This window comes from Roseateles sp. P1_C1_2 (assembly GCF_056406535.1).
Genome location: NZ_JBFUAB010000018.1, coordinates 1 through 174,212 on the forward strand (window position 1 = coordinate 1; position 174,212 = coordinate 174,212).

Consider the following 174,212-nt stretch of genomic DNA (forward strand, 5'->3'; position numbering starts at 1 on the left):
GCTGTCCGCTGTCCCCTCGGGGGACCGGCCAGACCGGCTCGCGTTCAGCGGGGCCGGGCTGGACGAGGGGCTCACAGGTGTCGTATCTCTTCGGGCTTGTTCCACCAGTTGTTGTGCAGGCCGTCGTAGTACTGCACCGGTGCGGCCACCAACTCCTCGGGCGTCACGTCATCCAGGCAGTTGAGCTTGACCGACACGAAGGCGCCGCCGACCTGTTCGATGTAGCCATGGCCGTAGGAACGCACGCCGCAGGTCTTGCAGAACAGGTTGTGCACGCTGTTGGAGCCGAACTGGTAGTCGCTCTGCGCATCCGCGCCGGCCAGCAGGCGGAAGGCGTCGGGCTTGACGCTGGCGCTCCAGTTGCGCGTCTTGAAGCAGATGGAGCAGTTGCAGCGGCCGGTGCCGGCAGCCAGATCAAGGTCGACTTCGAAGCGGACGGCCTTGCAATGGCAGCTGCCGGTGTAGGTCTTGAGCATGTCGGGATCTCCTGTCGTGGTGCAGGCCCGCATGCTCACCGACGGTGCTGTCAGGCCTTGGCAGCAGTGTCCGTGGCCGGGTGACGCTCCGACATCCCAAGCTTGCCGAAGTTCAGACGACCACCAGCTCCAGCACGCCGGTCCGTCCCCAGGCCTCGGCCTCTTCCTTCAGCAGGAAGCGCGTGCGCGCCTGCTCGGTCGACCAGCCGCTGGGGCAGCGCAGCGTCAGCTTCTTGCCATCGCGCTCGAGCTTGGGCGTCGCCACGGCCACCGGCGTGCGCGCATGGCAGAGGATGACGGCCAGGCGCAGCACGATGAGCTGGTCCAGCAGGCTGGCGTCGCTCAGCTGGGCCTCGAGCTTGCGCAGGCCGCCGCGCTGGCCCAGGGCCAGGGCCGCCAGGCGCTGCAGCTGGTTGGTGGAGAAGCCGGCCGCGTCGGCGTGGCCGATGACGTAGGCGCTGTGGCGGTGGTGGTCGTGATGGGAGATCAGCATGCCGACCTCGTGCAGGGCCGTGGCCCAGACCAGCTCGCGCAGCAACTCGGGTGTGGGCTTGGCGCTCAGCTGGTGGTAGAGCTGCTCCGCCTGGTTGGCCACGCGCCCGGCCTGCGCGGTGTCGACGGCGAAGCGCTCCTGCAGATCGGCGACGGCGTCGGCGCGCGGGTCGCGCGCACCGCTGGGCTGCAGGCGTTCGACCAGGTCGAAGATGACGCCCTGGCGCAGTGCGCCCTTGGTGGGCAGCAGCTCGGCGATGCCGAACTGGTTGAGCAGCGTGTAGAGGATGCACAGGCCGCCAGCCACGACGGGGCGGCGGTCGTCCTTCAGGCCGGGTATCTGCAGCTTGTCCTGCGAGCCGGCGGCCAGGCATTGCTCGATGCACCAGCGCAGCGCCGCGGGCGTGATGCGGCCATCGGTCTGGCCCGAGGCCGCGAGGATCTGCGACACGGCGCCCACCGTGCCGGAGGAGCCGAGGGCCTCCTGCCAGAGCTCGGGGCGGAACAGCGTCAGCGCTTCTTCGAGCTCGGCACCGGCGGCGACCTGGGCGGCACGGAAGGCTTCGGCCGTGTAGCGGCCGTCGGCAAAGAAGCGCATCGACAGGCCGACGCTGCCGACGCCGAAGGACTCGGCCAGCAGCGGCTTGCGGCCGCTGCCCAGGATCATCTCGGTGGAGCGGCCGCCGATGTCGATGACCAGGCGGGGCTTGTTGGAGGGCTGCAGGCGGGCCACGCCGGCAAAGATCAGGCGGGCCTCCTCGCGGCCTGCGATCACTTCGACGGGATGGCCGAGCACGGCTTGCGCGCGGGCCAGGAAGGCGTTGCGGTTGCGGGCCTCGCGCAGCGTCTGCGTCGCGACGGCGCGGATGCGCTCGGCCGGGATGCCGACGAGTTGCTCGCCAAAGCCCTTCAGGCAGGTGAGGCCGCGCTGCATGGCCTCTTCGGTCAGCATGCCTTGCGCGTCGAGGCCGGCGCCCAGGCGCACGCTCTCCTTGATGTAGCTGACACGCTGGTAGCGGTCGCCGGCCAGCCGGGCCAGCTCCAGCCGGAAGCTGTTGGAGCCGATGTCGATGGAGGCCCAGATTTGGCCGGCTGGGTCGGGGCGCGTCGTCATGGCGGGGGATTGTCGGGGCAAAATTTGACGCTCCTCCGTAACCCCCCAAGCCAGGAGCCTCATGTTGGAAGACGAGATCGACAGCCTCGCGCCGTCCCGCGACTTCAGCCGCCGCAGCTTTGTGCAGACGACCGTGGGCAGCGGCTTCGCGGCCGCCGTGCTGCCCGTGACGGCGCAGACGGTCACGACCGACGCCGCGGGCCTGGAGGCCGGCCCCGTGACCATCCCCATGGGCGACTTCCAGATGCCGGCCTACCGCGCTGCACCCGCGGGCAAGAAGAATCTGCCCGTCGTGCTGGTGGCTTGCGAGATCTTCGGTGTGCACGAGCACATCGCCGACGTCTGCCGGCGCCTTGCCAAGCAGGGCTATCTGGCCATCGCGCCCGAGCTGTTCGCGCGCCACGGCAATGCCGGCGCCTACACCGAGATCCCCAAGCTCATCAGCGAGGTCGTGGCCAAGGCGGGCGACGCCCAGGTCAATGCCGACCTCGACGCCGCCGTGGCCTGGGCCGCGGCGAATGGCGGCGATACCGCCAAGCTGGCCATCACGGGTTTTTGCTGGGGCGGGCGCACCACCTGGTCCTATGCCGCCCACAACCCCAAGCTGACGGCGGCCGCCGCCTGGTACGGCCCGGTGGCGCGCAATTACCACGCCGGTGACAAGACCGTCATCGAACGCGCCGCCAGCATCAAGGCGCCGGTGCTGGCGTTGTATGGCGCGGCCGACGGCGGCATCCCGGTCGACACGCTGGCCCAGCTGGAAGCCGCGCTGAAGGCCGCCGGCAACACCCGATGCGAGTTCGTCGTCTACCCCGACACGCCGCATGGCTTCTATGCCGACTACCGCCCCAGCTACCGCAAGGCCGCGGCCGACGATGCCTGGGCGCGGGCCCTGGCCTGGTTCCGCAAAAACGGTGTGGCTTGACGCCTCTGCTACGCTGACCGCCTTCGGGCCGCAGTCCATGGCTGTGGCCCGTTGCTTTTGCTGCCATCCATGACCCTGATCTACATCATGCTCGCCACCTTCGCGGGCGGCCTGCTGTCGGTGCTCGTCGCCGCGAGCCTGACCGTCGGCGTGCTGACCCGCCTCGTGAAGAGCCTCGTCAGCCTGTCGGCCGGCATCCTGCTGGGCACCTCGCTGCTGAACGTGCTGCCCGAGGCCTTCGAAAGCCACACCGCCCAGCCCCAGACGCTGTTCGCCGTGCTGCTAGGCGGCCTGCTGTTCTTCTGGCTGCTGGAGAAGGTGGAGCTCTACCGCCATGTGCACCACCACGAGGGCGACGGCCACCACCACCATCACCACTTCGACGCCGAGCAGGCCGGGCGCGGCGGGCTGACCGTGCTGGTGGGCGACAGCATCCACAACTTCTGCGACGGCGCCATCATCGCGGCCGCCTTCCTGGCCGACACGCGCCTGGGTTTCGCGACCGCCCTGGCCATCGTGGCCCACGAGATTCCGCAGGAGGTGGGCGACTACATCGTGCTGCTGAACGCTGGCTTCAGCCGCGGCAAGGCGCTGCTGTTCAACGCCATCTCGGGCATGGCGGCGGTGGTGGGCGGCGTGCTGGGCTACTTCCTGATTGGCGGCTTCGAGGGCGTGCTGCCCTATCTGCTGGTGCTGGCCTCCAGCAGCTTCATCTACATCTCGGTGGCCGACCTGCTGCCCCAGCTGCAGCAGCGCCTGGCCTGGCGCGAGACCTTTGCCCAGGTCGCGTGGCTGGGCGTGGGTCTGGGCGTGGCCTTCGCGGTGTCCCAGCTGCTGCATGGCACTCATTGACGCGGGGCTGCGCGGCGCGCTGATCGCGCTGCTGGCCCTCGTCATCGCCGCGCTGCTGCCGCACTGGCGCCATGCCCGGCATGCCGAGCTGGTGCGAATCGGCATCGCACTGTCGGCTTCCCTCATCGTGCAGACGCTGTCAGCCTCGCCCTGGGTCGAGCATGAACTGCGCTGCCAGCCCCAGGCGCCCGGCATCGGCATCTCGCTGGGCTCCGCCGTGGTGTTCTGGCTGTTCGCGCGCGCCGTCTTCGAAGACGGCTTCAAGCTGCGCGCTTGGCATGGCGGGCTGTGGGCCGCCGTCGTGCTGTTCGGTGCCGCCCTCTGCCAATGGGCCGCCTGGGGGCCGGGCTGGGTGGTAATGCGGGCCATCCCCGTCGTCTTCGCGCTGCTCGGCCTGGCCGCCGTCGTCGGGCCCTGGCGGGTGGACCTCATCGAAGCGCGGCGCCGGCTGCGTGGCGTCGTCGTGGGCGGCGGCGCCCTCTATGCCCTCGTGCTGGTGGCCCTGCGCGTCAGCTCGGCCGACGGCAGCCTCAGCCACGGCGCGGCCCTGGTCGATGTGGCCATGCTGCTGACGCTGACCGCCGTCATCGCCGGCCAGTTGCTCGCGCCGCGCGCCCATGGCCTGTGGGGCGAGCCCGCCGCGCCGATGCCGGCGCCCACCCCGCCCGCCGACGACCCGCAGGACCAGGCCGTGGCCGCCGAACTCGCCAGGCTGATGGCCGAGCGCCGCGGCTATGCGCAGGAGGGCCTGAGCCTGGCCAGCCTGGCCGGGCAACTGGGCACACCGGAATACCGGCTGCGCCGCGTCATCAACCAGGGCCTGGGGCATCGCAACTTCAACGCCTATGTGAACGGCCTGCGCCTGGCTGAGGCCAAGCGCCGCCTGGCCGACCCGGCCGAGCGCGGCCTGCCGGTGCTGACCATCGCGCTGGACGTGGGCTTCGGTTCCATCGGGCCTTTCAACCGTGCCTTCAAGGCCGACACCGGCCTCACACCGACGGAATTCCGGCAGAAACAGCTGGCCGATTCCTGAAAACCAGCGCCGAAACCTGCAAAGCCGAGGTTTCGGCCAGACGCCACGGCCGCCGCGGTCGAGCCTGTGGGCTTCTCAACCCGAGGAGCCCTCGATGTTCTTCAGAACCCTGCTCGCCAGCCTGGCCTTGAGCGCCGCTGCCGCCGCCCACGCCGCCACGGTCGGCACGCTGACCTTGCCCGCCGACGACGCGGGCGGCACCGTCACGCTGTTCTATCCCACCGCCGCCGCCGGCCGGCCCGAGACGCGTGGCGACCTGCAACTGATGCTGGCGCCGGGCGCCGCGCCCGCTGAAGGCAACCGCCGCCTCATCGCCATCTCCCACGGCTCGGGCGGTGGGCCCTGGGTGCACACGACGCTGGCCAAGGCCCTGGTCGAGGCCGGCTTCACCGTCGTGCTGCCCCTGCACCGCGGCGACAACTGGACCGACCCCGGCCGCCCGGGCCCCGAGAGCTGGAAGCAGCGCCCCGCCGAGATCAGCCACGCCATCGACCGCGTCGCCGCCGACCCACGCTTTGCCCACCTGAAGCTGGACCGCGTCGGCGGCTTCGGCATGTCGGCCGGCGGGCACACCATGCTGAGCCTGGCGGGTGGTGCCTGGTCGCCCGAGCGTTTCCGGGCGCATTGCGAGAAAGACCTGGCGGAAGACTTCTACAGCTGCGTCGGCCTGGCCACCCGCCTGACCGGTGGCTCGCTGGACGGCCTCAAGCTCTGGGTGGCCCGCCACGTGCTCGACTGGAAGTTCCGCGGCGACGCCGCGCCCCAGACCCACGCCGACCCGCGCATTGCCGCCATCGTCGCTGCCGTGCCGGCCGCTGCCGACTTCGACCTCGCCACCTTGGCCCGGCCCCGCGTGCCGCTGGGCCTCATCACCGCCGACGGCGACCGCTGGCTGCTGCCGCGTTTCCACAGCGACCCCTTGCTGGCGGCCTGCCAGAGCTGCAAGCTCGTCGCCGCGCTACCCGGCGCCGGTCATGGCGCGCTGCTCGCCCCGTCCCCGCCGGCCAGCAATCTTGGCCGGTTGGAATGCGACCTGCTGTGCGACCCACCGGGCTTTGACCGGGCGGCAGCGACGGCGCTGTGGGTGAGCGCCACGGTGGACTTCTTTCGCATGCATCTGATAGGCGCCAATTCAGCGGCACGCGCCAGCCCGCAGAGCTAGCACTGCTGTTCAGCCGTCCTGCTCGTTGGTCTCCAGCGATTGCACTCCGTGTCAGGCTTGCTTGCGCACGCGGCGCCCAACCACGACCAATCCCGCGCCGGCCAGCAGCCAGCTTGCCGGCTCTGGCACCGCGGTGATCCCGGAGATGGTCACGGTCATGTCGCTGGCGCTGTAGCTCGTGGTGAGGGTGTAGCCCGTGGCAATGACCTGGTCGAAGGTACCCGTCTCGCCGCCGATGTAAGACAGCAGCGTGAAGCTGTCGCCGACCTTGGCGCCGTAGCCGATGTTGAGCCGGAGGGTGCCGTCCAGAGCCTGCGGCGCGCTGGACATGATGTACAGCGCGCCATGGTCGGCGGCGCTGCTGCCTACGTCGAAGGCGAGCGTCGAGGCGTCGCCCAGGATCAGGGTTCCGTTGCTACCGATCACGGCATCGTGCGCGACGGTGATGTGCCCTGCGCTGTTGTCCAAGATGCCATCCCCTGCGAACAGCGACAGCGTTCCGCCTTCGGCAATGAGAGAGCCTTGATTGACGATGCGGCTGTTGGCGGAGCCGCGGATGCGCCCGGCACCGCGCACGGTCTGGGTGCTGTCGATCGTGAGCGTGCTGTTCGCAGCTACGTCGAGAAATCCGATGAACGTCTGGAACGGGCCGCTGTCTCGCCTTAGCCATACCGTACCGCTGCCCGTGAGCCTCGTGTCGCCCTGGATGGCAAGCGTCTTCTCTACGTAAATACTGCCGTCGTTGACGAGTGCACCCTTTACCGAGGTGACTGCGGCAGTGCCGTTGATAGAAAGCGTTCCCTTGTTAGCCGCATCGACAAGCGTCATGGCGCCGCCAAACCTCGCGTCGCCTTCGAAAGTCAGCTTCGAGAAGGTCGCGCTGGCAGCTCCCCCCGAGCCGTAGATGGCTCCGCCGCTTGCGGTGGTGATCCGGCCGCCCGTGAAGCTGGCCTGGTTGGCCGAAAGAATGCCCTGGGCGCCGACGCTGATCCTGCCCGCGCTGTTGTCGACCGAGCCGGCGCCGGGATAGAAGCTCAGGACGCCATCGGCCATCAGGTGGCCTTGGTTGATGAGGTTGCCGTTGCCGATGTCGCCGCCCGTGCCGTGGACCGTCTGTGCGCTGCCTATCGTCAGCGTCCGTGCATTGAGGTCCAGCAAGCCGCCGTATTTGAGTGTGAGCGTGCCCGTGCCGGCCAGCGTCGTGTCTGTCCCGATCTTCAGGGAACTGGGGACGCCGTTGCTGGTGTCCAGCAACAGTTCGCCGTCGTTGACGATGGCTCCGCTGACCTGCAGTGTTTCGGCCCAGATCTGGACGCGGTTGCTGGCGCCAATCGTCAAGCTGCCGATCTGCGCTGGTCCGTAGGAGGACGAGTACCCTTTCGACAGATAGGCGGTCGCGCCCATGGCATAGGGCCAGGCCAGCGAAACGTCGTCATTGGCACCGGGGCGCCCGAAGTTGGTCCAATGCCACGCGTCCTGCCAGGAGCCATTGCTACCAAGCCAGCTCACGGTATCAGCTTGCGCGGCGCCACTGAGCAGCAATGCCGCGACAGCAGTCGTGACCGGCGACCGGAATTTATTGAGACTCTTGTTCGCGCCCATGACCCCTCTCCCTGCTACTTTTAGAAGTCCGCGAAATATAGCCAGCAGGAGTTGCATTCCGCCCTGATCACTGCAGGACCGAATCACCTGATCGCGGGGGTGAGCGCATACAAGCGAGGACGGGGAACGGCGAACCAGTTGGCCCCAGGACCAGCCAACACACCGGAGTCGGTCAGCGCAACGCGCCGTTCACCCAAGCTCCAAGCTGCGCCGCCGTCATCGCACCACTCTGCCGCGCGACCTCACGCCCACCGACGAACAGCACCGTCGTCGGAATGCTGCGGATCTGCAGGCTGGCGCTGCTGTGTTGGGCCGCATCGCTGTCCACCTTGACAAAGCGGATGTCCGGCCGGCTGGCGGCGAGCTGCTCGAAGTGCGGTGCATACGAGCGGCAGGGGCCGCACCAGGCCGCCCAGAAGTCGACGAGGACCGGCGCCTCGGTGCCTTGCAGATAGGCGCTGAGGTCAGCATCGCCGAGAGCGACGGGCTTGCGCGGTGCGACGGGGCCGCCGCAATGCCCGCAGGTTGGGCCGTCGGCGAGGCGCTCATCCGGCACGCGGTTGCGGGTGCCGCATTGGGGGCAGACGAGGATCATGAATGGAATTTAGTGCAAGGGTCGCGGGACGGCGCCGTGCGCGGCGCCGCATGCGGACGTAGGTCGGGCCCGACAGCATGTTTTCAATCCGCCAGCTGTTCGATCTGCTGGCGCACCTGCTTCAGCACCTCGTTGGCCAGGGCCGCGTCGGTCTTGGCGACGCCGCGCGAGATGGCCATGGCGCCGATGAGGGCGGCCACGGCCAGCGTGGCCTTGGCGGGGTCTTTTCCTTCTGGGTCCAGCACGGCCTGCAGGCCCTCGCGCAGTTCCAGGAAACCGGCCGTGTAGCTCTGGCTCACGGCCTCGCTCTGGCGGCCGGTGTCGCAGGCGGACGTGACGACCGGGCAGCCGGCCGCCTGGTCGTCGCGCACGCGGCGGCTCAGGTATTGGTCGAGGTAGGTGGCCAGCGTCGGTGTCTTGCCGCTGTCGGCCTTGGTCGTCTTGTCGAAACCCTTGCGGAAGCTGTGGGCGAAGGCCTGGGCCGCCAGGTCCTGCTTGTCGGTGAAGTGCTTGTACAGMGCGCCATGCGTGAGGCCGGCGGCCTTGCAGATGTCGGCCACACCCACGCCGTCGATGCCGTGCTGCTTGAACAGCCGCGCCGCCGCATCCAGCAGCGCCTGGCGGTTCAGTTCGGACTGTTCCTTGGTCACTTTCATCAAATCACCTGAAGGGAAGAGGTGCTTGTGGGGTTTTGATTATGGTTGATATCATTGCTTTAATGAAATCACTCGCAATCAAAAGGTGAACTGATGCTCGCTCCCCGTCTTGCCCAGTTGCTGCAGCGCCGCGGCATCCATTACGCCTGGGTCGTTGCCGCCCTGACCTTTTTGGCCATGCTGATCACGTCGGCGGCGCTCGGCCTGCCGGGCGCGTTGCTGCAGCCGCTGACCAAGGAGTTCGGCTGGACCACGACGGAGCTGTCGTCGGTGTTCGCGACGCGCTTTGCCCTCTTCGGGCTGCTGGGACCGTTCGCGGCCGTGGTGCTGATGCGCTTCGGTGTGCGCCACGTCGTCGCGCTGGCCTCGTTGACCATCGGCGGCACGCTGCTGCTGGGCATGTTCATGCACAGCCTGACGCAGGCCTTCGTGCTGTGGGGCGTGGTGCTGGGCCTGGGCACAGGCATGACGGCCATGGTGCTGGGCGCCACCGTCGTGAACCGCTGGTTCGTCGAGCGCAAGGGCCTGGTCATGGGCCTGCTCGCGGGCAGCAGCGCGACCGGCCAGCTCGTCTTCCTGCCGCTGGCCACCTGGCTGATCGAGAACCATGGCTGGCGCTCGGCGCTGTGGCCTGTCGTCGTCGCCACCGGCGTCGTGGCCACGCTGGTGATGCTGTTGGTGCGCAACTCGCCGTCCGACCTGGGCTTGCTGCCCTATGGCGCCACGGCGGACACGCCTGTGGCCGCGAATGCGCCCAAGCCCACCTGGAAGCTGCCCTTCGAGACCCTGGCCAGCGCCGCGCGCGTACCCGCCTTCTGGGTGCTGGCGGGCAGCTTCTTCATCTGCGGCCTGAGCACCAACGGGCTGGTGCAGACGCACTTCATTTCGCTGTGCGGTGACCGCGGCCTGGGGCCGGTGCCGGCGGCGTCGGTGCTGGCCATGATGGGCGTGTTCGACCTCGTCGGCACCACGCTGTCGGGCTGGCTGTCGGACCGCTTCGACAACCGCAAGCTGCTGTTCTGGTACTACGGCCTGCGCGGCCTGTCGCTGTTCTGGCTGCCGTACTCGGACTTCACGGTGGCGGGTCTGTCGACCTTCGCGGTGTTCTACGGCCTGGACTGGATTGCCACCGTGCCGCCGACGGTCAAGCTCGCCGCCCAGGTCTTCGGCCCGGCGCGTGCGGGGCTGGTGTTCGGCTGGGTGTTCGCCTTCCACCAGCTCGGCGCCGCCACGGCAGCCTTCGGCGCCGGGTTCGCGCGCTCGGTGACCCTGTCCTACTCGCCGGCGCTGTTCGTGGCGGGCGGGGCTTGCCTCGTCGCCGCGGTGGCGGTGATGGGCGTGCGGTCCGCGGCGGTGCGAGTGGCTGCGGCGACGGCGTCCTGAGCTAGGCGGCGACCACGCTCATGCCTTCATGGGCCACCTCGATGGACTCAACGGCGACCTCGTTGCCGTCGGACTTCAGATCGGTGCCGGTGATCTTGGTGGGCCAGGCGTTGGTGAGCGTCCACACCATGGTCGGACTGCCGGACTCATCCAGCAGGCTGATCGTGACCACCCCGCGTTGAGCGGTGCCGGCGCGGAGCTTGTCCAACCAACTCAGGTAGCCTGGGTCGTTCTTGAAGATGCCCTTCTTCATCGTCACGTTGCCGAACTTCGTCAGCCCCGGCATCTTGACGGTCGAGAACTGCTTGCTGTCGCCATGCCGGTACTCGATGGCCTGGGCCTCGATGTCCAGGCCGCTGACCTCCTGGAAGGACAGCGCCTGCGAGCCCCACTGGACCCGGAAGAAGAATTTCGGCATCGGCCAGGCGTTCGCGCCTTGCGAGGATCCATCGTCAGCCATGGCGGCGTTCTCCGAGGTCAGGACCGTGCCATGTTAGGCCTCAGTCCAGGCCGGCAGTGCTCCTTCGCCGGCCGATGCAGCTGAAGGTTGAGGATCTCTGCAAGAACAATTGAAACGCAGTGGCCGCTCCAGGGAACGGCGCTGATACCTGCACTGACGACAGTGACGGCTTTCCATCCGCGCCGCTTGCGTGAGCGCCTCGCCGAAAGCCCCCCATGAAAAGCCTGTCCGCCGTCGAGTTCTTCGTCGCCCTGTTCGACACGTCGATCGTTGCCCTGTGTTTCGCCCTGAGCTGCGCCGTCGCCGTGGCCGCCATGCCGCCCGAGCTGGTGGCGGGCAGCGAGCCGGTGCCCGCGTCGTTCGATGTGGCGATGCCGGCGTGGCAGGCCGTAGAGGCCAGTACGCTGGTGGTTGCTGCCGAGGACTGAGCTGGTTCCTTCCGCCGCCCGATCAGGCCGCCGCCACTAAGCTCGACACCACCAGACGCAAGCCCTGTCCCGGTTCGGCGCGCTGGGCGGCCAGCGACCAGCCATGGGCCTGGGTGATCTCCTGGCAGATTGCCAGCCCCAGGCCGGCGCCGTGGTCACGCCTGTGGGCGCCGCGCCAGAACCTCGCGAACAGCTTGGGGAGCTGATCGGGCGTCACGCCCGGGCCGAAGTCCCGGACCGACAAGGTCACGGCGTCCACCTCGACGAGGACGGGCGTGCCGGCCGGCGCGTGCTGGATGGCGTTCTCCAGCAGGTTCTTCAGCAGCGTGAAGAGCGCGCCGCGGTCAGCGTTCCATGAGGCCGGATCGTCCGGGCCAGTCAGCTCGATGCGGACCTGGGCGGCCTGGGCTATGCGATCGAGGTAGTCGGCGGCCTCGCGGGCCACGTCCATGACGTTCGTCGGCGCGAAGCCGTAGTTGTTCGCTTCGCTGGCTTCGGCCAGCAGCAGGAGCTGCTGTACCTGCCGCGTCATGTGCGCCACGTCGCGCAGCAGCGCGTCACGTTCCCCGCCTGCATTCGTCAGCTCGATCTGTGCGCGGATCAGGGCGAGCGGCGTCTTCAGCTCGTGGGCCGCCGTGGCCAGGAACTCCTGCTGCACGCGATAGCCGCGCTCCAGGCGCTCCAGCACGCGGTTGAAGCTCTCCACCAGCGGCGCGATCTCCGTCGGCGCGCGTTCGCTCTGCAGCCGGGCGTGCAGCGAGCGCGGCGAGATGGCGGCGGCCGAGGCCGACAGCGCCTGCAACGGCTTTTGCACGTGGCGCATCGTGATGAAGGCGCAGACGCCGAACACGAACAGCAGCACCGCGCTGAACAGGCCGATGCCTATGCCCATGAAGGGCAGCGCGAACTCGAGCCTGAGCAGCTCGGCCAGCCTCGCGCTGTTGGCCATCTGAAAAAACCACTGTCGACCGCCGTGTTCCAGGACTGCGGTGGCGCCCTGGAACGGGATGCCTGTCCGGGTGAAATCAAGGCGTCCAGGCTTTGGCGCTCCCACCTGGCCGTTGCTCGACGGCCAGAAGGCATCGCCCGCCTGCGACTGCAGGACGACCCGTCCCGAGCTGTCCAGGACGCGATACGCAACCTCTTCCCTCATGGTCTCGAAGACCCAGGAATGCTTCTCGTCAAAACCGACGGGCGCCCCTGACGCGTCGAACCTCAGGTGCTTCCCCAACCCTTCGGCGTTCTGGTTGACGTCTTCTTCCAGCAGGATGGGGCTTCTGAAGGCCAGCAGGCCCTTGATGACCAGCACGATGATCAGCACGCTCAGGACGACACCGGCCACATAGGCCAGGATGACCTTGAAGCTGAGGCTATTCGTCCACGCCCGATTCACGAAGCGCATATCCCAGGTTCCTCACGTTGACGATGCGTTGCCGCGACCCGATGGCCCCCAGCTTGCGGCGCAGCCGGTGCAGGGCCACATCCAGCGCGTTGGGCGTCACGGCCTCGTCCAGCCCCCAGCCGGCCGCCTCCAGCGCGCCGCGCCTGACGGTCTCGCCGCCTTTCTCCACCAGCAGCAGCATGATCTGCATCTCGGCCGCCGCCAGCGTGACGCCTTCCTCACCGCAGCAGATCGTGCCGGCATCCGGGCGCAACTGCAGGTCGCCGAGCTGAGGCGCGAGCGTGCGGCTCTGCATCGGCCGGCGCAGCAGCGCCCGCACGCGCGCCACCATCTCGTCCATCGCGAAGGGCTTGGCGAGGTAGTCGTCGGCGCCGGCCTCCAGCCCTTCGACGCGGTCATGCAGCGCGTCGCGGGCGGTCAGCACGAGGCAGGGCGTGCCCAGCCCTGCGTCGCGCAGCCGCTTCAGCAGCTCCAGGCCATCACCGCCGGGCAGGCCGCGGTCGAGCACCAGTGCGCGGTAGGGAATCTGCTGCAGCGCTGCCCAGGCCGCGCTCACCCGGTCGACCACATCGACGGCGACGCCGGCATTCGCCAGCCCCTTGCTGATCAGCTGTGCCAGTCGTTCGTGATCCTCGACCAGGAGAATGCGATTCATCAGAAGCGGTAGAGATAGCCCAGCAGCACGCGGTTCTCGGTCGAGCGGTCCACCAGCGGACTGTTCTTGATTTCCTTGGCCAGGCTGGTGACGCCGACGTCGACGAACATGGAGTGGTGGCGGTCGAACAGATAGGCGCCGCGCAGGCCCAGCTCGGTGTTGATGCCGGCCTTGCCCGAGTACGCCGCGCGGCCCGCCTGGACCTCATGGGCGCGAACGCCGAAATAGTAGTCGACGTACTTCTTGTCCAGCCACACGGCGCCCAGGCGCGGCGTCAGCATCAGCTGCTGGCCGAGGCGGAAGTTCTTCTCCAGGCTCAGGCCGAAACGCTGGCCCTTGCTGTGGCCCGAGGCGTCCGTCGACCAGTCGGCGCTCAGGTGGGCGATGTCGTTGCGCCAGGTGGCCTTGGCCCCAAGCCAGAAGCCGCCCTTGCGCTCATCCATGCCGTTCAGGATGGGGGCATCGTCGGCCTCGTAGCCGCCCATGTCGAAGCGGCCCACCAGGCGGACATCGATGGATTGCCTTTCGTTGAGGCCCAGGCGCGGCAGCTTGACCTCGGCGCTCAGTCCGCTGAACTTGAACCATGCGTTCTCGTAGCTCAGCATGGGCAACACGCGGGTCTCGCGGTCCATGCCGGCATAGGGCTGTTGCTTGGAGATCGCCGCGAGCCCGAGGCCCCAGGACGAGGCTTCGCCGTCCTTGCCACCGTTGTCTGCGGGAGCTGCCGCGGCAGCCAGCGGTGCCAGCGCCGCACTGGCCAGGGCCAGGCGCAGCAGGGTCGCAGGCAATCGGGAGGGAGAGAGGTACAGCTGTCGCATGAGCATTCCAGGGGCGGGCAGGGTGAAGGGGCGCCCATCGTCGACGCGGCCGTCTTACCGTGTCCTTACCGGGCAGCCGTGCTGCAGGGCATGGCGCGGTAAGTGCCAGGAAAGTCAGGCGGCCGAACAGTCGGCGCCATGAGATTCGCACCCCCTTCCCGCATGGCCTGGGCCGCTGCCGGCCTGTTGCGTGCGGCCGCCGCCAAGCCATCGCAGGGCGCCTGTGCAGCGCCATGCGCCGCGAACGACTGCCCCACGCATTTCACCGAGGACACGACATGCAAGCCTCCACCCAGCGACTCCTGTCGACCTTCTTCATCGCCATTGCCGGCGCGGCCTTCTCGCTCGTCGGTGTAGTGCATGCGCCGCTGCCGGAGCAGCACGCGCCCGTGGCTTGCGGCCTGCTGGCCCAGGTCAGCCTGGCGCCGCGGCAAGTTCCCAGCAAGAAGACCCTGGCCACGAGGCCCGGGTCACGATGAATGAAGCGAGATCTCGCATCCGCCTTTCAAAGCCCACCTGCCCGGCCTGCTGCTGGGCGCCGCCGCACAGCTGTCGGGCTGCGCCACGACGCGGAACCCCGACCCCTGGAGTCGGTCAACCGAAAGACCTTGGCCTTCAACGAGGGCCTGGACAAGGTCGTGCTGAAGCCGGTGGCCACGGCTGGGCCGGTAGCCGGCGCTTACTTGACGATCAGCACCGGCGTCTCGATGTGCGACAGCACCTTTTGCGCTTCGCTGCCGAGCAGCAACGCAGCGAAGCCCTTGCGGCCGTGCGAGGCCATGACGATGAGGTCGACGTTCTCGGCCTTGGCATGGTCGACGATGGCCTCCCAGGCGTGCAGGGCCTCGGTGGTGTGCGCCTTGCATGACAGGCCTTGCGCGGCAGCCGAGGCGCTGACGGCCTCGACGCGCTGAGTGGCGACGCGCAGCTGGGCGTCGATGAACTCCTGCGGCGGCACGGGCTGGATCTCGGAGACGGCGCTGTAGGGGAAGGGCTCCATGACGCTGAGCGTCAGCAGCTGGGCGCCGTGCACCTTGGCGAGCTGGATGGCGGTGTCCACCGCGTGGGCGGTGATGTCGGAGCCGTCAGTGGGGACGAGGATGCGCTTGAACATTCGGTCCTCCAGTCGTTGCGGAGAACCACAGTGTGGCCCAACAGGGGCTTCCGCGCTTGTCGGAGATCAACCCTTTGCGATCGGTCGATCGCAAATCAACCAACGGCGATCGGCCTGCCGGAGTCCGACGACCATTCGCTCCAGGAACCCGGATACAGCAGCCCATCGCCCAGGCCGGCGTGGGCCATGGCCAACAGGTTGTGACAGGCGGTGACGCCCGAGCCGCATTGGTGAACGACGGCGTCGGCGCCGTGCGGCGCGAGCAGGGGCTGCAGTTCGGCGCGCAACTGGGCGGCGGGCTTGAAGCGGCCATCGGTGCCGAGGTTGTCCTTGAAGAAGCGGTTGCTGGCGCCGGGGATGTGGCCGGCGGCCTTGTCCAGGGGCTCGACGTCGCCGCGGAAGCGCTCGGCGGCGCGGGCGTCGATGAGGCGCACATTGCCGAGCTTCTTGAGCAGCGTGGCGGCGTCGATCTGGCCGACCAGGGCTTGGCCGGGTTGCCAGTCGGTCGGCGTGGCGGTGGAGACGTCTGTCGTCATCTCGCCATCCCACGCGCCATCCAGCACGGCCACTTCGGCGTGGCCCAGCCAGCGCAGCATCCACCAGATGTGGGCGGCATAGGGGCCGCCTTGGCGGTCGTAGGCGACGACCTGGCGGCCGGCGGCGAGGCCCAGGCGGCGCATCAGCGCGGCGAAGGCCTCGCGTTCGGGCAGGGGGTGGCGGCCGCGGAAGGAGCCGTCGGCGGCGGTCTTGTCGCCGCAGAGGTCACGGTCCAGGTGCAGATAGAAGGCGCCGGGGATGTGGCCGGCCGCGTAGGCGCGCTCGCCGGCATCGGTGTCGGCCAGATCGAAGCTGCCTTCGAGGATCAGCGGGTTGTGCAGCGCACGGAGTTCGGCGGCGGTGATCAACGTCGTGTAGGTCATGACTCGGCGGGGTTGAACTGGCTGTCTTTGGGTGGGGGTGCGACCTTGCTGCGCAACACCGTGGCAGCCAGGCCCGCGCCGATGATGAGCAGCATGCCGATGAAGGCCTGCCAGGTCAGCGGGTCCTTGAACAGCAGCATGCCGTAGATGAAGGAGAACACGATGCCCAGGTATTGCAGGCAGGCGTTCACCAGCGGGCGGCCGATGGAATAGGCGCGTGTCAGGCAGACCTGGGCCGTGGTGGCCAGCACGCCGACGGCGAGCAGCAGGCTGGCGCCCCACAGCGTGTGGGTCTGCAGGCCGCCTTCCGTGATGCCCGTGATGACGGCGCCGGCCACGCAGCCGCCGACCGAGAAGTAGAAGACGACGCGCAGTTCGGGCTCACCGACGCGCCCGAGGGCCGTGACCTGCAGGTAGGCCATCGCGGCGATCATGCCGGACAGCAGGCCGGCCAGGCCGTACCAGAGCTGCTGCTGGTCCAGCGTGGGCCGCAGGATGATGGCGACGCCGACGAAGCCGAGCAGCACCGAGGCCATCAGCCGCCAGTCCAGGCGCTGGGCGCCCATCAGCACGGCGCCGCCGAGCAGGAACAGGGCCATCCAGACCGAGGACATGTAGTTCAGCGTCATCGCCGTGGCCAGCGGCAGGTGGCTGATGGCATAGAACCACAGGCACAGTGAGGTGACGCCGGAGATGCTGCGCCACAGGTGCATGCCGGGCAGGCGGGTCTTCAGGCTGATGCCCTGGTGGCGCGTCAGCAGGGCCATCATGACCGAGCCGACCAGGCCCCGGTACATGACGATCTCGCTGGCCGCGTAGAACTCAGATGCCAGCTTGACGCAGACGCCCATGGTGGCGAACAGCAGCGTCGCCGCGACCATGAGCAGCGGAGCCGGCATCAGAGAGGCGCGCCGATCTCGTTCCGATACCACTCATGGAAGTGCTGCATGCCGTCTTCCATCGGGCTTTGATACGGGCCGGTCTCGTTGTCGCCGCGCATCATCAAGGCCTTGCGGCCGGCATCCATGCGCTCGGCGATCTCGTCGTCCTCCACGCAGGTTTCCATGTAGGCGGCCTGGTGGGCCTCGACGAAGTCGCGCTCGAAGGCGGCGATCTCCTCGGGGTAGTAGAACTCGACGAGGTTGACGGTCTTCTGCGGCGACACCGGGTGCAGCGTCGACACGACCAGCACATGGGGGTACCACTCGACCATGATGTGCGGGTAATAGGTCAGCCAGATGGCACCGGCCTCGGGCGGGCGGCCCTCGCGGAATTTCAGCAGCTGGTCGTGCCAGCGCTGGTAGACCGGCGAGCCGGGGCGCTCCAGCTCCTGGTGCACGCCGACGGTCTGCACCGAGTGGTGCTTGCCGAACTCCCAGGCCAGGTCGTCGCAGCTGACGAAGCCGCCCAGGCCCGGGTGGAAGGGGCCGACGTGGTAGTCCTCGAGGTAGACCTCGATGAAGGTCTTCCAGTTGTAGTTGCACTCGTGGACCTGGACCTTGTCGAGCACATAGCCGGAGAAGTCCAGCTGCGCGCGCGGCCCCAACTGGGCCAGCTCGGCGGCGACGTCATGGCCGTTGTCCTCGAACAGCAGGCCGTTCCATTCCTGCAGCTTGTAGCGGTTCAGGTTCAGGCAGGGGTCTTCGGCAAAGTGCGGCGCGCCTATCAGTTCACCCTGGTGTGAATATGTCCAGCGGTGCAGCGGGCAGACGATGTTGGCCTGGGTGTTGCCGCGGCCCTTGAGCATCAGCGCCTGGCGGTGGCGGCAGACGTTGGAAATCAGCTCGATACCCTGGGCCGACCGCACCAGCGCCCGGCCTTCGCCCTCCTGGGGCAGGGCGTAGTGGTCACCGATTTCGGGGACGGCCAGTGCATGGCCGACGTAGCGGGGCCCTCGCTGAAAGATGCTGGCCTGCTCGCGCTGGAACAGATCGGTATCGAAATAGGCGCTCACCGGGAGCTGGGTCTGGCTGCGTTTGAGCGCCGAGACGGGAAGGCTCAGGTCGGACATGATCCAGGCGGGTCTTTCAGACGGAATGGGGTGCTGCGTCCCTCCGGCGCATCTCGGGTTTGCCGAGTCGGCCAGGTTGCTAGGTGTGGAAAAGGGGAGTTCGAGGCAGCGCGCGTGCGCGCTCGAGCGAGAGGTCCGGGATTCTACGCATGCCCGTGCACGCCGTCCGACGGTTACGTCCGCATGCACCGAGCTGAGGAAACCCGCTGACTACAATTGCCGTTTCGCGTTTTGAAATGACCAAGTCCTCTCCCCGCACCAAGGCCGCCGCGAGCGACGGCGATGCCGACCTCAGCTACGAGCAGGCGCTCGACGAGCTGGAGCGCATGGTGGCGGCCATGGAGGGGCAGCAGTTGCCGCTGGACCAGCTTTTGCACAGCTACAAGCGCGGGGCCGAGTTGCTGGCGCTGTGCCGCGGGCGGCTGCAGGCTGTGGAACAACAGGTCAAGTTGCTGGACGGCGCCGAACTGAAGGCCTGGGAGGGCCCCGAATCTTGAATGCACAGGACTTTGACCGCTGGGTGCAGGCGTCGCTGAACGCCTTCGAAGCGGCGTTGGACGATCTGGTTCCCGCCGCTGCGCCGGCCGGCCTCGGCGAGGCGATGCGCTATGCGGTGCTCGGTGGCGGCAAGCGGCTGCGCCCCTTGCTGGTGCTGGCGAGCTGCGCGGCCGTTGGCGGCGACAGCTTTGCGGCGATGCGCGCGGCCTGTTCGGTCGAACTCATCCACGCCTATTCGCTGGTGCACGACGACATGCCCTGCATGGACGACGACGTCATGCGCCGCGGCAAGCCGACCACCCACGTCGCCTTTGGCGAAGCCCAGGCCATGCTGGCCGGCGACGCGATGCAGGCGCTGGCCTTCGAGGTGCTGACGCCCCTGGAATCTGAAGGTGGCGGCATCGCCCCGGCCCTGCAGGCGCGCCTGTGCGCGCTGCTGGCCCGCTCGGCGGGCCACGACGGCATGGCCGGCGGCCAGGCCATCGACCTCGCCAGCATCGGCAAGCGACTGGACGAGACCACGCTGCGCGACATGCATCGCCGCAAGACCGGCGTGCTGCTGCAGGCCAGCGTCATGATGGGGGCGGCCTGCGGGCCGGCGTCGACGCAGGCCACCCAGTCGCTGTCCGTCTACGGCGCGGCCCTGGGCCTGGCCTTCCAGGTCGTCGACGACATCCTGGACGTGACCCAGGATTCCGAAGTGCTGGGCAAGACGGCCGGCAAGGATCAGGATGCGAACAAGCCGACCTACGTCAGCGTGCTCGGCCTGGATGCCGCGCGGGCGCTGGCCCAGGCGCTGCGCGCCGAGGCCAAGGCGGCCCTGGCCGCCAGCGGTCTGGCCGATGTCAGCCACCTCAGCCTGCTCGCCGACTCCGTTGTAGAGCGGGACAACTAAAGAGGACCGCCATGGAATACACGCTGCTGAAAGGCATCGACAGCCCGGCCGACCTGCGCCGCCTGCCGCGCACCGAGTTGCGCAAGCTGGCCGACGAGGTGCGCGCCTTCGTGCTGGAGAGCGTCTCCAAGACTGGCGGCCATCTCGGCTCCAACCTGGGCACCGTCGAGCTGACCGTGGCCCTGCACTACGTCTTCAACACGCCGGATGACCGGCTGGTGTGGGACGTGGGCCACCAGACCTATCCGCACAAGGTGCTGACCGGGCGCCGCGACCGCATGCCGGGCCTGCGCCAGATTGGCGGCATCAGCGGCTTCCCGCGCCGCGACGAGAGCGATTACGACACCTTCGGCACCGGCCATTCGTCGACCAGCATCTCGGCCGCTCATGGCATGGCCATGGCGTTCAAGCTCAAGGGCGAGAACAACAAGGCCGTGGCCATCATCGGCGACGGCTCGATGACGGCCGGCATGGCCTTCGAGGCGCTGAACAACGCCGGCGTGGCCCATGGCGGCCTGATGGGCGACCTGCTCGTCATCCTGAACGACAACGACATGTCCATCAGCCCGCCGGTCGGCGCGCTGAACAAATACCTGGCGCGGCTGATGAGCGGCAGCTTCTACGCCGCGGCCCGCGAGAGTGCCAAGAGCGTGCTGAAGAACACGCCGCTCTACGAGTTCGCGCGCAAGTTCGAGGAGCACACCAAGGGCATGGTCGTGCCGGGCACCATCTTCGAGGAGTTCGGCTTCAACTACGTCGGCCCCATCGACGGCCACGACCTGGACTCGTTGATCCCGACGCTGGAGAACCTGCGCGAGAAGAAGGGCCCGCAGTTCCTGCACATCGTCACCAAGAAGGGCGCCGGCTACAAGCTGGCCGAGGCCGACCCGGTCAAGTACCACGCGGCCTCCGGCAAGTTCGACCCCGCCGTGGGCTTCGTCAAGCCGGCCACGCCGCCCAAGACGACCTTCACGCAGGTGTTCGGCGACTGGCTGTGCGACATGGCCGAGGCCGACCCGCGCCTGGTGGGCATCACGCCCGCGATGCGCGAGGGCTCGGGCATGGTCGAGTTCCACAAGCGCTTCCCGCAGCGCTATCACGACGTCGGCATTGCCGAGCAGCACTCGGTCACCTTCGCCGCCGGCCTGGCCTGCGAGGGCATCAAGCCCGTCGTCGCGATCTACTCGACCTTCCTGCAGCGCGCCTACGACCAGCTGGTCCACGACGTGGCCATCCAGAACCTGCCCGTGCTGTTCGCGCTGGACCGCGCCGGCCTGGTGGGGGCCGACGGCGCCACGCATGCCGGCAACTACGACATCGCCTACACGCGCTGCATCCCCAACATGGCCGTGCTGACGCCGGCCGACGAGGACGAATGCCGCCAGGCGCTGTACACCGGCTTCATGCACAACGGCCCGGTGACGGTGCGCTATCCGCGGGGCGCCGGTGCCGGCGTCGTGCCGGTCAAGCAGATGACGGCCCAGGCCTGGGGCAAGGGCGAAGTGCGCCGCCAGGGCCACCGCGTGGCCATCCTGGCGTTCGGCACGCTGCTCTATCCAGCCCTGGAAGCGGCTGAGCGCCTGGATGCCACGGTGGCCAATATGCGATTCGTGAAGCCGCTCGATGCCGAGTTGGTGGCGGAGCTGGCGCGCACGCATGACGCCCTCGTCACCGTCGAGGACGGCTGCATCATGGGCGGTGCCGGCAGCGCCGTCGTCGAGGCGCTGAACGCCGCCGGCCTGAGCGTGCCCGTGCTGCAACTCGGCCTGCCCGACGAGTTCGTCGAGCATGGCGATCCGGTCAAGCTGATGAGCCTGTGCGGCCTGGATGCCGCCGGCATCGAAGCCAGCATCGTCAAGCGCTTTGGCGAGAAGCCGACGGTCGTGCGCGCCGCAGTGCGCTGAGCAAGGCATCGACCAGCGGCTGTGCCGGACGGTGCAATGGGATCAGCGCGCTGACGCGGTAGGGAATCGAGACGGTCAGCGGTCGTACGACCAAATCTGACCCGGCGCAAGCCACCGCTGTCAGCGGATTGACGATGGCCAGGCCAAGGCCCGCTCGCACCAGTTCGCAGACGGCCACGGCGCTGTGCGTCTGCACTCGCAGGCGACGCTTCACGCCCGCGGCATCGAAGCGCGCGTCGATCTCACGCCGGTAGGGATCGTCCTCGGCCAGGCTGATGAAATGCTGGCCTTCAAAATCCTTCAGGCTCAGCCGCTTGCGCGATGTAAGCGCATGGGTGGCCGGCAGCACGGCCACTTCGTCAGCCTCCAGCACCGGCTCGACGCGCACGCCGGGCAGAGGCGTCGCCTGCTCGGCCAGGCCCAGGTCGAAGCGCTGTTCGCTGATCCAGGCGTCCAGCAACGGCGGTTCAGCGGGCGTGATGGACACGCGGGCGGACGGGTTGGTGGCCAGCAGTTGCTGCAGGGCGGCCGGCAACAGCGCGTGACTGAGCGCAGGCAGGCTCAGCAGGCTCAGCTCCGCGTCTTCGGAGCGGCCCAGCGCCTCGGCGCGCTCGATGACGCGGCCCAGACCCTGGAAGCTGCGCTCCACCTCGTCGAACAGCGCCCGCGCCCGTGCCGTGGCCTTGAGGCGACCGCGCTCGCGCTCGAACAGGGCATAGCCCAGCAGATGCTCCAGCCGGGCGAGGTCGCGGCTCAGGGTCGGCTGCGAGGTGTGCAGCAGCGCGGCGGCGCCGGTGACGCTGCCGGCCGTCATGACGGCGCGAAAGACCTCGATGTGGCGGTGCTGGATATCCATATCAGGAATGAATTGTCGCAGCACAAATTTCAATTTGATTGAATGGGCGTGGCGGCGCATGCTGTGAGCCATGACCAAGCCCCTGCCTGCCGCCCTGAACCCCGCCCGCCTCTCCGCCCTGGCTGCCGCACATGGCACGCCGCTGTGGGTCTATGACGCCGCCACCATCCGCGAGCGCGCCGCATCGCTCAAGCGTTTCGACGTCGTGCGGTTTGCGCAGAAGGCCTGTTCCAACATCCACATCCTGAAGCTGCTGCGCCAGGCGGGCGTCAAGGTCGACTCGGTGTCGCGCGGCGAAATCCTGCGTGCGCTGGCTGCGGGCTATGAGGCAGGCGGCGATGACATCGTCTTCACGGCCGACCTGCTGGACCACGCCACGCTGGCCACCGTCGTCGAGCACCGCATCCCCGTCAACGCCGGTTCCATCGACATGCTAGACCAGCTCGGCCAGGCCTCCCCCGGCCACCCGGTCTGGCTGCGCATCAACCCCGGCTTCGGCCATGGCCACAGCCACAAGACCAACACCGGCGGCGAGCACAGCAAGCATGGCATCTGGCACGAGGACCTGGGCATGGCGCTGGCCGCCATCCGCCGCCATGGGCTCAAGCTGGTCGGCCTGCACATGCATATCGGCTCGGGCGTGGACTATGAGCACCTGGCCCAGGTCGGCCAGGCCATGGTCGGTCTGGTGCGCGAGACCGTGGCGGCCGGCCACGACCTGCACGCCATCTCGGCCGGCGGCGGCCTGTCGATTCCCTACCGTGACGGCGATGCACGCATCGACGTGGCGCATTACTTCGGCCTCTGGGACGCCGCCCGCCGCGAGGCCGAGCGCCTGGTCGGCCACGCGCTGAAGCTGGAGATCGAACCCGGCCGCTACCTCGTTGCCGAGAGCGCCGTGCTGCTGGCCGAGGTGAGGGCGGTCAAGAACTCCGGCGCCAACCGCTTCGTGCTGGTGGACGCCGGTTTCAACGAGCTGATGCGCCCGGCCATGTATGGGGCCTTCCATGCGATGAGCCTCATCGGCGCCGGCGGCCCCGAGCAGCCCACGGTGGTGGCCGGCCCGCTGTGCGAGTCGGGCGATGTGTTCACGCAAGGCCCGGGCGGCGAGGTGCTGACGCGCGACCTGGCGCCTGCGGCGGTGGGCGACCTGCTCGTCATCCACGACGCCGGCGCCTACGGGGCCTCCATGTCCAGCAACTACAACAGCCGCCCGCTGGCGGCCGAGGCGCTCGTCGATGGCGAAACCAGCCGCCTGATCCGCCGCCGCCAGACGGTGGAAGAACTGCTGGCGCTGGAAGCCTGAAGGAGGTCTGACAATCCGGGCATTGAACGCCCCGGATTGCTCATGCCCATTCCCCGCCCGCCCGTCCAGGGCCGCAAGGTCCGCTTCGCGCTGATCGGCTGCGGCCGCATCGCCCAGAACCACATCGAGGCCGTCAAGCAGCATGCCGAGCGTGCCGAGTTGGTGGCGGTCTGCGATGTCGACCCCGCCACCCTGGCTGCCGCCGTGGCCAAGACGGGCGCGCGCGGTTTCGCGTCGCAGGGCGAGCTGCTGGCTGCGCAGCACGAGATCGGCGCCGACTGCGTCGTGCTGACCACCCCGAGCGGCCTGCATCCGCGCCAAGCCATCGAGGCGGCCCAGGCCGGCCTGCACGTGATGACCGAGAAGCCCATGGCCACGCGCTGGCAGGACGGCCTGGCCATGGTCAAGGCCTGCGACGACGCCGGCGTGCGCCTCTTTGTCGTCAAGCAGAACCGCCGCAACCCGACGCTGCAGTTGCTCAAGCGAGCGATGAGCGAGGGCCGCTTCGGGCGCCTGTACAACGTTGCCGTCAACGTCTTCTGGACCCGGCCCCAGGCCTATTACGACAGCGCCGAGTGGCGCGGCACCTGGGAGTTCGATGGCGGCGCCTTCATGAACCAGGCCAGCCACTACATCGACCTGCTGGACTGGATCTGCGGCCCGGTCGAGAGCGTGATGGCCTATACCGGCACGCTGGCCCGCAACATCGAAGTCGAGGACAGCGGCGTGGCGGCGCTGAAGTGGCGCAATGGCGCCATGGGCACCGTCAACGTCAGCATGCTGACCTATCCGAGGAACCTCGAGGGCTCGATCACCCTGCTCGGCGAGCGCGGTTCGGTGCGCGTCGGCGGCCTGGCGGTCAACGAGATCCAGCATTGGGAATTCGACGCGCCGCACGAGATGGACGCGTTGACGAAAGACGCCAGCTACCAGACCACGTCCGTCTATGGCTTCGGCCACCCGCTGTATTACGACAACGTCATCCAGACGCTGCGTGGCGAGGCCCATGCCGAGACCGACGGCCGCGAGGGCCTGAAGTCCCTGGAGCTGCTGATTGCCCTCTATATGAGCGCCCGCGATGGCCGCCGCGTCAACCTGCCGCTGAGCTACTGATGGCCACCACCGTCCACCCCTCGGCAATCGTCGATGCCGGCGCCCAGCTCGGCGAGGACTGCCGTGTCTGGCACTTCGTGCACATCAGCGCCGGCGCGCGCATCGGCGCGAGGTGCTCCTTCGGCCAGAACGTCTACGTTGGCAACGACGTGCTCATCGGCAACAACGTCAAGATCCAGAACAACGTGTCGGTCTACGACGCGGTCACGCTGGAGGACGACGTCTTCTGCGGCCCCAGCATGGTGTTCACCAACGTCTACAACCCGCGTTCGGCGGTCACGCGCAAGGACGAATACCGTCGCACGCTCGTGAAGCAGGGCGCGACGCTGGGCGCCAACAGCACCATCGTCTGCGGCACCACCGTTGGCCGCCACGCCTTCATCGGCGCCGGCGCCGTCATCAACCGCGATGTGCCCGATTTCGCGCTGATGGTGGGCGTGCCCGCCAGGCAGATCGGCTGGATGAGCCGCTACGGCGAAAGGCTGGAACTGCCCGTCGCGAGCGAGCAGCCCATCGAGGCCGTCTGCCCCCACACCGGCGACCGCTACCGCCTCAGCCGCCACCAACTCGAGTTGATCTGAATGGACTTCATCGACCTCAAGAGCCAGTACGCGGCTCTGCGCGACAACATCAATGCCCGCATCCAGAAGGTGCTGGACCATGGCCAGTACATCCTCGGCCCCGAGGTCAAGGAAATGGAGTCCGCCCTCGTCACCTACACGGGCGCCAGGCATTGCATCAGTGTGGCCAGCGGCACCGAGGCGCTGCTGATTTGCCTGATGGCCCTGGACCTGCAGCCCGGCGACGAAGTCATCACCAGCCCCTTCACCTTCGCGGCGACCGCCGAGATGATCGTGCTGGCCGGCGGCGTGCCGGTCTTCGTCGACATCGAGCCAGACACGGCCAATATTGACGCGACGCTGATCGAGGCTGCCATCACGGCCAAGACCAAGGCCATCATGCCGGTCAGCCTGTACGGCCAGGTGGCCGACATGGACGCCATCAATGTCATCGCCGCGAAGCATGGCCTCGCCGTCATCGAGGACGCCGCGCAGAGCTTCGGCGCCACGTACTGGGGAGCCCCCACGCCGACGAGTACGTCGGCTGCCCCCCGGGGGGGTGCGCCCGCCTTGGGACGGCCCGGCGGCGGGCCGGGCAAGAAGAGCTGCAACCTCTCCACCTTCGGCTGCACCAGCTTCTTCCCGAGCAAGCCGCTGGGCTGCTATGGCGACGGCGGCGCCATCTTCACCAGCGACGACAAGCTTGCCCAGGCCTGCCGTGAGATCCGCACCCACGGCCAGAGCCAGCGCTATCTGCACACGCGGCTGGGCGTGGGCGGCCGCATGGACACGCTGCAATGCGCGGTGGTGCTGGGCAAGCTGGACCGCTTCGAATGGGAGATCCGCCGCAGGCTTGAGCTCGGCGACGCCTACCGGCGCAAGTTGCAGGCGGCCGTCCCGGGCCTGCAACTGCTGGCGGTCAGGGGTGACCGCGATTGCGTGTGGGCCCAGTACACCGTCTTCGTGGACGACCGCGAGGCGCTGCAGGCCAGGCTGAAGGGCGCCGGCGTCCCGACCGCGGTGCACTACCCCCGGCCGCTGCATCACCAGCCCGCCTATGCCAAATACGCCAAGGCCGAAGACTGCCCGCACAGCATCGCCGCGGCGCAGCGCGTCATGAGCTTGCCCATGAGCGCAGACCTGACCGAGGCGCAGCAGGACGAGATCGTCAGCGCCTTGGCTGCTGCCATCGCTTGATGTAGTTAGACCAAAGTCCGGTCATCATCCGGACATGAAACTCGTTCCGATTCAGCAGGTTGCCGGCCATATCAAGGCCGGGGCGCCGCTGCCCTTCGGCGTCCGTGATGCCGAAGGGAAGCTGCTGCTGGCCAAGGGCCAGCCGGTGCCCAACGAGCAGATGCGCGAGGCGCTGCTGAACCGCGGCGTCTTCGTCGACATGGAAGAGTTGCGCGATCCGTCCAAGCGCGGCCATGACGACGGCACGGGCGGCGAGGACTTCTTTGCGCGCTGGGAGACGCTGCAGACGCGGCTGTCCGTGCTGCTGCGCGCGCCACAGGAAACGCTCTTCCTGCCGCGAGTCAAGGAATGCGCCGCCCAGCTCATAGGCTGGGCCGAGCGCTTCCCGGACCAACTGCTCTTCGTCGTGATTCAGCATGATCACAGTCGTCACGAGGTGTACGGTCTGGCCCATCTGCTGCACACGGCGGCGGTTGCCGCACTGTTGGCGAGGCGCCTGGCCTGGACGCCCGAGCGCCAGAAGAGTCTGGTCGGCGCCGCATTGACGATGAACCTGTCCATCATCGACCTGCAGGGCCGGCTGGCCTCGCGGGGCGGCAAGCTGGCGCCGCCCCAGCGCGCCGCCATCGATCGCCACCCCGACGAGGCCGTCGCCTGGCTGCGCAATGCCGGCCTGGACGATGCCGAATGGCTGGCCGCGGTGGCCCAGCACCACGAGCAACCCGGTGGCGGCGGCTATCCGCAGGGCCTGGCCGAGCCGGACGAGACGGCGCAACTGCTGCGTCTCGTCGACATCTTCCTGGCCAAGCTCGCCAGCCGGGGAGGGCGGGCCGGGCTGCCGGCGCCGCAGGCGGCCAAATCGCTTTACACCGGCAGCAATGGCCACCCCTTTGCGGCGCTGCTGGTCAAGGAAGTCGGCATGTTCCCGCCGGGCACCCTGGTCAAGCTGGCCAGCGGCGAGGTCGCTGTGGCGGTGCGCCGCGGTACATCGGGCAACACTCCCATCGTCAGCGCCGTGATGAATCGTCATGGGGATGCTCTAGGCTCTCCCGTCAGGCGCGACACGGCGATGCCGGAGCATGCGATCACGGGTCTGGCGACGGCGCAGGCCCTGCGCGTCAAGCTCAGTCCCCACCAGCTCTACGACCGCCGCTACGAAGCCTGAGCGCCTCTGCGAGGCGCCTGTCATAGGCTGGATCAATGACGGCGATTTGATAAATGTTTTCTACTGAAAACGTGTTGCCGATATAGTTATGCCTATCCCATCAACCCAGCCCCCACTGGAGCTTTTCTCAAATGTCCCTGATCAACACCCAAGTCCAGCCCTTCAAGACCGAAGCCTTCCACAACGGCAAGTTCATCACCGTTAGCGACGAATCCCTGAAGGGCAAGTGGTCCGTGCTGATCTTCATGCCGGCCGCCTTCACCTTCAACTGCCCGACCGAAGTCGAAGACGCGGCCGACAGCTACGCCGAGTTCCAGAAGATGGGCGCCGAGGTCTACATCGTCACGACCGACACGCACTTCTCGCACAAGGTCTGGCACGAGACCTCGCCGGCCGTCGGCAAGGCCAAGTTCCCGCTGGTCGGCGACCCGACCCACACGCTGACCAATGCCTTCGGCGTGCACATCCCCGAAGAAGGCCTGGCGCTGCGCGGCACCTTCGTCATCAACCCGGACGGCGTCATCAAGACCGCCGAGATCCACTCCAACGAGATCGCCCGTGACGTGTCGGAAACGCTGCGCAAGCTGAAGGCCGCCCAGTACACCGCCGCCCATCCTGGCCAGGTCTGCCCGGCCAAGTGGAAGGAAGGCGCTGCCACGATCGCTCCGTCGCTGGACCTGGTCGGCAAAATCTGATGACCTTGCGGGTTGGACCTTGCTGCGTAGCGGCAAGCTCCGACCCCAACTGATCCAGATGACTAGCTTGGGGAGCCCGGGAGGGCTCCTTCCCTCCGCAGAGCCTCACAGGTTCTGCTGAAAGGGCCTCCAACGCGGGGACCCTTTCAGCAGTGGCCCGCCTCGCCACGCCTCACTGAAAGGATGACCCCACCATGTTGGACGCCGCACTGAAGACCCAGCTCCAGGGCTACCTGGACCACGTCAAGCTCCCCTTCGAAATCATTGCTTCGCTGGACAACTCCAAGTCCAGCGACGAGATGCGCGAGCTGCTCGAAGAGATCGCCGGCATGAACGACAAGATCTCGTTCCGCGCCGATGGTGTCGACACCCGCACCCCGTCCTTCCTACTGCGCCGCACCGGCACCGAGCAATCGCTGCGCTTCGCCGCCATCCCGCTCGGCCATGAGTTCACGTCCCTCGTGCTGGCACTGCTGTGGACCGGCGGCCATCCGCCCAAGGTCGAGCAGGCGCAGATCGACGCCGTCAAGGCGCTGGACAGGGATCTCGACTTCGAGATCTACATGAGCCTGACCTGCCACAACTGCCCCGACGTCGTGCAGGCGCTGGCGCTGATGTCCATCGTCAATCCGCGCATCCGCACCACCGTCATCGACGGCGGCCTGTTCCAGAGCGAGGTCGAGGCGCGCGAGATCATGGCCGTGCCCAGCGTCTATCTCAACGGCGAGCACTTCGTCTCCGGCCGCGTGAGCCTGGAGGAGATCGTCGCCAAGCTCGACACCGGCGCTGCCGCGCGTGACGCGAAGAAGCTGGATTCAGAAGAGCCCTACGACATGCTCATCATCGGCGGCGGCCCTGCCGGCGCTGCGGCGGCCGTCTACGCGGCCCGCAAGGGCATCCGCACCGGCGTGGCGGCCGAGCGCTTCGGCGGCCAGGTCAACGACACGCTGGGCATCGAGAACTACATCTCGGTCTCCGTCACCGATGGGCCGAAGTTCGCTGCCGCGCTGGAAGGCCACGTCAAGGACTACCAGGTCGACATCCACAACCTGCAGCGCGCCGAGAAGCTGACGCCGGCCGCTCAGCCCGGCGGTTTCGTCGAGGTGGAACTGGCCAACGGCGCCAAGCTCAAGGGCAAGACCGTCATCCTGTCCACCGGCGCGCGCTGGCGCAACGTCGGCGTGCCCGGCGAAGCCGAGTACAAGAACAAGGGCGTGGCCTACTGCCCGCACTGCGACGGCCCGCTGTTCAAGGGCAAGCCGGTGGCCGTCATCGGCGGCGGCAACTCGGGCGTCGAGGCGGCCATAGACCTGGCCGGCATCGTCAAGCACGTGACGCTGGTCGAGTTCGGTGCCGAGTTGCGCGCCGACGCGGTGCTGGTCAAGAAGCTGCAGAGCCTGCCCAACGTCACCATCATTGTCAACGCGCAGACGACCGAGTTCACCGGCACCAACGGCAAGCTCGACGGCCTGAACTACACGGACCGCATCAGTGGCGAAGGCAAGCGTGTCGAGGTGGAAGGTTGCTTTGTGCAGATCGGCCTGGTGCCCAACACCGAATGGCTGCGCGGCACGCTGGAGCTCAGCAAGCACGGCGAGATCATCGTGGACGCCAAGGGCGCCACTTCACTGCCCGGCGTGTTCGCCGCCGGCGACGTGACGACCGTGCCCTTCAAGCAGATCATCATCGCCGCCGGTGATGGTGCAAAGGCGGCCTTGGGCGCCTTCGACTTCCTGATGCGGAGCTAGGCCGGCTTGACGGTCAGGACGCGGCGGGTCTGCCACAGACCCTCCGCGCTGTAGACCGCCAACGCAGCCCAGATGCATCCGAAGGCGATCAGCCGCGTCCCGTCCATCGGCTCCTTGAACAGGAAGACGCCGAGCAGGAACTGCAGCGACGGCGACACGTACTGCACGATGCCCAGCGTGGCCAGTGGCAGGCGCCGCGCGCCGGCCGCGAACAGCAGCAGGCTGCCGGCCGTGACCGGCCCGGTGCCGATCAGCCAGGCCCAGTCCACCGCCGTCTGGCCGGCCATGCTGCCGTCCTGCGACCACCAGATCAGCCCAGCCGCCGCCAGCGGCGCGAGGATCAGCGTTTCCAGCGTCAGCCCCTCGATGGCGCCCAGGGCCGCCGTCTTGCGCATCAGGCCGTAGAGGCCGAAGCTCACCGCCAGCACCAGGGCCACCCAGGGCAATTTGCCGCCTGCCACCGTCAGCCACAGCACGCCGAAGGCCGCCAGCCCCACGGCCAGCCATTGCACCGGACGCGGCCGCTCGTGCAGCACCGCAAAGCCCAGCGCCACATTGACCAGCGGGTTGATGAAATAGCCCAGGCTGGCGTCGATGACATGGCCATGGCCGACGGCCCAGACATAGGTCAGCCAGTTGATGGCGATCAGCGTGGCCGACAGTGCAAAGCGCCGCCAGGTCGCCGCGCTGACCTGCTTCAGCCAGGAGAGATTGCGCGTCACCAGCAGCACGACGGCCACGAAGGCCAGCGACCACAGCGTGCGGTGGGCGACGATCTGCAGCGCGGGGATGGCAGCGATCTGCCGGAAGTAGAGCGGGAACAACCCCCAGCTCAGATAGGCGCCGAGGGCGAAGAGGACACCGGAATTCATCGGCCGCATTCTGTCCGTGCGGGTAAGCCCGGGGATATTTGAGGGATACGAGGTCGTCGAATTCGATGGACGTCGTTCGTCGTGCATCCATGGCCCTTGTCGAATTCACCCCCCAGCTGCGCCGCTTCGTCGATGCGCCGTCCTGCCAGTGCGAGGCATCCACGCTGGGCGAAGCCCTGCATGCCGCCTTTGCCGAGCAGCCGCGGCTGCGGGGCTACATCCTCGACGAGCAGGGCCATCTGCGCGTCAACGTGGTCGTCTTCATCGACGGCAAACGGGCGCGCGACCTGCGCGGTCTGAGCGACCCGCTGCGGGCCGACAGTCGCATCCATGTCCTGCAAGCTTTATCCGGAGGTTGAACCATGACTGACCGCGCCTGGGCCGCGACCCGCAAAGGCCTTTTCGAGTTGCGCCGCCGTGCGGGCGCCTGGCATATCGAGAACCTCAGCTTCGTGGCCGACCCGGTCACCATGCTGTTGCCGCCCGACGCCTCGGGCTTCATGCTGGCCGGCCTCAACCTGGGCCACTTCGGAGCCAAGCTGCAGGCCAGCGACGACGCCGGCAAGACCTGGCGCGAGGTGGCGGCGCCGAGTTTCCCGACCCAACCGGAGGGCTCGGAAGGTCCGGCCTGGAAGCTGGAGCAGGTGTTCTCGCTGGAGCGCTCAGGGGACGCCATCTGGTGCGGCAGCATCCCCGGCGGCCTCTTCGTCAGCCGCGACCGCGGCGAGAGCTGGCAGCTCAGCGAGGCGCTGTGGCAGGACCCGCGCCGCCTGCAGTGGATGGGCGGCGGCAATCCGGCGCCGGCCCTGCATTCCATCTGCCCCCATCCTTCAAACGCCGACGAACTGCTGGTCGGCGTCTCCTGCGGCGGCGCCTGGCGCACCACCGATGGCGGCGACAGCTGGGGCCTGCGCGCCAAGGGCATGCGGGCCGACTTCATGCCCCCCGAACTGGCCGGCGACGAGAACTCGCAGGACCCGCACCTGATCGCCCGCTGCCGTGCCGAGCCCGATGTGCTCTGGTGCCAGCACCACTGCGGCATCTTTCGCAGCAGCGACAACGGCGCGACCTGGGAAGAGCTGCAGGCCCAGCCATCGAGCTTCGGGTTTGCTGTCGCCGCGCACCCGGCCGACCCGCAGACCGCCTGGTTCGTGCCGGCCGTCAAGGACGAGCGTCGTATCCCCGTCGACGGCGCCTTGTGCGTGACCCGTACCCGCGACGGTGGCAAGAGCTTCGACGTGCTCCGCACCGGCCTGCCGCAGCAGCACTGCTACGACCTGATCTTCCGCCACGGCCTGGCGGTGGACGACGCCGGCGAGCAGCTGATGATGGGCTCGACCACCGGCGGCCTGTGGGCCAGCGGTGATGCCGGCGACAGCTGGCAGGCCGTGTCGGCCCATCTGCCGCCCATCTACGCCGTCAAGTTCGGCTGAAATGTTGACCCCTCGTCCGTTCTCGCCCCGCTGAACGCGGGCGAGCCCAGCCGGTCCCCCGAGGGGACGCAGATGCTTGCGGCATCGAGCCGCAAGCGTCGCCAGGCGGGCCGGCTCGGGAGCGGCCCAGCGCTCGGCCCGAACCACGCGCCCCGACGTCAAGTTCGGCTGAGCCTCTTCTTGATGGCAGCCAACTCGGCCGCGTCCAGCGTGGGTTCGGGATAGCTCATCTTCAGCGCCTTCAGCGTGTCGCCTATGACCTGCGAGACGATGAGACGCGCATTGCGCTTGTCGTCCGCCGGCACCACATGCCAGGGCGCCTCTTCGCTGCTCGTGGCGCCCAGCATGTCGCCATAGGCCTGCATGTATTTGGGCCACAGCTCGCGCTCGGCCATGTCGTCTGACGTGAACTTCCAGTTCTTGGCCGGGTCGTCCAGCCGCGCGAGGAAACGCTGGCGCTGCTCCTCCTTGGACAGGTGCAGGAAGAACTTCAGCACCCGCGTGCCGTTGCGGTGCAGGTGCTGCTCCAGGTTGTTGATCGACTCGTAGCGATCCGACCAGATCGCCGGCGCACGCGTGTTCTCCTTGGGCAGAGACTGGGCCTTCAGGATCTCCGGGTGCACGCGCACGATCAGCACCTCCTCGTAATAGGAGCGGTTGAAGATGCCGATGCGGCCGCGCTCGGGCAGGCATTGCGTYGTGCGCCACAGGAAATCGTGGTCCAGCTCCAGGGCGCTGGGGTGCTTGAAGCTGAACACCTGGCAGCCCTGCGGGTTCACGCCCGACATCACATGCTTGATGACGCCGTCCTTGCCCGCCGCGTCCATGGCCTGGAAGATCAGCAGCAGCGAGTAACGGTTGTGGGCGTAGAGCAGGTTTTGCAGCTCGCTCAAGCGCTCGACCTGGGCGCCCAGCTGCTGCTCGTAGTCGCGTTTGTCGCTGTACAGCGGGTCCACGCGGGTCGCCCAGTGCTTGAGCTTGATCTTCTGATCGGGCAGGACGCGATAGGCCTCGGTGTCGATCGTCATGGTGGGGTTTCCTGCAAGCTGGCGGGTGCCCAGACTAACGTCCCCCGCCGCGAGTCGGTGTCAGACTTCGCCCCTCCGTCACTCCGCTGTCGTCGACGATGCTGCTGCGCGCCTCCTTCCTCCTGCTGCTGGGCCTGACCGGTTCAGTCGTCCAAGCCGCCGACGAAGACAGCAAGCCGCCGGCCTACGAGCCGCGTGAGCACTACACCAAGTACGAGTACCGCGTGCCGGTGCGCGATGGCAAGAAGCTCTTCACCGCCGTCTATGTCCCCAAGGACCAGAGCCGCCGCTACCCGTTGCTGATGGTGCGCACGCCCTATGGCTGCGGCCCCTATGGCGTGGACCGCGATGGCGTGAAGAGCCTGGCGCCCAATGAGGACTTCCTGAAGGCCGGCTACATCTTCGTCTGCCAGGACGTGCGGGGCCGCAACCTGTCCGAGGGCCACTTCATCGAGATGACGCCGCACCAGCCCGCCAAGACGCTGAGGTCGGAATTCGACGAGAGCTCGGACACCCACGACAGCGTGCAATGGCTGCTCGACCATGTGCCCGGCCACAACGGCCGCGTCGGCCTTTGGGGCATTTCCTACCCGGGCTTCTATGCCGCGGCCTCGGTCATCGACTCGCATCCGGCCATCAAGGCGGCCTCGCCGCAGGCGCCCATCGGCGACCTCTTCAAGGGCGACGACAGCTACCACGGCGGCGCCTTCATGCTGGCCGCCAACTTCGGTTTCTACACAGGGTTCAAGCCCCAGGATGCCCCGGTGCCGCCGCCCAAGCATTGGCCGCAGTTCGACTGGGGCACGCTGGACGGCTACGACTTCTTCCTGCAGCACGGCAACCTCGATGCGCTGTCGCGGCGCCTGGCCAGGGACGGCGGCCCCAACCCCTATTTCGACGTGCAGCTGGAGCATGACCGCTACGACGAGTTCTGGACCTCGCGCGCCATCCTGCCGCACCTGAAGAACATCCGCGCCGCCATGCTGACGGTGGGCGGGTGGTTCGACGCCGAGGATCTGGCCGGCCCGTTCGCGACCTTCCGCGCCATCGCCAGGCAGAGCCCGGGGACCGACAACCGCCTCGTCATCGGCCCTTGGGTGCATGGCGGCTGGGTCGGTGCGCCGGGCCGCCAACTGGGCCGTGTGCAGTTCCGCCAGGCCACCGCCGAGCAGTTCCAGAAGGACGTGCTGCTGCCCTTCTTCGAGCAGCATCTGCGCGAGGTCGCGCCCAAGGCGTCGATTGCCAAGGCCACCGTCTTCGAGACCGGCACCAATGTCTGGCGCCGCTACGACGCCTGGCCACCCCAGCAGGCCAAGGCCCGCACCCTCTATTTCGCGGCCGGCGGCAAGCTCAGCTTCACGCCGCCGGCGGCCACGCAGCCCGAGTTCGACAGCTGGGTCAGCGACCCAACGAAGCCGGTGCCCTACGTCGGCTACGCGACGCTCGGCGTGCCGCAGGAATACATGGTCAGCGACCAGCGCTTCGCGGCCACCCGGCCCGATGTGCTGACCTTCAGCAGCGAGGTGCTGGAGGATGACGTCACCGTCGTCGGCCCCATCGTCGCGCGGCTGTTCGCATCGACGTCGGGCACCGACGCCGACTGGGTCGTCAAGCTCATCGACGTCTACCCCGCCGAACTGGAGGACGAGGCCGCGAAGAAGCGCAAGGCGCGCACCGAGGACGTCGAGCCGCCGGAAAGCCCCCTCGGCGGCTACCAGCAACTCGTGCGCGGCGACCCGTTGCGCGGCCGCTTCCGCAAGAGCTTCGAGGCCCCCGAGGCCATGGTGCCGGACCGGGTCGAGGAGCTGCGCGTCGAGCTGCAGGATATCAACCACAGCTTCCGCCGCGGCCACCGCATCATGGTGCAGCTGCAGAGCAGCTGGTTCCCGCTCATCGACCGCAATCCGCAGACCTTCGTGCCCATCCGCAGCGCCCGGCCCGAGGATTTCCGGGCCGCGACGCAGAAGCTCTACCGCTGGCAGGGCCAGGCTTCGGGGCTGGAACTCAAGGTGCTGGAAGCGCGTTGATGCCGCTGCGCGGGACTATTCTCGGCCGCTGGCGGTCACCGCCCAAGGCCGAGATGTTCCGACGACTGCTGCTTGCGCTGATGCTGTCTGCCCCGCTGCTGGCGCAGGCCGCCTGCACGCGGCCGCTGCGCGTGCCCTTCGAGGACTGGCGACCCTATTCCTTCATGGCCGATGGCCAGCACACGGGCCTGGAGACCGAGCTGTTGGCCGCCGTCGCCAAGGAGGCGGGCTGCCGCATCAGCTATGTGCGTGAGGTGCCCCGCAACCGCCGCCTGCCCATGCTGGTGGCCGGCGAGCTGGACCTGCTGATTGCCGCGACGCCCAGGCCGGGCGACGCCGCCTGGTACACGCGGCCCTACCGCGAGGAAGTCTTCGGCGCCTTCATGCGTGCCGACGAAGCGCGCATGGACGCGCGCTCGCTGGAGGAGTTGTTGCGCGCCCGGCTGCGCCTGGTCACGCATCGCGGCCCGGCCAGCGTGCCCATCATCAACGACTTCAAGGCGCGCGGCCTGCTGACCCTGTTCGAGGAATACGCCAAGGGCGTGCAGCTGATGCAGGCCGGCCATGGCGATGTGCTGCTCGGCGACAGCGTCGCCATCGCCTTTGCCGCACGCGCGGCCGACGTGCCCCTCATCGAGTTGCCCATGCACGTGCTGCGCGACGCCGTCACCTACAAGCTCAGCCGCAAGTCCCTGACCGAGGCCGATCTGCGCGCCTTCAACCAGGCCATCCAGCGGCTGGAGGCGCGCGGCGAGCTGCAGCGCATCCGCAGCCGCTGGCTGGGTGAGCCCCGGCGCTAGCCCTTGGGCTTGAGCCGGCGCGCGAAGGCACCCGTCACCCGCCGGACCAGCCAGCGCGGCGTGCTGCGGCCGGCCAGCGTCGCCGCCAGGTTCAGCACACCAGGCACGCGGATGACCTCGCCCGCCATGCAGGCCTCGAAGCCCTCGTTGGCCACCGCCTCGGCCGTGCCGATGACGAAGCCRGGCAGGGCGCCGAGCTCGCTGCTGCCGGCCTGGGCCTGGTCCAGCATCGACGTGGCCGTGATGCCGGGGCACAGCGCCGTGATGGTCACGCCGGTGCCCTGCAGCTCCTCGGACAGCGACTCGGTGAGCGACAGCACATAGGCCTTGGTCGCCGCATAGGTCGCCAGCATCGGGATGGGCTGGAAGGCCGCAATGGACGCGACATTCAGCACCCGGCCCGCGCCCCGCGCGCGCATGGGCGGCAGGAAGTGGGCGAGCATCTCGCTCAAGGAGGTCACGTTCAGGTCGATCAGCTCGCGGTGGCGGCTGGCGCGCATGGCCGTGAACTCGCCATGCTCGAGCACGCCGGCGTTGTTGACGAGCACGTCGATGCGCCGGCGCGAGCGCTTCATGGCAGCGGCCAGGCGTTCGGCGGCACCGGCTTGGCTGAGGTCGGCCGGTACGGCCCAGGCCTTGACGCCGTGCTCCGCCGCCAAGGTTTTCGCCAGGGCCTTGAGCTTGTCCTCGCTGCGCGCCACCAGCACGAGGTCGTGGCCGGCGCGCGCGAAGCGATGCGCCAACGCCTCGCCGATGCCCGAGGACGCGCCGGTGATGAGGGCGATGTCAGCCATGCTGGGGGACGACCAGGATCTTGCCGTCGCGCTCGCCGGTTGCTGCCGCGGCGATGGCCTCCTTGATCTGCTCGACCGGGTAAGTCGCGTGAATGCGCGCCTTCAACTGGCCGGTGGCGATGAGCTTGGTCAGCTCGCCGTACAGCGCCATCTGCGCTTCGCGCGAGGCCACTTTGAACCACTTGGCCAGCCAGAAGCCGCGCAGCGTCAGGTCGTTGAAGACGAAGGACTGCGGTGACACGACACAGGGCTCGCCGCTCATCAGCCCGTAGTTGACGACGGTGCCGCCCTCGGCAATGCACATGGCCAGCCGGTTGGTCGCCTTGCCGCCGACGGCGTCGATGCCGAGGCGAATCGGTGCGCCCGACACGGCGTCCTTGACGCGCTTGCTGAGGTCGTCGCCGTCCACCAGCACGACGTCGCCACCATCGGCCTTCACGGCCGCCGCCGCGCCCTCGCGCCGGACGATGTTGACGGTGCGCAGGCCGCGCAGCTTGGCCAGTTGCGTCAGATAGCCGCCAACGCCGGAGTTGGCGACGTTCTGGATGACCCAGTCGCCCGGTTGCAGCGTGACGAACTCCGACAGCATCAGCGAGGCCGTGGCCGGGTTGACCGTCAGCATGGACAGCTGCTGTGCGTCGGCCCCTGGCGGCAGCGGCACGAGGCGCTTGGCGTCGGCGACGAGGTGGCTGGCCCAGGTGCCGCTGCCGGCGGGCAGCAGCACGGTCTGGCCTTCCTTCAAGTGACTCACGCCCTCGCCGACGGCCACGACGCGGCCCACGCCCTCGCTGCCGCCCACGGCCGGCAGCGGCGGCAGGATGCCGTAGCCCCCGGTCAGCATCAGTACGTCGGAAGGGTTGATCGGCGCGGCCAGTACGGCCACGACCGCCTGGCCCGCCGTCGGCGCGGGCACGTCGAACGGCACCGCGCCGATGACGTCCTGCGGCACCGGGCCGCGTTGTTCGTAAAGCGACTTGATGCCCTGGATCGTCATGCCGGTCTCCTGTTTTGAATGGAACGGTCGATTCTGATCCCAACCGGATTTGCGCGCTGTCGCGGACGCAACCCCGTGGCTCGGCGGTTAGCCCTGGCCAGGCTCACCCTTATGCTGCGCGCCTCGAACAAGACAACAGGGCAGGGAGAGGGGTATGACCTTCCAGCAAAGGAAGGCCGCAGGCATTGCCGTGGCCGTGGTGACGGCATTGATGACGGCCTGCGGTGGTGGTGGCGGCGGGGGATCGCCAGCGCCAGCACCGGTTCCCGCTCCGGCGCCTGCACCGGCTCCCGCCCCAGCACCTGTGCCGACGGGCATGGTGCCGGCCCCGAGTGCTCTCGGTGCCGTGCTGCAGGAGCAGGCCGCCGTGCTGAGGCCCATGGAGGACGGCGCCCGCTGGCACTATCGCTATCGGGCCTTCCTCGGCAAGGGGCTGGAACTGATGGAAGTGGGGCAAAGAAAGGCCAGCGACGGCGGGCTGGTCGAGGTGATGTCGCAGGAGTTGCCCACGCGGCCGTTGACCGCCGCCGTGAGCGTCAATGCCCAGGGCCATGTCCGCGCCAGCGGCAGCTATCGGCTGACGCCCGCCGCGACGCCCGTCGCCTACGACAGCTTCGAGCTGCGCTCGCCGGTGCGGGTGAACGAGCAGATCGTCGTGCTGGACCAGCGCATCGAGCAGAGCGGCCGCGATGTCGATGGCGACGGCAAGATCGACCCGGCCGATGTGGCCATCTGGCGCACCGTCGTCGGCAATGAGCCGGTCACCCTGACCTGGCTCGCCGAGCCCATGACGGCGGTGCGCGTGGACACGACCACGGTGGTGCGCTTCCAGCCCAGCGGTGGCGGCGCGGCGCAGTCCACGACGACCCAGGTCAGCACCTGGTATGCGCCGCAGGTGGGTATCGTCCGCGAGGCGACGGCTGGCAGCTGCTGCAGCTTCTTGCTGGACAACGATCGCACCTTGGTGGGCTATGCCCACGGCGATGCGGGCATTGGCTACACGCCGATGTTCTTCGCAGAAGACTGGCCAGTGCCCAGCGCGGACTTCGCGGCCACGCTGAAGCTTCCCGCCGGCCTGCTGCTGGCCGAGCCGCGCGGGCTGCGCCTGGTGGACCCCTACGGCCGCCCCATGGCCTTCCATGCCTTCCCCGATGTCAGCCTGCTGGGCCAGACGGGCGGGACCACCTGGGCCATGCGCCGCGTGACCGTCGTCACCGATGGCGTGCGCTACGACCTGCACCGGCTGGCCGCGGACGGCAAGCCCGAGGCCGCGCCCTACAGCAGCTTCGATCCCCTGCAACTCGCTCCGCGCAGCGAGGAGAAGCAGACGCCCCGCTTCGCGTGGGCTGAGGGCAGCGGCGTCCTGTGGGCCTATTGGTTTGCCAGCCGCGACGTGAGCGGCACGGGCGTCGGCCAGCGTGTCGCCGTCGTGCGTCGCCACGATGGTCAGGAGTTGGTTGGTGGTGAGATCTGGATTCCGCTGGGCAGCCGAGGCTATGCGGACACGCTGCAGGCGGTGGCGCAGCCTGACGGTCTGCTGCTGAGTTGGCGGGATGGTGTGGACCAGCATGTCGCGCGCGTGGCGCCCGATGGCCGCGTGTCGGCGGCGCCGGTGGTGGATGCCACGACCTTCATGGACGGCTTCACGCTGTTCGATGACGGGACAGGGCCGCACGCCCTTTGGTGGGGCTATACGACGGCGTGCTCCTGCAACCGCACGCATGGGGTGCGCCTGGACAGCAACGGCGCAATGCTCGGGGTGGCATATGACGTGACTTCGCTGCTCAATGCGTCGCTACCCGGCCTCATGGACAGGAGCGGCGGACTGAACGCGCAACGAATGACCGGCTACAAGGGCAACTGGGTCTATGCGGAACCGGTGCACGGCGTGGTGTACTTCGATGAGCAGCTCCAGCGCTACCACCTGGACGTTCGCCTGATGAAGGTCGGGAGCGGTGCACCGACCTCTGACATGAAGGCCACCGCGCGCATGCGCATCCCCGACCTGCGTCCGATGACGGCCCCCATCGTCTTTGACAAGCATTCACTGATCCTGACGACCACCGACGGCCTGATGATCCCCGTCGTCATCTGGCACCGCTAGACGGCCAGTCGGGGCCAGGCGCGGCTTCGAGCACCAGCGCCGTGCCGATGACCGGGTGAATCAACCTGAGCTCGCGCGCATGCAGCCACAGCCGCTGCAGGCCGAGATGCGCAGCCACGGCCCGGTTCAGCGGCCCCTTGCCGTGGGTCGCGTCACCCAGGATGGGGTGGGCGATGTGCTTCAGGTGGCGGCGGATCTGGTGGCGGCGGCCTTGCAGGGGCTCGGCTTCGAGCAGGGCGACGCGGGTGGTGGTGAAGCGCGGGTCGGTGACCAGCGGCCAATCGAAGCGCTGCAGCAGCCGCCAGCGCGTCTGCGCGGCCAGCATGGGCTGCCCCGCCGACGGCAGCTCGGGATCTCGGGCCAGCGGGTGATCGATGAGACCTTCATCGTCGCCCGGCCAGCCGCGCACGAGAGCCAGATAGCGCTTGTCCATCCGCCCCTGCTCGAACATCGCGCCGAGCAGCGACGCGATCTCGGCCGACAGCGCGAACAGCAGCACGCCCGAGGTGCCGCGGTCCAGTCTATGCACCGGCCAGACCGTGCGGCCGAGCTGGTCGCGCAGCAATTGCAGCGCGGCCTCGTCCTCGCCCGCAGCGAGCTGGGTGCGGTGCACGAGCAGGCCCGCCGGCTTGTCGATGGCGACGAGGTGCTCGTCCTGATAAAGCAGGGTCAGAGTCAATTTTTCAGGTCACCATCGACGTAGAGCCACTCGCCGTTCTCACGCACGAAGCGGCTGACCTCGTGCAGGCGATGCGCGCGGCCGCCGAGCTTGCTGCGCGCCACGAACTCGACCGTGCCATGGTCGGCGTCCTGCATGGCGGCGCGCTTCACGTCGAGGCCCAGCCACTTCAGCCCAGGCTCGGGCGGCTCCAATTCGGTGGGGCGGGTGCTGGCATGCCAGCTGGCGAGCAGGTAGTCGCGCAGGTCCAGCACAAAGGCCGAGTAGCGCGAGCGCATCAGCGCCTCGGGCGTGGCGGCGGTCAGGCCACTGCTTGCCGCAAAGGCTTGATGCAAGGGGCCACAGCAGGTGGCGTAGGTGGTAGAGCGACCGCAGGGGCAGGGCATGTCCATGCCCGGCACTCTAGCGCTTGGCTCCTCCCGAGCGGCCGTCCGGAAAGGCCTCGATCAGTCCCGCCAGCGGCAGCGGCCGCCCCAGCAGCCAGCCCTGGCCGAAGCCGCAGCCGCATTCGCTCAGCACCTTGAGCTGATCCGCACTCTCGATGCCTTCGGCGATGACCTCCAGCTGCAGATGCCGGCCGAGGTCGACGATGGTCTGGGCGATGGCGCGGTCGCGGTCGCCGGTGGGCAGGTCGCGCACGAAGCTGCGGTCGATCTTCAACGAGCTGATGGGCAGGCTTTTCAGCATGGCCAGCGACGAGTGGCCCATGCCGAAGTCGTCCAGCGAGATCTCGAAACCGATGTCGCGCAGCTGATGCATGACGCGTTTCACCTGCTCGGGCTGGCGCATCAGCATGCCTTCGGTCAGCTCCAGCACGACTTGCGAGGGCGGCACCTCGAGTCCGGCCGACATGGCCCTGAGCATCTCGGGCAGGGCGCTGCTGGTGAACTCCGACGCCGCCATGTTGACGTGGATCTTGAGCTTCTCCAGCACACCGCCCTTCAGCGAGGCGAGGTCGCGCAGCGTCTGGCCCAGCACCCAGCGGCCGATGTCGACGATGAGGTCGCTCTGCTCGGCGATGGGGATGAAGACATCGGGTGGCACCGTCGTGCCGTCGGGCTTGTGCCAGCGCAGCAGCGCCTCCACGCCATGCAGCGCACCCGAGGCGATGTCGACGATGGGCTGGTAGACCAGGCGCAGCTGTTCCGTCTGCAGCGCCTCGTGCAGCTCGGTCTCGATGGCCAGGCGCTGGGCCAGCTTGGCGCGCTGCTGGGCCAGGGTGTCGGGGCTGCTGGTCGAGAACACATTGCTGCCGTTGCGGCCGTTCTGCTTGACGCGGTACATGGCCGCATCGGCGCTGCGCAGCAGCTCCGGGCCGCTCTGGCCGTTCTCGGGGAAGCGGCTGACGCCGATGCTGGCCGACACGGTCAGCGCCACGCCCTCATAGCCGAAGGGGCGGTTGGCCGCGGCGAGCACGGCGTCCACCAGGGTCGCCAGCCCCTCCTCGGCGCCGCTGTCGGGCACCAGGATGGCGAACTCGTCGCCGCCCAGGCGGCCGACGCGGGCCGGCGGCGGCGCCAGCTTGCGCAGCCGTTTTGCGAACTCCTGCAACACCGCATTGCCGGCCTCGTGGCCGAAGGCGTCGTTGATGGGCTTGAAGCGGTCCAGGTCGATGAACATCAGCGCAAAGCGCCGGCCCTGGTGATGGCTCAGCGCGCAATGGCGATTCAGCTGGGCGTAGAAATGGGCGCGGTTGTCCAGCTCGGTCATCTCGTCGACCTGGGCCAGGCGGTGGATGACGGCCTCGGTCTCCAGGCGCTGGGCGGTCTGGGCGATCAAGGCGCCGATGGTGGCCGAGACCTTGGGCAGCTGGGCCTCGGGCTGGCGGGCCAGGCTGCTGTAGAACTCCAGCACGCCGGGGCGGTGGCGCTCGCCGTTCTCCGACACATAGGTGACCGGGAAGACATAGCCCGACCACAAACCGCACATCTGGGCGCTGCCGCGGCGCAGGAAGCGCGGGTCGGTGCTCATGTCCTCCACCCATTCGGCCTGGCCGGTGGCCCAGACACGGCCGACCAGGCCCTCGCCCGGCGCCATCTTCAGCGACGCGCTGACCGCGCTGAACTGCTCCAGCCGCGCGTCGGGTTGGTGCCAGAAGTGGCGGCAATGCAGATGGCTGCCGCCGCCTTCCATATTCCAGTAGGCGCCCCATTCCCAGCCGAGATTGCGGCAGATCAGCTGGATGACGTTGCGGATCGCGTCCTCCAGCGTGTGGGTGCCCACCAGGTACTCGGTCAGCGCATAGCCCAGGCGCTCGCGCACGGCGGCGTGGGTGAGGGCTGTCACGTCCTGCAGCAGGCCATGGCGCCAGCGTGGCCGCGCCGGGTCGGGCGGCAGCGGCGTCACGCGCAGCCAGCGCAGGCCGCGCGCCAGGCCCGCGACGCGGATGTCCAGCGGGCGCTGGGGCTGGGCGCCGGTCCAGAGCTGGATCAGTTCGGGCAGGTCGTCCTCGACGACATGGCCGAAGCAGGTGTCCAGGCCGCTGGCCGAACGGCTGGGCATCTCGAGGTATTCGGCCGCCGTGGACGACAGATGGGTGACGCCGGTCTGCGGGTCGTACCACCATTGGCCGAAACCGGCGGCCTGTTCCAGATGCTGAGGGCAGGCGGCGGCGGGCGAGGGGAGATGTCGCGGCGGTCCGAACTGGATAGCCGCGGCCGGCATGCTGACTCCCCGATTGCTGGTCATGGGCGGCACAGCGCAAATCGCATGCCAGGGCGATGCCAGATCCGCAATGTGCAGAACCGCACGACTGCGCGGGTGCGCGCGGTTTGATGGCACCTCAAGCGTGCGGTGGCCCGCACACCCCTGGTGCGGCGCGCCTAGAGGACCAGCTCCCAGCTCTCGCTGATGACATCCTGGCCGAAGCTGTTCAGGGCCTCGCTGTGCACCAGCCGGTAGCCCTCGGCCGTGTAGATGGCACGGGCGGCGCTCAGTGCGCTCTGCGTCCACAGCTCGATGCGCTTGTAGCCCGCCTCGCGCGCGAAGTCGCTGCATTGGCGCACCAGGCGCTTGCCCAGGCCCAGGCCGCGTGCATGCGGCTCCAGCAGCAGCAGGCGCAGCTTGGCGACGCCGGCGCGCGGCTTGCCGGTGGCCCCATCTTGAGTCTCATTGCGCGCCTGCACCAGCATCACGCAACCCAGCCGCTCGGCGCCACGTGCAGCGATCCAGCAGGCCTCGCGCCCGGGCTGGAAGCGATCGACGTAGTCGGCGCAGATGCGGGCCACGAGGGCCTCGAAGCGGGTGTCCAGCCCATATTCGGCGGCGTAGAAGGCGCCATGCCGCTCGACGATCCAGCCCAGGTCGCCGGGCTGGGGCGCGCGCAACTCCACGGGCGTTGCCGCGTCGGGCTCCAGCATGGCCTGGATGCGCGACATCGAGCCCAGCAGCGCCTGGCGTTGCGGCGTGGACAGCGGCGCCAGCATGGCCTCGGCCTTGGCCGTGCCCGCGCGGTCCAGCGGCACGAAGGCGCGCTTGCCGGCGGCGCTGAGCTTGAGCAGGGTCTGGCGGCCGTCGCTGGGGTGGGACTGGCTCGCCAGCAGGCCGCGGTTCTTCAAGCCGCGCAGCAGGCGGCTCATATAGCCGGCATCCAGTTGCAGGCTCTTGCTCAGCGCGGCCGCGCTGACGGGCGCGTGATGAGCCAGCTCCCACATCAGCCGGGCCTCAGGCAGCGTGAACTCGCTGTCGGGCAGCTTGGGCGCCAACACGCCGATGCGGCCCGTGTAGAAGCGGTTGAAGGCGCGGATGTCCAGGGCTTGGGTCGAGGTGCTCATGAGTGCATCATGGTGAATATGATTGCTTTTGGCAAGTATTTTGGCGTGCCATGATGCCGGGCGCCAATCCGGGAGCCTGCATGCTTCGAGCCCTCCGAGTCGCTCTGCTGCCTTTGCTGGCCGGCCTGCCGCTGGCTGTTGCCGCGTCGCCGTCGGCCCCGCAGGGCTGGCGCACGCTGCTGGCGGACTACGACCTCCATCTGCGGGCCACCGACCCGTTGCGCGCCGTGCTGGTGGGCGATACCGCCGCACTGGCGCGCTGGCCGGACGACAGTGCCTCCGCCCTGACCGAGCGCCGGCAGCGGCTGCTGAAGTTGCAGGCCCGCATCGTGGCGCTGGGCAGGTCCAGGCTGACGCCCGAGGACGCATTGAGCCGCGACTTGCTGGCCGAGCGGGTCGACCTCGATCTGCAAGGCCTGGCCTTCGACGAGTCGCGCCTGCCCTATATCGGTGGTGACGGCTTCTACACCGTGCCCAATTACGCGGCCGACGGCGTCGTGCTGCGCGACGAGGCGCAGGCGCGAGCCTGGCTGGCCAAGATCGCTGCCTTCCCGGCCTACTACCGCGCGCAGGCCGACAACCTGAAGCGCGGTGCGGCCAGCGGCTTCGTGCGGCCGCGTCTCATCGCCGAGCGCGCGGCGGCGGCCTTGCGGGCAAGAGCAGATCAACCCGCCGAGGCCCACGCGCTGATGAAGCCGCTGGCCGAACTGCCGTCCACGCTGGCGCAAGCGCTGCGAGCCCAGCTTCAGGCCGAAGGGCTGGCCCTGGTGCAGCGCGCGGTGAAGCCGGCAGAGCGCGAGATGGCCGAGCTGTTCGAGCGCGTGGTGGTGCCGGCGGCCAGCCCGGTCCTGGGCATCACGACCTTGCCCGAGGGCCCGGCCTACTACGCCTATCTGATCCGCCGCCAGGCCTCCACGCGCATGTCGCCCGAGGCCATCCATGCGCTGGGGCTGAGCGAGGTGGCCCGCATCGAGGCCGAGATGCGGCAGGTCATGGCCAGCACCGGCTTCAGCGGCAGCCTGGCCGCCTTCTCGGAGCAGCTGCGCGCCGACCCACGCTTTCGCGCCGCCAGCCTGGACGATTACGTGAGCCGCACACGGGATGTCGCCAAGCGGGTCGATGCGCTGCTGCCAGCCTATTTCCGCCGCCTGCCGCAGCTGAGCTTTGGCGTGCGCGTCGTGGCGCCGGAGATGAAGGAGTCGTCCTCGGGCTACAACCCGGGCAGCTTGACGCAGGGCGTGGCCGGCACGGTGCTGGTCAATGCCGATGCGGTGGAGCACAGCCCCCTCTACAGCCTGACGGCCTGGACGCTGCACGAAGGCGCGCCAGGCCACCACCTGCAGATCGCGCTGGCCCAGGAGAGGGAGGACCTGCCGGCATTCCGGCGCCTGGATGACTTGAATGCCTATGTGGAGGGCTGGGCGCTCTATGCCGAACACCTGGGCGTGGAGATGGGCCTGTACCGCGACGCGTATGAGCATTTCGGGCGCCTGTCCTTCGAGATCTGGCGCGCCTGCCGCCTCGTTGTCGACACCGGCCTGCATGCCAAGGGCTGGACGCGCGAGCAGGCCGTGGCCTACTTGCGCGAGCACACGGCGCTGGGCGCCGGCTTCATCGAGACCGAGGTGGACCGCTACATCGGCTGGCCGGCCCAGGCCCTGGGCTACAAGCTGGGCGAGCTGCGCATCCGCGCGCTGCGCGAGCGGGCCGAGCGCGAGCTGGGTGCTCGCTTCGTGCTGCGCGACTTCCACGATGCCGTGCTGCGCGGCGGGGCCATGCCGCTGGATCTGCTGGAGCGCGAGGTGAATCGCTGGATAGGCGCTAGGCTGGCGGCTGGACGCTGAGATCGGAGATCGTTTTGGGCATCGTCGTGTATTGGCTGGAGAGCGAGGGCGAAGAGGCTGCGCCCGTCTGCCAGTTATTCAGCAGCAAGGAACTGACCCAGGCCCTGGCCTGGGCCGAGGACAGGCGCCGGGCGGGGCATCGCCACGTCAGCATCTCGACCGAACTGGACGAGAGCGTGGGCAAGCCCGGTGTCTCGGCCGTGGAGGGGGGCAAGACGCCGGACGGCGAAGCCTACGAATGGTCCAAGGCCGGCCGGGCCGGCAAGGTGCGCAAAGGCCGCTGAGTCAGAACTTGTAGCCGAAGCCGACCGTCAGCAGGTTGTCGGTCTTCTTGGTGCCCAGCGGCACGCGGCTGGTGTAGCGGCTGGCCAGGCCGGCGTTGAGCGTCCAGGCGCCGCTGATCTGCGTGGCGAGGCCCGCGTCGAAGGTGGCGCGGTTGCCGAGGTCGCCGCCGCCGGGGTAGTAGACGAGGCGCTGCTTCAGCGTCGTCGTCTCGCTGACCTTGTGGCTGGACTCTTCACCGAACAGCACTTGCGCGCCATTGGCCTCGGTGCCGTCCGTGAGGCGGGTGGCCGTGTAGCCGAGACCGCTGAAGATGTCCCAGTTGGTGGCATCGTCCTTCACCAGGTGATAGCCGAGACCGCCATTGACGCTGTAGCGGTCGCGCACGCCGCCGGCCTTGTTGGTCTCGGCGTCTGCACCGCCGAAGGCGAACCACTGCGGGCCGAAGTTGAAGTCGTAGCGGCCGCCCAGGCGCAGCAGGTCGGCGGTGGTGGTGTCGACGCCCGCGTTCTTGTTGCGGCCGTAGTTGGCGATGCCGAAGAGGCTGAGCTTGTCTTCGGCCGTGGCGACGCTGGCATCCGCATTGGCGGCCAGGGTGCGGCTGCTGCTGTTGCCGCTGGCCAGGGCGCCGGCGACGCTGAGGCCGCCATGCCACTTGCCGTCCGGTGTGTCCTGGGCCTGGGTGGCCTGCGAAGCGAGGGTGAGGGCGACGACGCCGAGGGCGAGAGTGAGACGTGGCATTCGGAAAGTGGGTCTTACGGGGAAAACCAGAAGTATCGCCAAGGCACTCGCGGGAACGCGGTGGTCCCCAGCCGGGTCTGTAAGAGGCGGTTCCCTAAAATGCCGGCATGACCTCTTTCCCTGTCGACGCTGCGGTCGACGCCGCTTCCAGCCCCCTGCTGCGCAATCTCAACCCCGAGCAACTGGCCGCCGTGACCGCGGCACCGGAGCCCGCCCTCATCCTGGCCGGTGCCGGCTCCGGCAAGACCCGTGTGCTGACCACCCGCATCGCCTGGCTGCTGCAGACCGGCCAGGTCAGCCCGGGCGGCATCATGGCCGTGACCTTCACGAACAAGGCCGCCAAGGAGATGCTGACGCGGCTCTCCACCATGCTGCCCTTCAATGTGCGCGGCATGTGGATAGGCACCTTCCACGGCCTGTGCAACCGCTTCCTGCGGGCGCACTGGAAGCTGGCCAACCTGCCCCAGGCCTTCCAGATCCTGGACGCCAGCGACACGACGTCGGCCGTCAAGCGTGTCATCAAGGCGATGAAGCTCGATGAAGAGCGCTTCGTCCCCAAGCAGGTGGGCTGGTTCATCGCCGGCTGCAAGGAAGAAGCCCAGCGCCCCGGCGACGTGGAGCAGCGTGACGAGCAGACGAGGAAGCTCGTCGAGATCTACGCCAACTACGAGGACCAATGCCAGCGCGAGGGCGTGGTGGACTTTGCCGAGCTGATGCTGCGCTCCTACGAACTGCTGCGCGACAACGCGGCGGTGCGCGAGCACTACCAGCACCGCTTCCGCCACATCCTCGTCGACGAATTCCAGGACACCAACAAGCTGCAGTACGCCTGGCTGAAGATGTTCGCTCCGCCCGGCCTCGATAGCGGCCAGAGCCTCTTGGCCGTGGGTGACGACGACCAGAGCATCTACGCCTTCCGTGGCGCGCGCGTCGGCAATATGGCCGACTTCGAGCGCGAGTACCGCGTCAAGAAGGTCATCAAGCTGGAGCAGAACTACCGCAGCTTTGGCCACATCCTGGATGCCGCCAACGAGCTGATCAGCCGCAACAGCCAGCGCCTGGGCAAGACGCTGCGCACCGATGCCGGCCCGGGCGACCCCATCCGCGTGCAGGAATCGCCCAGCGACTTTGCCGAAGCGCAGTGGGTCATCGAGGAGATCCAGAGCCTGCACCGCGGCGGCATGGACCGCCAGGAGATCGCCATCCTCTACCGCAGCAATGCGCAGTCGCGGGTCATCGAGTCGGCGCTGTTCAACTCGGGCATCCCTTACCGCGTCTACGGCGGCCTGCGCTTCTTCGAGCGCGCCGAGGTCAAGCATGCACTGGCCTACCTCAGGCTGCTGGAGAACGCCAACGACGACACCAGTTTCCTGCGCGTCGTGAACTTCCCGACGCGCGGCATCGGCGCCAAGACGCTGGAGAACCTGCAGGACGCCGCCAAGGCCTCGGGCCGCAGCCTCTACCAGAGCGTGGGCGCCATCACCGGCAAGGGCGGGGCCAACCTGGTTGCCTTCACCAACCTGATCGACTCGACGCGCAACCTCACGCAGGGCATGACGCTGCGCGAGATCATCGAGCAGGTGCTGGAGACCTCGGGCCTGCTGGATTTCTACCGCACCGACAAGGACGGCGCCGAGCGGCTGGAGAACCTGGACGAACTGATCAATGCGGCCGAGGCCTTCGTCATGCAGGAGGGCTTTGGCAAGAACGCCGTGGGCCTGCCCGTGGACGAAGTGGCGCCGAGCGTGCAGTCCACCGGCACGCCGGGCGCGGTGCCCGACGCCGAGACGGGCGAGATCATGTCGCCGCTGGTGGCCTTCCTGACGCATGCCTCGCTGGAGGCCGGTGACAACCAGGCCCAGGCCGGCCAGGACGCCGTGCAGCTGATGACCGTCCACTCGGCCAAGGGCCTGGAGTTCGATGCGGTCTTCATCACGGGCCTGGAGGAGGGCCTGTTCCCGCATGAGAACTCGATGTCCGACCATGACGGCCTCGAGGAGGAGCGCCGCCTGATGTATGTCGCCATCACGCGGGCGCGCCAGAAGCTGTCACTCAGCTTCTGCCAGACGCGCATGCTGCACGGACAGACGCGTTATCACATCAAGAGCCGCTTCTTCGACGAGCTGCCCGAGGAAGCGCTGAAGTGGCTGACGCCGCGCAACCAGGGCTTCGGCTCGGGCTTTGCGCGCGAGTACCAGCAGGCCTGGCAGCGCGGCAGCGGCCTCAAGGGCATGGTGGGCGCCGGCAATGTGCCCAATCGTGGAGAGAGGGCGGCCTGGGTCGAGCCGCCCGTGCCGCCCAGCATGAAGCAGAAGGTGTCGGAAGAACATGGCGGCCTGCGCGTGGGCAAGGGCGTCTTCCACAACAAGTTCGGCGAGGGCGTGTTGCTGACGCTGGAAGGTTCGGGCACGGATGCGCGGGCCCAGGTCAACTTCGGCCGCCACGGTACGAAGTGGCTGGCCTTGTCGGTCGCGAAGCTGACGCCGATCGATTGACTGCCCCTCGCCCAGATGCACCCCTGCTGAACGCGGGTGCATCTGGTCGGTCCCCCGAGGGGACGGCGATGCTTGCCGGATTGACCGGCAAACATCGCCCAAGGCGGGCCGGCTAGGGAGCGGCCCGGCGCTCGGCCCGCAACACGAAGGACTATCGCCCGATGATCACCACGTGGGCCTGGATGCGCGTGTCCAGAGGACCGGCTCCAAATCTGTCGGCAAAGGCGCGAGCGACGAGGGCCGTCATCTCCGGCAGCCGGCCCGGCGCGCGCGCCTCGATCTCGGTGCGCAGCGGCGTGCCCTGGCAATAGCCCAGGGCGGCCGGGGAGGGGGAGTCGGCGCGGGCCCGCAGCGGCAGCGTGACGATGTCGGCCTCGCGCTCGAAGCCACCGGCTTGCAGATCGGCACGCAGCACGTCGATGTCGTGATAGCCATGCGGCGTGCGGGCCATGAAACGCGGCGGGTCGTCCGGGAAGGCCTGGGCCAAGGCCTCGGTGGCCGTCTTGGCCAGCTCGTTGCTGTCGATGTGGTCCCAGACGTTGAACAGGAAGAAGCCGCCCGGTTTCAGCACGCGGCGGATCTCGGCATAGGCCTCGGCCTTGTCCGGGAAGAACATCGCGCCGAACTGGCAGGCCACGAGTTCGAAGCTCTCGTCCTCGAAGGGCAGGTCCATGGCGTCGGCCAGCCGCCATTCGACGGGGCGCTCGGTGCCCAGCGTGGCGGCCATGTCGATCATCATCGCGTTCAGGTCGCTGGCGATGATGTGCGTCTCGGGCGGCAGTTCGGCCACCAGGCGGCGCGTCAGCACGCCGGTGCCGGCGGCAATCTCCAGCACCTCGGCCGGCCGCAGCGCAGCCGCCCTGGCCGCCAGATCGAGCGCATAGGGCTCGAAGATCAGCGGCACCATATAGCGCTCGTAGAGCTCGGGGATGGAGCCCGTGAAGCCCCGGTCGTTGAGGTTCATGGGCCGATTCTGAGGCGATGCTAGGCTGTTCAGTGCTGTCTTCGCATTTACTTGCAATTCGCCATGACCGAACACCGCCCCTCACACGCCGAGCTGAACGCTTTCCTGCTGGCCGAGTTCCCGCAGAACCGCTGCACGCTGGAGGAGGTGGACGAAGAAGACGGCAGCGTCGTCGTCGCCCATCCCGTGGGTGAGCGCGAGCTGCGCCCCGGCGGCACGGTGTCGGGCCCGGTCATGATGACGCTGGCCGACGTGGCCCTCTACCTCGCCATCCTGGCGCGCATCGGCATCGTGCCGCTGGCGGTGACGACGAATCTGTCCATCAACTTCCTGCGCAAGCCGCGCGCCGACCGGCGTGTCGTTGCGCGCTGCCGGTTGATGAAGCTGGGCAAGACGCTGGCGGTGGGCGAGGTCTACATCTATTCCGAAGGCGAAGACGAGCCGGTGGCGCATGCGACGGGCACTTACGCGATTCCGCGGGAGCGCTGAGACGCCGCTACCTGTGGATTCAGTGCTCAAACCATTCGTCTGCGTTCGTGTTCGGCATTTGCTGCATGAAGCGCAGTCCTATGACGGCTGGCGCGTAAACCAGCGGCCCCCACAGGTCGGCGACTACGGAACCGTGCTGGATGTTCTGAGTGCGCCAAATCTTCCAGACAAGTATGTCGTTGAGAGCTGCCTTCCAGACGGCAGCAGTCTTTGGCTTGCGGACTTCTTTGCTGAAGAGATCGAAGTCGATCACTCGGTCGAGGTCTAGCCCTGCGCTACAGGGGGCGACGCCGCCCGCTGGGCGTTGACGTTCAGCACCCACTTGCTGGAGTTGAATCGGCCGTCACGTACCGCTTCTTACCGGCGGTTGCCGGCGCAGTCTTCAACGACCTCCCAAGGCACTGAAGCACCTCACGGCATGCCGCTTGCCCCCTTCCTTTCAAGCGCGCGACTTCCGTACGCCGAAAGGAAATGCGATGCAGGTGCATATCGAGACGGACAACCATGTGGAGGGCAGGGAGAAGCTGATCGAACATGTCGAGGGCGTGATCCGCGATGCCGTGGATCACTACAAGGGCCAGGTGACGCATGTGGAAGCGCATCTGGGCGACATGAACAGCGGCGAGAAATCGGGCCCCGACGACATGCGCTGCCTGCTGGAGGCGCGCGTGGTCGGACTGAAGAACATCGCGGTCAAGCACCAGGCCGAAAGCCTGCACCTGGCGATCGAGGGTGCGGCCGACAAGTTGACGCGCGCCCTCGACTCGGCACTCGGCAAGCAGCAGGACCGCCAGCGACGCCATGCGGGCACCGGTGAGCTGAGTGCCGATGTGGCCCGCGAAGTCGACGAGGGGGCGTCGCCTGCGGCCGAGCCACGGTGATGCACAAGCGGGGCTGCTCCGGCAGCCCTGCCCGCAATCAGCCGATCTTGCCCAGCTTGACGCTCGTGGCCGCACCCGTCAGATAGCCCACCTGGGCGCCGAAGCGGTCCTTGTAGTTGGCGCGCACCAGCGGGTCCAGCGTGGCCTTGACGACGTTGTGCAGCGGCACGCCCCAGTCGCCGGGATGCTGGAAGTTGCTGGTGATGTAGGTCCAGCCGTTCAGGTCGTCCACCACGCCCAGGCCGGTGGCCTCGGCGCCCGAAGGCATGGACACGAGGCGGGTCAGAGCCTTGGTGTCGACGTTGTAGGCCCAGACGAAGTTGTTGACGTGGTAGCTGCTGTCCTCGCCGATGAAGAGGGTGCGCAGCTTCTCCGAGAACTTCAGGTTGTCTGGCGCGCCGATCTTGTCGGGGTTGGCGAGGTTGCCCAGCGCATCTGCCGTGGCCAGGTCTTCGCCGATGAGCAGGGTCTTGGTCAGGGACGGCACCCAGTCGCTGGTGATGGCTGCGCCTGCCGTGTCCTTCTGGCCCGTGCTCAGCGTGTGGGCCAGCACGCCGCCGGCATTCAGCGCCTTGTCGAGGGTGATGTTGGCGGCCTCGTTCCAGGCCGCGTTGCCGCGCACCATGGAGCTCTGCATGTTCTGCAGCGCCGAGTAGGCGATCTTGTCCTTGGCGTTGACGGTCGTGCCTTCCATCTTGGTGAAGGCCATCGAGCCACCCTTGAGCGCGGCGTAGCGATGCGTCTCGAGGAAGGCGGCGGCCTTGTCCATGCCGGCCTTGACGCGCACCCACTGCACCTTGCCGCTGAACCAGATCTTGGTGAAGCTGGCGTCCAGCGGGTCGGTGGTGGCCACGTCCATGATGTCGGTGGCCTTCAGGGTGTCGGCCAGGGCCTTGATCTCGGCGCTGGTGGCCGAGCCGAGCTTGATCCACGTGATGGGCGCACCGGCGGCGGCCGTGTCCAGCGAGAAGCCGGCGCCGAACTTGGCCACATACAGCGAGCCGGCGGAGAGGTCCTTCTCCTTGTCGGCCACGAACATGAAGAAGCCGCCGTTGGTCGCGTCGTCGCCCATGATGGCGGTGCGGTTGTCGGGCATGACCTGGATCAGCTCGTGCGAGATGCGGCCCAGGCAGTAGTGCTTCTTGATGGTGCCGGTGCCATCGGGGTTGACGGTCACTTCGGGCAGATGGCCGTAGTGGTAGCAGTTCGCCTTGGTCTCGTCGCCGAACAGGTTCTTGCTGTAGGCCTTGAACTGCGCGTTGCTGGCGATGGTGAAGGCGTCGGGCTCGTACTCTTCGCTGGACAGATGGGTGCCCCAGGGCGAGAGGCTGGCGCCGCAGGTGATCCACAGGCCCATGGCGGGCGCGGTGTCGACGTTGTGGTACTTCACCAGCGACAGGCGGCCGGTGGCGGGGTCCTGGTCCAGCGTCAGCACGGCGATGGGCGAGGGCAGCTTGCCGTACATGTCGGTCTTGCCGTCCTGGGCCCAGGTCGTGTATTCGAACTGCACGACGGCGAAGACGGCGTTGCCCTTGATGCCGGACACGGTCGCGTTGTCGAGCTTGAGCAGCGAGGTGCCGTCGGGCGAGTCGCTGAAGAACTGGCGGTCCTTGCCCGCCACGGTCGTGTCGACGATGGGCTTGCCGGCGAAGTCGACATAGCCGCCGGCCAGCAGGGTGCCGCCCTTGCCGTCGGAGACGAGGTCGCCGGTCGTGAAGAAGGGGGCGTAGGCGAGCGAGAAGCCCTGGGTGCTGTCGTCGCTGAACTTGACCATCAAAGTCGAGTTGACGAGGGTCTTGGCCATGTCGGCCGGCGTGGCCAGGCTGGGCGCGGCCATGGCCACGAAGCTGGCGGAGGCGAAGCTGGGGGCGGGCGCGTTGTTGTCGTCGCTGCCACCGCCGCAGCCGGTCAGCAGGCTGGCGACGGCGCTGCCGCCCACCGTTCCAGCGATAGGAAGCATCAGGGGAGCGCCCAGGAACTTGAGGGCGTGGCGACGATTCAGGGATTCGGACATTTGGCGACTGCTACAGAGAAAGGCTGCACAGCCGAGCCCCGCGCGAGGTCGCACGCCGGCCCGGCACGAGCCGTGCAATGTAGGAATCCTGCATGTCATCCGCGTTAAAACGCGGGCCCGGTGCAGCAACCGGGGCGTCAGGCCTGCTTGTCGTCCAGCAGGTTCTGCGGCGCGCCGAACATGAAGCAGTCGACGAAAGTGAAGTAGAGCGAGGCGTAATAGACCGGCGACAGCAGCAGGCCCGTGATCTGCAGCGACATGACCGGGTCCGCCGGCAGCCCCAGCATGCCGCTGAGCAGCAGCAGCAGGCTGAAGCAGGTGGCGATCAGGGCCACCCAGAGCAGGGCGTTCAGCAAAAAGGCCGCCTTGTTGCGCCACAGGGCCAGCGTGCTGGAGAACAGCGCCTGGGCCACGCCCTGGCCGCCCCAGTGCACCAGCGCCGGCGCGTGCCAGAACGGGATCGCCAGCGCCAGCAGCCCCAGCCCCAGGGCCAGGCCGCTCCAGACCAGCCGCGGGTCGGTGGCGGCGGCTTCGATGGCGGCCTTGTCGGGCGCGGGGGCGGCCATCAGTTGCTGCAGCTTGTCGGAACTGCCGCCGTCGATCCAGTGGGACAGCAGCATGACGACGACGATGCCGGCCAGATAGGTGGCGCACAGCGCCATCTGGTGCCGGGTGCGCTCGGGCGTCAGCCGCAGGGGGCTCAGGAAGGTGTCGACGCCCGGCCGCTTGCGCTGCAGGGCCAGGTGCGTCGCCAGCATGAAGCCCAGCGAGATCAGCGGCATCACCGCCAGCAGCAGCGGCGTGCCGACGACGGGTGCCATCAGCGCGATCAGCTTGGAGCACAGCGTGAGCGCCAGGATGGCCATCGAGAAGGCCCAGGGCTGGCGCTGGAAGACGCGAAAGCCGTGGCGTATCCAGAGCCGGCCATTGCCGGCCGGCACCTGTTGCAGATGCAGCTGCATCGTCACGTGGCCGCCTCGTCGTGCAGCGCGTGCCAGGGCTTGGCGATGCGCTCACGCAGCACGCGCTCGAAGTGGCGCGGGTCGTGGGCCTTCAGCAGGCTGGCCTCGCGCGGCAGGTGCAGGTCGTACAGCCGCGACAGCCAGAAGCGGAATCCCGCGGCGCGCAGCAGGGCGGGCAGCAGGCGGTGCTCGGCGCCGGACAGCGGCCGCACGCTTTCGTAGGCGGCGACGAAGACGGCGGCGCGCTCCTCGATGAGGCGGCCGTCGGTCAGGTCGATGCACCAGTCGTTCAGGCAGACGGCGAGGTCGAAGAGCCAGGTGTCGCAGCCGGCGAAATAGAAGTCGAAGAAGCCGGTCAGGCGCTCGCGGCCCGGGCCCTCGCCGGGCTCGAACATGACGTTGTCGCGGAACAGGTCGGCGTGGATGGGACCCGAGTGATGTGCCAGCAGGTCGGCATAGCGGGCCGACGCGGCGAGCTGCTCCTGGTAGGCCAGCTCGGTTTGCAGCAGGTCGGCCTCGGCCGCGTCCAGGAAGGGCAGCAATTGCGGCGCCACCTCGCGCCACCAGGGCAGGCCGCGCAGATTGGGCTGGTAGAGGGCGAAGTCCTGGCCGGCCAGGTGCATGCGCGCCAGCGTGGCGCCGACCTGGCTGCAGTGGAAGGCGTCGGGTGCGAGTTGGTGGCCGCCATGCAGGCGGTCGACGATGGCCGCCGGCTTGCCCGCCACTTCAAACAGGATCTCGCCGCTGGCATCGGCGTGGGGCTCGGGCACGGGCACGCCGCGCTGGGCCAGGTGCTGCATCAGCCGCAGGTAGAAGGGCAGCTGCTCGGCCGTCAGGCGCTCGAACAGCGTCAGCACATAGCGGTGCAGATGGCCGTCGCCCTGGGTGCAGTCGACGAAGTAGTTGGTGTTCTCGATGCCGGCGCCAATGCCGCGCAGCGACGAAAGCTGCCCCAGGGCGAGATGGTCCAGCAGGGCTTGCGCCTGCTCAGGGCTGACTTCGGTAAAAACGGCCATGGGTCCAGAAAGCGGCTCTCGGGCCGCCTGCGATCAGAATTTGAGAACTCGCCAGACCCGCGTGCCGGAGCCGCTCTTGCTCAGGCCCGTACCCGTGCCGCCGGCCGATTCCCGGCCTGCGTCATTGACGACGATTTCGTAGTCCGGTGCCTTGGTGAGCTTGTTCTTGACCGTGACTTTCTTGGTCTCGCCGCGCACCTTCAGCTCCTCGATGCGGACCTGGTCATCCTCGGCCACGGTCTGTTCGACCTTGGGCTCGGGGGGTGGGTCGGCGAAGGCGCTCGCGGCACAGGCAGCGAGCAGGAGGAGTACGGCGGGGCGAAGCATGCTGCCGATTCTAGGCGGGCACCTGGCCGAGAATCCCTCTCCATGAGTAAACCCATCCTGCTGCTGGTCGACGGTTCCAGCTACCTCTATCGCGCCTTCCATGCCATGCCCGACCTGCGTGGCCCCGAGGGGCAGCCCACCGGCGCGGTGCGCGGCATGGTGGCCATGCTGAAGAAGCTGCAGAGCGACATCGGCGCGGCGCACGCCGTCTGCGTGTTCGACGCACCGGGCAAGACCTTCCGCGACGACTGGTATCCGGAATACAAGGCCCAGCGCTCGCCCATGCCGCCGGAGCTGCGCGCCCAGATCGAGCCCATCCACGAGGTCGTCAAGCTGCTGGGCTGGCCCACGTTGACGGTGGCGGGCGTCGAGGCGGACGACGTCATCGGCACCCTGTGCTGCATCGCGGCCACCCAGGGCCACCGCGTCATCGTGTCGACCGGCGACAAGGACCTGGCCCAGCTCGTCAATGCCGACGTGGAGCTCATCAACACGATGAGCAACGAGCGGCTGGACGAGGCCGGCGTGCTGGAGAAGTTCGGCGTGCCGCCCAACCGCATCATTGATTACCTGACGCTGATGGGCGACACGGTGGACAACGTGCCGGGCGTGACCGGCGTCGGTCCCAAGACGGCCGCCAAGTGGATTGCCGAATACGGCTCGCTGGACGGCGTCATCGCCGCAGCGCCCGCGGTCAAGGGCAAGGCCGGCGAGAACCTGCGTGCGGCGCTGGACTGGCTGCCCATGGGTCGCAAGCTGGTCACCGTGAAGTTGGACTGCGAACTGGCCGAGCACGTGGCGGGCTGGCCTGCTTTGGAGGAGCTGGCCTTCCGCGAGCCGGACAAGGCGGCGCTGGGCGAGTTCTACGTGCGCAACGGTTTCAAGGCGTGGCTGGATGAGTTGACCGGCACCGCAGTGGTCGCCAAGCCCAAGGCCACAACTGGAACATCAGCCGTGGCCAATCCGGGCTTGTTCGACGAGCCCGAGCCACCTGCCGGTGCGGCAGACGTGGCGCGCCAATACGACACCATCCTGAGCTTCGAGCAGCTGGAATCCTGGCTCGTCCGCCTGCACGCCGCGCCGCTGTGTGCGCTGGACACCGAGACCGACTCGCTGGACCCGATGGCCGCGCGCATCGTCGGCATCTCCTTCGCCGACAAGCCGGGCGAGGCGGCCTACATCCCGCTGCACCACAGCGGCCCGGATGCCCCCGAGCAACTGCCGCTGGACCAGGTGCTGGCCCGCCTCAAGCCCTGGCTGGAGGACGAGTCCGCCAAGAAGATCGGCCAGAACCTGAAGTACGACCGCCACGTGCTGCTCAATCACGGCATCCACCTGGCCGGCGTGCAGCACGACACCCTGCTGCAAAGCTATGTGCTGGAGGCCCACAAGACACACAACCTCGAGGCGCTGGCCGAGCGCCACCTGGGCCGCAAGGGCCTGAGCTACGAGGACCTGTGCGGCAAGGGCGCGCACCAGATTCCGTTCGCCCAGGTGGATGTGGCCAAGGCCACCACCTACTCGGGCGAGGACTCCGAGATGTGCCTGCACCTGCACAGCGTGCTGTGGCCGCAGATCGAGGCCGACGCGGGGTTGAAGCGCATCTACGCGGACATCGAGATGCCGACGGCCGACCTGCTGGCGCGCGTGGAGCGCAACGGCGTGCTGATCGACTCCGAGCGCCTCAAGCTGCAAAGCCACGAGATCGGCCAGCGCCTGGTGCTGCTCGAGCAGCAGTGCTACGAGATCGCCGGCCAGCCTTTCAACATCGGCAGCCCGAAGCAGATCGGCGACATCCTGTTCACCAAGCTGGGCCTGCCCGTCGTGAAGAAGACCGCCACCGGCGCGCCGTCCACCGACGAGGAGGTGCTGACCGAGTTGGCCGCCGACTTCCCGCTGCCGGCCAAGATCCTCGAATACCGCGGCCTGTCCAAGCTCAAGAGCACCTACACCGACAAGCTGCCGCTGCAGATCAACGCCCACACCGGCCGCGTGCACACCAACTACGCCCAGGCCGTGGCGGTGACGGGGCGGCTGTCCAGCAACGAGCCCAATCTGCAGAACATCCCCATCCGCACGGCGGAAGGCCGGCGTGTGCGCGAGGCCTTCATCGCGCCCGAGGGCTTCAGAATAGTCAGCGCCGACTATTCGCAGATCGAGCTGCGCATCATGGCCCACATCAGCGAGGACCCGGGCCTGCTCAAGGCCTTCCAGGAGGGCCAGGACGTGCACAAGGCGACGGCCAGCGAGGTGTTCGGCGTGGCGCTGGGCGAGGTGTCCAGCGAGCAGCGCCGCTATGCCAAGACCATCAACTTCGGCCTCATCTACGGCATGGGTGCCTTCGGCCTGGCCAGCGCCCTGGGCATCGAGCAGAAGGCGGCCAAGGACTACATCGAGCGCTATTTCACCCGCTTTGCCGGCGTCAAGAAGTACATGGACGAGACCAAGGCGAGTGCGGCCGAACTCGGCTATGTGTCGACGCTGTTCGGCCGGCGCATCTATCTGCCCGAGATCCGTGGCGGCAATGGGCAACGCAAGGCCGGAGCCGAGCGCCAGGCCATCAATGCGCCCATGCAGGGCACGGCAGCCGACCTGATCAAGCTGGCCATGCTGGCCGTGCAGGCGGAACTGGAGCGCGCGGGCAAGCAGTCCAAGATCATCATGCAGGTGCACGATGAACTCGTCTTCGAGGTGCCCGAGGCCGAGCTGGACTGGATGCGCACCGAGGTGCCGCGCCTGATGGCGGGCGTGGCCGAGTTCAAGGTGCCGCTGCTGGCCGAGGTGGGCGTGGGCGCGAACTGGGAAGAAGCGCACTGATTTCAGCGGCGGCAATCCCCTAAATTTCCTATTTTTCACAAAATAGGCAAAATACCGGCCATGCCAGTCGGGAGCCTCATCATGTCCGCAGTCCTCGAACAAGCCCTGGCCGACCAGCTCCCCAGCGTGTCGGCCACCCAGCTCGTGGCGGGTATCCAGAAGGTCGGCCGCACGGTCGCCGCCCATGGCGCGGTGCTGATCACCAAGCATGACCAGCCCGCCTTCGTGCTGATGTCGGTCGAGCGCTACCGCGAGATGCAGCGCGCCGCCGAGCCCGACCTGGGCGCCCTGGGTGGCGAGTTCGACGCCATGCTGGCGCGTATGCAGGGCCAGGGCGATGCGCTCGCCGACGCCTTCTCGATGGCGCCCGAGGCCCTTGGTGCCAACGCCGTGAAGGCGGCCAAGCCCCGCAAACCCGTCCGCAAGGCCGCCTGAATGAGACGGCCCCTCGCCCAGTTTGGCCTCGCTGGACGCGAGCCAACCTGGCCGGTCCCCCGAGGGGACGGCGATGCTTGCCGGATTGACCGGCAAGCACATCGCCTGACGGGCCGGCTTGGGAGCGGCCAGGCGCTCGGCCCGATGCCGACAGCCGCAATGGATTACTGAGTTGCCGGCACGCCTATATGTGCTGGCCGGCGTCAACGGCGCCGGCAAGAGTTCCATCGGCGGTGCGGCCATCACGGCCAGCGGCGCCGAGTTCTTCAACCCCGACATCGCCGCCGCGCGCTTGCGCGAACAGCAGCCCCATCTCACTGCCGAACAAGCCAATGGCCTGGCCTGGACGCTGGGTCGCCAGGGGGTGGAGAAGGCGCTGGCGGAGGGCCTGACCTATGCCTTCGAGACGACGCTGGGCGGCACCAGCATCGCCAGGCTGTTGCTGGATGGCGCCCGCGACGGCGCCGAGGTGCATGTCTGGTATGCCGGCCTGGCGACACCCGAGCTGCATCTGCGCCGCATCCAGGCACGCGTGGCCGCCGGCGGGCATGACATCCCCGAGACCAAGGTGCGCGAACGCTTCGACGCGAGCCGTGCCAATCTCGTCAAGCTGATGCCGGTGCTGGCCAGCCTGCGCGTCTACGACAACAGCTTCGAGGCCGACCCTCGCGCCGGCCGTCGGCCGCAGCCGGTGCTGCTTTTGCAGATGCAGGCCGGCCGCGTTGTCGCCCACGCGCCGTTGCGCAGCGTGCCCGCCTGGGCAAAACCTTTGCTGGCGGCTGCGCTGCGTTGACTATCATCGGCGCCCAATGAACAGGCTTGGGATGTGATGAGGGTCTTGCTGGTCGATGCTTTTCCGATGGTGCGTGCGGCGCTCACCGGCCTGATCGAGCAGCACTTTGCCGGCGCGCAGGTGCAGGGCGTCGACAGCGTCGGTGCCGCGCGCACGGCGCTGGAGCAGGCCATGCCCCGCCTCGTGCTGCTCGACCTGCACGTCGAAGGCGGCTTCGAGCTGCTGCAGCAGATCCACCGCGAGCACCTGCTGCTGCCCGTCGTCGTCATCTCCGGCAGCGACGACAGCGAGGAAGCACTGCAGGCCCTGGGCGCCGGTGCCATGGGCTATGTGCCCGAGCGCAGCGACCTGAACACGCTGGTGCAGGCCCTGCACCTGGTGCTGGCCGGCGGCACCTATGTGCCGCCGTTGAAGCGGGCGGGCGAAGCGCCGGCGGCTGCCGCCTCGTCCGCCACGGCGCCGCCCGACTGGGCCGAACTGCCGCTGACGCCGCGCCAGAAGCATGTGTTGCACCTGCTGACGCAAGGCCTGTCCAACAAGCTGATCGCCCGCGAACTGGGTGTCAGCGTCGAGACCGTCAAGGACCACGTCGCTGCCGTGTTCAAGGCCCTGGGCGCCAGCTCGCGCACCCAGGCCGTGCTGATCGCGACGCAGAGGCCGCGCGGCTAAAGCCGCTTGCCGACCTCGGTTCGGAACCAGCCCGACTCCAGATAGGCGTACAGGTTCTTGCCGGGGCAGACGGTCTGGCGGCTGTAGTCCTTGTGGCTGGCAATCGCGTCCAGGCCGAGGTGATGCTGGCGCGCCAGCCAGGCCGTCAGCTCGACGGCCGCATTCAGCTGGGCTGGCGTCGGCTGCTGCTCCTCGAAATTGCCCACCAGCATGACCAGGGCATGGCCGCGCGGGTCGTACTCGGTGTTGGTGTCGCCCGCCTGCTGCAGCGGCCGCGCGGCATAGATGCGGCCGTCGGGTGCGATGACGTAGTGGTAGGGGATGTCGGCCCAGCGCTTGGTCAGGCGCGACCACTGCTGCAGCCGGCGCAGATAGGCCTCGGGGTCGGTGCCTGGCTTCCAGATCTCGCCCTGGTGGTGAATCGTGATGCGGCTGATGCTCTGCGGTTCATCGCGGGCCGTCGGCGGGCCGCCGCCCCAGGCCTCGACGCTGACGATCTCGGGTGTCCTGGGCGGGCTGGCGCAGGCCGCCAGGGCCAGCAACAGGGCAAGGGTGGCCAGTCTCATCGAATCGCGTCGATGGCGTTGAGCACCGCTTCAGCCGTGGCCGGTGCACGCAGCGGCGGATCGCATTTCTCAGGGCCGCAGGCGGCGCAGGCGTCCTTGATGGCCAGCAGCGCGGCGAAACCCAGCAGCAGCGGCGGCTCGCCGACCGCCTTGCTGCGGTGGATGGTCTCGCTGGCGTTGGCGACGCCGAACAGCGCCACGTTCAGCTCGGGCGGGCAGTCGTTGGCGGTCGGGATCTTGTAGGTGCTGGGCGCGTGTGTGGTCAGCAGGCCCGTCACGGGATGCCAGACCAGCTCCTCCATCGTCAGCCAGCCCATGCCCTGGATGAAGCCGCCTTCGATCTGGCCGATGTCGATGGCCGGGTTCAGGCTCTGGCCCACGTCGTGCAGGATGTCGGCGTGCGTGATGCGGCTCTCGCCGGTCAGCGTGTCGACCAGGGCCTCGCAGACGGCACCGCCCCAGGCGTAGTAGTAGAAGGGATGGCCCTGCAGCTTGCTGCGGTCCCAGTGCAGGCCGGGCGTGGCGTAGAAGCCGTCGCTCCAGAGCTGGATGCGCTTCAGATAGACRGCGGCGACGAGGTCGCAGAAGGGCAGGCTCTGCCCTCCGCCGCTGACCTGGCCGCCGTCGAAGGCGATCAGCTCGGGCGCGCAGCCAAAGCGCTCGGCCGCGAAACCAGCGAGCCGCCCCTTGATCTTGCGGGCCGCGTCCTGGGCGGCCTTGCCGTTCAGGTCGCTGCCGGTGGATGCGGCCGTGGCCGAGGTGTTCGCGACCTTGCTGGTGTCGGTGGCCGAGCAGCGCACGCTGGCCAGCGGCAGGCCCAGTTCGTGGGCGACGACCTGGGCGACCTTGGTATTCAACCCCTGGCCCATCTCCGTGCCGCCATGGTTCACGAGCACCGAGCCGTCGGTGTAAACATGCACCAGCGCGCCGGCCTGGTTCAGGTGGGCGACGTTGAAGGAGATGCCGAACTTGACCGGCGTGAAGGCCAGGCCCTTCTTCAGCACCGGGCTGGCCGCGTTGAAGGCGCTGATCTCGGCGCGGCGTTCGACGTAGCGGCTGCTGGCCAGCAGTTGCGCGGTCAACGTTTGCGCGTGCAGCTCCTCGACCTGTTGGCCGTAGGGCGTCACGTCCTGTCCGGCGGCATAGAAGTTGCGCTCGCGCACGACCGTCCCGTCCAGCCCGAGCTGGCGGGCGATGCCGTCCAGGATCATCTCGATGGCGATGGCGCCCTGGGGGCCGCCGAAGCCGCGGAAGGCAGTGTTGCTCTGCGTGTTGGTCCTGGCGCAGTAGCCGTGCATGGCGACGTGGGGCAGCCAGTAGGCGTTGTCGAAGTGGCACAGCGCCCGGGCCATGACGGGCGCGGAGAGGTCGGCGCTGTGGCCGGCGTTGGAGACCAGGTCGATCTCGGCAGCCAGGATGCGGCCGTCGGCGTCGAAGCCCACGTCCCAGCGGTAGTCGAAGCCGTGGCGGCGGCCGGTGACGAGGAAGTCGTCGTCGCGGTCCACGCGCAGCTTGACGGGCTTCTTCAACTTCAGCGCGGCGATGGAAGCGACGCAGGCGAAGAGGGCCGACTGCGATTCCTTGCCGCCAAAGCCACCACCCATGCGGCGGCATTGCACGGCGACGCGGTGGGCCTGCCAGCCCAGGCAATGCGCCACGAGCTGCTGCATCTCGCTGGGGTGCTGGGTGGAGCAATGCACCAGCAGGCCTTCGCCGCCTTCCTGGGGCAGGGCCAGACTGATCTGGCCTTCCAGATAGAACTGCTCCTGGCCGCCGAGGCTCCATGTGCCTTGCAGGCGATGCGGCGCCGTGGCGAGGTGCTCGGCCGGCTCGCCACGCGTCAGATGCATGGGTGGCAACACGTATTGACCCTTGGCGTGCGCGTCGAGGGCCGTCAGCACCGGCGGCAGCGGTTCGGCCTGGATGACCTGCTTGGCCAGCCCCGCGGCGCGGCGGGCCAGGTCGCGATCCGTCGCAATGACGGCAAACACCGGTTGGCCGACGTAACGCAGCTCATCCGCAGCCAGGATGGGGTCGTCGTGCAGCAGCGGGCCGCAGTTGTTCTCGGCCGGGATGTCGGCGGCACTGAGCACGGCGACGACGCCGGGCATCTGGCGGATGCGTTCCAGGTCGACGCCCAGCAGCTTGCCGTGGGCGATGGGCGACAAGCCCAGCGCTGCATGCAGCGTGCCGGCGGGCTCCGGCAGGTCGTCGATATAGGGTGCGGCGCCACTGACATGCAGATGGGCCGATTCATGCGGTGTCGACTTGCCGACGACCGGCTGCAGTTCAAGCAAGGCTTCAGGCTTGTTCATGCCGCCACCTCCTGCATGGAAGGCCAGATGCCGATCGGAATGGCGCCGACGGTCTCCAGCCACAGCTTGGTGAACAGGTTCTGCGCGACCTTGAGCCGGTAGTCGGCCGAGGCACGCATATCGGTCATGGGCTTGAAGTCCTGGGCCAGCGCAGCTGCGGCGGCTTTGGCAGCGGCTTCGGTCCAGGGCTGGCCGACGACGGCGGCTTCCGCCGCGGCGGCGCGCTTGACGATGGCCGCCATGCCACCAAAGGCAAAGCGGGCCTCCTGCACGATGCCGGCATCCAGCCGGATGGCCAGCACCGCGCAGACCGCCGAGATGTCGCTGTCGTGCCGCTTGGCGATCTTGTGCGCGCTGAAGCGCCAGTCCGCCGAGGGCAGCGGCACATGCAGCGCCTCGATGAACTCGCCGGGCTGCAGGTCCTTCTTCATGTAGTCGAGATAGAAGTCCTGCAGCTTGAGGCGGCGCTGCTGCGCGCCGCGGCGCAGGACGACGTCGGCGCCCAGTGCGATCAGCGCCGGGGCGCCGTCGCCGATGGGCGAGCCATTGGCGATATTGCCGCCCAGCGTGCCGGCATGGCGCACCGGGGGCGAGGCAAAGCGCAGCCACAGCTCGCGCAGCCGCGGCACGGCGGCGGTCAGGGCCGCCCAGCTGTCTTCCAGCGAGGCGGCGGCGCCAATCCACAGGCTGGTGCCGTCATGGCGGATCTCGCGCAGCGCCGCCACCCGGCCGGTGTAGATGACGTCGCCCAAGTCGCGGAACTGCTTGTTGACCCAAAGACCCACGTCGGTGGAGCCGGCCAGCAGCGTCGCCTGGGGATAGGTTTCGCGCAGCAGGGCCAGGTCGTGAACGCTTTGCGGTGCGTGGAAGCGTGCGCCCGCGTGGCCGTAGTCCAGCGGTTCATCCGCAGCCAGGGCTTCGAGGGCCTGGGCGATGGGTTGGCGGTCCAGACAGCGGGCCGGCGCGTCGAACATCTGCTCGCCGGCATCCAGGATGGGCCGGTAACCCGTGCAGCGGCAGAGGTTGCCGGACAGCGCATCGGCGAGCTGCTGGCGCGTGGGCTGGGTGCCGGCAGCCTGGTGGGTTTCGTAGCAGGCCGTCAGGCTCATGACGAAGCCCGGCGTGCAGAAGCCGCATTGCGAGCCATGGCAGGCCACCAGGGCCTCTTGAGCGGGGTTGAGATGCTCGGGGCCGCCCAGATCTTCCACGGTGAGCAGGGCGCGGCCGTCCAGCGTCGGCAGGAACTGGGTGCAGGCGTTGACGTTGCGCAGTTCCAACTGGCCGTAGGCGCCCAGTTCGCCCTGGATGACGGTACAGGCGCCGCAGTCCCCCTCGGCGCAGCCTTCCTTGGTGCCGGTGCAGCCGGCATGCTCGCGCAGGTACTGCAGCACGGTGGTCGTCGGGGGCAGGTTTCCCACCTCGACAACCTCGCCGCGATGGAAAAAGCGGATGGGTCGGGTATTCATGCTGCGCTCTATTGTCTGGCTTGGCGTCAGAATTGCCACATGAGTTTTACTAACCAGGAAAAATTCTCCACAAACAGTCCCGGCCGATGGGCGCTGAGGGGTGATCTGCTCGATTTCACGGCCGCACCACGTTGGGGCGACACCGAGTCGTCGGCAGTGCGCTTTGACCGCGACCATTGGCTGCTGATCGAGGACGGCCGTATCGTCGGCCGCCAGGCCACCGCGCCGGATGCGACTTGGGCGCGCAAGGACCATGCCGGCAAGCTGGTGCTGCCGGGCTTCATCGACACCCATGTCCACTGCCCGCAGCTGGAGGTCATCGGCTCCTACGGCACCGAGCTGCTGGACTGGCTGAAGCGCTACACCTTCCCCAGCGAGTGCGCCTTTGCCGACCCGGCGCGCAGCCACGCCGGCGCCGAGGTCTTCCTGGACGCCCTGCTGGCCAGCGGCACGACCTCCGCCGTCGTCTTCCCGACGGTGCACAAGGTCTCGGCCGAAGCCCTGTTCGAGAGCGCCGCGGCGCGTGGCATGCGCCTCGTCACCGGCAAGGTGTTGATGGACCGCCATGCGCCGGACGGGCTGCGCGATGACGTCGTGCAGGCCGAGAAGGACTGCATCGACCTGATCAGCCGCTTTCACGGCCAAAGCGGCAAGTACCAGCGCCTGGCCTACGCAGTGACCGTGCGCTTTGCGCCGACCAGCACGCCCGGGCAGCTGGCCATGGCCGGCGCCCTGTGCCGGGCCGATGCCAGCCTCTATATGCAGACCCATGTGGCCGAGAACCGCGCCGAGGTGGCCTGGGTGGCCGAGCTGTTCCCGGACGCGCGCAGCTACCTGGACGTCTACGAGCGCGTCGGCCTGGTGCATGAGCGCTCGGTGCTGGCCCATGGCATCTACCTCGACCCGCACGACCGCGTCGTCATCGCCGACCGCGGCGCCCAGGTGGCGCATTGCCCGTCGAGCAATCTCTTCCTGGGCAGCGGGCTGTTCGACTGGCGGGATGCGGCGTTCAACATCAGCCTGGCGTCCGACGTCGGCGGTGGCACCTCGCTCAGCCTGCCGCGCAATATGGCGGACGCGTACAAGATCCAGGCCCTGCGCGGCGAGCGCCTCACGGCCTGGGCGGCCCTGCATGCGGCCACGCGGGGTGCGGCCCAGGCGCTGCAGCTGGGCGATGAGATCGGCGGCCTGTCGGTCGGCCAGACGGCCGACATCTGCGTCTGGGACTGGGCCCAGGGGCCGGTGGCCGAGGCGCGCGACGCCGTCGCCCGTGAGTTGCACGAGCGCGTCTTCGCCTGGATGACGCTGGCCGACGAGCGCAACCTCGCCGCCTGCTACGTTGCCGGCCGTCAACGCGTCTGAACCGCCTGTCCCGCAAATCCGCCGCTTCGTCACAACCCTGATGGGGGAGGGCGCGGTTGCTGGCTAGAGTCTGCCCGTTCAATTCAACGGAGACTCCATGAGCCGACCCCTGCTGACCCTGGTTGCTTCCCTCGCCTTGCTCGCCGGCGCTCCCCAGGCCGCCATGGCTGCTGAAAAGCCTGCAGCTGCAGCGCCCAAGCCGGCCAAGCGCTACACCATCGAGCAGTTCATGGCCACCGTGAACATCGGCGGCGCCAGCTTCTCGGCGGACGAGAGCCGCATCCTTTTCCACAGCAACGAGACCGGCATCTTCAACGTCTACGCCATGCCCGTGGGCGGGGGCAAGCCGGTGCAGCTGACGAACTCCAAGACCGACAGCCATTACGCCGTCGGCTTCTTCCCCAACGACGACCGCTTGCTCTACACCCGCGACCAGGCCGGCAACGAGCTCAACCACCTCTATGTGCGCGAGCTCGACGGCAGCGAGAAGGACCTGACGCCGGGTGACAAGCCTGATCACAAATTGAAGGCGCGCTTCATGGGCTGGAGCGGCGACGACACCGCTTTCTACGCCGCCACGAACGAGCGCGACCCGCGCTTCTTCGACCTCTACCGCTACGACACCAAGACCTATGCCCGCACGCTGGCCTTCAAAAACGAGGCGGGCTGGGAGGTCGCCGACGTCAGCCGCGATGGACGCTGGCTGGCGCTGGGCAAGATCAACACGACGGCCGACTCCGACGTGCATCTGGCCGACCTGAAGAGCGGCGAGGTCAAGCACATCACCAAGCACCAGGGCGTGGCCCAGTACGCACCGCAGGACTTCACGCCCGACAGCAAAGAGCTCTTGATGACGAGCAACGACGGCGGCGAGTTCACGCGCGTCGTGTCCTATGACCTGGCCAGCGGCGCCACCCGCGAGGTCGAGAAGGCCGACTGGGATGTGGACTACACCGCCTTCTCCAAGGACGGCCACCATCGCGTCACCGGCATCAACGCCGACGCCAGCACGGTGCTGCGCCTGTACCGCGACGGCAAGCCGATTGCGCTGCCCAAGCTGCCCGGCGGCGAGGTGCGCGGCGTGGTCTTCTCGCGCAGCGGCAAGCGCATGGCCTTCTACGTGAACGGCGACCGCTCGCCCAACAACCTCTTCGTCGCCGACGTCGGCTCCAACACCGCGCCGAAGCAGCTGACGCAAAGCCTGTCCAAGGACATCGACCCCGCCGAGCTGGTGGACGCGTCCATCGCCCGCTTCAGGAGCTTCGACGGCATGGTCGTCCCGTCGGTCTATATGCTGCCGAGAGACGCCTCGCCGAGCCACAAGGTGCCGGCCATCGTCTGGGTGCATGGCGGCCCGGGTGGTCAGACCAAGCGCGGCTACTCGGCGCTGATGCAGTACTTCGTCAACAACGGCTACGCGGTGCTGGGCATCAACAACCGCGGCAGCTCGGGCTATGGCAAGAGCTTCTTCACGGCGGACGACGGCAAGCATGGCCGTGAGCCGCTGTGGGACTGCATCGAGGCCAAGACCTTTCTCGCCTCCACGGGCGTCATCGACCCCGAGCGCATCGGCATCGTCGGCGGCAGTTATGGCGGCTATATGGTGCTGTCGGCCATGGCCTTCCGGCCCGAGGCCTTCAAGGTCGGCATCGACATCTTCGGTGTGGCCAACTGGATCCGCACGCTGGAAAGCATTCCGCCCTACTGGGAGAGCTTCCGCCTGGCCCTCTACCAGGAGATCGGCGACCCGGCGAAGGACCGCGAGCGCCTGATGGCCACGTCGCCGCTCTTCCATGCCGGCGAGATCAAGAAGCCGTTGATGGTCATCCAGGGCGCCAACGATCCGCGCGTCATCAAGCTCGAGAGCGACGACATCGTCGCGGCGGTCAAGAAGAACAATGTGCCGGTGGACTACCTGGTGTTCGACGACGAGGGCCACGGCTTCTCGAAGAAGAAGAACACGCTGGAAGCCAACCGCCGCATGGTCGAGTTCTTGGATAAATACCTGAAGCCGGGCGTCGGTCAGCCGGCGAAGTAAGGAGTTCCGCGATGTTCAGCTTCCTGCTCTGGTGCATCCTGTTCGTGATCTGCTGGCCGCTGGCCATCCTGGCCCTGCTGCTGTGGCCGCTGGTCTGGCTGATCACGCTGCCCTTCAGGCTGCTGGGCATCGCGGTCGATGGCGCCTTCGGGCTGCTGCGCGCCATCGTCATGCTGCCGTCGCGCGTGCTGAGTGGGCGCTAGGCCCAACCGGCGAAGTGCTCAGAACGCTTCCCAGGCGGGCTCTTGTTCCAGGGCGGCGCGGCTAGCCGCTGACTGGACAGATCGCCTTGCGACCGGAGTCGCAGCGCGGGCGCGCGCGGTTTCGGGCCCAGGACGCGAGAGGGATGGCGCGGCGCGGTCTGCGGCCTCCATCCGGAAGACCGCGACGGCGTTGGCCAGTGACTGGGCCTGATGGGCCAGGCTGGATGCCGCCGCCGCGCTTTCCTCCACCAGCGCCGCGTTCTGCTGGGTGACCTGGTCCATCTGCGTCACGGCGATGTTGACCTGCTCGATGCCGCGGCTCTGTTCCCCGGCGGTGCCCGCGATCTCGCCGATCAGGTCGTTGACCTTGCGTACCTCCTCCACGATGTCCTGCATCGTCTGGCCGGCTTCGGCGACCTGGCGGCTGCCGGCTTCCACCTTGTCGGCGCTGGCGCCGATCAGGGCCTTGATCTCCTTGGCCGCTTCGGCGCTGCGCTGGGCCAGTACGCGCACTTCGCTGGCGACCACCGCGAAGCCGCGCCCCTGCTCGCCGGCCCGTGCGGCCTCCACGGCTGCATTCAGCGCGAGGATGTTGGTCTGGAAGGCGATGCTGTCGATGACGCCGATGATCTCGCCGATCTTGCGGCTGCTGCTGCTGATCTCCTCCATCGTGCCCACGACGAGGCCCACCACTTCGCCGCCCCGGCCGGCCACCTTGCTGGCGTTGGCGGCCAGCCCGCTGGCGGCGCGGGCCGCGTCGGCGCTTTGCTTCACCGTGGCCGTCAGCTCTTCCATCGAGCTGGCGGTTTCCTGCAGGCTGGACGCCTGCTGCTCGGTGCGGCTGGACAGGTCCTGGTTGCCCGCCGCGATCTGGCCCGACGCCGTGGTCACCGAGTCGATGCCCGAGCGCACCTCGCCCACCAGGCGGCGCAACGCGTCCACCGTGCCGGACAGGGCGCGCTGCAGCTCGCCCACTTCGTCACCGCGGTCCACCGTCACGTCAACGGTCAGGTCGCCGCCGGCAATCGTCCGGAGGTCGCCGACGACCCGGCCGATCGGGCGCGTCACCGAGCGCGTGACGATCATGCCCGCCACGATGGCGATGACGATGCCCAGCAGCGCGCCGCCCATGGCCAGCGCCGTGACATTGCCGATGGTGGCAATCGTGTCGGCACCCGCCGTCTCCATCAGTTGCTCCTCGAGGTCTGTCAGCTCTGCCAGGCGCTTCTGGTAGGCCAGTTGACGAGGGCGAAGCTTGTCGATGAGCACGGCCTTGGCACCGGCCTGATCGCCGGCCTGCACCAGCTTCACGAGCTCGTCTTCCTCCGCGACGAAGCCGGCGCGTTCCAGTTGCACCTTGTCGAACAGGGCGCGCCCCTCAGGCGAATTCAGGCGGCCGCGCAGATCGTCGTAGGCCTTGGAGACGGCTTGCCGCGAGTCCAGCAGCGAGGTGATCTCCTGGCGGCGCTGTTCCTCGCTGTCGAAGATCACCAGGTTGCGCATCATGCGGGCATGCAGGTTCACGTGGTCGCCGATGTCGTTGACGATCTTGACCTTGGCGTAGCGGTCGTGCAGCACGCCCTCCATGTTGTCGCGGACATTGGCCAGGCCCAGGCGGGTGTTGAGGGCCGTGGCCGCCATCAGCACTGCCACCAGGGCGAAGGCGATGGTCAGGCGTGCGCCTATGCGCAGGTTCTTCAATGCGTTCATGTCTGTTCTCCCAGTGTTCCCGCTGCGGGTCAGAGATCGCGCAGCAGCGCGACGAGGTCGATCAGCAGCAGCAGGCGCTGCCCGGTGGCAGCGTTCAGCGAGGCCACGCCAACGATGAATCCCGCGTCGACCCGATCGCCCAGGCGAGGCCGCGGCTGGATCTGCTCGGGTGCCAGGGCCACGACGTCGGACACCGCGTCCACCACCAGCCCGACGGTGCGCCCACCGAGGTTGACGACCACGGTGACGGTGTCCGTGCCGTTGACGGCCTGCAGGCCGAGGCGGTCACGCAGGTCCACGATGGGCACGATGACCCCGCGCAGGTTCATGACGCCCAGCAGATGGGTGGCCGCATTGGCAATACGGGTGGGCGGCTCATAGCGGCGGATCTCCTGGACAGCCAGGATGTCGATGCCGTACTCCTCGGCTCCCAGCCGCGAGCTGAGCACCTGGCGGGGTGGGCTTGCCGCGCCAACGGCACTTCGTTCTATGAGTGAGATTGCGGTCATGTGTTGGCCTCCCTGCTTGACTTGCAAGATGGCCTTCAGCGTAGGTGCGCCCCTGCACCCCGGGTTTGATTTCGATCAAGCTGTCGGACGGGCACGAGGGCCGCGCTGCCAACAGCAGCACGGAATGGCGTGCGCCCGCGTGTCGGCGCCGCGGGGCGAGGCTGCGCGGGCCTTCAGAGTGGCGTCGACGGGCGGTCCACGCCCCAGCGGCGATACAGCTCGGTCGCCGAACCGGTGCGCAGCCATTGCTCGAAGGCCTGGTCATAGCGCTGCGACAGACCCTCGCCGGCGGCGCTGCGTGCAAAAGCCATGTGGCCGTGCAGCACGTCCAGCGGCGGCGAGCAACGCGCCACGGCATCGGCGAGATTGAGTTTCTGCAGCACCGGCTGACAGTTGCGGTCATTGGCCGCGAACAACTCGACGCGGCGCTTCATCAGCATCTGCAGGCCGGCGTCGACGTTCTGTACCCAGGTCAGCTGGTTCATCGACGTCTTCATGCGCTCGAAGCGGCTGCCATAGGCCCAGCCGCGCACGGCGGCCACGGGCGTCTGGGCCAGCTCGGCGAACTCGCCCGTCCAGCGCGCCTCCTCGCCGCGGCGGGCATACCAGACCATGGCGTCCGAGTAGAAGGAGCGCACGCTGAACAGCATGCGGGCCTCGCGCTCAGGCGTGCGGTAGGGGCCGATGAGGATGTCGGCTTCGCCCTGTTCGATCATCAACTGGGCGCGCGACCAGGGCAGCCATTCGCAGCGCACGTTGTCGCCGAACAGCATGCCCAGGAGCTCCACGGCCAATCCCTTGGGCGCCTGGCCCTCGGCGCCTTCGAAGATGCGCGCGAACTGTGAGCCGACCGCGCGCAGCGGTGTGGCGTGGGCGGGGCCTGCCAGCCCCAGGCCCGCCATCCAACCCAGCCCCGCCTTGCACCAAACGCGTCGCGTCGACATGGCTTACCCCTCCGCCGGAGATGGTGTCGATGATGCGCGCAGGATCAGGGAATGTCGATCTCGTGCAGGCCGTAGCCGCGGCCCGCGCGGCGGTCCTCGAAGAAGCAGCGCAGCGTCTCCCGCGTCGTCTTGAAGGCGATGTCGTCCCAGGGGATCTCGTCCTCGGCGAACAGGCGCGCCTCCAGCGACTCCGGGCCTGGGTTGAAGTCGGGTGAGCGCAGCCGCGCCCGGTAGAACACATGGATCTGGCCGACGCGCACGACATTCAGCACCGTGTACAGCGGCCCCATCTCGATGTCGGCGCCGGCCTCCTCGCGCGTCTCGCGCCAGGCGCCTTCGGCCAGGGTCTCGTTCAGTTCCATGAAGCCGGCCGGCAGCGTCCACAGCCCGTGGCGCGGCTCGATGGCACGGCGGCACAGCAGCACGCGGCCGTCGGCTTCCCAGACGGGCAGCGTGCCGACCACGTTCAGCGGGTTCTGGTAGTGGATGGTGCCGCAGCCCGGGCAGACCGCGCGCTCGCGGTTGTCGTCGGCGGGGACGCGGTATTCCACGGCCGTGCCGCAGGCAGGGCAATGTCTGAGAGGGGCGGGGAAGGGCATGCGAGCCAGTTTAGAAGGGACCAGAATCCCGGTCATGAAGCTCTACAACTACTTTCGTTCGTCGGCCTCCTGGCGGGTGCGCATCGCCCTGGCGCTGAAGGGCCTGGACTACGACTACGCGGCCATCCACCTGGCCAAGAACGAGCAGTTCGCCGGCAACTTCGCAGCCCGGCAGGCCTCCCACCTCGTGCCCGCCCTGGTGCTGGACGATGGCCAGTGGCTGAGCCAGTCCATGGCCATCCTGGAATACCTGGACGAGACCCACCCCGAGCCGCCGCTGCTGCCCCAGGGGGCGCTGGCGCGCGCGCAGGTGAGGGCGCTGGCCCAGGACATCGGCTGCGACATCCACCCGATCAACAACCTGCGCGTGCTGCGCTATCTGAAGAACGACCTCGGCCAGGAACAGTCCACCGTCGACCGCTGGTACCGCCACTGGGTGGCGACGGGCCTGGCCATCGTCGAGCAGCGCCTGGCGGCAACGGCAGGGCAGTTCTGCTTCGGCGACACGCCGGGCCTGGCCGACTGCCTGCTCGTGCCGCAGATCTACAACGCCGAGCGCTTCGAATGCCCGCTGGGCGACTACCCGACGGTGATGCGCGTCAATGCCGCCTGCCTGGCCCTGCCGGCCTTCGCCAACACCCACCCCAGCGTCTGCCCCGATGCCGCTTGATCCGACGAACTGGCTGCGGCCCGACTGGCCGGGTGTGACGGCCTTCATGACGACGCGCGGCCCCAACTTTGGCCGCAAGGCGGGCGACCCCGACGTCGCCAAGGCCAACCGCGCCGGCCTGGCCGAACTGCTCGGCGCCCGGCCCGTCTTCCTCGATCAGGTCCATGGCGCCGACGTCGTGCGCCTGCGCGCCGACTGGCATGACGACAACGCGCCCAAAGCCGACGCGGCCGTGTCCACCGACCCCGAACTGGCCGTGGCCATCCTCGTCGCCGACTGCCTGCCGGTGCTGTTCACGGCGCCAGGCGGCGTGGCCGGTGCGCATGCGGGCTGGCGCGGCCTGGCGGCCGGCGTGCTGCAGAACACGGTGACCGAGCTTTGCAAGGCAGCGAATTGCGAGCCGCATGAAGTGAAAGCCTGGCTGGGCGCCTGCATCGGCCCCGAGGCCTTCGAGGTCGGTCCCGAAGTCGTTGCCGCTTTCGGCCGCGAGCCCATGGCGCGCGACCAGCCCGGCTTTCTGTACCGCCCCAACCCCGAGCCTCGCTGGCGCGCCGACCTGGCCTTGCTGGCTCGCGAAAGCTTGACCTCGGTCAATGTCACTCAAATCAGCGGCGGATCCTGGTGCACGCTGACCGATGATTCACGCTTCTTCTCGTTCCGCGGCGAGGCCCTCGGGCGACCCCGCGGCCGCATGGCCGCCAGCGTCAGCCTGCGCTGAAGCCTCGGCGGCGCGACGGCGCCGCTTGCGGCCCGGTGTGCCGAGGATGTAGAGCAACAGGCCCAGTGGCAGGACGCCGTAAAGCATCAGCGTGACGAAGGCGCCGAACAGCGTGCCCTGAGGGCTGATTGCTTCGGCCGCGGCCATCATCAACGCGACGTAGGCCCACGCAATGGCGACAAGGTACATGATGGGGGTGTCATTGGCGCGTCAGTGCGCAAGAGTACAAACAGGGTCTGCGAGATGTGGCAAGCTTATTGCAACGGATCGAGACAACACCGCTGACGCGGGAGCTCCGAGGAAGACATGGCCACACGCAAGAAGAACGACGCCCAGCCCGCGATGGAGGGGCAGGCCGCTTTCGCCGACCTGATGCAGCAGATGACCCATCTGCCGCAGATCTCGCCAGCGGCACTGGCCGAACTGCAGGCCGACTATCTGAAGCAGGCCACGGCATTGTGGAACACCTCGCTGGGACAGGCCGAGGCTCCGGCCATCGGCGACCGCCGCTTCGCCGCACCCGAATGGCGGTCCAACCCGGCCGCCAACTTCATGAGCCAGCTTTATCTGCTCAACGGCCGCACGCTGGGCAGGATGGCCGAGCAGGTCGAGGCGGACGACAAGACCAAGGCGCGCATCCGCTTCGCCGTGCAGCAGTTCGTCGACGCGGCCTCGCCCAGCAACTTCCTGGCGCTCAATCCCGAAGCGCAGAAGCTGGCCCTGGACAGCAAGGGTGAAACGCTGTCCCGTGGCCTGCAGCATCTGTGGGGCGATGTGCAGCGCGGCCATGTGTCGCAGACGGACGAGAGCGCCTTCGAGGTCGGCAAAAACGTCGCCACCACCGCCGGCAGCGTGGTGTTCGAGAACGACCTCTTCCAGCTCATCGAATACGCGCCGCTGACGGCCGAGGTGCATGCGCGGCCCTTCCTGCTGGTGCCGCCCTGCATCAACAAGTTCTACATCCTCGACCTGCAGCCGGACAACTCGCTGATCCGCTACGCCGTCTCCGAGGGCCATCGCGTCTTCGTCGTCAGCTGGCGCAACCCGGACGAGTCGGTCAAGGCGCTGACCTGGGACGACTACATCGAGCAGGGCGCTGTTCGAGCCATCCGCGTCGTGCAGGAGATCTCCGGCCAGGACAAGATCAACGCCTTGGGCTTCTGCGTCGGGGGCACCATCCTCGCCACGGCCCTGGGCGTACTGGCCGCGCGCGGCGAGCAGCCGGCCGCCAGCGTCACGCTGCTGACCACGCTGCTGGACTTTGCCGACAACGGCATCCTGGACATCTTTGTCGACGAGGCCAGCGTGCGCCTGCGCGAGGCCACCCTCGGCCCCGAGTCGCCCAAGGGCCCGCAGCTGCTGCACGGCCAGGAGCTGGCCACCACCTTCAGCTTCCTGCGCCCCAACGACCTGGTCTGGAACTATGTCGTCGGCAACTACCTGAAGGGCGAGCAGCCGCCGCCCTTCGACCTGCTGTACTGGAACGGCGACTCCACGAATCTGCCCGGCCCGATGTACTGCTGGTATCTGCGCCACACCTATCTGCAGAACGAGTTGAAGCAGCCGGGCAAGCTGACCGTCTGCGGCGAGAAGCTGGACCTCGGCGCGATCGAAGCGCCCGTCTACATCTACGGCTCGCGCGAGGACCACATCGTGCCCTGGCAGGCCGCCTACCGCAGCACGCAGATCCTGAAGGGCAAGAAGCGCTTCGTGATGGGCGCCTCGGGTCATATCGCCGGCGTCATCAACCCGCCGGCCAAGGGCAAGCGCAGCCACTGGATTGCCAAGGGCGCCGCATTGCCGGCCGATGCCGACGCCTGGTTCGCAAGCGCGACCGAGCATCCGGGCAGCTGGTGGCCGGACTGGTCCGCCTGGCTGGCCTCGCATGCCGGCGCCCGGAAGCCCGCGCCCAAGACGCCGGGCAATCGCAAGTTCAAGGCGATCGAGCCTGCGCCCGGTCGCTACGTCAAAGTCAAAGCCTGACCGTTTTTAAGGAGACATCCATGAGCAAAGAAGACATCGTCATCGTCGCAGCCGCACGCACCGCCATCGGCAAGTTCGGCGGCACGCTCGCCAAGACGCCCGCCACCGAACTGGGTTCGGCCGTCATCCAGGACCTGCTGCGCCGCACGGGCCTGCAAGGCGACCAGATCGGCGAGGTCATCCTCGGCCAGGTGCTGACCGCCGGCGTGGGCCAGAACCCGGCGCGCCAGTCCGTCATCAAGTCCGGCATGCCGAATTCGGTGCCGGCCATGACCATCAACAAGGTCTGCGGCTCCGGCCTCAAGGCCGTGATGCTGGCGGCCCAGTCCATCCGAGACGGCGACAGCGAGATCGTCATCGCCGGCGGCCAGGAGAGCATGAGCATGAGCCCCCACGTGCTGCCGGGCTCGCGCGATGGCCAGCGCATGGGCGACTGGAAGATGGTCGACACGATGATCGTTGACGGCCTGTGGGACGTGTACAACCAATACCACATGGGCATCACGGCCGAGAACGTCGCCAAGAAGTACGGCATCACCCGCGAGCAGCAGGACGCGCTGGCCCTGGGCAGCCAGCAGAAGGCTGCTGCCGCGCAAGACGCCGGCCGCTTCAAGGACGAGATCGTCCCGTTCAGCATCGCTCAGAAGAAGGGCGACCCCATCGTCTTCGCCGCCGACGAGTTCATCAACCGCAAGTCCAACGCCGAAGCGCTGGCCGGCCTGCGCCCCGCCTTCGACAAGGCCGGCAGCGTCACTGCCGGCAACGCCTCGGGCCTGAACGACGGCGCTGCCGGCGTGGTGGTCATGACTGCCGCCAAGGCCGCGGCCCTGGGCCTGACGCCGCTGGCGCGCATCGCGTCCTACGCCAGCGCCGGCCTGGATCCCGCCCTGATGGGCATGGGCCCCGTGCCGGCCGCCCGCAAGGCCCTGGAGCGCGCCGGCTGGAAGCCCGCCGACCTCGACCTGCTGGAAATCAACGAGGCCTTCGCGGCCCAGGCCTGCGCCGTGCACAACGAGATGGGCTGGGACATGAGCAAGGTCAACGTCAACGGCGGCGCCATTGCGCTGGGCCACCCCATCGGCGCCAGCGGCTGCCGCGTGCTCGTCACGCTGCTGCACGAGATGATCAAGCGCGATGCCAAGAAGGGCATAGCATCCCTGTGCATTGGCGGCGGCATGGGCGTGGCCCTGACCGTTGAACGCTGATTCCCCACAACAACCAGGAGACATCCATGAGCCAAAAAGTTGCCTACGTCACCGGTGGCATGGGCGGTATCGGCACCGCCATCTGCCAACGCCTGCACAAGGAAGGTTTCAAGGTCATCGCCGGCTGCGGCCCGAGCCGCGACTACACCAAGTGGTTGGACGAGCAGAAGGCGCTGGGCTATAGCTTCTACGCCTCGGTCGGCAATGTGGCCGACTGGGACTCCACCGTCCAGGCCTTCTCCAAGGCCGTGGCCGAGCATGGCGCCATCGACGTGCTGGTCAACAACGCCGGCATCACCAAGGACCGCATGTTCCTGAAGATGACGCCAGACGACTGGCATGCGGTCATCGACACCAACCTCAACAGCATGTTCAACGTCACCAAGCAGGTGGTGCCGGGCATGGTGGAAAAGGGCTGGGGCCGCATCATCCAGATCAGCTCGGTCAACGGCGAGAAGGGCCAGGCCGGCCAGACCAATTACTCGGCCGCCAAGGCCGGCATGCATGGCTTCACGATGGCGCTGGCGCAGGAAGTGGCATCCAAGGGCGTGACGGTCAACACCGTCAGCCCCGGCTACATCGGCACGGACATGGTCCGCGCCATCAAGCCGGAAGTGCTGGAGAAGATCGTCGCGACCATCCCGGTGAAGCGCCTGGGCACGCCCGAGGAGATCGGCTCCATCGTCGCCTGGCTGGCCAGCGGCGATTCGGGCTTCTCGACCGGTGCCGACTTCTCCTGCAATGGCGGCATGCACATGGGGTGATCGCGGCAGCGCGCCTCGACCCGAGCCGGCAGCGATGCCGGCTTTTTCATTTCCGCACCGCCTTGGGGCGCCATGGCAACAATTCCACGCTTGCACGGGGATAGACGCGTGTCTGTGAACTTGTCCCCTGAATCAGGGGCTTGGCCTGACTACATTCCCGATCCAGCGCCGCACAGCTGGCGCATTAGCAATAGGGATGAGTCGCATGAACTTTGTCTTCCTACCCGCCGTGAGGCTGATGCGCCGACTGCCGATGGCGCACAAGTTCTTCATCGTCTGCCTGTGCTTCGCGATCCCGCTGGTCTACCTGCTGGTGTCGTTGGCGGGCGACCGCTCGGACGCCCGTGACTTCTCGGCCAAGGAACTGGTCGGTGTCGCCCAGGTGCGCCAGGTCAGCGGCCTGCTGAACGCGGCCATGGTGCTGCGCGGCACCTCCATCGGCCTGAGTGCCAAGACGCCCGGCGCCGAGGCCAAGCGTGACGAGGCCCTGGCCAAGTTCGACAGTCAGGCCCAGGCGCTGGAACGCGAGATCGCCACCGACCAGGATCCGCTCAAGCTCGCTGCCGGCCTGGCCGCTGCGCGTGCCAAGGCCAAGGCCCTGGTCGCCTTCGGTGCGGCCGAGCCCGAGGCCGTCATCGTGGCCAGCTTTGCGTTGACCGACAGCGTCCAGTCCCTCGTCGAGCAGGCCTCGTCCGAGTCCAATCTGGCCCTGGACCCCGATGCCGACACCTATTACCTGATGCTGAGCGTGACCGACGCCTTGCCGCATCTGCGCGATGCCGTCGGCCGCATGCGCGCCCTGGGTTCCGCGGCCGCGCAGATGGGCACGCCGCCCCAAGGCGTGCTGCAGCGCCTGCATCAGGCCGACACGCTGGCCGAGGAATATCTGACGCGCCTGACCGGCGCGCTGAACCGCGTCGCCGCGGCCAATCCCGACGCCGTCAAGGGCCTGGACGTTCAGCTGCCCGATCGCATCCGCAAGGACTATCGCGAGAAGTTCGCCCAGGGCTTTGTACTGGGCGAGGCGCCCAAGGTCGATGCGGCCGAGTGGTTCGCCCTCGGCACGGCACAGATCGCCGCCACCGACAAGCTGGAGCGTGCCGCCGAGGCCAAGCTGGCCGAGCTGGTCGAGGCGCGGGTCCAGCGCCTGACGCGCGACCTTTGGACGGCCATGATCCTGGCCGTCGGCTTTGTGACCATCGCCGTCTACGCGCTGGTGAGCTACTACCTGGCATCGCGCAGCACCTGTGCGGCATTGGGCCGCCGCATCGAGGCGCTCGGCGCGGGTGACCTCAGCGAAACACCGGCCCTGGACGGCCGCGACGAGGTCGTGCTGGCGACGAACGCCATGCGCGAGGCCATGCAGCGCCTGAGCCGTCTGGTGCACGAGGTGCGCAGCGGCGCGGAGCACATCTCCAGCTCCGCCACGCAGATCTCGGGCGCCAACCAGGACCTGTCCGCGCGTGGCAACGCCATGGCATCGGTTGTCGAGCAGACCAGCGCCAGCACCGGCATGCTGGAGCAGACCGTCGACCACAACATGAGCAGTGCCCGAGAGGCCCACGACCTCGTCCAGGGCGCAGCCGACCTGGCCGGCCGCGGCGGCGCCATCGTGCAGCGCGCCGTGGATTCCATGGAGGAGATCACCGCCAGCTCGCGCAAGATCGGCGACATCATCCAGGTCATTGACTCGATCGCCTTCCAGACCAATATCCTGGCGCTCAACGCCGCCGTCGAAGCCGCCCGCGCCGGTGAGCAGGGCCGCGGCTTCGCGGTGGTCGCCAGCGAGGTGCGCTCGCTGGCCCAGCGCTCGGCCGAGGCCGCGCGCGAGATCAAGACGCTGATCACCGCCTCCATCGAGACCGTCCATCAGGGCGAGGCCTATGTGGCCCAGGCCGGTGGCTCCATGGGCGCGATCGTGCAGGCCATCCACCGCGTGGCCGCCATCGTCGGTGACATCAGCAGCCAGTCTTCGTCACAGGCCGACCAGGTGCGCCAGCTGGCCGCGGCCATCCGCGAGGTGGACTCGACGACGCAGCAGAACGCGGCGCTGGTCGAGGAGACGGCGGCGTCCGCTTCGTTGCTGGAAGACCGGGCTGGGCAGTTGCGCGACGCGGCGTCGCGCTTTCGCGTCGCGACCGCCTGATCGGCCTCACAGCGCCGGCGGCGTGGGCCTTTGGCCCTGGCGGTTGAAGATTGATACCCTCCGGCGCGGGCGTCTCGCCAGGCAGTCAGGAGTGAACGGATGATGAACGTCGTTGCCACCGGTTTTMGGGGCGCCGCAGCGGCGGTCCTGCTGGCTTGTCATGCCGCGGTGGCGCTGGCCGAGCCGGTGAAGGACTGCCCGCTGCGCGACGCGCCCTTCTCGATCGACAGCCCCCTCATCGACGTCCTGCTGTCGCCCGCCGCGGTCGACGCGCTGCAAAAGGCCTGGCCCGGCGCGCGCTCGCTGGATGCCTGGCTGAGCGGCACCGAGGCGCCCACCTTCTCGGCCATCCTGCGGGTGCGCTCCCTGGCCGACAGGCCCGACTTCCCGCCGCTGGCACGGCTCGACGCCGCCCTGCGCGCCGTGGCCGTGACCGATGCAGACCGCGCCGCCCGTTGCGCCCGCTACGACAACGACCCGCCGCAGCTCAGCATCGGCCCGGGCTCGCCCAGACTGCTGGTGTTCGAGAAGATCAACGGCTTTCGCGACGGCCCTTCGGTGAACGCCGCGCACGCGGCCCTCCAGGTGATGGCCAGCAAGCGCGGCTGGTCGCTGAGCTTCACGGACAAGGGCGGCGCGATGACGCCGGCCCTGCTGCGGCAGTTCGACGTCGTCGTCTGGAACAACGTCAGCGGCGACGTGCTGACGCTCTCCCAGCGCGCGGCCTTTCGGGCCTTTGTGGAGAACGGCGGCGGCTATGTCGGCATGCACGGCTCGGCCGGCGACCCGGAGGCCTTCTGGGACTGGTACCTCGACACCCTGGTCGGCGCCCGCTTCAAGGGCCATCCGGGCAACCCGCAGTTCCAGGACGCCCGTGTCGTCGTCGAAGACGCCACCCACCCCATCACTGCAGGCCTGGGCAGCGGCTGGACGATGAAGGACGAGTGGTACTCGTTCAAGAACAACCCGCGCAGCGGCGCGACCGTGCTGGCGACGCTCGACGAGCGCAGCTACGCGCCCGGCGACCTGGCCATGGGTGACCACCCCATCGCCTGGACCCGCTGCGTCGGCCGCGGCCGTTCCTTTTACTCCGCCATCGGCCACCGGCCGGAAAGCTATGCAGAGCCCTCGCATGTGAGGCTGCTCGAACAGGCGGTCGAATGGGTCGCGGGCAAGGGCAGGCCCGCTTGCGCGCCCGGCGCGAGCAAAGGCCCATAGTCGGTCTCAAGCCCAGAGCGAGAGCCGGGAAGCCGTCATGTCCAGGCGCCTTCCATCGCGCTGCGCAGCGGCCGGCCCAGCGGCGAGGCTTCTGCGGGCTCGGCGCTGTCGTGGGCCAGCAGGTCCAGGGCCGTGCTGCACCAGGGGCCCAGGGGGATGAGGTCGCCCAGGCGGGCCGAGGCGCGGGTCAGGGCGTGGGGCAGTTCGACCTGGCGTGCGGGGCTCAGGCCGCGGGCGGCGCGGCGGCGCGCAATCCAGTCGGCGACCGTGGCGGCTTCGGGGCCGACGGCGGTCCATGACGGGGCCTGCGGGACGGCCAGCGCCGCCACGATGCCGGCCGCCAGATCCTCGACGCGGATGGGCTGCACGCGGCAGCGGGCGACAGCCGCCGGCAGGGGCAGCCAGGGCAGGCGGCTGAGCCGGTCCAGCAGGCGGCTGCTGATGCCGCCGACGCCGATGATGAGGCTGGGCCGCACGATGCAGGCGCGCCCGGCCAGCGCGATCTCGCCGGCCTGCTTGCTGCGTGCATAGGCGCTGACGCCGCCGCACAGCGCCGACACATGCACGAGTCGCGTGATGCCGCGGGCCTCGCAGGCGTCGGCCAGCGCAGCCGGCGCGCGGTGGTGCATCAGGTCCAGCAGGTCGCTCACGCCGCCGGCCTGGTCGCGCAGGCAGCCGGCGGTGTAGACGACGCCGTCCACGCCCTTGAGCTGGGTCTCCCAGGCTTCGGGCAGGTCCCAGCAATCCACGGGGTGGAGGTCGGCCCTGACCGCTTCATGCCTGGCCGCGGCCAGCGCCGTGAGCAGGTGGCGGCCGACGAAACCGCCCGCGCCAATGACGAGCACCTTCATGGCTCAGCCTCCCGTGCGGGCCGCCGCTGTGGCGACAGGACCCAGGGGCTTGAACAAGGCGAGCTGCTGCCGGGCCAGCTTGTCCTGCGTCGGTGCCCAGACGCGGCGCGTGATGATGGCGATGCTGACGAAGCTGCCGGCCGCGGTCAGCCACAACGCCCGGTGCACGGCGTCCAGCGTGCTGCCGTGGAAGTCGCCGAAAGTCAGGGCCAGCACCAGGGTGCCGGCGATGGCCAGTACATAGGCGCTGCGCACCCAGAAGTGGGCGCCGACCTTGCCCGGCAGGGGCTCGATGCACAGCGAGTCCAGCACCACCAGCAGGATGGGCTGCATATAGCCGATGGCCAGCATGGGACCCAGGACGGCGATGACGAGGGTCAGGGAAAAGTTCAGTTCGGACATGGTTTTCTCTCCTTGGTTGAGTCAATGAATGCGGCAGGCGCCGTCGACCGGGCAGGCGCGCTCCTGGATGCGAAAGGCGGTTCGCACCAGCGTGTGGGGCATCTGGTAGCGGTGCTTGGCGAGCCAGGGGTAGGCCCGTGCGGCCAGGCGCGCGAACCAGGGGCGGCGCAGCCAGCGGGCCACGTTGGTGAAGCCGGTGGCCGCGTAGATGACCTCGAAGGCCGGGATGCCGATGAGCCAGCCCCCGTCGGGCCGGCGCACGTGGATGAGCTGCAGCATCGCGTCCAGGCTGACGCCCAGTGCTGCTGCATCGAAGCCGGGTGCGGCGATGTCGATGAACTCGAGCAGGCCGGCGCTGTTGCGCGCCTCCAGCAGGGCCATCTCGCCGCGGCACAGCGGGCAGGCGCCATCGAAATAGACGGTGTGGACGGGCGGGGTGTTTGCAGTCACGGCGGTTATTTCTGTTTAAAGTGAAATTGAGAGGCAAAAAAAGGGCGCCGACCGGGGCGCCCGTTGGTCACCCCATGGGCGGCATCGGTGGCGTGACGGGAAAGACATTGGGTGCCGCAGCATCGGCCGCCTGGATCGCATCCCCCGGCCGCACAAAGCGCTGCACCTGGGCGCCCAGCCGCAGGATCTTCTCGAGCGTGGCCGGCGACAGGCGCAGCATCTCGTCGCTCCAGCTGCCCAGGGTCTGCATGAAATCCAGCGTGCTGCGCAGCCGGTCCTGCAGGGCGGGGGACTCCTTGTCGAGCCCGGGGTCGCGCGACAGCTCGCGCAGCAGGGCGACGGTGGGGTCGAACTCGCGCTCCTTGCGCTCGCGCACGATGGTGCGGAACAGCTCCCAGACATCGCCCGAGGTCTCGTAGTAATCGCGTCGGTCGCCCAGCACATGGGTGACGCGGATCAGCCGCCAGTTCAGCAGCTCCTTCAGGCTGTTGCTGATGTTGGAGCGGGCCAGCACCAGGGTGTCGGCGATGTCTTCGGCATGCAGGGGCTGGCCGTGCACGAAGAGCAGGGCGTGGATCTGGGCGACGCTGCGGTTCACGCCCCAGCTGGAGCCCATTTCGCCCCAGTGGACGATGAAGCGGCGGGCGATGTCGGTGAGTTCCATGGCCGCAAGCGTACGCCGTCTGTAATTTCTGTCAACACAGAAATAAGATTTGAAGGCGCCAGCCGTGGCTATCATGCGCACCGTTTTTTTTATACGGGAGAGCCGCCATGGCCATGGATGTTGTCGACTATGAGATCAAGGGTGCCGAGATGCAGTTCGTCGAGATCGAACTCGATCCCGGCGAGGCGGCCATCGGCGAGGCCGGTTCGATGTTCTTCATGGATTCGTCCATCGGCATGGATGCCGTCTTCGGCGACGGTTCGGCCAACCAGGGCGGCTTCCTCGGCAAGCTGCTGGGCGCCGGCAAGCGCCTGCTGACGGGCGAATCGCTGTTCACGACGATCTACACCAACAACGGCGCTGGCAAGCAGCGCGTGGCCTTCGCGGCGCCCTACCCGGGCAAGATCATCCCCATGGATCTGGCGGCCCTCGGCGGCACGCTGATCTGCCAGAAGGACGCCTTCCTGTGCGCGGCGCGCGGCGTCTCCCTGGGCATCRCCTTCCAGCAGAAGCTGTCGGCCGGCTTCTTCGGCGGCGAGGGCTTCATCATGGAGCGCCTGGAGGGCGACGGCCTGGCCTTTGTGCATGCCGGCGGCACCATCGTGCGCCGCAGCCTGCAGCCGGGCCAGACCCTGCTGGTCGACACGGGTTGCGTCGTGGCCTACACGCCCAACGTCAACTTCGAGATCCAGTACGTCGGCAAGATCAAGACGGCGCTGTTCGGCGGCGAAGGCCTGTTCCTGGCCAAGCTGACCGGCCCGGGCGAGGTCTGGCTGCAGAGCCTGCCCTTCTCGCGCCTGGCTTCGCGCATCTTCGCGGCGGCGCCGCAGATGGGCGGCCACAAGGAAGAGGGCTCGGTTCTCGGTGGTTTTGCCGGCGGCGGACTGCTGGGTGGGCTGCTTGGAGGCGATGACGAGTAGACGCCCCGGTAAACTGCGACGTTGTGGAGGGCGGCGGCTGCCGCCCTTTTTGCTTTTAAGGACTCCTGGAATGTTTCGTCGCAGCGCGTTCGCGCTCCTGATGGTCCTGGCCGGCGTGGCCCAGGCCAATGCCCAGAGCAATGGCCGCCCGCCGGTCTTCGTGCTGAATTCCCTGGACGCCGACATCTCGGTCGTCGACCCGGTCAGCTTCACCGTCGTCAAGCGCATCCCGACGGGCAAGGAGCCCCACCACCTCTATCTGTCGCCCGACGAGAAGTCCCTCATCGTCGCCAATGCGCTGGCTGATTCGCTGACCTTCATCGACCCGCGCACGGCCGAGGTCCAGCGTGTCGTGCGCGGCATCCCCGACCCCTATCACCTGCGCTTCTCGCCGGACATGAAGTGGTTCATCACCGCCTCCAACCGGCTGGACCGCGTCGACCTCTATCGCTGGCAGGGCAGCGCCGCCACCGAGCCGCTGCAACTGGTCAAGCGCATCCCGGCGCCCAAGACGCCGAGTCACCTGAACATCGACAGCAAGAGCACGACGCTCTATGCCAGCCTGCAGGACAGCGACGAGTTGCTGGCCATCGACCTGGCGACGCAGAACATCAAGTGGAAGCAGGCCGTCGGCAAGATGCCGGCCGACATCTACCTGACGCCGGATGACCGCTTCCTGCTCGTCGGCCTGACGGGCGACAAGTTCGTCGAGGTCTGGGACGTCAGCGGTGCCGGCGCGCCCAAGCTCGCCAAGCGCATCCTGACCGGCGCCGGCGCCCATTCCTTCCGCGCCTGGGGCGACAAGCGCCATGTGCTGGTCAGCAACCGCGCGGCCAACACCATCAGCAAGATCGACCTGACGACGCTGGCCGTCGTCGACCAGTTCCCCGCACCGGCCGGGCCGGACGACATGGAACTGCTGACCGACGGCAAGACCCTGCTCGTCACCTCGCGCTGGGCCGGCAAGCTCACGCAGATCGACACCGCCACGCGCAAGGTCGTCAAGCAGGTCAAGGTGGGCAAGTCGCCGCACGGCATCTGGACGCTGGATCACCAGCCGAGGCTGTGATGCCCCTCGCCCAGTCTCGTCCCGCTGAACGCGGGCGTGCCCGGTCGGTCCCCCGTGGGGACGGCGATGCTTGCGGCGTTGAGCCGCAAGCACATCGCCCGCGGGCCGGCTCGGGAGCGGCCCAGCGCTGGTCCCGAGGTCGAACACGCCTGAAGGCGCTGCTGTTGGCTCTTACGGTCACGACGGCCGCGGCGCAACCGTCTTGCGACAAGCCGGTCTATCTCACCTTCGACACCGGCCACATGGGTGTCGCGCCGCTGATCGCCGAGACGCTGAAGAAGCACAACGCCAAGGCGACCTTCTTCCTCGCCAGCGAGCCCACGCTGACCGGCGGCACGACGCTGGACGAGACCTGGGCGCCCTGGTGGCGCGAGCGCGCCRCCGAAGGCCATGATTTCGGCTCCCACACCTGGGACCACGACATCTTCATGGAAGACGTGCTGGACGCAGACGGCAAGGTGGTGCGCTTCAAGGTGAAGACGCAGGCCGGCGTCAATCCGCCCGTCGTGCGCGAGGTCACGCCCGAGCAGTATTGCGAGAGCCTGAAGAAGGTGGGCGAACGCTTCACGGCCATGACGGGCAAGCCGCTGGGCCCCGTCTTCCGCGCGCCGGCCGGGCGTTCGTCGACGGCGCTGCTGAACACCGCCAAGGCCTGCGGCTTCACGCATGTGGGCTGGAGCCGCGCTGGCTTTCTGGGCGACGAGTTGCCCAGCCAGAGCAATCCCAACGCCCAGCTGCTCGAGAAGGCGCTGCGCGACATCAAGCAGGGCGACATCCTGATCGCCCACCTGGGCATCTGGGAGCGCCAGGACCCCTGGGCGCCCGCGGTGCTGGAGCCGCTGATGACGGGCCTGGAGCAGCGGGGCCTATGCTTTGCACCGCTGCGCGAGCATCCCCGCTTCGCCAGCCTGTTCAAGACCGTTGAAACCAAGGTCGCCCTGAAGTCGGGCACCAAGACCTACGCCCGCAAGCCGTGATCGACTGGATCTCCAACATCTTCGACGCTGCGCAGCTGTGGCTCTATGAGTCCATCGTGCAGCCGGTGGTGTTCGGCCTGGGGCTGGGCAATCTGCTGGAGGACGCCTTCGACGCGACCGGTTGGCTGCTGCTCGGCCTGGTGCAGATCGCCGTCATCCTGCTGGGCATCGGCATGCTGGAGCGACGCTGGCCGGTCGAGCCCGTCACCGACCACGGGGCCGTCCGCACCGATGTCATCTACACACTGATCCACCGCCTTGGCCTCGTGCGCTTGCTGATGTTCTTCAGCATCGAGCCGGTCTGGGACGGCATCGCCAGCGAACTGCGCATGGCCGGGCTGCAGACCTGGCAGCTCGATGCGATCTGGCCCGGCGTCACCGACATCGGCTGGGTCAGCCTGCTGCTGTATCTCGTCGTCTTCGACTTCGTCGGCTACTGGCTGCACCGCGCCCAGCACCAGTTCAACTGGTGGTGGGCCCTGCACAGCCTGCACCACAGCCAGCGCCAGATGACGATGTGGAGCGACAACCGCAATCACCTGCTGGACGACGTGCTGCTGGGCACCGCGCTGGCCCTGCTGGCCCGCCTGATCGGCGTGGAGCCGGGCCAGTTCGTCGCCATCACCGTCATCACCCAGCTGCACGAAAGCTTGCAGCATGCGAACGCGCGCATCAGCTTCGGCCGCATCGGTGAAAAGCTGCTGATCAGCCCGCGCTTTCACCGCCTGCATCACAGCATCGGCATCGGCCATGAATCGGGTGGCCGCGGCACGCTGGGCGGCCACAACTTCGGCGTGCTGCTGCCGCTGTGGGACCTGCTGTTTCGCACCGCCAACTTCGAGAACCGCTTCGACGCCACCGGCGTGCGCGACCAATTGCCCGAGGAGGGCGGCCGCGACTACGGCCGCGGCTTCTGGCATCAGCAATGGCTGGGGCTGACCCGCCTGTTTGGCTCGTTCAGGAAAACTGCTTGATGCAAAGCCTTGTCGACTCCTTCTGGCGCGCCGCCGCCTATTGCCTGCACCCGCGCGTCATCGGGTTGTCGCTGCTGCCATTGGTCATCTGCGGTGTGCTGGTGTTCGGCTTCATGTTCTTCTTCTGGGAGGGCGCGATCGCCGGCGTGCGCGCGACACTGGAGAGCTGGCATCTCATCGAGAGCCTGCTGCAATGGCTGGACTCCTTCGGCCTGCAGGCCTTCCGCAGCGCGCTGGCAGCCATCGTCGTGCTGGCCGGCGTGTTGCCGGTCGTCATCCTGCTGAGCCTGCTGCTGGTCGCACTGCTGATGACGCCGGCCATCGTGCGGCTGGTGGCGCAGCGCCGCTTCCCGTTGCTGGAGAAGAAGCGCGGCGGCACGCTGCTGGAGAGCGTCGCCGCCTCGCTCGGCGCCACCTTCATCGCGCTGGTGCTCATCATCCTGTCCATGCCGCTGTGGCTGATCCCGCCGCTGGTGATGGTGCTGCCACCGCTGATCTGGGGCTGGCTGACCTACCGCGTCTTCGGCTTCGACGTGCTGGCCGACCATGCCTCGGCCGAGGAGCGCCGCGCACTGTTGAAGGAACACCGCATCCCGATGCTGGCCATCGGGGTCGTCTGCGGGTATCTCGGCGCCGTGCCGTCGTTGATCTGGGCCGTTGCAGGCGTGACGGCCATCATCTTCGCCCCCTTCGTCGTGCTGCTGGCGATCTGGCTCTACACGCTGGTGTTCGCCTTCTCCACCGCCTGGTTCACGCATTACGCGCTGGCGGCCCTGCAGGCGCGAAGGGCGGCGGAGCCGGTGGCCGAATCTGCGGTCCTCCTGGAGAACTGAAACGCATGCAAGTCGGACTGATCATCATTGGCGACGAGATCCTGTCCGGCAAGCGCCAGGACTCGCACCTGGCCAAGTTCATCGAGCTGCTGTCCGAGCGCGGCATGCAGCTCTCCTGGGCCCAATACCTGGGTGACGACCGCGAGCAACTCGTCACCAAGCTGCGCGAGGCCTTCGCCAGCGGTGACCTCATCGTCAGCTGCGGCGGCATCGGCGCCACGCCCGACGACCACACCCGCCAGTCGGCGGCCGCCGCGCTGGGCCGCCCACTGGCCCTGCACCCCGAGGCGCGCGAGCTGATCTGGCAGCGCATCCAGCAGATGGCCGCCGAGCAGGGCAAGACGGTCACGCTCGACGAGCCCGACACGCTGCGCCGCCTCGAGATGGGCGTCTTCCCCGAAGGCGCCGGCATCGTGCCCAACCCCTTCAACAAGATCCCCGGCTTCTTCGTCGGCAACGTCCACTTCGTGCCGGGCTTCCCCGTCATGGCCCATCCGATGATGGCCTGGGTGCTGGATCGCTTCCCGCAACTGCACCGCCAGGTCGGCGTCATCGAGCGCTCCCTGATCGTCCAGGGTGCGATGGAAGCCAGCCTGACGCCTCTGATGGAAGCCGTCGAGGCCGAGTTCACCGGCATCAAGGTTTTCAGCCTGCCGAGCGTCGACCACCCGCAGTGGGGCCGCTGCATCGAGCTGGGCGTGAAGTGGGGCCCCCCGCCTGCGAGTACGCAGTCGGCCCCCCGAGGGGGCGCAGCCGATCTAGGGAGCGGCCCGTCGATCGGCTTGGGCGATGCAGAACGCCTCGACAGCGCCTATGACGCCCTGAAGCGGGGCGTGATCCAGTTTGGTGCAACCATCAGCACCGAGCTGGTGCGATAGTTCTCGCGCCGTAACCGGGGCCGCCACATAATGCCCGGCGCTGCCGGGCAGCAACCCATGTCGGTGCATCTGGCATGCAACCTGCTTTGAATACCCCCGTGGCCGCTGGCGCGTGTGCGTCGGTGGCGGCATCCCACCCCTGTCCGATCCCGCTAGGAGCTATTGATGGCCAAGACCGTCGCCGATGTGATGAGCATCGTTAAGGAAAACGAAGTCAAGTTCGTCGACTTCCGCTTCACCGACACCCGTGGCAAGGAGCAGCACGTCTCCGTGCCCGTCTCCCATTTCGACGAAGACAAGTTCATTTCGGGCCACGCCTTCGACGGCTCCTCGATCGCCGGCTGGAAGGGCATCGAAGCCTCGGACATGCTCCTCATGCCCGATCCGAACACGGCCAACATCGACCCCTTCTTTGAAGAGCCGACGCTGATCCTGTCCTGCGACGTCGTCGACCCCGCCGACGGCAAGGCCTATGAGCGCGACCCGCGTTCGCTCGCCAAGCGCGCCGAGGCTTATCTGAAGGCCTCCGGCCTGGGCGACACGGCCTACTTCGGCCCGGAACCCGAGTTCTTCATCTTCGACAGCGTGCGCTGGGGCAATGAAATGTCCGGCTCGTTCTTCAAGATCGAGTCCGAAGAAGGCGCCTGGAACTCCTCCAAGGAATACGAGCACGGCAACAGCGGCTACCGCCCCACCGTCAAGGGCGGCTACTTCCCCGTGCCCCCGGTCGACAGCGGCCAGGACATGCGCTCGGAGATGTGCCTGATCCTTGAGCAGATGGGCATCCCGGTCGAAGTGCATCACCACGAAGTGGCGAACGCCGGCCAGATGGAAATCGGCACCAAGTTCAGCTCGCTGGTGCAGCGCGCCGACTGGCTGCAACTGCAGAAGTACATCATCCAGAACGTCGCCCATGCCTACGGCAAGACCGCGACCTTCATGCCCAAGCCCCTGGTCGGCGACAACGGCAGCGGCATGCACGTTCACCAGTCCGTCTGGAAGGACGGCAAGAACCTGTTCGCCGGTGACGGCTATGCCGGTCTGAGCGAGTTCGCGCTGTACTACATCGGCGGCATCATCAAGCACGCGCGCGCGCTGAACGCCATCACCAACCCGGGTACGAACTCGTACAAGCGTCTGGTGCCCGGCTTCGAAGCCCCGGTCAAGCTGGCCTACTCGGCCAAGAACCGCTCGGCCTCGATCCGCATCCCCTACGTCGCCAACCCCAAGGGCCGCCGCATCGAAGCGCGCTTCCCGGATCCTTCCGCCAACCCCTACCTGGCCTTCAGCGCGCTGCTGATGGCCGGCCTGGACGGTGTGGAGAACAAGATCCATCCGGGCGAAGCCGCGACCAAGGACCTGTACCACCTGCCGCCGGAAGAAGACGCGAAGATCCCGACCGTCTGCCACAGCCTCGACCAGGCCCTGGACTACCTGGACAAGGGCCGTGCCTTCCTGACCAAGGGTGGCGTGTTCACCGACAGCTATATCGATGCCTACATCGAGCTGAAGATGCAGGAAGTGACGCGCTTCCGCATGGCGACCCACCCGGTCGAGTTCGACATGTACTACGCGCTGTGATGGCCATGGGCAGCACTCACGCTGCCTTTGTCATCCCCGCTGAAGGGGGCCGCTGCTGCGGCCCCTTTTTCGTTGACGTGTCTGGGCCACAATCCCGCCATGCTGAATCGACTGCTGGCACCGCTGCTCGTTCTGGCCAGCCTGGGCGCGCAAGCCCAGGGCACGGTCTACCGCTGCCCCGGGCCGCCGGTGCTCTACACCGACGCGCTGTCGGCCAAGGAAGCCAACGAGAAGGGCTGCCGCACGATCGAGGGCACGCCCATCACCGTGCTGCAGGCGCCCAAGCCGCGGGCCGCGGCCGCGCCGGTGGCCGAGGTGCCGCGCGGTGCTGAAAGCCGTGTCGATGCCGGCCAGCAGCGCGCCCGCGACGACGAGCGCCGCCGCGTGCTGCAGACCGAGCTGCGCCAGGCCGAAGAGCGCCTCGCCAATGCACAGAAGGAATTCAACAACGGCCAGGGCGAGCGCCGCGGCGACGAGCGCAACTACCAGAAGTATCTGGACCGCATGGCCGAGCTCAAGGACAGCATCGCCCGCCACGAGTCCGACGTCCAGGCGCTCAAGCGCGAGATCGCCAAACTGCCTTAGTCATCGGCCCGGCGCCGATGTGCGCCATGACTGATACCCCCTTGCTGCCGGCCGAGTTCGCCGGCCTGGATCTGCTGGCGACCATGGTCGTCGTCACCAGCGCCGAAGGCGAATGCCTGTTCGCCAATGCCGCCTTCGAGAACGTCATGCGGCTGTCGCGCCGCAGCGTGCAGAAGGCCCAGTTGCCCGACTGGTTCGATGACGCCCAGCGCCTCATCGAGACCCTGGCCGGTGTCGCTGCCAATCACTATTCCAGCAGCCGCTTCGACGCGCTGCTGCGCCGCGGCTCCTGGGCTCACGAGGACGGGCTGCCGGTCCACGTCATCGTGTCGCAGATGGACGCGGCAGAGGACGGCACCCCGCGCGTGGCCGTGGAGCTGATCGAGATCGCCCAGCAGGCTCGCCAGGACCGTGACGAGCGCAGCCTCGACCAGGTCCAGGCCACCAAGGAGCTGACGCGCAACCTCGCCCACGAGATCAAGAACCCGCTGGGTGGCATCCGCGGCGCGGCCCAGCTGCTGGCGCTGGAACTGCAGGACGGCAACCCCGAGCTGACCGAATACACCCAGGTCATCGTCCATGAGGTGGACCGCCTGCAAAGCCTGGTGGACCGCCTGCTGGCCCCGCACCGCCGTGCCCATGTCGTCGGCGACGTCAACATCCACGAGATCTGCGAGCGGGTGAGGGCGCTGGTGCTCATCGAGCATCCCAAGGGCCTGGTCATCCCGCGCGACTACGACACCTCGCTGCCCGACTTCCGCGGCGACCGCGAGCAGCTGATCCAGATGGTGTTGAACATCGTGCAGAACGCCGCCCAGGTGCTGGGTTCGCGCATCGCGGCCGGCGACGCCGAGATCGTGCTGCGCACGCGGGTGTCCCGGCAGGTGACCATCGGCAAGCAGCGCTGGCGCTTGGCATTGGAATTGCATATCGAGGACAACGGTCCCGGCGTCCCCGCCGAGATCCGGGATCGCATCTTCTTTCCCCTGGTCTCAGGGCGGGAGGGCGGCTCGGGACTCGGACTCACGCTCGCGCAGACGATCGCCCAACAGCACCAGGGCATGATCGATTGCGAGAGCGAGCCGGGCCTGACGAATTTCCGAATCACGCTGCCCTTGCCCTGACGCCACAAGCCGACGGGAAGGGCTGAGGAACCGCATGAAATCCATCTGGGTTGTTGACGACGACCACTCGATCCGCTTCGTGCTCGAGAAGGCCCTGGCCCGCGAAGGGCTGCCGGTGCGCAGCTTCAGCAATGCGCGCGACATGCTTGCCGCTCTCGAGGACGACAGTCCGCAAGTGCTGGTGTCCGACATCCGCATGCCCGGCGGCTCGGGCCTGGAATTGCTGGCCAAGGTCAAGGCGCGCCTGCCGGCCCTGCCCGTCATCATCATGACGGCCTATTCCGACCTGGACAGCGCCGTGTCGGCCTTCCAGGGCGGCGCCTTCGAATACCTGCCCAAGCCCTTCGACCTGCCACGCGCCGTGGAGCTGATCCGCCGCGCCCAGGAAGAAAGCCAGCGCGAGGCGGGCGAACAGGAAGCCGCCGCACAAGTGCCCGAGATGCTCGGCCAGGCACCCGCCATGCAGGACGTCTTCCGCGCCATCGGGCGCCTGTCGCAAAGCAATGTCACCGTGATGATCACGGGCGAGAGCGGCTCGGGCAAGGAGCTGGTCGCGCGTGCGCTGCACAAGCACAGCCCGCGCGGCGAAGGCCCCTTCGTCGCCATCAACACGGCGGCCATTCCGAAGGACCTGCTGGAGAGCGAGCTCTTCGGCCACGAGCGCGGCGCCTTCACCGGTGCCCAGGCCTCGCGGCGCGGCCGCTTCGAGCAGGCCGACGGCGGCACCCTCTTCCTCGACGAAATCGGCGACATGCCCTTCGAGTTGCAGACGCGGCTGTTGCGCGTGCTGTCCGACGGCCAGTTCTACCGCGTCGGTGGCCACAGCCCGATGCGCAGCAATGTGCGCGTCATCGCGGCCACCCACCAGAACCTGGAAGACCGCGTGCGCCAGGGCGTGTTCCGCGAGGACCTGTTCCACCGCCTCAACGTCATCCGCCTGCGCCTGCCACCGCTGCGCGAGCGCCGCGAGGACGTGCCCTCGCTGGCCCGCCATTTCCTGCAGCGCAGCGCGACGGAGCTGGGTGTCGAGGCCAAGCGTCTGTCCGACGCGGCGCTTGTCGTGCTGACCAACTTCGACTTCCCCGGCAATGTGCGCCAGCTGGAGAACATCTGCCACTGGCTCAGCGTCATGGCGCCCAGCCAGGTCGTCGAGCCCAAGGACCTGCCGGATGAGGTTCAGCCCGGCTATGTCGCCGCGCCGTCGACGACGGCGATGACGAGCGCCCCGACGGCGCAGCCCAGCGCCGCGGCGCCTCTGCCGGCCGCCGCACCGGCCAGCACCAGCAGCGGTGAAGGCTGGCTGGCCGACATGGCGGCCGACGCCCGCGCCCGCCTGGCGGCTGGCGAGACCGATGTCTGGGATGCGCTGACCAAGAAATTCGAGGCCCAGCTCATCCTGACCGCACTGGACATCACGCGCGGCCGCCGCATCGAGGCCGCGCAGAAGCTCGGCATCGGCCGCAATACCATCACGCGCAAGATCCAGGAGCTGGGTCTGGACGTTTGAGCGCATGACCGACTCCCCGGTCTGCCCGGGGAGTTGTTGAAGTGGCTGTTTCGTCGCGCGCTGCCTTGGCCATGGGCCTGGGCGCCATCCTGTTGTGGAGCACGTCGGTCGGCACGATGCGCGGCATCACCGAGCATCTGGGGGCGACCGGCGGTGCAGCCGTGCTGTACACGCTGAGCGCGCTGCTGCTGTTCGCGGTGACGAAGCGCACGCCGCTGAAGGCCTTCCCGCCGGCCTATCTGCTGCTGGGCGCGACGCTCTTCGTCGGCTACCAGCTCTGCTTTGCGCTGGCCGTGGGTCTGGCCCGCAGCCGCAGCGAGGCCATCGAGGTCGGCATGGTCAATTACCTCTGGCCCAGCCTGACGGTGGTGTGCTCCGCCCTCGCGATGCGCCAGCGCGTCGGCGCCGTGATGCTGGTGGGTCTCGCCCTGGCCTTCGCCGGCGTCGTCGTCGCCTGCATGCCGGCCAGAGGCTTCACGCTGACCGGCTTCCTCGCCCATGCCGCGGGCAACCCGCGCAGCTATGGACTGGCCCTGGGCGCTGCCATCACCTGGGCGCTGTACTGCGTCGCCACGAGCCGGCTGGCCCAGGGCTGCAACGGTGTCTGGTTTTTCATGGCCTTGAGTGCCGTGGCGTTCTGGGTGCTGCATGCGCTGCGGCCCGGCTCCTCCGTCATGCACTGGTCCCTGCCGGCCGTGGCCCAAGTGCTGCTGGCGGGCAGTGCCGTCGGTGCGGCCTATGCGCTGTGGAACCTGGCCATCCTGCATGGCAGCGTGGGTGCATTGGGTCTGGCGGCCAATGCCACGCCGCTGCTGTCGGCGCTGTTCGCCTCGCTGTGGCTGAGCACGGCCTTGCCCATCAGCTTCTGGGCCGGTGCAGCCCTCGTGGTCGTGGGCTCGGCCGTGGCAGGGCGCAGGCGCTGAGGCAGGCAAGCCGCATATCCTGCGGTCTGTATCCACCGGGAGCCCCATGAGCTTCACCTTGACCGCCTGGGCACAGCCCGCCGACCGACCCCTGCCCAGCGACGTGATGCAGGCCCAGGCCCAGCTCACCGAGGTCGAGCGCAACCCCGGTGCCGCGCCCGAGCCGCGCTTTCTCGCCCTGGCGCGCGCGCTGGCCGCGCGCTGGCCGGACACCGAAGACGGTCCGGCCGACATCTACGACCATGGCCTGAGGACGCTGGAGACGCAGCCCGACAACGACCGTTACTACAACATCGGCCTGTGGGCGCGCGACGAGCGCTTCACCGTGAGCTTCAACCATGCCGTCGTGCAGGCCAACGACCTGGGTCTGCATGTGATGGACGGCCAGAACGGTGTCGTCTACCTGGCCAACGGCGATGTGCTCGAGCTCGACCCCGCCTCGACCGCCTCGCACACGGCGCGGCTGGACGATGCGGTGTCGCGCAAGGACTGGCCGGCGGCCTGGCAGGAGTGCCGGCGCCTCGCGCCCAGGCGCCTGCCCGAGGCCCTGACCATCTGGGCATTGCTGACCGCCGACGGCCGCTGTGCTGCCCCCAACCCCGCCCTGGGCGGCGCCCTGGCGCAGCTCAGTGGCACCGACCCCGCGCAGGACAGGCGCATCCGGTATTGCCTGGCCAAGGTGCCGGTGGCACAGCGCCCTTGGCAGGCGCAGCTGCTCCAGTACTTGCGTGGCGCGCCCGACCTGCTCGCGGCCGTCGATGCCGAAGCGGAGCGCGCCGCGGCCATTCCGGCTGGGATGGCGGCCGGGACCGTGGCGGCCGATCCCGCACTCGTGGCCTCTACCAAGGAGGCGGCCCAGGCCGCCGGCATCGAGCCGCAATTGGTGGAGCTTGCCATCGCCGGGAGCTCCAAGGCGCAGTTCGACCTGGCGAGCCGCTTCATCCACGCGCCCGGTTCCCTCTCGCTGGCGCGCGCCCGCCTCGCTGTGCAATGGCTGGAGCTCTCCGCCGCTCAGGGACAGGTCATCGCCAAGGCGGTGATGGGCGACATGCTGCTGCGCGGCATCGGTGGCCTGCCGGTCGACATGGAGCGCGGCCTGGCACTGCTCGAAGAGGCGGCGGCCGCCGACGACATGGATGGGCTGAGCTTCCTGGCCGACTTCCTTTACACCAAGAGCGTGCGCCGCCTCCCTGACGGAACGCTCAAGAAGCTCACGGATCCTGCCAGCCAACGCAACCAGGTGCGCATACCGCAGCTGCTGATGCGGGCCGTCGCAGCGGGCAGCAAGCGCAGCCTGCTCTGGCTGGCCGTGCGGCTGTGGGACGAGATCGGCATACCGCGCGACGACGTGGCCGCCAAGGCCGTCATGCAGCTGGCCCGCACCCGCACGCCGGAACTTTGTGTGGAGCAGCCGGAAGCGCTGGCGCTGATGTTGCCCACGCCGGCGGACTCCGAAGAGGTGATGGCGCTGGCGCGCCAGCTCGGCGCCGACCTGAAGCGCCTGCCCGAGCTTCTGAATGCCCGGCTGGCGGCCAGGGCCGCAGCCATGCCGCCGGCAGTCGTGCCCGCTGCCGCTGCCGCGCCCATGTCCCGTACGGAGCCACGCACAGCATCCTCGCGCCGCGCGCCGCAAGCCCACGATGAGGATGAGGCCGCGCCGCCGCCGCGCTTTCAGCTGCACGCCGGGCATGTGGCACTGGTGCTGGGCGCCCTGGGCCTGGCGATCCTGTTGGTACTCATACCGTCGCTGGGCAAGGGCAGCTTCAAGGCGCTGGCCGTGCTGATCGGCCTGATCGGCGCCTTTGGCGTCTGGCGCACGACGGCCGACTGGGACTGGGGCGGCGCCAAGCGCCTGCTGGTGAGTGCCCTGGCGCTGATACCCGGACTGGGCTTCGTGGCCTGCGTGGCGGTGCTGTTGCGCACCGTGCGCGGGGGAAGCTGACAACCGCTAGAGCTTGTCCAGCATGATGGGCTTGCCGGTCAGATAGCCCTGGATCAGGCGGAAGCCCATGTCGCGGCAGATCTCGGCCTCGGCCTCCTGCTCCACGCCTTCGGCCAAGGGAATGGAGCCCAGCTCCAGCACCATGCGCACCAGGTCGCGCACCATGCGCTGCTTGCGCTCGCTGGCTTCATGCAGATTGCGCACAATGCCCATGTCGAACTTGACGAAGTGCGCCGGCACCTCGGCGATCTCGTTCAGGCGCGCCTGGCCGGCGCCGAAGTCGTCATAGGCGAAGGCCACGCCAATGCCGTTCAGGCGCTCGGCCAGCTCGCGCATGCGGTCGACCTCGACCACCGCGCTTTCGTGCACCTCCACCACCAGCTTGGGAGGCACAGGCAGCGCCAGCAGCCCATGCAGGGACTGGAAGAACTCTTCCGTGAAGGTCTCGCTCGGGTGGGCATTGACGAAGATGTGCAGCCCCTGCGCCTTGGGTGCCAGCGCCGCCACGCCGTGCGACCGGAACGCCTCGCTCAACTCGGCCTCGCGCCGCAACGTGGCGGCCATCTTGAACAGATGCATGGGCGAGCCGGGCAGCTCGGGGTGGGTGCAGCGGCCCAGCAGTTCGTAGGCGAACAACTGGCCTGTGTGGGCGTCGACGATGGGCTGGGCCGCCCCGGTCAGGCCGCGGCCGGCGAGGAACTCCAGGAACTGCGCCTCCTGGCGGACGAAGTGCTGGCTGAGCGGGTTGCTGCCCGGCGACACCACCATTGTGCGCATCGGCCGCGGCTCTGCCACGGTGGCTGCGGCCAATGTCTCGTCGTGGGTCAGGCGGAACTCGGCACTGCAGAAATGGATGATGTCGTTGGGCGCCAGCTGCCGCGGCCCTTTCAGGCGCTCGTGGTTCACGAAAGTGCCGTTGGTGCTGCCCAGGTCGACCACCTGCAGGCTGCCTTGATCATCCAATTGCAGCTCGGCATGCCGACGCGACAGGCCCTGCGCCTCGATGGTCAGGTTGTTGCCCAGATCGCGACCCACGCTGAACGGCAACCGGTCGATGCGATGCGTGACGCGCGAGCCGTCGGCGCCCACGCTCTCCAGAAACCAAGGCGTACTGCCCATTCATGCTCTCCACGCCCCCACCGCGAACCTGCGGTGCAGCACTTTCGGTGCGCGCTGCGGGGATGAGCACATTCTGAAACACATTCGTGGCCGACGACCACCGGTGCTTCCCTCGGTTGGGGGTGAAGCCTCTTCACTCCATGGGAACGAGGCCGTGCCCAGCATGTAACAGAGGCCTCTAACGGCCTGTCGCCCTCAGCGCCAGCAGCAGCAGCGTTGACAGCCCGAAGCCCAGTGTCAGCACGCGCCAGAACAGCAGCGGGTGGCGCTGCTGCAGCGGTGTGCGGTCGCGGCTCATGAATTCGGGGCCGGGGGCGTAGAGGTCGTGCGCGAACTCCGACAGCGCCTGCTGGCGCCGCGCCGGCTGGGGCTGCAAGGCCTTGCGCAGCACGCGGTCCAGCCATTCGGGCAGGTCGGGGCGGCGGGTGCGCAGCGGCACGTACTGCAGCTTGTGCAGGTCGCGCGGGCCGCGCACCAGCGGCACCTGCAAGCCGTAGGGAAGGGCGCCTGTCAGCATCTGGTAGGCCAGCACGGCCAGCGAGAACAGTTCGGACACCGGCGTGCCGCCGTCGCCGGTGAAGTATTCGGGCGCCGTGTACTGCAGGCTGCCGGCGATGTCGGTGGCGCGGGCGTCGCCCAGGCCCTCGTTCAGGCCCGCCACATGGGCCGAGGCGAGGTCGATGAGGATGACGGTGCCCTGGCGGTCGRTCATCAGGTTCTCGGGCCGCAAGTCCTGGTGCAGCATCTCCTTGCGATGCAGGGCCTGCAGGCCGCGGGCGATCTGGTCGACGAGCTGGCGCACTTCGTCCAGGCCGGGTTTGGGGTGATCCGTCATCCACTGCGCCAGCGTCTGGCCGGTGATGAACTCCATTGCGGTGAAGAGATGCTCGCGCCGCTTTTCGGCCGGCGCAGCCTTGATGATGTGAGGGCTGTCGACGCGCCGGGCCACCCACTCCTCGATCGCAAAGCGGTCCAGGGCGCGGTGGTCGGTGCCCATCTCGGCCGAGGGCAGCTTGAGCGCCCATTCGCGGCCTTCGGCATCGACGGCCAGCACAACCTGGCTGCGTGCGCTTGTGTAGAGCTCGCGAATGACGCGATAGCCCTCGAACTCCATGCGTGGCACCAGCCGTGGTGGCAGGCGCAAGCGCTCGCGCCGCACCGGAGGGCTGAGCTGGTCGGGCAGGGACTCGACGCGGGCCAGCATGACGGTGGCGTTGTCCTGGCTGCCACGTGCCAGGGCCGCGGCCACCAGGGCCTGGGCGGCCGCCTGCAGGTCCATGCCGTGGCGGCTGACGGTGTTGACGACCAGTGCCGCGTCCAGATGCTCATAGGCGCCGTCGGTGGCCAGCAGATAGGTCTCGCCGACCTCGGTGGGCCAGCAGGCGTGGTCGATCTCGAGATGCGGGCTGATGCCCAGCGCTCGGCCGAGATAGGTCTGGCCGCCGTCCAGGCGCACGCGGTGGTCGTGGCTCAGCTGTTCCAGCGCGGTCGGGTGGACGCGGTAGGCGCGCGTGTCGCCGACGTGCAGCAGATGCACCTCACGGCCCTTGAAGACCAGGGCGCTGAAGGTGCAGACATGGCCTCGGTCCTTGTCGAAGCGGCCGTCGCTGCGCTGGGTCTGGGCATGCAGCCAGCCGTTGGTGGCGGCCAGCACGCACTGGGCGGCTCGGCGCACCGTCCATGCCTCAGAGGTGCCGTAGTAGTCCTCGAGGAAGCCACGCACCGCGGCCGCGCTGGCGACCTGGCTGACCGGGCTGCTGCTGATGCCGTCGGCAATCGCCAGCGCGATGCCGCGCGAGCGGCGCTGCGCGTCGGTCGGCAGGGCCGCGCCGTGGAAGTCCTGGTTCAACGGCTTGGCGCCAGCCTCGGAGTGCTGGCCCAGCTTGATGCTCAGGGCCGCCGCCGCCATCGCCTGCTCAGCTGAGAACGCGCTGCGGTGCGGTCTTGTAGTGAGTCGAGTACAGCGACAGGCCGACGAAGGTCAGGCCACCGACGAGGTTGCCGACGACGGTGGGGATCTCGTTCCAGATCAGGTAGTCCATGATCGTGAACTTGCCACCCAGCATCAGGCCCGAGGGGAACAGGAACATGTTGACGATGCTGTGCTCGAAGCCCATGTAGAAGAACACCATGACCGGCATCCACATGCCGATGGCCTTGCCCGACACCGAGGTCGACATCATGGCCGCGACGACGCCGGTCGACACCATCCAGTTGCACAGCACGCCGCGGATGAACAGCGTCAGCATGCCGGCGGCGCCGTGGGCCGCATAGCCCACCGTGCGGCCTTCGCCGATGGTGCCGATCTTCAGGCCCACCGCATTGGGCGCCTCGCTGAAGCCGAAGGTGAAGATGATGGCCATGAAGACGGCCACCGTCAGCGCGCCGGCGAAGTTGCCGAAGAACACCAGCGTCCAGTTGCGGAACACGCCGCCCCAGGTGGCGCCGGGGCGCTTGTCCAGCACGGCCAGCGGCACCAGCGTGAACACGCCGGTCAGCAGGTCGAAGCCCATCAGATAGAGCAGGATGAAGCCGACCGGGAACAGCACCGCACCGAGCAGCGGGTTGCCGGTGTTGACGCTGACCGTCACCGCAAACGCCGCCGCCAGCGCCAGGATGGCGCCCGCCATGTAGGAGCGGATCAACGTGTCGCGGGTCGACATCAGCAGCTTGGATTCACCTGAATCGACCATCTTGGTCACGAACTCGGTGGGTACGACGTAGGCCATGGTTTGTCTCCTCTTTCGCCAATCAAATATTCGTTAGCGCAGCGCGACGAGCACGCGGCCGTCCTGCACCTGTACGGCATGGGCGCGCACCGACTGCTCGGGCGCCTCCAGGCACTCGCCGGTGCTCAGGTCGAAATGGTTCTTGTAGAGGGGCGACGCGACGACGATGCGCTCGCCGAGGTTGCCCACCAGGCCGCGGGCCAGCACGCTGGCGCCCGAGCGCGGGTCGATGTTGTCGATGGCGTGAAAGCTCTCGGCACCGACGCGGAACACGGCCACGTGGCGGTCGCCGACGCGGGCGGCCACGCCGGTGTTGGGCAGGATGTCGTCGACGCTGCAGATGGGGGTGTAGGTCATGTCGTTTCCTTGATCAGGCCGTGGCTTCTTCTTCACGCTCTTCGGCACGCTCATCGGGGCGTGCAGGACGGATCTGGCCGCGCTCCTCGACGAAGATGATTCGCTCGTCCGGCTTGTCACTGTTGACGAAGGAGCGGAAGCGCTGGCGCACCTCGGGCGTCGTGACGGCCGTCTTCCATTCGCATTGGTAGGTGTCCACCACGGCCTGCATCTGGGCTTCCAGCTCGGCGGCGAGGCCCAGGCTGTCGTCGATGACCACGGCCTTCAGGTAGTCCAGGCCGCCCTCGAGGTTGTCGCGCCAGGTGCTGGTGCGCTGCAGGCGGTCGGCCGTGCGCACATAGAACATCAGGAAGCGGTCGATGTACTTGAGCAAGTCGGCCTTGCTCAGGTCGCTGGCGATCAGCTCGGCGTGACGCGGCTTCATGCCGCCGTTGCCGGCGACGTACAGGTTCCAGCCCTTGTCGGTGGCGATGATGCCGACGTCCTTGCCCTGGGCCTCGGCGCATTCCCGCGTGCAGCCGGAGACGCCGAACTTGATCTTGTGCGGCGCGCGCAGGCCCTTGTAGCGGTTCTCGATCTCGACGGCCAGGCCGACCGAGTCGTCCACGCCGTAGCGGCACCAGGTGCTGCCCACGCAGCTCTTCACGGTGCGCAGCGACTTGCCATAGGCATGGCCGCTCTCGAAACCGGCGGCGATCAGCTCCTCCCAGATGAAGGGCAGTTGCTCGACACGGGCGCCGAACATGTCCACGCGCGCCCCGCCGGTGATCTTGGTGTACAGGCCGTACTTCTTGGCCACCTGGCCGACGGCGATCAGGCCGTCGGGCGTGACCTCGCCGCCGGGCATGCGCGGCACGACGGAATAGCTGCCGTCCTTCTGGATGTTGCCGAGGTAGTAGTCGTTGCTGTCCTGCAGCGCGGCCAGCTTGGGCTCCAGCACGAACTCGTTCCAGCACGAGGCGAAGATGCTGGCCGCGGCGGGCTTGCAGATGTCGCAGCCCAGGCCCTTGCCGTGCTTGGCCATCAGGTCGCTGAAGGTCTTGATGCCGCCCACGCGGATGAGGTGGTAGAGCTCCTGGCGCGAATGCGGGAAGTGCTCGCAGATGTGGTTGTTGACAGCCATGCCGCGCTTGGCCATCTCGAACTTCATGACCTGGGTGACCAGGGGCACGCAGCCGCCGCAGGTGGCACCGGCCTTGGTGCAGGCCTTGAGGGCGCCGATCGTCGTTGCACCGTCGCCGACGGCCGAGCAGATCTGGCCCTTGGTGACGTTGTTGCAGGAGCAGAGCTGGGCGCTGTCGGGCAGGGCGTCGGGGCCGATGCCGACCTTGGCCTTGCCATCGCTGCTGGGCAGGATCAGGAATTCGGGGTCGGCCGGCAACTTGATGCCGTTCAGCGCCATCTGCTGCAGCGTGCCGTACTCGGCGGCATCGCCCACCAGCACGGCGCCGAGCAGCTTCTCGCCGTCCTCGCTGACGACGATCTTCTTGTAGACCTGCTTGCGCTCGTCCACGAACTGGTAGCTGCGGCAGTTGGGCGTCTTGCCGTGGGCGTCGCCGATGCTGGCGACGTCCACGCCCATCAGCTTGAGCTTGGTGGACAGGTCGGCACCGGGGAAGGCGGCTGCGGCATCGCCCGCAATGTGCCGGGCCGCGACGCGGGCCATCTCGTAGCCGGGCGCGACGAGGCCATAGGTCTGCTCGTTCCAGGCCGCGACCTCGCCGACGGCGTAGACATTGCGGTCGCTGGTGCGGCAGTGGTCGTCGACGACGACACCGCCGCGCGGGCCGATGGCCAGCACGCATTGGCGGGGCAGCTCGTCGCGCGGGCGGATGCCGGCGGAGAACACGATCATGTCGGTCTCCAGCCAGGTGCCATCGGCGAACACCATGCGGTGGCGGGCCATCGCGCCGTCGGTGATCTCCAGCGTGTTGCGGCCGGTGTGCACCTGCACGCCGAGGTCTTCGATCTTCTGGCGCAGCACGCGGCCGCCACCCTCGTCGATCTGCACGGCCATGAGGCGCGGCGCGAACTCGACGACATGGGTCTGCAGGCCCATGTCGCGCAGCGCCTTGGCGCATTCCAGGCCGAGCAGGCCGCCGCCGATGACGACGCCGGTCTTGGACACCTTGCCGCTGGCCTGCATGCCCTCCAGGTCCTCGATGGTGCGGTAGACATGGCAATGCGGGCGGTCACGGCCCGGCACCGACGGCACGAAGGGGTAGGAGCCGGTGGCCAGCACCAGCTTGTCGTAGTGGACGACCTCGCCGTCGGCCAGCGTGATGCTGTGGTCGCGGCGCTCGATGGCCACGGCCTTGGCGCCCAGGCGCAACTTGAAGCCGGTCTTCTCGAAGAAGCCTGGCGGGACGAGCGACAGGTCCTCGGCCGACTTGCCCGAGAAGAACTCGGACAGGTGCACGCGGTCGTAGGCCGGGCGCGGTTCCTCGCACAGCACCGTCACCTGCACGTCGGCCGCGGCAGGGCCTTCCGCCAGGGACTCGAGAAATTTCTGGCCCACCATTCCGTGGCCGATGAGGACGATGTGCATGGTCTTGACTGCGGACAGGCGCCACCGACCGGGCCGTGGGCGGCCAGGTCGGTGGTGCAAAAGAGAAGGCCCCGCGAACAGCTGTCTGTCGGGCGGGGCCAGCGGGTGCGCTTGAGCGCTGAGATTCGCCGTCGTTGGCGATGGGAGGCCGCTGCGGCGCGGGCTCCGCTCAGTTCAACGCAAGACGCGTGCCTGTTTTGCTCAAAAGCCGCTTTCCATGAGAACGCCCGTGCGCCGGTGCCCCATGGCACTGCCGCGGTGCGGCGAGATGCACCGCGCCGGGGCAAGTCGCCCCGTCAGCGAGCCGGGCGGTCGAGCATCACCTCGAGGCCTTGGGCATTCAGCTCGGCATCCAGCGCGAGCCAGTCTGCGGCCGCCGCCATGTCACCGCGGTAGCCGTGGCCTTGCACGCGGGCCAGGTAGGCGGCCAGCAGGCCGCCCTTGAGCGTTTCGTGGCGGTCCGGCACGTCTTTCAGCAACTGGGCCAGGGCGACCATCTCGTCGACCTGTTCCAGCATCACGGCCGCCAGCCGCTGCACCTCCGCCACCGAGCCGCCGATGCGCCCGTAGTGCGTGACCTGCATGGCCAACGGCTCGGCGGCCAGCAGGCGCGCGACGGTGGCCTTCAGGGCCTCGGGTTCGAACTGCACCGGCGTGCTGGTCGGCAGGATCCAGGCGCGGCCGTCGACGTCGAAGGCCCGGTAGGACAGGCCGAAGGTGTCGCCGGTGAACCAGCTGCGGCTCCGCGCGTCCCAGATGGCGTGGTGGTGCTTGGCGTGGCCCGGGCTGTCGATGAGTCGAAGCGGCCGGCCGGCGAGCGAGATGACCTGCTCGTCATGGCTGGCCTCGGCCCGCTCGGCGGGCACCGGCACGAGCTTGCCGTAGCTGCGCTGCATCTCCTCATCGCCGTAGACGGCCAGCGCGCCCAGCCACAGCGCCTTGGGATCGACCATGTGGCGCAGGCCGCGCGGGTGGACGAGGGCGCGGGCCTGGGGCAGGGACTGCATCAGCAGACCGACGCCGCCGGCATGGTCGAGGTGGACATGCGTCGGAATCACCCAGTCCACCGAGGCCGGCGTCAGGCCCAGCGCCGTCAAGGAAGCGAGCAGGCGCGGCACCGCGTGGTTGGTGCCGGTGTCGATGAAGGCGGCGCGGCCGTCCTCGACCATCAGATAGGCGGCATCGAAGCGCGGGCGCTGGAAGCCGGTGTCGATGGCGTAGATGCCGTGGCCAAGGTCTTCGAGGAAATCGGGCAGCATGGAGGGCGTTTGCAAGAATCGATACTCACGATAGCCCAAGGAGGCCCGCTTGGCCGTTCACGAGATTCTGAAGATGGGCGACCCGCGCTTGCTGCGGGTTGCCCAACCGGTGGCCGCGTTCGGCACGCCCGAGTTGAAGGCCTTGATCGCCGACATGTTCGAGACCATGGCCGCCGCCAACGGCGCCGGCCTGGCGGCGCCGCAGATCGGCGTGGACCTGCGGCTGGTCATCTTTGGCTACACGAAGAATGTGCGCTACCCCGACGCACCGCCGGTGCCGCCGACGGTGCTGATCAACCCGACCATCGAAGTGCTGGACGGCGGCCGCACCGAGGGCTGGGAGGGCTGCCTGTCGGTGCCCGGGCTGCGCGGCGTCGTCGAACGCGACGAGCGCATCCGCTACACCGGCTTCGATGCCGATGGCGCCCCCATCGACCGCATCGCCGACGGCTTCCATGCCCGCGTCGTGCAGCATGAGTGCGACCATCTGGACGGCGTCCTCTACCCGATGCGCGTCACCGATTTCACGCGCTTTGGTTTCACGTCCGTGCTGTTCCCCGACCTCGATCCATCGTCCGACGACGATTGAGAGATGGAAACACTTGTAAGCGCGGTGCACCGCACCCGGGGCTTGCGCGTTGCGCAGGCGAAAAGGAGCATTGGCTCATGACCACGTCCATTGAATCCAAGCTTGTCCTGAACCGCCGCAGCTGGCGCATGCTGGCCCTGACGCTGCTGATCGCCATTGCGCCGGCCGTCAAGGCGCAGGACACCGACCGCGACCCACCGACCCGTGCGGCCCGCGTCGTCAGCGTTGTCGGCGACGCCTGGCTGTTCGACCACGACACCCGCGAATGGACGCGCCTGCTGCGCAACCAGACGGTGGGCGAGGGTGACCGCGTGCGCACCGACGAGCGCGCCCGCATCAGCCTGCGTGCCGGCTCGACGACCATCTGGGTCGACGAACGCAGCGACCTCGAGCTGAGCCAGCTCGACGAGGGCCAGACCCTGCTGCAGCTTGACCGCGGTGACGTCGCGCTGCGCCTGCGCAACCCCGAGAACGTCGCCGAGACACGTTTGCGCACCCGCGAAGGTACGGCCCAGCCCGAACGCGAGGGCCTCTATCGCGTGGAGCAGCTCGACCGCGGCAGCAAGGTCTATGTCTGGCAAGGCCGCATGCGCTTCGAGTGGGCCCGTTCCGCCTCGCCGGTGCTGCTGGGCACGGGCGAACAGGTGGAGCTGTGGTGGCCCGACGGCCCGCGCGCCGAGCGCGGCCCGCTGTTCAGCGACGGCTTCGGCGACTGGGTGCTGGCCGAGAACCGGGAAGAAGGTGACCGTCCCGTCGCCCGCTATGTCTCTCCCGAGATGACAGGCGCCGAGGATCTGGACCGTTATGGCCGCTGGGAGACCGCCCCCGAGTACGGCACGGTCTGGATCCCGACCACCATCGCCGTTGCCGACTGGGCGCCCTACCGCTATGGCCGCTGGACCTGGTCGCGACACTGGGGCTGGACCTGGGTCGACGACACGCCCTGGGGCTTCGCCCCCTTCCACTACGGCCGCTGGGTCAGCTGGGGTGGGCGCTGGTGCTGGGCGCCGGGCTCCTATGTGCATCGCCCCGTCTATGCGCCCGCGCTGGTCGGGTGGGTGGGCGGCGGTTCCGTCAGCGTCGGCATCAGCGTGGGCGGCCGCCCGGCGCCGCCGCGCTATGGCTGGTATCCGCTCGCACCGCGCGAGGTCTACCGGCCGGGCTACCACCACAGCCCGCGCTATGTGAACCGCATCAACGATCCGCGCGATGTGCGTGACCCCGTCACCGTGCAACGCCCGCACCGCTACCGCGATGTGCCGGCGGCCGTCAGCACGCTGCCGGCGCCGGGTGCGGCCATCCAGCCCATGCCGGTGCGCGGCCCCGACCGTCGCCCCGAGCCGGGCTGGAACCGCCCGCTGCCCACCGCGCCGGGCCGTGGCGATCTGGCGGCCGTGCTGCCGGCGGCGCCGACCCGGCCGCCCGAGGCCGAGCTGCCGCGCCGCACCCGCCCGCCCGAGGGCAATATGGGCTGGCGCAGCGAAGGCCAGTTGCCGCTGCGCCGTGACCCGCGTGGCGCCGAGCCGCAGCCCCAGGCACATGTGCCTGCGGTGGCGCAGCCGGCGGCTCCGGTCGTCGTGCCGCAGCCTCAGGTGGCCCAGCCGCAGCAGCAGCCTCAGCCCCGCCCGGGCCTGGAGCAGCCGCAGCGGGGTGGCGACAACATGCCCTGGCGCGCGCAGCAGCAACGCGAAGCGCAGCAGCGCGACGTGCAGCAGCAACAGCAACAACAACAGCAGCAACAGCAACAGCAACAGCAGCAGCAACGTGAAGCGCAGCAGCGTGAGGCGCAACAGCGCGACATGCAGCAACGCGACGCACAGCACCGCGAGGCCCAGCAGCGCGAGATGCAGCAGCGCCGCGAGGAAATGCAGCAGCGCGAGGCGCAGCAGCGGGATGCCCAGCAGCGCGAAGCGCAGCAACGCGACATGCAGCAGCGCGAAGCCCAGCAACGTGAGATGCAGCAACGCCGCGACGAGCAACAGCGCCGCACGGCGCAGCCCGAGCCTCAGCGTGTGCAGGTGCCGCTGCAGCAGCAGCAGCCACAACCGCAGCCGCAGGCCCAACCTCGTGCCCAGCCGCGCGACGAAGGCCCGCAGCGCGGCCGCCAGGACGGCGTGCCGGTGCGTCAGGACAAGCGCGGCGACAAGAAAGAGAACGAGCGCTAGAGCAGCGGTTTGAGCGCTGGCCAGACGTTGTCCAGCATCAGCGGATGCGCCTTGCCCAGCGGGTGGATGCGGTCGCCCTGGAACCAGTCCATCGCGTCCGCCCGGTCTGCCACGCCCTTGAGCAGAAAGGGCACGAAGGCGGCGCGGGTCTGCTTGGCGACCTGCTCGAACAGGTCGGCAAATTCCTTGCCGTAGGCGGTGCCGTAGTTGGGCGGCACCTGCATGCCGGCGATCACCACCTTGGCGCCGGCCTCCTGGGCCGCGCGCGCCATCGCCAGCAGGTTGTCGCGCGTGCTTGCCAGCGGCAGGCCACGCAACGCGTCGTTGCCGCCGAGCTCAAGAATGACGATGGCCGGCTTGTGCGTGCGCAAGGCGATCGGCAAGCGGCTGCGCCCGCCCGAGGTCGTGTCGCCGCTGATGCTGGCATTGACGACGCGATGCGGCTTCTTCTGCTCGGCCAGGCGCTTTTGCAGCAGGGCCACCCAGCCGTCGCCGGCCTTCAGGCCGTATTCGGCCGACAGGCTGTCGCCGACGACCAGGATGATGGGCGCCTCGGCGGCCGCGGCCGCCCCTGAGATCCCTGACGAGAGGCTGGCCAGCACCCCCAGGCTAAAGTGCGCCAACACCCATCGCCGCCGCAGTCCCGACATGCCCGAAGCCCTTGTTCAAGTTGACCAGATCACCAAGCGCGTGCGCGACGCGACCGGAGAGCTGACGATTCTGCATGACATCAGCTTCGAGCTGACCGCGCAGGAGTCGGTGGCCATCGTCGGTGCTTCCGGTTCGGGCAAGAGCACGCTGCTGGCCATCCTGGCTGGTCTGGACACGCCCAGCAGCGGCACCGTCAAGCTGCGCGGCCAGGACCTCTTCACGCTGGACGAGGATCAGCGCGCCGCCGTACGCGCCCGCGAGCTGGGCTTTGTCTTCCAGAGCTTCCAGCTGCTGCCGAATCTGACGGCGCTGGAGAACGTCATGCTGCCGCTGGAGCTGCGCGGTGCGCGCGATGCCCGCGAGCAGGCGTCAGCCATGCTGGCCCGCGTCGGCCTGGGCGAACGCCTGGGCCACTATCCGCGCGTGCTGTCGGGCGGCGAGCAGCAGCGCGTGGCGCTGGCGCGCGCCTTCGTGCTGCGCCCGGCCCTGCTGCTGGCGGACGAACCGACGGGCAGCCTGGACTTCGCGACCGGCGCTTCGGTGATGGAGCTGATGTTCGAACTGAACCGCGAGGCCGGCACGACGCTGGTGCTGGTCACCCACGATCGCGAGATCGCGGCGCGCTGCGAGCGCCAACTGCGCATCGAAGCTGGCCGATTAGCCGCCTAGCGCCTGGTCGAAGTCGGCAATCAGGTCTTCGGCCGCTTCCAGGCCCACCGACAGCCGCACCAGCCCTTCGGCAATGCCCATGGCAGCGCGTGCCTCGGCGCCCATTTCCCAGAAGATCGTCGGTGCCACCGGGATGATCAGCGTGCGCGTGTCAGCCAGGCCGGTGGCCTTGAGCGGCAGGCGCAGGCGGTTCAGCACCTCGACGAGGCGTTCGGGGTCGCGCAGCTCGAAGCTCAGCATCCAGGAGCCGCTGCCGAACCAATCCCGCGCGCGTTGGTGCTCGGGGTGGCCTTCGAGCATCGGGTAGTGAACGCGCTCGACGGCTGCATGAGCCGCCAGGTGGCGGGCCAGCGTGAGGGCCGTATCGCTGCTGCGCTGCAGGCGCAGCGTCAGCGTCTCGGCGCCGACGAGGATGCGGTGGGCGGCACCGCTGGACAGCGTGCCGCCCATGTCGCGCAGGCCCTTCTTGCGGATCTGCTGCAGGCCCCAGCCGCGCGGGTCGCCCTGGCGGTAGGCGGGGAAGATGTTGGGATAGCTCGACCAGTCGAAGCAGCCGGTGTCGGTGACGGCGCCGCCCAGCGCCTCGCCGTGGCCGGCCAGCGTCTTGGTCAGCGAGTTCATGACCAGGCCGGCGCCAAAGCGGCGCGGCTGGCACAGGGCTGGCGAGGTGACGGTGTTGTCGACCACATAGAGCAGGCCACGCTCGCGGCACAGCGTGCCTATGCCTTCGAGGTCGGGGATGCGGGTGCTGGGGTTGGCGATGGTCTCGACGAAGACCATGCGCGTCTCGGGTCGCAGTGCGGCCTGGACGGCGGCGGCTTGGCCTGCGTCGACGCGGCTGATGGCCACCCCCAGGCCTTCCAGCGTCTGCAGGAAGCTGTTGGTATTGCCGAAGATGCGCGAGCTGGTGACGAGATGGTCGCCGGCCTTGAGCAGCGTCAGGAAGAGGGCGCTCAGGGCCGCCATGCCAGTGGCGAAGCTGATGGTGCCGACGCCGCCTTCCAGCTCGGTGACGACAGCCTCGAGCGCGGCGGTGGTCGGCGTGCCTTGGCGGGCGTAGTTGAAGCTGCCCTTGCTCTTGCCCTGGAAGACGGCGATCAGGTCCTCGACCTTCTCGTAGGCGTACTGCACCGAGGGGTGCACGGGCGGATGGACGCCGCCGGATTGGCGGTCGCCGCCGGTGGCGTGGACGAGGCGGGTGCTGAGGGCGTCGGACATGGTTTGATCGGGTCCAGATGGCAAAAGACCCGCCGGAGCGGGTCTTGGCAGAAGCGAACCGCTCGGCGGTTTACTTGCTGAACTTGTAGTCGGTCTTGGCCTTCTCGACCAGGCCTTGCTGGAACTCGGCCATCTTCTGCTGCTCGATGCGCTGCTTGATCTGGGCCTTGACGTCGTCGAAGGCCGGGAAGGTGGCGGCGCGGGTGTCTTCGAGCTTGATGATGTGATAGCCGAACTGGCTCTTCACCGGCTCCTGCGTCATCTGGCCCTTTTCCAGCGCGACCATGGCCTTGCTGAATTCGGGCACGAAGTTGTTCGGGTTGGCGAAGTCCAGGTCGCCGCCGTTGGCAGCGGAGCCGGTGTCCTTGGAGTTCTTCTTGGCCAGTTCCTCGAAATTGGCGCCACCCTTGATCTGCGCGATCAGGGCCTTGGCGTCTTCTTCCTTCTCGACCAGGATGTGGCGGGCGCGGTATTCGCTGCCGGTGTTGGCGGTCTTGAACTTGTCGTACTCGACCTGGGCGTCGGCGTCGCTGACCGGGTTCTTGGTCTTGAAGTCTTCCATCAGGCCGCGGATCAGCAGCATCTGGCGGGCCAGGTCCATCTGGGTCTTGTAGTCGGACGTCTGGGGAACGCCGCGCTTCTCGGCTTCCTGGATGAAGATCTCGCGGCGAACGACTTCGTCCTTGACCTGGGCTTCCAGTTCGGGCGAGCGCTGCTGCTGGCCGCTCTTGGTGACCTGCTGGATCAGCGTTTCGACGCGCGCCTTGGGCACGGCCTTGCCGTTGACGGTGGCGATGTTCTGCGCGGTTGCGACAGCCGGCACGAGAGCCGAGAAGGTGGCCGCGACAACGGCGGCGAGCGCAAGCTTCTTCATGGGTGGGGAATTTGAGTCAGGCTAAAAAAATCGCGCCCGGTGCGGGGCGCGCGGTTCCATCACGCTCGACCTGGATCAGGGTTCACCCGGAGCGCGGGCGTCGATGGCCAGCGCGTGGATACCGCGCTGCATCAGGTCGGACAAACAATGATAAACGAGGCGGTGGCGGGCCAATCTTTGCAGGCCGGTAAAGCGATCCGACACGACAGCCACATGAAAGTGACCGCCTTCGCGGGCGCCGGCATGGCCGGCGTGCTGGGCGCTGTCGTCGCGGATGCTGAGTTCCAGCGGTGCCAGTTCGGCGCGCAGGCGGGCATCGATCTCTGTAGCGATGCTCATGTCTTGCTGTCCTCTTCCGGCGGCAGGTGCTTGCCGAGGTAGAGCCCCTGGGCCAGCGTGAACAGCACGATGAGGCCGGTCACGCCGAACACCTTGAAGTTGGCCCAGGCCGAAGTCGAGAAGTGATAGGCCACATAGAGGTTGACCACCCCCATCGCGGCGAAGAACAGCACCCAGGCGCGGTTGAGCTTGAGCCAGATCAGGTCGGGCAGGGCGAGCTCGGCGCCCAGCATGGACTGGATCAGGTTCTTGCCGAACCATGCCTGCGAGATCCACAGCGTCAGCGCCATGGCCCAGTACAGGCCGGTGGGCTTCCACTTGATGAAGGTCTCGTTGTGAAACCAGATCGTGGCGCCGCCCAGCACGACGACCAGGGCCAGGCTGATCCACAGCATCAGGTCGATCTTCTTGCCACGGGCCTTGAGGATGGCCGCCTGGGCCAGCGTCGCGATCATGACGACGACGGTGGCCAGCAGCACCGGCGCTTCCTGCGGGCCGACGACACCGCCCTGGACGAGAAAACCGAAATGCTGGGTCGCGAAGGCGGCGGCGGCGTCCGGGTTGCCTTCGGCGCCCTTGAAGGCGACGAAGAACAGGATCAGCGGCAGGAAATCGAGCAATAACTTCATGCGCCCGGATTGTCCTTGACGAAATCGATGGAGGCCGAGTTGATGCAGTAACGCTCTCCCGTCGGCTCGGGGCCGTCCGGGAAGACATGGCCGAGATGGCTGCCACATTTGTTGCATCTCACTTCGACTCTCACCATGCCGTGGCTGCGGTCGACGATGCGTTCGATGACCTCGCTGTTGACCGGCGCCCAGTAGCTCGGCCAGCCGCAGCCGGCGTCGAACTTGGTGTCGGCCTCGAACAGCGGCGTGCCGCAGCCGATGCAGTTGTAGTGGCCGTCCTGGAAGTGGTCCCAATACTTGCCGCTGAAGGCACGCTCGGTGCCCGCGTGGCGGGCGACCTGGTATTGCGTGGCGTCCAGTTGCTCGCGCCATTCGGCGTCGGTCTTCTGGACGGGGTAGGTCTTGCTGGAATCGTGGCTCATGATGAACAGGACACTTCGAGGCTTTGGGCCCAGTCGGGCGGCAGGGCCGCGTCGCTGGGGACTGCGGGTTCGTCGAACGGGCGGCTCAGAACTTTCAGCAGTCGTTCGATCTCCGTGAAATCGTTCTGCTGGGCGGCGCGGATGGCGCCCTCGGCCAGGTGATTGCGCAGCACGACGGCCGGGTTGACGGCCAGCATCTGCACCTCGGCGCCCGGGGCGACGCGCGTGCGCCAGCGGGCCAGCCAGGCGTCCAGCGCCTCGCGGTCGATGAAGAGGTCGCGCAGCGGTTCGGGCGTGGACTGCGCGCGTGACAGGCGGCGAAAGCTCTGCGTGAAGTCGGCGCGCGATGCCGCCATCAGCTTCAGGAAGTCGTCGGCCAGGGCCTGGTCGCCGGCCTCTTCGCCGTCGAGGCCGAGCTTGGCGCGCAGCCGGCCCAGCATCTGGCTGGCGAAGCGCTCGCGGTAGGCCTCCACGGCCTCCAGCAGGCGCTCGCCGGCGGCTTCCTGCTCACCCTCCAGCAGCGGCACCAGGGCCTGGGCCAGTGCATGCAGATTCCAGAACGCCACCGCTGGCTGGCGCGCATAGGCATAGCGGCCGCGGTCGTCGCTGTGGTTGCAGATGTGGCCGGGGTCGAAGGCATCCATGAAGCCGAAGGGGCCGTAGTCCAGCGTCAGGCCGAGCATGGACATGTTGTCCGTGTTCATGACGCCGTGACAGAAACCGATGGACTGCCAATGGGCGATCAGGTCAGCGGTCTGCAGCGACACGTGCCGAAGCAGCGCGACGGCGGGCTCGGGCGCGTCGGCGCATTCAGGGGCGTGGTGGGCGATGAACCAGTCCGTCAGGCGCTTCAGCGCGTCGAGCTGGTCGTGGTGGGCGAAATGCTCGAAATGGCCGAAACGCACGAAGCTGGGCGCGACGCGGGTCACGATGGCAGCGGTCTCGACCGTCTCGCGGATGACGGGCAGGCGCGAACCGGTGATGCACAGCGCGCGCGTCGTCGGCACGCCGAGTGCGGCCATGGCTTCAGAGCAGAGGAATTCGCGGATGGACGAGCGCAGCACCGCGCGGCCGTCGCCGCGCCGGGAGTAGGGCGTCTGGCCACCGCCCTTGAGCTGCAGCTCCTGTGGGCCGCTCGGCGTGTCGAGCTCGCCCAGCCACAGCGCGCGGCCATCGCCGAGCTGGCCCGCCCAGACGCCGAACTGGTGGCCGCTGTAGACCGACGCCAGCGGCCGCATGCCGGGCCAGGCGCCATTGCCGGACAAGGCGGCCAGCGCCTCGGCCCGTGCGGCCCAGTCGGCGGGCAAACCCAGCAACTGGGCGCAAGCTGCGCTTTGCGCCACCCAGTGTGGGTCGGGCAGGCCTTGGGCCCGCAGCTCGGTGAAGAAGTCGGGCCCCAGGGTGGCGAAACGATTGGTCCAGGCGAGGCCGGCTAAGTGGTTCATCGCACCAGTTTAGTGAGGGGGGCTTTTACCTCGCTCACCCGGGTGTTTCCCCGGGGTCCGAGGGTCGCGGTTGTGACGTTCAGGTGTCTGAACCGGGGGCTAGACTGGGTCGATAAGACCGCCAGGAGACAACCATGGCATTGATGGGCCGGATGATGTCGGATCCGCTGCTGATCTCGTCGTTGCTGAAGCACGCCGAGCGGCATTCGGGCGAGACCGAGATCGTCAGCAAGCGGGTCGAGGGCGACCTGCACCGCAGCAACTGGCGCGAGGTGGCGCGCCGTTCGCGCCAGGCCGCGCAGGCCTTTGCACGCCTGGGTTGCGTGTCCGGCGACCGCGTCGCGACGCTGGCCTGGAATGGCCACCGCCACATGGAGATCTACTACGGCAGCTCGGGCTCGGCCCTGGTCTGCCACACGATCAACCCGCGCCTCTTCCCCGAGCAGATTGTCTGGATCGCCAACGACGCCGAGGACCGTGTCCTGTGTTTCGACGCCACCTTCCTGCCGCTGGTCGAGAAGATCGCACCGGCGCTGAAGACGGTGAAGCACTTCGTGTTGATGAGCTCGCGGGCCCACATGCCCGCCAGCACGGCCATCCCCGACCTGCTGTGCTTCGAAGACCTGCTCGCCGCCGAGACCGGCGACTATGTCTGGCCGCAGTTCGACGAGAACACCGCTTCCAGCATCTGTTACACGTCGGGCACCACGGGCAACCCCAAGGGCGCCGTCTACAGCCACCGCTCCACGGTGCTGCATGCCTATGCCGCGGCCCTGCCGGATGCGATGGACTGCTCCAGCCGCGACGTCATCCTGCCCGTCGTGCCGATGTTCCATGTGAACGCCTGGGGCCTGCCCTACAGCGCGGCCATCGTCGGCTGCAAGTTCGTGCTGCCCGGGCCGCACCTGGACGGCAAGAGCCTGTACGAGCTGTTCGAATCCGAGAAGGTCAACTTCAGCGCCGGCGTGCCGACGGTCTGGCTGGGCCTGCTGAACTACGTCAAGGCCAACAACCTGAAGTTCAGCAGCTTCAAGCGCACCGTCATCGGCGGCTCGGCCTGCCCGCCGGCGATGATGAAGTCGCTGCAGCAGGACTATGGCGTCGAGGTCATCCACGCCTGGGGCATGACGGAGATGTCGCCGCTGGGCACGCTGTCCAAGCTGACGACGCGCCAGCTCGACCTGCCGGCTGAACAGCAGCAGCGCCTGCTCGAGAAGCAGGGCCGTGTCGTCTACGGCGTCGACATGGCCATCATCGACGACGAGGGCCGCTCACTGCCCTGGGACGGGCAGAGCTCGGGCAATCTCGTCGTGCGCGGCCACTGGGTCATCTCCCGCTACTTCAACCACGACGAATCACCGCTGGTCAGCGTGGACGGCGAGCCCGGCTGGTTCCCGACCGGCGACGTGGCCACCATCGATGCCGACGGCTTCATGCAGATCACCGATCGCAGCAAGGACGTCATCAAGTCCGGCGGCGAGTGGATCTCCTCCATCGACCTCGAGAACGTCGCCATGGCCCACCCGGCCGTGCACGAGGCTGCCGTCATCGCGGCTCGCCACCCCAAGTGGGACGAGAGGCCGCTGCTGGTCGTCGTGAAGAAGCCCGACGCGGCGGTGACGCGCGAGGAGCTGCTGGCCTTCTACGAGGGGCGCATCGCCAAATGGCAAATCCCGGACGACGTCGTCTTCGTCACCGAGATTCCGCACACGGCCACCGGCAAGGTGCAGAAGCTCAAGCTGCGCGACCAGTTCCTGAGCCACAAGCTGCCGACGACCTGAGTTGTCTCGGGTAAGCACGGGACGTCATCGCGACCCGGCTCGATTAACTTCCGTTCACATTCAGACCCACAACAGGAGACAAGCATGTTCGACATCACTTCGACCCGCTCCCCACTGCGCGCGATCGCAGCCGCCACGCTGGTGCTGGCAGCCGCCGGTGCCCAGGCCCAGAAGGGCGAGACGGTCAAGCTGGCCTATATCGACGCGCTGTCGGGCCTGATGGGTCCGGTGGGTCAGAACCAGGTCAAGACCTTCCAGTTCCTCGGCGAGAAGTTCAACAAGAGCAACCCCGCCGGCGTGAAGTTCGAGATCGTCACCTTCGACAACAAGCTCAGCCCCGCCGAGTCGCTGAACCTGCTGAAGGCCGCGGCCGACCAGGGCATCCGCTACATCATGCAAGGCAATGGCTCCAGCGTCGCGCTGGCGCTGAGCGACGCCGTGCAAAAGCACAACGAGCGCAACCCGGGCAAGGAAATCGTCTACCTGAACTACTCGGCGGTGGACCCCGACCTGACCAACAGCAAGTGCAGCTACTGGCACTTCCGCTTCGACGCCGACACGTCCATGAAGATGGAGGCGCTGACGACCTTCATGAAGGACCAGGCCGACGTCAAGAAGGTCTTCCTGCTGAACCAGAACTACGCCCACGGCCACCAGGTCGCCAAGTACGCCAAGGAGATGCTGGGCCGCAAGCGCCCCGACGTGCAGATCGTCGGCGAGGACCTGCACCCGCTCGCCCAGGTGCGCGACTTCGCGCCCTATGTCGCCAAAATCAAGGCCAGCGGCGCCGACACCGTCATCACCGGCAACTGGGGCTCGGACCTGGCCCTGCTCGTCAAGGCTGCCAACGAGGCGGGCTACAACGGCAAGTTCTTCACCTACTACACCGGCGTGACCGGCACGCCGACGGCGCTGGGCACGGGCGGCGCGGGCCGCGTGTTCCAGGTGGCCTACAGCCACTACAACATGGGCGGCGAGGCACAGAAGAACGCCGACGAGTACAACAAGAAGTTCAACGACGACATGTACACGCTCAGCGTGCAGCACATCTACACGCTGCTGAGCCAGGCCATGGCCAACGCCAAGTCGACGGACCCGGTGAAGGTCGCAGCGGCGATGGAGGGCTTGTCCGTCAAGAGCTTCAACGGCGAAGTGACGATGCGCAAGACCGACCACCAGTTGCAGCAGCCGCTGTTCATCTCGGTCTGGCAGAAGGCCGATGCGAAATACCCCTACAGCCCCGAGAAGACGGGCATGACGCTGGCGCCGGTGAAGCAGTACGACAGCTATGTGTCGTCGACGCCGACCTCCTGCCAGATGAAGCGTCCGGGCTAAGCCGTCTTGCTGCTGCGCAAACCAATCTTGGGCCTGCAGTGCTCGCCGTACGGGTGTACGGCTCTGCGCTTCGGCCCAACCTTGGCTTGCTCGCGACGCAATCCGGCTCCGCCCGGAGCGTGGTTTCGCTGAGGATCGAGTCTTGGATCAAGTCTTCATCAATCTGCTGAACGGCCTGTCGTCCGGCCTGCTGCTCTTCATGCTGAGCTCGGGCCTGACGCTGATCTTCAGCATGATGGGCGTGTTGAACTTCGCCCACGCCAGCTTCTACATGGTCGGCGCCTACGTCGCCTACTCGCTGGTGGGCATCATGGGCTTCTGGCTGGCGCTGCTGTTCGCGCCGCTGGCCGTCGGCGTGCTGGGCGCGGGCTTCGAGAGGCTGGCGCTGCGGCGGGTGCACAAGTTCGGCCATGTGCCGGAGCTGCTCATCACCTTCGGCCTGTCCTATGTGGTGCTGGAACTGGTGCAGCTGATCTGGGGCCGCACCGCCGTGACGTTCACACCGCCGGCGCTGCTGGAGGGCTCGGCCCTGACCATCGTTTCGCGCGCTCAGGACGGCATGTCCCTGGTGCTGGGCAAGGCCTCGCCCGAGGTCTGCGCGCTGGCCAACTGCTCAACCTTCCCGGCCACCAAGGCCTTCATGATGCTGGTGGCCCTGCTGATGCTGCTGGCGCTGTGGCTGCTGCTGACTCGCACCCGCGTCGGCCTGATCATCCAGGCCTCGCTGACGCATCCCGAGATGGTCGAGGCGCTGGGCCACAACGTGCCGCGCGTGCTGATGCTGGTGTTCGGCAGCGGCTGCGCGCTGGCCGGCCTGGCCGGCGTCATCGGCGGCATCACCTTCGTGACCGAGCCCAATATGGCCGCCTTCATCGGCGCCATCATCTTCGTCGTCGTGGTCGTCGGCGGCATCGGCTCGCTGGCCGGTGCCTTCGTCGGTTCCATCGTGGTGGGCCTGCTGCAGACGCTGCCCCTGACCATCAACGGCTCGCTCGCCACGCTGCTCGGCAGCCTCGGCTTCACCGTCACCCAGGCCACGCCGGGCTACCCGCTGCTGCGCCTGACGATGGCCGAGGTGGCGCCCATCCTGCCCTATCTGCTGATGGTGCTGATCCTGATCTTCCGGCCCAAGGGCCTGCTGGGCACGCGGGAAGACTGATGAGCAAGTCCAAGGATTTCCATTTCAAGCCCCACAACGTCGGGCGCTGGTTCATATGGGGCTTCTTCGCCCTGATCCTCTTCGTCGCCCCGCGCATTTGGACCACCGGTCTGGCGCAGACCATGCTCACGCAGATGGGCATCGGCGTCATCGCCTGTCTGGCCTACAACATCCTGCTCGGGCAGGGCGGCATGCTCAGCTTCGGTCATGCGGTCTACAGCGGCATGGGCGCCTTCCTCGCCATCCATGCGCTGAACCTGGCCGGCGCCGGCACGCTGGGCATTCCGGTCAGCCTGATCCCCCTCGTCGGCGGCTTGGCCGGGCTGGTCTGCGCGGCGCTGCTGGGCTATGTGTCGACGAAGAAGGCCGGCACGCCGTTCGCGATGATCACGCTGGGCATCGGCGAACTGGTGTTCGCGCTGACGCTGATGCTGCCCGAGTTCTCGGGCGGCGAGGGCGGCGTGTCCAGCAACCGCGTCATCGGCCAGCCCTTCATGGGCATCAGCTTCGGTCCGCAGATCCAGGTCTACTACCTCGTCGCCGTCTACTGCTTCATCTGCACGGCGGCCATGTTCGCGCTGACGCGCACGCCGCTGGGTCGCATGCTGAACGCCGTGCGTGACAACCCCGAGCGTGTCGAGTTCGTCGGCTACGACACCCACTGGGTGCGCTTCATGGCCTTCGCCATCTCGGGCTTCTTCGCCGGCGTGGCGGGCGGCCTGGGCGCCATCAATGCCGAGATCGTCAACGGCAGCGACGTGCTGCACGCGGCGCGCTCGGGGGCGTTTCTGCTGTTCACTTTCCTGGGCGGCGCGACCTTCTTCTTCGGCCCCATCATCGGCGCGGTGCTGATGGTCATCTGCGGCGTGCTGCTGTCGGAGCTGACCAAGGCCTGGCTGCTCTACCTCGGCCTGATCTTCCTGTTCATGGTCATGTACGCACCGGGCGGCTTCGCCAGCCTCATCCTGATGAACCTGCGCGTGGCGGCCTTTGGCAAGCTGAAGAAACTGTGGACCTCGTATCTGGCGCTGGCCGGTACGGCGCTGGCGGCGCTGATCGGCGCGGCGACCATGATCGAGATGCTCTACCACCGCCAGCTCAACGAGGCCCTGGGCCCCGAGCTGCGCTTCATGGGCGCCACGCTGAACAGCGGCGCGCTGGATGCCTGGTTCGGTGCCGGCTTCCTCATCGTCGTCGGTGCGGGTCTTTTCGAGCTGGTGCGCCGCCACTATGTGCACGAGTGGGGCGAGATCCAGGAAGACATCGAAAAAGAGATCAAGCGGAGGGAAGCGCTATGAGCTTTGCGCTTGAACTGCGCGACCTGCGCAAGAGCTTCGGCAAGAGCGAGATCATCCGCGGCGCCAACCTGGCCGTGCAGGCGGGTGAGCGCGTCGCCATCATCGGCCCCAACGGTGCGGGCAAGAGCACGCTGTTCAACCTGATCAGCGGCCGCTTCGCGCCGACCTCGGGCGAGATCCATCTGCACGGCCAGCGCATCGACGGCAAGAAGCCCTACGAGATCAATCGCCTGGGCCTGTCGCGCAGCTTCCAGGTCTCCAACCTGTTCACGCGCTTGAGCGTGTTCGAGAACATCCGCTGCGCCGTGCTGTGGAGCCTGGGCCACCGCTACGCCTTCTGGAAATTCCTCGCTGACCTCGAGGACGCCAACGACCGCACCGAGCAGATCCTCGAGATGATCAAGCTCGACCGCAAGCGCGACGTGCTGGCCATGAACCTGACCTATGCCGAGGCGCGGGCGCTGGAGATCGGCATCACCATCGCCGGCGGCTCCAGCGTCATCCTGCTGGACGAACCCACGGCCGGCATGAGCAAGAGCGAGACCAAGCGCTTCATCCAGCTGATCCGCGACGTGACCGTCGGCAAGACCCTGCTGACCGTGGAGCACGACATGGGCGTCGTCTTCGGCCTGGCCGACAAGATCGCCGTGCTGGTCTACGGTGAGGTCATTGCCTTCGACACGCCGGAGGCCGTGCGCGCGAATGCGCGGGTGCAGGAGGCCTATCTGGGCTCGGTGCTCGCGGAAACACAGGCGGCGGCAGCATGACGCAAGGAAGAATCCTCAAGCTGGACAACGTCCACGCCTTCTACGGCAAGAGCCATGTGCTGCACGGCGTCAGCATGGAAGTGAATCCCGGCGAGATCGTCAGCCTGCTGGGCCGCAACGGCGCCGGCCGCTCGACGACGGTCAAGACCATCATGGGCCAGGTCGACGTCAAGGGCTCGGTCATGTGGGGCGACCAGGAGCTGGTCGGCCGCAAGGCCTACGAGATCGCCCACATGGGCCTGGGCTATGTGCCCGAGAACCGCGACATCTTCCCCAAGCTGACGGTGCACCAGAACCTGATGCTGGGGCAGAAGTCCAAAGCCAAGAACCCGCGCTGGGGCTTCGAGGACATGTACAAGATGTTCCCGCGGCTGCGCGAGCGCCAGCACACCGAGGCCGGCGTGCTGTCCGGTGGCGAGCAGCAGATGTTGACGCTCTGCCGCACGCTGATGGGCGACCCCGACCTCATCATGATCGACGAGCCCACCGAGGGCCTGGCGCCCAAGATCGTCGAGCTGGTGGCCGAGTACCTCAAGGAGCTGAAGAACCGCGGCATCGCGGTGCTGCTGGTCGAGCAGAAGCTGGCCATCGCGATGGAGATTTCCGAGCGCTGCTATGTGATGGGCCACGGCCGCATCGTCTTCGAGGGCTCACCGGCAGACCTGCGTGCCAATGCCTACATCCGCAAGGAGTGGCTGGAAGTGTGAGATGGGACCGAGGACATGCCAGGGCCAGTGGCCCTGTCCTTCGCCAGGCACAAGCAGTCCACTGGACTGCTTGAGTCCGGGCTCAGCGCCTGCGCGCTGTCTGACGCTTATCGAACGACGCCCGGCATGCAGGCCGGGCGGCATGAGTCCTGCGAGGCGGCAGTCAGTCGCCCGCTGACTCGGCCAGGTTGGCCTGCGCGGCTTCGGCCAGCTCGACGCCATTGCGCCCGGCCTGCGGGAATATCGCCGTGCCCAGGCGCACACCGATCTGCATGAGCCGGCCGTCGACGCCGTAGGCCCCCCTGAGGGCCTGCTGCAGCCGCTTTTCGACGAGGCGGGCCTCGGGCGCACCGGCGGCCAGCAGCAGCACGGCAAAGCTGCGACCGCCCATGTACACGACCTCGTCCGCGCCGCGCACGCGGTTGCGCAGGCGCAGGCTCACCGTCTGGATCAGGTTGTCCCGCTCGGCATCGCCGATGCTGCCGTCGGGCCGCACCAGCACCTCGGCCTCCAGCCACAGCAGGGCCAGTTGCTCGCCTTCGCGCCGGCACTGCGCAAACTGGCGCGACACGCGCAGGCCGAAAGCCGCGAGCGAGTCCGCCTGGGGCAGGCGCGTGAACGTGCCGGTGCGAGGGGGCGAGGGGGGATCGTTGGCGAGCAGGGGAGCTTGAGACATCGCGTCAATCACGTTGGGTTGAGATGCGCTCGCGGCCAGCGGGCCGGTTCGCAGCGGGTGAGGAGCGATGGCGGGCGGCGGCCCCGGCTGTGCCGGCTCCCTGGCTTGGCTTCGCCATCGGTCCTCATCAACTCAAAACGGCGGATCTCCGCCAATCCCGACATCGGGATCAAAAAAAATTACTCGCTGCCGGCCGCCGCAGCGTCACCGGCCCGCGAGCTGGCGTTGCCAGCCGTTAGAGTGCGGCCGGTGCAAGCCATCACCCAATTGCTGCAGGCCGCCCGGCTGGGTGACCGCGCCGCCGCCGACGCGGTGGTGGCCCAGCTCTACACCGACCTGCAGCGCCTGGCGCGCCGGCAGGTGCGCGACGCGGGTCATCTCACGCTGCTGGACACGACGGCGCTGGTGCACGAGGCCTGGCTGCGCGTGGCCGGCGCACCCGGGGCCGAATTCCCCGATCGCCGCCACTTCCTCGCCTACGCCGCCCAGGCCATGCGCTCCGTCGTCGTCGACCTGGTGCGCGCCCGGCGGGCCGAGAGGCGCGGCGGCGGCCAGGCCGAGCTGACGCTGGATACGGCCGTTGCCGACCAATTGCCCCAGAGCGACGACGAAGTGTTGCGCGTGCACGAGGCCCTGGACGAGCTGGCCCAGCTGGAGCCGCGCCTGGCCCAGGTCGTCGAGATGCGCTATTTCGCGGGCCTGCGGGAGCCGGAGATCGCCGAGGCCCTGGGCGTGACCGAGCGCACCGTGCAGCGCGATTGGCAGAAGGCCCGGCTGTTCCTGTCCATGAGCCTGGCCTGATCCATGGACAGGCAACGCTGGCTCTCCTTGAGCCCCCTGCTGGATGAGTTGCTCGATCTGCCGCCGGCAGCTCGCGAGCATCGTCTGGAGCGGCTGCAGACCGAGGACCCCGATGCGGCCGAGCAGTTGAGGCGCATGCTGGCGCGCGCTCAGGAGCTGCAGCAGCAGGGCTTCCTGAGCGAACCCGTCGTCGCGCAATGGCAGGAAGCGCTGGCTGCGATGCCCGAGGACGCAGCGCCGCCTCCCGACCTCGCCGGCCAGGCCATCGGCCCCTATCTGCTGGAGCGCCAGCTGGGGCAGGGCGGCATGGGCACGGTCTGGCTGGCGCGCCGCGCCGACGGTCGCTTCGAAGGCCAGGTGGCGGTCAAGTTCCTGATGGCCGGCCTGCTCGGCCGTGGCGACGCGGGGCGGTTCGCGCGCGAGGGCGAGATCCTGGCGCGGCTGTCCCACCCGCACATCGCCCGCCTGCTGGATGCCGGTGTGCACCAGGGCCAGCAGCCCTATCTGGTGCTGGAGTACGTCGACGGCCAGCCCATCGACGTCTATTGCCGCCAGCAGCAACTCGACATCGAGGCCCGCGTGCGCCTCTTCCTGGACGTGCTGGCTGCGGTGGCCCACGCGCAGGCCCGGCTGATCCTGCACCGCGACCTCAAGCCCAGCAACATCCTGGTGACGCGCGATGGCGAGGTGAAGCTGCTGGACTTCGGCATCGCCAAGCTGATGGCCGACGCGAGCCAGGCCAGCGAGGGCGCCGCCGCCACCGAGCTGACCCAGCGCGCCGGCAGCGCCTTCACGCCGCAGTTTGCCGCGCCCGAGCAGGTGAAGCAGGCGGACGTGACGACCGCGACCGACGTCTATTCGCTCGGCGTGCTGCTCTATCTGCTGCTCGGCGGCAGCCACCCCACGGCCGACGATACCCAGACCCAGCTCGACCGGCTCAAGGCCGTCGTCGACCATGTGCCACGGCGGCTGTCCGACGTCGCAGCCGGCCAGGCCGACAGTTCGATCGCCCGCCAGGCCAAGCAGTTGCGCGGCGACCTCGACACCATCATTGCCAAGGCGCTGAAGAAGACACCGGGCGAGCGCTATGTCAACGCCCAGGCTCTCGCCGACGAACTGCAGCGCTGGCTGGATCACGAGCCCATCCAGGCGCATCCCGACAGCCGCCTCTATGTGTTGCGTCGCTTCGTGCAGCGCCACCGTTGGGCCGTCGGGCTCAGCAGTCTCGCGGGCCTGGCGCTGGTGGGCCTGACGGTGTTCAGCACCTGGCAGGCGCAGCGAGCTGCCGAGGCGGAGCGCGAAGCCCAGGCCAAGCGCCAAGAGGCCGAGGCCACGCTGAGCTTCATGCTGGGCGAATTCGCCGACAAGCTGCGCCCCATCGGGCGGCTGGAGCTGCTGGACAGCATCGGCGGCAAGGCGCTGCTGCTGCTCGACCGGACCGGCCGGGACCCAGGTTCGATGGAGCGATTGCAACGCGCCAAGGCGTTGACGGTGGTGGCCGAGGTCCGTGTGGCCAAACGAGAATTGGACGGGGCGCTGGAGCCCTTGCGGCTCGCCGCGCAATTGCTGGAGGGTGAGCCGCCAAGCCCCGGGCTCATGGCCGATTGGCGCAAGGCCCAGGGTGCAGCGGCTTTCTGGATTGGCGAGGTCCACCACCAGAAACGCGAATTGAGCGCCGCCGAACAGGCGTGGGCACGCTACCTCGACTATTCGCGCCGCTGGCAGATCGCGGCGCCCGCTTCCACCGATGCACTGATGGAGGTGTCCTATGCCCAGAGCAGCCTCGGCGTCCTGCAGCTGAATCAGGGCCGCCTCGAGGCTGCGGAACGGGCGCTGAGCGAGTCGCTCGCCCTCAAGGAGCAGGCCTTGCGAAGCCGCCCTGATGACGCCGAGCTGCAGAACAACTGGGCGAACACGGCCAGTTGGCTGGGCACCACGTTGACGCGCATGGGGCGGTTGCAGGCCGCGCGGGCGCACTACGAATCGGCGCTGGCGGAAGTCGGCAAGCTGCGCGAGAAGCGGCCCCGGGACATGGCCTGGCTGGCCAAGGAAGCCAGCGTGCGTTTCTACCTGGGCCTCACCCAGCAGGAGCTCAACGGTACGGGCGCGGCCATGCTGGAGAAGGCACATGAGGTGGCGCAGGGATTGACACGCAGTGATCCCGCCAACCTGGCCTGGGCCCTGCTCGCCATCCACATCGATGCCGAATGGCTGACCCTGCGCGCGGTCAACGCGCAGGCCCGGGAGCGCGAGGCGCTTCGGCTGCTCGGGCTGATCGAATCCCTTCGGCCCGGCAAGGCACCTCCCGAAAGCGCGCTGCCGCGCCAGGTCAAGCTGCTCGAAGCGGCAGGGCGCCTCGCCTGCGACAGCGCGGACTGCGGCTGGCACTCACGCTTGCAGGAGCGCCTGGACAGCGCTTTGAAACGCAGCCCGGGCGACCAGTTACTGCTGGCTGCGGCGGTCCATTTATCCCAGTTGCGAGGTGACGCCGCTGCCGATCGCAAGGGGGGCTGCAGCGTGGCCGATGGCCTGCTGTCGCAGCGCGAGGGCTGGTTGCGCGTCAACGCAGATCTAACTCGACGGTGGCTGAATGTGAAGGAGTGCCTGGACCCCTCAGCCTCCCAGCGTGCAGACTGGCTGGCCACCCGTGATTGGCTCCAGCAGCAGCGGGCGCGCTGATTTCTCAACCCTCAGGACCATCTGATGACGACCTATGTCTCCCCCTATCAAGTCACCGTCACCTCCACGGCGGGCGGTCTTGCTGCGTGCACCTATGTCGACGGCAACGGCGTGACCGTGCCGTCCGGCGCGACCCTGACCACCCAGACACCGGCCGGGGAGGCGGGCAGCCTCGAATTCGATTTCGGTGAGACGGTCGTGGATGGCCAGAATCTGCGATTGCTTGGTGCCGCGGTCAAGACGGTAGGCAACGACCCCGCGATGCAACCCTACAACTATCTCTACTCGACGCGCGAGCAGTCGGAGAAGGGGGACTGGGTCGACTACCTGTCGGTGCCCTGGGCAGCGGACATGTACACGGCGCGTGGCGTGGTGCTGCTGTTTGCCGTTGTCGACAACAACGGCAACATGGTGAACTTCGTCCCGAGCGCCGATCCGGAAACCCAGAACGATCCGATCTGAGGCCCGCAGTCGCCGGCGCGGCTCAGCCCAGGCCCAGCCCCGTCAGGCGCTGATAACGCTTGCGCAGGAAATCGGCGGCCAGCTTGGCGTCGCCGCCGACGCGCTCGCCGATGTAGAGCTCCTGGCGGCGCTCGGTGATCTGGGCGCGCAGCCGCCCGGCCATGATGTCCAGCGGGCGCATGCCGCCCACTTCGGCGCGCTCGATGGCGATGCGCAGCTGGTGCATCTGCAGGTTGTGCAGCAAGGCAGTCTGGGCCTGCACGACGCGGATGCGGCCCTGCACGAGGTGTTCGCACAGCCCCAGCCAGGCGCGCACGGCGTCGGCCGGCCCGCCAATGACCTTCTCGGGCAGCTCACCGGCGGCCAGCAGCAGGGTTTCGAGCCGGTGGCGGTCGCCGCCAGCGTAGGCCTCGTTGACGACCATCATGCGCTGCTCGCAGACCTCGCGCTCCGGGCCGGAAGGCGCCAGGTCGGGGTGGAAGCGCATCGCCGCGCGCCGGTACAGCGTCTTCAGGCTGGGCGGCGGCAGGTCGGTCAGCGGGCCGGTGGGTTCGGGGGGCAGCGGCGTCGCGTCGGGCAGGGCGGGGATATCGGGCCAGGCCTTGGCGTGCTGCGATGCCGACACCGGGGCGTCGACGCCCTGGCGCTTCAGGGCTTCCGACAGCAGGGCCGTAGCCTGGTGCAACTGGGCGTCGATCTCGTCGAGTTCGCGCATCAGCGGGCCCAGAGCCTCAAGATAGCGCTGGCGAAAGCCGAGCAGCTTGGCGCGGGCGCCGTCGTGGTCGGCTTCCAGCACGGCCAGGTAGCGCTGCAGATCCTGCAGTTGTTCGCGTCGCCGCGTCAGCTCGTGCCTCGTGATTGCCATGCTCGCCATGAGCTGCGATTTTGCCGTGCCCGGACGTGGGAACGGCCCGCGAACGGGCCGTTATTTACCGGGTTTACGAGAGATTTACTGTGAGGCCGCCGAAGCCGGCATCTCCGCCGTGCTGGCGGCAGGTGCCGCCACGACGGCCGCAGCCGCCACGGGCTCGGGCGCCTTGCTGCCGGCCTGCATCGGCAGCAGCGGCACGATCAGCAGGGCGACGATGTTGATGATCTTGATCAACGGGTTCACGGCCGGGCCGGCGGTGTCCTTGTAGGGGTCGCCCACGGTGTCGCCGGTGACGGCGGCCTTGTGCGCTTCCCCGCCCTTCTTGTGCAGCACGCCCGCGGCATCGGTGAAGCCTTCCTCGATCAGCTTCTTGGCGTTGTCCCAGGCGCCGCCGCCGGTGCACATCGAGATGCCGACGAAGAGGCCCGTCACGATGGTGCCCATCAGCAGGCCACCCAGCGCCGCGGGGCCCAGCGTCAGCCCGACGATGATGGGCGCGGCCACCGGCAGCAGCGACGGCACGATCATTTCCTTGATCGCGGCGGTGGTCAGCATGTCGACCGCGGCGCTGTAGTCGGGCTTGCGCTGGCCAGCCATGATGGCGCCGTCGGCGAACTGCTTGCGCACCTCGACGACGACGGCACCGGCGGCGCGGCCGACGGCTTCCATGGCCATGGCGCCGAACAGATAGGGAATCAGCCCGCCGAGGAAGAGGCCCAGGATGACCTTGTGGTCGGACAGGTCGAACGCGACATGCATGCCACGCGCTTCCAGCGCGTGCGTGTAGTCGGCGAACAGCACCAGGGCTGCCAGGCCGGCCGAGCCGATGGCATAGCCCTTGGTGACGGCCTTGGTCGTGTTGCCCACGGCGTCCAGCGGGTCGGTGACGTCGCGCACGCTGGCGGGCAGTTCGGCCATCTCGGCAATGCCGCCGGCGTTGTCGGTGATGGGGCCGTAGGCGTCCAGAGCGACGACGATGCCGGCCATGCTCAGCATGGAGGTGGCGGCCACCGCGATGCCGTACAGGCCAGCCAAGGCATAGGCCGAGTAGATGGCCGCGCAGACGAAGAGCACCGGCCAGGCGGTGGACTTCATCGACACGCCCAGGCCGGCGATGACGTTGGTGCCATGGCCGGTGGTGGAGGCCTGCGCCACGTGCTGCACCGGGTGGTACTGGGTGCCGGTGTAGTACTCGGTGATCCAGACCATGGCCGCCGTCAGCACCAGGCCGACCGCGCAGGCGCCGAACAGGGCCATCGCGTTGGTCGTGCCGCCGGTGCTCAGCTCGATGGGGCCGGGGAACATCGCCTTGGTGACGAAGAAGAAGGCGATCAGGCTCAGCACGCCGGCCACGATCAGACCTTTGTACAGCGCCGGCATCACGTTCTTCATGCCGGGGCTGGCCTTGACGAAGTAGCAGCCGATGATGGAGGCGATGATGGACACGCCGCCGAGCGCCAGCGGATAGACGACGCCGGCCAGCGCGCTGGAGCCGGTGATCATCAGGGCGCCCAGCGCCATCGCGGCGATCAGCGTGACGGCGTAGGTCTCGAACAGATCGGCGGCCATGCCGGCGCAGTCACCGACGTTGTCACCGACGTTGTCGGCGATGACGGCCGGGTTGCGCGGGTCGTCCTCGGGGATGCCGGCCTCGACCTTGCCCACCAGGTCGGCGCCGACGTCGGCACCCTTGGTGAAGATGCCGCCGCCCAGGCGGGCGAAGATGGAGATGAGGGACGAGCCGAAGGCCAGGCCCAGCATGGGCTTGAGCGTCGCGCTGTCATGCCCGCCGCCGATGGCCATGTAGAAGCCGCCGACGCCCAGCAGGCCCAGACCCACCACCAGCATGCCGGTGATGGCGCCGCCCTTGAAGGCCACGTCCAGCGCCGGGCCTATGCCCTTGGAGGCCGCTTGCGCGGTGCGCACATTGGCGCGCACCGAGATGTTCATGCCGATGAAGCCGCAGATGCCCGACAGCACCGCGCCGATGACGAAGCCGATGGCCGTCGTCATGCCAAGGCCCGGCACTACCGCGATCGCGATGGCCAGCACGACGCCGACCATGCCGATGGTGCGGTACTGCCGGCCCAGGTAGGCGGCGGCACCTTGCTGGATCGCCGCGGCGATCTCCTGCATGCGGGCATTGCCTGCATCCTGACTCAGGATCCAGCTTCGTTGGATGAAGCCATAAAGAACGGCCGCGAGGCCGCAAGCCAGCGCGAAATACAGCGCCATTTCCGTCGACATGTATGAGTCTCCTGTTCAGCGTGTGATCTGTGGCCCGGCGGCAGGGTATGCCGGGCTCGGCGGCCGAGCTTAAGGGCCGGGTTTGACGGCTGGATTGCACGTTTACCAGCGATGTTGGGGAAACCTAGAATGCGGGTTTTCCTTAGCCCTAAAAGACGACCATGAGCCTGCACAACGTGACCCCCGGCGCCAAGGTGCCTGATGAGTTCAACGTCATCATCGAAATCCCGATGAATGCCGACCCGATCAAGTACGAGGTGGACAAGGAGAGCGGTGCGCTGTTCGTCGACCGCTTCCTGACGACGCCTATGTACTACCCGTGCAACTACGGGTACATCCCCAGGACCCTGGCGGATGACGGCGACCCGGTCGACGTGCTGGTCATCACCCCCTTCGCGCTGACGCCCGGCGTCGTCGTGACCTGCCGCCCCCTGGGCGTGCTGATGATGGACGACGAAGCCGGTGGCGACGCCAAGCTGCTGGCCGTGCCCACCAGCAAGATCCTGCCCATGTACGACCACTGGCAGAAGATCGAGGACGTGAACCCGGCCCGCCTGGCCGCCATCCAGCACTTCTTCGAGCACTACAAGGACCTGGAGAAGGGCAAGTGGGTCAAGGTCAAGGGCTGGGAAGGCCCGGAGAAGGCCAAGTCCGAGATCCGCGAAGGCATGGCGAACTACGCCAAGGCCTGATCGCTCGTTTCGCCCTGCTCAAGACGCCGCATCCGCGGCGTTTTGTTTTTTGAAGGGGGCGTGCTCGCCCAGCTCGTCGATATAGCCCGACATGGCTTCGCCCTCGCGAGCCAGGAAGTCGTTGACCGCGTCGGCAAAGGATGGATGGGCCAGCCAGTGGCTGGAAGCGGTGGGCGTGGGCATCAGGCCACGCGCCATCTTGTGTTCGCCCTGGGCGCCGCCCTCGAAGCGCTGGTAGCCATTGGTGATGCACCAGGCCAGCGGCTGGTAGTAGCAGGCGTCGAAGTGCAGGTTGGGGATGTGCTCGACGGCGCCCCAGTAGCGGCCAAAGGCGGCGCGGCGGCCGGGATCCAGTGCGATCAGCGACATGGCGACGCGTTCGCCCGCGCATCGGGCCGTGAACATCAGCCAGTGCTCGGGCATGTCGCTCGCCATGCGGGCGAAGAAGTCGCGGCTCAGATAGGGCTTGCTGTGGTGTTCGCGGTAGGTCTGCTGGTAGCAGCGGTAGAAGAAGTCCCAGTCCTCAGCGGTGATGTCAGCGCCCGCCCGGGCCTCGAAGACGATGCCGGCCTCGCGCACGCGGCGCTGTTCCTGCTGGATCTTCTTGCGCTTGTCGCGCTGCAGGCGACCCAGAAAGCCGGCGAAGTCGGCGTCGCCCTCGGCCGTCCAGTGGAATTGCACGCCGCTGCGGGCCATGCAGCCGGCCGCCGCCAACGCCGCCTGGTCGGCCTCGTCGCCGAACAGCACATGCAGCGAAGAGGCCTCGGTCTCCTTGGCCAGCGCCCGCAACGCCTGCGCCAGCAGCATCCGCGCGTCGTCGTTGACGGCCAAGAGCCGGCTGCCCGGCACGGGCGTGAAAGGCACCGCCACCAGCAGCTTGGGGTAGTAGCTCAGCCCGTGGCGCTGGTAGGCGTCGGCCCAGGCCCAATCGAAGACGTATTCGCCATAGCTGTGGGTCTTCAGATAGGCCGGGCAGGCCGCCAGCAGATCCTCGCCCCGCCACAGCGACACGAACTGCGGCTGCCAGCCCGTCTTGGCGACGGCGCTGCCACTGGCATGCAGGGCGCGCAGATAGGCCAGGCGCATGAAGGGCGTCGGCCGTGCCTGGATGGAAAGCAGAGCGTCCCAACGGTCTTGCGGCAAAGCCTCGGGACTGGCGTCGACCCGAATGACAATGCTGCTCTCGTGTTCTGAATCGCTGTCGCCCATGCCCTCGCCCTTGAAGATTGCCCTGGCCCAGATCAACGTCGTCGTCGGCGATCTGGTGGGCAACGCGGACCGCATCATTGCCCAAGCGCGCGCGGCGCACACGGCTGGGGTTGATCTGCTCGTCACACCCGAGCTGGCGCTGTGCGGCTACCCGCCCGAGGATCTGCTGCTGCGCCCGGCTTTCCTCGAGGGCTGCGACGAGCAGTTGCAGCGCATCGCGGCCGAGCTGGCTGATCTGCAGGGCCTGCATGTCGTCGTTGGCCACCCGTGGGAGCGCGAGGGGGGTGTGGCGCGCGAACGGAGCTGGTCGCTGCCGCCATGCCTGAACATGGCTTCGGTGCTCGTGGGCGGTCAAGTCGTCGCCAGCTATGCCAAGCGAGAACTGCCCAACTACCAGGTGTTCGATGAGCGCCGCTACTTCTATTCCGGCCGCGATGCGGGCCTGGGTGCCGTGGTGGTCGATGTCAAGGGCACCCAGGTCGGCCTGCTGATCTGCGAGGACGCCTGGTTCGACGAACCCGCCGCTGCCGCCAAGGCCGCGGGCGCCGAGCTGCTGTGCGTCATCAATGCCTCGCCCTTCCACATCGGCAAGGTGGAGGAGCGCGAAGACCGCATGGCGGAGCGTGCGCGTGCCTCGGGCCTGCCGCTGCTCTATGCCCACCTTGTGGGAGGGCAGGACGAAATGGTGTTCGACGGCGCATCCTTCGCGGTGCAGGCCGACGGCAGCCTGGCCGCCCGCGCGGCGATGTTCGAGGAGGCGCTGCCCATTCTCGAGCTGGATGCCGGCCGGCTGCGCGGCGACATCGTGCCGGTGCCCGAGTTCGAGGCCCAGGTCTGGCAGGCCCTGGTCGTCGGCGTGCGCGACTACCTCGGCAAGAACGGCTTCCCCGGTGCCCTCATCGGCCTTTCCGGCGGCATCGACTCGGCCCTGGTGCTGGCCATCGCCGTCGACGCCCTGGGCGCCGACAAGGTGCGCACGGTGATGATGCCGTCGCCCTACACGGCCGACATCTCCTGGATCGACGCCCGCGACATGGCCGAGCGCCTGGGCGTGCGCTACGACGAGAAGTCCATCGTGCCGATGTTCGATGCCTTCAACGACACGCTGGCCGACGAGTTCAAGGGCCTGCCGCTGGATGCCACCGAGGAGAACATCCAGGCGCGCGTGCGCGGCACGCTGTTGATGGCGCTGTCCAACAAGTTCGGCAGCATCGTGCTGACGACCGGCAACAAGAGCGAGATGGCAACCGGCTACTGCACGCTCTACGGCGACATGGCCGGCGGTTTCGCCGTCATCAAGGACGTGGCCAAGACGCTGGTCTTCCGCCTGGCGCGCTGGCGCAATGCGCAGGGCCAGGAGGTCATCCCCGATCGCATCATCACGCGCCCGCCTTCGGCCGAGCTACGCCCCGACCAGAAGGACGAGGACAGCCTGCCGCCCTATGCCGTGCTGGACGCCATCCTGGCGCTCTACATGGAGCAGGACCAGTCCATCGCCGAGATCGTCGCGGCCGGCTTCAAGCCGGAGGACGTCGAGCGCGTCACCCGGCTCATCAAGATCAACGAGTACAAGCGCCGCCAGGCGCCGGTGGGCATCCGCATCACCCACCGCGGCTTTGGTAGGGATTGGCGTTACCCCATCACGTCCAAGTTCCGTGCGTAAACTCAAGCCAGTCAACCGGAGCCCGTCATGAAGCAGATCACCGCCATCATCAAACCCTTCAAGCTCGACGAAGTGCGCGAGGCGCTGGCCGAGGTGGGCGCTTCGGGCCTGACGGTCACCGAGGTCAAGGGCTTTGGCCGCCAGAAGGGCCACACCGAGCTCTACCGCGGCGCCGAGTACGTCGTCGACTTCCTGCCCAAGGTCAAGGTCGAGGTCGTCGTGAAGGACGACGAAGTCGACCGCTGCATCGATGCCATCCTGAAGGCCGCCAAGACCGGCAAGATCGGTGACGGCAAGATCTTCGTGCTGCCGGTCGAGCAGGTCGTGCGCATCCGCACCGGCGAGACGGACGAAGCCGCGGTCTGAGGCTCAATGCCGCGCCGGCGCTGCCGTGCAGGCCGAGGCCGGTACGCCGTAGGGCTTGACCAGGTCGGCCGTCTGGCCCGTGCGGCACAAGTCCTTGAGCGCCTCGTCGAAGGCATGGAAGTCCACCTGGGACATGCGCCGGCGCGTCAGCCCGAAGACGTAGTAGATGTCCTTGGCGCCGCCCGAGGATTGCAGGCCGGTCATCGCATTGCTGGCCAGCAGCCACAGCGCCACCTGCTCGTTGGCGAACACCAGGCCCTGCTCGCCATAGCGGCCCGCGGCGAGCATCTTCAGAGCGACCAGGTTGTCTCGCTCCAACCTGATCTTCGCCGGTCCGCCGGCAGCCAGGTCCTGCAGCGTCATCGAGGTGCCCGAAGGACCGTAGACGCCGATCTCGTGGCTCGCCAGGGACTCGGGGCCGCGGTAGACGAAGTCCACGCCGCGGCGCGAGAAGAAGACATAGCGACCGTCGACGACGGGCACGCTCATCCACATCCGGGCGTGGCGCGACGGCACATCCAGCACCGGAAAGAGCCCATCGACTTCGGCCTTCTCCATCAAGTCGATGGCGCGGCGCCAGGGGTAGATGCGCGAGTTGCAGTTCCAGCCCAGGTTTCGGCAGGCCGCGTTCAGCACGTCGACCATCGGTCCGGAGGCGCGCCCCTGCAGTTCCACGATATAGGGTGGGAACAGTTGCGTTCCGAAATCGACCTCGCGCAACGGCTCAGCGCCCGCGCTCGATGCACAGGCAGCGAAACAGCAATGCAGCAGCAGTTCTCTTGGCACGGCCGGCCTCGGCGGGTTTGCAGTCCAGCATAGCGGCCTGGCGCGCCGGGCGCCATGCGGTGGCACCTCAGCGCTGCGTCAGCGCGAGCTTGATGCCCAGGGCCACGAAGGTCGCCGCAAAGCTCCGCCGCAGCCAAGCCATGGCGGTCATGTTGCYCAGTACATGGTCCCGCATACTGGCCGCGAAGGCTCCGTACAGCGCAAACACTCCGAAGGTCATGGCCATGAAGATGGCCGACAGCTGCAGCATTGCCAGCGTAGGTGCTGCTTCATCCTTGGCGATGAACTGCGGCAGGAAGGCCAGGAAGAACATCGACAGCTTGGGGTTGAGCAGGTTCACCAGCACCGCGTGCCGGATGACCTCGCCGCTCGAACGCTGCGCGCCATCGGGCTCGATCTTCAGCGCGCCCTGCTCGCGCCAGGTCATCCAGGCGATGTAGAGCAGATAGGCCACGCCCGCGAACTTCACGGTCTCGAAGGCCAGGTTGCTGGCGTGCAGCAGCGCCGCCAGGCCCGTCACGGCCGCCAGCATATGGGGCACAACGCCGAGGGTGCAGCCGAAAGCCGCGATGGTGGCCATGCGCGTGCCGCGCGACAGGCCGGTGGCCACGGTCACCGCGGCACCGGTGCCCGGCGAGGCGACGACCAGCAGCGAGAGGGTCAGGAATTCGAGGTTCAAAAGCGCACTCCTTGTTGGGAGGCGCCATGCTGCAAGGCCGTCGTGGCCAGGTCTTGAACGAAATTTCAGCGGCCGCGCACCAGGGCTCCCGGCGTGAGGCCGAAGTTGCGCGTGAAGCAGCGCGTCATATGGCTCTGGTCCGCGAAGCCGCTGGCGGCGGCTGCATCCGCCAGCGCCACGCCGGCGCGCACCAGGCGGCGGGCCTGCTGCACGCGGCGTTGCAGCAGATAGGCGTGCGGCGGCAGGCCGGTGAGATGGGTGAAGGCGCGCAGGAACTGGTAGCGGCTCAGGCCTGCGTCTCGTGCCAGATCGGCCAGCGTCGTTGAAGCGGCGGGGTCGTCGTCCATGCGCTCGCGCGCCGCGCTGACGCCAGCCATGAGGGCGGGGCGCCCGGCGGGCCTGGGCCTCATCAGCTGGGCGACGAGGGTCAGCAAGGCCGAGTCAGATCGCAGGGTGTCGGCATCGGCCGTGGCGGCGTCGAACAACTGCTGGAAGCGGGTCGTCAACGCTGCGTCGCGGATGACCGGGGCCTTGAACTCGAAGCCCTGGTCTGCCGGCGCGATGTCGCGGGCCGCGTCCAGCACCGGGGAGGGGTCGAGGTAGAGCATGCGCCAGCGCCGGCCGCTCGCGTCGAAAGGCGCGCCGTCGTGCACCTCGCCGGGGTTGACGGTGATCATGTCACCGGCGCCAGCCTCGACGAGGCCTCGCCCGCTGGCCGACTTCTGCGCGCCGCGCTCGATGAGCCCGATGCCGAACTGGTCATGCGTGTGGCGGCCGAAGGCGTGGGCCGAGTCGGCCAGCACGGCCTCGGCGCCGGGCAGGCCGCAGCGCAGCAGTCGAAAACCGGGGCTCCTGGTCATGGGCCCCGATGGTGTCACGTCAGCGCAGGTGCTGCCAGACCGCGGCACCCCAGATGCCGGCCGCCAGCACCAGGGCCATCAGCACGGCGGCGCTGGCGATGTCCTTGGCGCGCTTGGAGAGTTCATGCCGCTCGAAGGACACGCGGTCGACGACCGCCTCGATGGCGGAATTCAACAGTTCGACGATGAGCACCAGCAGCAGCGAGCCCAGCAGCAGGGCGGCCTGCTCCCAGGTCCTGGCCAGCCAGAACGTCAGCGGTGCGGCAATGACGCAGAGCCAGGTTTCCTGGCGGAAGGCGCTTTCGCCCGTGTAGGCGGCCTTGAGGCCGGCCCAGGAGTAGCCGGCGGCGTGGATGACGCGGTCCAGGCCGGTCCGGCCCTTGTGCGGGTTGGTCATGGGGCACCCTTAGGCCTGCGGCCTTGTCCCGCCAGGCGGGAGCGAGCTTGCTTGGGACGGCCCGGCGCTGCGCTCATGAGCGCACGGGAAGTTGAGTGATGACGCGCGAACCACAGATCGCGTCGTGCAGGAATTGTCGCTGCGGGTGCAGTCGCGCGATCAGCAGATAGCCCGCGATGCCGGCCATCAGGCTGCCGATGATGGCGCCGCCGCCGTGCAGGCCCAGCGCCCAGACGCTGATCAGCGCCGGCAGGAACCACAGCCAGCTCAGGAGATAGCGCAGCAGCGCGCGGCCCCAGCCCAGCGGACGGCCGACGGCGTCGGTGACGCGTAGATGCCAGGTCTTCATCGCCAGCGTCTGGCCCGAGCGAGTCCAGAAGCCGACGAAGTACAGGCCCAGCACGATGAAGAGGCTGACGCCGAGACCCGTGCGGCCCTCGAGCGCATGCTGTTGGCGCGTCAGCACCGAATAGAGGAAGCCGGCGAAGAAGACCACGCCGAACAGCAGCACGCCTTCATAAAGGAAGGCCGCGAAACGCCTCGCCAGGCCCGCAGGCGCGGCGTTCGTGTCCATCGCCGCTGTCATGTGCGCGGAACGGACGCGGGCGGCGCCTTCAGCGACTTGGGCAGCAACGTCTTGGGGTCGACCAGGGCCGGATCGGCCACGACCTTGGTCTCGCCCGCGACGTGGTGCGGAGGCAAGGTGAGCCCGCGCGTGATCAGCACCGTCGTGGCACCAGGCTTGGCCTGGATCAGGCTGCCGGTCACGGGGGTCGGCGTGACGAGCTTGGGTGCGGCGGGCACGATATTGGACTTGGGCGCCGCGGCCAGGGGCTTGGGCGTCGGGCTGGTCGCCTTGGTCTGAGCCTGGCGGCGCGCGACGGCCTTGTCAGCGAGCTCCTGGCGTTTTTCCTGCGGCAGCGCCTGGTAGGCCTCCCACTTGGCCTGTCGCTGCTCGGAATCCACCTGCTTTGCCACCTGGAAGCCGATGCGGGCATCGACCCGCTCGGCCGGTGTCAGATTGGCCCAGTCACGCATGCGTTCGTGCAGGCGGCTGAGTTCAGCGGGGGGCAGCACGGCCAGACGCGGTGTCGCATTCAGCCATTTGCTGCGCTGGTTGGGGCCGAGCTTGTCCCAATCCTTCGCCAATGGCGCAAGCAGATCGCGCTGGACGGGCGTCAGTGCCTGCCAGGTCGGCGCGGCGGCCAGGGCGGAGACCGGCGACATGACGGGCGCAGCCGGACGAGCCACCGGGGGTGCAACGGACGCGCTCGCAGCAATGGCCTCCGGCGCCGAAGCCGCTTCCTGCGCCTGCGCAAAAGCAGAAAACCCCGCTGCGGCTAGCAGCAGGGTGATCAGCAGACGGAGAGAGGCGGAGGGTGTCCGCGCGGCTCGGCTCATGGGCATCCGGTCATTCTTGCCCATCCCTCAGGAATTCAGCGAAACCGGGGTCGCTGAAGGCGGAGGGCGGCAGGTTGTCGCTGAGCAGTGCGGTGTCGACCTCGGCGGCAGCGACGATCTGTTCGTGGATCTGGCCTTGCTGCATCAGCAGCAGGCCGGCCAACAAGGCCAGCAGGGGCAGGGCAGATACGAGTTTGGACCACAGACCGTTGTCGCCGCCGGTACCGCGCGGGCCGCCGCTCAGGGCCAGTGTCGAACCCATCTGCACCACGCCTGGGCTGGCGGTGCTCATCGAGGTGCGTGCAGTGCGGGCCTGGACGGCGCGGGCCAGAGCCTGCTCGCGCGCAAAACGCAGGCGCTCGGACACGTCATGGGGCAGGGCGGCGTTGCGCTCGGTCAGGCCGGCAGCGACACGCAGGCCAAAGCGCGTGACACGGGCATCCAAATCGGCAGGGAGGGTGGAAAACTTCGACGGCGACTTCATAGCGTGATCCCCTTGGCCTTGAGCGACTTCGCCAGCGCGTGGACGGCACGGGAACAGTGAGTTTTGACACTGCCTTCCGAGCAACCCATCACAGAGGCGGTCTCTGCAACATCCAGTTCCTCCCAGTAACGCAACAGGAAGGCTTCCCGTTGACGCGTCGGCAACTGTTCGACTTCCGTCTCGATGCGCTGCAAGATCTGCGCCCGGCTGACTTCATCCGCGGCGCTGAGGGCGCCCATGGCGCCTTCCTGGGTTTCGAGGATCTCCAGCAGGTCGAAATCACCGTCGCCGTCGCCGCCGCCCTCGAAGTCCGACATATTCGTCATGACCGCCCGGCGCGTCTTCTGGCGACGGAAATAGTCCATCGTCGCGTTCGACAGGATGCGCTGGAACAGCAGAGGCAGTTCGGCCGCCGGGCGGTCGAAATAGTTCTCGGCCAGCTTGATCATGGCGTCCTGGACGATGTCCAGGGCACCATCGTCGTCTCGAACCACATACGCCGTGCGCTTGAAGGCGCGGCGGTCCACGGAACGGAGAAAGTCGTTGAGTTCTTTGTCGGTGGCCAAGGCTTGGAGCGGGTCCGGGCGGCAGCTCGGATTATGGCATTCGTCTGATACGAAGGCTTAACGGTTTTTGCTCGGCATAATGCTGCTTCGCACAAAGAGTCAAAGCTCTCACCGTGGCCGCCCGACTGGGGTCCCACCGGTTGATCGCGCAGGTTCCGAATCCGCTTCACGAGAGCGAGAAGAGGGGCACCAATGGTTTTTCGTTAGAGAAATTCACAAAGGTTCGAAAAATGGACATGTCTGCCGCGGATATCAAGCGCGCCGCCCTGGCGCAGCCGAATTCCCAATCCCCCAATTCCCCCACCGCGGAGCTCAACGGCTCCGAGATCCTCGTTCGTTGCCTCCAGGCCGAAGGGGTGCGCCATCTCTGGGGTTACCCCGGCGGCGCGGTGCTCTACATCTACGACGCCCTCTACAAGCAAGAGAGCATCCAGCACGTGCTGGTGCGTCATGAGCAGGCTGCCGTCCACGCCGCTGACGGCTTTGCCCGCGCGACCGGTGAGGTCGGTGTGGCCCTGGTCACTTCGGGCCCGGGTGTGACGAATGCCGTGACCGGCATCGCCACCGCCTACATGGACTCGATCCCGATGGTCATCATCACGGGTCAGGTCCCGACGCCGGCGATCGGCCTGGATGCCTTCCAGGAGTGCGACACGGTCGGCATCACGCGCCCCATCGTCAAGCACAACTTCCTGGTCAAGGATGTGCGCGACCTGGCGCTGACGCTGAAGAAGGCCTTCCACATCGCCCGCACCGGTCGCCCCGGTCCGGTGGTGGTGGACATCCCCAAGGATGTGTCGCTGGCCAAGACCAGCTTCCACTACCCCGAGCGCGTCGAGATGCGCTCCTACAACCCGGTCAAGAAGGGCCACAGCGGCCAGATCCGCAAGGCCGTGCAGTTGCTGCTGCAGGCCAAGCGCCCGTATATCTATACCGGTGGCGGCGTCATCCTTGGCGAAGCGACGGCCGAACTGCGCCAGCTCGTCGACCTGCTGGGCTTCCCCTGCACGAACACGCTGATGGGCCTGGGCGCCATGCCCGGCACCGACCCGCGCTTCCTGGGCATGCTCGGCATGCACGGCACGTATGAGGCCAACATGACCATGCAGCACTGCGATGTGCTGCTGGCCGTGGGTGCACGCTTCGACGACCGCGTCATCGGCAACCCCAAGCACTTCGGCTCTGTCGAGCGCAAGATCATCCACGTGGACATCGACCCCTCGTCGATCTCCAAGCGCGTGCGCGTCGACATTCCCATCGTGGGCGACGTGAAGGACGTGCTGCAGGAGCTGATCGCCCAGCTGAAGGAAGCCCRGGCCAAGCCGGACGCGAATGCGGTCAGCGCCTGGTGGAGCCAGATCAACGAATGGCGCAGCCGCGACTGCCTGGCCTTCAAGGGCTCGGACGAAGTCATCAAGCCGCAGATGGTGGTGGACACGCTGTGGAAGCTGACGCGCGACCGTGACACCTACATCACGTCGGACGTTGGCCAACACCAGATGTGGGCTGCGCAGTACTACCGCTTCGACCAGCCGCGCCGCTGGATCAACTCGGGTGGCCTGGGCACGATGGGCGTGGGCCTGCCGTATGCGATGGGCATCAAGCTGGCCAAGCCGGATTCGGACGTGTTCTGCATCACCGGCGAAGGCAGCATCCAGATGTGCATCCAGGAGCTGTCGACCTGCTTCCAGTACAAGACGCCGGTCAAGATCGTCTCGCTGAACAACCGCTACCTCGGCATGGTGCGCCAGTGGCAGCAACTGGACTACGGCGGCCGCTACTCGCACAGCTATATGGACGCGCTGCCCGACTTCGTGAAGCTGGCCGAGGCCTATGGCCACGTCGGCATCCTGGTCGAGAAGCCCAGCGACGTCGAGCCGGCGCTGAAGGAAGCGATGCGCCTCACGGACCGCACCGTGTTCCTGGACATCCGTACCGATCCGACCGAGAACGTCTGGCCCATGGTCAAGGCGGGCAAGGGCATTTCCGAGATGCTGCTGGGTTCGGAAGACCTGTGAGCCTCTGAAGCCGAGGGCTCTGGCTGGCGTTACCGCGCCACCCGGGGCTCACGGCGAAAGACGCGATCAGTCCGACACCCGCAGCGATTCACTTCACTCGAACCCGCAGCCAAGGTCCGCTGGTTACCGCCAGCGGCACTGAAGAGCGCGAAGGACGAAGAACCCATGAAACACATCATTGCTTTGCTCATCGAGAACGAGCCGGGCGCGCTGTCGCGCGTCGTGGCACTGTTCTCGGCCCGCGGCTACAACATCGAAAGCCTGACTGTTGCGCCGACGGAAGACGCCTCGCTGTCGCGCATGACCATCGTGACCACCGGCAGCGACGAGGTCATCGAGCAGATCACCAAGCACCTGAACCGCCTCATCGAGGTCGTCAAGGTCGTCGACCTGACCGAGGGCAACTACACCGAGCGCGAGCTGATGCTCATCAAGGTGCGCGCCGTCGGCAAGGAGCGCGAGGAGATCAAGCGCACCGCCGACATCTTCCGCGGCCGCGTCATCGACGTCACCGAGAAGACCTACACCATCGAGCTGACCGGCGACGCGAGCAAGCTCGACGCCTTCATCGACGCGATCGACCGCGCGTCCATCCTCGAGACCGTCCGTACCGGCGCCAGCGGCATTGGCCGCGGCGAGCGCATCCTGCGCGTCTGATCCGTCTTCACACCCCACACATTCACAGTTTTTTCCTGGAGCGACCCATCATGAACGTCTACTACGACAAGGACGCCGATCTCAGCCTCATCAAGGGCAAGAACGTCACCATCATCGGCTACGGCTCACAAGGCCACGCCCACGCGCAGAACCTGAATGACAGCGGCTGCAAGGTCACCGTCGCCCTGCGTCGCGGCGGCGCGTCGTGGTCCAAGGCCGAAGGCGCTGGCCTCAAGGTCGCCGAGATCGCCGAGGCCGTGAAGGCTGCCGACGTGGTCATGATCCTGCTGCCCGACGAGCAGATCGCCGACGTCTACAAGAAGGAAGTCGAGCCCAACATCAAGCAGGGCGCATCGCTGGCCTTCGCCCACGGCTTCAACGTCCACTACGGCCAGGTGCAGCCGCGCGAAGACCTGGACGTCTGGATGGTCGCCCCCAAGGCCCCCGGCCACACGGTGCGCAACACCTACCGCCAGGGCGGCGGCGTGCCCCACCTGATCGCCATCTACGCCGACAAGACCGGCAAGGCGCGTGACCTGGCCCTGAGCTACGCCGCAGCCAATGGCGGCGGCAAGGCCGGCATCATCCAGACCTCGTTCCGCGAAGAAACCGAGACCGACCTCTTCGGCGAACAGGCCGTGCTGTGCGGCGGTGCCGTCGAGCTGATCAAGGCGGGCTTCGAGACGCTGACGGAAGCCGGCTATGCGCCCGAGATGGCCTATTTCGAGTGCCTGCACGAACTCAAGCTCATCGTGGACCTGATCTACGAAGGCGGCATCGCCAACATGAACTACTCGATCTCGAACAACGCCGAGTACGGCGAGTACGTGACCGGTCCGCGCGTCGTCACCGAAGACACCAAGAACGCGATGCGTCAGTGCCTGAAGGACATCCAGACCGGCGAGTACGCCAAGTCCTTCATCCTCGAAAACAAGGCCGGCGCCCCGACGCTGATCAGCCGCCGCCGCCTGACCGCCGAGCACCCCATCGAGCAGGTCGGCGAGAAGCTGCGTGAAATGATGCCCTGGATCAAGGCCAACAAGCTGGTCGACAAGGCGAAGAACTGAGCCACGGGTTCAGCACACTGAAAGGCCGGCGCATGCCGGCCTTTTTCGTTCAGGGCTGGTGATTGGCCCGCAACGCCTCCACGGCATCCTCGGGCAGCCATAACAGCGTGTTCAGATAGGTGTCCAGGCAATCAACCAGCGCCTGCCGCGGGCCTTCTCGCCACACGGCCGAGCCGTAGAAGGCGTCCTGCTGCATGACGAGCTGTTCGCGGCTGTCGAAGGCGCGGATCAGGAAGAAGCTTTCCTGCTCGTGGTCGGAGCGACCGAAAGCGACGACATCCATGCCGCTGGCGCGCACCAGCGGCAGGGCCTCGCGGACGGCGGCGACGAAGCGGTCCGCGCAGCCGGGCTTGAGGCGGTAGCTGCGGACTTGATGAGTTTCATGGCGTCTCCTGTCGTTTTCGGCAATCCTAGGAGCGTCATTTGCCGGGATCTGTCAGCTATCCTGACGGACTATGACCCCTGAGCCCACTGAGGACGACGAGCCCAGCACGTCCGTCCGCCCCCGCCGCAAAGGCATCTACGCCCTGCCCAACGCGATCACGCTGAGCGCGCTGTTCAGCGCCTTCTATGCCATCGTCATGGCAATCAATGGCCGTTTCGAAGTGGCCTGCGTCGCCATCTTCGCCGCCGCCATCCTCGACAGCCTGGACGGTCGCGTCGCGCGCATGACCAACACCCAGTCGGCTTTCGGCGAGCAGATGGACAGCCTGTCCGACATGGTCGCCTTCGGCGCCGCACCGGCACTCATCATCTACATGTGGGCCTTGAAGGACATGGGCAAGCCGGGCTGGATCCCGGCCTTCGTCTACATCGCCGGCGCGGCGCTGCGGCTGGCGCGCTTCAACGTCAACATCGGCGTCGTCGACAAGCGCTTCTTCCAGGGCCTGCCCAGCCCCGCGGCAGCGGCCATCGTCATGGGACTGATCTGGTGTGCGATCGACGCGCCCTGGTACTCCGGCGTGAGCAACATGCCCTGGCTGCGCTGGGTCGCGTTTGGCGTGACCTTGTTCGCCGGGCTTTCGATGGTCACGAATGCGCCCTTCTACAGCTTCAAAGTCTTCGACCGCCGGCGCAGTGTTCCCTTCATCGTGCTGGTGGCCATCATGCTCGGCATCGGCCTCATCGCACTCGACCCGCCCACTGTGTTGTTCGTGATCTTCTGTGTGTACGGGCTGTCCGGCTATGTCATCTACGGCTGGCGCAAGTCCAAGGGCAAGCAGGTCAGCGTCATCTCCACCAGCACCGATGAGCCCGATGAACGTGGCTTGCATCAATAGACATCCGTGCTAGATTCCGTCCCCATGAGCCGCAACGCGCGAATTAGCCTGCTACCAGTCCTAGAGGAACCACGGGTTCGCTAGTCAGTCGCGCACGTACGCTCACACCTGACCCCAACGGCCCGTATGCAACCGCAGCGGGCCGTTCGTGTTTTCAAAGGCTGCTGGTTGCGCCACCCACCCTCGGATGGACACCCATGTTGAAGCAACCGCAGCAAAAGTACCGCTCCTTCGCCCCGATCGCATTGCCGGACCGCCGCTGGCCCGACGCCGTGCTGACCCGCGCGCCGATCTGGCTGAGCACCGACCTGCGTGACGGCAACCAGGCCCTGATCGAGCCCATGGACATCGCCCGCAAGCTGCGCATGTTCCAGCAACTGGTGAAGATCGGCTTCAAGGAGATCGAGGTCGGTTTCCCGTCTGCGTCGCAGACCGAATTCGACTTCGTGCGCCTGCTCATCGAAGGCGGCCACATCCCCGACGACGTGACCATCCAGGTGCTGACGCAGGCGCGTGCCCACCTGATCGAGCGCACGTTTGAATCTCTCGACGGCGCCAAGCGCGTCATCGTCCACGTCTACAACGCCGTCGCGCCCATCATGCGTCGCGTGGTGCTGGGCACCGACGAGGATGGCATCGTGGAACTGGCCAGTTCGCACGCCCGCCAGATCAAGGAACTGGCTGCCGCACGTCCGGGCGTGGACTGGCGCTTCGAGTATTCGCCCGAGATGTTCTCCGGCACCGAACTGGCGTTCAGTAAGCGCGTCGTCGATGCGGTCACCGCGGTCTGGGCGCCCACGCCCGAACGCAAGTGCATCATCAACCTGCCGTCCACCGTCGAGCACAGCACGCCCAACATCTTCGCGGACATGATCGAGTGGATGCACCGCCACCTCGAGCGCCGCGACAGCATCGTGCTGTCCGTCCACCCGCACAACGATCGCGGCACCGGCACGGCCGCCGGCGAGTTCGCGTTGATGGCCGGCGCCGACCGCGTCGAAGGCTGCCTGTTCGGCAATGGCGAGCGCACCGGCAATGTCGACCTCGTCAACATCGCGCTGAACCTCTACACCCAGGGCGTCGACCCGCAGCTGGACTTCTCCGACATCGACGAGGTGCGCCGCTGCGTCGAGCACTGCACGCAGATTGCCGTGCACCCGCGTCACCCCTATGTGGGCGACCTCGTCTACACGTCCTTCTCGGGCTCCCACCAGGACGCCATCAAGAAGGCTTTCTCGGCCCGCCAGGAGGGAGAGATTTGGGACATGCCCTACCTCCCCATCGACCCCAAGGACCTGGGCCGCAGCTATGACGCCGTCATCCGTGTGAACAGCCAGTCCGGCAAGGGCGGCATCGCCTATCTGCTGGAAGCCGAATACGGCCTGGAGCTGCCGCGCCGCCTGCAGATCGAGTTCAGCCAGGTCGTGCAGCGCGTCATGGACGACGCCGGCAAGGAGCTGACCGCGGCCGACATCTACGCCATCTTCGAACGCGAGTACGGCATTGGCAACGCCGGCGCCTCCGTCGTGCAGCCGCAGATGACCGAGGTGGCCGGTGGTGCGATGCGGCTGTCTGCCGAGGTCGTGCTGGGCGGCTGGATGGGCCATGTGCAGGGCGAGGGCAACGGCCCCATCGACGCCTTCGTCAACGCGCTGTCGACCCGCCTGGGGCAGGAGGTGCGCGTGCTGGACTATCACGAGCACTCCATCGGCAGCGGCGCCGATGCGCGCGCCGTGGCCTATCTGGAACTGCGCGTGGGCGACGTGACGCGCCACGGCGTCGGCATTGATGGCAGCATCGTGCGTGCGTCCATGCAGGCCATCCTGTCCGGCCTGTCGCGCGCACCGGTGGCAGTGCCCCAGATTCGAGAGGAGAACGTGCGATGACAGACAAGCTCATCATCTTCGACACCACGCTGCGCGACGGCGAGCAGTCGCCCGGCGCGTCGATGACGCGTGAGGAAAAGCTGCGCATCGCCCGCCAGCTCGAGCGCATGCGCGTGGACATCATCGAGGCCGGCTTCGCGGCATCGAGCAATGGCGATTTCGAGGCCGTCAAGGCCATCGCCGCGGCCGTGAAGGAGAGCACCGTCTGCTCGCTGGCGCGCGCCAACGACCGTGACATTGCCCGCGCCGCCGAGGCCCTGGCCGGCGCGAACAGCGCGCGCATCCACACCTTCATCGCCACCAGCGAACTCCATATGGAGAAGAAGCTGCGCATGAGCCGTGAGCAGGTGCTCGAGCAGGCCACGCTGGCGGTGCGTTTCGCGCGCAACCTGTGTGGCGACATCGAGTTCTCGCCCGAGGACGGCTACCGCTCCGACATCGACTTCCTGGCCCGCGTCTGCGAGGCCGTCATCAGGGAAGGCGCGGGCACCATCAATATCCCCGACACCGTCGGCTATGCGATCCCTGAGCTGTATGGCGACTTCATCCGCCGCCTGCGCGAGAAGGTGCCCAACTCGGACAAGGTGATCTGGAGCGTGCATTGCCACAACGACCTGGGCATGGCGGTCGCCAACTCCCTGGCCGGCGTGAAGGTCGGCGGCGCGCGCCAGGTGGAATGCACCATCAACGGCCTGGGCGAGCGCGCCGGCAACTGCTCGCTCGAGGAAGTCGTCATGGCCGTCAAGACACGGCGCGACTACTTCGGCCTGGATGTCGGCATCGAAACCGTGCAGATCGTGCCGGCCTCCAAGCTGGTGTCGCAGACGACCGGCTTCGTCATCCAGCCCAACAAGGCCGTCGTCGGCGCCAATGCCTTTGCGCATGCCAGCGGCATCCACCAGGACGGCGTGCTGAAGGCCCGCGACACCTACGAGATCATGCGCGCCGAGGACGTGGGCTGGGCCGCCAACAAGATCGTGCTGGGCAAGCTGTCGGGCCGCAACGCCTTCAAGGCGCGCCTGCAGGAACTGGGCATCGAACTGGAGAGCGAGGCCGAGGTCAACAACGCCTTCGTGCGCTTCAAGGACCTGGCCGACCGCAAGAACGAGATCTTCGACGAGGACATCGTCGCCCTCGTCATGGACGAGTCCGTCATCAACGACGCGGAGCACTACCGGCTGCTGTCGCTGTCCCAGCGCAGCGAGACCGGCGAGCGCCCGCACGCGGCCATCGTCTTCGCCGTCGGCCACCAGGAGCATCGTGCGGAAAGCGATGGCAATGGTCCCGTCGACGCGACGCTGCAGGCCATCGAATCGGTCGTGCAGTCGGGCGCCGAGATGCTGCTGTATTCGGTCAACGCCATCACCGGCGGCAGCACCGAATCCCAGGGCGAGGTGACAGTGCGGCTGCAGCACGCCGGCCGGGTGGTGAACGGCGTGGGCGCCGACCCGGACATCATCGTGGCGTCGGCCAAGGCCTATCTGAGCGCCTTGAACAAGCTGCAGAGCAAGGCCGAGCGGGTGGCGGCGCAAGGTTAGTTCGCCGTCAACCCAGCGTCGAGATTCTTGACAGTCACGGCACTGCGTCGGCCGCGCCTTTTGCTAAGCCGTTGATTGCTCGGGGTTTTCTCCACAATCTTGTGGATGGCTCGGAAATTGCACCGTGTCGGCATTCGCATCCGAAACCCTGGAGTAGCCATGACGTCGATCGCCCGCCTGCTGAAAGCCTTCACCCTCTCCGTCGGCCTCCTGGCTGGTGGTTTGGCTGGCGCAGCACCCACGATCAGCTATTCGGGCGGCGTTGCTGTCGGCATCCAGGACCTGGTGGTGGATGGCCTGTCCTACAACGTTTCCTTTGCCTTTGGGTCCTACAACACGGTCTTCGCCTCTGACGCCCCGTCCTTCCTGGGCGATGCGGCCCTGGCGGATGAGGCGGCGGATGCCCTGCTGACGGTTCTGGATGCGGCTCCCGTTCGCATTGGCGACCCGTCGAAGTGCTGCGGCATCCTTTGGGTGCCGTACGCGGACCAGTTCCAAGGCAATATCGGCCAGTACCAGGCAATGCAGACGGGTTATCAAGACGGCACCGGCACCAACTGGCAGCGTTTCGGCTCGTTCGTGGACACGAAGTCGGCCAACCGCGCCGAGAACAATTGGGCCTTCGCGGTGTTCACCCCGAACGCCGTGCCTGAGCCGGCCTCCCTTGCCCTGGTTGGCCTGGCGCTGGCAGGTCTCGGCCTCGCGCGCCGCCGCGCTTCCTGAGCGTCTTTCCGGATGGCGCCGGGTCGCGCCAACCTACCGCCGTTGCCGCTGTAACCGTCGTGATCCCGGTCACGACGGTTGCAACCGTTTCCATGTCCCCGTGGAATCTGGCGCGTAAACGCCCCGGTGCTCCGGGCACAGATCACCGGCCCCGCCCTCAGAATCTCGTCCAGAGGTCACCCGCGAGCAGCGCGCAGGTGGGCGGCGAGCGGTTTGGGGCTGATCCCAATATCCCTAGCTTGTCAGCCGAGGCCTACTTGAGAGCGTTTGGAGCCCGCTGCGAAGCGAAAGAACCGGTGGCAAGCCTGGGGTGACGGCCCGTCGAAACGGGACAAGAGTTCACTTGAGGTATCTCACTTAAGTTCTTATCTTGTCGGTACTTTTGGCGTCACGTACACTGCCGCCCTGCGTTGGGGACCTCCGTTGAAGACATTTGCTGCCGCTTTTCTGAGCCTCGCCTTCCTGGCCGCCTTGCCCGGCGCCGCCACGGCTGCTGCCGCTGACGCCAAGCCCAAGGCCACCCGCACCGCCGCCAAGACCGCCGCGACGCCCGCACGCAAGGTGCGCTCCGTCGTGCTGCGCAAGGCCGCCGCACCGGTCATCCCGGCTGTCGCCACCTTCGGCCAGGTTGCCGGCCTGCACGCCGTGGACGACCCGCTGGCCTTGAAGTCCAGCGTGGCCTATGTGCTGGACCAGGACACCAACGAGGTGCTGTTCTCCAAGAATCCCCAGGCCGTGCTGCCCATCGCCTCCATCACCAAGCTGATGACGGCCCTGGTGGTTGTCGAGGCCGGCCTGTCGCTGGACGACAAGCTGACGGTGACCGACGAGGACATCGACACCGAGAAGTTCACCCGCTCCCGCCTGACCGTCGGCACGACGCTGACGCGTGGCGACATGCTGCACCTGGCCCTGATGGCCAGCGAGAACCGCGCGGCCCATGCCCTGGGTCGCAACTACCCCGGTGGCCTGGAGGCCTTCGTGGCCGCGATGAACGCCAAGGCCCAGACGCTGGGCATGGCCGACACCCATTACGTCGAGCCCACCGGCCTGTCCAGTCGCAATCAGAGCAGCGCCGCTGACCTGGCCAAGCTCGTCAACACGACCAGCCAGGTGCCGCTGCTGCGCGACCTGTCCACGTCGCGCGAGGCTCGCGTGGCCCTGGGCAAGCGCCTGGTGCAGTTCCGCTCCACCAATGGCCTGTTGTCCAACCCGCTGTGGGACATCGGCCTGCAGAAGACCGGCTTCATCAACGAGGCCGGCAAATGCCTCGTCATGCAGGCCAGCATGGCCGGCCGCAAGCTGATCATGGTGTTCCTGGATTCCAGCGGCAAGGCCTCGCGGATTGCCGACGCCGAGCGCATGCGCAAATGGCTGGCGAGCCAGGGCGACAGCGCAGCGCCGTCGGCCAAGCTCTGACGGCTGACTCCCGATAAAGAACGCGGCGCCTTGGCGCCGCGTTTTGCTTTCTAGGCCCGGTGTCCCAACGCCGATGAGATCTGCGCCGCCGTCTCCTTCAGCCTGACGACCCAGCTTTCCTCCAACCGGTCCGCCGGTGCCGAGATCGACAGGCCGGCCACCAGCTTGGCCTGGTCGTCGTAGATGCCGGCGGCCATGCAGCGCACGCCCAGTTCCAGCTCCTCGTCGTCGCGGGCGATGCCGCGCTGGCGCACCATGGCCAGTTCGCGCTCGAGGGAGCCGATGTCGGTCAGGCTGTTGCGCGTGTGGCCCGACAGGCCGGTGCGCGTCGCGTAGGCGCGCACGCGTGGGCTGTCGTCGCTGGCCAGGAAGAGCTTGCCCACCGACGTCAGGTGCAACGGCGCACGGCCGCCGACGGCGCGCACGACCTGCATGCCCGAGCGTTCCGAGTAGGTGCGCTCGATGTAGACGATTTCGTCACCCTGGCGCACCGACAGGTTGACGGGCTGGTGGGTGAACTTGTGCAGCTCGCGCATCGCCGGCAGGGCGGCGTCGCGCACGTCCAGGCGCGCCTTCACCAGATTGCCCAGCTCCAGCATGCGCATGCCGAGTCGATAACTACCGGCTTCGGGGCGATCCACGTATCGACCGAGGGTCAGGTCATTGAGAATCCGGTGCGCCGTGGAGGGGTGCAGGCCGGTGGCCTCGGAGAGGGCCTTCAGCGAAACCGGGTCCTGGTGCTGGGCCAGCACGTCCAGCAGCGAGAACATGCGCTCCAGCACCTGGATCGCCGGGGTCTGCTGGGCCTCTTTGGATTTCATGCCGTCATTGTGGGGGAGATTGCCTGTGTTTTGTATGGCGAAAGCGGGCTTCAGGAGGTGGCAAGCCGGGCTGGCCCTGGCGCTGGCCTGCATGGGTGCGATCCAGGCCGCGGAGCCGGCTGCCACGCCCGCTCCGCCAGGGGAGGCCCGCTGGGCCCGCGCGCCGCGGCTTTACGGGCGCATCACGGCCAATGAGCTCGGCCTGGTCATCAACACGGCCGACCCCTATTCGGTCAGCGTGGGCGAGTACTACGCCAGGCGCCGCGGCATCCCGCCGGAGCAGGTGCTGCGTGTGCAACTGCCGCTGCGGGCCAGCCTCACGCGCGAGGAGTTCACGGCGCTGGACCAGGCCCTCCGCAGCCAGATGCCGGAACACGTCAATGGCCTGGCCCTGGCCTGGGTGCAGCCCTATGCCGTCGACTGCAATTCGCTGACCAGTGCGCTGGGCGTCGGGTTGCAGCCCAATGTCTGCGCCCAGTCCTGTGCCGCCACGCGCATCAGCCCCTACACGGCTTATTTCGGCGCCAAGCCTTGGTTGGTCATCGGCGTGCGCCCGACGATGCAGCTGGCGGCCCGCTCGGTGCCGGCGGCCATGGCCATGATCGAGCGCGGCATCGCCGCCGACCACACGCTGGCGGCCGGCGCAGCCGAGCCGGCCATGGTCTATCTGGCCTCGACGCCGGACGCGGCCCGCAATGTGCGTGAGCGCCTGTTCCCGCCGGCCGGTCCGGTGCCGGGCGTTGCGGGCTTCGAGGTGGCGCGCGTGAAGAGCGACGCGCTGCCCGCGATGCGCCGCACGCTGATCTACGAAACCGGCCTCATCCGCGTGCCCAGGCCGCTAGGCGGCGAATGGCTGCCCGGTGCGCTGGCCGATCATCTGACGTCAGCGGGCGGCGTGCTCGACAAGCCGCCGGCCGACGAAGGCCAGATGAACATCCTCGACTGGATAGACGCCGGTGCGACGGCCAGCTACGGCACGGTCAGCGAGCCCTGCAACCATCTGCAGAAGTTCCCCCACCCGCAGATGCTGATCCAGGCCTATGCCCAGGGCCTGAGCGCGCTGGAGGCCTATTGGCACAGCGTGGCCTGGCCGGCTCAGGGCGTGTTTGTCGGCGAACCGCTGGCAGCGCCGTTCGCGCCCGTTCCGGCCTCCGCACCCACGCCTTGAGCGGCCGCCAGGCCTGAGCGCACCGCGCCTTCCAGCGTGGCGGGGTAGGGGCCGGCAATGTAGTCACCGGCCGCCCACAGGCCTGGTGCAATGCGGGCGGAGGCTCGCTGCAGGCCGGGCGTGCAGGCAAAGGTCGCGCGCTTTTCGGTCAGCACCTTGTCGATGACGGGCGGCGTGGCCCAACCCAGCTCGCGTTGCGCCTGGGCCAGCACCGCCTCGGCACAGCCGCCGCGCTCGACCCAGGGTGCGGCGCCGCTGACGACGAAGGCGAAGCGCCCCGGTGCCCCGCCCAGGGCGCCGTGGTCGAAGACGAACTGGGCCGGCGCATCCGGCCCCTCGCGCAGCGCCAGCATGGGCGCGGGCAGGGCGCTGCCGGGGCTGCTCAGGTAGACGGTGATGATGGGCTCGAAGCCCAGCGCGCCGGCGGTGGCCGACCAGCCCGGTGCGAGGTCGGCGGTCAGCCGCGCGGCCTCGACGCTGGTGCAGGCCAGCACGACGGCGTCGAAGGCTTCACCATCGACGCGCCAGCCGGGCTCGATCTTCTGCACGCGAGCGCCCAGGCGCAGGCGCTCGCCCAGCCAGGCCGTGGCCGGGCCGGCCAGCAGTTCGGACAGCGGCCGCCGCGGCAGCAGCAGGTCGGCGCTGCCGGCACCGCTGAAGAGGGCATCCTTCAACACGCGCAGGAAAACCTGGGCGCTGGCCTGGGGGGCGGGCGTGTTCAGCGCGGCCACGCACAGCGGCTCGACGAGGTCGCGCTTCACGACCGCGGGCAAGCCGGCGCAGAGTTCGGCCACGCTCAGCCGGGCGTCGCAGCGGAAGCCCCGTGCCAGCCAGCCGCCAGCCGCCATCAGCAGGCCCAGCCGTGCCGTCAGCGGCCAGCCGCCGTGCGACAGCACGCCGCGCGTGAAAGCGATGAGAGGTGGCCCCGGCGGCAGCTTCAGGCCGGGCTCGCCGGGGTAGGGCAGGGCCAGTGGCAGGCGCTTCAGCACGGCTTCGGGGGCGATGCCCAGCCGACGCATCAGCGCCAGGCTGTCGCGGTAGGCGCCGATGAGGATGTGCTGGCCGTTGTCGTACGGCGGCTCGCCGGCCACGCTGCGCGCCCGGCCGCCCAGCTGGGGCGCCATCTCGAAGACGGTGATGTCGTGGCCCGCATCGGCCAGCGCGACGRCCGCCGCGATGCCGGCCCAGCCGCCACCGACGATGGCTACGCGGCTCACTTGCCGCGCCAGTTGGTTTTCATTGCGATCCAGAGCTTGCGCAGCGGCGTCAGCGCAATGCGCTGGTGCAGCACCTGGAAGTTTTCGCGTTCGATCTCGACGAGCAGGGCGCGATAGATGTTGGCCATCATCAGCCCCGGCTTCTGCGCGGCACGGTCGACCTCGGGCAGCAGTGCCAGCGCCTCGTCGTAGAGCCGGTGCGCGCGCTCGGCCTGGAACTTCATCAGCGCGGTGAAGCGCTCCGAATAGCCCCAGGGCTTGCTGCGCAGCAGGATCTCGTTGGCCTTGACGCCGAACTGCTGCAACTCGTTCACCGGCAGATAGATGCGGCCGCGGCGCGCGTCATCGCCGACGTCGCGGATGATGTTGGTCAGCTGCATGGCCTGGCCCAGCTTGTGGGCGTACTCGACGGTCTGAGGCTGGCTGCGGCCGAAGATGCTGCTCGCCACCTCGCCGACGACGCCGGCCACCAGATGGCAGTAGCGCTGCAGGCCCGGGAAGTCGAGATAGCGCGTCTGCTGCAGGTCCATCTCGCAGCCCTCGATGACGGCGTTCAGGTGCTCCAGCCGGATGTCGTAGCTGGCCGTGTGCGGCATCAGCGCTTTCATGACGGGATGGCTGGCCTGGCCCGCGAAGGCGCTGGCCACTTCCTTGCGCCACCAGGCGAGTTTGGTCGCGGCGACGCCGGCGTCCTGGGTCTCGTCGACGACGTCATCCACCTCGCGGCAGAAGGCATAGAAGGCCGTGATCGCGGCCCGCCGCGGCAGCGGCAGGAAGAGGAAGGCGTAATAGAAGCTCGAGCCGCTCGCGGCGGCTTTCTCTTGGACGTACTGTTCGGGAGTCACGGCTCTGGGCTCATGGTGCGGCCCGCATTGTCAGGGCGCGCCACAGCAGGCGAGGACCGTCCCAAACCCTTAAAGCAGGGCGGTGCAGCAGGCTGTCGTGATGACGCGCCGCTATCTTGTCGAGGATGAGCAGGCCACCCTGCACGACCAGGCGCAGCTCCCAGCCGGCGCGGCCGGGCAGGCTCAGGGCCAGTGGTGCGCCCTCCAGCATGAGCCGGCGCGCCCAGGCGCAGAGGTCGGCGATCAAGGCGCGGGCGGCCGGGCCGTCGCGGCAAGCGAGCACATCCTCGGCACGCACGCCGTGACGATCCAGGTCGTTCTGCGGCACATAGAGCCGGCCGTTGGGGCCGTCGCGGCTGAAGTCCTGCCAGAAATTGATGAGCTGCAGTGCCGAGCAGATGGCGTCCGAGCGGCGCAGCGAGGCCGCGTCGCTGACGCCGTAAAGCCCCAGCAGCAGCCGGCCCACCGGGTTGGCCGAGCGGCGGCAATAGTCCAGCAGGTGCTCGTGGTCGCGGTAGCGCGGCGGCGCCAGGTCCTGTTCGAAGGCGGAGATCAGGTCGTGCAGCAGCGGCGGCTGCAGGCGGTGCATCTCCCGGGCGAGCGGGGTGTAGACCTGGGGCCAGCGCAGCGAGGGCGCCTGGCCGGCCACCACCGCGGCCAGGTCGGCCCGGTAGGCCTGCAGCGCCTGGGCGCGCTCGGCGGTGCTGGCGTCGCCCTCGTCGGCCAGGTCGTCCGCCGTGCGCGCGAAGTGGTAGATCGCCACCACCGCCGGCCGCAATCCGGGCGGGCACAGCATGGATGCGACGGGAAAGTTCTCGTAATGGTCGACGCTCAAGCTTTTTCTCAAGTTCCGCTTGCAAAGCCCCGGCGTAACAGCGAAATTCTGCGAGGTTTGACAGTTGTCACAGGGTCTGAATACATTACTGACCCGCCGGTCATTAAATTTCAGGGCTGGTCGTTTCACGCTTCGAGGTCTGCATGTCCCATCTTCTGCGTCTCGCACCGCCCCTGCTGTCGGCGGCACTGCTGTCCGCCCTGTTGTCCGGGTGTGGCAAGCAGCCCGCCGCTCCCGAGCCGGAACGCGCGGTACGCACGCAACTCGTCAGCGCCGGTTCGGCCAGTGCCAGCCATGAGTATGCGGCCGAGGTGAAGCCGCGCATCGAGTCGCGCCTGTCCTTCCGCGTCAGCGGCAAGCTGCTGAGCCGCTCGGTCAACCTCGGCGACACGGTCAAGCCCGGCCAGGCCCTGGCGCGCATCGACGCTCAGGACCTGAAGCTGGCCGAGGCCGCCGCCAGTGCCGCGGTCATGGCCGCGCGCACCAACCGCGACCAGGCCGGTGCCGACTACAAGCGCTTTGTCGACCTGCAGCGCCAGGGCTTCATCAGCGCGGCCGAACTGGAGCGTCGCGACTCGGCCTTCAAGGCGGCCCAGGCCCAGCTGGAACAGGCCAAGGCCCAGTCCGATGTGCAGGGCAACCAGTCCGGCTATGCCCAACTGATGGCCGACGGCGCTGGTGTCGTGACCGGTGTCAACGCCGAGCCCGGACAGGTGCTGGCGGCTGGCACGCCGGTGGTGAGCGTGGCCCTGGACGGCCCGCGCGACCTGGTTTTCTCGGTGCCCGAGGACCAGGTCGCGCGTGTCAAGGCCGCCGCCGGTGTGGCAGGTGCGCTGAAGGTGCGGCTGTGGGGCGCTGACAAGACCTACCCCTTGGCGCTGCGCGAGGTGTCCGCCGCCGCCGACCCGGTCACGCGCACCTTCCTCATCAAGGCCGACGCCGGCAAGCTGGACGTGCGGCTGGGCCAGTCGGCCACCGTCGTGCTGGACCTGCCGCAGATTGCCGGCGTCATGAAGCTGCCGCTCGCGGCCGTGCTGCAGCAGGGTGGCAAGACCTCGGTCTGGGTCCTGGACGGCGCGTCGATGACGGTCAAGCCGGTGGCGGTGCAGATCGGTGGTGCCGAAGGCAATGACGTCGTCATCGCGGGTGGACTGAGTCAGGGCCAGGAGGTCGTCGTCGCGGGGGTGCACGTGCTCAACCCTGGCCAGAAGGTCAAGCGTTATGTGCCGCCGCGGACCGCGGCAGCGCCGGCAGCTCCCGTGGCTTCTGCGGCCTCACGCTGAGCCGGGGCTGCACATGACTTCCCCGATCACCAAGGAACTCCACGTCGGCGGCTTCAACGTGTCGCGCTGGGCGCTGGAGCATCCGGCCCTGACGCGCTACCTGATGGTGGTGCTGATGCTGATGGGCTTCGTCGCCTATTTCCAGCTCGGCCAGGACGAGGACCCGCCGTTCACCTTCCGCGCCATGGTCATCCAGGCCTTCTGGCCGGGCGCCACGGCCCAGCAGATGGCCGACCAGGTCACCGACAAGATCGAGAAGACGCTGCAGGAAGTGAACCACGCGGACAAGATCCGTTCGTACACCAAGCCGGGCGAGTCGCTGACGGTCTTCCAGGTCAAGGACAACACGCCGCCCAAGGAGGTCGCCGACCTCTGGTACCAGACGCGCAAGAAGATCGGCGACATGCGCTCGTCGCTGCCGTCAGGTGTGCTGGGGCCTGTGTTCAACGACGAGTTCGGCGACGTCTACGGCTCCATCTACGCGCTGTCGGCCGATGGCTTCAGCCGTGAGGAGCTGCGCGAGCACGCCGACCGCGTGCGCCAGGCCCTGCTGCAGGTCAAGGACGTGGCCAAGGTCGAGATCTTCGGCATCCAGCCCGAGAAGCTCTTCATCGAGGTTTCGCAGAAGCGACTGGCCCAGCTGGGCCTGGACTTCAGCCAGGTCATCAACCAGATCGGCGCGCAGAACGCCGTGGAGAGCGCGGGCCTGCTGAACGCCGGCAGCGCCAACTTCCAGGTGCGGGTGCAGGGCCAGTTCACGACCGCCCAGGCCCTGGCCGAGGTGCCCATCCGCGCCATCAACCCGGCCACCGGCGTGGCCAGCCAGATGCGCCTGGGCGACATCGCCACCATCAAGCGCGAATACGTCGACCCGCCGGCCACCAAGGTGCGCCACCAGGGCAAGGAAGTGCTGGCCCTGGGTGTGTCCATGGCCAAGGGTGGCGACATCATCGCGATGGGCAAGGCGCTCGCCGTGGCCCTCAAGGGCATCGAGCGCGAGCTGCCGGCCGGCATCCAGCTCGAGCAGGTGCAGGACCAGCCCAAGGCCGTGACGACCTCGGTGGGCGAGTTCGTGCATGTGCTCATCGAAGCCGTCGTCATCGTGCTGGCGGTCAGCTTCATCTCGCTGGGCCTGCACACCAAGCCCCTGCGCATCGACATCTGGCCCGGCCTGGTCGTCGGCATCACCATCCCGCTGGTGCTGGCCATCACCTTCACGACGATGTTCTATTGGGGCGTCGGCCTGCACAAGATCTCGCTGGGCTCGCTGATCATTGCGCTCGGGCTGCTGGTGGACGACGCCATCATTGCCGTCGAGATGATGGTGCGCAAGCTCGAAGAGGGCTACGACAAGATGCACGCCGCCACCTTCGCCTACGACGTGACGGCCATGCCCATGCTGACCGGTACGCTGATCACGGCGGTGGGCTTCCTGCCCATCGGCCTGGCCAAGTCGACGGTGGGCGAATACACCTTCGCGATCTTTGCGGTGACGGCCGCGTCGCTGATCATTTCCTGGGTCGTGTCGGTCTATTTCGTGCCCTATCTCGGCGCCCTGCTGCTGAAGAGCAAGCCGGCCGCGGACGGCGAGGTCCACGAGCTCTTTGACACGCCGTTCTACAACCGCTTCCGCGGCGTCGTGCGCTGGTGCGTGGAGAACCGCTGGAAGACCATCGCCATCACGCTGCTGGTGTTTGCGCTGGGCATCTTCGGCATGGGCCGGGTGCAGCAGCAGTTCTTCCCCGACTCCAGCCGCCCCGAGGTGCTGGTCGACCTGTGGCTGCCCGAGGGTTCGACCATCCAGGAGACCGAGGCCCTGGCCAAGCGCTTCGAGGCCCGCATGCTGAAGGAACCCGGCATCGCGACCGTGACGAGCTGGATCGGTTCCGGCGTGCCGCGCTTCTATCTGCCGCTGGACCAGATCTTCCCGCAGGCCAATGTCACGCAGTCCATCCTGCTGCCCAAGGATCTGGTGGCCCGCGAGGAGTTGCGCAAGCGCCTGCCGGCCGTGCTGGCCGAGGAGTTCCCGGAGGCGCGTGGCCGCGTCAAGCTGCTGCCCAACGGCCCGCCCGTGCCCTATCCGGTGCAGTTCCGCGTGACGGGAGCCGACCCCAAGATCGTGCGCGACTGGGCCGACAAGGCCAAGGACATCCTGCGTTCCAACGCCAATATGCGTGGCGTCAATGACAACTGGAACGAGAACGTCAAGATGCTGCGTCTCAAGGTCGACCAGGACAAGGCGCGGGCCCTGGGTGTTTCCAGCCAGAGCCTGGCGCAGTCGGCACGCACGCTGCTGTCGGGCAGCGTCATCGGCCAGTACCGCGAGGCCGACAAGCTCATCGACATCGTGCTGCGCCAGCCCAAGGACGAACGCGCCGTCATCACCGACATCGCGAATGCCTATGTGCCAACCAGCACCGGCCGCTCCATTCCGCTGACGCAGATCGCCAAGGTCGAGTTCGACTGGGAGCCGGGCGTCATGTGGCGCGAAGGCCGCCTCTATGCCGTGACGGTGCAGGGCGACGTGGCCGAGGGCCTGCAGGGCGCGACGGTCACCAAGGAAGTCTGGCCCAAGCTCGACGAGTTGCAGAAGCAGATGCCCGTCGGCTACGGCATCCAGATCGCGGGTGCCGTGGAGGAGAGCAACAAGGGAACGGGCTCGATCGGCGCGGGCGTGCCCATCGCCCTCTTCATCATGCTGACGCTGCTGATGCTGCAGCTGCACAGCTTCGTGCGCTCGGCGCTGGCCTTCCTGACAGGCTTCTTCGGCATCGCCGGTGTCGCGTTCGCGCTGTTGGTGCTGAACCGGCCGTTTGGCTTTGTCGCCTTGCTCGGTGTGATCGCGCTGTTCGGCATGATCATCCGGAACTCGGTCATCCTGATCGACCAGATCGAGCAGGACCGTGCCCGCGGCGTGCCGGACTGGTCGGCGGTCGTGGAGTCCGCGGTGCGGCGCTTCCGCCCCATCGTGCTGACGGCCGCAGCTGCGGTGCTCGCGATGATCCCGCTGTCCCGCAGCGTGTTCTGGGGCCCGATGGCCGTCGCCATCATGGGCGGCCTCATCGTCGCGACGGCCCTGACGCTGCTGGCGCTGCCGGCGATGTACTCCGTCGTGTTCCGCGTCATGCGGCCGAAGGAAGAGGAACACAGCCGCCTGCACAGCCGCTTCGTCGACACCGAAGCCGCCGATCCGGCCTGAGCGTCTTTGGCTAGGTGTTCCGGGCCGAGCGCTGGGCCGCTCCCGAGCCGGCCCGCTTGAGGCTGCTTGCGGCTCAATGCCGCGAGCAGCCTTGTCCCCTCGGGGGACCGGTCAGACGCACCGCGTTCAGCGGCGTGCGGCTGGACGAGGGGCTCACTTTCTCTAGGGTTTTGCCGCCCCTTGCATCGGGGCGGCGGGCAAACCGTGCGAGGTCGCTACAATCGCCGGTTTGCCGAATCGCCTGAATCGTCTCTAAATGGGTTGCTCCTGAGCAGCCCAACCTGAACCAACCCGTTGCGCGGGTGGCGAAATTGGTAGACGCACCAGGTTTAGGTCCTGACGCCTTCACGGGCGTGCCGGTTCGAGTCCGGCCCCGCGCACCACTACTGTCCTTCAACTGTTTCCGAGTCCATCATGGCCGTCACCGTCGAAACCCTCGAAAAGCTGGAACGCCGCATCACCCTGCACGTGGCGGCCTCTGAGATCAACAGCGAAGTCGAAGCCCGCCTCAAGAAGCTGGCCCGCACCGTCAAGGCCGACGGCTTCCGCCCCGGCAAGGTGCCGATGAACGTCGTGGCCCAGCGCTACGGCTATTCGGTGCAATACGAAGTCGTGAACGACAAGGTCGGCAACGCCTTCATGAGCGCCGCCAACGAAGCGCAACTGCGCGTCGCCGGCGCCCCGCGCATCGAGCAGAAGAATGAAGCGCCTGAGGGCCAGATGGCCTTCGACGCGACCTTCGAGGTCTACCCCGAAGTCAAGATCGGCGACCTGGCCGCAGCCGACGTCGAGCGCGTCACCAGCGAAGTCACCGACGAAGCCATCGACAAGACCGTCGAGATCCTGCGCAAGCAGCGCCGCACCTTCGCCCAGCGCCCGGCTGCCGATGTGGCCCAGGCCGGTGACCGCGTCAGCATCGACTTCGAAGGCAAGATCGACGGCGAGCCCTTCCCCGGCGGCAAGGCCGAAGGCTTCCAGTTCCTCATCGGCGAAGGCCAGATGCTGGAGCAGTTCGACGCTGCCGTGCGCGGCATGAAGGCCGGCGAGAGCAAGACCTTCCCGCTGCAGTTCCCCGAGGACTATCACGGCAAGGACGTGGCCGGCAAGGAAGCCGACTTCCTCGTCACGGTCAAGAAGATCGAAGCCCAGCATCTGCCCGAAGTGAACGAGGCTTTCGCCAAGTCCCTGGGCATCAAGGATGCGACGGTGGACGGCCTGCGCGCCGACATCAAGAAGAACCTCGAGCGCGAAGTGAAGTTCCGCGTGCTGGCTCGCAACAAGGGCGCCGTCATGGACGCTCTGGTTGCTGCTTCCGAGCTGGACGTGCCCAACGCGCTGGTCGAGGGCGAAGCCGCCCGCATGGTCGAGCAGGCCCGCGAGGACCTGAAGAAGCGTGGTGTGAAGGACGCCGACAAGGCCGAGATCCCCACCGACATCTTCAAGCCCCAAGCCGAGCGCCGCGTGCGCCTGGGTCTGGTCGTCTCCGAGCTGGTGCGCGCCAACAACCTGCAGGCCAAGCCGGCCCAGCTGCAGTCGCACATCGAGGAGCTGTCGCAGAGCTACGAGAAGCCCGCCGAAGTCATGCGCTGGTACCTGACCGACCGCGAGCGCATGGCCGAAGTCGAGGCCGTCGTCGTCGAGAACAATGTCACGGACTTCGTGCTGGCCACGGCCAAGGTGACCGACAAGGCCCTGCCGTTCGACGAGCTGATGGCTGCGGGCAACTGAGAGCCCTTCGCCTGACGAAGGCGCCGTGCCGCAAGGCCCGGCGCCTTTTTACTTGCGTGGCCATAATCCGTCCCCATAACAGACGTATTGATTTCCAAGGATCTGAATGAGCGCTCTCGACACCAGCAACCTCGGGCTCGTGCCCATGGTCATCGAACAGTCCGGTCGCGGCGAGCGTGCCTACGACATCTACTCGCGCCTGCTGCGTGAGCGGATCATCTTCCTGGTCGGCCCCGTCAATGACGGCGTCGCCAATCTGGTCGTTGCGCAGATGCTGTTCCTGGAGAGCGAGAACCCCGACAAGGAGATCTCGCTGTACATCAACAGCCCGGGCGGCAGCGTGTCGGCCGGCATGTCCATCTTCGACACCATGCAGTTCATCAAGCCGCAGGTCTCGACGCTGTGCATGGGCCTGGCGGCCAGCATGGGCGCCTTCCTGCTCGCGGCCGGCTCCAAGGGCAAGCGCTTCTCGCTGCCGAACTCCAAGATCATGATCCACCAGCCCCTGGGCGGCGCGCAGGGCCAGGCCACGGATATTGAGATCCATGCGCGTGAAATCCTGAAGACTCGCGAGACCCTGAATCGCATCCTGGCCGAGCGCAGCGGCCAGACCCTGGAGAAAATCCAGTCGGACACCGAGCGCGACTATTTCATGTCGGCTGCCGAAGCCCAGGGCTACGGCCTGATCGACCAGGTGCTGGAACACCGCCCCTGAGTTGTGAGGGGCCGTAACTGGCACCCGGATTCGCAGCGAAATCGGGGCCCTTATCCCCACAAGGGCCCCGAGATCGTTTGGACTATCATCATTTCAGGCACCCGCCTGTTCACTGGCATTCCCGAGCAGACCCATGGCCGACAAAAAAGGCACCTCCAGCGAAAAAGTTCTGTACTGCTCGTTCTGTGGCAAAAGCCAGCATGAAGTCAAAAAGCTGATCGCCGGACCTTCGGTTTTCATCTGCGACGAATGCATCGAGCTGTGCAACGACATCGTCCGTGACGAGATCCCGGCGCCGGCGCCTGCCGCGCGTGCCGGCAAGTCCGACCTGCCCGTGCCGAGCGAGATCAAGTCGAGTCTCGATCAGTACGTCATCGGCCAGGACGTTGCCAAGCGCACCTTGGCCGTGGCGGTCTACAACCACTACAAACGCCTGCGCCACATGGCGTCGAGCAAGGACTCGGTCGAGCTGTCCAAGAGCAACATCCTCTTGATCGGCCCGACCGGCTCCGGCAAGACGCTGCTGGCGCAGACGCTGGCGCGCCTGTTGAACGTGCCCTTCGTGATCGCCGACGCGACGACGCTGACCGAAGCGGGCTATGTCGGCGAGGACGTCGAGAACATCATCCAGAAGCTGCTGCAGAACTGCAATTACGACGTCGAGCGTGCGCAGCGCGGCATCGTCTACATCGACGAGATCGACAAGATCTCGCGCAAGGCCGACAACCCCTCCATCACGCGCGACGTGTCGGGCGAGGGCGTGCAGCAGGCCCTGCTCAAGCTCGTCGAAGGCACGATGGCTTCCGTCCCTCCGCAGGGCGGCCGCAAGCACCCCAACCAGGATTTCCTGCAGATCGACACGACCAACATCCTGTTCATCTGCGGCGGCGCCTTCGACGGCCTGGAGAAGGTCATCCAGAACCGCAGCGAGAAGTCCGGCATCGGCTTCAGTGCCACGGTGAAAACCAAGAGCGAGAAGCGCGTCTCCGAGGTCTTCCGCGAGTGCGAGCCCGAGGACATCATCAAGTTCGGCCTCATCCCCGAGCTCGTCGGCCGCCTGCCCGTCGTCGCGACGCTGGGCGAGCTGACCGAGGACGCCTTGGTGCAGATCCTGACAGAGCCCAAGAACGCGCTGGTCAAGCAGTACCAGCAGCTGTTCGAGATGGACGGCGTCGAGCTGGAAATCCGCAAGCCGGCCCTGGCCGCCATCGCCCGCAAGGCGCTGGCCCGCAAGACCGGCGCCCGCGGTCTGCGTTCCATCATGGAGCAGTCGCTGATCGACACCATGTTCGACCTGCCCGCCTTGGATGGCGTGGAGAAGGTCGTGCTGGACGAACACAACATCGAGGACGCCTCGGCACGTCCCTTGCTGGTCTATCGCGAACAAAAGGCCAGCGCCTAAGCCCTCAACTTGCAATCGCCACCTCAGGCCTGATATCGGCCTGAGAAAGAGAGGTCTTCATGTCCGGACATCCCATCCTCCCCGCCGACCCGATCACGCTGCCGCTGCTGCCGCTGCGCGATGTGGTCGTCTTCCCGCACATGGTCATCCCGCTGTTCGTGGGCCGGCCCAAGTCCATCAAGGCCCTGGAAGCCGCGATGGAAGCGGGTCGCCAGATCATGCTGGTCGCCCAGAAGGCCGCCGGCAAGGACGAGCCCAAGCCCGAAGACATGTTCGAGGTCGGCTGCGTCTCCAGCATCCTGCAGATGCTCAAGCTGCCTGATGGCACCGTGAAGGTGCTGGTCGAAGGCTTGCAGCGTGCCACCACCAGCTCCATCACCGAGCCGGGTGAGCACTTCGTCGCTGAAGTCACGCCCATCCCGCCCGAGACCGAGCACGCGCCCGAAGTCGAGGCTCTGCGCCGCGCCGTCACGCAGCAGTTCGACCAGTACGTCAAGCTCAACAAGAAGATCCCGCCCGAGATCCTCACGTCCATCGGCGGCATCGATGACCCGGGTCGCCTGGCCGACACCATCGCCGCCCACCTGCCGCTCAAGCTCGACGCCAAGCAGGCCGTGCTGGACCTGGCCGAAGTGGCCAAGCGCCTGGAAAAACTGCTCGACCTGCTCGAGCACGAAGTCGACATCCTGCAGGTCGAAAAGCGCATCCGTGGCCGCGTCAAGCGCCAGATGGAGAAGAGCCAGCGCGAGTACTACCTGAACGAGCAGGTCAAGGCCATCCAGAAGGAACTGGGCGACGGCGAAGAAGGCGCCGACATGGAGGAGCTCGAGAAGAAGATCCTCGCGGCCCGCATGCCCAAGGAAGCGCGCAAGAAGGCCGACGCTGAGCTGAAGAAGCTCAAGCTGATGTCGCCCATGTCCGCCGAAGCGACGGTGGTGCGCAACTACATCGACACCCTGGTCAACCTGCCCTGGAGCAAGAAGACCAAGATCAAGCACGACCTCAAGAATGCCGAGGATGTGCTGAACGAAGACCACTACGGCCTCGAGAAGGTCAAGGACCGCATCCTTGAATATCTCGCGGTGCAGCAGCGCGTCGAGAAGGTCAAGGCGCCCATCCTGTGCCTGGTTGGCCCCCCGGGCGTCGGCAAGACCTCGCTCGGCCAGAGCGTGGCGCGCGCCACCGGCCGCAAGTTCATCCGCATGGCCCTGGGCGGCGTGCGCGATGAAGCCGAGATCCGCGGCCACCGCCGCACCTACATCGGCTCCATGCCGGGCAAGGTGCTGCAGTCGCTGACCAAGGTCGGTACGCGCAACCCGCTGTTCCTGCTCGACGAGATCGACAAGCTGGGCATGGACTTCCGCGGCGACCCGTCGTCGGCGCTGCTGGAGGTGCTGGACCCCGAGCAGAACCACACCTTCGGCGACCATTACATCGAGGTCGACTTCGACCTGTCCGATGTGATGTTCGTGGCCACGTCCAACTCGATGAACATCCCGCCGGCCCTGCTGGACCGCATGGAAGTCATCCGCCTGTCGGGCTACACCGAGGACGAGAAGGTCAACATCGCCCAGACCTATCTGCTGCCCAAGCAACGCAAGAACAACGGCGTGCTGGACGAGGAGCTGGATGTCACCGAGTCGGCCGTGCGCGGCATCATCCGCTACTACACGCGTGAAGCCGGTGTGCGTTCGCTTGAACGCGAGATGTCCAAGATCTGCCGCAAGGTGGTCAAGGGCATCCAGCTCAAGACCTACGAAGGCAAGGTTACGGTCACCGAGGACAACCTCAACGACTTCCTGGGCGTGCGCAAATACGACTTTGGCCGTGCCGAGAAGAAGAACCAGGTGGGCCAGGTCGTCGGCCTCGCATGGACCGAAGTGGGCGGCGATCTGCTGACCATCGAAGCCACCGCGATGCCGGGCAAGGGCAACATCATCCGCACCGGTTCGCTGGGCGATGTGATGAAGGAATCCGTCGAGGCTGCTCGTACGGTGGTGCGCTCACGCGCCCGTCGTCTCGGCATCAAGGACGAGGTCTTCGAGAAGCGCGATGTGCACGTGCACGTGCCTGACGGCGCCACGCCCAAGGACGGCCCGAGCGCGGGCGCCGCGATGACCACTGCCTTCGTGTCTGCACTGACCGGCATTCCGGTGCGCGCCGACGTCGCCATGACCGGCGAGATCACGTTGCGCGGCGAAGTCACCGCCATCGGTGGCCTGAAGGAAAAGCTGCTCGCCGCTCACCGCGGTGGCATCAAGACCGTGATGATCCCGGAAGAGAACGTCAAGGACCTGCAGGACATTCCGGAGAACGTGAAGAACCAGCTCGAGATCGTGCCCGTGCGCTGGATCGAGCGCGTGCTCGAGGTCGCCTTGGAATCCATGCCGGCACCGCTGCCCGACGAAGAAACGCCCGTTAGCGCGGCCAAGCCGGAAGAGGGCGCGGCCAAGAGCACCGTGGTGCCACATTGAGTGCGGCTGGCTTGTCATCCGACCAAAAATTGGATTACAATGCCAGCTTCGCTAGACAGGCAGCTGCAGAGTTGTTTGCCTGACGGAACAAAGCGGGATTAGCTCAGTTGGTAGAGCGATACCTTGCCAAGGTATAGGTCGAGAGTTCGAGCCTCTTATCCCGCTCCAGTTTTTTCCTAAATGGGAAGCCCAGGCTTCCCATTTTCGTCAAGGTCGCACCAACGGCCGTGACGGGCGAGATTCAAAAGTTGGCGACGGCGCGATAGCAAAGCGGTTATGCCCCGGATTGCAAATCCGGTTAGTCCGGTTCGACTCCGGATCGCGCCTCCAAAAGCACCATGCGGGTGTAGCTCAGTTGGTAGAGCGCAACCTTGCCAAGGTTGAGGTCACGAGTTCGAGCCTCGTTACCCGCTCCAAAAAAATCGGTCGCACCGATGTTTGATCGCAAGATCAAGCGAAATGCGCGGGTGTAGCTCAGTTGGTAGAGCGCAACCTTGCCAAGGTTGAGGTCACGAGTTCGAGCCTCGTTACCCGCTCCAAATTCACGGGAGATTCGAGCAATCGAGTCTCCCGTTTTCTTTTGTGCGGCCCGGATAATCCGCTCGCCGCGCGGGTGGCGAAATCGGTAAACGCAGCGGACTTAAAATCCGCTACTAGCGGGTTATGGGTCAAACCAGCGAATTAGCGGTTTCCACCAATGTGGACACAACTACCTCCCGAAGCCTATTGTTGAAGGTCGACGCGGCGTACTAGGCGCGCGTGCCGGCCTCGGATCTGCGACTCGTTTTCGGGATTCGCACCGGCTCCTTCCGAGCGGTGAGGCATGCGGCCCCTACGCGCCATTGAAGCGGCAATAGACGCCTTGATGCATCTACCGGCCGAATGGCATGTGCAGGCTCAGAGTGTGAAACGGCCTCCAATGAGCCTGGTTCTTGAAGGACAGTGACGGTTCTGTTCCGACGTTGGGTGACTAGTGGCTACCCAGCCCCCGCGCCGCCGGGTCAGGCCAACGCCGCCTCTCCCATCCGGCAAAGCACCTGCTGGGTCAAGCAATGGTTTTCCTCATACGGGACAGCATCAGCGCCTACTGACGATAGCGGCAGTCATGTAGGCTGACGACATGCCTCAATGCCGCCTCTGCCTCAAAGATCGCAAGTTGTGCGATTCGCACATCATTCCAGAGTTCCTTTATTCGGGTCTCTATAACGACAAGCATCAGATGATGGGCATCAACGGCGCCGGCACAAAGGGCTGGAAGCCGCTGCAGAAAGGCATAACCGAAAAGCTGTTTTGCGAGCCATGCGAGCAGCACTTCAGCAATCACGTGGAGGCGCCATTCAAGTCAGATTGGTGCGACAAGTTCCCGCTGCCAGATCCATGGCCGACAGACCACGTCGAGTTGGTTCGCGTCCGGGACTATCGGAGCTTCAAACTCTTCCATCTGAGCATTATCTTCCGCGCGGGTGTCAGCACGTCTGCCACGTTCGCCCAGGTTCAATTGGGGGCTCACGAAGAACGCATGCGGCAACTGCTGCTCGGTCTTGATCCAGGCCGCGCAGACCGGTACTCCGTCTTTGGATATGCAGTGGTTCGCCACGACAACCACAGAATCGTTCAGATGGTGTCCCCGCCGCGAGCCAGTTCGTTCGGCAATCGGCCTTGCTATGGGACGATTTATGCCGGCGTTCAGTGGTGGGTAAGGGTGACCTCGAGTGCTCACCGAGAATTCGAAGCCGTGTCTCTCAGAGAAGACGGGAGCATGTCAATTGCGGCGGCCCCCTGGCATGAACTGTCAGCTCTGCAGGATGCCAGCAAGGCCTTGCGAAGGGCGGACGCGGCGCGTCGGAAGCCCGAGCAAAGCTAGTGCGCTGGAGGGCGAGCCTGCGATCCAGTCTTCATGAGCATCGCCGGCTGCCGGGGTCAGCCTGAATCGACGTCGCCGCATGAGCGGCGGCTCCGCAGCGGAAGCGGCTCGTCGAGTCGGCTCCGACGCGCGTACGCTGTCAGCCCGGAGCAGACATTCACGAATGACGGCTATTTTTTGCCGAGCTCCCGCTTGAGTCGAGATTGCCGTCTATCGACAAGTGCGCGTTAACACTAGCCGGTGCTGCCGATTACCGCGTCGCCCGGATCGAAGTCGTACCACCACTTGAAATTATCGGCGGGGCGCCACTCAACCAAAACCGACTCTCCGTCGGCTACTTGGGAAAGGTCCGCTTCGATGTGCGGCAGAACTGCGCTGAATGTGAAGATCCGTCTTGGCAGCGCAATCGGCTCGCCGAAAACAAGTAACGTTTGCGTTTCCTGCTCGACGTACTTGAGTTCGGCAGGTTTCGTCTTTTCCAAAATTGTGCGAATGTTCTGTCCGCTATCTTCAACTTCCAACATTGACGTAAGTGGAGAGGCTAGGCTGTCCTTCCCGCGAACATCGCCTGGCGCACCATACTTGATGAATGCGTCGAGTTGCAAATGGTCTTCGCGTTCAACTGTTGTAAGGTGAAACGTAATTCGGCGACCAAGAATCTCGGCGAGGCGTTGTGCGCTGCGTGTATATGCCAAGAACGCCTGCATGCTGCGCATGTGTACCTTCATTGATCCGGATGGATCGCGCCCGGCAAAGAGTTTTCTTCCTCCGATTTTCAACTCAAATTCGACTAACCAGCCTCTGAAGAGGCGATCCACAAACTGCGAAACGTCATCGAAGTATGGCAAGGTCGCAATATCCAAACCGACCCATGAGTTGATGTCTACCTCAAACGTGAAGCTTGCCGTAGCTAGATTCTGTATGCGCGTGCCACATTTGAGACGCACCATTCCTCCGCATGCCACGCCATGGAACGTTAGTTCCTTCGAGCCGTTCTGAAGATATCCATCGACGTCATCCAGTTGAAGGCGATCGGTACCATCCGGGTGCAGCAGGCAAATCCTCATCTTTGCCTTGCGCTTTGGGGGCTGAAATCGGAGCTGGCCAGATGGGTTGTTTCGCACAGGCTCAAATGCAGCCTCAACGGCTCGCGACCCCTGGATAGTCACGCTCCGGGCGGAAATTGACAGGGCCTCACCTTGCTCCAGAAAAGCATCGAGCCTAGGCGCGATGTCATCGTCTTTGCCCGCCTCAATTCGAAAAGTCAGCGCAACTGTTTCCTTCGCGTGCAGGGTGATTTCTGGCCCACTGTCGCCATAGCGAGTCGAAACTGTGATGCGAGAGTCAAGCGACTCAAGCCCAGTTTTCACTGCGGTGTGAGCGTTCTGAAGCAGGGCCGTTTGTAGGCTGGGCGTACCGACGAGCGCCGAAACCATCTGCTGCTGAACGTTAGCCTCGCTAAGCGGCGCACGCCCCAATTCGCGAGTTGCTGTTTCCTCGGCCTGCTGCTTCCAGGAGCGCATCAACGCAACCGTGTATCGATCCGGGTCCTGATCGATCAGCCGTGCACATCGTTGACAAAGCCAAATCCCGTTGTCGATGGATGATCGTTGTTCCGATGTCATCCCATCGTTGTACCGGGGGCCCTTCGGTGAAGCGGCCTCGATGTGTGCGGCATCGCCGTCACGAAGCACGCCGTCATTGCCCCTTCCTGGGGCTGCCGTGGCGGCACGGCAGCCGGGGTTTGAACAATGGTGGGCGACTCGCTCCCGTAAATCTCGCTTCACCTGTTCGCCGAAGTTGTCTTTCTGATTCCTCGCCATCCTTGGATTCTCGGGCTTCGGCCGTTAGCTCGCCAGAGCTGCTATCTGAGCAGACCAATCTCTGGCTTCTTGGCCGCAACCGCCCGTTATCGGAGCGGCTAGCGCGCATTCCTCCTAGCGACAGATCAGGTGTGAGAGACGGCTTTTCGGCAGAGAGATAGGCTGCCTTGTAGTCCACAGCGGGTCGATAGCAGTCGGGCGCAAGGCTTGGGTCGGATGGCCGCTCTCAGCCTGGAACGGTCCATCTGGCTTTAACACGTCGTGGGCAAAAAGATGCCCCGGCGCCAGGCCGGGGCTGAATGCCTTCGCTCGCGCAAGGCGCCTGCTCAGGGAGGAAAAGCAGGGATTGCCAATGTATCGGTCGCCGACCGGAACTTGAGCGGCGGGTTTGTTTCATTGGTTGCGGCGAGCTGGCCAGCTACGGCAGTCCAGTCGTTAGCTGGAGATTTCACCGTTGCGCCAGCTTCCCCCGACTGGCAGAGTCACCTCTGATGAACGCCGCTTCCTCGCAATCACCCACCTCCGGTGAGTACATAACTCGGGTCATGGAAGGTGCCACCCTCGTCGACGGCAAGCAGACGTGGGAGCTCGCTGAGGGCAGCAAGAACGACCTCGGGATGATGCTCCGATGCTGCGAGGCAGAACTGGAAACGATGAAGCGAGCCAAGGTCGTAGCCGCGCCGTTTTACTTTGAGCGAGCAGCATTGCTTCTGCGTAAGGCCAAGCACTACGAGCGTGAGATCGAAATCTGCGAAACGTATATTGAAGCGGTCCACGAGCATTACTCGTCGAATGCTCAGGATTACGAGGCAGATGTACGAAAGGGCYCTCGATTTCTGGCTCTTCAGGCCAGAGTTCCGAAAGCACGGGCACTGCTGAGCAAAACTAAAGGCGCCGCGTAACCCTTCCGCTCCGATGCAGGCCTACAGCGAGGCAGTCGTCTCAGGCGTAGTCAGACGGTTCGCCGTGCTCGGCTTGAAAGTCCTCTTACAGCCTGAAGCCGTCCTTCGGTGGCCCGATCGGCCCTACGTCGGCTTTGCAGCGGAAGCAGTCGTTCAACTTGCCAGCTGTCGGGGGCGGCGTTCAGCCTCAAGCTGTCGTAGACGGTTGCTGCCTTGACCTACCTCAAAGCGCCCAGCAAGAACAACCGAGCGCGCCCCAGAAGCTACGCGTGTCGCCAACAGGCACATCCTTCGTCCAGGAGTGATCGCGTGCGTGGACGCCACATGCGCTCGCACAACCGCACCCGATGCTGGACCGCTGCCCCGCCTTCGTGAACAGCCCTGCGGCAGCGTTGCAATGCTGGTAGCCACCGAAACGGCGAACGGGGCTCCAGTCGGGGCTCGGCTTCGGCGGCGGCGCTTCGTCAGCGAACGGGCCGCTGCCGTGCGCGATCCGGCCACCCATGACGGTGAGCTCGGCGTACAGGTCTGAAATGTCGGCCTGCTGTGAGACATTCCTTGGTTTGCAGAGTAATCTGGCTGCCGTACATACCGCATGTCACCAACTAATTTCATGCGGTTGAATACGGCCCGCAGACGTCTATCCGAGGCTTGGTCAATCGTAATTCCGATCACGCTCCGCGGCCCAACCGAAAACACTGACCGGCGTCACAATACGATATCAGGAGGAATGTCAAGGATGGTTCGAGGAAAATGGAGGAGAGCCCATCACGCACCGAATGGCTCCGTCAAACACTTGAGAAAACCCAGCTTCAACGCTGCCACCAAGAGAAACCTCTCACCCCGGGCCGCACAGGCGCGAAAACTCTTGAGCAAGGTCCTGCACATTCCGCCTGTGTCATGGGCTTGGAATTTTATTCTCGAGATATTTGGACCTCGCGGTTATCTCTTCATAGGCTCCATAGTAAGCGCATATCTAGTTGTCTACGCTTTGTTCCTTGGGCAGCATGAACGGCAGACAGAGAGGGCGGCGCTGATGATGGCAAATTTTTTCACACTCACGTCATCAAGCCCAAGCAACTTCACCTATGGCGTTTCAATGCTTTCATCCGTAGCGAGCACCGAGGTGTCCCAGGAACCTCAGCTATTTGCACCTTCCGAATGGATTGGGAACAACAAGAAGCCTAATGAAGATTGGCTGGTGAGTTGGCTCATCGGAGTCTCATCGCGCTGTGAAAACAATTCTTGCGGAAACTCGCGAAAGAATTGGCGAGGAGATATGAGTGGCGCAGACTTCAGCAACCTCGAAATCAGTTCACGACGCCACTCAACTGCTGAACGGCTGGATTTGAGTGGAATGAAGTTGGACGATTCAAATCTACGAGGGGCCAGGGTATCACTCGCCTCTTTTGCGAAATCATCCTTCGTACGTGGAAATCTCATGAGTATTGATGCCCAGGGAAGTAATTTCTCTGGCGTTGATTTTAGAAATGCCGATTTGCGCCACGCTAAACTCGGAACGCTTATGCACGATGAGAACTACGGCACCAATTCTAACTTTTCAAGTGCCAGCTTGCGCGGCGTCAATGCAAATTGCGCCTCATTTGCGTCCGCTGACATGCGCAATGCTGACCTTAGTTCCTTTCATCCCCGAGAGGTAACCTGGAAGGAGCGCCGAACATCGAATTTTCGCTGGGTTGACTTTTCTTACGCCGACCTTCGCGGTGCGAATTTGGAGGGGGTACTCCTTGAAGGAGCAGACCTCACCAAAGCAAATATTGCAGGCGCCAAAATGAAGGGAGCCATATACAGCACCTCCACCCGCTTTCCAGACAATATGGTTCCAGCAGGAATGATCGACACCGATTCCTTTCGTTCTGAATTCAAACAACTTCGAGAATCACGAGAGGAAAGGTGCCAATCCGGCATAAATGACTAATCTTTCCCCAGGGAAGAAGTCACATGCAAACCCAGCAGGAGCAAACCAACGGCCCACAAAAGCCGCGCGTGTTCGCCGTGGGAAACTCCGCGCGCACAACCGCCGCTTGGTCGTTCCCGTGCACCCCGCAACCGCTGCTGCAGCCACACATCGCCGCATACGCCGACCAGTGAGCTCGATCACAGCCAACGGGTGCTGGACACGTTCGAGGACTACTGCAGCGTCACGCAGAGCGTCCCGTCGGCAATACCCGTGACGCTGCGAGTGGTGGACAGGAGCGGTAATGAAAGCTTGACCAGGAAATGGGCGCTACCCTGCAAAGAAGCAACCGCGCTCGGCTGAAGGCCGTCCCGCGCAGCAGTTCCAAGCCCGCCTTCGTCGATGATCTAAGCAGGCAACCTTCACAAGACGTTTTGCATGAGCTTTCGCGACTGGGCACGCAATCGGGAGTACGTCCATAGCTTCGAACACGCTGAGGGGTGCGGCGACAAGCACCTCAGAAGCTCAAGGATGCCGTGGAGAGCGGCGAGCCTTTGTCTCTTGACGGGATTGGCAGTCCACTATCGCGTCGATTGCCCGACCTAGGCGGGACACAACGTCCTGCACGCTAGTGGCCCCATACGTCCGATCCGTGGCCGGGCTGCAGCGAAGGACCCAGCACCAGCTCGACGAGGTTAGCCGAGATGGAAGGAATCGTTCGGTTAGGCTCGTTGGGCTCTCAATCTATTGCCAGCTGCGATAGCGGAATGCACCCAGCCCGCTCAATGAATTTCGTCTCAGCTTCTTCGTCGGGAAGCATATAGAGCACATCCAGTGGCAATTCACGTCCTGCCAATGCCATTTCATACTTCAATCGTGCAAGTAGTTCACCAGCAGGGCCGACAATGAGAATATCTAAATCTACTCCAACGCCACGCAAAGACGAGCCAAACATAAATGATCGAAAATGGCAAAGCGACGCGCAGCACTTGAGCAAGTGCTTGGCCACAGCAGATGATTTCATTTGCTCGCCCGCAGCAATGGTCCTAACTCGTCCCATTTCATCACCCTGCAGCCGAGTGCACGTGCCGCATCAATCGCGCTTGCCGTCGGGCTACCATTTGGATTTATATTCCAAGCTACATCTATCGGCCCAAAGCGATCCCACATGGTGCGAACAGCATCGGCTGTTGGCTCATACGCCATAATCATTCCAATTCTTATCGTCCTACCATTTTTCATGGTCGCCTTGAGCACACGATCAAACTCTCTGTCTAGGTGCTCTATGGACTTTATTTGGCTGATGAGCCGATATGCAAAAAAATAGTCTTTATGGGTTGCGCCCCTTAAATTTCCACTGTTCACAGCAGAACCAAGCGTTCCAGCGCTGCCCCAGCCTATTGCATTCGCTTCTAAATAGCTGATTGCGCCACCCTCCCAGACGCACTCCTTTCGATACCCACACAAGAACTCCATCTCGGGAATATTCTGATGATACTGAGTGGCTAGAGCCTGGGTAATCGTGTAGTCAGCAGAAACGACTGCAATAGTGTCAGGCCGACCAGGCATCGAGACGCGAATTGCATCGCCTCCAACATGCTGAGCTGCTAAGGAAGATATGCTCTTGGTGAGAAGCTCAATTGCGTAATTGATCTGCCAGCTCATTGGAACATCTCATCCATGGCAATCGGGTATCGAGTCGCACCCCCAGCGATTCCGCAAACATGTCGCTCAACGAGACCCCGAACATGTTCCTTGTAATTCGCGAAAGCTTCTCGCTCCTCAGCGGTCAGGTGGCTCGCATTAGCCTCGACAATGGATTGCATGCGAAAGTGATTAGGCAAGATTACGCCTCGCATCCTCTGCGTCCACGTCCTAGCCGCGTCCGACTCAGGGTCGTACTCAAATCTGGAACCGTCGGAGGGAGCGAACTCTCGCCATATTGCTTTGTTTTCGGCCATGGCGACTACCAGTGCAGCTCTGACCTGCCTCCGGTCGGCATAGGAGCGAATCCCCTGGGCAAGCATCAAAGCTGAAAGATGGTTTCTTTTCCAGCTTAGCATTGTTGCCCTGGAATACTGCTCAGGAGCCTTGTCTACAATGGTGTGACATTTTGGACACAAGAGGATTAAGTTGTCGTACCCGTCGACATCAAACCCACCAACAGGACGTTCTTCGTGACGCGGCCCAGCCTCCCCATGCGGTATTACATGCGCCATCTCAGCGATATGTTTGTCTCCGCCCATCTCGATTGGGAATAACTCTTGAAGACAGTCAGGTCGCTGGCAGCGTCCCGCCGCCGCTGAAAACAATCGCAGCTTTGTTTCGGTGGGTATTTGCTTTCTGTCTGCCACAGTTGGGTCTCAAGTCCGGAGTGATAGCGAGGGTTTATCAGCGCAACACGATTTCCTAGAGCGCGGTATTGCTGTCTTGCATGAAAAGCACATTGTCTTGCCGGATCAGAACCCGACCATTGGAAGTTATACCCAGCAGGAACAACCGAGCGCACTTCAGAAGCCGCGCGTGTCCGCGTAGGCAATTCCGCACGCGCCACCGCCGCATGGTTGTGCCCATGCACCCCGCACCCGCTGCTGCAACCACACATCGCCGCATACGCTGGTGATGCGCCAAGCGCGAGCTTCCGCGGCTGGTAGCCGCCGAAGGTCTTCACCGGCAACCAACTGGGCGCCGGCGCGGGGAGCGGTGGCGCCAGCTGGGCAAACCCACCGCTGCCGTGCACAACGCGGCCTGCAAGCGAGCGTCACTTAAAGTCGCGGCGCGCCATCGCAAGGCGTCCATGTAGGGGCGTGAGTCAGACGAGGCGTCTCGGCACTAGAGATGTGTGACTCCAATCGCCCCACAGGCTTGTGTGTCGGGTGTCCGTCGCGGCGGTCATTCAAGACGCCGGCCGCGAGTGACGGCTGGCAGCCGAGGCTGTGTGAAAACCCTCCTTTGATTGGACGCACCGCCGCCTAAATTTTGTGAACGCCACAGCACGGGCTGCCACATGAAGCGATTCATCGAGGGAGAAGGCCGACACCAGGTCACGCTGCTACCCGAGTGCCTTGACGACTTCGTCGACGCAGACAACCCGGTCCGAGTCGTTGACGCCTTTGTCGATGAGTTGGATCTGCAGGAGCTGGGCTTTGAAGGCGCCAACCCAGCGA

General features: G+C 67.2%; 161 protein-coding genes, 6 tRNA genes and 2 pseudogenes. 93 read left to right on the forward strand and 76 right to left on the reverse strand.

The window, feature by feature from the left end; all coding sequences use genetic code 11:
- Positions 1 to 71: 71 nt before the first annotated feature.
- Both AC1D2H_RS18290 and AC1D2H_RS18295 read right to left on the reverse strand, forming a co-directional pair.
- Entirely contained in the window at positions 72 to 476 is a 405-nt protein-coding gene (locus AC1D2H_RS18290; protein ID WP_478011957.1) for a GFA family protein, read from the reverse strand.
- 112 nt (positions 477 to 588) lie between these two features.
- A complete protein-coding gene (locus AC1D2H_RS18295) occupies positions 589 to 2,082 on the reverse strand; it encodes a Ppx/GppA phosphatase family protein (RefSeq protein WP_478011958.1) in 1,494 nt (497 codons plus the stop codon).
- A 61-nt stretch (positions 2,083 to 2,143) separates the two neighbouring features.
- Here AC1D2H_RS18295 and AC1D2H_RS18300 point away from each other — a divergent pair, with 61 nt between their 5' ends.
- The 4 genes from AC1D2H_RS18300 to AC1D2H_RS18315 all read left to right on the forward strand — a co-directional run bounded on the left by AC1D2H_RS18300 (position 2,144) and on the right by AC1D2H_RS18315 (position 6,054).
- Complete coding sequence (locus AC1D2H_RS18300; protein WP_478011959.1) at positions 2,144 to 3,007, forward strand: dienelactone hydrolase family protein; 864 nt, start codon at positions 2,144 to 2,146, stop codon at positions 3,005 to 3,007.
- 69 nt (positions 3,008 to 3,076) lie between these two features.
- A complete protein-coding gene (locus tag AC1D2H_RS18305; RefSeq protein ID WP_478011960.1) occupies positions 3,077 to 3,859 on the forward strand; it encodes a ZIP family metal transporter in 783 nt (260 codons plus the stop codon).
- Positions 3,846 to 4,892 carry a helix-turn-helix domain-containing protein gene (locus tag AC1D2H_RS18310; protein WP_478011961.1) on the forward strand — a complete coding sequence of 349 codons (1,047 nt, stop codon included), beginning with the start codon at positions 3,846 to 3,848 and terminating at the stop codon, positions 4,890 to 4,892. The genes AC1D2H_RS18305 and AC1D2H_RS18310 overlap by 14 nt, the downstream gene beginning before the upstream one ends.
- A gap of 94 nt (positions 4,893 to 4,986) precedes the next feature.
- On the forward strand, positions 4,987 to 6,054 hold the full coding sequence (locus tag AC1D2H_RS18315; RefSeq protein WP_477929259.1) for an alpha/beta hydrolase family protein: 1,068 nt from the start codon (positions 4,987 to 4,989) through the stop codon (positions 6,052 to 6,054).
- A gap of 51 nt (positions 6,055 to 6,105) precedes the next feature.
- On the opposite strand, the gene AC1D2H_RS18320 is transcribed toward AC1D2H_RS18315, so the two are convergent.
- From AC1D2H_RS18320 to AC1D2H_RS18330, 3 genes are all read right to left on the reverse strand, one after another.
- The gene (locus tag AC1D2H_RS18320; RefSeq protein WP_477929261.1) at positions 6,106 to 7,656 is read right to left on the reverse strand and encodes a PEP-CTERM sorting domain-containing protein; all 1,551 of its coding nucleotides are present in this window, start codon (positions 7,654 to 7,656) and stop codon (positions 6,106 to 6,108) included.
- Between the two features lie 172 nt (positions 7,657 to 7,828).
- Positions 7,829 to 8,251: a thioredoxin TrxC gene (gene trxC / locus AC1D2H_RS18325; RefSeq protein ID WP_477929263.1), complete on the reverse strand. Its 423-nt coding sequence runs from the start codon at positions 8,249 to 8,251 to the stop codon at positions 7,829 to 7,831.
- A gap of 83 nt (positions 8,252 to 8,334) precedes the next feature.
- On the reverse strand, positions 8,335 to 8,907 hold the full coding sequence (locus tag AC1D2H_RS18330; protein WP_477929265.1) for a TetR/AcrR family transcriptional regulator: 573 nt from the start codon (positions 8,905 to 8,907) through the stop codon (positions 8,335 to 8,337).
- A 93-nt stretch (positions 8,908 to 9,000) separates the two neighbouring features.
- On the opposite strand from AC1D2H_RS18330, the gene AC1D2H_RS18335 reads away from it, so the two are divergent.
- On the forward strand, positions 9,001 to 10,290 hold the full coding sequence (locus tag AC1D2H_RS18335) for an MFS transporter (protein WP_478011962.1): 1,290 nt from the start codon (positions 9,001 to 9,003) through the stop codon (positions 10,288 to 10,290).
- A gap of 1 nt (position 10,291) precedes the next feature.
- On the opposite strand, the gene AC1D2H_RS18340 is transcribed toward AC1D2H_RS18335, so the two are convergent.
- Positions 10,292 to 10,750 carry a phage tail protein gene (locus AC1D2H_RS18340; protein WP_477929269.1) on the reverse strand — a complete coding sequence of 153 codons (459 nt, stop codon included), beginning with the start codon at positions 10,748 to 10,750 and terminating at the stop codon, positions 10,292 to 10,294.
- Between the two features lie 215 nt (positions 10,751 to 10,965).
- On the opposite strand from AC1D2H_RS18340, the gene AC1D2H_RS18345 reads away from it, so the two are divergent.
- The gene (locus AC1D2H_RS18345; protein ID WP_478011963.1) at positions 10,966 to 11,178 is read left to right on the forward strand and encodes a hypothetical protein; all 213 of its coding nucleotides are present in this window, start codon (positions 10,966 to 10,968) and stop codon (positions 11,176 to 11,178) included.
- A 22-nt stretch (positions 11,179 to 11,200) separates the two neighbouring features.
- Here AC1D2H_RS18345 and AC1D2H_RS18350 read toward each other — a convergent pair whose 3' ends face one another.
- From AC1D2H_RS18350 to AC1D2H_RS18360, 3 genes are read right to left on the reverse strand one after another with little or no spacing between them, the layout of a single operon-like run.
- On the reverse strand, positions 11,201 to 12,580 hold the full coding sequence (locus tag AC1D2H_RS18350; protein WP_478011964.1) for a sensor histidine kinase: 1,380 nt from the start codon (positions 12,578 to 12,580) through the stop codon (positions 11,201 to 11,203).
- The gene (locus AC1D2H_RS18355; RefSeq protein WP_477929275.1) at positions 12,549 to 13,235 is read right to left on the reverse strand and encodes a response regulator transcription factor; all 687 of its coding nucleotides are present in this window, start codon (positions 13,233 to 13,235) and stop codon (positions 12,549 to 12,551) included. Before AC1D2H_RS18355 ends, AC1D2H_RS18350 begins: the two co-directional genes overlap by 32 nt.
- On the reverse strand, positions 13,235 to 14,023 hold the full coding sequence (locus tag AC1D2H_RS18360; RefSeq protein ID WP_477929277.1) for a MipA/OmpV family protein: 789 nt from the start codon (positions 14,021 to 14,023) through the stop codon (positions 13,235 to 13,237). Before AC1D2H_RS18360 ends, AC1D2H_RS18355 begins: the two co-directional genes overlap by 1 nt.
- A 308-nt stretch (positions 14,024 to 14,331) precedes the next feature.
- On the opposite strand from AC1D2H_RS18360, the gene AC1D2H_RS18365 reads away from it, so the two are divergent.
- Positions 14,332 to 14,532: a hypothetical protein gene (locus AC1D2H_RS18365; protein WP_477929279.1), complete on the forward strand. Its 201-nt coding sequence runs from the start codon at positions 14,332 to 14,334 to the stop codon at positions 14,530 to 14,532.
- Between the two features lie 200 nt (positions 14,533 to 14,732).
- Here the strand turns inward: AC1D2H_RS18365 and AC1D2H_RS18370 are convergent, their stop codons facing one another.
- The 4 genes from AC1D2H_RS18370 to AC1D2H_RS18385 form a co-directional block, all read right to left on the reverse strand.
- Positions 14,733 to 15,167 (reverse strand): universal stress protein, encoded by a 435-nt coding sequence (locus tag AC1D2H_RS18370; protein WP_477929280.1) that lies wholly within the window; start codon positions 15,165 to 15,167, stop codon positions 14,733 to 14,735.
- Positions 15,168 to 15,262: 95 nt separating this feature from the next.
- The gene (locus AC1D2H_RS18375) at positions 15,263 to 16,087 is read right to left on the reverse strand and encodes a sulfurtransferase (protein ID WP_478011965.1); all 825 of its coding nucleotides are present in this window, start codon (positions 16,085 to 16,087) and stop codon (positions 15,263 to 15,265) included.
- Complete coding sequence (locus tag AC1D2H_RS18380; protein WP_478011966.1) at positions 16,084 to 16,986, reverse strand: DMT family transporter; 903 nt, start codon at positions 16,984 to 16,986, stop codon at positions 16,084 to 16,086. Before AC1D2H_RS18380 ends, AC1D2H_RS18375 begins: the two co-directional genes overlap by 4 nt.
- Entirely contained in the window at positions 16,986 to 18,098 is a 1,113-nt protein-coding gene (locus AC1D2H_RS18385) for an aromatic ring-hydroxylating oxygenase subunit alpha (RefSeq protein WP_477929286.1), read from the reverse strand. Before AC1D2H_RS18385 ends, AC1D2H_RS18380 begins: the two co-directional genes overlap by 1 nt.
- Before the next feature lie 236 nt (positions 18,099 to 18,334).
- Here AC1D2H_RS18385 and xseB point away from each other — a divergent pair, with 236 nt between their 5' ends.
- The 3 genes from xseB to dxs are packed head-to-tail and all read left to right on the forward strand — an operon-like array spanning position 18,335 to position 21,395.
- Positions 18,335 to 18,595: an exodeoxyribonuclease VII small subunit gene (xseB, locus tag AC1D2H_RS18390; RefSeq protein ID WP_477929288.1), complete on the forward strand. Its 261-nt coding sequence runs from the start codon at positions 18,335 to 18,337 to the stop codon at positions 18,593 to 18,595.
- On the forward strand, positions 18,592 to 19,491 hold the full coding sequence (locus AC1D2H_RS18395) for a polyprenyl synthetase family protein (RefSeq protein ID WP_477929289.1): 900 nt from the start codon (positions 18,592 to 18,594) through the stop codon (positions 19,489 to 19,491). The genes xseB and AC1D2H_RS18395 overlap by 4 nt, the downstream gene beginning before the upstream one ends.
- Before the next feature lie 11 nt (positions 19,492 to 19,502).
- Positions 19,503 to 21,395: a 1-deoxy-D-xylulose-5-phosphate synthase gene (gene dxs, locus AC1D2H_RS18400; RefSeq protein ID WP_478011967.1), complete on the forward strand. Its 1,893-nt coding sequence runs from the start codon at positions 19,503 to 19,505 to the stop codon at positions 21,393 to 21,395.
- Here dxs and AC1D2H_RS18405 read toward each other — a convergent pair.
- The gene (locus AC1D2H_RS18405; RefSeq protein ID WP_478011968.1) at positions 21,346 to 22,251 is read right to left on the reverse strand and encodes a LysR family transcriptional regulator; all 906 of its coding nucleotides are present in this window, start codon (positions 22,249 to 22,251) and stop codon (positions 21,346 to 21,348) included. The two genes, dxs and AC1D2H_RS18405, sit on opposite strands and share 50 nt — an antisense overlap.
- A gap of 70 nt (positions 22,252 to 22,321) precedes the next feature.
- Here AC1D2H_RS18405 and lysA point away from each other — a divergent pair, with 70 nt between their 5' ends.
- The gene (lysA, locus tag AC1D2H_RS18410; protein ID WP_478011969.1) at positions 22,322 to 23,557 is read left to right on the forward strand and encodes a diaminopimelate decarboxylase; all 1,236 of its coding nucleotides are present in this window, start codon (positions 22,322 to 22,324) and stop codon (positions 23,555 to 23,557) included.
- Between the two features lie 40 nt (positions 23,558 to 23,597).
- Here the strand turns inward: lysA and AC1D2H_RS18415 are convergent.
- Positions 23,598 to 23,651 (reverse strand): annotated as a pseudogene (locus AC1D2H_RS18415) (hypothetical protein); the annotation flags it as partial.
- Between the two features lie 14 nt (positions 23,652 to 23,665).
- Here AC1D2H_RS18415 and AC1D2H_RS18420 point away from each other — a divergent pair.
- The 6 genes from AC1D2H_RS18420 (at position 23,666) to ahpF (ending at position 30,035) form a co-directional block, all read left to right on the forward strand.
- Complete coding sequence (locus AC1D2H_RS18420) at positions 23,666 to 24,670, forward strand: Gfo/Idh/MocA family protein (RefSeq protein WP_478012064.1); 1,005 nt, start codon at positions 23,666 to 23,668, stop codon at positions 24,668 to 24,670.
- Complete coding sequence (locus tag AC1D2H_RS18425) at positions 24,670 to 25,251, forward strand: acyltransferase (RefSeq protein WP_478011970.1); 582 nt, start codon at positions 24,670 to 24,672, stop codon at positions 25,249 to 25,251. Before AC1D2H_RS18420 ends, AC1D2H_RS18425 begins: the two co-directional genes overlap by 1 nt.
- A complete protein-coding gene (locus tag AC1D2H_RS18430; protein WP_478011971.1) occupies positions 25,252 to 26,427 on the forward strand; it encodes a DegT/DnrJ/EryC1/StrS family aminotransferase in 1,176 nt (391 codons plus the stop codon).
- 34 nt (positions 26,428 to 26,461) lie between these two features.
- Positions 26,462 to 27,592, forward strand: coding sequence for an HD domain-containing phosphohydrolase (locus AC1D2H_RS18435; RefSeq protein ID WP_477929300.1), 1,131 nt, complete (start codon positions 26,462 to 26,464; stop codon positions 27,590 to 27,592).
- Positions 27,593 to 27,723: 131 nt separating this feature from the next.
- Positions 27,724 to 28,287: an alkyl hydroperoxide reductase subunit C gene (ahpC, locus tag AC1D2H_RS18440; protein WP_477929302.1), complete on the forward strand. Its 564-nt coding sequence runs from the start codon at positions 27,724 to 27,726 to the stop codon at positions 28,285 to 28,287.
- Between the two features lie 194 nt (positions 28,288 to 28,481).
- Positions 28,482 to 30,035 carry an alkyl hydroperoxide reductase subunit F gene (gene ahpF / locus AC1D2H_RS18445; protein ID WP_478011972.1) on the forward strand — a complete coding sequence of 518 codons (1,554 nt, stop codon included), beginning with the start codon at positions 28,482 to 28,484 and terminating at the stop codon, positions 30,033 to 30,035.
- Here the strand turns inward: ahpF and rarD are convergent.
- A complete protein-coding gene (gene rarD, locus AC1D2H_RS18450) occupies positions 30,032 to 30,907 on the reverse strand; it encodes an EamA family transporter RarD (protein ID WP_478011973.1) in 876 nt (291 codons plus the stop codon). The two genes, ahpF and rarD, sit on opposite strands and share 4 nt — an antisense overlap.
- Positions 30,908 to 30,996: 89 nt before the next feature.
- Here rarD and AC1D2H_RS18455 point away from each other — a divergent pair, with 89 nt between their 5' ends.
- A complete protein-coding gene (locus AC1D2H_RS18455) occupies positions 30,997 to 31,266 on the forward strand; it encodes a MoaD/ThiS family protein (RefSeq protein WP_478011974.1) in 270 nt (89 codons plus the stop codon).
- 3 nt (positions 31,267 to 31,269) lie between these two features.
- Positions 31,270 to 32,340, forward strand: coding sequence for a WD40/YVTN/BNR-like repeat-containing protein (locus tag AC1D2H_RS18460; protein WP_478011975.1), 1,071 nt, complete (start codon positions 31,270 to 31,272; stop codon positions 32,338 to 32,340).
- Between the two features lie 158 nt (positions 32,341 to 32,498).
- Here the strand turns inward: AC1D2H_RS18460 and AC1D2H_RS18465 are convergent, their stop codons facing one another.
- A complete protein-coding gene (locus tag AC1D2H_RS18465; RefSeq protein WP_478011976.1) occupies positions 32,499 to 33,368 on the reverse strand; it encodes an ADP-polyphosphate phosphotransferase in 870 nt (289 codons plus the stop codon).
- 98 nt (positions 33,369 to 33,466) lie between these two features.
- Here AC1D2H_RS18465 and AC1D2H_RS18470 point away from each other — a divergent pair, with 98 nt between their 5' ends.
- A complete protein-coding gene (locus AC1D2H_RS18470; RefSeq protein ID WP_478011977.1) occupies positions 33,467 to 35,395 on the forward strand; it encodes a CocE/NonD family hydrolase in 1,929 nt (642 codons plus the stop codon).
- Positions 35,396 to 35,448: 53 nt separating this feature from the next.
- Complete coding sequence (locus tag AC1D2H_RS18475) at positions 35,449 to 36,195, forward strand: substrate-binding periplasmic protein (RefSeq protein ID WP_478011978.1); 747 nt, start codon at positions 35,449 to 35,451, stop codon at positions 36,193 to 36,195.
- On the opposite strand, the gene AC1D2H_RS18480 is transcribed toward AC1D2H_RS18475, so the two are convergent.
- Both AC1D2H_RS18480 and AC1D2H_RS18485 read right to left on the reverse strand, forming a co-directional pair.
- Positions 36,192 to 36,989 carry an SDR family NAD(P)-dependent oxidoreductase gene (locus AC1D2H_RS18480; protein WP_478011979.1) on the reverse strand — a complete coding sequence of 266 codons (798 nt, stop codon included), beginning with the start codon at positions 36,987 to 36,989 and terminating at the stop codon, positions 36,192 to 36,194. The genes AC1D2H_RS18475 and AC1D2H_RS18480 overlap by 4 nt on opposite strands.
- Positions 36,982 to 37,983 carry a zinc-dependent alcohol dehydrogenase family protein gene (locus AC1D2H_RS18485; protein WP_477929319.1) on the reverse strand — a complete coding sequence of 334 codons (1,002 nt, stop codon included), beginning with the start codon at positions 37,981 to 37,983 and terminating at the stop codon, positions 36,982 to 36,984. The genes AC1D2H_RS18480 and AC1D2H_RS18485 overlap by 8 nt, the downstream gene beginning before the upstream one ends.
- A gap of 154 nt (positions 37,984 to 38,137) precedes the next feature.
- Here AC1D2H_RS18485 and AC1D2H_RS18490 point away from each other — a divergent pair, with 154 nt between their 5' ends.
- Positions 38,138 to 40,087, forward strand: a complete 1,950-nt coding sequence (locus AC1D2H_RS18490) for a hypothetical protein (protein WP_478011980.1) — start codon at positions 38,138 to 38,140, stop codon at positions 40,085 to 40,087.
- Here the strand turns inward: AC1D2H_RS18490 and AC1D2H_RS18495 are convergent.
- From AC1D2H_RS18495 to AC1D2H_RS18510, 4 genes are all read right to left on the reverse strand, one after another.
- The gene (locus AC1D2H_RS18495) at positions 40,071 to 40,766 is read right to left on the reverse strand and encodes a pseudouridine synthase (RefSeq protein WP_478011981.1); all 696 of its coding nucleotides are present in this window, start codon (positions 40,764 to 40,766) and stop codon (positions 40,071 to 40,073) included. The genes AC1D2H_RS18490 and AC1D2H_RS18495 overlap by 17 nt on opposite strands.
- On the reverse strand, positions 40,763 to 41,158 hold the full coding sequence (locus AC1D2H_RS18500) for a YchJ family protein (protein WP_478011982.1): 396 nt from the start codon (positions 41,156 to 41,158) through the stop codon (positions 40,763 to 40,765). Before AC1D2H_RS18500 ends, AC1D2H_RS18495 begins: the two co-directional genes overlap by 4 nt.
- Before the next feature lie 10 nt (positions 41,159 to 41,168).
- Positions 41,169 to 43,430, reverse strand: a complete 2,262-nt coding sequence (locus AC1D2H_RS18505) for a putative bifunctional diguanylate cyclase/phosphodiesterase (RefSeq protein WP_478011983.1) — start codon at positions 43,428 to 43,430, stop codon at positions 41,169 to 41,171.
- Positions 43,431 to 43,588: 158 nt separating this feature from the next.
- Positions 43,589 to 44,539, reverse strand: a complete 951-nt coding sequence (locus tag AC1D2H_RS18510) for a bifunctional helix-turn-helix transcriptional regulator/GNAT family N-acetyltransferase (protein WP_478011984.1) — start codon at positions 44,537 to 44,539, stop codon at positions 43,589 to 43,591.
- An 80-nt stretch (positions 44,540 to 44,619) separates the two neighbouring features.
- Here AC1D2H_RS18510 and AC1D2H_RS18515 point away from each other — a divergent pair, with 80 nt between their 5' ends.
- Together AC1D2H_RS18515 and AC1D2H_RS18520 are read left to right on the forward strand one after the other, a co-directional pair.
- A complete protein-coding gene (locus AC1D2H_RS18515) occupies positions 44,620 to 46,383 on the forward strand; it encodes a DUF885 domain-containing protein (protein WP_478011985.1) in 1,764 nt (587 codons plus the stop codon).
- Positions 46,384 to 46,397: 14 nt separating this feature from the next.
- Positions 46,398 to 46,667, forward strand: coding sequence for a hypothetical protein (locus AC1D2H_RS18520; protein ID WP_478011986.1), 270 nt, complete (start codon positions 46,398 to 46,400; stop codon positions 46,665 to 46,667).
- Position 46,668: 1 nt separating this feature from the next.
- Here the strand turns inward: AC1D2H_RS18520 and AC1D2H_RS18525 are convergent, their stop codons facing one another.
- The gene (locus tag AC1D2H_RS18525) at positions 46,669 to 47,406 is read right to left on the reverse strand and encodes a DUF481 domain-containing protein (protein ID WP_478011987.1); all 738 of its coding nucleotides are present in this window, start codon (positions 47,404 to 47,406) and stop codon (positions 46,669 to 46,671) included.
- Positions 47,407 to 47,513: 107 nt separating this feature from the next.
- On the opposite strand from AC1D2H_RS18525, the gene AC1D2H_RS18530 reads away from it, so the two are divergent.
- Positions 47,514 to 49,901, forward strand: coding sequence for a UvrD-helicase domain-containing protein (locus tag AC1D2H_RS18530; protein WP_477929338.1), 2,388 nt, complete (start codon positions 47,514 to 47,516; stop codon positions 49,899 to 49,901).
- A gap of 151 nt (positions 49,902 to 50,052) precedes the next feature.
- Here the strand turns inward: AC1D2H_RS18530 and AC1D2H_RS18535 are convergent, their stop codons facing one another.
- The gene (locus AC1D2H_RS18535; protein ID WP_477929340.1) at positions 50,053 to 50,865 is read right to left on the reverse strand and encodes a class I SAM-dependent methyltransferase; all 813 of its coding nucleotides are present in this window, start codon (positions 50,863 to 50,865) and stop codon (positions 50,053 to 50,055) included.
- 63 nt (positions 50,866 to 50,928) lie between these two features.
- Here AC1D2H_RS18535 and AC1D2H_RS18540 point away from each other — a divergent pair, with 63 nt between their 5' ends.
- Positions 50,929 to 51,354 carry a PaaI family thioesterase gene (locus tag AC1D2H_RS18540; RefSeq protein WP_478011988.1) on the forward strand — a complete coding sequence of 142 codons (426 nt, stop codon included), beginning with the start codon at positions 50,929 to 50,931 and terminating at the stop codon, positions 51,352 to 51,354.
- A gap of 19 nt (positions 51,355 to 51,373) precedes the next feature.
- Here the strand turns inward: AC1D2H_RS18540 and AC1D2H_RS18545 are convergent, their stop codons facing one another.
- Positions 51,374 to 51,607 (reverse strand): hypothetical protein, encoded by a 234-nt coding sequence (locus AC1D2H_RS18545; protein ID WP_477929344.1) that lies wholly within the window; start codon positions 51,605 to 51,607, stop codon positions 51,374 to 51,376.
- Positions 51,608 to 51,830: 223 nt separating this feature from the next.
- Here AC1D2H_RS18545 and AC1D2H_RS18550 point away from each other — a divergent pair, with 223 nt between their 5' ends.
- Positions 51,831 to 52,235 (forward strand): HPF/RaiA family ribosome-associated protein, encoded by a 405-nt coding sequence (locus AC1D2H_RS18550; RefSeq protein ID WP_478011989.1) that lies wholly within the window; start codon positions 51,831 to 51,833, stop codon positions 52,233 to 52,235.
- A 37-nt stretch (positions 52,236 to 52,272) separates the two neighbouring features.
- Here the strand turns inward: AC1D2H_RS18550 and AC1D2H_RS18555 are convergent, their stop codons facing one another.
- From AC1D2H_RS18555 to AC1D2H_RS18570, 4 genes are all read right to left on the reverse strand, one after another.
- A complete protein-coding gene (locus AC1D2H_RS18555; protein ID WP_478011990.1) occupies positions 52,273 to 54,249 on the reverse strand; it encodes a PhoX family protein in 1,977 nt (658 codons plus the stop codon).
- Between the two features lie 137 nt (positions 54,250 to 54,386).
- Positions 54,387 to 55,211 (reverse strand): BPSS1780 family membrane protein, encoded by an 825-nt coding sequence (locus tag AC1D2H_RS18560; protein ID WP_477929564.1) that lies wholly within the window; start codon positions 55,209 to 55,211, stop codon positions 54,387 to 54,389.
- A gap of 2 nt (positions 55,212 to 55,213) precedes the next feature.
- Entirely contained in the window at positions 55,214 to 56,227 is a 1,014-nt protein-coding gene (locus AC1D2H_RS18565; RefSeq protein ID WP_477929350.1) for a homoserine kinase, read from the reverse strand.
- 33 nt (positions 56,228 to 56,260) lie between these two features.
- A complete protein-coding gene (locus AC1D2H_RS18570) occupies positions 56,261 to 56,554 on the reverse strand; it encodes a hypothetical protein (RefSeq protein ID WP_477929352.1) in 294 nt (97 codons plus the stop codon).
- Positions 56,555 to 56,596: 42 nt separating this feature from the next.
- On the opposite strand from AC1D2H_RS18570, the gene polA reads away from it, so the two are divergent.
- The 4 genes from polA (at position 56,597) to AC1D2H_RS18590 (ending at position 61,268) form a co-directional block, all read left to right on the forward strand.
- The gene (gene polA / locus AC1D2H_RS18575) at positions 56,597 to 59,371 is read left to right on the forward strand and encodes a DNA polymerase I (RefSeq protein WP_478011991.1); all 2,775 of its coding nucleotides are present in this window, start codon (positions 56,597 to 56,599) and stop codon (positions 59,369 to 59,371) included.
- An 81-nt stretch (positions 59,372 to 59,452) separates the two neighbouring features.
- On the forward strand, positions 59,453 to 59,806 hold the full coding sequence (locus AC1D2H_RS18580; protein WP_478011992.1) for a type II toxin-antitoxin system prevent-host-death family antitoxin: 354 nt from the start codon (positions 59,453 to 59,455) through the stop codon (positions 59,804 to 59,806).
- 172 nt (positions 59,807 to 59,978) lie between these two features.
- Complete coding sequence (locus AC1D2H_RS18585) at positions 59,979 to 60,599, forward strand: ATPase (protein WP_478011993.1); 621 nt, start codon at positions 59,979 to 59,981, stop codon at positions 60,597 to 60,599.
- Between the two features lie 36 nt (positions 60,600 to 60,635).
- On the forward strand, positions 60,636 to 61,268 hold the full coding sequence (locus AC1D2H_RS18590) for a response regulator transcription factor (protein WP_478011994.1): 633 nt from the start codon (positions 60,636 to 60,638) through the stop codon (positions 61,266 to 61,268).
- Here AC1D2H_RS18590 and AC1D2H_RS18595 read toward each other — a convergent pair.
- Genes AC1D2H_RS18595 through xdhA form a run of 3 tightly spaced genes read right to left on the reverse strand, consistent with a single transcriptional unit; the run spans position 61,265 to position 65,615 of the window.
- Positions 61,265 to 61,834, reverse strand: coding sequence for a peptidoglycan recognition protein family protein (locus AC1D2H_RS18595; RefSeq protein WP_478011995.1), 570 nt, complete (start codon positions 61,832 to 61,834; stop codon positions 61,265 to 61,267). The genes AC1D2H_RS18590 and AC1D2H_RS18595 overlap by 4 nt on opposite strands.
- Complete coding sequence (gene xdhB / locus AC1D2H_RS18600; RefSeq protein WP_478011996.1) at positions 61,831 to 64,149, reverse strand: xanthine dehydrogenase molybdopterin binding subunit; 2,319 nt, start codon at positions 64,147 to 64,149, stop codon at positions 61,831 to 61,833. Before xdhB ends, AC1D2H_RS18595 begins: the two co-directional genes overlap by 4 nt.
- Positions 64,146 to 65,615 carry a xanthine dehydrogenase small subunit gene (xdhA, locus tag AC1D2H_RS18605; RefSeq protein WP_478011997.1) on the reverse strand — a complete coding sequence of 490 codons (1,470 nt, stop codon included), beginning with the start codon at positions 65,613 to 65,615 and terminating at the stop codon, positions 64,146 to 64,148. The genes xdhB and xdhA overlap by 4 nt, the downstream gene beginning before the upstream one ends.
- A 39-nt stretch (positions 65,616 to 65,654) precedes the next feature.
- On the opposite strand from xdhA, the gene guaD reads away from it, so the two are divergent.
- From guaD to AC1D2H_RS18620, 3 genes are all read left to right on the forward strand, one after another.
- Positions 65,655 to 66,977: a guanine deaminase gene (guaD, locus tag AC1D2H_RS18610; RefSeq protein ID WP_478011998.1), complete on the forward strand. Its 1,323-nt coding sequence runs from the start codon at positions 65,655 to 65,657 to the stop codon at positions 66,975 to 66,977.
- A 97-nt stretch (positions 66,978 to 67,074) separates the two neighbouring features.
- Positions 67,075 to 69,015, forward strand: coding sequence for a S9 family peptidase (locus AC1D2H_RS18615; protein WP_478011999.1), 1,941 nt, complete (start codon positions 67,075 to 67,077; stop codon positions 69,013 to 69,015).
- 11 nt (positions 69,016 to 69,026) lie between these two features.
- Entirely contained in the window at positions 69,027 to 69,218 is a 192-nt protein-coding gene (locus AC1D2H_RS18620) for a hypothetical protein (RefSeq protein ID WP_477929368.1), read from the forward strand.
- Positions 69,219 to 69,236: 18 nt separating this feature from the next.
- Here the strand turns inward: AC1D2H_RS18620 and AC1D2H_RS18625 are convergent, their stop codons facing one another.
- The 4 genes from AC1D2H_RS18625 to AC1D2H_RS18640 all read right to left on the reverse strand — a co-directional run bounded on the left by AC1D2H_RS18625 (position 69,237) and on the right by AC1D2H_RS18640 (position 72,980).
- Complete coding sequence (locus AC1D2H_RS18625; RefSeq protein ID WP_478012000.1) at positions 69,237 to 70,928, reverse strand: methyl-accepting chemotaxis protein; 1,692 nt, start codon at positions 70,926 to 70,928, stop codon at positions 69,237 to 69,239.
- A 29-nt stretch (positions 70,929 to 70,957) separates the two neighbouring features.
- On the reverse strand, positions 70,958 to 71,437 hold the full coding sequence (locus AC1D2H_RS18630; RefSeq protein ID WP_477929370.1) for a chemotaxis protein CheW: 480 nt from the start codon (positions 71,435 to 71,437) through the stop codon (positions 70,958 to 70,960).
- A 173-nt stretch (positions 71,438 to 71,610) separates the two neighbouring features.
- Positions 71,611 to 72,381, reverse strand: coding sequence for a substrate-binding periplasmic protein (locus AC1D2H_RS18635; protein ID WP_477929372.1), 771 nt, complete (start codon positions 72,379 to 72,381; stop codon positions 71,611 to 71,613).
- A 44-nt stretch (positions 72,382 to 72,425) separates the two neighbouring features.
- Complete coding sequence (locus tag AC1D2H_RS18640) at positions 72,426 to 72,980, reverse strand: NUDIX hydrolase (RefSeq protein ID WP_478012001.1); 555 nt, start codon at positions 72,978 to 72,980, stop codon at positions 72,426 to 72,428.
- A gap of 34 nt (positions 72,981 to 73,014) precedes the next feature.
- Between AC1D2H_RS18640 and maiA the strand changes: the two genes are divergently transcribed.
- Positions 73,015 to 73,650 (forward strand): maleylacetoacetate isomerase, encoded by a 636-nt coding sequence (gene maiA, locus AC1D2H_RS18645; RefSeq protein ID WP_478012002.1) that lies wholly within the window; start codon positions 73,015 to 73,017, stop codon positions 73,648 to 73,650.
- Positions 73,640 to 74,368: a purine nucleoside phosphorylase YfiH/LACC1 family protein gene (locus AC1D2H_RS18650; RefSeq protein ID WP_478012003.1), complete on the forward strand. Its 729-nt coding sequence runs from the start codon at positions 73,640 to 73,642 to the stop codon at positions 74,366 to 74,368. Before maiA ends, AC1D2H_RS18650 begins: the two co-directional genes overlap by 11 nt.
- Here AC1D2H_RS18650 and AC1D2H_RS18655 read toward each other — a convergent pair.
- Positions 74,291 to 74,557 carry a hypothetical protein gene (locus AC1D2H_RS18655; RefSeq protein WP_478012004.1) on the reverse strand — a complete coding sequence of 89 codons (267 nt, stop codon included), beginning with the start codon at positions 74,555 to 74,557 and terminating at the stop codon, positions 74,291 to 74,293. The genes AC1D2H_RS18650 and AC1D2H_RS18655 overlap by 78 nt on opposite strands.
- 117 nt (positions 74,558 to 74,674) lie before the next feature.
- Here AC1D2H_RS18655 and phaC point away from each other — a divergent pair, with 117 nt between their 5' ends.
- The 5 genes from phaC to AC1D2H_RS18680 all read left to right on the forward strand — a co-directional run bounded on the left by phaC (position 74,675) and on the right by AC1D2H_RS18680 (position 81,684).
- The gene (gene phaC / locus AC1D2H_RS18660; protein ID WP_478012005.1) at positions 74,675 to 76,351 is read left to right on the forward strand and encodes a class I poly(R)-hydroxyalkanoic acid synthase; all 1,677 of its coding nucleotides are present in this window, start codon (positions 74,675 to 74,677) and stop codon (positions 76,349 to 76,351) included.
- 20 nt (positions 76,352 to 76,371) lie between these two features.
- A complete protein-coding gene (locus tag AC1D2H_RS18665; protein WP_478012006.1) occupies positions 76,372 to 77,556 on the forward strand; it encodes an acetyl-CoA C-acetyltransferase in 1,185 nt (394 codons plus the stop codon).
- Positions 77,557 to 77,582: 26 nt separating this feature from the next.
- Entirely contained in the window at positions 77,583 to 78,320 is a 738-nt protein-coding gene (gene phbB / locus AC1D2H_RS18670) for an acetoacetyl-CoA reductase (protein ID WP_478012007.1), read from the forward strand.
- Between the two features lie 205 nt (positions 78,321 to 78,525).
- Positions 78,526 to 80,466: a methyl-accepting chemotaxis protein gene (locus AC1D2H_RS18675; RefSeq protein ID WP_478012008.1), complete on the forward strand. Its 1,941-nt coding sequence runs from the start codon at positions 78,526 to 78,528 to the stop codon at positions 80,464 to 80,466.
- A gap of 99 nt (positions 80,467 to 80,565) precedes the next feature.
- Entirely contained in the window at positions 80,566 to 81,684 is a 1,119-nt protein-coding gene (locus AC1D2H_RS18680) for a ThuA domain-containing protein (protein ID WP_478012009.1), read from the forward strand.
- Between the two features lie 35 nt (positions 81,685 to 81,719).
- Here the strand turns inward: AC1D2H_RS18680 and AC1D2H_RS18685 are convergent, their stop codons facing one another.
- The 4 genes from AC1D2H_RS18685 to AC1D2H_RS18700 form a co-directional block, all read right to left on the reverse strand.
- Complete coding sequence (locus tag AC1D2H_RS18685) at positions 81,720 to 82,535, reverse strand: sugar nucleotide-binding protein (protein WP_478012010.1); 816 nt, start codon at positions 82,533 to 82,535, stop codon at positions 81,720 to 81,722.
- A 3-nt stretch (positions 82,536 to 82,538) separates the two neighbouring features.
- Positions 82,539 to 82,937: a hypothetical protein gene (locus tag AC1D2H_RS18690; RefSeq protein WP_478012011.1), complete on the reverse strand. Its 399-nt coding sequence runs from the start codon at positions 82,935 to 82,937 to the stop codon at positions 82,539 to 82,541.
- 21 nt (positions 82,938 to 82,958) lie between these two features.
- A complete protein-coding gene (locus tag AC1D2H_RS18695; RefSeq protein WP_478012012.1) occupies positions 82,959 to 83,387 on the reverse strand; it encodes a thiol-disulfide oxidoreductase DCC family protein in 429 nt (142 codons plus the stop codon).
- Positions 83,388 to 83,454: 67 nt separating this feature from the next.
- Entirely contained in the window at positions 83,455 to 84,051 is a 597-nt protein-coding gene (locus tag AC1D2H_RS18700; protein ID WP_478012013.1) for a GbsR/MarR family transcriptional regulator, read from the reverse strand.
- Positions 84,052 to 84,158: 107 nt separating this feature from the next.
- Here AC1D2H_RS18700 and AC1D2H_RS18705 point away from each other — a divergent pair, with 107 nt between their 5' ends.
- The 12 genes from AC1D2H_RS18705 to AC1D2H_RS18760 all read left to right on the forward strand — a co-directional run bounded on the left by AC1D2H_RS18705 (position 84,159) and on the right by AC1D2H_RS18760 (position 97,364).
- Entirely contained in the window at positions 84,159 to 84,971 is an 813-nt protein-coding gene (locus AC1D2H_RS18705; RefSeq protein WP_478012014.1) for a TIGR00266 family protein, read from the forward strand.
- A gap of 70 nt (positions 84,972 to 85,041) precedes the next feature.
- Entirely contained in the window at positions 85,042 to 86,040 is a 999-nt protein-coding gene (locus AC1D2H_RS18710; RefSeq protein ID WP_478012015.1) for a YncE family protein, read from the forward strand.
- A gap of 164 nt (positions 86,041 to 86,204) precedes the next feature.
- Positions 86,205 to 87,017, forward strand: coding sequence for a polysaccharide deacetylase family protein (locus tag AC1D2H_RS18715; RefSeq protein WP_478012016.1), 813 nt, complete (start codon positions 86,205 to 86,207; stop codon positions 87,015 to 87,017).
- Entirely contained in the window at positions 87,017 to 87,991 is a 975-nt protein-coding gene (locus tag AC1D2H_RS18720) for a sterol desaturase family protein (RefSeq protein ID WP_478012065.1), read from the forward strand. Before AC1D2H_RS18715 ends, AC1D2H_RS18720 begins: the two co-directional genes overlap by 1 nt.
- Positions 87,991 to 88,824, forward strand: a complete 834-nt coding sequence (locus AC1D2H_RS18725) for an EI24 domain-containing protein (protein WP_477929405.1) — start codon at positions 87,991 to 87,993, stop codon at positions 88,822 to 88,824. The genes AC1D2H_RS18720 and AC1D2H_RS18725 overlap by 1 nt, the downstream gene beginning before the upstream one ends.
- Before the next feature lie 5 nt (positions 88,825 to 88,829).
- Positions 88,830 to 89,702, forward strand: a complete 873-nt coding sequence (locus tag AC1D2H_RS18730; protein ID WP_478012017.1) for a competence/damage-inducible protein A — start codon at positions 88,830 to 88,832, stop codon at positions 89,700 to 89,702.
- 165 nt (positions 89,703 to 89,867) lie between these two features.
- Entirely contained in the window at positions 89,868 to 91,283 is a 1,416-nt protein-coding gene (gene glnA, locus AC1D2H_RS18735; RefSeq protein ID WP_477929408.1) for a type I glutamate--ammonia ligase, read from the forward strand.
- A gap of 99 nt (positions 91,284 to 91,382) precedes the next feature.
- Positions 91,383 to 91,868 carry a hypothetical protein gene (locus AC1D2H_RS18740; protein ID WP_478012018.1) on the forward strand — a complete coding sequence of 162 codons (486 nt, stop codon included), beginning with the start codon at positions 91,383 to 91,385 and terminating at the stop codon, positions 91,866 to 91,868.
- A gap of 26 nt (positions 91,869 to 91,894) precedes the next feature.
- Positions 91,895 to 92,992 (forward strand): nitrogen regulation protein NR(II), encoded by a 1,098-nt coding sequence (gene glnL / locus AC1D2H_RS18745; RefSeq protein ID WP_478012019.1) that lies wholly within the window; start codon positions 91,895 to 91,897, stop codon positions 92,990 to 92,992.
- Positions 92,993 to 93,026: 34 nt separating this feature from the next.
- Complete coding sequence (gene ntrC / locus AC1D2H_RS18750; protein WP_477929415.1) at positions 93,027 to 94,499, forward strand: nitrogen regulation protein NR(I); 1,473 nt, start codon at positions 93,027 to 93,029, stop codon at positions 94,497 to 94,499.
- A 41-nt stretch (positions 94,500 to 94,540) separates the two neighbouring features.
- The gene (gene yddG, locus AC1D2H_RS18755) at positions 94,541 to 95,422 is read left to right on the forward strand and encodes an aromatic amino acid DMT transporter YddG (RefSeq protein ID WP_478012020.1); all 882 of its coding nucleotides are present in this window, start codon (positions 94,541 to 94,543) and stop codon (positions 95,420 to 95,422) included.
- Positions 95,423 to 95,468: 46 nt separating this feature from the next.
- Complete coding sequence (locus tag AC1D2H_RS18760; protein ID WP_478012021.1) at positions 95,469 to 97,364, forward strand: SEL1-like repeat protein; 1,896 nt, start codon at positions 95,469 to 95,471, stop codon at positions 97,362 to 97,364.
- Between the two features lie 6 nt (positions 97,365 to 97,370).
- On the opposite strand, the gene AC1D2H_RS18765 is transcribed toward AC1D2H_RS18760, so the two are convergent.
- From AC1D2H_RS18765 to AC1D2H_RS18790, 6 genes are all read right to left on the reverse strand, one after another.
- A complete protein-coding gene (locus tag AC1D2H_RS18765) occupies positions 97,371 to 98,483 on the reverse strand; it encodes an EAL domain-containing protein (RefSeq protein WP_478012022.1) in 1,113 nt (370 codons plus the stop codon).
- Between the two features lie 178 nt (positions 98,484 to 98,661).
- The gene (locus AC1D2H_RS18770; protein ID WP_478012023.1) at positions 98,662 to 100,392 is read right to left on the reverse strand and encodes a bifunctional protein-serine/threonine kinase/phosphatase; all 1,731 of its coding nucleotides are present in this window, start codon (positions 100,390 to 100,392) and stop codon (positions 98,662 to 98,664) included.
- 7 nt (positions 100,393 to 100,399) lie between these two features.
- Positions 100,400 to 101,212 carry a formate/nitrite transporter family protein gene (locus tag AC1D2H_RS18775; protein ID WP_478012024.1) on the reverse strand — a complete coding sequence of 271 codons (813 nt, stop codon included), beginning with the start codon at positions 101,210 to 101,212 and terminating at the stop codon, positions 100,400 to 100,402.
- 33 nt (positions 101,213 to 101,245) lie between these two features.
- Complete coding sequence (gene nirD / locus AC1D2H_RS18780; protein WP_477929428.1) at positions 101,246 to 101,569, reverse strand: nitrite reductase small subunit NirD; 324 nt, start codon at positions 101,567 to 101,569, stop codon at positions 101,246 to 101,248.
- Between the two features lie 13 nt (positions 101,570 to 101,582).
- Positions 101,583 to 104,117: a nitrite reductase large subunit NirB gene (gene nirB, locus AC1D2H_RS18785; protein ID WP_478012025.1), complete on the reverse strand. Its 2,535-nt coding sequence runs from the start codon at positions 104,115 to 104,117 to the stop codon at positions 101,583 to 101,585.
- A 296-nt stretch (positions 104,118 to 104,413) separates the two neighbouring features.
- On the reverse strand, positions 104,414 to 105,391 hold the full coding sequence (locus tag AC1D2H_RS18790) for an MBL fold metallo-hydrolase (RefSeq protein WP_478012026.1): 978 nt from the start codon (positions 105,389 to 105,391) through the stop codon (positions 104,414 to 104,416).
- Between the two features lie 34 nt (positions 105,392 to 105,425).
- Between AC1D2H_RS18790 and def the strand changes: the two genes are divergently transcribed.
- Both def and AC1D2H_RS18800 read left to right on the forward strand, forming a co-directional pair.
- Entirely contained in the window at positions 105,426 to 105,965 is a 540-nt protein-coding gene (gene def, locus AC1D2H_RS18795; RefSeq protein WP_477929434.1) for a peptide deformylase, read from the forward strand.
- Positions 105,966 to 106,042: 77 nt separating this feature from the next.
- Positions 106,043 to 108,130: a DUF6600 domain-containing protein gene (locus AC1D2H_RS18800; RefSeq protein ID WP_478012027.1), complete on the forward strand. Its 2,088-nt coding sequence runs from the start codon at positions 106,043 to 106,045 to the stop codon at positions 108,128 to 108,130.
- Here the strand turns inward: AC1D2H_RS18800 and AC1D2H_RS18805 are convergent.
- Positions 108,127 to 108,780: an arylesterase gene (locus AC1D2H_RS18805; protein WP_478012028.1), complete on the reverse strand. Its 654-nt coding sequence runs from the start codon at positions 108,778 to 108,780 to the stop codon at positions 108,127 to 108,129. The genes AC1D2H_RS18800 and AC1D2H_RS18805 overlap by 4 nt on opposite strands.
- Between AC1D2H_RS18805 and AC1D2H_RS18810 the strand changes: the two genes are divergently transcribed.
- Positions 108,779 to 109,450: an ABC transporter ATP-binding protein gene (locus tag AC1D2H_RS18810; protein ID WP_477929440.1), complete on the forward strand. Its 672-nt coding sequence runs from the start codon at positions 108,779 to 108,781 to the stop codon at positions 109,448 to 109,450. The two genes, AC1D2H_RS18805 and AC1D2H_RS18810, sit on opposite strands and share 2 nt — an antisense overlap.
- Here AC1D2H_RS18810 and AC1D2H_RS18815 read toward each other — a convergent pair.
- From AC1D2H_RS18815 to AC1D2H_RS18840, 6 genes are all read right to left on the reverse strand, one after another.
- Positions 109,439 to 110,668, reverse strand: a complete 1,230-nt coding sequence (locus tag AC1D2H_RS18815) for a cystathionine gamma-synthase family protein (protein WP_478012029.1) — start codon at positions 110,666 to 110,668, stop codon at positions 109,439 to 109,441. The genes AC1D2H_RS18810 and AC1D2H_RS18815 overlap by 12 nt on opposite strands.
- Before the next feature lie 70 nt (positions 110,669 to 110,738).
- Entirely contained in the window at positions 110,739 to 111,542 is an 804-nt protein-coding gene (locus tag AC1D2H_RS18820) for a peptidylprolyl isomerase (protein WP_477929444.1), read from the reverse strand.
- Between the two features lie 75 nt (positions 111,543 to 111,617).
- Positions 111,618 to 111,881: a BolA family protein gene (locus tag AC1D2H_RS18825; RefSeq protein WP_477929446.1), complete on the reverse strand. Its 264-nt coding sequence runs from the start codon at positions 111,879 to 111,881 to the stop codon at positions 111,618 to 111,620.
- A complete protein-coding gene (locus AC1D2H_RS18830; RefSeq protein WP_477929448.1) occupies positions 111,878 to 112,510 on the reverse strand; it encodes a septation protein A in 633 nt (210 codons plus the stop codon). Before AC1D2H_RS18830 ends, AC1D2H_RS18825 begins: the two co-directional genes overlap by 4 nt.
- A complete protein-coding gene (gene msrB, locus AC1D2H_RS18835; protein ID WP_478012030.1) occupies positions 112,507 to 112,932 on the reverse strand; it encodes a peptide-methionine (R)-S-oxide reductase MsrB in 426 nt (141 codons plus the stop codon). The genes AC1D2H_RS18830 and msrB overlap by 4 nt, the downstream gene beginning before the upstream one ends.
- Positions 112,929 to 114,377: a protein adenylyltransferase SelO gene (locus AC1D2H_RS18840; protein WP_478012031.1), complete on the reverse strand. Its 1,449-nt coding sequence runs from the start codon at positions 114,375 to 114,377 to the stop codon at positions 112,929 to 112,931. Before AC1D2H_RS18840 ends, msrB begins: the two co-directional genes overlap by 4 nt.
- Before the next feature lie 134 nt (positions 114,378 to 114,511).
- Between AC1D2H_RS18840 and AC1D2H_RS18845 the strand changes: the two genes are divergently transcribed.
- The 6 genes from AC1D2H_RS18845 to AC1D2H_RS18870 all read left to right on the forward strand — a co-directional run bounded on the left by AC1D2H_RS18845 (position 114,512) and on the right by AC1D2H_RS18870 (position 121,424).
- The gene (locus tag AC1D2H_RS18845) at positions 114,512 to 116,158 is read left to right on the forward strand and encodes a 3-(methylthio)propionyl-CoA ligase (RefSeq protein ID WP_478012032.1); all 1,647 of its coding nucleotides are present in this window, start codon (positions 114,512 to 114,514) and stop codon (positions 116,156 to 116,158) included.
- A gap of 84 nt (positions 116,159 to 116,242) precedes the next feature.
- On the forward strand, positions 116,243 to 117,493 hold the full coding sequence (locus tag AC1D2H_RS18850) for a branched-chain amino acid ABC transporter substrate-binding protein (protein WP_477929457.1): 1,251 nt from the start codon (positions 116,243 to 116,245) through the stop codon (positions 117,491 to 117,493).
- Between the two features lie 199 nt (positions 117,494 to 117,692).
- Positions 117,693 to 118,652, forward strand: a complete 960-nt coding sequence (locus AC1D2H_RS18855; RefSeq protein ID WP_478012066.1) for a branched-chain amino acid ABC transporter permease — start codon at positions 117,693 to 117,695, stop codon at positions 118,650 to 118,652.
- Complete coding sequence (locus AC1D2H_RS18860) at positions 118,652 to 119,950, forward strand: branched-chain amino acid ABC transporter permease (RefSeq protein WP_478012033.1); 1,299 nt, start codon at positions 118,652 to 118,654, stop codon at positions 119,948 to 119,950. The genes AC1D2H_RS18855 and AC1D2H_RS18860 overlap by 1 nt, the downstream gene beginning before the upstream one ends.
- On the forward strand, positions 119,947 to 120,717 hold the full coding sequence (locus AC1D2H_RS18865) for an ABC transporter ATP-binding protein (protein WP_477929461.1): 771 nt from the start codon (positions 119,947 to 119,949) through the stop codon (positions 120,715 to 120,717). The genes AC1D2H_RS18860 and AC1D2H_RS18865 overlap by 4 nt, the downstream gene beginning before the upstream one ends.
- Positions 120,714 to 121,424, forward strand: a complete 711-nt coding sequence (locus AC1D2H_RS18870; RefSeq protein WP_477929463.1) for an ABC transporter ATP-binding protein — start codon at positions 120,714 to 120,716, stop codon at positions 121,422 to 121,424. The genes AC1D2H_RS18865 and AC1D2H_RS18870 overlap by 4 nt, the downstream gene beginning before the upstream one ends.
- A gap of 163 nt (positions 121,425 to 121,587) precedes the next feature.
- On the opposite strand, the gene AC1D2H_RS18875 is transcribed toward AC1D2H_RS18870, so the two are convergent.
- Entirely contained in the window at positions 121,588 to 122,100 is a 513-nt protein-coding gene (locus tag AC1D2H_RS18875) for a diguanylate cyclase domain-containing protein (RefSeq protein WP_478012034.1), read from the reverse strand.
- Between the two features lie 249 nt (positions 122,101 to 122,349).
- Here AC1D2H_RS18875 and AC1D2H_RS18880 point away from each other — a divergent pair, with 249 nt between their 5' ends.
- Genes AC1D2H_RS18880 through AC1D2H_RS18890 form a run of 3 tightly spaced genes read left to right on the forward strand, consistent with a single transcriptional unit; the run spans position 122,350 to position 126,042 of the window.
- Entirely contained in the window at positions 122,350 to 122,901 is a 552-nt protein-coding gene (locus AC1D2H_RS18880) for an ECF-type sigma factor (RefSeq protein ID WP_478012035.1), read from the forward strand.
- Positions 122,902 to 122,904: 3 nt separating this feature from the next.
- Positions 122,905 to 125,580, forward strand: coding sequence for a serine/threonine-protein kinase (locus tag AC1D2H_RS18885; protein ID WP_478012036.1), 2,676 nt, complete (start codon positions 122,905 to 122,907; stop codon positions 125,578 to 125,580).
- A 24-nt stretch (positions 125,581 to 125,604) separates the two neighbouring features.
- Entirely contained in the window at positions 125,605 to 126,042 is a 438-nt protein-coding gene (locus AC1D2H_RS18890; protein WP_477929470.1) for a hypothetical protein, read from the forward strand.
- A 22-nt stretch (positions 126,043 to 126,064) separates the two neighbouring features.
- Here the strand turns inward: AC1D2H_RS18890 and AC1D2H_RS18895 are convergent, their stop codons facing one another.
- Both AC1D2H_RS18895 and AC1D2H_RS18900 read right to left on the reverse strand, forming a co-directional pair.
- Positions 126,065 to 126,907, reverse strand: coding sequence for a J domain-containing protein (locus AC1D2H_RS18895; protein ID WP_478012037.1), 843 nt, complete (start codon positions 126,905 to 126,907; stop codon positions 126,065 to 126,067).
- An 84-nt stretch (positions 126,908 to 126,991) separates the two neighbouring features.
- Entirely contained in the window at positions 126,992 to 129,160 is a 2,169-nt protein-coding gene (locus AC1D2H_RS18900; RefSeq protein WP_478012038.1) for a sodium-translocating pyrophosphatase, read from the reverse strand.
- 161 nt (positions 129,161 to 129,321) lie between these two features.
- On the opposite strand from AC1D2H_RS18900, the gene ppa reads away from it, so the two are divergent.
- On the forward strand, positions 129,322 to 129,852 hold the full coding sequence (gene ppa / locus AC1D2H_RS18905; protein WP_477929476.1) for an inorganic diphosphatase: 531 nt from the start codon (positions 129,322 to 129,324) through the stop codon (positions 129,850 to 129,852).
- 18 nt (positions 129,853 to 129,870) lie between these two features.
- Here the strand turns inward: ppa and AC1D2H_RS18910 are convergent, their stop codons facing one another.
- Positions 129,871 to 131,061 carry a GNAT family N-acetyltransferase gene (locus AC1D2H_RS18910; protein WP_478012039.1) on the reverse strand — a complete coding sequence of 397 codons (1,191 nt, stop codon included), beginning with the start codon at positions 131,059 to 131,061 and terminating at the stop codon, positions 129,871 to 129,873.
- Between AC1D2H_RS18910 and AC1D2H_RS18915 the strand changes: the two genes are divergently transcribed.
- Positions 131,060 to 132,724 carry an NAD+ synthase gene (locus AC1D2H_RS18915; RefSeq protein WP_478012040.1) on the forward strand — a complete coding sequence of 555 codons (1,665 nt, stop codon included), beginning with the start codon at positions 131,060 to 131,062 and terminating at the stop codon, positions 132,722 to 132,724. The genes AC1D2H_RS18910 and AC1D2H_RS18915 overlap by 2 nt on opposite strands.
- A 27-nt stretch (positions 132,725 to 132,751) precedes the next feature.
- On the forward strand, positions 132,752 to 133,090 hold the full coding sequence (locus tag AC1D2H_RS18920; protein WP_056198291.1) for a P-II family nitrogen regulator: 339 nt from the start codon (positions 132,752 to 132,754) through the stop codon (positions 133,088 to 133,090).
- Between the two features lie 3 nt (positions 133,091 to 133,093).
- On the opposite strand, the gene AC1D2H_RS18925 is transcribed toward AC1D2H_RS18920, so the two are convergent.
- The 8 genes from AC1D2H_RS18925 to AC1D2H_RS18960 form a co-directional block, all read right to left on the reverse strand.
- Entirely contained in the window at positions 133,094 to 133,876 is a 783-nt protein-coding gene (locus AC1D2H_RS18925; protein WP_478012041.1) for a substrate-binding periplasmic protein, read from the reverse strand.
- A gap of 67 nt (positions 133,877 to 133,943) precedes the next feature.
- The gene (locus AC1D2H_RS18930) at positions 133,944 to 134,555 is read right to left on the reverse strand and encodes a LysE family translocator (protein ID WP_478012042.1); all 612 of its coding nucleotides are present in this window, start codon (positions 134,553 to 134,555) and stop codon (positions 133,944 to 133,946) included.
- A 65-nt stretch (positions 134,556 to 134,620) separates the two neighbouring features.
- Positions 134,621 to 135,415, reverse strand: a complete 795-nt coding sequence (locus AC1D2H_RS18935; protein ID WP_478012043.1) for an AraC family ligand binding domain-containing protein — start codon at positions 135,413 to 135,415, stop codon at positions 134,621 to 134,623.
- Positions 135,416 to 135,434: 19 nt separating this feature from the next.
- Positions 135,435 to 135,812 (reverse strand): diacylglycerol kinase, encoded by a 378-nt coding sequence (locus tag AC1D2H_RS18940; protein WP_477929489.1) that lies wholly within the window; start codon positions 135,810 to 135,812, stop codon positions 135,435 to 135,437.
- A gap of 73 nt (positions 135,813 to 135,885) precedes the next feature.
- Positions 135,886 to 136,386 (reverse strand): RDD family protein, encoded by a 501-nt coding sequence (locus AC1D2H_RS18945; RefSeq protein ID WP_477929491.1) that lies wholly within the window; start codon positions 136,384 to 136,386, stop codon positions 135,886 to 135,888.
- Positions 136,387 to 136,394: 8 nt separating this feature from the next.
- Positions 136,395 to 137,237 carry a DUF3106 domain-containing protein gene (locus AC1D2H_RS18950; protein ID WP_478012044.1) on the reverse strand — a complete coding sequence of 281 codons (843 nt, stop codon included), beginning with the start codon at positions 137,235 to 137,237 and terminating at the stop codon, positions 136,395 to 136,397.
- Positions 137,224 to 137,658, reverse strand: a complete 435-nt coding sequence (locus AC1D2H_RS18955; RefSeq protein ID WP_478012045.1) for a DUF3619 family protein — start codon at positions 137,656 to 137,658, stop codon at positions 137,224 to 137,226. The genes AC1D2H_RS18950 and AC1D2H_RS18955 overlap by 14 nt, the downstream gene beginning before the upstream one ends.
- Positions 137,659 to 137,693: 35 nt before the next feature.
- Positions 137,694 to 138,263 (reverse strand): RNA polymerase sigma factor, encoded by a 570-nt coding sequence (locus AC1D2H_RS18960; protein ID WP_477929497.1) that lies wholly within the window; start codon positions 138,261 to 138,263, stop codon positions 137,694 to 137,696.
- A 230-nt stretch (positions 138,264 to 138,493) separates the two neighbouring features.
- Between AC1D2H_RS18960 and AC1D2H_RS18965 the strand changes: the two genes are divergently transcribed.
- The 3 genes from AC1D2H_RS18965 to ilvC all read left to right on the forward strand — a co-directional run bounded on the left by AC1D2H_RS18965 (position 138,494) and on the right by ilvC (position 142,005).
- Positions 138,494 to 140,281: an acetolactate synthase 3 catalytic subunit gene (locus AC1D2H_RS18965; protein WP_478012046.1), complete on the forward strand. Its 1,788-nt coding sequence runs from the start codon at positions 138,494 to 138,496 to the stop codon at positions 140,279 to 140,281.
- A gap of 165 nt (positions 140,282 to 140,446) precedes the next feature.
- Entirely contained in the window at positions 140,447 to 140,938 is a 492-nt protein-coding gene (gene ilvN / locus AC1D2H_RS18970; protein WP_119045327.1) for an acetolactate synthase small subunit, read from the forward strand.
- 50 nt (positions 140,939 to 140,988) lie between these two features.
- A complete protein-coding gene (gene ilvC, locus AC1D2H_RS18975; protein ID WP_119045329.1) occupies positions 140,989 to 142,005 on the forward strand; it encodes a ketol-acid reductoisomerase in 1,017 nt (338 codons plus the stop codon).
- Between the two features lie 49 nt (positions 142,006 to 142,054).
- Here the strand turns inward: ilvC and AC1D2H_RS18980 are convergent, their stop codons facing one another.
- Positions 142,055 to 142,288 (reverse strand): hypothetical protein, encoded by a 234-nt coding sequence (locus AC1D2H_RS18980; RefSeq protein ID WP_478012047.1) that lies wholly within the window; start codon positions 142,286 to 142,288, stop codon positions 142,055 to 142,057.
- 172 nt (positions 142,289 to 142,460) lie between these two features.
- Here AC1D2H_RS18980 and pssA point away from each other — a divergent pair, with 172 nt between their 5' ends.
- The 5 genes from pssA (at position 142,461) to pbpG (ending at position 148,851) form a co-directional block, all read left to right on the forward strand.
- A complete protein-coding gene (pssA, locus tag AC1D2H_RS18985) occupies positions 142,461 to 143,285 on the forward strand; it encodes a CDP-diacylglycerol--serine O-phosphatidyltransferase (protein WP_477929506.1) in 825 nt (274 codons plus the stop codon).
- Positions 143,286 to 143,482: 197 nt separating this feature from the next.
- On the forward strand, positions 143,483 to 145,171 hold the full coding sequence (gene leuA, locus AC1D2H_RS18990; protein WP_477929508.1) for a 2-isopropylmalate synthase: 1,689 nt from the start codon (positions 143,483 to 143,485) through the stop codon (positions 145,169 to 145,171).
- Complete coding sequence (locus tag AC1D2H_RS18995; protein WP_477929510.1) at positions 145,168 to 146,709, forward strand: 2-isopropylmalate synthase; 1,542 nt, start codon at positions 145,168 to 145,170, stop codon at positions 146,707 to 146,709. Before leuA ends, AC1D2H_RS18995 begins: the two co-directional genes overlap by 4 nt.
- A gap of 159 nt (positions 146,710 to 146,868) precedes the next feature.
- Complete coding sequence (locus AC1D2H_RS19000) at positions 146,869 to 147,432, forward strand: PEP-CTERM sorting domain-containing protein (protein ID WP_477929512.1); 564 nt, start codon at positions 146,869 to 146,871, stop codon at positions 147,430 to 147,432.
- A 423-nt stretch (positions 147,433 to 147,855) separates the two neighbouring features.
- Entirely contained in the window at positions 147,856 to 148,851 is a 996-nt protein-coding gene (gene pbpG, locus AC1D2H_RS19005) for a D-alanyl-D-alanine endopeptidase (protein ID WP_477929514.1), read from the forward strand.
- A 50-nt stretch (positions 148,852 to 148,901) separates the two neighbouring features.
- Here pbpG and AC1D2H_RS19010 read toward each other — a convergent pair whose 3' ends face one another.
- Positions 148,902 to 149,672 carry an IclR family transcriptional regulator gene (locus tag AC1D2H_RS19010; protein WP_477929516.1) on the reverse strand — a complete coding sequence of 257 codons (771 nt, stop codon included), beginning with the start codon at positions 149,670 to 149,672 and terminating at the stop codon, positions 148,902 to 148,904.
- A 91-nt stretch (positions 149,673 to 149,763) separates the two neighbouring features.
- Here AC1D2H_RS19010 and AC1D2H_RS19015 point away from each other — a divergent pair, with 91 nt between their 5' ends.
- A complete protein-coding gene (locus AC1D2H_RS19015) occupies positions 149,764 to 150,840 on the forward strand; it encodes a TIGR03790 family protein (protein ID WP_478012048.1) in 1,077 nt (358 codons plus the stop codon).
- Here the strand turns inward: AC1D2H_RS19015 and hpnE are convergent.
- From hpnE to hpnC, 3 genes are read right to left on the reverse strand one after another with little or no spacing between them, the layout of a single operon-like run.
- A complete protein-coding gene (gene hpnE / locus AC1D2H_RS19020) occupies positions 150,768 to 152,057 on the reverse strand; it encodes a hydroxysqualene dehydroxylase HpnE (protein WP_478012049.1) in 1,290 nt (429 codons plus the stop codon). The genes AC1D2H_RS19015 and hpnE overlap by 73 nt on opposite strands.
- Positions 152,054 to 152,902: a presqualene diphosphate synthase HpnD gene (hpnD, locus tag AC1D2H_RS19025; RefSeq protein ID WP_478012050.1), complete on the reverse strand. Its 849-nt coding sequence runs from the start codon at positions 152,900 to 152,902 to the stop codon at positions 152,054 to 152,056. Before hpnD ends, hpnE begins: the two co-directional genes overlap by 4 nt.
- Before the next feature lie 10 nt (positions 152,903 to 152,912).
- Positions 152,913 to 153,737, reverse strand: a complete 825-nt coding sequence (gene hpnC, locus AC1D2H_RS19030; protein ID WP_478012051.1) for a squalene synthase HpnC — start codon at positions 153,735 to 153,737, stop codon at positions 152,913 to 152,915.
- A gap of 143 nt (positions 153,738 to 153,880) precedes the next feature.
- Between hpnC and AC1D2H_RS19035 the strand changes: the two genes are divergently transcribed.
- From AC1D2H_RS19035 to AC1D2H_RS19095, 13 genes are all read left to right on the forward strand, one after another.
- Positions 153,881 to 155,020, forward strand: a complete 1,140-nt coding sequence (locus tag AC1D2H_RS19035) for an efflux RND transporter periplasmic adaptor subunit (protein ID WP_478012052.1) — start codon at positions 153,881 to 153,883, stop codon at positions 155,018 to 155,020.
- 13 nt (positions 155,021 to 155,033) lie between these two features.
- A complete protein-coding gene (locus AC1D2H_RS19040; protein ID WP_478012053.1) occupies positions 155,034 to 158,219 on the forward strand; it encodes an efflux RND transporter permease subunit in 3,186 nt (1,061 codons plus the stop codon).
- A 296-nt stretch (positions 158,220 to 158,515) separates the two neighbouring features.
- A tRNA-Leu gene (locus tag AC1D2H_RS19045) sits at positions 158,516 to 158,602 on the forward strand.
- 31 nt (positions 158,603 to 158,633) lie between these two features.
- Positions 158,634 to 159,947 carry a trigger factor gene (gene tig, locus AC1D2H_RS19050; RefSeq protein ID WP_478012054.1) on the forward strand — a complete coding sequence of 438 codons (1,314 nt, stop codon included), beginning with the start codon at positions 158,634 to 158,636 and terminating at the stop codon, positions 159,945 to 159,947.
- A 106-nt stretch (positions 159,948 to 160,053) separates the two neighbouring features.
- A complete protein-coding gene (gene clpP / locus AC1D2H_RS19055) occupies positions 160,054 to 160,662 on the forward strand; it encodes an ATP-dependent Clp endopeptidase proteolytic subunit ClpP (RefSeq protein ID WP_478012055.1) in 609 nt (202 codons plus the stop codon).
- Between the two features lie 133 nt (positions 160,663 to 160,795).
- On the forward strand, positions 160,796 to 162,064 hold the full coding sequence (clpX, locus tag AC1D2H_RS19060) for an ATP-dependent Clp protease ATP-binding subunit ClpX (RefSeq protein WP_477929533.1): 1,269 nt from the start codon (positions 160,796 to 160,798) through the stop codon (positions 162,062 to 162,064).
- A gap of 59 nt (positions 162,065 to 162,123) precedes the next feature.
- Positions 162,124 to 164,538 carry an endopeptidase La gene (lon, locus tag AC1D2H_RS19065; RefSeq protein WP_478012056.1) on the forward strand — a complete coding sequence of 805 codons (2,415 nt, stop codon included), beginning with the start codon at positions 162,124 to 162,126 and terminating at the stop codon, positions 164,536 to 164,538.
- Between the two features lie 92 nt (positions 164,539 to 164,630).
- Positions 164,631 to 164,706: transfer RNA gene (locus tag AC1D2H_RS19070), tRNA-Gly, on the forward strand.
- 88 nt (positions 164,707 to 164,794) lie between these two features.
- A tRNA-Cys gene (locus AC1D2H_RS19075) sits at positions 164,795 to 164,868 on the forward strand.
- 10 nt (positions 164,869 to 164,878) lie between these two features.
- Positions 164,879 to 164,954 (forward strand) — tRNA-Gly (locus AC1D2H_RS19080).
- A 47-nt stretch (positions 164,955 to 165,001) separates the two neighbouring features.
- Positions 165,002 to 165,077: transfer RNA gene (locus tag AC1D2H_RS19085), tRNA-Gly, on the forward strand.
- 72 nt (positions 165,078 to 165,149) lie between these two features.
- A tRNA-Leu gene (locus AC1D2H_RS19090) sits at positions 165,150 to 165,235 on the forward strand.
- Between the two features lie 423 nt (positions 165,236 to 165,658).
- Positions 165,659 to 166,402, forward strand: a complete 744-nt coding sequence (locus tag AC1D2H_RS19095; protein WP_478012057.1) for a hypothetical protein — start codon at positions 165,659 to 165,661, stop codon at positions 166,400 to 166,402.
- Between the two features lie 233 nt (positions 166,403 to 166,635).
- Here AC1D2H_RS19095 and AC1D2H_RS19100 read toward each other — a convergent pair whose 3' ends face one another.
- Entirely contained in the window at positions 166,636 to 168,225 is a 1,590-nt protein-coding gene (locus AC1D2H_RS19100; protein WP_478012058.1) for a hypothetical protein, read from the reverse strand.
- A gap of 491 nt (positions 168,226 to 168,716) precedes the next feature.
- Here AC1D2H_RS19100 and AC1D2H_RS19105 point away from each other — a divergent pair, with 491 nt between their 5' ends.
- Both AC1D2H_RS19105 and AC1D2H_RS19110 read left to right on the forward strand, forming a co-directional pair.
- On the forward strand, positions 168,717 to 169,127 hold the full coding sequence (locus tag AC1D2H_RS19105) for a hypothetical protein (protein ID WP_478012059.1): 411 nt from the start codon (positions 168,717 to 168,719) through the stop codon (positions 169,125 to 169,127).
- An 868-nt stretch (positions 169,128 to 169,995) separates the two neighbouring features.
- A complete protein-coding gene (locus AC1D2H_RS19110; RefSeq protein WP_478012060.1) occupies positions 169,996 to 171,066 on the forward strand; it encodes a pentapeptide repeat-containing protein in 1,071 nt (356 codons plus the stop codon).
- A 718-nt stretch (positions 171,067 to 171,784) separates the two neighbouring features.
- On the opposite strand, the gene AC1D2H_RS19115 is transcribed toward AC1D2H_RS19110, so the two are convergent.
- From AC1D2H_RS19115 to AC1D2H_RS19125, 3 genes are read right to left on the reverse strand one after another with little or no spacing between them, the layout of a single operon-like run.
- Entirely contained in the window at positions 171,785 to 172,069 is a 285-nt protein-coding gene (locus AC1D2H_RS19115; RefSeq protein ID WP_478012061.1) for a hypothetical protein, read from the reverse strand.
- The gene (locus AC1D2H_RS19120) at positions 172,066 to 172,710 is read right to left on the reverse strand and encodes a hypothetical protein (protein ID WP_478012062.1); all 645 of its coding nucleotides are present in this window, start codon (positions 172,708 to 172,710) and stop codon (positions 172,066 to 172,068) included. The genes AC1D2H_RS19115 and AC1D2H_RS19120 overlap by 4 nt, the downstream gene beginning before the upstream one ends.
- Positions 172,707 to 173,291 (reverse strand): HNH endonuclease, encoded by a 585-nt coding sequence (locus AC1D2H_RS19125; protein WP_478012063.1) that lies wholly within the window; start codon positions 173,289 to 173,291, stop codon positions 172,707 to 172,709. The genes AC1D2H_RS19120 and AC1D2H_RS19125 overlap by 4 nt, the downstream gene beginning before the upstream one ends.
- Positions 173,292 to 174,052: 761 nt before the next feature.
- Between AC1D2H_RS19125 and AC1D2H_RS19130 the strand changes: the two are divergent.
- A pseudogene (locus tag AC1D2H_RS19130) lies at positions 174,053 to 174,212 on the forward strand (IS5/IS1182 family transposase); the annotation flags it as partial.

Excerpts from the sequence above, each read along its gene's own strand:
- AC1D2H_RS18840 (WP_478012031.1), bottom strand. The coding sequence starts at position 114,377 with ATGAACCACTTAGCCGGCCTCGCCTGGACCAATCGTTTCGCCACCCTG.
- AC1D2H_RS18820 (WP_477929444.1), bottom strand. The coding sequence starts at position 111,542 with ATGAAGAAGCTTGCGCTCGCCGCCGTTGTCGCGGCCACCTTCTCGGCT.
- AC1D2H_RS18995 (WP_477929510.1), top strand. The coding sequence starts at position 145,168 with ATGACAGACAAGCTCATCATCTTCGACACCACGCTGCGCGACGGCGAG.
- AC1D2H_RS18370 (WP_477929280.1), bottom strand. The coding sequence starts at position 15,167 with ATGTTCAAGCGCATCCTCGTCCCCACTGACGGCTCCGACATCACCGCC.
- AC1D2H_RS18620 (WP_477929368.1), top strand. The coding sequence starts at position 69,027 with ATGTTCAGCTTCCTGCTCTGGTGCATCCTGTTCGTGATCTGCTGGCCG.
- ahpC (WP_477929302.1), top strand. The coding sequence starts at position 27,724 with ATGTCCCTGATCAACACCCAAGTCCAGCCCTTCAAGACCGAAGCCTTC.
- AC1D2H_RS18625 (WP_478012000.1), bottom strand. The coding sequence starts at position 70,928 with ATGAACGCATTGAAGAACCTGCGCATAGGCGCACGCCTGACCATCGCC.
- AC1D2H_RS18640 (WP_478012001.1), bottom strand. The coding sequence starts at position 72,980 with ATGCCCTTCCCCGCCCCTCTCAGACATTGCCCTGCCTGCGGCACGGCC.
- AC1D2H_RS18700 (WP_478012013.1), bottom strand. The coding sequence starts at position 84,051 with ATGGAACTCACCGACATCGCCCGCCGCTTCATCGTCCACTGGGGCGAA.
- AC1D2H_RS18550 (WP_478011989.1), top strand. The coding sequence starts at position 51,831 with ATGCAGGTGCATATCGAGACGGACAACCATGTGGAGGGCAGGGAGAAG.
- xdhA (WP_478011997.1), bottom strand. The coding sequence starts at position 65,615 with ATGAATACCCGACCCATCCGCTTTTTCCATCGCGGCGAGGTTGTCGAG.
- AC1D2H_RS18515 (WP_478011985.1), top strand. The coding sequence starts at position 44,620 with ATGCTTCGAGCCCTCCGAGTCGCTCTGCTGCCTTTGCTGGCCGGCCTG.
- ppa (WP_477929476.1), top strand. The coding sequence starts at position 129,322 with ATGAGCCTGCACAACGTGACCCCCGGCGCCAAGGTGCCTGATGAGTTC.
- AC1D2H_RS18910 (WP_478012039.1), bottom strand. The coding sequence starts at position 131,061 with ATGGGCGACAGCGATTCAGAACACGAGAGCAGCATTGTCATTCGGGTC.
- AC1D2H_RS18455 (WP_478011974.1), top strand. The coding sequence starts at position 30,997 with ATGGCCCTTGTCGAATTCACCCCCCAGCTGCGCCGCTTCGTCGATGCG.
- AC1D2H_RS18320 (WP_477929261.1), bottom strand. The coding sequence starts at position 7,656 with ATGGGCGCGAACAAGAGTCTCAATAAATTCCGGTCGCCGGTCACGACT.
- AC1D2H_RS18890 (WP_477929470.1), top strand. The coding sequence starts at position 125,605 with ATGACGACCTATGTCTCCCCCTATCAAGTCACCGTCACCTCCACGGCG.
- rarD (WP_478011973.1), bottom strand. The coding sequence starts at position 30,907 with ATGAATTCCGGTGTCCTCTTCGCCCTCGGCGCCTATCTGAGCTGGGGG.
- AC1D2H_RS18305 (WP_478011960.1), top strand. The coding sequence starts at position 3,077 with ATGACCCTGATCTACATCATGCTCGCCACCTTCGCGGGCGGCCTGCTG.
- AC1D2H_RS18460 (WP_478011975.1), top strand. The coding sequence starts at position 31,270 with ATGACTGACCGCGCCTGGGCCGCGACCCGCAAAGGCCTTTTCGAGTTG.
- AC1D2H_RS18405 (WP_478011968.1), bottom strand. The coding sequence starts at position 22,251 with ATGGATATCCAGCACCGCCACATCGAGGTCTTTCGCGCCGTCATGACG.
- AC1D2H_RS18825 (WP_477929446.1), bottom strand. The coding sequence starts at position 111,881 with ATGAGCATCGCTACAGAGATCGATGCCCGCCTGCGCGCCGAACTGGCA.
- AC1D2H_RS18355 (WP_477929275.1), bottom strand. The coding sequence starts at position 13,235 with ATGAATCGCATTCTCCTGGTCGAGGATCACGAACGACTGGCACAGCTG.
- AC1D2H_RS18295 (WP_478011958.1), bottom strand. The coding sequence starts at position 2,082 with ATGACGACGCGCCCCGACCCAGCCGGCCAAATCTGGGCCTCCATCGAC.
- AC1D2H_RS18525 (WP_478011987.1), bottom strand. The coding sequence starts at position 47,406 with ATGCCACGTCTCACTCTCGCCCTCGGCGTCGTCGCCCTCACCCTCGCT.
- pssA (WP_477929506.1), top strand. The coding sequence starts at position 142,461 with ATGACCCCTGAGCCCACTGAGGACGACGAGCCCAGCACGTCCGTCCGC.
- polA (WP_478011991.1), top strand. The coding sequence starts at position 56,597 with ATGAGTAAACCCATCCTGCTGCTGGTCGACGGTTCCAGCTACCTCTAT.
- msrB (WP_478012030.1), bottom strand. The coding sequence starts at position 112,932 with ATGAGCCACGATTCCAGCAAGACCTACCCCGTCCAGAAGACCGACGCC.
- AC1D2H_RS18555 (WP_478011990.1), bottom strand. The coding sequence starts at position 54,249 with ATGTCCGAATCCCTGAATCGTCGCCACGCCCTCAAGTTCCTGGGCGCT.
- AC1D2H_RS18335 (WP_478011962.1), top strand. The coding sequence starts at position 9,001 with ATGCTCGCTCCCCGTCTTGCCCAGTTGCTGCAGCGCCGCGGCATCCAT.
- AC1D2H_RS18535 (WP_477929340.1), bottom strand. The coding sequence starts at position 50,865 with ATGAACCTCAACGACCGGGGCTTCACGGGCTCCATCCCCGAGCTCTAC.
- AC1D2H_RS18470 (WP_478011977.1), top strand. The coding sequence starts at position 33,467 with ATGCTGCTGCGCGCCTCCTTCCTCCTGCTGCTGGGCCTGACCGGTTCA.
- AC1D2H_RS18425 (WP_478011970.1), top strand. The coding sequence starts at position 24,670 with ATGGCCACCACCGTCCACCCCTCGGCAATCGTCGATGCCGGCGCCCAG.
- AC1D2H_RS18595 (WP_478011995.1), bottom strand. The coding sequence starts at position 61,834 with ATGAGACTGGCCACCCTTGCCCTGTTGCTGGCCCTGGCGGCCTGCGCC.
- AC1D2H_RS18475 (WP_478011978.1), top strand. The coding sequence starts at position 35,449 with ATGTTCCGACGACTGCTGCTTGCGCTGATGCTGTCTGCCCCGCTGCTG.
- AC1D2H_RS18870 (WP_477929463.1), top strand. The coding sequence starts at position 120,714 with ATGACGCAAGGAAGAATCCTCAAGCTGGACAACGTCCACGCCTTCTAC.
- AC1D2H_RS19095 (WP_478012057.1), top strand. The coding sequence starts at position 165,659 with ATGCCTCAATGCCGCCTCTGCCTCAAAGATCGCAAGTTGTGCGATTCG.
- AC1D2H_RS18915 (WP_478012040.1), top strand. The coding sequence starts at position 131,060 with ATGCCCTCGCCCTTGAAGATTGCCCTGGCCCAGATCAACGTCGTCGTC.
- AC1D2H_RS18485 (WP_477929319.1), bottom strand. The coding sequence starts at position 37,983 with ATGACGATCCAGGGCATCAAGTCGCTTTACGAACAACGCGGCCCGGTG.
- AC1D2H_RS18505 (WP_478011983.1), bottom strand. The coding sequence starts at position 43,430 with ATGCCGGCCGCGGCTATCCAGTTCGGACCGCCGCGACATCTCCCCTCG.
- AC1D2H_RS18980 (WP_478012047.1), bottom strand. The coding sequence starts at position 142,288 with ATGGATGTCGTCGCTTTCGGTCGCTCCGACCACGAGCAGGAAAGCTTC.
- AC1D2H_RS18345 (WP_478011963.1), top strand. The coding sequence starts at position 10,966 with ATGAAAAGCCTGTCCGCCGTCGAGTTCTTCGTCGCCCTGTTCGACACG.
- dxs (WP_478011967.1), top strand. The coding sequence starts at position 19,503 with ATGGAATACACGCTGCTGAAAGGCATCGACAGCCCGGCCGACCTGCGC.
- AC1D2H_RS18490 (WP_478011980.1), top strand. The coding sequence starts at position 38,138 with ATGACCTTCCAGCAAAGGAAGGCCGCAGGCATTGCCGTGGCCGTGGTG.
- AC1D2H_RS18580 (WP_478011992.1), top strand. The coding sequence starts at position 59,453 with ATGTCCGCAGTCCTCGAACAAGCCCTGGCCGACCAGCTCCCCAGCGTG.
- nirB (WP_478012025.1), bottom strand. The coding sequence starts at position 104,117 with ATGCACATCGTCCTCATCGGCCACGGAATGGTGGGCCAGAAATTTCTC.
- AC1D2H_RS18710 (WP_478012015.1), top strand. The coding sequence starts at position 85,042 with ATGTTTCGTCGCAGCGCGTTCGCGCTCCTGATGGTCCTGGCCGGCGTG.
- AC1D2H_RS19100 (WP_478012058.1), bottom strand. The coding sequence starts at position 168,225 with ATGGCGAGGAATCAGAAAGACAACTTCGGCGAACAGGTGAAGCGAGAT.
- clpP (WP_478012055.1), top strand. The coding sequence starts at position 160,054 with ATGAGCGCTCTCGACACCAGCAACCTCGGGCTCGTGCCCATGGTCATC.
- clpX (WP_477929533.1), top strand. The coding sequence starts at position 160,796 with ATGGCCGACAAAAAAGGCACCTCCAGCGAAAAAGTTCTGTACTGCTCG.
- trxC (WP_477929263.1), bottom strand. The coding sequence starts at position 8,251 with ATGATCCTCGTCTGCCCCCAATGCGGCACCCGCAACCGCGTGCCGGAT.
- AC1D2H_RS18310 (WP_478011961.1), top strand. The coding sequence starts at position 3,846 with ATGGCACTCATTGACGCGGGGCTGCGCGGCGCGCTGATCGCGCTGCTG.
- AC1D2H_RS18920 (WP_056198291.1), top strand. The coding sequence starts at position 132,752 with ATGAAGCAGATCACCGCCATCATCAAACCCTTCAAGCTCGACGAAGTG.
- AC1D2H_RS19010 (WP_477929516.1), bottom strand. The coding sequence starts at position 149,672 with ATGAAATCCAAAGAGGCCCAGCAGACCCCGGCGATCCAGGTGCTGGAG.
- AC1D2H_RS18830 (WP_477929448.1), bottom strand. The coding sequence starts at position 112,510 with ATGAAGTTATTGCTCGATTTCCTGCCGCTGATCCTGTTCTTCGTCGCC.
- AC1D2H_RS18775 (WP_478012024.1), bottom strand. The coding sequence starts at position 101,212 with ATGGCCTACGTCGTACCCACCGAGTTCGTGACCAAGATGGTCGATTCA.
- AC1D2H_RS18725 (WP_477929405.1), top strand. The coding sequence starts at position 87,991 with ATGCAAAGCCTTGTCGACTCCTTCTGGCGCGCCGCCGCCTATTGCCTG.
- AC1D2H_RS18665 (WP_478012006.1), top strand. The coding sequence starts at position 76,372 with ATGAGCAAAGAAGACATCGTCATCGTCGCAGCCGCACGCACCGCCATC.
- AC1D2H_RS18435 (WP_477929300.1), top strand. The coding sequence starts at position 26,462 with ATGAAACTCGTTCCGATTCAGCAGGTTGCCGGCCATATCAAGGCCGGG.
- AC1D2H_RS18380 (WP_478011966.1), bottom strand. The coding sequence starts at position 16,986 with ATGCCGGCTCCGCTGCTCATGGTCGCGGCGACGCTGCTGTTCGCCACC.
- AC1D2H_RS18845 (WP_478012032.1), top strand. The coding sequence starts at position 114,512 with ATGGCATTGATGGGCCGGATGATGTCGGATCCGCTGCTGATCTCGTCG.
- AC1D2H_RS18530 (WP_477929338.1), top strand. The coding sequence starts at position 47,514 with ATGACCTCTTTCCCTGTCGACGCTGCGGTCGACGCCGCTTCCAGCCCC.
- AC1D2H_RS18510 (WP_478011984.1), bottom strand. The coding sequence starts at position 44,539 with ATGAGCACCTCGACCCAAGCCCTGGACATCCGCGCCTTCAACCGCTTC.
- AC1D2H_RS18570 (WP_477929352.1), bottom strand. The coding sequence starts at position 56,554 with ATGCTTCGCCCCGCCGTACTCCTCCTGCTCGCTGCCTGTGCCGCGAGC.
- ntrC (WP_477929415.1), top strand. The coding sequence starts at position 93,027 with ATGAAATCCATCTGGGTTGTTGACGACGACCACTCGATCCGCTTCGTG.
- lysA (WP_478011969.1), top strand. The coding sequence starts at position 22,322 with ATGACCAAGCCCCTGCCTGCCGCCCTGAACCCCGCCCGCCTCTCCGCC.
- AC1D2H_RS18540 (WP_478011988.1), top strand. The coding sequence starts at position 50,929 with ATGACCGAACACCGCCCCTCACACGCCGAGCTGAACGCTTTCCTGCTG.
- AC1D2H_RS19125 (WP_478012063.1), bottom strand. The coding sequence starts at position 173,291 with ATGGGCGGAGACAAACATATCGCTGAGATGGCGCATGTAATACCGCAT.
- xseB (WP_477929288.1), top strand. The coding sequence starts at position 18,335 with ATGACCAAGTCCTCTCCCCGCACCAAGGCCGCCGCGAGCGACGGCGAT.
- AC1D2H_RS19120 (WP_478012062.1), bottom strand. The coding sequence starts at position 172,710 with ATGAGCTGGCAGATCAATTACGCAATTGAGCTTCTCACCAAGAGCATA.
- AC1D2H_RS18615 (WP_478011999.1), top strand. The coding sequence starts at position 67,075 with ATGAGCCGACCCCTGCTGACCCTGGTTGCTTCCCTCGCCTTGCTCGCC.
- glnA (WP_477929408.1), top strand. The coding sequence starts at position 89,868 with ATGGCCAAGACCGTCGCCGATGTGATGAGCATCGTTAAGGAAAACGAA.
- glnL (WP_478012019.1), top strand. The coding sequence starts at position 91,895 with ATGACTGATACCCCCTTGCTGCCGGCCGAGTTCGCCGGCCTGGATCTG.
- AC1D2H_RS18655 (WP_478012004.1), bottom strand. The coding sequence starts at position 74,557 with ATGTACCTTGTCGCCATTGCGTGGGCCTACGTCGCGTTGATGATGGCC.
- AC1D2H_RS18895 (WP_478012037.1), bottom strand. The coding sequence starts at position 126,907 with ATGGCAATCACGAGGCACGAGCTGACGCGGCGACGCGAACAACTGCAG.
- maiA (WP_478012002.1), top strand. The coding sequence starts at position 73,015 with ATGAAGCTCTACAACTACTTTCGTTCGTCGGCCTCCTGGCGGGTGCGC.
- AC1D2H_RS18565 (WP_477929350.1), bottom strand. The coding sequence starts at position 56,227 with ATGGCCGTTTTTACCGAAGTCAGCCCTGAGCAGGCGCAAGCCCTGCTG.
- AC1D2H_RS18860 (WP_478012033.1), top strand. The coding sequence starts at position 118,652 with ATGAGCAAGTCCAAGGATTTCCATTTCAAGCCCCACAACGTCGGGCGC.
- AC1D2H_RS19115 (WP_478012061.1), bottom strand. The coding sequence starts at position 172,069 with ATGAAATCATCTGCTGTGGCCAAGCACTTGCTCAAGTGCTGCGCGTCG.
- AC1D2H_RS18740 (WP_478012018.1), top strand. The coding sequence starts at position 91,383 with ATGCTGAATCGACTGCTGGCACCGCTGCTCGTTCTGGCCAGCCTGGGC.
- AC1D2H_RS18560 (WP_477929564.1), bottom strand. The coding sequence starts at position 55,211 with ATGCAGCTGCATCTGCAACAGGTGCCGGCCGGCAATGGCCGGCTCTGG.
- AC1D2H_RS18900 (WP_478012038.1), bottom strand. The coding sequence starts at position 129,160 with ATGTCGACGGAAATGGCGCTGTATTTCGCGCTGGCTTGCGGCCTCGCG.
- AC1D2H_RS18885 (WP_478012036.1), top strand. The coding sequence starts at position 122,905 with ATGGACAGGCAACGCTGGCTCTCCTTGAGCCCCCTGCTGGATGAGTTG.
- nirD (WP_477929428.1), bottom strand. The coding sequence starts at position 101,569 with ATGACCTACACCCCCATCTGCAGCGTCGACGACATCCTGCCCAACACC.
- AC1D2H_RS18875 (WP_478012034.1), bottom strand. The coding sequence starts at position 122,100 with ATGTCTCAAGCTCCCCTGCTCGCCAACGATCCCCCCTCGCCCCCTCGC.
- AC1D2H_RS18935 (WP_478012043.1), bottom strand. The coding sequence starts at position 135,415 with ATGACCAGGAGCCCCGGTTTTCGACTGCTGCGCTGCGGCCTGCCCGGC.
- AC1D2H_RS18375 (WP_478011965.1), bottom strand. The coding sequence starts at position 16,087 with ATGACCTACACGACGTTGATCACCGCCGCCGAACTCCGTGCGCTGCAC.
- AC1D2H_RS18430 (WP_478011971.1), top strand. The coding sequence starts at position 25,252 with ATGGACTTCATCGACCTCAAGAGCCAGTACGCGGCTCTGCGCGACAAC.
- AC1D2H_RS18945 (WP_477929491.1), bottom strand. The coding sequence starts at position 136,386 with ATGGACACGAACGCCGCGCCTGCGGGCCTGGCGAGGCGTTTCGCGGCC.
- AC1D2H_RS18315 (WP_477929259.1), top strand. The coding sequence starts at position 4,987 with ATGTTCTTCAGAACCCTGCTCGCCAGCCTGGCCTTGAGCGCCGCTGCC.
- AC1D2H_RS18865 (WP_477929461.1), top strand. The coding sequence starts at position 119,947 with ATGAGCTTTGCGCTTGAACTGCGCGACCTGCGCAAGAGCTTCGGCAAG.
- AC1D2H_RS19040 (WP_478012053.1), top strand. The coding sequence starts at position 155,034 with ATGACTTCCCCGATCACCAAGGAACTCCACGTCGGCGGCTTCAACGTG.
- AC1D2H_RS18635 (WP_477929372.1), bottom strand. The coding sequence starts at position 72,381 with ATGTCGACGCGACGCGTTTGGTGCAAGGCGGGGCTGGGTTGGATGGCG.
- AC1D2H_RS18815 (WP_478012029.1), bottom strand. The coding sequence starts at position 110,668 with ATGTCCGACGCCCTCAGCACCCGCCTCGTCCACGCCACCGGCGGCGAC.
- phbB (WP_478012007.1), top strand. The coding sequence starts at position 77,583 with ATGAGCCAAAAAGTTGCCTACGTCACCGGTGGCATGGGCGGTATCGGC.
- AC1D2H_RS18590 (WP_478011994.1), top strand. The coding sequence starts at position 60,636 with ATGAGGGTCTTGCTGGTCGATGCTTTTCCGATGGTGCGTGCGGCGCTC.
- guaD (WP_478011998.1), top strand. The coding sequence starts at position 65,655 with ATGAGTTTTACTAACCAGGAAAAATTCTCCACAAACAGTCCCGGCCGA.
- AC1D2H_RS18385 (WP_477929286.1), bottom strand. The coding sequence starts at position 18,098 with ATGTCCGACCTGAGCCTTCCCGTCTCGGCGCTCAAACGCAGCCAGACC.
- phaC (WP_478012005.1), top strand. The coding sequence starts at position 74,675 with ATGGCCACACGCAAGAAGAACGACGCCCAGCCCGCGATGGAGGGGCAG.
- AC1D2H_RS18855 (WP_478012066.1), top strand. The coding sequence starts at position 117,693 with ATGCTGAGCTCGGGCCTGACGCTGATCTTCAGCATGATGGGCGTGTTG.
- AC1D2H_RS18730 (WP_478012017.1), top strand. The coding sequence starts at position 88,830 with ATGCAAGTCGGACTGATCATCATTGGCGACGAGATCCTGTCCGGCAAG.
- ahpF (WP_478011972.1), top strand. The coding sequence starts at position 28,482 with ATGTTGGACGCCGCACTGAAGACCCAGCTCCAGGGCTACCTGGACCAC.
- AC1D2H_RS18805 (WP_478012028.1), bottom strand. The coding sequence starts at position 108,780 with ATGTCGGGACTGCGGCGGCGATGGGTGTTGGCGCACTTTAGCCTGGGG.
- tig (WP_478012054.1), top strand. The coding sequence starts at position 158,634 with ATGGCCGTCACCGTCGAAACCCTCGAAAAGCTGGAACGCCGCATCACC.
- AC1D2H_RS18810 (WP_477929440.1), top strand. The coding sequence starts at position 108,779 with ATGCCCGAAGCCCTTGTTCAAGTTGACCAGATCACCAAGCGCGTGCGC.
- leuA (WP_477929508.1), top strand. The coding sequence starts at position 143,483 with ATGTTGAAGCAACCGCAGCAAAAGTACCGCTCCTTCGCCCCGATCGCA.
- AC1D2H_RS18685 (WP_478012010.1), bottom strand. The coding sequence starts at position 82,535 with ATGAAGGTGCTCGTCATTGGCGCGGGCGGTTTCGTCGGCCGCCACCTG.
- AC1D2H_RS18350 (WP_478011964.1), bottom strand. The coding sequence starts at position 12,580 with ATGCGCTTCGTGAATCGGGCGTGGACGAATAGCCTCAGCTTCAAGGTC.
- AC1D2H_RS18630 (WP_477929370.1), bottom strand. The coding sequence starts at position 71,437 with ATGACCGCAATCTCACTCATAGAACGAAGTGCCGTTGGCGCGGCAAGC.
- AC1D2H_RS18800 (WP_478012027.1), top strand. The coding sequence starts at position 106,043 with ATGACCACGTCCATTGAATCCAAGCTTGTCCTGAACCGCCGCAGCTGG.
- AC1D2H_RS19035 (WP_478012052.1), top strand. The coding sequence starts at position 153,881 with ATGTCCCATCTTCTGCGTCTCGCACCGCCCCTGCTGTCGGCGGCACTG.
- AC1D2H_RS18760 (WP_478012021.1), top strand. The coding sequence starts at position 95,469 with ATGAGCTTCACCTTGACCGCCTGGGCACAGCCCGCCGACCGACCCCTG.
- AC1D2H_RS18950 (WP_478012044.1), bottom strand. The coding sequence starts at position 137,237 with ATGGGCAAGAATGACCGGATGCCCATGAGCCGAGCCGCGCGGACACCC.
- AC1D2H_RS18500 (WP_478011982.1), bottom strand. The coding sequence starts at position 41,158 with ATGGACATGCCCTGCCCCTGCGGTCGCTCTACCACCTACGCCACCTGC.
- ilvC (WP_119045329.1), top strand. The coding sequence starts at position 140,989 with ATGAACGTCTACTACGACAAGGACGCCGATCTCAGCCTCATCAAGGGC.
- AC1D2H_RS18365 (WP_477929279.1), top strand. The coding sequence starts at position 14,332 with ATGCAAGCCTCCACCCAGCGACTCCTGTCGACCTTCTTCATCGCCATT.
- AC1D2H_RS18290 (WP_478011957.1), bottom strand. The coding sequence starts at position 476 with ATGCTCAAGACCTACACCGGCAGCTGCCATTGCAAGGCCGTCCGCTTC.
- AC1D2H_RS18340 (WP_477929269.1), bottom strand. The coding sequence starts at position 10,750 with ATGGCTGACGATGGATCCTCGCAAGGCGCGAACGCCTGGCCGATGCCG.
- AC1D2H_RS18850 (WP_477929457.1), top strand. The coding sequence starts at position 116,243 with ATGTTCGACATCACTTCGACCCGCTCCCCACTGCGCGCGATCGCAGCC.
- lon (WP_478012056.1), top strand. The coding sequence starts at position 162,124 with ATGTCCGGACATCCCATCCTCCCCGCCGACCCGATCACGCTGCCGCTG.
- AC1D2H_RS18650 (WP_478012003.1), top strand. The coding sequence starts at position 73,640 with ATGCCGCTTGATCCGACGAACTGGCTGCGGCCCGACTGGCCGGGTGTG.
- AC1D2H_RS19000 (WP_477929512.1), top strand. The coding sequence starts at position 146,869 with ATGACGTCGATCGCCCGCCTGCTGAAAGCCTTCACCCTCTCCGTCGGC.
- AC1D2H_RS18675 (WP_478012008.1), top strand. The coding sequence starts at position 78,526 with ATGAACTTTGTCTTCCTACCCGCCGTGAGGCTGATGCGCCGACTGCCG.
- AC1D2H_RS18690 (WP_478012011.1), bottom strand. The coding sequence starts at position 82,937 with ATGTCCGAACTGAACTTTTCCCTGACCCTCGTCATCGCCGTCCTGGGT.
- AC1D2H_RS19015 (WP_478012048.1), top strand. The coding sequence starts at position 149,764 with ATGGGTGCGATCCAGGCCGCGGAGCCGGCTGCCACGCCCGCTCCGCCA.
- AC1D2H_RS18300 (WP_478011959.1), top strand. The coding sequence starts at position 2,144 with ATGTTGGAAGACGAGATCGACAGCCTCGCGCCGTCCCGCGACTTCAGC.
- AC1D2H_RS18765 (WP_478012022.1), bottom strand. The coding sequence starts at position 98,483 with ATGGGCAGTACGCCTTGGTTTCTGGAGAGCGTGGGCGCCGACGGCTCG.
- AC1D2H_RS18940 (WP_477929489.1), bottom strand. The coding sequence starts at position 135,812 with ATGACCAACCCGCACAAGGGCCGGACCGGCCTGGACCGCGTCATCCAC.
- ilvN (WP_119045327.1), top strand. The coding sequence starts at position 140,447 with ATGAAACACATCATTGCTTTGCTCATCGAGAACGAGCCGGGCGCGCTG.